At 66.9% G+C, this 221,609-nt stretch carries 220 protein-coding genes, 4 tRNA genes, 1 other RNA gene and 3 pseudogenes (2 of these 228 cut by a window edge); 119 read left to right on the top strand and 109 right to left on the bottom strand.

Features of this window, described 5'->3' with window-relative positions; genetic code table 11:
* The 3 genes from KB874_RS16110 to KB874_RS16100 all read left to right on the top strand — a co-directional run.
* On the top strand, window positions 1–854 hold the 3' portion of the coding sequence (locus tag KB874_RS16110; RefSeq protein WP_212537576.1) for a sensor histidine kinase. It extends 529 nt beyond the left edge of the window; only the last 854 of its 1,383 coding nucleotides appear in the window; its start codon lies off the left edge, out of view; the stop codon is at window positions 852–854.
* Window positions 855–926: 72 nt separating this feature from the next.
* Window positions 927–1,003, top strand: a tRNA-Arg gene (locus KB874_RS16105).
* A gap of 87 nt (window positions 1,004–1,090) precedes the next feature.
* Window positions 1,091–1,555: an NUDIX hydrolase gene (locus KB874_RS16100; RefSeq protein WP_212537575.1), complete on the top strand. Its 465-nt coding sequence runs from the start codon at window positions 1,091–1,093 to the stop codon at window positions 1,553–1,555.
* A 4-nt stretch (window positions 1,556–1,559) separates the two neighbouring features.
* Here the strand turns inward: KB874_RS16100 and KB874_RS16095 are convergent, their stop codons facing one another.
* Window positions 1,560–2,816, bottom strand: coding sequence for a cytochrome-c peroxidase (locus KB874_RS16095; RefSeq protein ID WP_346346563.1), 1,257 nt, complete (start codon window positions 2,814–2,816; stop codon window positions 1,560–1,562).
* A 33-nt stretch (window positions 2,817–2,849) separates the two neighbouring features.
* Here KB874_RS16095 and KB874_RS16090 point away from each other — a divergent pair, with 33 nt between their 5' ends.
* Window positions 2,850–3,332 carry a tetratricopeptide repeat protein gene (locus KB874_RS16090; RefSeq protein ID WP_212537574.1) on the top strand — a complete coding sequence of 161 codons (483 nt, stop codon included), beginning with the start codon at window positions 2,850–2,852 and terminating at the stop codon, window positions 3,330–3,332.
* Between the two features lie 30 nt (window positions 3,333–3,362).
* Here KB874_RS16090 and KB874_RS16085 read toward each other — a convergent pair whose 3' ends face one another.
* The 7 genes from KB874_RS16085 to KB874_RS16055 form a co-directional block, all read right to left on the bottom strand.
* A complete protein-coding gene (locus KB874_RS16085; RefSeq protein ID WP_212537573.1) occupies window positions 3,363–4,310 on the bottom strand; it encodes an HlyD family secretion protein in 948 nt (315 codons plus the stop codon).
* A 138-nt stretch (window positions 4,311–4,448) separates the two neighbouring features.
* Window positions 4,449–5,513 carry a TRAP transporter substrate-binding protein DctP gene (gene dctP / locus KB874_RS16080; protein WP_212537572.1) on the bottom strand — a complete coding sequence of 355 codons (1,065 nt, stop codon included), beginning with the start codon at window positions 5,511–5,513 and terminating at the stop codon, window positions 4,449–4,451.
* Between the two features lie 95 nt (window positions 5,514–5,608).
* Window positions 5,609–6,898, bottom strand: coding sequence for a TRAP transporter large permease (locus tag KB874_RS16075; RefSeq protein ID WP_212537571.1), 1,290 nt, complete (start codon window positions 6,896–6,898; stop codon window positions 5,609–5,611).
* Window positions 6,899–6,902: 4 nt separating this feature from the next.
* Complete coding sequence (locus KB874_RS16070) at window positions 6,903–7,559, bottom strand: TRAP transporter small permease (RefSeq protein WP_212537570.1); 657 nt, start codon at window positions 7,557–7,559, stop codon at window positions 6,903–6,905.
* Between the two features lie 50 nt (window positions 7,560–7,609).
* A complete protein-coding gene (locus tag KB874_RS16065) occupies window positions 7,610–8,128 on the bottom strand; it encodes a flavin reductase family protein (protein WP_212537569.1) in 519 nt (172 codons plus the stop codon).
* A 9-nt stretch (window positions 8,129–8,137) separates the two neighbouring features.
* Window positions 8,138–9,025, bottom strand: coding sequence for an aldo/keto reductase (locus tag KB874_RS16060; protein ID WP_212537568.1), 888 nt, complete (start codon window positions 9,023–9,025; stop codon window positions 8,138–8,140).
* A gap of 19 nt (window positions 9,026–9,044) precedes the next feature.
* A complete protein-coding gene (locus KB874_RS16055) occupies window positions 9,045–10,199 on the bottom strand; it encodes an LLM class flavin-dependent oxidoreductase (protein ID WP_212537567.1) in 1,155 nt (384 codons plus the stop codon).
* A gap of 87 nt (window positions 10,200–10,286) precedes the next feature.
* Between KB874_RS16055 and KB874_RS16050 the strand changes: the two genes are divergently transcribed.
* The 6 genes from KB874_RS16050 (at window position 10,287) to KB874_RS16025 (ending at window position 21,113) form a co-directional block, all read left to right on the top strand.
* Window positions 10,287–10,988 carry a GntR family transcriptional regulator gene (locus KB874_RS16050; protein WP_212537566.1) on the top strand — a complete coding sequence of 234 codons (702 nt, stop codon included), beginning with the start codon at window positions 10,287–10,289 and terminating at the stop codon, window positions 10,986–10,988.
* 11 nt (window positions 10,989–10,999) lie between these two features.
* Window positions 11,000–12,091 (top strand): Gfo/Idh/MocA family protein, encoded by a 1,092-nt coding sequence (locus KB874_RS16045; RefSeq protein ID WP_283054810.1) that lies wholly within the window; start codon window positions 11,000–11,002, stop codon window positions 12,089–12,091.
* A 199-nt stretch (window positions 12,092–12,290) separates the two neighbouring features.
* Window positions 12,291–16,346 carry an Ig-like domain-containing protein gene (locus KB874_RS16040; protein ID WP_212537564.1) on the top strand — a complete coding sequence of 1,352 codons (4,056 nt, stop codon included), beginning with the start codon at window positions 12,291–12,293 and terminating at the stop codon, window positions 16,344–16,346.
* A gap of 83 nt (window positions 16,347–16,429) precedes the next feature.
* Window positions 16,430–17,746, top strand: a complete 1,317-nt coding sequence (locus tag KB874_RS16035; protein ID WP_212537563.1) for a TolC family protein — start codon at window positions 16,430–16,432, stop codon at window positions 17,744–17,746.
* Between the two features lie 35 nt (window positions 17,747–17,781).
* Window positions 17,782–19,932 carry an ATP-binding cassette domain-containing protein gene (locus tag KB874_RS16030; RefSeq protein WP_212537650.1) on the top strand — a complete coding sequence of 717 codons (2,151 nt, stop codon included), beginning with the start codon at window positions 17,782–17,784 and terminating at the stop codon, window positions 19,930–19,932.
* Window positions 19,932–21,113, top strand: a complete 1,182-nt coding sequence (locus tag KB874_RS16025) for an HlyD family type I secretion periplasmic adaptor subunit (RefSeq protein ID WP_212537562.1) — start codon at window positions 19,932–19,934, stop codon at window positions 21,111–21,113. The genes KB874_RS16030 and KB874_RS16025 overlap by 1 nt, the downstream gene beginning before the upstream one ends.
* 145 nt (window positions 21,114–21,258) lie before the next feature.
* On the opposite strand, the gene dtd is transcribed toward KB874_RS16025, so the two are convergent.
* Window positions 21,259–21,702 carry a D-aminoacyl-tRNA deacylase gene (gene dtd, locus KB874_RS16020; RefSeq protein WP_212537561.1) on the bottom strand — a complete coding sequence of 148 codons (444 nt, stop codon included), beginning with the start codon at window positions 21,700–21,702 and terminating at the stop codon, window positions 21,259–21,261.
* Window positions 21,699–22,595 (bottom strand): carbohydrate kinase family protein, encoded by an 897-nt coding sequence (locus tag KB874_RS16015; protein WP_212537560.1) that lies wholly within the window; start codon window positions 22,593–22,595, stop codon window positions 21,699–21,701. The genes dtd and KB874_RS16015 overlap by 4 nt, the downstream gene beginning before the upstream one ends.
* A 146-nt stretch (window positions 22,596–22,741) precedes the next feature.
* Here KB874_RS16015 and KB874_RS16010 point away from each other — a divergent pair, with 146 nt between their 5' ends.
* Window positions 22,742–23,155: an Hsp20/alpha crystallin family protein gene (locus tag KB874_RS16010; RefSeq protein ID WP_212537559.1), complete on the top strand. Its 414-nt coding sequence runs from the start codon at window positions 22,742–22,744 to the stop codon at window positions 23,153–23,155.
* Window positions 23,156–23,174: 19 nt separating this feature from the next.
* Here KB874_RS16010 and KB874_RS16005 read toward each other — a convergent pair whose 3' ends face one another.
* Window positions 23,175–24,272 (bottom strand): TFIIB-type zinc ribbon-containing protein, encoded by a 1,098-nt coding sequence (locus KB874_RS16005; RefSeq protein WP_212537558.1) that lies wholly within the window; start codon window positions 24,270–24,272, stop codon window positions 23,175–23,177.
* Between the two features lie 102 nt (window positions 24,273–24,374).
* On the opposite strand from KB874_RS16005, the gene KB874_RS16000 reads away from it, so the two are divergent.
* Window positions 24,375–24,929: a hypothetical protein gene (locus tag KB874_RS16000; RefSeq protein ID WP_212537557.1), complete on the top strand. Its 555-nt coding sequence runs from the start codon at window positions 24,375–24,377 to the stop codon at window positions 24,927–24,929.
* Window positions 24,930–24,963: 34 nt separating this feature from the next.
* Here KB874_RS16000 and KB874_RS15995 read toward each other — a convergent pair whose 3' ends face one another.
* From KB874_RS15995 to KB874_RS15955, 9 genes are all read right to left on the bottom strand, one after another.
* Entirely contained in the window at window positions 24,964–25,221 is a 258-nt protein-coding gene (locus tag KB874_RS15995) for a hypothetical protein (protein WP_212537556.1), read from the bottom strand.
* 130 nt (window positions 25,222–25,351) lie between these two features.
* Window positions 25,352–26,470: an SPFH domain-containing protein gene (locus KB874_RS15990; RefSeq protein WP_212537555.1), complete on the bottom strand. Its 1,119-nt coding sequence runs from the start codon at window positions 26,468–26,470 to the stop codon at window positions 25,352–25,354.
* Window positions 26,471–26,481: 11 nt separating this feature from the next.
* Entirely contained in the window at window positions 26,482–26,970 is a 489-nt protein-coding gene (locus KB874_RS15985) for a hypothetical protein (RefSeq protein WP_212537554.1), read from the bottom strand.
* Window positions 26,971–26,973: 3 nt separating this feature from the next.
* Window positions 26,974–27,939, bottom strand: a complete 966-nt coding sequence (locus tag KB874_RS15980; protein ID WP_212537553.1) for a DUF2927 domain-containing protein — start codon at window positions 27,937–27,939, stop codon at window positions 26,974–26,976.
* On the bottom strand, window positions 27,940–29,136 hold the full coding sequence (locus KB874_RS15975; protein ID WP_212537552.1) for a toxic anion resistance protein: 1,197 nt from the start codon (window positions 29,134–29,136) through the stop codon (window positions 27,940–27,942). It lies immediately after the preceding gene.
* Between the two features lie 22 nt (window positions 29,137–29,158).
* The gene (locus KB874_RS15970) at window positions 29,159–30,064 is read right to left on the bottom strand and encodes a 5-bromo-4-chloroindolyl phosphate hydrolysis family protein (protein ID WP_212537551.1); all 906 of its coding nucleotides are present in this window, start codon (window positions 30,062–30,064) and stop codon (window positions 29,159–29,161) included.
* A 174-nt stretch (window positions 30,065–30,238) separates the two neighbouring features.
* A complete protein-coding gene (locus KB874_RS15965) occupies window positions 30,239–31,066 on the bottom strand; it encodes a hypothetical protein (protein WP_212537550.1) in 828 nt (275 codons plus the stop codon).
* 7 nt (window positions 31,067–31,073) lie between these two features.
* Entirely contained in the window at window positions 31,074–31,283 is a 210-nt protein-coding gene (locus tag KB874_RS15960; protein ID WP_249200545.1) for a hypothetical protein, read from the bottom strand.
* A gap of 63 nt (window positions 31,284–31,346) precedes the next feature.
* Window positions 31,347–32,162, bottom strand: coding sequence for a pseudouridine synthase (locus KB874_RS15955; RefSeq protein ID WP_212537549.1), 816 nt, complete (start codon window positions 32,160–32,162; stop codon window positions 31,347–31,349).
* Window positions 32,163–32,244: 82 nt separating this feature from the next.
* Between KB874_RS15955 and KB874_RS15950 the strand changes: the two genes are divergently transcribed.
* Together KB874_RS15950 and KB874_RS15945 are read left to right on the top strand one after the other, a co-directional pair.
* On the top strand, window positions 32,245–32,697 hold the full coding sequence (locus KB874_RS15950; protein WP_212537548.1) for a nucleoside deaminase: 453 nt from the start codon (window positions 32,245–32,247) through the stop codon (window positions 32,695–32,697).
* The gene (locus KB874_RS15945; protein WP_212537547.1) at window positions 32,694–33,236 is read left to right on the top strand and encodes a pseudouridine synthase; all 543 of its coding nucleotides are present in this window, start codon (window positions 32,694–32,696) and stop codon (window positions 33,234–33,236) included. Before KB874_RS15950 ends, KB874_RS15945 begins: the two co-directional genes overlap by 4 nt.
* Window positions 33,237–33,337: 101 nt before the next feature.
* Here KB874_RS15945 and hemF read toward each other — a convergent pair whose 3' ends face one another.
* The 4 genes from hemF to clpS form a co-directional block, all read right to left on the bottom strand.
* Window positions 33,338–34,228, bottom strand: a complete 891-nt coding sequence (hemF, locus tag KB874_RS15940; RefSeq protein WP_212537546.1) for an oxygen-dependent coproporphyrinogen oxidase — start codon at window positions 34,226–34,228, stop codon at window positions 33,338–33,340.
* A gap of 147 nt (window positions 34,229–34,375) precedes the next feature.
* Complete coding sequence (locus KB874_RS15935) at window positions 34,376–35,176, bottom strand: SDR family NAD(P)-dependent oxidoreductase (protein WP_212537545.1); 801 nt, start codon at window positions 35,174–35,176, stop codon at window positions 34,376–34,378.
* A gap of 17 nt (window positions 35,177–35,193) precedes the next feature.
* On the bottom strand, window positions 35,194–36,204 hold the full coding sequence (locus tag KB874_RS15930) for a class I SAM-dependent methyltransferase (protein WP_212537544.1): 1,011 nt from the start codon (window positions 36,202–36,204) through the stop codon (window positions 35,194–35,196).
* 28 nt (window positions 36,205–36,232) lie between these two features.
* Window positions 36,233–36,577 (bottom strand): ATP-dependent Clp protease adapter ClpS, encoded by a 345-nt coding sequence (gene clpS / locus KB874_RS15925; RefSeq protein WP_212537543.1) that lies wholly within the window; start codon window positions 36,575–36,577, stop codon window positions 36,233–36,235.
* A 97-nt stretch (window positions 36,578–36,674) separates the two neighbouring features.
* Between clpS and KB874_RS15920 the strand changes: the two genes are divergently transcribed.
* The gene (locus KB874_RS15920) at window positions 36,675–37,373 is read left to right on the top strand and encodes an HAD family hydrolase (protein ID WP_212537542.1); all 699 of its coding nucleotides are present in this window, start codon (window positions 36,675–36,677) and stop codon (window positions 37,371–37,373) included.
* Between the two features lie 310 nt (window positions 37,374–37,683).
* Window positions 37,684–39,168 carry a D-alanyl-D-alanine carboxypeptidase family protein gene (locus KB874_RS15915; protein ID WP_212537541.1) on the top strand — a complete coding sequence of 495 codons (1,485 nt, stop codon included), beginning with the start codon at window positions 37,684–37,686 and terminating at the stop codon, window positions 39,166–39,168.
* A 128-nt stretch (window positions 39,169–39,296) separates the two neighbouring features.
* On the opposite strand, the gene rpsU is transcribed toward KB874_RS15915, so the two are convergent.
* Window positions 39,297–39,503 (bottom strand): 30S ribosomal protein S21, encoded by a 207-nt coding sequence (gene rpsU / locus KB874_RS15910; RefSeq protein WP_005614280.1) that lies wholly within the window; start codon window positions 39,501–39,503, stop codon window positions 39,297–39,299.
* A gap of 110 nt (window positions 39,504–39,613) precedes the next feature.
* Here rpsU and KB874_RS15905 point away from each other — a divergent pair, with 110 nt between their 5' ends.
* A complete protein-coding gene (locus tag KB874_RS15905) occupies window positions 39,614–40,285 on the top strand; it encodes a COQ9 family protein (RefSeq protein WP_212537540.1) in 672 nt (223 codons plus the stop codon).
* A gap of 104 nt (window positions 40,286–40,389) precedes the next feature.
* Window positions 40,390–41,373 carry an NAD(P)H-quinone oxidoreductase gene (locus tag KB874_RS15900; RefSeq protein WP_212537539.1) on the top strand — a complete coding sequence of 328 codons (984 nt, stop codon included), beginning with the start codon at window positions 40,390–40,392 and terminating at the stop codon, window positions 41,371–41,373.
* Between the two features lie 30 nt (window positions 41,374–41,403).
* On the opposite strand, the gene KB874_RS15895 is transcribed toward KB874_RS15900, so the two are convergent.
* Complete coding sequence (locus KB874_RS15895) at window positions 41,404–42,261, bottom strand: DUF2189 domain-containing protein (protein WP_212537538.1); 858 nt, start codon at window positions 42,259–42,261, stop codon at window positions 41,404–41,406.
* Between the two features lie 199 nt (window positions 42,262–42,460).
* Here KB874_RS15895 and KB874_RS15890 point away from each other — a divergent pair, with 199 nt between their 5' ends.
* On the top strand, window positions 42,461–43,438 hold the full coding sequence (locus KB874_RS15890; protein WP_212537648.1) for a quinone oxidoreductase family protein: 978 nt from the start codon (window positions 42,461–42,463) through the stop codon (window positions 43,436–43,438).
* A gap of 129 nt (window positions 43,439–43,567) precedes the next feature.
* On the opposite strand, the gene hemC is transcribed toward KB874_RS15890, so the two are convergent.
* The gene (gene hemC / locus KB874_RS15885) at window positions 43,568–44,527 is read right to left on the bottom strand and encodes a hydroxymethylbilane synthase (RefSeq protein ID WP_212537537.1); all 960 of its coding nucleotides are present in this window, start codon (window positions 44,525–44,527) and stop codon (window positions 43,568–43,570) included.
* 102 nt (window positions 44,528–44,629) lie between these two features.
* Between hemC and hemE the strand changes: the two genes are divergently transcribed.
* Window positions 44,630–45,658 carry a uroporphyrinogen decarboxylase gene (gene hemE, locus KB874_RS15880; protein ID WP_212537536.1) on the top strand — a complete coding sequence of 343 codons (1,029 nt, stop codon included), beginning with the start codon at window positions 44,630–44,632 and terminating at the stop codon, window positions 45,656–45,658.
* Window positions 45,659–45,730: 72 nt separating this feature from the next.
* On the opposite strand, the gene KB874_RS15875 is transcribed toward hemE, so the two are convergent.
* A complete protein-coding gene (locus tag KB874_RS15875) occupies window positions 45,731–46,702 on the bottom strand; it encodes a DMT family transporter (RefSeq protein ID WP_212537535.1) in 972 nt (323 codons plus the stop codon).
* Window positions 46,703–46,832: 130 nt separating this feature from the next.
* On the opposite strand from KB874_RS15875, the gene KB874_RS15870 reads away from it, so the two are divergent.
* Both KB874_RS15870 and KB874_RS15865 read left to right on the top strand, forming a co-directional pair.
* A complete protein-coding gene (locus KB874_RS15870) occupies window positions 46,833–47,765 on the top strand; it encodes an ABC transporter ATP-binding protein (protein ID WP_212537534.1) in 933 nt (310 codons plus the stop codon).
* A complete protein-coding gene (locus tag KB874_RS15865; RefSeq protein ID WP_212537533.1) occupies window positions 47,762–48,523 on the top strand; it encodes an ABC transporter permease in 762 nt (253 codons plus the stop codon). The genes KB874_RS15870 and KB874_RS15865 overlap by 4 nt, the downstream gene beginning before the upstream one ends.
* Window positions 48,524–48,553: 30 nt before the next feature.
* Here the strand turns inward: KB874_RS15865 and KB874_RS15860 are convergent, their stop codons facing one another.
* On the bottom strand, window positions 48,554–49,615 hold the full coding sequence (locus tag KB874_RS15860; RefSeq protein WP_212537532.1) for a YeeE/YedE family protein: 1,062 nt from the start codon (window positions 49,613–49,615) through the stop codon (window positions 48,554–48,556).
* Window positions 49,616–49,682: 67 nt separating this feature from the next.
* Complete coding sequence (locus KB874_RS15855; protein WP_212537531.1) at window positions 49,683–50,345, bottom strand: class I SAM-dependent methyltransferase; 663 nt, start codon at window positions 50,343–50,345, stop codon at window positions 49,683–49,685.
* 222 nt (window positions 50,346–50,567) lie between these two features.
* Here KB874_RS15855 and KB874_RS15850 point away from each other — a divergent pair, with 222 nt between their 5' ends.
* Together KB874_RS15850 and KB874_RS15845 are read left to right on the top strand one after the other, a co-directional pair.
* Complete coding sequence (locus KB874_RS15850; protein WP_249200542.1) at window positions 50,568–51,020, top strand: cupin domain-containing protein; 453 nt, start codon at window positions 50,568–50,570, stop codon at window positions 51,018–51,020.
* Between the two features lie 94 nt (window positions 51,021–51,114).
* Window positions 51,115–52,344: an MFS transporter gene (locus KB874_RS15845; RefSeq protein ID WP_212537529.1), complete on the top strand. Its 1,230-nt coding sequence runs from the start codon at window positions 51,115–51,117 to the stop codon at window positions 52,342–52,344.
* 86 nt (window positions 52,345–52,430) lie between these two features.
* Here KB874_RS15845 and KB874_RS15840 read toward each other — a convergent pair whose 3' ends face one another.
* Window positions 52,431–53,762: a ferredoxin reductase family protein gene (locus KB874_RS15840; RefSeq protein WP_212537528.1), complete on the bottom strand. Its 1,332-nt coding sequence runs from the start codon at window positions 53,760–53,762 to the stop codon at window positions 52,431–52,433.
* Window positions 53,763–53,892: 130 nt separating this feature from the next.
* On the opposite strand from KB874_RS15840, the gene KB874_RS15835 reads away from it, so the two are divergent.
* Both KB874_RS15835 and KB874_RS15830 read left to right on the top strand, forming a co-directional pair.
* On the top strand, window positions 53,893–54,768 hold the full coding sequence (locus KB874_RS15835) for a 50S ribosomal protein L11 methyltransferase (RefSeq protein ID WP_212537527.1): 876 nt from the start codon (window positions 53,893–53,895) through the stop codon (window positions 54,766–54,768).
* 104 nt (window positions 54,769–54,872) lie between these two features.
* On the top strand, window positions 54,873–55,217 hold the full coding sequence (locus KB874_RS15830; RefSeq protein WP_212537526.1) for a hypothetical protein: 345 nt from the start codon (window positions 54,873–54,875) through the stop codon (window positions 55,215–55,217).
* A gap of 73 nt (window positions 55,218–55,290) precedes the next feature.
* Here the strand turns inward: KB874_RS15830 and KB874_RS15825 are convergent, their stop codons facing one another.
* On the bottom strand, window positions 55,291–55,494 hold the full coding sequence (locus KB874_RS15825; RefSeq protein ID WP_212537525.1) for a DUF1127 domain-containing protein: 204 nt from the start codon (window positions 55,492–55,494) through the stop codon (window positions 55,291–55,293).
* Window positions 55,495–55,820: 326 nt separating this feature from the next.
* On the opposite strand from KB874_RS15825, the gene ruvC reads away from it, so the two are divergent.
* From ruvC to KB874_RS15795, 6 genes are all read left to right on the top strand, one after another.
* On the top strand, window positions 55,821–56,312 hold the full coding sequence (gene ruvC / locus KB874_RS15820) for a crossover junction endodeoxyribonuclease RuvC (RefSeq protein ID WP_212537524.1): 492 nt from the start codon (window positions 55,821–55,823) through the stop codon (window positions 56,310–56,312).
* Window positions 56,309–56,980: a Holliday junction branch migration protein RuvA gene (gene ruvA, locus KB874_RS15815; protein ID WP_212537523.1), complete on the top strand. Its 672-nt coding sequence runs from the start codon at window positions 56,309–56,311 to the stop codon at window positions 56,978–56,980. The genes ruvC and ruvA overlap by 4 nt, the downstream gene beginning before the upstream one ends.
* A 34-nt stretch (window positions 56,981–57,014) precedes the next feature.
* The gene (gene ruvB, locus KB874_RS15810) at window positions 57,015–58,043 is read left to right on the top strand and encodes a Holliday junction branch migration DNA helicase RuvB (RefSeq protein ID WP_212537522.1); all 1,029 of its coding nucleotides are present in this window, start codon (window positions 57,015–57,017) and stop codon (window positions 58,041–58,043) included.
* 138 nt (window positions 58,044–58,181) lie between these two features.
* On the top strand, window positions 58,182–59,189 hold the full coding sequence (arsB, locus tag KB874_RS15805) for an ACR3 family arsenite efflux transporter (protein ID WP_212537521.1): 1,008 nt from the start codon (window positions 58,182–58,184) through the stop codon (window positions 59,187–59,189).
* Window positions 59,190–59,204: 15 nt separating this feature from the next.
* Window positions 59,205–59,831 carry a hypothetical protein gene (locus KB874_RS15800; RefSeq protein ID WP_212537520.1) on the top strand — a complete coding sequence of 209 codons (627 nt, stop codon included), beginning with the start codon at window positions 59,205–59,207 and terminating at the stop codon, window positions 59,829–59,831.
* Between the two features lie 66 nt (window positions 59,832–59,897).
* Window positions 59,898–60,659, top strand: coding sequence for a fumarylacetoacetate hydrolase family protein (locus tag KB874_RS15795; protein WP_212537519.1), 762 nt, complete (start codon window positions 59,898–59,900; stop codon window positions 60,657–60,659).
* Between the two features lie 356 nt (window positions 60,660–61,015).
* Here KB874_RS15795 and iolB (KB874_RS15790) read toward each other — a convergent pair whose 3' ends face one another.
* The 14 genes and pseudogenes from iolB (KB874_RS15790) to KB874_RS15730 form a co-directional block, all read right to left on the bottom strand.
* A complete protein-coding gene (iolB, locus tag KB874_RS15790) occupies window positions 61,016–61,822 on the bottom strand; it encodes a 5-deoxy-glucuronate isomerase (protein ID WP_212537518.1) in 807 nt (268 codons plus the stop codon).
* A gap of 24 nt (window positions 61,823–61,846) precedes the next feature.
* Window positions 61,847–63,676, bottom strand: coding sequence for a 3D-(3,5/4)-trihydroxycyclohexane-1,2-dione acylhydrolase (decyclizing) (gene iolD / locus KB874_RS15785; RefSeq protein ID WP_212537517.1), 1,830 nt, complete (start codon window positions 63,674–63,676; stop codon window positions 61,847–61,849).
* A pseudogene (locus KB874_RS15780) lies at window positions 63,673–65,595 on the bottom strand (bifunctional 5-dehydro-2-deoxygluconokinase/5-dehydro-2-deoxyphosphogluconate aldolase). Before KB874_RS15780 ends, iolD (KB874_RS15785) begins: the two are co-directional and overlap by 4 nt.
* A 13-nt stretch (window positions 65,596–65,608) precedes the next feature.
* Window positions 65,609–66,550 (bottom strand): sugar phosphate isomerase/epimerase family protein, encoded by a 942-nt coding sequence (locus KB874_RS15775; RefSeq protein WP_212537516.1) that lies wholly within the window; start codon window positions 66,548–66,550, stop codon window positions 65,609–65,611.
* A gap of 22 nt (window positions 66,551–66,572) precedes the next feature.
* Window positions 66,573–67,598, bottom strand: coding sequence for a Gfo/Idh/MocA family oxidoreductase (locus KB874_RS15770; protein ID WP_212537515.1), 1,026 nt, complete (start codon window positions 67,596–67,598; stop codon window positions 66,573–66,575).
* 10 nt (window positions 67,599–67,608) lie between these two features.
* Window positions 67,609–68,484, bottom strand: a pseudogene (locus KB874_RS15765) (sugar phosphate isomerase/epimerase family protein).
* Between the two features lie 122 nt (window positions 68,485–68,606).
* Complete coding sequence (locus KB874_RS15760; RefSeq protein WP_212537514.1) at window positions 68,607–69,359, bottom strand: ATP-binding cassette domain-containing protein; 753 nt, start codon at window positions 69,357–69,359, stop codon at window positions 68,607–68,609.
* Between the two features lie 10 nt (window positions 69,360–69,369).
* On the bottom strand, window positions 69,370–69,621 hold the full coding sequence (locus tag KB874_RS23200) for a hypothetical protein (RefSeq protein ID WP_283054781.1): 252 nt from the start codon (window positions 69,619–69,621) through the stop codon (window positions 69,370–69,372).
* A gap of 109 nt (window positions 69,622–69,730) precedes the next feature.
* Window positions 69,731–69,853, bottom strand: a pseudogene (locus tag KB874_RS23390) (ABC transporter permease subunit); the annotation flags it as partial.
* 17 nt (window positions 69,854–69,870) lie between these two features.
* Entirely contained in the window at window positions 69,871–70,371 is a 501-nt protein-coding gene (locus KB874_RS23190) for an ABC transporter permease subunit (protein WP_212537512.1), read from the bottom strand.
* Window positions 70,372–70,381: 10 nt separating this feature from the next.
* Window positions 70,382–70,609, bottom strand: a complete 228-nt coding sequence (locus tag KB874_RS23185) for a hypothetical protein (RefSeq protein ID WP_212537511.1) — start codon at window positions 70,607–70,609, stop codon at window positions 70,382–70,384.
* A complete protein-coding gene (locus tag KB874_RS23180) occupies window positions 70,600–71,400 on the bottom strand; it encodes an ABC transporter permease (protein WP_212537510.1) in 801 nt (266 codons plus the stop codon). The genes KB874_RS23185 and KB874_RS23180 overlap by 10 nt, the downstream gene beginning before the upstream one ends.
* A 119-nt stretch (window positions 71,401–71,519) precedes the next feature.
* Window positions 71,520–72,089, bottom strand: a complete 570-nt coding sequence (locus KB874_RS15735; protein WP_212537647.1) for a substrate-binding domain-containing protein — start codon at window positions 72,087–72,089, stop codon at window positions 71,520–71,522.
* Window positions 72,090–72,272, bottom strand: coding sequence for a type 1 periplasmic-binding domain-containing protein (locus KB874_RS15730; RefSeq protein ID WP_212537509.1), 183 nt, complete (start codon window positions 72,270–72,272; stop codon window positions 72,090–72,092).
* A 483-nt stretch (window positions 72,273–72,755) separates the two neighbouring features.
* Here KB874_RS15730 and KB874_RS15725 point away from each other — a divergent pair, with 483 nt between their 5' ends.
* Complete coding sequence (locus KB874_RS15725; protein WP_212537508.1) at window positions 72,756–73,688, top strand: substrate-binding domain-containing protein; 933 nt, start codon at window positions 72,756–72,758, stop codon at window positions 73,686–73,688.
* A 314-nt stretch (window positions 73,689–74,002) separates the two neighbouring features.
* Here KB874_RS15725 and trpS read toward each other — a convergent pair whose 3' ends face one another.
* A complete protein-coding gene (gene trpS / locus KB874_RS15720) occupies window positions 74,003–75,010 on the bottom strand; it encodes a tryptophan--tRNA ligase (RefSeq protein ID WP_212537507.1) in 1,008 nt (335 codons plus the stop codon).
* 76 nt (window positions 75,011–75,086) lie between these two features.
* On the opposite strand from trpS, the gene KB874_RS15715 reads away from it, so the two are divergent.
* A complete protein-coding gene (locus KB874_RS15715) occupies window positions 75,087–75,770 on the top strand; it encodes a rhomboid family intramembrane serine protease (protein ID WP_212537506.1) in 684 nt (227 codons plus the stop codon).
* 2 nt (window positions 75,771–75,772) lie between these two features.
* On the opposite strand, the gene KB874_RS15710 is transcribed toward KB874_RS15715, so the two are convergent.
* Window positions 75,773–77,254 (bottom strand): phospholipase D-like domain-containing protein, encoded by a 1,482-nt coding sequence (locus KB874_RS15710; protein WP_212537505.1) that lies wholly within the window; start codon window positions 77,252–77,254, stop codon window positions 75,773–75,775.
* A complete protein-coding gene (gene murJ, locus KB874_RS15705) occupies window positions 77,251–78,801 on the bottom strand; it encodes a murein biosynthesis integral membrane protein MurJ (RefSeq protein ID WP_212537504.1) in 1,551 nt (516 codons plus the stop codon). The genes KB874_RS15710 and murJ overlap by 4 nt, the downstream gene beginning before the upstream one ends.
* 205 nt (window positions 78,802–79,006) lie before the next feature.
* Between murJ and KB874_RS15700 the strand changes: the two genes are divergently transcribed.
* The gene (locus tag KB874_RS15700; protein ID WP_212537503.1) at window positions 79,007–80,029 is read left to right on the top strand and encodes a Hint domain-containing protein; all 1,023 of its coding nucleotides are present in this window, start codon (window positions 79,007–79,009) and stop codon (window positions 80,027–80,029) included.
* Here the strand turns inward: KB874_RS15700 and KB874_RS15695 are convergent.
* Entirely contained in the window at window positions 80,026–82,827 is a 2,802-nt protein-coding gene (locus tag KB874_RS15695) for a [protein-PII] uridylyltransferase (protein ID WP_212537502.1), read from the bottom strand. The genes KB874_RS15700 and KB874_RS15695 overlap by 4 nt on opposite strands.
* Complete coding sequence (locus KB874_RS15690; protein ID WP_212537501.1) at window positions 82,787–83,971, bottom strand: penicillin-binding protein activator; 1,185 nt, start codon at window positions 83,969–83,971, stop codon at window positions 82,787–82,789. Before KB874_RS15690 ends, KB874_RS15695 begins: the two co-directional genes overlap by 41 nt.
* 129 nt (window positions 83,972–84,100) lie before the next feature.
* Here KB874_RS15690 and rsmI point away from each other — a divergent pair, with 129 nt between their 5' ends.
* From rsmI to KB874_RS15670, 4 genes are all read left to right on the top strand, one after another.
* Complete coding sequence (gene rsmI, locus KB874_RS15685) at window positions 84,101–84,928, top strand: 16S rRNA (cytidine(1402)-2'-O)-methyltransferase (RefSeq protein WP_346346562.1); 828 nt, start codon at window positions 84,101–84,103, stop codon at window positions 84,926–84,928.
* A complete protein-coding gene (locus KB874_RS15680) occupies window positions 84,925–85,299 on the top strand; it encodes a YraN family protein (RefSeq protein ID WP_212537499.1) in 375 nt (124 codons plus the stop codon). Before rsmI ends, KB874_RS15680 begins: the two co-directional genes overlap by 4 nt.
* 75 nt (window positions 85,300–85,374) lie before the next feature.
* Window positions 85,375–86,310 (top strand): glutathione synthase, encoded by a 936-nt coding sequence (gene gshB, locus KB874_RS15675; RefSeq protein ID WP_212537498.1) that lies wholly within the window; start codon window positions 85,375–85,377, stop codon window positions 86,308–86,310.
* Window positions 86,307–87,203 (top strand): alpha/beta hydrolase fold domain-containing protein, encoded by an 897-nt coding sequence (locus tag KB874_RS15670; RefSeq protein WP_212537497.1) that lies wholly within the window; start codon window positions 86,307–86,309, stop codon window positions 87,201–87,203. The genes gshB and KB874_RS15670 overlap by 4 nt, the downstream gene beginning before the upstream one ends.
* Here KB874_RS15670 and KB874_RS15665 read toward each other — a convergent pair.
* Entirely contained in the window at window positions 87,169–88,683 is a 1,515-nt protein-coding gene (locus KB874_RS15665; protein ID WP_212537646.1) for a YifB family Mg chelatase-like AAA ATPase, read from the bottom strand. The genes KB874_RS15670 and KB874_RS15665 overlap by 35 nt on opposite strands.
* Window positions 88,684–88,917: 234 nt before the next feature.
* Here KB874_RS15665 and KB874_RS15660 point away from each other — a divergent pair, with 234 nt between their 5' ends.
* From KB874_RS15660 to KB874_RS15650, 3 genes are all read left to right on the top strand, one after another.
* Window positions 88,918–90,099 carry an aminotransferase class I/II-fold pyridoxal phosphate-dependent enzyme gene (locus KB874_RS15660; RefSeq protein ID WP_212537496.1) on the top strand — a complete coding sequence of 394 codons (1,182 nt, stop codon included), beginning with the start codon at window positions 88,918–88,920 and terminating at the stop codon, window positions 90,097–90,099.
* A gap of 25 nt (window positions 90,100–90,124) precedes the next feature.
* Window positions 90,125–93,172, top strand: coding sequence for a DNA translocase FtsK (locus tag KB874_RS15655; protein WP_212537495.1), 3,048 nt, complete (start codon window positions 90,125–90,127; stop codon window positions 93,170–93,172).
* 280 nt (window positions 93,173–93,452) lie between these two features.
* A complete protein-coding gene (locus KB874_RS15650; RefSeq protein WP_212537494.1) occupies window positions 93,453–94,043 on the top strand; it encodes a LolA family protein in 591 nt (196 codons plus the stop codon).
* Here the strand turns inward: KB874_RS15650 and KB874_RS15645 are convergent.
* Entirely contained in the window at window positions 94,040–94,630 is a 591-nt protein-coding gene (locus tag KB874_RS15645; RefSeq protein WP_212537493.1) for a transglycosylase SLT domain-containing protein, read from the bottom strand. The genes KB874_RS15650 and KB874_RS15645 overlap by 4 nt on opposite strands.
* Window positions 94,631–94,868: 238 nt before the next feature.
* Here KB874_RS15645 and hspQ point away from each other — a divergent pair, with 238 nt between their 5' ends.
* Complete coding sequence (gene hspQ, locus KB874_RS15640; RefSeq protein ID WP_212537492.1) at window positions 94,869–95,195, top strand: heat shock protein HspQ; 327 nt, start codon at window positions 94,869–94,871, stop codon at window positions 95,193–95,195.
* A 44-nt stretch (window positions 95,196–95,239) separates the two neighbouring features.
* On the opposite strand, the gene KB874_RS15635 is transcribed toward hspQ, so the two are convergent.
* From KB874_RS15635 to KB874_RS15605, 7 genes are all read right to left on the bottom strand, one after another.
* Window positions 95,240–96,286, bottom strand: coding sequence for a threonine aldolase family protein (locus tag KB874_RS15635; protein WP_212537491.1), 1,047 nt, complete (start codon window positions 96,284–96,286; stop codon window positions 95,240–95,242).
* A 12-nt stretch (window positions 96,287–96,298) separates the two neighbouring features.
* Entirely contained in the window at window positions 96,299–96,763 is a 465-nt protein-coding gene (locus tag KB874_RS15630; RefSeq protein WP_212537490.1) for a YcgN family cysteine cluster protein, read from the bottom strand.
* Window positions 96,760–97,692 (bottom strand): bifunctional riboflavin kinase/FAD synthetase, encoded by a 933-nt coding sequence (locus KB874_RS15625; protein ID WP_212537489.1) that lies wholly within the window; start codon window positions 97,690–97,692, stop codon window positions 96,760–96,762. Before KB874_RS15625 ends, KB874_RS15630 begins: the two co-directional genes overlap by 4 nt.
* 9 nt (window positions 97,693–97,701) lie before the next feature.
* A complete protein-coding gene (gene pdxR, locus KB874_RS15620) occupies window positions 97,702–99,177 on the bottom strand; it encodes a MocR-like pyridoxine biosynthesis transcription factor PdxR (RefSeq protein WP_212537488.1) in 1,476 nt (491 codons plus the stop codon).
* 82 nt (window positions 99,178–99,259) lie between these two features.
* The gene (locus KB874_RS15615) at window positions 99,260–99,913 is read right to left on the bottom strand and encodes a YggS family pyridoxal phosphate-dependent enzyme (protein WP_212537487.1); all 654 of its coding nucleotides are present in this window, start codon (window positions 99,911–99,913) and stop codon (window positions 99,260–99,262) included.
* On the bottom strand, window positions 99,904–101,373 hold the full coding sequence (locus KB874_RS15610; protein WP_212537486.1) for a sulfotransferase family protein: 1,470 nt from the start codon (window positions 101,371–101,373) through the stop codon (window positions 99,904–99,906). The genes KB874_RS15615 and KB874_RS15610 overlap by 10 nt, the downstream gene beginning before the upstream one ends.
* A gap of 95 nt (window positions 101,374–101,468) precedes the next feature.
* A complete protein-coding gene (locus tag KB874_RS15605) occupies window positions 101,469–102,497 on the bottom strand; it encodes a porin (protein WP_212537485.1) in 1,029 nt (342 codons plus the stop codon).
* A gap of 348 nt (window positions 102,498–102,845) precedes the next feature.
* On the opposite strand from KB874_RS15605, the gene KB874_RS15600 reads away from it, so the two are divergent.
* Window positions 102,846–103,370 (top strand): DUF3576 domain-containing protein, encoded by a 525-nt coding sequence (locus tag KB874_RS15600; protein ID WP_212537484.1) that lies wholly within the window; start codon window positions 102,846–102,848, stop codon window positions 103,368–103,370.
* 179 nt (window positions 103,371–103,549) lie between these two features.
* On the opposite strand, the gene KB874_RS15595 is transcribed toward KB874_RS15600, so the two are convergent.
* Window positions 103,550–104,809: a glycosyltransferase gene (locus KB874_RS15595; RefSeq protein ID WP_212537483.1), complete on the bottom strand. Its 1,260-nt coding sequence runs from the start codon at window positions 104,807–104,809 to the stop codon at window positions 103,550–103,552.
* A 178-nt stretch (window positions 104,810–104,987) separates the two neighbouring features.
* Between KB874_RS15595 and leuS the strand changes: the two genes are divergently transcribed.
* The 5 genes from leuS (at window position 104,988) to KB874_RS15570 (ending at window position 110,171) form a co-directional block, all read left to right on the top strand.
* Window positions 104,988–107,552, top strand: coding sequence for a leucine--tRNA ligase (gene leuS, locus KB874_RS15590; protein WP_212537482.1), 2,565 nt, complete (start codon window positions 104,988–104,990; stop codon window positions 107,550–107,552).
* 10 nt (window positions 107,553–107,562) lie between these two features.
* Window positions 107,563–108,033 (top strand): LPS assembly lipoprotein LptE, encoded by a 471-nt coding sequence (gene lptE / locus KB874_RS15585; protein WP_249200540.1) that lies wholly within the window; start codon window positions 107,563–107,565, stop codon window positions 108,031–108,033.
* A complete protein-coding gene (gene holA / locus KB874_RS15580; protein ID WP_212537480.1) occupies window positions 108,030–109,046 on the top strand; it encodes a DNA polymerase III subunit delta in 1,017 nt (338 codons plus the stop codon). Before lptE ends, holA begins: the two co-directional genes overlap by 4 nt.
* A gap of 8 nt (window positions 109,047–109,054) precedes the next feature.
* Complete coding sequence (locus KB874_RS15575; protein WP_212537479.1) at window positions 109,055–109,642, top strand: glutathione S-transferase family protein; 588 nt, start codon at window positions 109,055–109,057, stop codon at window positions 109,640–109,642.
* 88 nt (window positions 109,643–109,730) lie between these two features.
* Window positions 109,731–110,171, top strand: coding sequence for an EF-hand domain-containing protein (locus KB874_RS15570; protein ID WP_212537478.1), 441 nt, complete (start codon window positions 109,731–109,733; stop codon window positions 110,169–110,171).
* 42 nt (window positions 110,172–110,213) lie between these two features.
* Here the strand turns inward: KB874_RS15570 and pheT are convergent, their stop codons facing one another.
* The 3 genes from pheT to pheS all read right to left on the bottom strand — a co-directional run bounded on the left by pheT (window position 110,214) and on the right by pheS (window position 114,866).
* Window positions 110,214–112,619, bottom strand: a complete 2,406-nt coding sequence (gene pheT, locus KB874_RS15565) for a phenylalanine--tRNA ligase subunit beta (protein WP_212537477.1) — start codon at window positions 112,617–112,619, stop codon at window positions 110,214–110,216.
* Window positions 112,620–112,699: 80 nt separating this feature from the next.
* Window positions 112,700–113,461, bottom strand: a complete 762-nt coding sequence (locus KB874_RS15560) for an SDR family oxidoreductase (protein ID WP_212537476.1) — start codon at window positions 113,459–113,461, stop codon at window positions 112,700–112,702.
* Between the two features lie 334 nt (window positions 113,462–113,795).
* Window positions 113,796–114,866, bottom strand: a complete 1,071-nt coding sequence (pheS, locus tag KB874_RS15555; protein WP_212537475.1) for a phenylalanine--tRNA ligase subunit alpha — start codon at window positions 114,864–114,866, stop codon at window positions 113,796–113,798.
* Between the two features lie 122 nt (window positions 114,867–114,988).
* On the opposite strand from pheS, the gene KB874_RS15550 reads away from it, so the two are divergent.
* Window positions 114,989–115,663 carry an SGNH/GDSL hydrolase family protein gene (locus KB874_RS15550; RefSeq protein WP_212537474.1) on the top strand — a complete coding sequence of 225 codons (675 nt, stop codon included), beginning with the start codon at window positions 114,989–114,991 and terminating at the stop codon, window positions 115,661–115,663.
* A gap of 137 nt (window positions 115,664–115,800) precedes the next feature.
* The gene (locus tag KB874_RS15545; RefSeq protein ID WP_212537473.1) at window positions 115,801–115,992 is read left to right on the top strand and encodes a YMGG-like glycine zipper-containing protein; all 192 of its coding nucleotides are present in this window, start codon (window positions 115,801–115,803) and stop codon (window positions 115,990–115,992) included.
* Between the two features lie 84 nt (window positions 115,993–116,076).
* Here the strand turns inward: KB874_RS15545 and rplT are convergent, their stop codons facing one another.
* The 4 genes from rplT to pyk all read right to left on the bottom strand — a co-directional run bounded on the left by rplT (window position 116,077) and on the right by pyk (window position 118,514).
* Window positions 116,077–116,442: a 50S ribosomal protein L20 gene (gene rplT / locus KB874_RS15540; protein ID WP_212537472.1), complete on the bottom strand. Its 366-nt coding sequence runs from the start codon at window positions 116,440–116,442 to the stop codon at window positions 116,077–116,079.
* A gap of 15 nt (window positions 116,443–116,457) precedes the next feature.
* The gene (rpmI, locus tag KB874_RS15535) at window positions 116,458–116,658 is read right to left on the bottom strand and encodes a 50S ribosomal protein L35 (protein WP_212537471.1); all 201 of its coding nucleotides are present in this window, start codon (window positions 116,656–116,658) and stop codon (window positions 116,458–116,460) included.
* A 111-nt stretch (window positions 116,659–116,769) separates the two neighbouring features.
* A complete protein-coding gene (locus KB874_RS15530; protein ID WP_212537470.1) occupies window positions 116,770–116,994 on the bottom strand; it encodes a hypothetical protein in 225 nt (74 codons plus the stop codon).
* Window positions 116,995–117,068: 74 nt separating this feature from the next.
* Window positions 117,069–118,514, bottom strand: coding sequence for a pyruvate kinase (gene pyk, locus KB874_RS15525; protein WP_212537469.1), 1,446 nt, complete (start codon window positions 118,512–118,514; stop codon window positions 117,069–117,071).
* A gap of 141 nt (window positions 118,515–118,655) precedes the next feature.
* On the opposite strand from pyk, the gene KB874_RS15520 reads away from it, so the two are divergent.
* Together KB874_RS15520 and KB874_RS15515 are read left to right on the top strand one after the other, a co-directional pair.
* A complete protein-coding gene (locus KB874_RS15520; RefSeq protein WP_212537468.1) occupies window positions 118,656–119,393 on the top strand; it encodes an N-formylglutamate amidohydrolase in 738 nt (245 codons plus the stop codon).
* A gap of 13 nt (window positions 119,394–119,406) precedes the next feature.
* Complete coding sequence (locus tag KB874_RS15515) at window positions 119,407–119,721, top strand: DUF1244 domain-containing protein (RefSeq protein WP_212537467.1); 315 nt, start codon at window positions 119,407–119,409, stop codon at window positions 119,719–119,721.
* Window positions 119,722–119,769: 48 nt separating this feature from the next.
* Here KB874_RS15515 and KB874_RS15510 read toward each other — a convergent pair whose 3' ends face one another.
* Together KB874_RS15510 and KB874_RS15505 are read right to left on the bottom strand one after the other, a co-directional pair.
* A complete protein-coding gene (locus KB874_RS15510; protein WP_212537466.1) occupies window positions 119,770–120,111 on the bottom strand; it encodes a carboxymuconolactone decarboxylase family protein in 342 nt (113 codons plus the stop codon).
* A gap of 161 nt (window positions 120,112–120,272) precedes the next feature.
* Complete coding sequence (locus tag KB874_RS15505) at window positions 120,273–121,967, bottom strand: acyl-CoA dehydrogenase family protein (protein ID WP_212537465.1); 1,695 nt, start codon at window positions 121,965–121,967, stop codon at window positions 120,273–120,275.
* 183 nt (window positions 121,968–122,150) lie between these two features.
* Between KB874_RS15505 and KB874_RS15500 the strand changes: the two genes are divergently transcribed.
* Both KB874_RS15500 and KB874_RS15495 read left to right on the top strand, forming a co-directional pair.
* Window positions 122,151–122,915 carry a sulfite exporter TauE/SafE family protein gene (locus tag KB874_RS15500; protein WP_212537464.1) on the top strand — a complete coding sequence of 255 codons (765 nt, stop codon included), beginning with the start codon at window positions 122,151–122,153 and terminating at the stop codon, window positions 122,913–122,915.
* A 4-nt stretch (window positions 122,916–122,919) separates the two neighbouring features.
* Entirely contained in the window at window positions 122,920–123,231 is a 312-nt protein-coding gene (locus KB874_RS15495; protein ID WP_212537463.1) for a hypothetical protein, read from the top strand.
* A 55-nt stretch (window positions 123,232–123,286) separates the two neighbouring features.
* On the opposite strand, the gene KB874_RS15490 is transcribed toward KB874_RS15495, so the two are convergent.
* Window positions 123,287–123,362: transfer RNA gene (locus KB874_RS15490), tRNA-Ala, on the bottom strand.
* A 99-nt stretch (window positions 123,363–123,461) separates the two neighbouring features.
* Window positions 123,462–123,785: a TIGR02300 family protein gene (locus KB874_RS15485; protein WP_212537462.1), complete on the bottom strand. Its 324-nt coding sequence runs from the start codon at window positions 123,783–123,785 to the stop codon at window positions 123,462–123,464.
* 106 nt (window positions 123,786–123,891) lie between these two features.
* Here KB874_RS15485 and KB874_RS15480 point away from each other — a divergent pair, with 106 nt between their 5' ends.
* From KB874_RS15480 to folD, 18 genes are all read left to right on the top strand, one after another.
* The gene (locus KB874_RS15480) at window positions 123,892–124,578 is read left to right on the top strand and encodes a M48 family metallopeptidase (RefSeq protein ID WP_212537461.1); all 687 of its coding nucleotides are present in this window, start codon (window positions 123,892–123,894) and stop codon (window positions 124,576–124,578) included.
* 57 nt (window positions 124,579–124,635) lie between these two features.
* A complete protein-coding gene (locus tag KB874_RS15475; RefSeq protein ID WP_212537460.1) occupies window positions 124,636–125,286 on the top strand; it encodes a GntR family transcriptional regulator in 651 nt (216 codons plus the stop codon).
* A 71-nt stretch (window positions 125,287–125,357) separates the two neighbouring features.
* Complete coding sequence (ybgC, locus tag KB874_RS15470) at window positions 125,358–125,747, top strand: tol-pal system-associated acyl-CoA thioesterase (RefSeq protein ID WP_212537459.1); 390 nt, start codon at window positions 125,358–125,360, stop codon at window positions 125,745–125,747.
* Between the two features lie 162 nt (window positions 125,748–125,909).
* Complete coding sequence (locus KB874_RS15465; RefSeq protein ID WP_212537458.1) at window positions 125,910–127,172, top strand: PQQ-dependent sugar dehydrogenase; 1,263 nt, start codon at window positions 125,910–125,912, stop codon at window positions 127,170–127,172.
* Window positions 127,169–127,747 (top strand): c-type cytochrome, encoded by a 579-nt coding sequence (locus tag KB874_RS15460; RefSeq protein WP_212537457.1) that lies wholly within the window; start codon window positions 127,169–127,171, stop codon window positions 127,745–127,747. Before KB874_RS15465 ends, KB874_RS15460 begins: the two co-directional genes overlap by 4 nt.
* Before the next feature lie 222 nt (window positions 127,748–127,969).
* Window positions 127,970–128,665: a protein TolQ gene (gene tolQ, locus KB874_RS15455; protein WP_212537456.1), complete on the top strand. Its 696-nt coding sequence runs from the start codon at window positions 127,970–127,972 to the stop codon at window positions 128,663–128,665.
* 3 nt (window positions 128,666–128,668) lie between these two features.
* On the top strand, window positions 128,669–129,151 hold the full coding sequence (tolR, locus tag KB874_RS15450; protein ID WP_212537455.1) for a protein TolR: 483 nt from the start codon (window positions 128,669–128,671) through the stop codon (window positions 129,149–129,151).
* 6 nt (window positions 129,152–129,157) lie between these two features.
* Window positions 129,158–130,273, top strand: a complete 1,116-nt coding sequence (locus tag KB874_RS15445; protein WP_212537454.1) for a cell envelope biogenesis protein TolA — start codon at window positions 129,158–129,160, stop codon at window positions 130,271–130,273.
* 131 nt (window positions 130,274–130,404) lie between these two features.
* Window positions 130,405–131,727, top strand: coding sequence for a Tol-Pal system beta propeller repeat protein TolB (gene tolB, locus KB874_RS15440; protein ID WP_212537453.1), 1,323 nt, complete (start codon window positions 130,405–130,407; stop codon window positions 131,725–131,727).
* A 65-nt stretch (window positions 131,728–131,792) separates the two neighbouring features.
* Complete coding sequence (pal, locus tag KB874_RS15435; RefSeq protein ID WP_212537452.1) at window positions 131,793–132,317, top strand: peptidoglycan-associated lipoprotein Pal; 525 nt, start codon at window positions 131,793–131,795, stop codon at window positions 132,315–132,317.
* 16 nt (window positions 132,318–132,333) lie between these two features.
* Window positions 132,334–133,170 carry a tetratricopeptide repeat protein gene (locus tag KB874_RS15430; RefSeq protein ID WP_346346561.1) on the top strand — a complete coding sequence of 279 codons (837 nt, stop codon included), beginning with the start codon at window positions 132,334–132,336 and terminating at the stop codon, window positions 133,168–133,170.
* A gap of 127 nt (window positions 133,171–133,297) precedes the next feature.
* A complete protein-coding gene (gene tilS / locus KB874_RS15425; RefSeq protein WP_212537450.1) occupies window positions 133,298–134,644 on the top strand; it encodes a tRNA lysidine(34) synthetase TilS in 1,347 nt (448 codons plus the stop codon).
* Window positions 134,645–134,720: 76 nt separating this feature from the next.
* Window positions 134,721–136,634: an ATP-dependent zinc metalloprotease FtsH gene (gene ftsH, locus KB874_RS15420; protein WP_212537449.1), complete on the top strand. Its 1,914-nt coding sequence runs from the start codon at window positions 134,721–134,723 to the stop codon at window positions 136,632–136,634.
* A 104-nt stretch (window positions 136,635–136,738) separates the two neighbouring features.
* Window positions 136,739–137,224, top strand: a complete 486-nt coding sequence (locus KB874_RS15415) for a hypothetical protein (protein ID WP_212537448.1) — start codon at window positions 136,739–136,741, stop codon at window positions 137,222–137,224.
* A gap of 112 nt (window positions 137,225–137,336) precedes the next feature.
* Window positions 137,337–139,646, top strand: coding sequence for a calcium-binding protein (locus tag KB874_RS23175; protein ID WP_212537447.1), 2,310 nt, complete (start codon window positions 137,337–137,339; stop codon window positions 139,644–139,646).
* 122 nt (window positions 139,647–139,768) lie between these two features.
* Window positions 139,769–140,356 carry an MOSC domain-containing protein gene (locus KB874_RS15405; RefSeq protein WP_212537446.1) on the top strand — a complete coding sequence of 196 codons (588 nt, stop codon included), beginning with the start codon at window positions 139,769–139,771 and terminating at the stop codon, window positions 140,354–140,356.
* A gap of 150 nt (window positions 140,357–140,506) precedes the next feature.
* The gene (locus KB874_RS15400; RefSeq protein ID WP_212537445.1) at window positions 140,507–142,183 is read left to right on the top strand and encodes a formate--tetrahydrofolate ligase; all 1,677 of its coding nucleotides are present in this window, start codon (window positions 140,507–140,509) and stop codon (window positions 142,181–142,183) included.
* Between the two features lie 149 nt (window positions 142,184–142,332).
* Window positions 142,333–143,223, top strand: coding sequence for a bifunctional methylenetetrahydrofolate dehydrogenase/methenyltetrahydrofolate cyclohydrolase FolD (gene folD / locus KB874_RS15395; protein ID WP_212537444.1), 891 nt, complete (start codon window positions 142,333–142,335; stop codon window positions 143,221–143,223).
* Between the two features lie 30 nt (window positions 143,224–143,253).
* On the opposite strand, the gene KB874_RS15390 is transcribed toward folD, so the two are convergent.
* Entirely contained in the window at window positions 143,254–143,667 is a 414-nt protein-coding gene (locus KB874_RS15390) for a PaaI family thioesterase (RefSeq protein WP_212537443.1), read from the bottom strand.
* A gap of 149 nt (window positions 143,668–143,816) precedes the next feature.
* Between KB874_RS15390 and KB874_RS15385 the strand changes: the two genes are divergently transcribed.
* Window positions 143,817–144,086: a hypothetical protein gene (locus tag KB874_RS15385; protein WP_212537442.1), complete on the top strand. Its 270-nt coding sequence runs from the start codon at window positions 143,817–143,819 to the stop codon at window positions 144,084–144,086.
* A 6-nt stretch (window positions 144,087–144,092) separates the two neighbouring features.
* Here KB874_RS15385 and pdeM read toward each other — a convergent pair whose 3' ends face one another.
* Together pdeM and rpe are read right to left on the bottom strand one after the other, a co-directional pair.
* Window positions 144,093–144,764 (bottom strand): ligase-associated DNA damage response endonuclease PdeM, encoded by a 672-nt coding sequence (gene pdeM, locus KB874_RS15380; protein ID WP_212537441.1) that lies wholly within the window; start codon window positions 144,762–144,764, stop codon window positions 144,093–144,095.
* 39 nt (window positions 144,765–144,803) lie between these two features.
* Entirely contained in the window at window positions 144,804–145,496 is a 693-nt protein-coding gene (gene rpe, locus KB874_RS15375) for a ribulose-phosphate 3-epimerase (RefSeq protein WP_212537440.1), read from the bottom strand.
* A gap of 121 nt (window positions 145,497–145,617) precedes the next feature.
* Between rpe and xylB the strand changes: the two genes are divergently transcribed.
* Window positions 145,618–147,084: a xylulokinase gene (gene xylB / locus KB874_RS15370; protein WP_212537439.1), complete on the top strand. Its 1,467-nt coding sequence runs from the start codon at window positions 145,618–145,620 to the stop codon at window positions 147,082–147,084.
* 90 nt (window positions 147,085–147,174) lie between these two features.
* Here the strand turns inward: xylB and KB874_RS23170 are convergent, their stop codons facing one another.
* From KB874_RS23170 to KB874_RS15355, 3 genes are all read right to left on the bottom strand, one after another.
* Window positions 147,175–150,837 (bottom strand): beta strand repeat-containing protein, encoded by a 3,663-nt coding sequence (locus KB874_RS23170; RefSeq protein WP_212537438.1) that lies wholly within the window; start codon window positions 150,835–150,837, stop codon window positions 147,175–147,177.
* Between the two features lie 243 nt (window positions 150,838–151,080).
* On the bottom strand, window positions 151,081–152,325 hold the full coding sequence (locus tag KB874_RS15360; protein ID WP_212537437.1) for an AGE family epimerase/isomerase: 1,245 nt from the start codon (window positions 152,323–152,325) through the stop codon (window positions 151,081–151,083).
* A 105-nt stretch (window positions 152,326–152,430) separates the two neighbouring features.
* Window positions 152,431–153,057 carry a 50S ribosomal protein L25/general stress protein Ctc gene (locus KB874_RS15355; RefSeq protein ID WP_212537436.1) on the bottom strand — a complete coding sequence of 209 codons (627 nt, stop codon included), beginning with the start codon at window positions 153,055–153,057 and terminating at the stop codon, window positions 152,431–152,433.
* Window positions 153,058–153,215: 158 nt separating this feature from the next.
* Between KB874_RS15355 and KB874_RS15350 the strand changes: the two genes are divergently transcribed.
* Window positions 153,216–154,376, top strand: a complete 1,161-nt coding sequence (locus tag KB874_RS15350) for an MFS transporter (protein ID WP_212537435.1) — start codon at window positions 153,216–153,218, stop codon at window positions 154,374–154,376.
* Between the two features lie 4 nt (window positions 154,377–154,380).
* Here the strand turns inward: KB874_RS15350 and KB874_RS15345 are convergent, their stop codons facing one another.
* Entirely contained in the window at window positions 154,381–155,544 is a 1,164-nt protein-coding gene (locus KB874_RS15345) for an alpha-hydroxy acid oxidase (RefSeq protein ID WP_212537434.1), read from the bottom strand.
* A gap of 238 nt (window positions 155,545–155,782) precedes the next feature.
* Between KB874_RS15345 and KB874_RS15340 the strand changes: the two genes are divergently transcribed.
* The 6 genes from KB874_RS15340 to KB874_RS15315 all read left to right on the top strand — a co-directional run bounded on the left by KB874_RS15340 (window position 155,783) and on the right by KB874_RS15315 (window position 159,161).
* Window positions 155,783–156,088 carry a hypothetical protein gene (locus KB874_RS15340; RefSeq protein ID WP_212537433.1) on the top strand — a complete coding sequence of 102 codons (306 nt, stop codon included), beginning with the start codon at window positions 155,783–155,785 and terminating at the stop codon, window positions 156,086–156,088.
* A gap of 12 nt (window positions 156,089–156,100) precedes the next feature.
* Window positions 156,101–156,310 (top strand): hypothetical protein, encoded by a 210-nt coding sequence (locus tag KB874_RS15335; RefSeq protein ID WP_212537432.1) that lies wholly within the window; start codon window positions 156,101–156,103, stop codon window positions 156,308–156,310.
* Window positions 156,311–156,332: 22 nt separating this feature from the next.
* Window positions 156,333–156,776, top strand: a complete 444-nt coding sequence (locus KB874_RS15330) for a MaoC family dehydratase (protein ID WP_249200537.1) — start codon at window positions 156,333–156,335, stop codon at window positions 156,774–156,776.
* A complete protein-coding gene (locus KB874_RS15325; RefSeq protein WP_212537431.1) occupies window positions 156,773–157,540 on the top strand; it encodes a ZIP family metal transporter in 768 nt (255 codons plus the stop codon). Before KB874_RS15330 ends, KB874_RS15325 begins: the two co-directional genes overlap by 4 nt.
* Window positions 157,541–157,696: 156 nt before the next feature.
* Entirely contained in the window at window positions 157,697–158,116 is a 420-nt protein-coding gene (locus KB874_RS15320; RefSeq protein ID WP_212537430.1) for a c-type cytochrome, read from the top strand.
* Window positions 158,117–158,273: 157 nt separating this feature from the next.
* Window positions 158,274–159,161, top strand: a complete 888-nt coding sequence (locus tag KB874_RS15315; protein ID WP_212537429.1) for a hypothetical protein — start codon at window positions 158,274–158,276, stop codon at window positions 159,159–159,161.
* A gap of 8 nt (window positions 159,162–159,169) precedes the next feature.
* On the opposite strand, the gene trpA is transcribed toward KB874_RS15315, so the two are convergent.
* Window positions 159,170–159,961 carry a tryptophan synthase subunit alpha gene (gene trpA, locus KB874_RS15310; RefSeq protein WP_212537428.1) on the bottom strand — a complete coding sequence of 264 codons (792 nt, stop codon included), beginning with the start codon at window positions 159,959–159,961 and terminating at the stop codon, window positions 159,170–159,172.
* An 88-nt stretch (window positions 159,962–160,049) separates the two neighbouring features.
* Here trpA and KB874_RS15305 point away from each other — a divergent pair, with 88 nt between their 5' ends.
* Window positions 160,050–160,937: an NAD-dependent epimerase/dehydratase family protein gene (locus tag KB874_RS15305; protein WP_212537427.1), complete on the top strand. Its 888-nt coding sequence runs from the start codon at window positions 160,050–160,052 to the stop codon at window positions 160,935–160,937.
* 3 nt (window positions 160,938–160,940) lie between these two features.
* On the opposite strand, the gene lpxK is transcribed toward KB874_RS15305, so the two are convergent.
* Together lpxK and KB874_RS15295 are read right to left on the bottom strand one after the other, a co-directional pair.
* A complete protein-coding gene (lpxK, locus tag KB874_RS15300) occupies window positions 160,941–161,933 on the bottom strand; it encodes a tetraacyldisaccharide 4'-kinase (protein WP_212537426.1) in 993 nt (330 codons plus the stop codon).
* The gene (locus KB874_RS15295) at window positions 161,933–163,132 is read right to left on the bottom strand and encodes a 3-deoxy-D-manno-octulosonic acid transferase (RefSeq protein ID WP_212537425.1); all 1,200 of its coding nucleotides are present in this window, start codon (window positions 163,130–163,132) and stop codon (window positions 161,933–161,935) included. The genes lpxK and KB874_RS15295 overlap by 1 nt, the downstream gene beginning before the upstream one ends.
* A gap of 225 nt (window positions 163,133–163,357) precedes the next feature.
* Between KB874_RS15295 and ypfJ the strand changes: the two genes are divergently transcribed.
* Both ypfJ and KB874_RS15285 read left to right on the top strand, forming a co-directional pair.
* Entirely contained in the window at window positions 163,358–164,200 is an 843-nt protein-coding gene (ypfJ, locus tag KB874_RS15290; RefSeq protein WP_212537424.1) for a KPN_02809 family neutral zinc metallopeptidase, read from the top strand.
* Window positions 164,166–164,714: a protein-tyrosine phosphatase family protein gene (locus KB874_RS15285; protein WP_212537423.1), complete on the top strand. Its 549-nt coding sequence runs from the start codon at window positions 164,166–164,168 to the stop codon at window positions 164,712–164,714. Before ypfJ ends, KB874_RS15285 begins: the two co-directional genes overlap by 35 nt.
* Before the next feature lie 9 nt (window positions 164,715–164,723).
* On the opposite strand, the gene ffs is transcribed toward KB874_RS15285, so the two are convergent.
* Window positions 164,724–164,820, bottom strand: an RNA gene (ffs, locus tag KB874_RS15280) — signal recognition particle sRNA small type.
* Window positions 164,821–164,898: 78 nt separating this feature from the next.
* Between ffs and KB874_RS15275 the strand changes: the two genes are divergently transcribed.
* Complete coding sequence (locus tag KB874_RS15275; protein WP_212537422.1) at window positions 164,899–166,008, top strand: THUMP domain-containing class I SAM-dependent RNA methyltransferase; 1,110 nt, start codon at window positions 164,899–164,901, stop codon at window positions 166,006–166,008.
* Here KB874_RS15275 and KB874_RS15270 read toward each other — a convergent pair.
* Window positions 166,005–167,906 carry a bifunctional 2',3'-cyclic-nucleotide 2'-phosphodiesterase/3'-nucleotidase gene (locus KB874_RS15270; protein WP_212537421.1) on the bottom strand — a complete coding sequence of 634 codons (1,902 nt, stop codon included), beginning with the start codon at window positions 167,904–167,906 and terminating at the stop codon, window positions 166,005–166,007. The genes KB874_RS15275 and KB874_RS15270 overlap by 4 nt on opposite strands.
* A 231-nt stretch (window positions 167,907–168,137) precedes the next feature.
* Between KB874_RS15270 and nudC the strand changes: the two genes are divergently transcribed.
* The 4 genes from nudC (at window position 168,138) to KB874_RS15250 (ending at window position 171,875) form a co-directional block, all read left to right on the top strand.
* The gene (gene nudC, locus KB874_RS15265) at window positions 168,138–169,103 is read left to right on the top strand and encodes an NAD(+) diphosphatase (protein ID WP_212537420.1); all 966 of its coding nucleotides are present in this window, start codon (window positions 168,138–168,140) and stop codon (window positions 169,101–169,103) included.
* 75 nt (window positions 169,104–169,178) lie between these two features.
* Complete coding sequence (locus KB874_RS15260) at window positions 169,179–169,646, top strand: SRPBCC family protein (protein WP_212537419.1); 468 nt, start codon at window positions 169,179–169,181, stop codon at window positions 169,644–169,646.
* A 31-nt stretch (window positions 169,647–169,677) separates the two neighbouring features.
* On the top strand, window positions 169,678–170,472 hold the full coding sequence (locus KB874_RS15255; RefSeq protein WP_212537418.1) for a DUF4198 domain-containing protein: 795 nt from the start codon (window positions 169,678–169,680) through the stop codon (window positions 170,470–170,472).
* Window positions 170,469–171,875 carry an FAD-binding oxidoreductase gene (locus KB874_RS15250; protein WP_212537417.1) on the top strand — a complete coding sequence of 469 codons (1,407 nt, stop codon included), beginning with the start codon at window positions 170,469–170,471 and terminating at the stop codon, window positions 171,873–171,875. Before KB874_RS15255 ends, KB874_RS15250 begins: the two co-directional genes overlap by 4 nt.
* Before the next feature lie 122 nt (window positions 171,876–171,997).
* On the opposite strand, the gene KB874_RS15245 is transcribed toward KB874_RS15250, so the two are convergent.
* The 9 genes from KB874_RS15245 to KB874_RS15205 form a co-directional block, all read right to left on the bottom strand.
* Window positions 171,998–172,741, bottom strand: a complete 744-nt coding sequence (locus KB874_RS15245; RefSeq protein ID WP_212537416.1) for a maleate cis-trans isomerase family protein — start codon at window positions 172,739–172,741, stop codon at window positions 171,998–172,000.
* The gene (locus tag KB874_RS15240) at window positions 172,738–173,877 is read right to left on the bottom strand and encodes a M24 family metallopeptidase (RefSeq protein WP_212537415.1); all 1,140 of its coding nucleotides are present in this window, start codon (window positions 173,875–173,877) and stop codon (window positions 172,738–172,740) included. The genes KB874_RS15245 and KB874_RS15240 overlap by 4 nt, the downstream gene beginning before the upstream one ends.
* Window positions 173,874–174,923: a pyridoxal-phosphate dependent enzyme gene (locus tag KB874_RS15235; protein ID WP_212537414.1), complete on the bottom strand. Its 1,050-nt coding sequence runs from the start codon at window positions 174,921–174,923 to the stop codon at window positions 173,874–173,876. The genes KB874_RS15240 and KB874_RS15235 overlap by 4 nt, the downstream gene beginning before the upstream one ends.
* A gap of 158 nt (window positions 174,924–175,081) precedes the next feature.
* Window positions 175,082–175,906, bottom strand: coding sequence for a 5-deoxy-glucuronate isomerase (gene iolB / locus KB874_RS15230; protein WP_212537413.1), 825 nt, complete (start codon window positions 175,904–175,906; stop codon window positions 175,082–175,084).
* Between the two features lie 16 nt (window positions 175,907–175,922).
* The gene (locus tag KB874_RS15225) at window positions 175,923–176,138 is read right to left on the bottom strand and encodes a hypothetical protein (protein ID WP_212537412.1); all 216 of its coding nucleotides are present in this window, start codon (window positions 176,136–176,138) and stop codon (window positions 175,923–175,925) included.
* Window positions 176,135–177,034, bottom strand: a complete 900-nt coding sequence (iolE, locus tag KB874_RS15220) for a myo-inosose-2 dehydratase (RefSeq protein WP_212537411.1) — start codon at window positions 177,032–177,034, stop codon at window positions 176,135–176,137. Before iolE ends, KB874_RS15225 begins: the two co-directional genes overlap by 4 nt.
* Window positions 177,031–178,896: a 3D-(3,5/4)-trihydroxycyclohexane-1,2-dione acylhydrolase (decyclizing) gene (iolD, locus tag KB874_RS15215; RefSeq protein ID WP_212537410.1), complete on the bottom strand. Its 1,866-nt coding sequence runs from the start codon at window positions 178,894–178,896 to the stop codon at window positions 177,031–177,033. Before iolD (KB874_RS15215) ends, iolE begins: the two co-directional genes overlap by 4 nt.
* 80 nt (window positions 178,897–178,976) lie before the next feature.
* Entirely contained in the window at window positions 178,977–180,869 is a 1,893-nt protein-coding gene (locus tag KB874_RS15210) for a bifunctional 5-dehydro-2-deoxygluconokinase/5-dehydro-2-deoxyphosphogluconate aldolase (RefSeq protein ID WP_212537409.1), read from the bottom strand.
* A 133-nt stretch (window positions 180,870–181,002) separates the two neighbouring features.
* Window positions 181,003–182,034, bottom strand: a complete 1,032-nt coding sequence (locus KB874_RS15205) for a LacI family DNA-binding transcriptional regulator (RefSeq protein ID WP_212537408.1) — start codon at window positions 182,032–182,034, stop codon at window positions 181,003–181,005.
* Window positions 182,035–182,177: 143 nt separating this feature from the next.
* Between KB874_RS15205 and KB874_RS15200 the strand changes: the two genes are divergently transcribed.
* Window positions 182,178–183,305: a Gfo/Idh/MocA family protein gene (locus KB874_RS15200; protein WP_212537407.1), complete on the top strand. Its 1,128-nt coding sequence runs from the start codon at window positions 182,178–182,180 to the stop codon at window positions 183,303–183,305.
* A 121-nt stretch (window positions 183,306–183,426) separates the two neighbouring features.
* On the opposite strand, the gene KB874_RS15195 is transcribed toward KB874_RS15200, so the two are convergent.
* Complete coding sequence (locus KB874_RS15195) at window positions 183,427–183,729, bottom strand: hypothetical protein (RefSeq protein ID WP_249200535.1); 303 nt, start codon at window positions 183,727–183,729, stop codon at window positions 183,427–183,429.
* Between the two features lie 80 nt (window positions 183,730–183,809).
* On the opposite strand from KB874_RS15195, the gene KB874_RS15190 reads away from it, so the two are divergent.
* Window positions 183,810–184,397: a TetR/AcrR family transcriptional regulator gene (locus KB874_RS15190; RefSeq protein WP_212537406.1), complete on the top strand. Its 588-nt coding sequence runs from the start codon at window positions 183,810–183,812 to the stop codon at window positions 184,395–184,397.
* A 4-nt stretch (window positions 184,398–184,401) separates the two neighbouring features.
* Here the strand turns inward: KB874_RS15190 and KB874_RS15185 are convergent, their stop codons facing one another.
* Window positions 184,402–184,809 carry a c-type cytochrome gene (locus KB874_RS15185; RefSeq protein WP_212537405.1) on the bottom strand — a complete coding sequence of 136 codons (408 nt, stop codon included), beginning with the start codon at window positions 184,807–184,809 and terminating at the stop codon, window positions 184,402–184,404.
* Window positions 184,810–184,992: 183 nt separating this feature from the next.
* Here KB874_RS15185 and KB874_RS15180 point away from each other — a divergent pair, with 183 nt between their 5' ends.
* The 6 genes from KB874_RS15180 to KB874_RS15155 all read left to right on the top strand — a co-directional run bounded on the left by KB874_RS15180 (window position 184,993) and on the right by KB874_RS15155 (window position 190,349).
* The gene (locus tag KB874_RS15180) at window positions 184,993–185,397 is read left to right on the top strand and encodes a PaaI family thioesterase (RefSeq protein WP_212537404.1); all 405 of its coding nucleotides are present in this window, start codon (window positions 184,993–184,995) and stop codon (window positions 185,395–185,397) included.
* Window positions 185,398–185,407: 10 nt separating this feature from the next.
* On the top strand, window positions 185,408–185,842 hold the full coding sequence (locus tag KB874_RS15175; protein WP_212537644.1) for a DMT family transporter: 435 nt from the start codon (window positions 185,408–185,410) through the stop codon (window positions 185,840–185,842).
* A gap of 123 nt (window positions 185,843–185,965) precedes the next feature.
* Window positions 185,966–187,252: a homoserine dehydrogenase gene (locus tag KB874_RS15170; protein WP_212537403.1), complete on the top strand. Its 1,287-nt coding sequence runs from the start codon at window positions 185,966–185,968 to the stop codon at window positions 187,250–187,252.
* Window positions 187,253–187,342: 90 nt separating this feature from the next.
* Window positions 187,343–188,308: a class II fructose-bisphosphatase gene (gene glpX / locus KB874_RS15165; RefSeq protein ID WP_212537402.1), complete on the top strand. Its 966-nt coding sequence runs from the start codon at window positions 187,343–187,345 to the stop codon at window positions 188,306–188,308.
* Window positions 188,309–188,396: 88 nt separating this feature from the next.
* Complete coding sequence (gene recJ / locus KB874_RS15160; protein WP_212537401.1) at window positions 188,397–190,145, top strand: single-stranded-DNA-specific exonuclease RecJ; 1,749 nt, start codon at window positions 188,397–188,399, stop codon at window positions 190,143–190,145.
* A 129-nt stretch (window positions 190,146–190,274) separates the two neighbouring features.
* Window positions 190,275–190,349, top strand: a tRNA-Glu gene (locus KB874_RS15155).
* Window positions 190,350–190,451: 102 nt separating this feature from the next.
* On the opposite strand, the gene KB874_RS15150 is transcribed toward KB874_RS15155, so the two are convergent.
* Window positions 190,452–192,029, bottom strand: a complete 1,578-nt coding sequence (locus tag KB874_RS15150; RefSeq protein WP_212537400.1) for a trimethylamine methyltransferase family protein — start codon at window positions 192,027–192,029, stop codon at window positions 190,452–190,454.
* A 154-nt stretch (window positions 192,030–192,183) separates the two neighbouring features.
* Between KB874_RS15150 and KB874_RS15145 the strand changes: the two genes are divergently transcribed.
* Together KB874_RS15145 and KB874_RS15140 are read left to right on the top strand one after the other, a co-directional pair.
* Window positions 192,184–193,068, top strand: a complete 885-nt coding sequence (locus KB874_RS15145; protein WP_249200533.1) for a LysR substrate-binding domain-containing protein — start codon at window positions 192,184–192,186, stop codon at window positions 193,066–193,068.
* Between the two features lie 107 nt (window positions 193,069–193,175).
* Complete coding sequence (locus KB874_RS15140; RefSeq protein ID WP_212537399.1) at window positions 193,176–193,379, top strand: YgaP family membrane protein; 204 nt, start codon at window positions 193,176–193,178, stop codon at window positions 193,377–193,379.
* A gap of 100 nt (window positions 193,380–193,479) precedes the next feature.
* Here the strand turns inward: KB874_RS15140 and KB874_RS15135 are convergent, their stop codons facing one another.
* The 3 genes from KB874_RS15135 to ettA all read right to left on the bottom strand — a co-directional run bounded on the left by KB874_RS15135 (window position 193,480) and on the right by ettA (window position 197,300).
* Window positions 193,480–193,962 (bottom strand): hypothetical protein, encoded by a 483-nt coding sequence (locus tag KB874_RS15135; protein WP_212537398.1) that lies wholly within the window; start codon window positions 193,960–193,962, stop codon window positions 193,480–193,482.
* Window positions 193,963–194,368: 406 nt separating this feature from the next.
* Complete coding sequence (locus KB874_RS15130) at window positions 194,369–195,349, bottom strand: hypothetical protein (RefSeq protein WP_212537397.1); 981 nt, start codon at window positions 195,347–195,349, stop codon at window positions 194,369–194,371.
* Between the two features lie 295 nt (window positions 195,350–195,644).
* Window positions 195,645–197,300 (bottom strand): energy-dependent translational throttle protein EttA, encoded by a 1,656-nt coding sequence (gene ettA, locus KB874_RS15125; RefSeq protein WP_212537396.1) that lies wholly within the window; start codon window positions 197,298–197,300, stop codon window positions 195,645–195,647.
* A 176-nt stretch (window positions 197,301–197,476) separates the two neighbouring features.
* Between ettA and KB874_RS15120 the strand changes: the two genes are divergently transcribed.
* The 3 genes from KB874_RS15120 to dacB all read left to right on the top strand — a co-directional run bounded on the left by KB874_RS15120 (window position 197,477) and on the right by dacB (window position 202,155).
* On the top strand, window positions 197,477–199,882 hold the full coding sequence (locus KB874_RS15120) for a methyl-accepting chemotaxis protein (protein WP_212537395.1): 2,406 nt from the start codon (window positions 197,477–197,479) through the stop codon (window positions 199,880–199,882).
* Between the two features lie 135 nt (window positions 199,883–200,017).
* Entirely contained in the window at window positions 200,018–200,581 is a 564-nt protein-coding gene (locus KB874_RS15115; RefSeq protein ID WP_212537642.1) for a nicotinate-nucleotide adenylyltransferase, read from the top strand.
* Between the two features lie 86 nt (window positions 200,582–200,667).
* Window positions 200,668–202,155, top strand: a complete 1,488-nt coding sequence (dacB, locus tag KB874_RS15110) for a D-alanyl-D-alanine carboxypeptidase/D-alanyl-D-alanine endopeptidase (protein ID WP_428849252.1) — start codon at window positions 200,668–200,670, stop codon at window positions 202,153–202,155.
* 16 nt (window positions 202,156–202,171) lie between these two features.
* Here the strand turns inward: dacB and KB874_RS15105 are convergent, their stop codons facing one another.
* Together KB874_RS15105 and KB874_RS15100 are read right to left on the bottom strand one after the other, a co-directional pair.
* Window positions 202,172–202,600, bottom strand: a complete 429-nt coding sequence (locus KB874_RS15105) for a L,D-transpeptidase (protein WP_212537393.1) — start codon at window positions 202,598–202,600, stop codon at window positions 202,172–202,174.
* 138 nt (window positions 202,601–202,738) lie between these two features.
* On the bottom strand, window positions 202,739–203,161 hold the full coding sequence (locus KB874_RS15100) for a tellurite resistance TerB family protein (RefSeq protein WP_212537392.1): 423 nt from the start codon (window positions 203,159–203,161) through the stop codon (window positions 202,739–202,741).
* 103 nt (window positions 203,162–203,264) lie between these two features.
* On the opposite strand from KB874_RS15100, the gene KB874_RS15095 reads away from it, so the two are divergent.
* Entirely contained in the window at window positions 203,265–204,842 is a 1,578-nt protein-coding gene (locus tag KB874_RS15095) for a lysine--tRNA ligase (protein ID WP_212537391.1), read from the top strand.
* 15 nt (window positions 204,843–204,857) lie between these two features.
* On the opposite strand, the gene KB874_RS15090 is transcribed toward KB874_RS15095, so the two are convergent.
* The gene (locus KB874_RS15090; RefSeq protein WP_212537390.1) at window positions 204,858–205,409 is read right to left on the bottom strand and encodes an ImmA/IrrE family metallo-endopeptidase; all 552 of its coding nucleotides are present in this window, start codon (window positions 205,407–205,409) and stop codon (window positions 204,858–204,860) included.
* A gap of 135 nt (window positions 205,410–205,544) precedes the next feature.
* Here KB874_RS15090 and KB874_RS15085 point away from each other — a divergent pair, with 135 nt between their 5' ends.
* On the top strand, window positions 205,545–205,955 hold the full coding sequence (locus KB874_RS15085) for a DUF4864 domain-containing protein (RefSeq protein WP_212537389.1): 411 nt from the start codon (window positions 205,545–205,547) through the stop codon (window positions 205,953–205,955).
* 117 nt (window positions 205,956–206,072) lie between these two features.
* Window positions 206,073–206,432, top strand: a complete 360-nt coding sequence (locus tag KB874_RS15080; RefSeq protein WP_212537388.1) for an arginine transporter — start codon at window positions 206,073–206,075, stop codon at window positions 206,430–206,432.
* Here the strand turns inward: KB874_RS15080 and cuyB are convergent.
* From cuyB to hisD, 3 genes are read right to left on the bottom strand one after another with little or no spacing between them, the layout of a single operon-like run.
* Window positions 206,426–207,112, bottom strand: coding sequence for a cysteate racemase (gene cuyB / locus KB874_RS15075; protein WP_212537387.1), 687 nt, complete (start codon window positions 207,110–207,112; stop codon window positions 206,426–206,428). The two genes, KB874_RS15080 and cuyB, sit on opposite strands and share 7 nt — an antisense overlap.
* A gap of 7 nt (window positions 207,113–207,119) precedes the next feature.
* Window positions 207,120–208,130 (bottom strand): D-cysteate sulfo-lyase, encoded by a 1,011-nt coding sequence (gene cuyA / locus KB874_RS15070; protein ID WP_212537386.1) that lies wholly within the window; start codon window positions 208,128–208,130, stop codon window positions 207,120–207,122.
* Between the two features lie 9 nt (window positions 208,131–208,139).
* Window positions 208,140–209,435, bottom strand: a complete 1,296-nt coding sequence (hisD, locus tag KB874_RS15065; protein ID WP_212537385.1) for a histidinol dehydrogenase — start codon at window positions 209,433–209,435, stop codon at window positions 208,140–208,142.
* A 71-nt stretch (window positions 209,436–209,506) separates the two neighbouring features.
* On the opposite strand from hisD, the gene KB874_RS15060 reads away from it, so the two are divergent.
* Complete coding sequence (locus KB874_RS15060) at window positions 209,507–210,472, top strand: LysR family transcriptional regulator (RefSeq protein WP_212537384.1); 966 nt, start codon at window positions 209,507–209,509, stop codon at window positions 210,470–210,472.
* A gap of 113 nt (window positions 210,473–210,585) precedes the next feature.
* Here the strand turns inward: KB874_RS15060 and KB874_RS15055 are convergent, their stop codons facing one another.
* The gene (locus KB874_RS15055; protein WP_212537383.1) at window positions 210,586–211,350 is read right to left on the bottom strand and encodes an alpha/beta fold hydrolase; all 765 of its coding nucleotides are present in this window, start codon (window positions 211,348–211,350) and stop codon (window positions 210,586–210,588) included.
* Between the two features lie 117 nt (window positions 211,351–211,467).
* On the opposite strand from KB874_RS15055, the gene KB874_RS15050 reads away from it, so the two are divergent.
* Window positions 211,468–211,815 (top strand): hypothetical protein, encoded by a 348-nt coding sequence (locus KB874_RS15050; RefSeq protein ID WP_212537382.1) that lies wholly within the window; start codon window positions 211,468–211,470, stop codon window positions 211,813–211,815.
* Here the strand turns inward: KB874_RS15050 and KB874_RS15045 are convergent.
* Both KB874_RS15045 and KB874_RS15040 read right to left on the bottom strand, forming a co-directional pair.
* Window positions 211,812–212,513: an NUDIX hydrolase gene (locus KB874_RS15045; RefSeq protein WP_212537381.1), complete on the bottom strand. Its 702-nt coding sequence runs from the start codon at window positions 212,511–212,513 to the stop codon at window positions 211,812–211,814. The two genes, KB874_RS15050 and KB874_RS15045, sit on opposite strands and share 4 nt — an antisense overlap.
* Window positions 212,514–212,547: 34 nt before the next feature.
* Complete coding sequence (locus tag KB874_RS15040) at window positions 212,548–212,934, bottom strand: DUF983 domain-containing protein (RefSeq protein WP_212537380.1); 387 nt, start codon at window positions 212,932–212,934, stop codon at window positions 212,548–212,550.
* A 202-nt stretch (window positions 212,935–213,136) separates the two neighbouring features.
* Between KB874_RS15040 and KB874_RS15035 the strand changes: the two genes are divergently transcribed.
* The 4 genes from KB874_RS15035 (at window position 213,137) to KB874_RS15020 (ending at window position 215,266) form a co-directional block, all read left to right on the top strand.
* The gene (locus tag KB874_RS15035) at window positions 213,137–213,745 is read left to right on the top strand and encodes an EF-hand domain-containing protein (protein WP_249200531.1); all 609 of its coding nucleotides are present in this window, start codon (window positions 213,137–213,139) and stop codon (window positions 213,743–213,745) included.
* 95 nt (window positions 213,746–213,840) lie between these two features.
* Complete coding sequence (locus KB874_RS15030; RefSeq protein ID WP_212537379.1) at window positions 213,841–214,428, top strand: RNA polymerase sigma factor; 588 nt, start codon at window positions 213,841–213,843, stop codon at window positions 214,426–214,428.
* A complete protein-coding gene (locus tag KB874_RS15025; RefSeq protein WP_212537378.1) occupies window positions 214,421–214,765 on the top strand; it encodes a hypothetical protein in 345 nt (114 codons plus the stop codon). The genes KB874_RS15030 and KB874_RS15025 overlap by 8 nt, the downstream gene beginning before the upstream one ends.
* A gap of 3 nt (window positions 214,766–214,768) precedes the next feature.
* Complete coding sequence (locus tag KB874_RS15020) at window positions 214,769–215,266, top strand: periplasmic heavy metal sensor (RefSeq protein ID WP_212537377.1); 498 nt, start codon at window positions 214,769–214,771, stop codon at window positions 215,264–215,266.
* Window positions 215,267–215,274: 8 nt separating this feature from the next.
* On the opposite strand, the gene KB874_RS15015 is transcribed toward KB874_RS15020, so the two are convergent.
* Window positions 215,275–216,729: a diguanylate cyclase gene (locus KB874_RS15015; RefSeq protein ID WP_212537376.1), complete on the bottom strand. Its 1,455-nt coding sequence runs from the start codon at window positions 216,727–216,729 to the stop codon at window positions 215,275–215,277.
* A gap of 102 nt (window positions 216,730–216,831) precedes the next feature.
* Here KB874_RS15015 and KB874_RS15010 point away from each other — a divergent pair, with 102 nt between their 5' ends.
* The 7 genes from KB874_RS15010 to KB874_RS14980 all read left to right on the top strand — a co-directional run.
* Window positions 216,832–217,116, top strand: a complete 285-nt coding sequence (locus KB874_RS15010; RefSeq protein WP_212537375.1) for a DUF3572 domain-containing protein — start codon at window positions 216,832–216,834, stop codon at window positions 217,114–217,116.
* On the top strand, window positions 217,113–217,808 hold the full coding sequence (locus KB874_RS15005; RefSeq protein ID WP_212537374.1) for an HAD family hydrolase: 696 nt from the start codon (window positions 217,113–217,115) through the stop codon (window positions 217,806–217,808). The genes KB874_RS15010 and KB874_RS15005 overlap by 4 nt, the downstream gene beginning before the upstream one ends.
* An 81-nt stretch (window positions 217,809–217,889) precedes the next feature.
* Entirely contained in the window at window positions 217,890–219,461 is a 1,572-nt protein-coding gene (locus KB874_RS15000; protein WP_212537373.1) for a trimethylamine methyltransferase family protein, read from the top strand.
* Window positions 219,462–219,641: 180 nt separating this feature from the next.
* On the top strand, window positions 219,642–220,208 hold the full coding sequence (locus tag KB874_RS14995) for a heme NO-binding domain-containing protein (protein WP_346346560.1): 567 nt from the start codon (window positions 219,642–219,644) through the stop codon (window positions 220,206–220,208).
* The gene (locus KB874_RS14990) at window positions 220,205–221,215 is read left to right on the top strand and encodes a GGDEF domain-containing protein (protein ID WP_212537371.1); all 1,011 of its coding nucleotides are present in this window, start codon (window positions 220,205–220,207) and stop codon (window positions 221,213–221,215) included. The genes KB874_RS14995 and KB874_RS14990 overlap by 4 nt, the downstream gene beginning before the upstream one ends.
* A gap of 65 nt (window positions 221,216–221,280) precedes the next feature.
* A tRNA-Gln gene (locus KB874_RS14985) sits at window positions 221,281–221,355 on the top strand.
* A gap of 84 nt (window positions 221,356–221,439) precedes the next feature.
* Window positions 221,440–221,609, top strand: the 5' end (the start) of a protein-coding gene (locus tag KB874_RS14980; protein WP_249200529.1) for a ParB N-terminal domain-containing protein. Its footprint extends 178 nt past the window's final position; 170 of the gene's 348 nt are visible here — the first part of the coding sequence; it begins with the start codon at window positions 221,440–221,442; the stop codon falls past the right edge of the window.

The raw sequence follows: 221,609 nt of genomic DNA, 5'->3' as shown, positions 1-221,609 counted from the left end.
TTCGGGTGCTGCTGGTCAAGCCGATCAAGGGCGTCGTCGGCCACATGCAGGCCTATGCGCTGGCCCCCGAGGACGCGCGCCGCGTCATCAAGCCTTCGGCCTCGGTGCGCGAGCTGCGCGAGGCCGAGGAGGCGTTGCAGGCCTTGCAGACCCAACTGACCCAGTCGCTGCGGCAAAAGGAGCGTCTGGCGCAGCTGGGCGGCGCGGTGGCCCGGGTCAGCCATGACCTGCGCAACATCCTGACCAGCGCGCAGCTGTTCACCGACCGGATCGAGATGTCCGAGGACCCGGCGGTGCAGCGCCTCGCGCCGAAACTGGTGAACTCCATCACGCGCGCGGTCAGCCTTTGCGAGTCGACGCTCGCCTTCGGCAAGGCCGAGGAACCCTCGCCGGTTCTGACCCTGTTCAACCTGGCCAACCTGGCCAACGAGGTGCTCGAGGCGGAGCGCCTGGCCATCGGCGAGGCCGAGGTCAGCCTGTCCGAGGACGTGCCCGCCAACCTGGTGATGCGCGGCGATCCAGAACAGATCTACCGCATCCTGTCGAATCTCGTGCGTAATGCGCGGCAGGCCATCGTCGCCACCGGCAAGCCGGGCGAGATCTGCCTGTCGGCCCGGGCCGAGGACAGCGCCTGGGTCATCACCGTGTCCGATACCGGGCCAGGCCTGCCGCCCAAGGCGCGCGAGCACCTGTTCCAGCCGTTTCAGGGTGGCAGCCGCAAGGGCGGTGCGGGTCTTGGCCTTGCCATCGTGGCGGAACTGGTGCGCGGACATGGCGGCACCCTGCGTCTGCTGTCCAGCGACGGCGAGGGCACGGTGTTCGAGATCCGCCTGCCGATGGGCGATGCCGGATGATCGGAGAGGCGCGGAAAAATCCCGGATTTGCCCTTGCATCGTCTTGCGGCTGCGGCTACATCCACGCTCCACGGACCGATAGCTCAGCTGGATAGAGTACTTGACTACGAATCAAGGGGTCGGGGGTTCGAATCCTCCTCGGTCCGCCAGCATTCCAAGGCCGCACCCGAAAACGGTGCGGCCTTACTCTTTATCCGGGGCGGTCCGCCGTCCAAACCCCACGCCAGAGGAGCCGCATGCCCGAACTCGGGGAACAGATCGCCGCGTTGCCGATGCGCTGGGACGACAAGGGCCAGGTCAAGGTCCTGATGGTGACGTCCCGCGACACCGGCCGCTGGGTCATGCCCAAGGGCTGGGAGATGGACGGCAAGAAACCCTGGCGCGCGGCCGAGATCGAGGCGCTGGAAGAGGCCGGGGCCAAGGGCCACATCGCGCACGAGGCGATCGGAACCTATCGCTATCCCAAGATCATGGATGACGGGCGCATCGTGCCCTGCGTCGTGCGCGTCTACCCGATGATTGTCGAGACGCTGATGCGCGACTGGAAGGAACGCGGCGAACGCAAGCGCAAGTGGTTCTCGCCCAAGGCTGCGGCCAAGCGGGTCGATGAACAGGACCTCGCCGAGTTGCTGCTGACCTTGCAGAAGAAGTCGCACAAGGAACCGGTCATCCGCGCCCTGCTGGAGCAGACGGGCTCCTGAGCCATCAGTCCACCGGCAGGCCGCTGGGCACGCGCCCGGGTCTTCCCAGCGGCGTCGCGTCAACGGTGGCGCCGGTGAGCGAATGCAGGAACGCCTCGAGGTCGGCTACGTCCTCTTCGCCGAGTTGCACCGCATTCCATGAAACCGCAGCCACCTGCCGCGCCATCTCCAGCCGATCCGTGCGGATCGCGAAATCGCCCGCCTTCAGCCAGGGGGCATCCGGTAGGCGGGCCATGTCTTCCTGCCAGCGGACGGCCTGCTGGACCGGGTTGGCCATGTGGCGGATCATGTCGCGCAGCGTCGGATAGGCGCCGTTATGACCATAGGGGGCGGTCAGCGCCACGTTGCGCAGCGAGGGCGTGCGGAACTTGTAGGCATCTTCCAGCAGGTCGGTCTTGCCCATACGCCCCACGTCGCGCGGCATCGGGTCGAAGGGGCGGATGCGCCCGGGACCGAAGGCGGGCAGGCCCGCGGCGTGGAAATTCTGGTCGGTGAACAGCGGCCCGGAATGGCACGTCACGCAGCCCGCGCGGCCAAAGAACAGCTGCCGCCCGCGCTCCGCCGCCTGGGGCAGGGGGGTGCCGTTGCGCGCCCAGTCGTCATAGGGGCTGTCATAGCTCTGGAATTCGGTCCCGATGAAGGCGGCCAACGCGTTCACGATCTCGACAATGGTCACATCCTCGGGCGTCGTCACCGTGTCGAAGGCGTCGACGAACAGCCCGCCGTATTCCGGGATCGTGCGCACCCGGTGCGCGATGACCGGCCAGCCGCCGTCGATCCGGTCGCGGACCGCTCCGATCACCTCGTTCTCGCCGGGATTGCCAGACATCTCGGCCATCGAGGTCATCGGGAACAGCGCCTGCGCCGCGAGAAGGGAATTCAGGCCCTTGGGCAGCCAGTCGCCCGCCGGCGTGTCGAACTCCCATGTCGGGTAGTCGGTGACTTCCACCCGCCCGTCATGGAACAGCGCGCGCACATCCTTGTGGCCGAGGTTCCACAGAGCGGGCGCGTTTCGGGGGATGCGTTTCACGATGCGGCCGGGGCCGTCGGGTGCCTGCCGCTGCGGACCCAGCCCGACGCCGCCCTCACCGATGCCCAGGCTGAGGCCATCGGCGCTGCCGAGGCTGTGGTGGTGGCACGTCCCGCAAGAGATGTTGCGGTTGCCAGACAGGATCGGGTCGTAGAACAAAAGCTGGCCCAGCCGGGCTTGCGCAGCGTCGAAAGGCAGGAAATCATCAGGGTCGATCGCCTCTGCCGCCACCGGCCCGGCGAGCAAAGCCGTCAGGAGAAGTGCATGAACCGCCTTGCCCTTGTGCTGGTCCTTGGCCTTGCCGCCGCGCCCGCGCTGGCCAGCAGCAGCCTCGAAAAGGCGCGCGACCTGATGGAAAGCGGCCAGTTCGAGCAGGCGCGCGAGGCGCTCTGGCCACTCGCGCGGTCGGGCAATGCCGATGCCGAGGAGCTGATCGGCGTGATGTATGCGCTGGGCCTTGGCGTCGCGCAGGATCATGTGCGCGCCTTCGACTGGTACCTGCGGTCCGCGATGAAGGCGCATCCCGGCGCGCAATCCGGTGTCGGCTGGTATTACGAGACCGGCCTCGGCCTGCCCGCGCCCGATCTGGTGCGTGCCTATGCCTGGTATGTCCTGTCGGCCATCGGCGGCGACCCCGACGCGGCGATCAGCCAGGAGGAGGTGGTCAAGAAGATGACGCCGGAGCAGATTGCGCATGGAAACGACCTGGTCGCCGATTACAGGGTGTGGATGTATCCCTTCCGCTAGCCTAGCGGAGGGCCTTGGCCAGGCAAGCCCTCAGCCCGCCTCGGGTTTCAGCGCGACCTGCACCGCCTCGTTCAGGAACAGGCCCGGCGCGCAGGTGCCGTCCACCGCGATGCTGGCCTGCACGAACTGGCTTTCCAGATCCGCTTCGGTGTCTATCCGGGTGATGGCGCCGTCGCAGGTCGTGCCGCTGGCCCGCTGGATCGTCACCGCGCCGCCCACCGCCACGCCGCTGCCGTCGCTTGCGGCCAGATCAGAGATCAGCACGTAGATGTCGACCGCCTTGGCGGCGGGGGCGTAAAGCCGCGCGGCCAACTCGCCCTCCTGTACGCAATCGCCCACGTTTTCCTCGAAGCCGACCAGCACACCGTCGAAAGGGGCCAGCAGCCGAAGCTCTTCCAGAACACGTTCGGCGGCTTGCAGGTCCAGCCTCCCGATTTCCAGGGCGATTTCGGCCCGGTTTCGCGCGGATTCGGCGGTTACGATGGCCTCTTTCGCGCGCTCGGCGGCAAAGGTCGCGTCCATGATCCGCCGTTCGACCGCCTCCAGCGCGGTCTCGTTGATGATCCCGCGCCCGAACAGGGTGTTGTTGCGGTCGAATTCCTTCGACACGAAGTCCAGTTCCTTGCGCCGACGCACATCGTCGGCGCGGGCGGCATCGACCGCCAACTGCCGTTCGGCAACCGCAGCCTGAAGGTCCTGCACCCGCGCCTCTGCCGAACGCAGCGACAGAAGCGCATCGCGGTCATCCAGCCGCACCAATTCCTGCCCCGCCGTCGCCGCCTGGCTTTGTCGGGCCTCTTCGGACAGGGCGACGATGCAGCCACGCGTGGCATAGGACAGCCCGTGCATGTCCGAGGCCCGCACCGTGCCCAGGTAGACCTTGCCCGCGCCCATCTCGCGCACCTGCGACAGCGCAGGATGGGCGGCCCCAAGGGCACAAAGGGCAAGGGCAAGCGGGGCAGCGGCGCGGCGGGTCATGCGGTGTCTCCTGCTGGGGGCCTGACAGGGATCATAGGGCGGCAGGCGCGGTTGATAAGCGTCTTCTGACGCAGCGGGACCGCGAAACGACAGGGGCGCGGCCTGCGCCACGCCCCTGCCTTCCCGGATCACCGGGGTTTACTGCGTGTCCGCCGCGCGCACGGCGTTCAGCTGTGCTTCGACTTCGGCCACGTTTGCGGTCATCGCCTCAAAGACCTTCTCGCCACCTTCGACACTGGACTTGAACCAGTCGAACACCGGCGCCGCGGCCTCCTTGAAGGCGGCCTTTTCGTCCGGCGAGGGCACATACAGGTCGCCGCCACCGGCGAGATAATCCTCGTAAGCCTGGATCGACTTGCGCTTGGGCGAGGCAAAGGTCGCCTGCTGAAGCTGGTAGAACCCGTCCACCACCACGCGGCGCATGTCCTCGGGCATAGCCATGAACTTTTCGTTGTTCATGAACCAAAGCGCGCCCATGTAGCTATGCCCGTCCAGCGTCAGATACTGAAGGCCGGCTTCGGGGAACTTCATGTTCATGATGTCGGTGATGCCGTTTGCGGTGCCCTCGACCACGTTGGTCTGAAGCGAGGTGAACAACTCGGGCCACGGGATCGGCGTCGGCGAGGCACCCAGCGCCTTGACCAACTCCTGCGGCAGGTCGGCGACCACGGTGCGCATCTTCATGCCCGCAAGGTCGGCCGGGGTCTGCACCCGCTTTTCGGTGTTGGCAAAGTTGCGCCAGCCGCCGGTGTTGCCGATGGTCATCAGCCGGATCGCGCCGCCCGACGTCTCGGCCACCATCTCCTGCATGGTGCGTACGAAGGGTGAGCCGTTGGACAGCACGGCCTCGGCCACGCGGTCGTCGCTCATCAGGTAGGGCAGGTCCAGCACCTGCACGAAGGGGAACAGGCCCGCCGTGCCGCCCGAGGTCGACACATAGACGTCGATCGTGCCGTCGGCCACGCCCTGCATGCACTCGGTGCCATTGGCGCAAAGCTGCGTGCCGATGAACATCTCGACGGCGATGGCGCCGTTCGAGGCGGCCTCGACATAGTTCTTGAAAACGACAAGGCCGTCGTAATCCTCGTCATTCTCGTTCGAGTTGGCGGTCGCGCGGATGGTGTATTCCTGCGCGATGGCGGCGGTTGCGCCGCCGGTCAGCATCGCCGCGATCATCGCGGCCTTGGTCAGACCCTGTAGCATCTCTTCTCTCCCTGTTGCTTCTGGTCCTTGGATGGCCCGTAGGGGCCCGGTTGGGCGGGTCGGCAGGGCAGGTTTCACCCCGCCCCGCCGAATGGTCAGTTGGCGAACCCGGTCAGGCGCGGGATCGTCATGGAGATCGCCGGGAAGAAGGTGATCAGGAAGATCACGATCACCTCCACCAGCAGGAAGGGCAGGATCGCCTTGGAAATCGCCTCGACCCGCTCGCCCGACACGCTGGAGGCGACGAACAGCACCAGCCCCATCGGCGGCGTCGCCAGGCCCACGGTCAGGTTCACCGACATGATGATGGCAAAATGGATCGGGTCGATGCCGAGGTTGACAAAGATCGGCCCCAGGATCGGGCCAAGGATGATGATCGCCGGGCCCGCGTCCAGGAACATGCCGACGACGAACAGCAGCAGGTTGATCAGGAACAACAGCACCAGCGGGTTATCCGACAGCGACAGGATGAAAGCCGCCAGGTGTTCCGGCGCGTGGCTGAGCGAGACCACCGTCTTGAAAGCCATCGCCGCGCCGACCAGCAGCAGCACCACGGCCGAGGTCATCGCCGCGCGCATCATCACGTCGGGCAGGTCGGACAGGCGCAGGGTGCGCAGCACGAACATGCCGATCAGGATGGCATAGCCTGCCGCCACCGCCGCGGCCTCGGTTGGTGTAAAGACACCGCCCAGGATGCCGCCCAGGATGATGACCGGCGTCATCAGCGGGAAGAACGCCTTGAGCCCCGCATGGCCGCGCTCACCCCAGGTGGCCTTGGCGCGCGAGGCCGGAAAACCGTAGCGGTCTGCCATCAGCTTGACCGCGATCATCAGGCCGACGCCCACCAGGATGCCCGGCACGATGCCCGCGAGGAACAGCGCGGCGACGGATTCGCCCATGACATAGGCGTAGATGATCATGATCCCCGAGGGCGGGATGATCGGGCCGATCACCGAACTGGCCGCGGTGATCGCGGCGGCGAAACGGCGGGTGTAGCCCTCGCGCTCCATCGCCGGGATCAGCATCGAGCCCAGCGCCGAGGTGTCCGCCACTGCCGACCCCGACAGCCCCGCGAACAGCATCGAGGACAGCACGTTCACATGCGCCAGCCCGCCCCGCAGATGGCCCATCATCGCCTGGCTGAATTCGACCAGGCGATAGGTGATGCCACCCCGGTTCATCAGCTCTCCGGCGAGCATGAAAAACGGGATCGCCATCAGCGGAAAGCTGTCCATGCCATTGTAGACGTTGCGATACAGCAGCGCCATGTCGCGCTCCTGCCCGTTCAGCCAAAGCAGCAGGCCGGGCGCGGCGAGCAGCCCGAAAAAGACCGGCAGGCCGATCATCAGGAACAGCAGGAAAAGGGGCAGGAACCAGACCAGCATCGCGTCACTCCACCGTCAGGTCGGCGTCCATCTGCGGACGCAACCGGTCTTCGCCACCCAGCAGACCCACCATGGCCCGGAGGATCAGTTCGACATTCACCACCGTCAGCAGCACCACGCCCACCCAGAGCGACAGGAAGGACAGCGACAGCGGCATCTTGGTCCAGCCCCAGGCAAAGCCGAAGGCCGGCGACTCCTTGGTGCAGACGGTCAGGTCCAGCCCCGTCAGCGGGATCGGAACCGAGAATTTCAGCGTGAAGGGCAGCCACAGGGTCGAGGACTTGAACAGGCAACTGCCGAAGACATGCTTGTGGCCCAGCTGGATCGCCACGATCAGCACCAGCAGCGACACGCCCAGCAGTGCAATCGTCAGCAGGGCGCCCACCGTGCGCGGCAGAACCGCCTGGATCATGTCGATGGCGACGAACCCGCCCCGGCGATAGGCCGAGGGCGCGATCAGCCCGGTCATCCACAGCATCAGGAAGCGCGCGGCCTCTTCGGGCCAGGGCAGGGCGTTGTTGAGGACATAGCGCATGAAGACCTGCAACAGGATGCAGACCACCATCAGGCCGATGGCGAGGGTCGCAAATCCCCGGCCAAGGCGCAGGACCACGTCCAGCACGGCCTGCAACGGGCGCAGCAGCGCCAGCAATATGGCCATTGGCCATCTCCTCCCTGTTGCGCCGTGCCCGTTGTTGTTTTGCTTTGGGCTTACGACGCTTCTGTAAAGCCTCCGTAACGGCCGCCGTGGAACAGCAGCGGCGCTCCGGGGCGCGTGGTCACGCGGGTCACGCGTGCCACGATGATCGAATGGTCGCCCGCGTCATGCACGGCCTCGGTCGTGCATTCGAACCGGGCGAGGCAACCGTTCAGCAGCGGCACGCCTCTTGCGCCCCGCTCCCAGTCGAGCCCGTCAAAGGCGTCGCCGGTGCGGGCGAACCCGCTGCACAGCGCAACCTGGTCGGTGCCGACCACGTGGATCGCGAAATGCGGGACCGCCATGAAGAACGGGTAGCGCGACGAGGACTTGGCCGGCGACCACAGAACCAGCGGCGGGTCCAGCGACACGCTGGCAAAGCTGTTGGCGGTGATCCCGATGGGGCCGGTGCCGGTTTCGCAGGTCACGACGGTCACGCCCGTGCCGAACTGCCCCAGCGCGTCGCGAAAGGCGCGCGGGTCGCCCGTGGCCGGGTCGAAGCTGTGGCTGCGATTGGTCATCGGGGCGTTCATGTGCGGGCCTCAGGGCACTTCGTGTCCAAGGGCGAGGGAATAGAGTTCAAACCATGTCTCCCGGTCCAGCCGGACCCTTGCAGCATCGCCGATACGGGCGATGCGGTCCAGATTGTTGGTGCCGAGGACAGGTAGGATGCGAGAGGGATGGGCCAAGAGCCATGCGATGGCCACGGCCGCATCATCGACGTCGAATTCGGTGCCGATCTCGGCCAGGCGGTTGCGCAGCGCGGCATTCCGGCCCTCGAACAGCGCGCCGCCACCCAGCGGCGACCATGCCATCAGGGGCTGGCCGTGGCGCTGGTGAAACGCGACATCGCCGTTGGTGAAGGGCGCGTGATGCAGCAGGCTGATCTCGATCTGGTTCGTCGCCAGCTTTGTCGTCATCGCCGATTGCAGCAACTCCCAGTCCCAAGGACGGAAGTTCGACACGCCGACAGCGCGGACCTTGCCCGACTTCACCACCTCGTCCAGCGCGGCACCGGTCTCGAAGTGGTCCATCATCGGGTCGGGGCGGTGGATCAGCAGAAGGTCGATATGATCGATCTTCATCAGCCGCAGGCTATGGTCCACGGATTTCACGATGTGCAGCCGCGTGGTGTCGTAATACTTGACCCGGGCATTGGCATAGCGCCCCGCCGGCGCGACGATGTCGCATTTCGTGACGATCTCGATCCGGTTGCGGATCTCGGGCGTCATGGCGGTCCCGAGGATCTCCTCGGCCTCGTAGCCACCATAGATGTCGGCCTGGTCCATCGTCGTGATGCCCTGATCCAGACACGCGGCGATCTTGTTGCGCACATGGCCAACCGAGGTGTCGGTGTCGTCACCCAGCCGCCACATGCCATGGACAAGGCGGCTCATCTCCAGCGTGTCGGTCAGTCGGATACGGTCCATTCTTCGATCCTTTCGCGCGTCAGCGACGGTCGCCTGATCCCAGCGGCGTCAGCGGGGTCTCGGCGGGCACGCGGCCATAGGCGTGGTTCAACTGACAGGTCTTCATCTGCGGCAGCACCTTGCCGCCGAAATGCCGGCATTCGTCGACATGCGGATAGCCCGACAGGATGAAGGCGCGCACGCCCATCTTCTTATACTGCTCCAGCTCGCTCAGCACCTGGTCGGTCGACCCCACCAGCGCCGCGCCACAGCCCGAGCGCGCCCGGCCGATGCCCGTCCACAGGTGCGGCTCGACATAGCCGAACTGGTCGGCCAACTCGCGCGCGCGGGCCTGGTGCGCGACGCCGAGGCTGATCGCGTCATGGCTGCGTTCGCGGATCAGCTTGCCGTATTCGTCGTCGAGCTTGCTGACGATGTGTTCCGCCCATTCGCGCGCCTCGGCCTCGGTATCGCGCACGATCATGTGCACGCGCAGCCCGTAGTCCAGCGTCCGCCCGTGCCTTTCGGCGGCGGCGTTGGCGTCCTTCATGCGCAAAGCGATCTGCTCTTTCGGCTCGGGCCACATCAGGTAGACGTCGCAATGCTGGCCGCACAGGTCCAGCGCGTCCGGGCTGTAGCCTCCGAAATACAGCAGCGGCCCGCCGGTCTGGTAGGGACGGGCAGGGTCGGTCCAGAGCCCCTCGAAATCATAGACCTCGCCCTTGTAAGTGATCTTGTCCCGGGTCCAGGCCTGTTTCAGGATCTCCACCACCTCGCGCGAGCGCTGGTAGCGAAAGGCGCTGTCGGCCTTCTCGCCCGGAAAATCCGACGAGATGATGTTCACCGTCAGCCGGCCTTCCAGCATGTGATCCAGCGTCGCGATGGTGCGGGCCAGCATGATCGGCTGCATCTCGCCGCAGCGCACGGCGGCGAGGAAATTGATGTTGTCGGTGATCGGCGCACAGCCGGCCACAAAACTCAGCGTGTCCTGCCCGACCTGGTAGGAGGACGGGCAGAGGATGTTGCGGAACCCCTGCGCCTCGGCCTCCTTGACGATCCCCGAGCAATGCGTCCACGACGACCGCAGCCGCCCCTCTGGGACGCCCAGGTATTCGTAATCGTCCGAACACAGCGCCGCGAACCACGACACTTCTACGGCATCCAGATCGGCGGAGGTGACGGGCACGATGGTCATGAAAGGTGCCTTTCGCGTGTGACTTTCCAGTTGCGTAGCACCCCGTTTGATGTAGATCAATAGTGTATCAATTTGCCGGACCAAAGAATGACAGACCGCCACGCCCTGCCGCTGCATGTGCAGATCAGCGAGATGCTGATCCGCGACATCAATGCGGGGCGGCTGACCGATGGCGAGCGGCTGCCGCCGGAACGCGCCTTTGCGGAACGGCTGGGGATTTCCGTCGGCACCCTGCGCAAGGCGCTGGGCGATCTCGCCGACAAGGGTATGCTGGAGCGCGTGCAGGGCTCTGGCAACTACGTGCGGGCGCGGACCGACGCGAAATCGGTCTACGCCTTCTTCCGCGTCGAACTGCTGGAGGGCGGCGGCCTGCCCACGGCGGAACTGCTGTCGGTGGAGCGCGTGACGAAGGACGCCGGACTGCCCGACTTCGGCTCCTCTCCCGAGGGGTTCCGCATCCGCCGCCTGCGCCGGCTGTCGGGCAAACCCGCCGTGCTCGAGGAAATCTGGCTCGACGGCACTTACGCCGAGACGATCCAGCCCGGCGACCTGCGCGAGAGCCTGTATCTCTATTACCGCGAGGCGCTGGGCCTCTGGATCACCCGCGCCGAGGACCGCTTGGGCCTTGCCACGATGCCGGATTGGGCACCGGACGCCTTCGGCCTGTCACCCGGCGCACCGACCGTCATGGCGACCCGGATCAGCTGGGGCCAGGACGGCGCGCGGGCCGAGGTCTCGCGCAACTGGATCGACACGAATATCGCCACCTACGTGGCACGGATCGTATGAGGAATTCCGACTTGGACCAGAAGATCATCCGTTACGGCATCATCGGCTGCGGCATGATGGGGCAGGAGCACCTGCGCAACATCGCCCTGCTGCCCGGGGCCCGCGTCGCCGCCATCTACGAGCCGAACGAGTTGATGGCGAATGCCGCCAAGGCCATCGCGCCCAATGCGCGGCTGGCCATGTCGATCCCCGACCTGCTGGCGGACGATCTCGATTGCCTGCTGGTGGCCAGCCCCAACCATGTCCATGTCGACCAACTGGAAGAGGTCGCGCGTATTCGCCCTCTGCCGGTTCTGATGGAAAAGCCTTTGTATACCTCGCCGGAACAGGGCGCGCGGCTGGAGGCGCTACGCGCGTCCTATCCCGCGCCGGTCTGGGTGGCGATGGAATACCGCTACATGCCGCCGATCCAGACCTTCCTGGATGAGATCGAGCGCGCCACCGGGGGCGTGACCATGCTGACCATCCGCGAGCACCGCTTTCCATTCCTGCCCAAGGTCGGCGACTGGAACCGCTTCAACCGCAACACCGGCGGCACGCTGGTCGAGAAATGCTGCCATTTCTTCGACCTGATGCGGTTGGCGCTGAAATCCGATCCCGTGCGTGTCATGGCCAGTGCCGGGCAGGCGGTGAATCATCTCGACGAGGAATATGGCGGAGAGGTGCCCGACATCTGGGACACCGCCTATGTCATCGTGGATTTCGCCAGCGGCGCGCGGGCGATGCTGGAACTCTGCATGTATGCGGAAGGATCGCGCTACCAGGAGGAACTGTCTGCCGTCGGCCCGGCTGGCAAGATCGAGGCACTGGTTCCCGGGCCGGGCCGCTTCTGGCCCACGCACCTGGGTCTGCCGCCGGTGCCGCAGGTCATTGTCAGCCCGCGCCATCCAAAGGGACCGCAGACGGTCGATATTCCGGTGGATCCGACACTGCTGGCGGCGGGAGATCATAACGGCTCGACCTTCTACCAGCACCAGCGTTTCCTTTCGGTGGTGCGGGGCGCTGCCGAGACCGAAGTGACGCTCGACGATGGCGCCTGGGCGGTGCGGATGGGCCTTGCCGCGCAGCAATCCGCAGTGACGGGCCAGGCGGTGACCTTCTGACTGCGCGGGGTGAGGCGTCCGGGCCACAGTCCGGCCACATTTCACGGTTCATCTTGGGTCCGCGGCCCCGAAAACCGCATCATGTGCCGCCTGCGCCAATTTAAATGTGGCGAAACAAGGGCCAATCCGGTAGACGCATAGCCATAAAACAAGCTGCCCGGACGAAAAATGGGCGGCACAGAGGCAGAGCGGTGTTAACATGAGCGCGATTGATTTCGTGGTGCGTAGTCCTGTGGGCGCGGTCCGGCGTGGCTCCGTGGGCGATGAGGCGCAGGGCTTCCTGGTCGACGCGGGCACGGGCAACGACATTTCCCTGAACATCAGCCAGGACGACCTTCGCGGCTACGACCGCGCGGCGAACGACCTGCTGATCACGCTGGCCGATGGCCGCGTGATCGTCCTCGAGGGTTATTTCGAGGACGGAGGCAACCGTCTGTTCCTCTCCAGCAACGGCCAGTTGAACCAGGTGACCTTCGTCGAGGCCGACGGCGGCGCGCTGTTCGCGCAATACGGGCCCACCGAGTTCGCCGGCAAGTGGAGCCCCGACGACGCGCTGATCTTTCTCGACGATCCCGCCGTGGTGGCTGAAGCCGCCTATGGCGATGACCAGGTCAGCATGCTGGGCACCGCGCTGCTGGGCGCCACCGGCCTTGGCGCGGCGGGCGCGGGTCTGGCCGGCCTGGGCGGCCTCGCCTGGCTGGGCGGCGGCAGCGGCGGCAGTGGCGGCAACGGCGGCGGGGGTGGCGGCGAAAGCTGGACGCCGCCCACGGTCGACAATGCCGATGGAGAGCTTGCGGTCGGTGGTGGCGACGACCGCACGATCACCGTGACTGGCACGGCCGAGACCGGATCGACCGTCGAGATCACCATCGACGGCACCACCCTCACCGGCACGTCCGAGGATGGCACCTGGTCTGTCGTCTTCGAGGGCGACGACTTTCCCGGCGATGGCGACCACGGCGACCTGACCGTGATCGTGACCGACCCGGACGGCACCGTGCGCGACCTGGACGGACCGTCCATCGTCGTCGACTTCACCCCGCCCGAGCTGGGCATCGACAGCGGCACCGTCTCGACCGGCGACCTGTTCAACGCCGAGGGCCATGCAGGCGGCGTCACGATCTCGGGTCATGCCGAGGTGGGCAGCAGCGTCACCGTCTCGATGGGCGGCCAAGCCGAAACCGTCATCGTGGGCGGCGACGGATCGTGGTCTTTCACGGTGGATGACGGCGTGTTGCCCGGCGGCGAATACCTTGCCGACCTGACCGTGACCGCGAGCGACCGGTTCGGCAACACGACCACCGTCACCGATGCCATCGACATCGACACGATCCCGCACCCGCTGACCATCGACGACGTCACTGGCGACGGCGTGGTGAACCTGGCCGAGGCCGAGGGCGGTTTCGCGATCACCGGGGGCTCGACCCCTGGCGCAGTCGTCACCGTCTCCTTCGGCAACCTGACGCAGGACGTGACCGTGGGGCCCGATGGCCGCTGGTCGCTGTCCGTCACGCAGGCGGATTTCGCAGGCGGCGAGTATGCGGCACAGGTCACCGTCTCGACCGTGGATAGGTCCGGTAACGTCTCGACCGCCATGTCGGCCGTGCAGGTTGACACCGTGAACGCCGTGTCGCTCGACAACGCGCCGCTGACCGGAGACGACGTGATCGCCGGGGCAGAGCGTGACGCGGGCGTGACGCTGAGCGGCACGACCCAGCCAGGATCGAGTGTCGATGTCACCATCGAGGGCGTGACCCGCAGCGCGACCGTCAGCGCCTCTGGCGCGTGGAGCGTGACCTTTGCCGCCGCCGACATCGCAACCGGTACCTACGAGGCCACCGCCAGTATCGTCTCGACCGACAGCGCGGGCAACGGGGTGACGACCAGCCATGCCTTTGCCGTCGACACCGAGGGCGCGATCACCATCGACACCGCCGGGGTCGAGGGCGACGGCATCGTGAACGCCGCCGAGCGCGCTGATGGCGTGGTTCTGAACGGCACCGGAGAGCCCGGCTCCGACGTGGCCGTGACCGTCGCGGGCAGCGTGATCGACACGACCGTGGGCGCCACTGGCGCCTGGAGCGTGACGATTCCCGCAGGCCTCGTGCCGGAGGGCGTCACTGGCCTCGCGGTCAGCGCCACGGCGACCGACGCTGCGGGCAACCGGGCCACGGCGTCGGGCACCATCGCCATCGACACCCAGACCAGCGTCACCCTCACGCCCACCGGGGCGGGCGGCGATGGCGTGGTGAACGCGATGGAACATGCCGGGGGCGTGACCCTGACCGGATGGGCCGAACCGGGCGCGACCGTCGCGGTCACGCTGGGCCAGATCACCCACCAGGCCGTCGTTCAGGCCAACGGATCCTGGAGCGCTGCCTTCATCCCGGCCGAGATCCCGGCCGGAGAGCGCATCCTGCCCGTCACCGCCATCGCGACCGACCGGGCCGGCAACAGCGCCACCACAACCGGCACGCTGGATGTCGACACGCTGGTGACGAACTTTACCCAGACCGGCCAGCCCGGCGGGGTCGATGGCGTGCTGAACGCCGCCGAGGCGGCGCAAGGCCTGACCCTGACGGGGACGACCGAGATCGGCTCGACCGTCGCGGTCACTTTTGGCGGTGTCACGCGCGCCGCCACGGTTGCCGCCGATGGCACCTGGTCGGTGACCTATGCAGCGGGCGAATTGCCCTCGGGCGAGCGGACCGTGACCATGAGCGCTACCGCCCGCGACGCCGCCGGCAACACCGAGACGCTGACCCAGGAGGTGCGCATCGACACGGATGCGGGACTCTTGACGATCAGCGCCAACCCTGTCGAGGGCGACGACGTGGTGAATGCGGCCGAGGCTGCCGATGGCGTGACCCTGCTGGGCACCTCGACGCCGGGCCAGTGGGTCGATGTCACGATGAACGGCGTCACCCTGACCGTGCAGACCGACGCCACCGGCACCTGGCGCGCGCCCTACCAGGCATTTCAGGTGGCGCCGGGCACCTACACCGCGCAGATCAGCGCCTCGATCACCGACAGCGCGGGAAATACGCTGGTCCGGACGGATTCCGTCCGCGTCGATACGGAGGTGGTCAATTTCGGCATCTCGCCCGATCCGGTCACCGCGGACAACGTCATCAACGCGGCCGAACGGTTGCAGGGCGTAACGCTGGCGGGCTCGACAGAGCCGGGTGGCAGCGTCACGGTCGTGGTCGGCGGCGTCAGCCGCGAGGCGACAGTGACTGCCGATGGCGGCTGGTCGGTGCAACTGGGCGCCGGTGAACTCCCGCAGGGAGAGACGATCGCGCAGGCGCAGGTGCTGACCACCGATGCCGCCGGCAACACGGCTCAGACCTCGATCCTGCTGAACATCGACACCGAAGTGCGCGTCCTCGCGCTGTCCGGCGCGCCCATCGCGGGCGACGGCATCGTGAATGCGGCCGAGGCGATGGCGGGCGTCACCCTTACCGGCGTGGTCGAACCCGGTTCGACCGTCATGCTGGCGGTCGGCGGGCAGAGCATCGCCGCCAGTGTCGCCGCCAATGGCGGCTGGACCGCGCAGATCCCACCCTCGGCCATTCCCGGCGGTACCGGCGGCCTGCCCGTCACCATCACCGCGACCGATGCGGCGGGCAACACTGCCACGCTCACCGAGATGGTCGCGATGGATACCGATGCACCCGAGACGCTCAGCTGGGTGGGCTATGGCCGCGACGGCGGCGGCGTCGACCAGATCCGCACCGGGATAACCGACGACGCGGTGTATCTGGGCCGACTGGCAGGCACCGACGCCAATCCGATGATTCTCGACGTGGCGCTGGCCGACAGCACCGACATCCCGATCCTGGGCCAGACCTATCACACGCCGGTCAGCACGATCCCGGACGGTACACACCTTGTGCTGGCCTCGACCGACGCGGCCGGGAACTCCTCGGGCGCCTACCTGGTGACCGATGATCCCGCGACAAACGCGGTGCGCATGTCAGACCAGATCGCACAGGCGCTGGGCGAGTTCGACGTGGACACGATCGACCTGCATTTCGCCGAGGACAGCAGCCTGACCATCACCGAGGCGCAGATCGTGGCGCTGTCCTCGATCACCGACACGGTGACGGTGATGGGCGGCAACGACGACATCGTGACCATCCGGGGCGCGCAGGCGCAGGGCAGCAATGGCGCGGGCTACAACGTGTTCACGCTGGGCGATGCGACGCTGCTGATCGATGACGACATCACGCAGGTCCATACTGGCGTGGTCTGACGGCAAGAGTAACGTCCGGAGGCCCGGCCGAACCGGGCCCCGGATCCCGAAAAACGATAATCGGGCCGAAACGGGGGCACGAGATGAGACTGAGCAGGCGGAACGTCGGGTTGATCGTCGCGGTGACGGTCCTGCCCGGCTGCATGAAGGACATGACCGAAGGCGGCGTGAGCCGCTTTCTGGGCGGGGCCGAGCCGCGCCTTGCCGAAACGTCCGATGCGCCGGGCGTCCGAAATGCAGTGGTCCGTTCCGCCGAGGTCTCGCCGATCATCCACGCGCTTCGGACGCGCCCCTCGGTCCTTGTCCCCGGTACGCCCTATGACCGCGTGGCGCAGGCGGTGATCGCCTCGGACGCCCACGTGGCAGAGGCCGAGTTGCGCGTCGCGCGGCTGCGCGCCGAGGCGGCGGAGAAGAACTGGCTGCCCCGGATCGGGCCGCGCATCTCGCTGGATTCGCTGGGCGCCTTCGTGGCCGACCTGGTGGTGCAACAGGTGCTGTTCGACAATGGCCGCAAGCTGGCCGAGCGCGACCTTGCAAAGTCGGATGTGGAACTGGCCGCCGTGACGCTGGTCGAGGATGGCAACCGTCGCGTCTTCGACGCGCTGTCGCTGTATCTGACGGTGCAGGAAAACCGCGAATTGCGGGCGCATCTCGACCGTGCCGATGCCGAGATGGCGCATTTCGAATGGGTGATGACGGAACGGGTGCGCGGCGGCGTCTCGGACATGTCCGATCTCAACGTGATCCGCCAGAAACGCGCCGCCACGCGCGCCCGTGCCACGGAGGCCGCCGAGGCCGCCCTTGCGGCGCAGGCCGAACTGGACGCGATGGCGGGTTATCCGGTCGAAAGCGTGACAGGTATGGGCGGATTGCGCGTGGTACCAACCGGCGAGGCGCTGGACGTGTTGCGCGCCCAGGGCGAACGCGACCGCGCCCTGGCGCAGGCCCGCATCGCCCGCGCCGGCCACCTGCCGGGCCTGACTGCCAGCGCTGCGACCGATGGCTCTGCCGGGCTGGAGGTGATGACGGATTCGCTGTTCGGTCTTGGCACCATGGCCGAACTCCAGGCCATCGACGCCACCCGCGACCTCGCCGAACGCCGCGTGACCGAGGCGCGCGAGACCGCGCAACGCCAGGTCGCCAGCCAGACCCGCCAACTCGAGGCCTACCGGCGGCAGGCGGATGAGGCGCGCGGCCTGACTACGCAGGCCGCCGCCAACCTGGACCTGTTCCGAAAGCAATACGAAGGTGGTCAGCGGCAGGTGATGGACGTGGTCGGCGTCTACGAGACCCATGCCCGCGCGCTGGAAACCGAGATCGACCTGCGATTCAAAGCCGCCCGCGCCGAACTGGAACTGGCCCGCCTGCGCGGTGCGCTGGCCGAAGGGGCGCGCATTTGACGGCCGAGCCGATCCTCGGGCGCGCAGGCCGTGCCATGCTGCGCGCCATCGAGGGCGGCAAGACGACGGGCCTCATGCGCCGTCCGAGGCAGTCTGCACGGGCCAAGGCGCGCGCGGACCTGATCCGGGCCTTCGCCGAGCGGCTGGGAGTGGTCTCTCGCCCGCAGGAGGTCTTCGACGCGCTGGCCCGCCATGCCGGGCCAGAGGACAGCTACGGGATCGAGGCGCTGACCGCCGGGCTGTGCGCCGCCGGGCTGCGCGTGGATACGCTGACACCCGACGCGCTGGTGCCCGGGCTCTGGCCCGCGCTGGCACTGATGTCGAACGGGCAAGCGGTGCTGGTGCTGAAACAGGATGGCGACGGGCTGGCGGTGCACGATGCCGCCGCACCGGGGCAGCGCGCCCGCGTTCCCCTGTCCGAGTTCGAGCCGTTCTTTTCCGGCTATCTCCTGCAGGCCCGGGCCGCACCGCAGCCCGCCGCCACGGCGCAGCAATCGGACGGCCATTGGTTCTGGGGCCAGTTCCACCGCTTCACCCGGCATTTCGCCGAGGTAGCGCTGGGCTCTTTCGTGGCAAACCTTCTGGCGGTCTCGGTCGCGCTGTTCAGCCTCCAGGTCTATGACCGGGTGATCCCGCACCAGTCCGAGGCGACGCTGTGGGTTCTGGCCGCCGGCGCCGCACTGGCGCTGCTGATGGAGGGGTTCCTCAAGGTCGCCCGCGCCCATCTGCTGGACGGGGCCGGGCGGCAGATCGAGCTTGGCGTCCAGGGGCTGCTGATGCGGCGCCTGCTGGGCATGCGGTCGGACCAGCCCGGGCGCGCGCCCTCGCAACTGTTCTCGGCGATGCGCGAATTCGGCTCTGTGCGCGAGTTCTTCACCGCCTCGACCGTCGGTGCGCTGGCCGACATCCCCTTCATCTTCGTCTTTCTGCTGCTGGTCTGGTCGATCGCCGGCCCGGTCGTGTGGGTGCTGGTGGCAGGAGGCGTACTGATGGTGGTGCCTGGCTTCTTCCTGCAACGCCGGATGATCCGCCTGACGCAGGAGACACAGGGCGCAAGCGCTCGCGCCTCGCGCCTGTTGCAGGAGGTCGTGACCGATCTCGACACGATCAAGACGCAGCGCGCCGAAACCCGCTTTGCCCGCAGCTGGGACGAGTTGACGGCGCTGACCGCGCTGAAATCCTCCGACCAGCGGAAACTGGCGGCGGCGCTGACCTTCTGGAGCCAGGGCGTGCAGCAGGCGACCTATGTCGCCGCCGTCGTCACCGGCACCTACCTGGTCTTCGCTGGGGACTTCACCGTGGGGTCGATCATCGCGGTGGGCATCCTGTCGTCGCGCACGCTGGCGCCGCTGACGCAGCTGGCGGGCATCATGGCGCGCTGGGGCAACGTCAAGGCGGCGCTGGACGGGCTGGACGCGATCGCCGGCGTGGCCCAGGATCGCGCACCGGCGCGGACCTACCTGCGGCGCGACCGGCTGCGCGGCGCCTATGACCTTCGCGACCTGACCTTTCGCTACGATCCCGAAGGCGCCGCGGTGCTGGACCTGTCGGCGTTGGCGATCCAACCGGGGCAGGTGCTGGCGGTGCTGGGCGCGAACGGGTCAGGCAAGTCGACGCTGCTCAAGGTGCTCAGCGGGCTTTATTCGCCGGCCTCCGGCAAGGTGCTGGTCGACGGCTGCGAGATGGCGCAGATCGACCCGGACGACCTGCGCCGCCGCATCGGCTACCTTGGTCAGGAAGTGCGCCTGTTCCACGGCAGCCTGCGCGACAACCTGACCCTGGCGCAGACGGAACGCGACGACGACCGCCTGTACCAGGCGCTGGATTTCGCCGGGCTGGGCCAATACGTCAAGGCGCATCCCAAGGGGCTGGACCTTGATATCCGCGATGGCGGAGAGGGGCTGTCCGTTGGCCAGCGGCAAAGCATCGGCTGGGCACGGTTGTGGTTGCAGGATCCCGACATCTGCCTGCTGGACGAACCCACTGCTGCGCTGGACCAGACGCTGGAAGCGACGCTGATCTCGCGCCTCGGTCCCTGGTTGCAGGGGCGGACAGCGGTGATCGCGACGCATCGCGTGCCGATCCTGGCGCTGGCCTCGCGCACGATGATCCTGTCTGGCGGGCGCCTTGCTATTGATGGTCCGCGCGACCAGGTGCTCGACCATCTGCGCCGGGGGGCCGCCTGATGAGCGTCTCGACACCGGACCCTTCCACGAAACTGAAACACGCGCTGCGCGGGCCGTCGCTGACCGTATGGCTCTGCGCCTGTTCGGTCTGGCTGTTCATCCTCTGGGCCAGCTCCGCCTGGCTGGACGAGATCGTGCGCAGCGAGGGGCAGGTCATTTCCTCGTCACGGCCACAGATCATCCAGAACCTCGAAGGCGGCATCCTGACGGAACTGCTGGTCAAGGAGGGCGACGAGGTGCTGCGCGGCGACGTGCTGGCGCGGCTGCATGGCACGCAGTTCCAGTCCTCGGTCGACGATCTGCAGGACCAGATCACCGCCCTCGAGATCCGCCGCCTGCGGCTGGAGGCCGAACTGGCGGGGGCGTCGGATTTCGGCGTTCCCGCCGCCTTGTCGCGGCGGATGCCGGAGATGGTTGCCTCGGAACGCGCGCTTCTGGCGGCGCGGCAATCGGATTTCGCCTCGCGCCGCGATGGGGCCGCCCGGGTCCTGGCGCAGGCAAAAAGCGAGATGACGCTGATGGAGGACCTGCTGGACAAGAAGGTGGTCGCCCTGATCGAGGTGACGCGGGCGCGCAAGGCGCATGCCGATGCGAAGCGCAGCCATGACGAGATCGTCACCCAGACCGAACTGGCCCGCGCGACCGACTATTCCGACACGCTCAAGGAACTGGCGACGCTGCGGCAGAACCTGAAATCCAGCCAGGACCAGCTGAACCGAACGGTGCTGACCTCGCCAATGCATGGCGTGGTCACAAAGCTGGCCGTGACCACGATCGGCGGCGTCGTGCGCCCCGGCGAGGAGATCATGCAGATCATCCCGATGGACGAGGAATTGTTCATCGAGGCGCGAATCGCCCCCGAGAACATCGCCAACATCCGCAGCGGTCAGGAGGCGACGATCAAGCTGAGCGCCTATGACTACACGATCTACGGCACGTTGAAGGGACGGGTCGACGTGATCTCGGCCGACACGTTCCGCGACGAACGCAACCCCGAGGTGCCGCCGCATTACAAGGTGACGGTGCGCGTCGACCTGGCCTCGCTGACCGACCGCCAGGTGGCCATCGAGATCCGCCCCGGCATGCTGGCCACCGCCGAGTTGCACACCGGCGAGAAGACGGTGCTGCAATACCTGCTGAAGCCGCTCTACAAATCGCGCGAGGCCTTTCGCGAGCCGTGATCCGGAGGAGCCGCGCGATGCGCGGCGCAGGATATCTCGGCCCGCGCCTGCGGCCCGGTCCTCGGGCTGGCGCCTGCGACGGCGTCTGTCGCTTGCATGGCGTCGGGCAGCCGGAGAATGCGGGAGCCTCCGGCGGCAAGATGGATCAGCCGGCGCTGTCCAACCAGATCGTGACTGGCCCGTCATTGACAAGGTGCACCTGCATGTCCGCGCCGAAACGACCCGTGGCGACCGGGATGCCCTGGACCTGGACCTGTGCCGCAAAATGCTCGTAGAGCCTTTCGCCCTCGGCCGGGGCGGCGGCGGTGGAGAAACCGGGACGGTTGCCGCGCGCGGTGTCGGCGGCCAGCGTGAACTGGCTGACCACCAGTGCCGCGCCGCCCATGTCGAGGATCGAGCGGTTCATCCTCCCCTCGTCGTCCTTGAAGATGCGCAGCTTCGCGATCTTTGCCGCCATCCGGTCAGCCTCGGCCTGCGTGTCGCCCTGCATGGCGCAGACCAGGATCAGCAGGCCGGGCCCGATCTCGCCCACCGTGGCGCCGCCGACCTCGACCCGCGCCTCCGTGACACGCTGGATCAGCGCCCTCATAGCTCGGAGTCCCAGGGCGGGTTGGCGCCGGCGCGGCTGACGGTGACGGCGGCGGCGCGGGCGCCCAGTTCGACCGTGGGGCGCAGGGTTTCGGGCGTGGCGGCTCGCAGGGCTGCGCGGGTCAGCAAACCCGCCCGGTGCAACCCGGCGAGCAGGCCTGCGTTGAACGTGTCTCCCGCTCCGACCGTGTCGACCACCGCGACCTTCCGTGCGGGGACATGGGTCATACCGCCTGCCTGATGCATTTCGATGCCATCGGCACCACGAGTCACCAGCACCAGAGCCGTTCCATCCTGCAGCAACGCCTCGGGCGTGGTGCCGAGCCAAGCCATGTCCTCGTCCGAGATCTTGACGATGTCGGCGCGCGCCAGCATCGCCGAAAGGCGCGCGCGATAGCGCGCCGCGTCCGCGATGAAGCCGGGTCGGATGTTCGGGTCGATCATCACGAGGCGATCTGCGGCCTGTAGGCACAGCGCGGCATAGGCGTCGGCGGCGGGTTCGGAGACCAGGCTGATTCCGCCCAGGAACAGGGCTTCGATTCCGTCGAGCTCGGGGAGGTCGGCCTCGGTCAGCATCCGCCCGGCGGTGTTCTCGTCGTAGAAGGCGTATTGCGCGTGGCCGTTGGTCAGCGTGACGAAGGCCAGGGTCGTCGGGCGGTCGCTGCGGTCGGCGCGCGTGTGGTCGACGCGCGAGGCGGTCAGCGTCTTGGCCAGAAGCGCGCCGAAAAGGTCGGTGGACAGCCCGCCGAACCAGCCCGCCGGTGCGCCGAGCCGCCCCAGCGCGATGGCGGTGTTGAAGACGGCGCCGCCAGCATAGGGGGCAAAGGCGCTTTCGCCCGCCGTCGTCTCGCGGGGGAGCATGTCGATCAGGGCTTCGCCGCAGCAGAGGATCATCGCGGGTCTCCGGAATTTGTTTGCGCTAACATGCCGAAAGCGTGCGGCAACGGCAAGGGGTGGATTTGAGCCGGATCAAGGCGGCGCCCGGCCCGGCGCGGCAGTCTGGCAGCATGGATCAACCAGACAGCGAGGAGGTTTTCACAATGGTCGAATCCAGTCAATCCGGCCTCTGGCCGAACCTTTACGCCCCGTTCCGTGGGCTGGGCACGAAGCTGGGCGAATGGTTGTCGCCTGCCTCGGACGCATCCTCGGACGAGACTGCCTACCGGATCACGATGGAACTGCCGGGCGTGCCCGAGGAGGCCATTGACCTGACGGTGGACCAAGGCGTGCTGACCGTCTCGGGCGAAAAGACCGAGAGCCGCGAGGAAAAGGGCGAGACCTGGTATTTTTCGGAACGGCAGTTCGGCGGATTCCGCCGGTCCTTCCGTCTGCCGAGCGATGCTGATGCCGCCAGGGCCGAGGCGCATGTCAAGGACGGCGTGCTGGAGATCACCGTGCCGCGCAAGGCGCCCGATGCCGGGCAGGGCACCAAGATCGCCGTCAAGCGCAAGTAGGACGATCAGGAGGGCGGGCTCAGACCACGCCCTCCTGGAGCGCAATGCCATAGCCGACCGCCGCCGCCACCAGCAGGCCCAGGATCACCGCAAAGGCGATCTTCCAGCCCGACCAGGGCCGTTCGCCCTGCACCCGGCCGGTGCGCCCATTGACCACGAAGCGATAGGTCTGGCCGCGATACTTGTAAGCGGCCAGCCAGACCGGCAGCAGCACATGCTTGAACGTCACGTCGCGCACGGATGTGTCGATCCGGTGGATGCGCTGCTGATCCCCGCCGATGTCAAAGCGCACGTCGCGGGCGATCTGGTTGTCCATGATGGTGCGCCCTTCCACGAACCCCTCATCGAGGTCGACCTGATAGCCTTCGGCCCGGAAGCCCGCGAGGAATTCGGGGCGGTAGGGCTCCAGCGCCGACAGGTCCCAAGGTTCCAGCCCGTCGGTAAAGCGTTTCGGCAGCGATTTCGACGCCAGCACCAGAACGTCGTCGAAGAACCGCGCGACCCGGCCCGATTTCGGCGTCCAGCGCACCTTTTGCACCCGGACCTGCTGGCGCTTGCCGTCGCGCATCACGCTGTGCGTTTCGTAATAGACGGTGCCGCGCTCGCCCCGATAGGTCGATTCGGTGTTGGCGTCGAAGGTCCAGTAGGGCACGTAGATGCCGCTCATCCTGCGGCCCTTGCGGGCATAGTCCTGCAAGCCGTTCGGCGCGAACCACAGCCGGCCCAGCCAGTCGGTCATCGCCTTGCGGGCGGCTCCCTCGTCCAGCGCGAAGGGCAGTACGCCGCGCGGCTTTATGTGGCGGTTGATACCGGTGTCGGTGACGACCGGCGTGGCGCAGAACGGGCAGACGGCGGCATGCACCGCCGGATCGAATTCCACTTCGGCTGCGCAGTTGGGGCATTTCGAGACGCGGGTTTCCTCCATCTCCTGCAAGGGCAGGAGATTGCGGATCGCCGCCTGGAAATCCAGCTCGCGCACGCCGCCCTCCCAGGGGCCGGTTTGTGCCGCGACGATACGGGTCGATCCGCAGAAGTCGCAGACCAATTGCCCCGCTTCCGGGTCAAAGCGGTAATCCGCGCCGCATCGCTCGCAGGGAAAGCGGTGTTCCTCGGTCATGCTCGCTCCGGTCTGGCCGTCCGGGAAACTGGCAGGGACAGCCCGGAAAGAAAAGCCCCGACCGCCGCTTGATCCGTGGCGGGGGGGCGTTAGGCTGGCGGCATGAAAGCCCTGGCGATCCTTCTTGCGGCCGCGTTGGCCGGACCTGCGCAAGCCGATGGCGCGAGCTTCACCTTTGCTTGGCAGGGGGCGGGCGGCTATGCCATGACGGGCGCCATGTCCTTTGATCCGGCGCTGATCGGGCGGCGGATGGTGCGTGAACAGGATGTGTCCTGCTTTGTCATCGAGGGAACGAAGGACGGCATCCCGATCGGGCGCTGGATGCTGGGCATGCTGGGGCCGGACACGTCGTGGCGGCTGTTCTTCGACCCCGTTGCCAGCGCCTTTGTCGTCGAGGGGCATGGCGTGCGGATGCCGCAGGCCTGGAACATGAACGGGGCGGGCGACGATTGCGGGATCGGCGGCTTCGGCTTCAACCTAGGCAACCTGGGGCAGGATTTCTGCCTGGACAACCGGACGGTCGTCGCCTCGCGGATCGCGCCGGAGATTCCCTTTCCGGCGACGCGCGATAATGGATACGTTTTCCCGCGCGGCGCCTGCACCGGGCCGGACCTGCTGAGCCTTGGCCCGTCAGATCCGGCGTTGCCGGGCGGATGATCCCGCGCGGAGTGCGCGGGATTGCCGACGGATATCAGTTGGCGTCGCGGGTCAGGCTGTCGATCTTGGCGACGCCGTTCTCGCCTGCGCTGGTGAAGACGATCGTCACCTTTTCCCCGGCGACCAGGTTTTCCGGAACGGCCTGATCGGCGGCCAGTTGCCAGATCGTGTTGTCGCTCAGGACAATCACATGGGCCACGCGGTCGAAAGCCAGAACAGTGCCAGAAGTTTCGTCCGCCAGAACAGGGCTGGCGGCAAGGGCGGCAATGACCGCCAAAGGCAGGATACGCATCGTAAGTTCCAAAGGGAGGAAAGCGCTCTCGACGCGTCCCGCGTCTGCAGCCGCCGGGCGGAGCCTCGCACCCGGATTGCTTGAAGTTGGGATGCGCCGGGCGCCGTGCAAGAGGCGCTCGAAAATATCGTCAGCCGGCAGGCGGCGGAGGCGGTGGCGGCGGCAGGATGGTGAACAGCTGAGCCAGTTCCTGCACCTCGCCGGCCGGCATCCAGCCATCCTGGCCCGGGGTCCAGACCAGCGTCGCGCGCGTCAGCGCGCCATCGGCGGCCATGCGGCCCAGCGACGCCTTGGAGAAGGGTCCCTTGGTCGCGCCGTTCTCGGCGATGTGCCAAACATGCTCGACTGGCGGGGGCGGCGGTGCCACGGGGGCTGCGGCGGGTTGGGGTGCAGCACCCCAGGGGCCCGCCATGCCCATCTGCCCGGCCATGCCTGCGCCCATCGCGGCGCCCATGCCCATGCCCATCGCCGAATCCATCGCGCCGCCCGATCCCATCGCCTCGGCCGCGCGCCATTTCATATGCTCGTCGAGGTTGCCCGCGATCCCGCGAGAGGTGCGCGCGTCCAGCGCGCTCTCCACCTCTGGCGGCAGCGAGATATTCTCGATGTAAAGCTCAGGCACGGTCAGGCCGTAGGCACGGATCGCCGGATCGATGGCCTTGGCCACCAGCTTGCCCACCTCGTCGGTGTTGGCCGCCATGTCCAGAATGGGGATGCCGGATTTCGCAATCGCCTTGGAGAATTCCTGCACGATGATGTTGCGGATCTGAAAGCTGATCTCGTCCATCGTGAACTCGCCGTCCGTGCCGACGATCTCGCGCATGAACAGGGCAGGGTCCGCCACCTTGACCGCGTAGGTGCCGAAGGCGCGGATGCGGACCGGGCCGAATTCCGGGTCGCGCATCATGATGGGGTTCTTGGTCCCCCATTTCAGGTTGGTGAAGCGGGCGGTAGAGACGAAGTAGATTTCCGATTTGAACGGGCTCTGGAACCCGTGATCCCAGTGCTGCAGACTGGTCAGGATCGGCATGTTGTTCGTCTCGAGCATGTAGAGCCCGGGCGTGAACACGTCGGCCAGCTGCCCTTCGTGGACAAAGACGGCGGCCTGCCCCTCGCGCACGGTCAGCTTGGCGCCATACTTGATCTCGTGGCCCTCGCGCTCGAACCGCCAGACCATCGTGTCGCGGGTGTCGTCTGTCCAGTGGATGACGTCGATGAACTGGCCGCGCAGGAAGTCGAAGATGGGCATGGGATGTCCTCTCAGATGGCGCGGCCGCGAGCAGCGGCGGCGCGGCGTTCGATTTCGCTGGTGATGGTGTCATAGTCCGCGGAGGATCGGAACCCGGAGCGATGCAGCGTGGTTGAGCGGCCCGGATGGACGATGTGCAGCATGTCGTTGAATCGTATCCTGTGGCGGGTCAGGCGTGTCATGTCGGTCCACGGGATGACGCGCACGCCGGGCCGGAGCCGGTAGGGCACCTCCAGCCCTTCCGGTCTAAGGCGCAGACGGTGGCCAAGGACATTGGCCCGCACCGAGGCGATAAATCCAAGGATCGTGACCCCCAAGAGAAAGGGCGCCGCGATAAACATGAGGAACCAGCGCATCGGTTCGACCAGATCGGGGTCTTCTTTTGCCGTCCCGGCCGCACCGAAGGCAATCACCAGCAAAGCAACGGACATCAGCGCGACCCTGAACAGGTTCGGGGCGTAGTCCGCGTCGATCGCCATGTCCGCCGATGTGTCGCGCATCGCTCAGCTTCCGCCTCCGACCAGAGCCGCCGCCTTCTCGCGGACGATGGGCATCGCCTCGGAGGCGCTCATGCCGGGGCGCAGGCGGGGGTCGTAGAGGATTTCCAACAGCATCTCGTCATGCCGCGTGAGCAGGGCGAATTCGTCGTCGTCGTTGAAGATCGAGGGCCGCGCGCGCGGGTCGTCGTTGCCCAGGCCCATGCCCTGCGCGATTTCCTCGTGAATGCAGGAGCGGCGCAGCAACTCGGGGTGTTCGGCGCGGATCAGGGCGATGGCGGTGCCGTATTCATAGCCGCCCGGCGTCTCCGAGAAGGCGATCACCAGGCAGTGGATCTCGCGCGGGAGGTTGTCGAACACGTCCAGCGCCTTGGGGTTCACGTCGGGCACGATCTGGCGGATGCGCGGCGCGACCTGGTCGTATTCCGGGGCACCGTAGAACAGCACGTGGAAGTTCGGATTCTGGTCGGTCAGCGTGATCGGGTGGCCGCTGATCCGGGACAGCTTGCGGGCGTAGACGCCCAGTTCGTTGCGGTCGATGACCCGTTGGTCCTGCCCGACCGAAGCGCCGAACTCGGCCGATATGCGAATCGGTTTCAGCCATTTCTTGATCGCGCTCGAGCCGCCGCGCGAGGGTGTCAGCCCGGCGCCGCGTTCATATTCCTCGGCCAGCGCGATCTTGGCGAAGTTGCGCGCCAGCATCGTGTCGGTGAATTGCGTGTCGGGCCCGCCGCCATCGGTGCGCAGCAGGCCGCGCACCAGGAGGTCGGATTGCACCCGCCTGTAGTAGGCAGACAAGGCGCGGCTTTCGGCCTCAGCCACCGATGGGCCGGGCGTCGGCGCCGGGATCGGCGCCAGGTTGGCGGGCCGTTCCGCCGGGGTCACGGCGGTCCTGCGGGGCGCAAGCGGGCTGGTCTCGCAGGCCGTGAGGCCCGCGAGCGCGATCAGAAGCAGCGCAAGCGCCCGGACCATTTACGCCGGCACCGAGGTGCCGGCATTGTCGCCGATGCCGTCCTTCCGCGCCTTGGCGGCGGACAGCGTATCGCGCAGCTCGGCCTCCATCTTCTTGAGTTCCGTCTCGGCCTCGGCGCGGCGGCGCTTGCCCTCGTCGGCGATCTGGAGGCTTTCCTCGATCGTGCCGATCAGGTCGGCATTGGCCTGCTTCACGGCCTCGATATCGAACACGCCGCGCTCCATCTCGGTGCGGATCGCCTTGTTGCTTTCGCGCAGGTTCTTGGCGTTGGCCGTCAGCAGCTCGTTCGTCAGGTCGTTTGCGTCGCGCACGGCGGCGGCGGCCTCGGCGCTGCGCTGGATGGTGACCGCCTGCGCCAGCTGGGTTTCCCAGAGCGGCACGGTGTTGACCAGGGTCGAGTTGATCTTTGTCACCAGGCTCTTGTCGTTCTCCTGCACCAGCCGGATCGAGGGCAGCGACTGCATCGTGACCTGGCGGGTCAGTTTCAGGTCGTGCACGCGGCGTTCAAGGTCGTCGCGGGCGGCGCGCAGGTCGCGCAGCTCCTGCGCCTTCATCACCTGGTGATCCTCGGGCGCGGCCTGAACGGCGGCTTCCTTCTCGGGGATGTCCTTGCTGTCGAGTTCCGCCAGCTTGGCCTCGCCCGCTGCGATATACAGCGCCAGCTCGTCATAGAACTGGAGCGTCTTTTCATAGAGCAGGTCCAGAGACTTGATGTCCTTCAGGAGCTTGTGCTCGTGGGTCAGCAGGTTGTCGGTGATGCGGTCGATCTGGCCCTGCACCTCTTCGAAGCGGGCGGTGAACTTGGCAAAGGGCGCGGCGCGGCCCAGCAGCTTTTCCCACCAGCTGCGCTCACGCCGGACGTCGAGTTCCGAGACGGAAAAGCCCCGTATCGTCGTCACGATGGTGCGCAAGGAGTCGCCCGCGGGACCCACATCCTTGTTGCGCACGTCCTGCAGCATCGCCTGGCTGATTTCCTGCAATTCCGCCTGCGCGGCCGACCCGAAGGAGACGATCGACTGGGTGTCGCCCATGTCGATCTCGTCCATGCGGGTGCGGATTTCCTGGCTGGTCGGCGCGTCTGCCTGCTCCAGCGGCACGATGGCGCCGGCCTCGCCCGGTTCAGGCAGGATCACGGCGTTGACCTCTTCGACAAGGCTCAGCGCCTGTTCGGCTTTCTGACGGACATTCTCGGACATGGGCACCCCCAAAAGGTTGAAATTAACGCGGGTCGAGCGTCACGCCCTCGCGCTTGAGCCGGTCGCGCAGGACCTCGATCTCGACGGTCAGATCGGAGTTGTTGTCCAGAAGCAGCTTTTCGGTCTTCTTGCCGAAGGTCTGTTCCAGGTCGGTGAGAAGCATCATGAAATCGGATTTCGCGCCGCGATCCTGCGTGCGGGAATAGATGTCGGCGAACTTGGCGGCGGCGTCGCGCGCGCCCATCAGGTAGACCCCGAGGAACTTGCGCGCGGCGGTCAGGTCGCGCGGGTCTTCCTCGACCGTGCGGATCAGCTCGCGCACGGTGATCTGGAACCGCTCGACGCGGGCCTCGACCTGCCGGTCGCCGGCGCGGATCACCGCGTCGGTCATGGCGCCCAGGTGTTTCTCGGCCTCGTCGATGACCCGGGCAACGCGGTCCTGCTGGAAGGTGTCGATGCCTTCCATGCCCTTGTCGCGCAGCGGGTCCAGCCCGAAGGCGCCGATATGCAGCGCGCCTGCGGCGGCGCCGTAGATCAGTGGCGCAACCAGGCCCGGCTCGACTTTCCAGGCGGCGATGACGGTGCCGATGCCGCAGGCCACGGCGGCCAGGATCTTGCGCGGCAGGCCGGGACGGCGCGCGACCTTGCGTTCTTCGTAGGCGGCTTCGGCGATCAACCCCTCGCGCAGCAGCCATGCGCCCAGCAGCAGCACCGCGGCCCCCGCCAGCCCGACGGCCAGCCCGGTCGCGCCGCCGGCCAGCGAGGTGAAGGCCAGGATGACCGGCGGGATGAACAGCACGTTCGACCGTGCCCCGGCCGGCGTCACACGGGCGCCCTGGTAGGCGCCGCGCGGCGCGGCGGTGCCCCGATCCTCCGGTGTTACCGTGTTGCTGTCCGGGCTGAATTTGCCGCCATAGCGCTTGGCCATGATCAGAGACCCCCGATCCAGCCGGATGTCACGCCGATCAACAGGATGATCAGCAGCACATAGGTCAGTTTCTGGATCGCGCGTCCCGACACGATGCCCCCGTGTTTTTCGCAATTGCGGAAAACTTAAGGGTAAAGCGTGCTGCTTGCTAGGGGGAAGGCGGGAAATCCTGCGTCAGGCGGCGCTGTCGCCCCGCATCCGCTCCAGCAGAAGGTCCGCTTCCATGTCGAACGCATCGCGTCCGACTCGTACCCCGCCGCGAAAGGCGAGGTCCTGGAACTTTTCCACCAGCAGGCTCAGCTTGGCGACGTAGCGGCGGCGGGCAAACGGTTGCTGCGCGCCTTCCCAGTCGGATTCGAGTCGCATCACCTCTTCTCCCAGGATGCGCGTCACCGTCGTCAGGGGCTTGCGCAGCTGGTCCAGCTGGGCGGGCTCCTGCGCCGAGGCGCGCATCAGGCGCAGCACCGTCTCGGTCGCGGCCCGCGAGCGGCGGGTCAGGTCCGCGTCGTTCAGACCGGCCACGCGCGAGACGACCTCGGCCAGGGTGGTTTCGACCTCGGTGATCAGGGCCTTGTGTTGCAGGCGTTGCAGTTCCGCGGGATCGTCGAGGCCCTTGTCCTTCATCGGGTCGATACCGAAGGCCAGCACCGACAGCAAGAAGGCCATCAGGCCGCAGGCCAGCGGCCAGAGCAGAGTCGGGAACTGGTGCCCGGCGAGGATCAGCACGACCAACCCGATCAGCGTCGAACCCATCAGCTTGCGTGGCAGTTTCGGACGGTAGGCGACGCGGGCGGCGTCATAGGCGCGGGTGACGGCTTGGCCCTGCGCGATCAGGCGCAGCGCGAGCGCCAGCAGCATGAACTCGACGAGCGCCGACAGAAGCGCCACGGCAGAGCCCTGGAACAGCCACAAGACCAGCGGAAAGGCCGCGAGGAACAGAACGCCAAGCCCCGCCTCTACCCCTTGTTCCCGCCGATCGTGATTGTCCCGCTGGTGCCGCATGATCGCCTCACATGTAACTCAAGGCAAAGATCAGCACCCAGAGCGCCGCAAAGGCCACCCGCGCGCGCAGGTTGCCACCGACCCGCGCCCGCTGGGCCATGTCGGACAGCGCGGCAAAGGTGTCCTGAGCGACCATGCGCAGGCTGCCTGCCATCAGAAGAACGGAGGCGAGCGCGGTCGCCAGGGCAAGGATCGAGATCATCATGCCCCGACTCATGATTAGGAATCCGGGCGAAAACGCGGCGCCAAGCGGTCAAAACGGCGGAAAGTAAACGGATGATTAACGTGCGGGGGGCTTGTCGCGGCGTCGCTGCGGGCGTTTCAACTGCGGCTTGCCGGGTTTCTTCGGCTTCTCGCCGCCCTCCAGCCCCAGCTGGTCGCGCAGGATACGGGGGCGGATTTCCTCCACCGCGCCGGGCTTCAGCTGGCCCAGCTGGAACGGGCCGTAGGAGATCCGGATCAGCCGGTTCACGGAAAGGCCGATATCGGTCATGGCGCGGCGGATCTCGCGGTTCTTGCCCTCGCGCAGGCCCACGGTCAGCCAGGCATTCGCGCCCTGCTGGCGGTCCAGCGCCACCGTCATCGGCTGGAACCGCTGGCCGTCCACCTCGATCCCGTTGCGCAGCGGCTGAAGGTCGGCATCGGTGGGGTTGCCCTTGACGCGCACGCGATACTTGCGCAGCCAGCCGGTCGAGGGCAGCTCCATCTTGCGTTTCAGCGCGCCGTCATTGGTCAGCAGCAGAAGCCCTTCGGAATTGAGGTCCAGCCTCCCGACGCTCATCACCCGCGGCAGGTCTTCCGGCAGGTCGTCATAGATCGTGGGCCGGCCCTGTTCATCCTTCGTCGTGGTCACAAGCCCGGTCGGCTTGTGATACAGCCACAGCCGTGGCTCGGGCGCGGCATCCAGCGGCTTGCCGTCGACGGTGATCCTGTCGCTGGCGGTCACGTTCAGCGCGGCGCGGTCGATCGTCTTGCCGTTCACCGTGACGCGGCCTTCCTCGATCAGCCGCTCGGCCTCGCGGCGCGAGGCGACACCGGCGCGGGCGATGACCTTGGCGATCCGGTCGCCGGGCGGAGAGGATGGGGTGTTGGACATGGGCGCGGCATAGCCCAATCCTTGCAAGGTGAGAAGCGGATTCGCCCTTCTGCCGCGCGGCGGGGGGCGCTAGGGAGGGGACATGGAATTCGCCAGCCACATGGACCGCGCGCTGCACCAGGCGCGCCTGGCCGCCGGGCGCGGAGAGGTGCCCGTGGGCGCCGTCCTGATCGCGCCCGACGGCTCGGTGCTGTCCGAGGCCGGCAATCGCACCCGCGAAAGCTGCGACCCCACTGCCCATGCCGAGATCCTGGCGATCCGCGAGGCCTGCGCCCTGCTGGGACAGGAGCGGCTGGCGGGCCACGATCTTTACGTGACGCTGGAACCCTGTCCGATGTGTGCCGCCGCGATCTCGTTCGCGCGGATCCGGCGTCTGTATTACGGCGCGGCGGACCCCAAGTCGGGCGGCGTGGCGCATGGCGCACGCGTCTTTACGCATCCGCAATGTCACCACGCGCCCGAGGTCTACGACGGCCTTGCCGAGGCCGAGTCGGCGGCGCTGCTGCGCGCCTTCTTCGAGGCGCGCCGCGGATGACCGTCGTCCTGTTCAACAAGCCCTACGGCGTGCTGTCGCAATTCACGGACAAGGGCAATGCCGACAGCCCGCGCGCCACGCTGTCGGATTACATCGACCTTCCGGGGGTCTATCCTGCCGGCCGGCTCGACCGCGATTCCGAGGGGCTGATGGTGCTGACCGACGACGGGCGGCTTCAGGCGCGCATCGCCTCGCCGAAATTCAAGCAGCCCAAGACATACCTCGTCCAGGTCGAGGGCGACCCGCAAGAGACGCAACTCGACGCGCTGCGCCGGGGCGTCACGCTGAACGATGGCCCGACCCGCCCCGCTCAGGCCGAGCGGGTCGACGACCCGCAGCTCTGGCCGCGCGACCCGCCGGTGCGCTTTCGCAAGACCGTGCCCGACGCCTGGCTGCGCCTGACCATCACCGAGGGGCGCAACCGACAGGTCCGTCGCATGGTGGCGCATGTCGGTTTGCCCTGCCTGCGGCTGGTGCGCTGGTCGGTGGGTGACTGGACCGTTGAAGGATTGCAGCCCGGCGCGTGGAGCTTGTTGTAAGCGTCGGAGCGAGGGGCCAGCCCCTCGCGCTCCCCGGAGTTTAGGGGCAAGATGAAGGACAAGGGTGTTCTCGTTCCCTGCCCGTTGCTCCTGCGAGTAGCCTACACCCACTTGGCCAGCGGTGGCAGGCTCATCAGGACGGCATTGGCGTCATGCCCGGTGGCGAGGCCGAACTTCGTCCCCCGGTCGTAGACCAGGTTGTATTCCGCGTAGAGCCCGCGATGGACCAGCTGGGTGTCCTTGTCGGCCTCGGTAAAGTCTTGCACCCGGCGTTTTTCCACCAGCGGCACATAGGCTGGCAGGAAGGCCCGGCCGATATCCTGTGTCAGCGCAAGATCCGCCTCCCAGTCGCCGGTGTTGCGGTCGTCCATGAAGATGCCGCCGACACCGCGTGCGCGTCCCCGATGCGGGACAAAGAAATACTCGTCCGCCCAGGCCTTCAACTCAGGGTAAAGCTGTGTCCCATGCGGGTCCAGGTGCGCCTTCTGGGTGGCATGGAAATGCGCGGTGTCCTCGTCGTATTCGATGCAGGGGTTCAGGTCGGACCCGCCGCCGAACCACCAGGCATGCGGGGTCCAGAACATCCGCGTGTTCATGTGCACCGCCGGGCAATGCGGGTTCTGCATGTGTGCGACCAGGCTGATCCCCGAAGCCCAGAAACGCGGGTCGCTGTCCATCCCCGGCACGCCGCGCGCCGCCATTGCCTTTTGTGCCGCCGCGCCCAGTTCGCCATAGACGGTCGAGACGTTCACGCCGACCTTCTCGAACACCCGCCCGCCGCGCATCACGCTCATCAGCCCGCCGCCTGCATCCGAGCCGTCGTCGGAATGACGCCTCGTTTCCGTCACCTCGAACCGGCCCGGCGCCATCTTTGCGAAAGGGCCTGTCCCGTGGCTGTCCTCGAGTCCTTCGAAGGCGGCGACGATGTCGTCGCGCAGCTGGCGGAACCAGGTGCTGGCACGGGTCTTTTCGGTGTCGAACAGGTCTTTCATGGCGGTGTCCTCATTGCTTGACATCCACCGTATCGTCGGGTCCCGCCCGGTGCAATCCGGGCCGGCGCACGGTCTTCTTCTGGCCCCAAATATCGCGGGGAGTTCGAGGGGCAGCGCCCCTCGGTCCTGTCGGCGAAAAGGGCGCGCTCAGTGAGCGGGGGCGCCCACCGGGTCCAGCAGCGTGCGGCCACCATCCACCGTGACGATCTGGCCGGTGACGAAACCGGCGCCTTCGCTGGCGAGGAACTGCACCGCCTCGGCCAGTTCCTCGGGCGCGGCGATCCGGTGCAGCGGCGTATGCGCCTCGATCTCGTCGCGATACTCGCGGTGCTCGCGCAGCGTTTCCTTGAGGCTTGCCGACATCACAGAGCCGAAGGCGACGGCGTTGACCCGGATCCGCTCGGGCGCCAGCGCCACCGCCAGTGCGCGGGTCATCTGGTCGAGCGCCGCGCAGGAGATCGAGTAGCCCATCAGCGAGGGATGCGTGCGCCGCGCCGCGATCGAGGAGACATTGACGATGGCGCCGACCTGGCCTTCGGACTGGCCTTCGGCCTGCTTGATCATCCTCTTGGCAACCAGCTGGCTCAGGCGAAGCGCGGTCATCATGTTCTGCTCCATCATCTGCCCGACCGACCCGTCGTCGAGGTCCAGCGGGTCCGAGGGCAGCATCTGCCGCGAGCTGTTCACCAGGATGTCGACCCGGTCGAAGGAGTCGAGGGTGGCCGACAGCAGGTTGGCCAGCGTCAGCCGTTCGCGCAGGTCGCCGGCGAAATAGCGGATGTTGCCATCCTCCTTGGCCTCGCCGCATTCCTTGTGTAGACGCGCCTCGTCCATGTCGGCGAACATGACGTTGGCGCCCCGCGCGGCGAAATGGCGGGCGATGGCCAGACCCACGCCATTGGCGGCGCCGGTGACGATGGCGGTCTTGCCCTCGATGGAAAAGCTCATGCAGTCATCCCTTGGGGTTAGCCGGTCCGGGTGCCGGTGTGCCGCCCCGCCCGGATCGGGCGCGCGGCGTGCAGGATCTTGAACTTCGACGTGCCGGCCACCTCGGCCACCTCGCCGAAATGCTGGGCCAGCGCGGTCTCGTAGGGCAGATGCCGGTTGGCAACCATCCAGAGCTGCCCGCGCGTCGCCAGCATCCGCGCGGCGGCTGCGATGAAGGCCTGGCCGAGCCGCGGATCGCCCTTGCGCCCGACATGGAAGGGCGGGTTCATCACCACCGCGTCCAGCGCCTCGGGCGCCTTCCAGGCGGTCGCATCGTCCCAGTGAAAGCGCGCCCGTGGATCGGTCACGTTGGCCCGCGCACAATCGAGCGCGGGCATGTCCGCCTCGACCAGATGCAGCCGGTCGATGCCGGGCGAGCGCGCCAGCACCGCCCGCGCCAGCCAGCCCCAACCGGCGCCGAGGTCGGCCACGACACCCTTGAGCGGCGGCAGCGCCTCGGCCAGTGCGACAGAGGCCGGGTCGGGGCCGTCGGCGGAAAAAACGCCTGGTGCAACGCTATCGCCATCGGCATTGGGGGCCATTGCCGGGCGCGCCCAGTCGGCCATCGCATCGCCCGATCTGAACCACAGGCACTTGCCATGCGCCTTGGACACCTGTCCTTCGATCGCCACGCGACCCTTGAGTGCCTTGGCCAGCGCCTCGGCCCCGTCGGTCTTGGCGCCGTCCAGCACGATCAGCCCGCCGGGCGCGGCCGCCTCGGCCTGCGCAAGCCACGCCTCGGCCCGGTCGCGGGCGCGGGGCAGGGTGACGATGACGGCGGCATAGGGGCCTGCGGGGGCGGGCACCACGGTCAACCCGCGCACCTGCCACGCGGCGGCGTCGGGGGCGAAGCCCTGCACGATCTCCAGCCTTGCCGGATCCAGCGGCCCGATATCGCTGTCGCCAGGCGCGCCGATCCACGCGATCCGGCCGTCAGAGGGCAGGGCAAGGCCGTGCGCGACGGCGTAACTCAGTCGTTCAGCTGTCATGGGGCTCGGCGGCCTTGCGGCAAGGCGCCTATTCCTTTTCCATCGTGCATTGCAGCGGGTGCTGGTGCCGGCGGGCAAAGTCCATCACCTGCCCCACCTTCGTCTCTGCGATCTCGTGGCTGAAGACGCCGACCACGGCGACGCCCTTCTTGTGGACGGTCAGCATGACCTCGAAGGCCTGCGCGTGGTTCATGCCGAAGAACCGTTCCAGAACGTGCACGACGAACTCCATCGGCGTGTAGTCGTCGTTCAGCAGCAGAACCTTGTAGAGCGGCGGGCGCTTGGTCTTGGGTTTCGTCTGGACGACGACACCGGTCTCGCCTTCGCCGTCGCGGGGGCGGTCAGTGCTGGCCGTTGTGTCGATCCGGATCATGTGGGTTCCCGTGGGCTTTCGCGCGTCCGTTTGATAAGCCACGTTATATAGCCTGTCACGCCCTGACGAAAAGGGGCGCCATACCGCGAGGGTCAAGGTGCCGCGCAGATTGCAAACAATCGGGTTCGATGCCGACGACACGCTCTGGCACAACGAGCGGTTCTTTGCCCTGACGCAAGAGCGATTCGCCGAATTGCTGGCCGATCACGCCCCGCCCGACCACCTGGCCGAGCGCCAGATCGCGGCCGAGCGGCGCAATATCGGGCAGTACGGTTTCGGGGTGAAGGGGTTCACCCTGTCGATGATCGAGACCGCCATCGAGGTGACGGAGGGGCGCGTGCCCGCGACCGTCATCGGCGCCCTGCTGGAGGCCGGGCGCGAAATGCTGGCCCATCCGATCGAGTTGTTGCCGCATGCGCGCGAGGCGGTCGAGGCGGTGGCGGGCACGTATCGCGTTCTTCTCATCACCAAGGGCGACCTGCTGCACCAGGAGCGCAAACTGGCGCAATCGGGCCTGGGCGATCTGTTCGATGGGGTCGAGATCGTCTCGGACAAGCGGCCGGACACCTATGCGCGGATCTTCGGCGCCTGTCCCGGCGGGGCCGGGGCGGCGATGATGGTGGGCAATTCGATGAAATCCGACGTGCGCCCGGCGATCGAGGCGGGTGGCTGGGGCGTCTTCGTGCCACATGACCTGGCCTGGGACCTGGAACATGCGGAACCGCCCGAGCATCCGCGCTATCGCGCCCTCCCCGACCTGGGCGCCTTGCCGGCCCTGGTCGCCGGGCTGGAGTGAGTCAAATGACGGGGCGATTGCATCGCCCTGCGTCGCCACAATTTCGCCACACTCTGCCACAGTCCCGCCACAATCGCCGGTCTTGCGCCCGGCGCTGGCCCATGCGCAAGATGTTGCCCGGCACTGTCTAACAAAACGGCGAAGAATCAACGCATTGATATCTTCACGGACGCGGCGACGCGTGTTAGGCTTTGCTTAACCAAGATGCGCTTTGAATGCGTGCAGGCAGTAAAAATCCCACCGGGAAAACCCGGGGGCCGAGGCAGATGAGGCGGAAATCGTGACGGGACGGCGCAGGCATGCGGCCCGAATGGGCCTGTATTTCATAACATTGGTTTGGTTGATTCTTCTCGTGCCGCTCAGCGCGCGCGCCGCACCCTATGCGGCGATCGTGATGGATGCGCGCTCGGGCGAGGTCATCCTGGCGGAAAACGCGGACACGCGGTTGCATCCAGCCTCGCTGACCAAGATGATGACCCTCTACATCGCCTTCGAGGCGGTCGAGAACGGCGAGTTGTCGCTGGATACCGAGATCACGATCTCGCGCAATGCCGCGTCCGAACCGCCGTCCAAGCTGGGACTGCGCGAAGGGCAGCGGATCAAGCTGCGCTACCTGATCCGCGCCGCGGCGGTGAAATCGGCCAACGATGCCGCCACCGCCATCGGCGAGGCCGTCGCCGGGTCCGAGGCCGCCTTTGCCCGCCGGATGAACCGCACCGCCAAGGCGCTGGGCATGACCCGCAGCACCTTTCGCAACGCGCATGGGTTGACCGAAGAGGGGCACCTGTCGACCGCCCGCGACATGACGATCCTCGGGCGGCACGTGCTGTATGATTACCCGGAATATTACAACATCTTCTCGCGGCGTTCGGCGGATGCGGGGATGAAGACGGTGAACAACACCAATAGCCGTTTTCTCGACGCCTATCGCGGCGCCGACGGAATCAAGACCGGCTACACCCGCGCGGCGGGATTCAACCTTGTCGCCTCGGCAGAGCGCGGCTCGGAACGCATCATCACCACCGTCTTCGGCGGCCGGTCCACCGTGGCGCGCAACGCCAAGGTGGCCGAGTTGATGGATGTCGGCTTTCGCCGCGCCCCCGCACAGGTCGCCCTGCGCAAGCCGGGCAGGCCGCCCTACATGGGCCGGGGCAGCGACGCGGACGTGATCGTGGTGCAGAGCGTGAACCCGCAGCCGGGCACGCGGGCGAAATCCATCCGCGTGGCGCGCGCCGCCGTCACGCGCAGCCTGCGCCCGGTCGCCCGCCCGGTGCCCGACGTGGCGCCTCTGGTGGCGGGCGTGAAGGACGACATCAACGCGGTCCTCGAACAGGTTCAGGTGGTGGCCGCAGCGCCCAAGCCGCCCGCCCCGCCAGAAGTGGTCGCGGCTGCACCCGAGACGGTGACAGCCGCGGCAGAGCCGACGACCATCGCGCCCGAGCAATCCGTCAAGCCGGTGCAGCGCCCGCAGCAGGTGGTCCTTGCCGCCGCCGAATTGCGCGACACGGCCACGCCCGCGCGCGAGGCCGAGGTGGTCACGCGCATCTCGACCTCGGGCGGTCGGCAATGGGGCATCAACGTGGGCCGCTATCCCAGCCGCTTTGCCGCCGAGAAGGTGTTGTTGAAAACGGCGCTGTCGGAAACCGCCACGCTGGACGGCGCGCTGCGCAAGGTCACGAAGGGCGCCAAGGGGTTCGACGCCAATTTCATGGGTCTGACGCGGGACATGGCGGAACTGGCCTGCCGCAGGCTTCAGGCACGGCAGGTGTCCTGCTTCATGATCGGGCCCAGCTGATCCGTTTCAGGGCGGGGGCACCCCGTCCTGAAGATCGCCGCGCCCGGCCAACCCGTCACGACAAGAAAAAACCCCCGGAAGGCATCCGCGCCCCGGGGGTCTCATCCGTTTCCAGGATCGGAAAACGCTTACAGCAGCCCTTCGCGTTGGGCTTTCTTGCGCGCAAGCTTACGGGCACGGCGAATCGCCTCTGCCTTCTCGCGGGCCTTCTTCTCGGACGGCTTCTCGAAATGCTGCTTGAGCTTCATTTCACGGAACACGCCCTCGCGCTGGAGCTTTTTCTTCAGAGCGCGAAGCGCCTGATCGACATTGTTGTCGCGAACACTGACCTGCATGTGGTTTTCACCACCTTTCTAGTCTGGAGTTGCAAGGATTTGCAGGAGGTGGCCGTCTAGCACAGGCCCCCTAGTTTGTCTAGGGTGAGGCAACGAGGATGGAGACCCCGATGAGCGACGCGATCAAGGACCGACTGCTGGATGCCACGCTGATGCATGTGGCCTTCGACGGCTGGTCGGAAACCAGCTTTCGCGCGGCCGTGCAGGATGCCGAGGTCGACCCGGTGGTGGCCCGCGCGTTGTTCCCGCGCGGCGCGCTGGACCTCGCCATCGCCTATCACCGGCGCGGTGACGCATTGATGGTCAGGCGGCTGGCGGAAACCGACCTGTCCGGCATGCGCTATCGCGACAAGGTGGCCTTTGCCATCCGCGCCCGGATCGAGGCCGCCGACGACCGCGAGGCGGTGCGGCGTGGCACGACGCTCTTTGCGCTGCCGATGCACGCGGCGGACGGGGCCAAGCTGATCTGGGGCACGGCCGACGCGATCTGGACCGCGCTGGGCGACACCTCGCGCGATGTGAACTGGTATACAAAGCGCGCCACGCTGTCCGGGGTCTACTCGGCCACCGTGCTTTATTGGCTGGGCGACGACTCGCTTGATCACCAGGCCACCTGGGCCTTCCTCGACCGGCGGATCGATGACGTGATGCGGATCGAACAGGCCAAGGCGGCGGCGCGGGGCAACAGGTTCCTCAGCGGCCTGATGGCCGGGCCGAACGCGATCCTGTCGCGCATCCGTGCGCCGGAACGGCCCGAGGACATTCCCGGCAGCACCCGCTGACACGCTTTTTCCGCAGGCGGGTGGCCTTCGCATCCCGTCAGCCGCCGGGCCATTGAGCCCGGCCGCGGATTGCGCCAGTCTGCGCCGCGAACAGGAGAGCAGAGATGATCCAGATGATGCGCGCGATCGAGATTACACGACCCGGCGGGCCCGAGGTGCTGAAACCGACCACGCGGCCAGTGCCGCAACCGGGCCACGGCCAGGTGCTGATCCGCGTTGCCTTTGCCGGCGTCAACCGGCCAGACGCGCTGCAACGGGCCGGGAACTACGCGCCGCCCGCCGGCGCCTCGGACCTGCCAGGGCTGGAAGTGTCGGGCGAGGTGGCGGCTGTCGGCGCGGGTGTCGACTGGCCCCGCGTCGGCGATGCGGTCTGCGCCCTTGTCCCTGGTGGCGGCTATGCCGAACAGGTGGTCACCGCCGCCGCGCATTGCCTGCCGGTGCCTGCGGGCATGGGCCTGAAGGAGGCCGCCTGCCTGCCCGAGACCTTCTTCACCGTCTGGACCAATGTCTTCATGCGGGGCGGCCTGAAGGCGGGTGAACGCTTCCTCGTGCATGGTGGCAGTTCCGGCATCGGCACGACCGCGATCCAGCTGGCCAGCCATTTCGGCGCACGGGTCTTTGCCACCGCAGGATCGGTTGACAAATGCGCCGCCTGCACCCGGCTGGGGGCTGAACGGGCGGTCAACTATCGCGACGAGGATTTCGTCGATGTGGTGCGCGCCGAGGGCGGCGCCAACCTGATCCTTGACATGGTGGGCGGCGACTACCTGCCGCGCAACGTGAACGCGCTGGCCGATGACGGGCGGCTGGTTCAGATCGCCTTTCTGCAAGGGCCGAAGGTCGAGCTGAACTTTGCCCAGGTGATGATGCGGCGGCTGACGATTACAGGCAGCACGCTGCGCCCGCAATCCGACCTTGCCAAGGCGCGGATCGCCGATGCTTTGCGCACCCATGTCTGGCCCTTGCTGGAAGCGGGCACGGTGGCGCCGGTGATGGATTCCGAATTCCCGATGGATCAGGCAGCGGACGCCCATGCGCGCATGGAAAGCTCGGGCCATATCGGCAAGATTGTCCTGAAAGTGGCCTGACGGCCACTTTCTCTTGCGCTTTGCCGCGCCTTATTCGACGGCGCGGCGATAGAGGTGCCAGGTGGCGTGGCCCAGAACCGGCAGGACAAAGACCAGTCCCAGCAGCATCGGCAGCGCGCCCAGAACGAGGCCGCCGGCGACGATGGCGCCCCATGTCAGCACCGGGCCGGGATTGGCACGGAAGACAGCGATCGAGGTGGCGACGGCCACCGGCACGCCCACCGGGCGGTCGAGCAGCAATGGAAAGGACACGACCGAGACCGCCAGTACCGCGAGCGCAAAGAGGCCGCCCACCGCGCAGCCCAAGATGATCATCGTCCAGCCCGCGCCGGTGGTCAGCGCCGCTGTGACGAAGGCGGTGGTCGAGGCGGGCGCTCCCGGTCCAAGGGTGAGGCCATAGATCTCTGCCGCCACCAGCATCCACGCCAAGAACAGAGCCACGAGGTAGATGCCGAGCAGCAGGATACCGCCAAAGGATGGCTGGCCGATCACGCCGAAGGCGTCCGTCCAGCGCGGTTCCGCGCCGGCTTCGCGGCGGCGGCTGATCTCGTAGAGACCCACGGCCGCCACCGGCCCCAGCAGCGCGAAACCCGCGATCAGCGGGAACAGCAGCGGGATCAGCGCCATGCGCAGGCCCATCCCCATCAGCACGAGTCCGATGATCGGATACAGCAGGACCAGCGCCATGACGTCGCTGCGGCAGGCCTTGAAATCGTCCCAGCCCGCGGCGAGGGCGGCGCGCAGGTCGTCATTCGTGATGCGTCGGACCTGCGGTGGGGCGGCGGTGCCGGTGCCGCCGAGATCCTGCGCGGTCTGGGCCAGGTGGTTGCCCGCGGCGCCAAGCACCCGGGCGGTGAAACTCAGGGGATTTCCGATAGTCTTGGGCATGGTGGCCTCCGTCCGGGCGCGGCTTGCCGCGCGGTTCGGCGCCGCTCGCCGGACGGTGGGGCCTTGCGCGACGGTCCGTCCGGACGTCGGCGCGTTTTCGCAGTGTAGCATATTGTCGCGGCGCACCCTATAACGCCTGCGCGAGCGGGGCGGGCGGATGCCATGCCCGGGAAACAGGGGAGCACGCGACATGACGGCAATGGTCAAGACGATTATCATCGAGGAACACGGCGGGGCGGAAAAGTTCAAGCTGGTCGACCGCGAGGTGGGCGAGCCCGGACCGGGCCAGATCCGCATCCGGCACCACGCCTGCGGGCTGAACTTCATCGATGTCTACCAGCGCAGCGGGCTTTACCCGATGCAGCTGCCCCATGCGATGGGCATGGAAGGCGCCGGCGTGGTCGAGGCCGTGGGCGAGGGCGTGACGCATCTCAAGGTGGGCGACCGCGCCGCCTATGCCTCGATGCCGCCGGGCGCCTATTGCGAGGCGCGGGTGATGCCCGCGGCGCAGGTCTGCCCGCTGCCGGATGCGATCAGCTTTGAGCAGGGCGCGGCGATGATGCTGAAGGGCATGACGGTGGAATACCTGTTCCATCGCACGACGCCCATCGCCAAGGGCGACTTCGTGCTGTTCCATGCCGCCGCAGGGGGCGTCGGCCTGCTGGCCTGCCAATGGGCGAAGTCCGAGGGCATCCGCCTGATCGGCACCGCCGGCACGGATGAGAAGTGCCAGCTGGCGCTTGAGCATGGCGCCGAGTTCTGTATCAACTATCGCAATGCGGACTGGGTTTCGACGGTGCGCGAACTGACCGGCGGCAAGGGCGTGCACGTGGTGATGGACGCGGTTGGCAAGGACACGTTCGACGGCTCGCTCGATTGCCTGCGGCCGCTGGGCATGATGATCTCGTTCGGCAATGCCTCGGGGCCGGTGCCGCCGTTCAATATCGGCGCGCTGGGTCCCAAGGGCTCGCTCAAGATCACCCGGCCAACGCTTTTCACGCATATCGCGGATCACGCGACCTGTCAGGCGATGGCGGCGCATCTGTTCGAGAAGGTGGTGTCCGGCGCGGTCGAGATCACCATCGAGCAGCGGTTCCCGCTGGCGCAGGTTGCCGATGCGCACCGGGCACTGGAAGGGCGCCAGACGACCGGCCAGACGGTCATCACCGTCGGCTGACGACGGACCGGCGCTCGTGCCCCGCTCGCGGGGCACATCGCCCCGCCCGCCGTCCCGCGATTGGGGCTCTGCCCCCGTAGCTTCGCGACTCCTCCGGGATATTTTCGGCCAGAAGAAACGACGGCTTCGTCAGCCGTGCCAGTCGAAGAAGCCGGGGCCGGCCCTGTCGAGCAATTGGCGTGCCAGCTGTCGGCCAAGGCTTGCGCCCTCCGCCACGGGGCCACTGATCTCGTCTGCGTGGGATTCCGAGCCGTCGGGGCGCAGGACCTCTCCGCGCAGGTGCAGCGTCGCGCCTTCCAGCGTGGCGAGGCCGGCGATGGGCGTCTCGCAGGACCCGTCGAGTTCGGCGAGGAAGGCGCGTTCGGCGGCGAGGCGCTGGCCGGTGGGCGTGTCGTGGATCGCGGCCAGCATCGCGCCCATGCGGGTGTCGTCGCTGCGGCGCTCGATGCCGATGGCGCCCTGCGCGATGGCGGGCAGCATGTCGGCCGTATCGATGGCGGTGCGCGGCACCTCGGTCATGTTCAGGCGGTTCAGCCCCGCCATGGCGAGGAACGTGGCCTGGGCCACGCCCTCGGACAGCTTTTTCAGCCGGGTCTGGAGGTTGCCGCGGAACTCGACGACCCGCAGGTCGGGGCGGCGGTTCAGCAGTTGCGCGCGGCGGCGCAAGGACGACGATCCCACGGTCGCGCCCTGCGGCAGGTCGTGGATAGAGGCGCAGCCCGGGCTGATGAAGGCGTCGCGCACGTCCTCGCGCGGCAGGAAGCAGTCGAGCATCAGGCCATGCGGCTGGACCGTGGGCATGTCCTTCATCGAGTGCACGGCGATGTCGATGCGGTCATCGAGCATCGCCTCTTCGATCTCTTTCGTGAACAGGCCCTTGTTGCCGATCTCTTTCAACGGGCGGTCGGCGTCGATCAGGGCGCGGTCGTCGCCCGTGGTCTTGATCACCACGATCTCGAACACGGCCTCGGGCAGGTCGAAGGCGGCCATCAGGCGCGCGCGGGTCTCATGGGCCTGGGCCAGCGCCAGCGGCGAACCGCGCGTGCCGATGCGCAGGGGCGAGTCGGGGGAGGGAAGATCCTTCATCATGTCATCGGTTTAGACCTGTCAACTTGTCCTGACAATGCCCGCCGTATAGAGATGGTGCGACACGCGGCCTCGCAGGGCGCGACCAAGATTCGAGGAGACCTCATGACCAAGACCATTCTGCGCGCGCTGGCGGGCGAAGTGCTGCCCACGCCCCCGATCTGGATGATGCGGCAGGCGGGGCGCTACCTGCCGGAATACCGGGAAACGCGCGCGCAGGCGGGGGACTTCCTGTCGCTCTGCTACAACAGCGAACTGGCCGCCGAGGTGACGCTGCAGCCGATCCGGCGCTATGGCTTCGACGCGGCGATCCTGTTTGCGGACATCCTGCTGCTGCCGCAGGCGCTGGGCGTGGACCTGTGGTTCGTCACCGGCGAGGGACCGCGGATGTCGACCGTGACCACCGATGCCGAGTTCGAAAAGCTGGGCCGGGGCGCGATGATCCACGACACGCTGAACCCGGTCTACGAGACGGTGCGCATCCTGCGCCGGGAATTGCCCGAGGAGACGACGCTGATCGGTTTCGCGGGCGCGCCCTGGACCGTGGCGACCTACATGATCGCGGGCCAGGGGACGAAAGACCAGGGGCCGGCACATGCGCTCAAGGCCGAGAACCGCGCCCTGTTCGAGAAGCTCATCGACCGGCTGACCGAGTCGACCATCGACTACCTGTCGGAACAGGTGAAGGCCGGGGCCGAGGTGGTGAAGATCTTCGACAGCTGGGCGGGATCGCTGAAGGGCGAGGATTTCGACCGCTATTGCACCGAACCGGCGCGGATCATCACGGGCGAGCTGAAATCGCGCTTTCCCGGCCTGCCGGTCATCGCCTTTCCGCGCCAGGCGGGCGACAAGTATATCGGTTTCCACAAGGCGACCGGGGCAGACTGCGTGGCGCTCGACGACAGCGTGACACCGGAATGGGCGGCCGAGAACGTGCAGGTGGGCGGCTGCGTGCAGGGCAACCTCGCTTCGCATCACATGGTGACGGGGGGCGACGAACTGGTGGCCGAGACGATGCGCATCGTCGAGGCGTTCAGCCAGGGGCCGCACATCTTCAACCTGGGCCATGGAATCACGCCGGATGCGGATCCCGAGAACGTGCAGCTGATGATCGACACGGTGCGCGGCAGTTAATAGCCGGTTGACGCCGGGACGCAGTATTGACCCAATGTTTCGCGCGCGAAACATTGGGTCCGATCCGGACCTTTAACGCCTGACCCACAGGCTCCGCCGTCCCGGGATCGGCGCATTCTTTTTCCGTTCGCGCAGGAAGACAAAGATCCCGGCGCCGACGATCAGGACGCACCCAACCCAGGTGGCGGGCACCGGCCACTCTCCGAACACGCTCCAGCCCCAGAAGATCGCCATGGCGAGGCCGAGATACTCGAACGGGGCCAGCAGGCCTGCGTCGGCGGTGCGGTAGGCCGCGCTGATGCAGTAGCTAAGGATGCCGGAACACAGGCCGAGGCCGATGAACACCGGCCAGTCCTCGGCGGTGGGCCAGATCCAGGGGCGCAGGATGAACAGCAGGCTCTCGTCGGTAATGCCTTCGGCCAGGTGCCCGTCGCCCGCGACCAGCCCGAACGTGGCCGACACGACCACGAAACTCGCCTGGATGTAGACCGCCATCGCCGAGGCGCGGCTTGTCCCGCCCAGCCTGCGGGTCAGCACCTGCATGAAGGCGTAGAGTGCCGCGGACAGGACCGGCAGCAGCAGGATTACCCGTGACACGTCGAGTTCGGCCTTCCACGGCTGTTGCATCACCAGGACGCCGCAGAACCCGACGGCGACGGCGATCAGGCGCGGCGCGCCGATCCGCTCGCCCAGAACCGGGATCGCCAGCAGGGTGATGAACAGCGGCGCTACGAAATACAGCGCCGTGACCTGCCCCAGCGGCAGCACGGCGAAGGCGGCGTAATAGGTCAGGTTCGCCAGCACGACCAGCACGCCGCGCAGCAGGTGCAGGAAGGGGCGTGAGGTGCGCAGGATGTGCAGCCCGCCCTCAGCCATGACCAGGCCGAGCGTCAGGGTCAGCCCGATCAAGGCCCGCACGAACACCATCTGGTGCAGCGGGTAATCGGATGCCAGGTACTTGATCAGCAGGTCGTTGACCGAGATCGCGAAGGTGCCGATCAGGATGAATAGGATGCCCAGTGCCGGGCGGTCGTTTTCCGTCATGGATCTGGCCTAGCCGCAGGATACGGCCGTATCTGTTCCGAAAACGACATGCACAGCCGCCCTGCGCATATGCCGCTTTGCGAAGTGAACCGAGCGGTCTAGATACGATCTATCAGACGGGAGACGACTCATGGCGATGGTCGAGATACGTGGCCTGCGTAAGACGTATGACAGCGGGTTCGAGGCGCTCAAGGGCGCGGACCTGCAAATCGAGGAAGGCGAGATCCTGGCGCTGCTCGGACCCAATGGTGCGGGCAAGACGACGCTGATCTCGGCTGTCTGCGGCATCACCATGCCCAGCGGCGGCAGCATCCGCGTGGGCGGGCATGACGTGGTGCGTGACTGGCGCGCGGCGCGCGACCTGGTGGGGCTGGTGCCGCAGGAAATCAGCCTCGAGCCCTTCGAGAAGGTGGCGAACACCGTGCGCTTTTCGCGTGGGTTGTTCGGCAAGGGCCGCGACGACGCGATGATCGAGCGGATCCTCCGGCGGCTGTCGCTGTGGGACAAGCGCGACTCGCCGATCCGGGCGCTGTCGGGCGGCATGAAGCGCCGGGTGCTGATCGCCAAAGCGCTGAGCCACGAACCGCGCGTGCTGTTCCTGGACGAGCCCACGGCAGGCGTCGACGTGGAGTTGCGCCGCGACATGTGGGACATCGTGCGCGATCTGAAACGCGACGGCGTGACCATCATCCTCACCACCCATTACATCGAAGAGGCCGAGGCCATTGCCGACCGCATCGGCGTGATCGACAAGGGCCGCATCCTGCTGGTCGAGGGCAAGGACAACCTGATGCGCCGCATGGGCCGCAAGGAATTGCGGATCGAACTGGCCGCACCGCTGGAGGCCATCCCCGAGGCGTTGCACGGCCATGACCTGACTCTCGAGGAGGGCGGTAACGTGCTGGTCTACGGCTATGACAGCACCGCCGAGCGCACTGGCATCGGCCGCCTCATGGCGGCTGTTGCGGGCGCCGGGCTGGTCGTCCGGGACGTGGCGACGCGGCAGGATTCACTCGAGGACATCTTCGTCGGCCTCGTGGCACGGCAGGAGGACGCGGCATGAACCTGACCGCCATTGCATCCATCTACCGGTTCGAGATGGCGCGCTTTTTCCGCACGCTGGTGCAGGGGTTCGTGTCGCCGGTGATCTCGACCTCGCTTTACTTCGTGGTGTTCGGCGCCGCGATCGGCTCGCGCATCGACCAGGTCGAGGGTGTCAGTTACGGTGCCTTCATCGTGCCGGGTCTCATCATGCTGAGCGTCATCACGCAGGCGATCTCCAACGCCTCTTTCGGGATCTATTTCCCCAAGTTCATCGGCACGATCTATGAGCTTCTGTCGGCCCCGGTGAACTTCCTGGAAATCGTCATCGGCTATGTCGGCGCGGCGGCGACCAAGGCGCTGTTCATCGGGCTGGTGATCCTGGGAACGGCATCGCTCTTTGTCGACGTGACGATCCTGCATCCCGGCGCGATGCTCGCCTTCCTCGTTTTGACCTGCATCAGCTTTGCGCTGATGGGCTTCATCATCGGTATCTGGGCCAGCAATTTCGAGCAGTTGCAGTTGGTGCCGTTGCTGGTGGTGACGCCGCTGATCTTCCTGGGCGGGGCGTTCTACTCGATCTCGATGCTGCCGCCGGCGTGGCAGACCGTGGCGCTGTTCAACCCGGTGGTCTACCTGATCTCGGGCTTCCGCTGGTCCTTCTATGGCCTCGCGGATGTCCCGGTGGGCGTCAGCCTGCTGGCCATCGCGGCTTTCACCGCGCTGTGCCTTGCGTTCATCTGGTGGATCTTCCGCACTGGGTGGCGGATCCGGTCGTGAGCCAGGGCGGGGGCCTCCCTGCCCGCCTGGTCAGATATGCGCGGGCTGCCCGCGTCCGCCCAGCGCCACGTCCATCGCCATGCCGCCGATCCACATGCAGAACAGCGCCAGCCATGCCGTCCCGGCAAAGATCGACCCGCCGCTGACGCCGTTGCCGATGGCGCAACCGCCGGCCAGCATCCCGCCAAAGCCCATCAGCGCCGCGCCGACCATCGCGTTGCGCATCGGTGTCGGTCCCTCGAAGCCCTGGAACTTCAGCTCGCCGCCCCACCAGGCCGCCGCGAAGGAGCCGATCACCACGCCCGGCACCAGCCCGATGTCGAATTCAAGGATCGAGGTCCGGTCGAGGAAGAACATCAGAGTGTTGGCCGAAGGGCCGGTGAATGTCAGGCTTTCGATCTGCACCGGCTCGAAGGCGACCTGGCTGAGAGCATAGGTCAGCGCCCAGCCCACCGCGGCGGCAAAGCCCACGCCCGAGGCAAAGACCAGCCGCGAGGCGCCGATCCGGTTGCGCCGCGACAGTTCCAGCGCCAGCAGCGCCGTGGCAAGGCCGATCACCAGGCCGGACCCGTCGGGCAGGTGCATTGCGGTCAGCAGGTTCATGTTTCGGCCGCCCGCCGTGATCCACAGCCCGGCCAACCAGTCGCGCAGCGGCGCGAGCCAGCCGGTCAGCGACATCTGTGCCACCACGGCAAAGATCAGCCCGGACACGACCGAACGCAGGTTGCCTGTCGCCGCCAGCACCAGCAGCCGCCCCGAACAGCCGCGCGCCAGCACCATGCCCGCACCGAACATCAGCCCGCCGATCACCGCGCCGGACCAGCTGCCGGGCACCGCCATCATGCGCGCCTCGGTCACGTCGATCAGGCCCAGCATCTGCGCGCCCTGCACCCAGACCACCGCCGTCGAGAAGGTCAGCAGCCAGACCGCGACCTTGTCCTGCATCATGCCGCGCGCGAATTCGACGACCGCCGCCCGCAGGCAGAAGCGCGAGCGTTGCGCCGCCACCCCGAACACGACCCCGGTGACCAGCCCGAACAGCGCCGCCGTCGGCTGTTCCCCGATCCGTTCCACAAGCGCGACGATATCCATGGCGGTGCTCCCTGCGTGCTGACGCGGGTTTCATGCGGGAAAGCCGATGCGTTCGCCTTGATGCAGATCAGGTACGCCTGGCGGCAAAGGCCACCTGTCCGCGCGGCAGCATCCGCTCGACCCGCGCAACCTGCCAGCCGGTTACGTGGGCGAAATGCGCCACGTCCTCGGCCAGCAGGTGATAGGGCGGGCGCAGGTCATGCGTCACAACCCCGTCGGGTTGGCGAAAGGGGCGCGCCGCGCTGTCGGCGTCGGGGGCGAGGAAGACGGTGAACAGAAGCAGCTCCAGCCGGTCGAAGCGCCGCAGGTTGGTCAGCGCCCGCCGCAGGAAGGCCATCGGCAGGTGCGGAAAGACGGCAAAGGCGATGGCATGGGTGATGTCCTGGCCGACGCCGGGAAAGTCGAAAGCCGCATCCTCGACCAGGTGCGATTCGGGAAGGCGGTCGGGATCGGGCAGTTCCGCCGCCCGTCCCGCCAGCATCAATGCGCGCGAGGCGTCGGTCGCCCAGTAATGGCTGGGGTCCAGATACGGCACCGCCTTGCAGCCCAGCCGCAGCGCGCCTGCGCCGATGTCCAGCAGCACGTGGCCGGGGCGCAGCCCGGCCTCCTGCAACAGCGCCATCTGGGCGCGCCCGGTCTCGTCCCAGCGGCCGCCCACCACGTCGCGGTGCCGGCCCTTGGCGATGGCCTCGGCGTGGAAGCCGGCCTTGTCATAGGGGTTGAGCGTCATCAATTGGCTCCGTGCCGGGCTGCGCCTTTTGCGGGCGCGTGGCGCGGCGCGTCAAGGTGTTTCGCACCTTGCAGCGGGGCGGGATTGAGGCGCGACAGCAACGCCCGGACCCGGCCTGCGTCGCCCGGTCCAGATGCGACAGCCATGGTCGCATGCGGGACAGAGGGCGGTCGTTTTTCCGGCGAAACGGCGATTGAAACACGATGGATGCGGAGGCCCGCCATGGACATGATTCTTGCCGCCGAGATGGTCGCCGTTATGGCGAAGATGCCCGTGGTCGCGAATGCCGACCACGCCCCGCTGGAAGGCGGCGAGGACCCGGCCTTCGGCACCGTGCGCTGGCGGACGCTGTTCGACGCAGACCGCACCGCGACCTCGGGGATGGTCATGGGCGTGGCCGAGTTCGGGCCCGAAGGCACACTGCTGCCGCACCGCCACGGCCCGGCCGAGATCTATTTCGGCCTTGCCGGCCGTGGCACCGTTACCATCGACGGCGTCGCGCACGAGATGGCGCCGGGTGTCGCGCTGTTCATCCCCGAGGATGCCGAGCATGGCACGGTCGCGGGCGACGAGGGCCTTCGCTTTCTCTATGTCTTCCCGCGCGACCGCTTTTCCGAGGTCGAATACCGGTTCTCCGCCGCCGCGATGATGGCCGAGGCGGGCAGCGTCGGCTGACCGCGCGCAAGCGTTCCCCACCGGCGTCCAGTCTGTGCGCCGACGCACAGACGCCGGACTCGCCAGGATTTCGCGGCAGGCGTAAAGCGAAGGCATGAGTCCCGTTCCCATATCCGAGGGCCGCAGCCTGCCGGTCTGGCGGCGTCCCATGACGCTGCTGTTTCTCATGGCCATCGCCATGCCGCTGTCGTTCTCGACATGGTCGGCGCTGCTCAACAACTTCGTCATCGAGGTGGCGCAGTTCGACGGGTCGGATATCGGCTGGCTGCACACGGTGCGCGAAATCCCGGGCTTCCTGGCCTTTGGCGTGATCTTCATCATCATCTTCGTGCGGGAACAGGCGCTGGCGATGATCGCGCTGACGCTGTTGGGCGTGGCGACGGCGATCACCGCATGGTTCCCGACGATGGGCGGGCTGCTGTTCGTGACACTGCTCAGTTCCATCGGCTTTCACTATTACGAGACGGTCAACCAGAGCCTGCAATTGCAATGGCTGCCCAAGGACCGTGCGCCGCAGGTTCTGGGCCTGCTGGTCGCGGCCGGATCGGCGGCCACGCTGGTCGCCTATGTCGCCATCGTGATGACGTGGAAGGCGCTGGACCTGTCCTATGACTTCGTCTTCATGGTGTCGGGCGGGCTGACGCTGGCCATCGTGGCCTTTTGCGTGCTGAATTTCCCGCAATTCGAAAGCCCCAACCCGCAAATCAAGCGCATCATCCTGCGCCGGCGCTACTGGTTGTATTACGCGCTGCAATTCATGTCGGGGGCGCGGCGGCAGATCTTTGTCGTCTTCGCCGGGTTCATGATGGTGGAACGCTTCGGCTTCGAGGTGCACGAGGTCACGGGGCTGTTCCTGATCACCCTCGTCACCAACATGGTTCTGGCGCCGTTCTTTGGCCGCGCCGTGCACCGGTTCGGAGAGCGCCGGACCCTGATGGTGGAATATGCCGGCCTCGCCTGCGTGTTCTTCGCCTATGGCGGTATCTACTGGTTCGGCTGGGGCGTGGTTCTGGCGGCGGTTCTTTATGTGGTCGACCACATCTTCTTTGCGCTGGCGCTGGCGCTGAAGACCTATTTCCAGAAGATCGCCGATCCCGGCGACATCGCCCCTACCGCCGCCGTGGCCTTTACCATCAATCACATTGCGGCGGTGTTCCTGCCCGCGGCACTGGGATACCTGTGGCTGGTATCGCCCGGCGCGGTCTTTGGTCTTGCGACGGGCATGGCGCTGACCAGCCTCAGCCTTGCCATGCTGATCCCGCGCCACCCGGAACCGGGCAACGAGACGATCTTTGCCCGCTTCGCCCCCGCCCCGGCAGAGTGAGTCAGTGAACGGCCAGCGCGAAGATCGCGATGGCCACGACCACGAAGGCGGTCAGGAACCAGAAGGCAAAAGAGATCCGGTCGCGGCTAGTCATAGCTGAACTGCTCCAGCAGGATGTTGCGGTGTGGCACGCCCATTGCCAGCAGCGCGGGTTCCACCGATTCGAGCATCGGGGGCGGGCCGCACAGGACAAAGACCCAGGTTTTCAGAGCGTCGGTGTCCAGATGCCGACGCAGAAGGTCGGGCGTGACAAAGCCCGTCTCGCCCGTCCAGCCGTCCGAGGGTTCCGACAGGACATGCACCACCCGCAGCGGGCCGTGTTGCGTCATTGCCTGCAATTCGTCGTCGCAGACCATCTGGCTGGCGAGGCGGTTGGCGTGGATCAGCAGCCGGGGCCGGGGGTCGCCAGCGGCGTCCAGCGCGCGCAGATGCGACAGCATGGGCGCGATGCCGACCCCGCCCGCGATCAGCGCGACGCCCGCCGCGTCGCCATGTCCGTCCAGCGTCAGCGACCCGAAGGGCGCGTCGACATAAGCCGGGGTGCCGGGTTTCACCGCGCCCAGCCGGTTGGTGAAGTCGCCCAGCTCCTTGATGACGAAGCGCAGGTCCGGCCCGTCGGACGGGCTTGACGCGATGGAGAACGGGTTCTCGTCCAGCGACAGGGCGCTGTGGCCGACGCTGATCCAGGCGAAATGGCCGGGCTTGTAGCGCAGGCCGGAATGGCCCTCGGGCGACAGGCGCAATTCCCATGTCCGCTCGGCCAGCGGGGTGACGGCGGCGACGCGCCAGGGCCGGGCGCGTTTCATCATCGGCTTGACGGCATAGACCCAGCACAGCGACAGCGTGGCGACGCCCAGCATCGCCCACCAGTAACCGGCCAGGACCGGATCGCTGCTGAAGCGGCCCGCGCGTGTGGCGTGCAGCACGCCTAGACCCGCCATGGCCAGCGCCATCGTGCCATGCATCAGCCGCCAACGTTCATGCCGGAACAGCCCGTCGCGCCCCAGCGCCATGACCATCACCGCACCCAGCAGCAGCCAGGCTGCCAGGCCGGGCCAGAGGCTGGCCCAGCTGTAATCCAGCGCCGCGTTCGCCCCCGGACCGGGGCCGGGGCCGCGCCCGCGGCTTAGGCCCTGCGGGCCGTGATACAGAAACGGATGCAGCAGGATCAGCACGCTGGCGGCGCGCGCCAGCAACTGGTGCAGGCGCATCGTCACATCCATCCCGATCCGGCCCGAAATCACCCGGAACCGTCCCGACAGCAGGAATTCCACTTGGAGGATCGCCAGCCCTGCCATGCCCGCGCCCGCCGCCAGCGCGTCGCGCAGCGACAGCGCCGGCTGGTCCTGCCACATGGCAAGGCCCAGCGGCGCGCAGACAAGGCCGAGATAGAGCACGATCAGCAGAATGGCGGGCATGGGCACTTCTCCGGGGCTGATCCCTGCCTAGCATCCCGTCGCATGCGCGCCATGTGATGCGTCGTCGCGGCTTGCGGCAGGGGGGCATTCGTGACAGAGCGGAAAAAAACCTCAGCCGCCGGACTCCGCCATGCCCAAGACCTGGACCGCCTTCACCACGATCGACGACAAGGACCGCGCCGAGGCGCTGGGCGAGGCGCTGGAAGAACTCGATCCGGAACCGACGGGCATTGGCGTCTTCGAGATCGAGGACGGCTCGGGTCGGTGGGAGATCGGCGGCTATTTCGTCGAGGAACCGAACGACGTGGAACTGGCGCTGATGGCGGCGGCTTTTGGGGCGCAACCCTTCGTCGTCTCAGAGGTGCCCGATACCGACTGGGTCGACAAGGTGCGGCGTGAATTGACGCCGGTCGAGGCGGGGCGCTTTTTCGTCTATGGCAGCCATGACGCCGACAAGATCCCACCGGGCGCGGAACCGCTGCTGATCGAGGCGGCGATGGCCTTTGGCACCGGGCATCATGGCACGACGCTGGGCTGCCTGAAGGCGCTTGACCGGCTTGCGACCGAAGGGTTCGTGGGCCGTCGCGTGGCCGATATCGGCTGCGGCACGGCGGTTCTGGCGATGGCGGCGGCGCGGATCTGGCCGGATCCGGTGATCGCGTCGGATATCGACGAGGTCGCCGTCGAGGTGGCCGAGGTGAATGTCGCGGCGAACGCTCTTCAGGGCAAGGTCCGCTGCATCGAGGCGACTGGTTTCAACCATCCCGACCTGCGCGCGGCGGCGCCTTTCGACCTGGTCTTTGCCAACATCCTGATGCAGCCGCTGATCGACCTGGCTCCGGACATGGCGGCGCACCTGGCGCCGGGCGGCTACGCGATCCTCTCGGGCATCCTGACACGGCAGGCCGACGCGGTGATCGAGGCCTATGCCGCGCAGGGCGTGGCGCTGGTGCGGCAGGACGACATTGGCGACTGGGTGACGCTTTTGCTGCGCAAGCCCGACTGAAAACGGACCTGTTTTCGCCAAAAAAGCGGTGATTTGCCCCAAAATTGCCGCATTTCTTCGCCATTACTGCCTTATCCGGTGGGGGCCGGTGTTTCGAGGCTGTCATGGAAGACACGTTGCGCGATTTTCGCAAGCGTCAGCAGAACCTGCGGCGCAAGCATGAACGCATGGCCCGCGGCTATGTAACCGGAATCGATCAAAACGGCCTGATTGTCCAGACGCCCGACAGCAAGACCGGCGGACGCGTCCTGCGCCTGCTGGTGATGCTGGTGGCGGGCTTTATCGGTTTCAAGATCCTGCTGCTGGCAGGCCTGGGCCCTGAACAATACAGCCTGCATGTCACGCAACTGAAATCCGGCTCGACCGGCGAACAGGTTGGCGCGTGGTTCATGCAGATCGACCCCCTCAGCGCGTTGCTGGCGGGCTACCTCTCTCCGCTTCTCACGTAGGGTTTTCCGTTCAAACGGAAAGTCCGCTCCGGTTGCCCGGAGCGGACTTTTTCTTGCGGTCCCGCGCGATGCTTCAGCGCAGGGAAATGTCGTCGATGTCCGAGCGCGTCAGGCCGATATCGTCCAGTTCGCGGTCGGTCAGCGCGGCCAGCGCCTTGCGCGTCTGGCGTGCGTCGTTCCAGCCGGCAAAGAGCGAGACGCCGGTGACAAACATGGAACCGATGCGGCCGGCGGAGCCGACGGCGGCATGGGGGCGGGTCGTATCGAAAGCGGCCATGACGGATCTCCTGATAGAAAGGCTGCTGCGTGTTTTTCTGCAGTGCAGCTAGTCTTTCGCGAACTGCCCAGCAAGTAGGCAGAACCGCAAGGCTTCCATGCAGAATCTGCATGGCTCAGGATCCGGTTAACTGACTGTAAAATAGCTGTTAATTCACGGGTTCGCGATGTCGTTCGCGATCTCAGGGATGCCGCTTTCCGACCGCTGGAAATCGCCCGTGTCGCGTTTGCACCATCCGGTGTCGGCTTCTGCCGTCAGTGCATTAACCTTGGCAAATGTTCGCGTTTCGTGCTAGTCGTGCCGAAAAAGCAACACAAGGGGCGGTCATGCGGGTTCTGGGCATCGATCCGGGGCTTCGCACCCTCGGATGGGGGGTGATCGAGGCAGAGGGAAGCCGACTCAGGCACGTCGCCAACGGGCTGTGCCAGACGGCGTCGGGCGGCGACCTGGCGACGCGACTGCTGTCGCTTTACCGGCAATTGTCCGAAGTGGTGGAGCGCCACGCGCCCGATGTCGCGGCGGTGGAACAGACCTTCGTGAACAAGGACGCGGTGGCGACGCTGAAACTGGGGCAGGCGCGTGCCATCGCCCTTCTGGTGCCGGCGCAATTCGGGCTGGAGGTGGGCGAATATGCCCCCAACCAGGTCAAGAAGACCGTGGTCGGCGTGGGTCATGCGGACAAGCGGCAGGTCGAGCACATGGTGCTGATGCAGCTTCCCGGCTGCAAGATTGCCGGGTCCGACGCCGCCGACGCGCTGGCCATCGCCATTTGCCACGCGCATCAGAGCGGCGGCCGTCGGTTGAAGGTGGTGGCATGATCGGGCGCATCGCGGGACGGGTCGAATACAAGGGCGATGATCACGTCCTGATCGACGTGCGCGGCGTGGGCTATGTCGTGTTCTGCTCTGACCGGACGCTGGCCGCGCTGCCGGGTCCGGGCGAGGCGACCGCCTTGTGGACCGACCTCATGGTGCGCGAGGACCTGTTGCAGTTGTTCGGCTTCACCACGCTCGTGGAAAAGGAGTGGCATCGCCTGCTGATGAGCGTTCAGGGCGTGGGGGCCAAGGCCTCGCTGGCGATCCTCGGCACGCTGGGCGCGGACGGGGTCAGCCGGGCCATCGCGCTGGGTGACTGGAATTCCGTGAAGGCCGCCAAGGGGATCGGCCCAAAGACCGCGCAACGCGTTGTGAACGAATTGAAGGACAAGGCGCCCGCGGTCATGGCGATGGGCCAGTCGGCCCGGCCTGCCGTCTCCTGCGTGGACGAGAGTAATGCCGCCGTGATCGAACCCGCGCCGCGCCCACGTGCCGCCCCCGCGCCGCAGGCTGCCTCGGCGCAGGCCGAGGCGTTGTCGGCGCTGACCAACCTTGGCTACAGCCCGGGCGAGGCGGCGGGCGCCGTGGCGCAGGCAGCCGGCGAGGCCCCCGAGGCGGCGACGGCCGATCTGATCCGCGCGGCCTTGCGCCTGCTGGCACCAAATGGGTAGGCGGGGTGGAACCCCGCCCAAGGGGAGGCAGGACATGATGGAATCCGACCCGACATTGCGCCCCCAGCCGATGCCCGACGACCGCGACCGCGCCCTGCGGCCGCAGATGCTGGCAGATTTCGTCGGCCAGGCCGAGGCGCGGGCGAACCTGCGGGTCTTCATCGACAGCGCCCGGCAGCGGGCCGAGGCGATGGACCACACGCTGTTCTTTGGCCCGCCGGGCCTGGGCAAGACGACGCTGGCGCAGATCATGGCGCGTGAACTGGGCGTGGGTTTTCGCATGACCTCCGGCCCGGTGCTGGCCAAGGCCGGCGACCTGGCGGCGATCCTGACCAATCTCGAACGCAACGACGTGCTGTTCATCGACGAGATCCACCGTCTGAACGCGGTGGTCGAAGAGGTGCTTTATCCTGCGATGGAGGATTTCGAGCTGGACCTCGTGATCGGCGAAGGGCCGGCCGCGCGCACCGTGCGGATCGAGTTGCAGCCCTTCACGCTTGTCGGCGCCACGACACGGCTGGGCCTTCTGACGACGCCCTTGCGCGACCGGTTCGGCATTCCGACGCGGCTGAACTTCTACACGGTGCCGGAACTGGAGACCATCGTCGTCACCAACGCCGGCAAGCTGGGCGTGCCGGTCGAGGGCGACGGCGCGCACGAGATCGCGAAACGGTCGCGCGGGACGCCCCGGATCGCGGGGCGGCTGTTGCGTCGGGTGGTGGATTTCGCGCTGGTCGAGGGCAATGGCGTGGTGACGCAGGCGCTGGCCGACAATGCGCTGACGCGGCTGGGGGTCGATCACCTGGGGCTGGACGGCGCTGACCGGCGCTATCTGCGGCTGATCGCCGAGAATTACGCAGGCGGCCCGGTGGGGATCGAGACGCTGTCCGCCGCCCTGTCGGAAAGCCGCGACGCGCTGGAGGAAGTCGTCGAACCCTTCCTGCTGCAACAGGGGCTCATCAGCCGCACGCCGCGCGGCCGGATGCTGGCGGCCAAGGCCTGGGCGCACCTCGGCCTGGCCGCGCCGCGCCCGCCGGGACAGAGCGATCTGTTCGACGGCTGAAAGAGGGGCTCTGCCCCCGCTGCGCTGGCGCGCGACTCCCCCGGGATGTTTCCGGCCAGAAGAAAGGGGCGCGTTGCCTTGTCCGCTTGCCTATGGCCCTCGGATTGCGCAAAAGCCACCTGACGCAGGAGGCTGACAATGGGCGTTTTCGAGAGATACCTGTCGCTCTGGATCGCGCTGGCGATCGCCGCGGGCATCGCGCTGGGCCATGTCGCGCCCGGCCTGATCGGGGCGATCGCGGCGGCCGAACTGGCCAGCGTCAACCTTGTCGTCGCCGTGCTGATCTGGGCGATGGTCTATCCGATGATGGTGGGTGTCGATCCCGGCAGTCTGCGCGACATCGCCCGGCAGCCGCGCGGGCTGCTGATCACGCTGGTGGTGAACTGGCTCATCAAGCCTTTCACCATGGCGGCGCTGGCGGTTCTGTTCTTCGAAGTCGTCTTTGCCCGCTGGATCGCGCCGGAGGACGCGCAGCAATACATCGCCGGGCTGATCCTGCTGGGCGCCGCGCCGTGCACGGCGATGGTGTTCGTCTGGTCGCAACTGACGCGCGGCGACGAGACCTATACCCTGCTGCAGGTGTCGGTGAACGACCTGATCATGGTCTTTGCCTTTGCCCCCATCGTCGCGGTTCTGCTGGGTGTCACGGATATTGCCGTGCCGTGGCAGACGCTGGTTCTGTCGGTGCTGCTGTTCGTGGCGCTGCCCCTGGTCGCGGGGCTGGTGACGCGCCGCAGGCTAGGCAGACCCGAGGCGATCGAGAGCTTCAAGGCGCGGGTCAAGCCCTGGTCGGTGGTCGGGCTGATCGCGACGGTTGTGATCCTGTTCGGATTGCAGGGCCAGGTGATCCTGGACCGGCCACTGGTCATCGTCTTGATCGCCGTGCCGATCCTGCTGCAAAGCTACGGCATCTTCGCAATCGCCTATGCGGCGGCCTATGCAATGAAGGTGCCGCACCGCATCGCCGCGCCCTGCGCGCTGATCGGCACATCGAATTTCTTTGAACTCGCGGTCGCGGTGGCGATCAGCCTGTTCGGCCTGAATTCCGGCGCGGCGCTGGCCACGGTGGTGGGTGTGCTGGTCGAGGTGCCGGTGATGCTGACGCTGGTCGCCTTTGCCAACCGCACCCGCGCGCGCTTCGCCTGAAAGCCGAGGACTGCCATGACCCCTGACGAGATCCGGTCGCTGTTCACCCGTTCCGATGGTTCCTATCTGTGCGCCCGCTGGGGCCGCCCCATCGCGCCGATCGTCTTTGGCGTCGAGGACGCGACGCTGTCGGTTGTGAAGGGCGCGTATCAAGCGGTCTGCGCGCTGGCGGGGCACCAGATGGCCGAGACGGACCCGGAACTGGGCGTCAACGCCATGGTATTCTTCTTCCGCGACTGGGACGAGTTGCTGGCCGTGCCCGACCTGGATCGGCTGGTCGAGGGGCTTGAGCCGCTGGTGGCGCGGCTGAAAGCGGCGGATGCAAACCAGTATCGCGTCTTCCGCTTCGACGCGAATGGTGCGATCCGCGCCTGTTTCGTGTTCCTTCGAATCGACGAACACCTGTTGGCGGTGCCGGCCGAGACGCTGGCGCTGAGCCAGGTGGTGCAGTCGATCCTGCTGTGGTCCGACACGGCTTTTTCCGACCGTTCGCCCCTTGGCCAGCTGGAGGATGGGCGCGTTGTGCTGCGGCCCGAGATCGCCGGGCTGATCCGTGCGGCCTATGACCCGGTGATGCCCGCCGTGGCGCAGGATCCGAGCCACGCGTTGCGGCTGGCGGCACGGATCGGGCTGCCGTCCTGAAACCGGGCTTTGACGGATGCGGCCGGCTTGGCTAAAGCCGGAGGCGGAGCGAAGGGGAGGATTACCATGACAACCTGGGCAAGAGCCAAGACGACCGATGGGCGCGTTCTGTGTGGCGTGATCGAGGGGGCGATGCTGCATCCGCGCGCGGGCCTCGGATCGGACGAGGCGGCGGGCGACGCCGTGGCGCTGGAGGGGCTGCGGATGCTGCCGCCCTGCGTGCCGGGCAAGTTTTTCGGCCTGTGGAACAACTTCAAGGCGGCGGCGGAAAAGAACGGCTGGGGCACGCCCGAGCATCCGCTGTATTTCCTGAAGCCCGACACGGCGCTGTCCGGCCCCGGCGATACGGTGGTCATCCCCGAGGATGCGGGCCGCGTGCTGTTCGAGGGCGAGTTGGGCATCGTGATCGGCAAGCGGTGCAAGAATGTCCCGGTTGAGGACGCGGCGGACGCGATCCTCGGCTATACCTGCGTCAACGATCTGACGGCTCTGAACATCCTGACGGCGGACGAGTCGTTCCCGCAATGGACGCGGTCCAAGGGTTATGACGGGTTCGGCGTGATCGGGCCGGTGATCCAGACCGGGCTGGACTGGCGCGACCTGGTCGTGAAGGTCAACGTCAACGGGCGCGAGCGGCAGTCCTACGAGGCGTCCGACATGGTGTTCGGCCCCGAAGAGATCGTCGCCCGCCTATCGCGCGACATGACCCTGATGCCGGGTGACGTGATTGCCTGCGGCACCTCTCTGGGCGCGCGGCCGGTGAAGGCGGGCGATGAGGTCGTCGTGAGCATCGACGGAATCGGCGATCTGCCGGTGACGATGGCATAAGGCGGAGTCTGCCCTCAGACGCCGATGTCGGGCATTCGAGCCGGGAGGCACGAAGGAATCGCCGGCGTCACCGCCCAAGCTGCCCTTGTCAGACGGACCGTGGCCGGAAATCGGCGAAACCGAAGCCGCAGATCAGACGGTCCTTTGCAAGAAGCACTTGGCCCCGGGCGGTGTGAGGCCTCGCAATACAGGTCACAGCCGACGTTGTGCGAGTTGGCGACATCCGAAGCGCAGGGCGCGCTTGCCATGGACATGAAGAGCGCCCGGGTGAGGCAGGGAATTCGAGAGTTGGGCAGCAACGAATTCTCAATAACCACAACCCGGTATTGGCAACCAGGAAACGCTTCGGCCGAGCGTCATGCATCCCGCTCCATTATCCACTCGACCTCTGGCGCGGGCATGAAGCGCCATTTGCGCAGTGGCCCTGCCATGACGTTCAGATAGTACATCTCGAACCCGTAAGGCGCGCTGCAAGGATGATGCCCGCGCGGAACGAGAACCACGTCGCCATCGGAAACGGCCATCGTTTTGTCCAGCATCCGGTCGTCGGTGTAGACGCGCTGGATGCCAAAGCCCGAGGCGGGGTTCAGCCGGTGGTTATACGTCTCTTCAAGATAGGTGATGCGGGGATAATCGTCCTCGTAATGGCGGTGGCTGGGATAGGACGACCAATGGCCGGCGGGGGTAAAGACCTCGGTGACCAGCAGCGGGTCGCAACAATCCTCGGTCTCCATGGCGATGTTGTTGATGTGCCGTGTGTTCGTGCCTCTGCCGCGCTCGGTCAGGGTAATGCCCTCGGGACCGATGCGCCGCGCCCCATGCCCGCCCCGTCCGGGTGCGGAGCATACGGCGATCACGCAATCGGTGTCCGCGCGCGCCTGCCAGTCGCTGCCGTTGGGCAGGCAGAGGCAATGCGGCGGCGTCTTCTCAAAGACATTCATCCGCTCACCGAGCACGCCCCAGTCCTGTCCAGCGCCGTGAATGCCGGCCTTTCCTTCGACCATGACGAGGATGACCTCGCGGTCACCCGTCGCCTCGGTCACGCTGTCCCCTGCCCGCAGGCGGTAGAGGGAAAAGCCGACATGGCGCCAACCCGCCGATTGGGGCGTGATCTCGTGGACCTTGCCATGGCTCCCGAATGGCTTGCGCAACAACTCCGCCATTTCCTCTCTCCCTTTTCCGTGGCCTCAGTTGAAGGTCTTCTGCAACGCCGCGTTGGCATTGTAGCGGCCGCGCGCTTCTTCGAGACGGGCGGGGCCGCCGATCTGTGGCACTGCGACATCCCACCAGTGTCCGCCGCTGTCGAGGCCGGGCACGGCGTCGGTTTCGATCAGGATGACCGAGGGCACGTCACGACTGCGGGCCTCGACGATCTTGCGCCCCAGATCGGCGATATCGGCCGCCTTTTCCGCATGCGCGCCCATCGCGGCAGCATGTGCGACGAAGTCGATTTCAGGCCAGACGTCGCTGTCCTTGTACATGTTGTCGAACTCGGCCCCGCCGCATTCGATCTGCAGCCGGTTGATGCAGCCATAGCCCGAATTGTCGGTCAGCACGACGGTGAAGGGCGCCTTGCGGGCCGCAGCCGTGGCAAGCTCGGAATTGGCCATCATGTAGGAGCCGTCACCGACGAAGCAGATGACCTCTTTCTCCGGCGCGGCGAGCTTGATGCCCATCGCTCCGGCAACCTCGTAGCCCATGCAGGAATAGCCATATTCCATATGGTATCCGCCCTGCGCCGCCTGCCAGAGGACTTGCAACGCACCGGGCATCGTCCCGGCGGCACACATCGCTACGGAGTTATCTTCGGCGACGCGTTGCACCGCGCCGATCACCTGCGCATCCGTCGGCAGCGCCTTGCTGTCGGGCTCGGGCGCGGCCGTTACGCGACCGACCTCTGCGATCCACGCCTCGCGCGTCGCGGGATCGTGCGCATCGAAGCGCAGATCGCCCAAGGCGGCCGTGAGTTTCTCGAGTGAGACCTTGGCATCGCCTACCAGCGGCGTCGCCAGGTGCTTGCCCGCGTCGTAGGGGTGCAGGTTGACCGACACCAGCCTCCGGCCCGCCTTGCCGAAAACCGTCCACGACCCGGTGGTGAAGTCCTGGAACCGCGTGCCGACGCCGATCACAAGATCAGCCTGGGACGCCAGTTCGTTGCCGCAGCCCGACCCGGTCACGCCGGGCGAGCCGAAGTTGAGGGGGTTGCTTGCGGCGATCCCGCCCTTGCCGGCCTGGGTTTCGAGCACGGGGATATTGTGCCTTTCCGCGAAGCGCCTGAGCGTTTCCTCGGCCCCTGAATTAAGCACGCCGCCGCCCGCCACGATCACCGGTCGTTCCGCGCCGGCGATCATCTTCGTCACGTCGGCGACCTCGCGCGGGTCGGGTTCGGGACGGCGGATGCGCCATGTGCGCGGTTCAAAGAACGCCGTTGGGTAGTCGTGGGACTCGGCCTGAACGTCCTGACAGAACGCCAGAACCACGGGGCCGCAATTCTGCGGATCGGTCATCACCGCCATCGCACGCGGCAGGCAGGTCAACAGGTGTTCCGGGCGCGAGATCCGGTCGAAGTACCGCGCGACCGGCTTGAAGCAGTCGTTCGCGCTGACCGTGCCATCGTCGAAATCCTCGATCTGCTGCAACACCGGGTCTGGATGTCGGTTGGCAAAGACATCGCCGGGAACCAGCAGGACCGGAAGCCGGTTGACGTGCGCCAGCGCGCAGGTCGTGACCATGTTGGTCGCACCCGGCCCGATGGAGGATGTCACGGCCATCGCCTTGCGGCGCTTCATGGTCTTGGCATAGGCGATGGCGGCGTGGGCCATGGTCTGTTCGTTCTGGCCACGCGATGTCGGCAAGTCATCGCGGTAGCGGTACAGCGCCTCGCCGATCCCGGCAACGTTGCCGTGATCGAAGATCGCCCAGGCCCCCTCGATAAAGCGGTCGCCGTCTTCTGTCATCTGGACCGAAAGCCACTTCACCATGGCCTGCGCCGCCGTGAGCTTGATCGTGTCGGTCATGCGACCACCTCCTCTTTCAGGCCCAAGCGGGCCTCATCCCAGATGCGGCAGAGCCGCGTATACGTGTCCGCCATGCGGGTCACGGCCTCGTCGTCGCCGATCCTGCCCGACAGCCAGTCGCGCGCCGCCGGGCCGAAAATTGTTCGACCAACGGCAAAGCCACGAACCAGCGGCTGTTTGGCGGTCAGTGCGAAACTCGCGGCCAGGTCCTTTTCAGGCGCATCGAGGCCCAGAACCACGATTCCGCGTGTGTGCATGTCGTTGCTTTCGAACGCATCGACGGACTTTTGCCATGCGGCGCCGGTCTTGAAGGGTTCCAGCTTCCACCAGTCGGGCCAAACATCCAGGTTGTAGAAGCGCTGGATGATCCGCGGCGTAGTGTCGTCATCCACGGGCGCGACCTTGGACGGGATGACCTCGAGCAGGAACTCCAGCCCGTTGCGGCGCGCGGCGTGGAACACCCGGATGACCGTCGCCTCCTGCGAGGCCCACGTCTAGGCATCGTCATCGGGATGGCAGAAGCAAAGACACTTGACCACGTGATCGGAGGGCCATTCGCGCAGCCCGCCGAAGTCCGGCCCGATCTCGGGTTCCAGCATCAGCGGGCGCGATCCGGGCCATTCCGCCGGCCTCCCGATCCAGAGCCCGGTGCCAGCGGCGGCGTGAAGCGCGTCACGCCCGATCCGATTGTCGCAGAGGATGCCGTAGCCGGGTTTGCCGCCCTGAACGCTGAGAGCGGCGTTCAGGCAGAATTCCTTGAAGGGGCCGCCCTTCTCGGGCTGGTAGCCGTCCATCTCTTCCAGTTGCAGGCGGTGATCGAAGGCAAAGACCCGCATGGTCGACCAGTCGCCGCCATTGTGGTTGCGGGAGCGGTTCGTGGCCCAGTGGATCTGTTCCAGCGCCGTGTCGTTTCTCAGGTCCGGACGCACAATTCCGCGTTCGAAGAAGAACTGTAATTCCGCCCAGCTTGGGTAGGCCGGGGTGCAGCCATGGCGCGAGACGGCAAAGGCACCGCAGGCATTGGCGTATTTCAGGGCCTTGGGCCAGTCCACGCCATCGAGCCAGCCCTTGATCAGCCCGGACATGAAGCCGTCGCCAGCGCCCAGCACGTTGAAGACCTCGATGGGAAAGCCGGGACCGGTCTGGCCGTCGTCGAGGCTGTCGGGGACAGCGCCTTCGAAGGCCGCGGCGCTCCTCGAACCACGCTTGCAGACCAGCGTCGCGTCCGAGACCGCGCGCAGTGCCGCGATCGTGTCGGTTGATCCGCCCGCGATGTGGAACTCTTCCTCCGTGCCGACGATGAGGTCGAAATAATGGAGGGTTTCCTGCAGCTTGGTCGTGACCTTGCCCGAGGCGACGAAACGGCTTTCACCCTCGCCATGGCCTGCGACGCCCCAGAGGTTCGGACGGTAATCGATGTCGAGCGCCGTCTGCATCCCCTCGTCGCGGGCGATCTTCAGCGCCTTCAGCGTCGCCGCCTCGACCTGCAGGTGCGACAGGTGTGTGCCCGTGGCGACGACCGCGTGGGCGCTGCGGATGAACGCCTCGTCGATATCGGCCTCGGTCCGGCCCATATCGGCGCAATCCGAACGATAGAAGATCAGCGGGAACTGCGCCTGGTCGCGGATGCCCAGCAAGACGAGCGCCGTCAGCCGGTCCGGATCGACCTTTACGCCGTCGGTGTTCACGCCCTCGCGGGCGAGCTGCTCGATGATGAAGCGGCCCATGTGTTCGTCGCCGACGCCGGTGATGACTGCGGATTTCAGGCCCAGCCGCGCCGTGCCGCAGGCGATGTTGGTGGGCGATCCGCCGATGTATTTCGAGAAGGACCCCATGTCCTCCAACCGTCCGCCGATCTGGTCGCCGTACAGATCGACCGAGGAGCGGCCTATGGTGATCACGTCGAGTGTCTTGGTCATGTCGTACCCTCCCTCAGCGGATGATCGTGGCCTGAAGCGCGTCGATAGACGACCGGATGCCCGCCTCGGTCGACATGGTGAAATCCTCCATTTCCAGCGAAACCCAGTCGTCGTAGCCGAACATGCCGACGACCGAGAAAAACTCCTTCCACCATTGCAGGTCGTGCCCGGCGCCGACCGCGACGTAGTTCCATGTACGGTTCTTCACGTCGGTCACCTCGCGCGTCTCGAGCAGGCCATCGACGTCGGCGCGGCCGCGTTCGATGCGGGTGTCCTTGCCATGGCAGTGGTGGATGGCATCCCCAAGCGCGCGTGCCGAGGCGATGGGGTCCGCACCCATCCACATCAGGTGGCTGGGGTCGAGGTTCATGCCGACTTTCTCGCCCACTTCGTTGCGCAGCCGGAACAACGTCTCGGGGTTCCAGACAAGCATCGCCGAGAAGTTTTCCAGCGCGTACTTCTCGACGCCGACTTCGTCCGCGAGTTTCACGAGGTCGTGCCAGAGCGGAAAGGCCCGGTCTTCCCATTGGTAGCGGTCGCGCTCGGGCATCTCGGCGGGCCAGGACTTTGTATAGACCAGCCAGTTCGGGACCATGTCACCGGGGGCCGCTTCGGGCAGGCCCGACATGGTGACGATCTTCCTGATGCCGATCTCTCCGGCAAGGCGGATGGTGTCCTCCATCTCCTTGCGGTGACGCTTGCCCATTTCGCCCGGGTCCAGCGGGTTGGCCGAGCAGTTGAGGGCTGCGATCTGCAGCCCGCGGGCCTCGATCTCCTTCAGCCGTTTCTTCAGTTCGCCCTTGTCGGCGAGCAGGATTTCAGCGCGAAAATGCGGCGCGGGCGACCAGCCGCCGCCGGTCATCTCGATGCCCTCGACACCGAGATCGACGCATTTGTCCAGCATGTCGGTGAAGGACAGATCGCCCATCACATCGGTACAGATCGAGAGTTTCATGTGTCTTTCTCCGATAGCGGGGTCATTCCGCGGCGAGCGCGGAGGGGGCGCCGTGTAGCGCGGGTTTTTCGACCATCTTGATGCGCTCGAGCCCGCCACTTGCCGCGGCGCGCAGGGCGGCGTCGGCGGTCAACGTGGCGGCATAGCCATCCCACGCCGAGGGGCCGGTCGCGGTGCCCTCTCCGGCGGCGGCAATCCATTCGCGGAACTCCTGGTCGTAGGCCTCGATGAAGCGCTCGCGCCAATCCTCGGGGATCGCCTGCCGGATGCCGTGACCATCCGTCACGACCGTTGCTGGCCTGTGCGGCAGCGCGGCGATGCCGGCCTCGCAGCTCACTTCGCCGAGGATGTCGTAGTCATAGGTGATGCTGACCGATATCTCGACATCCACCAGCGCGCCGCTCGCCATGTGCAGCAGCACGAAATGCGGGTCGCGCAATTCGCCGCCCTGCTGAGAGCGGCGGGGCAGCCGAACCTCGACACCGGTGATTTCATCCGACAGCAGCCAGCGCGCAATGTCGGCGTCGTGCACCAGCGTATCGTTCAGCGGCATCTCGGAGGTGTAGAGCCCCTCTGGCACCGACGCGTTGCGGTGCACCGAGTGATACATCAGCGGTGCGCCCAGAGTGGCGCCGTCGATCACCGCCTTGAGGCGGCGATAGTCGGCTTCGAAGCGGCGCATGAAACCAACCTGCACGAGACGGCGGTCAAAGGTCACCTCCGCCTCGATGACCTTGAGCGCCGCCGCCTCTGACGTCACCATGGGTTTCTCGCGGAACACCGGCTTGCCGACGGCAAGGCATTCGAGAAGCTGCTCTTCGTGGGCGGCGCCCCAGGAACAGATGACGATCGCCTCCACGGCGTCACACCGGATCAGGTCCTTGTCCGAGGCGAAGACTTGCGCTCCTGCTGGCGCGACTTCTGCGGCGCGCGCCTCGTCGATGTCGCTGACGGCGACCACCTCGACGCCGGACAGGACCTTGGTCAGGCGGCGGATATGATCCTGGCCGATCATTCCCGTGCCGATGACTCCAACTTTCAAAGACATGGTGCGGCCCTCACTGGAAATGTTTGTCGATGAGGCGTTGCATCTCGCCGCGCATGAACAGGCCGCTCTCGTCGGCCTTTTCCTCCCAGGCGAAGACACAGGCGGTCACGATGCCGTCGAAGCCGATCTCGGCCAGCGTGCGGTAGAAATCGTCCCACGGCACTTCGCCCTGACCGATATTCAGGTGTTGGTGCACCCGCGCGGTCGAACCAGGTGGGTTGATGATGTAGCGCAGGCCCGAGCTGGCCTTGTGGTTGAACGTGTCGGCGATGTGGACATGGGCCAGAACGTCCGCGCACTCCTTCAGCATCGCCAACGTGTCATCGCCGAAATAGAACGTGTGCGGCGTGCAGTAGAGGAACTTGACGCGCGGGCTGTTCACCGTGCGGATCCGGTCCACAGACGGTTGCAGCGTCTCGACCCAGTCCTCGGGGTGCGGCTCTATATGCAGGTTGATGCCCTAACGCTCGAAGACCGGCACCAGTTCCTCCATCGAACGCCACCATGCGTCCTCGCAGGCCTTGACCATCGAACCAGTGTGACAGCAATAGCAGGTGCCCTTGTCAGGGTGCGGGCCCCGGTCGAATTCGGAGTTCATCGTGTCGACGCCCAACTCGACGGCGATCTCGATGGCGCGCTTCCAGTGGCGGACGGTGGCCTTGCGCTCGTCCTCGTCGTTGCTGGCCCAGCGATACATCGGCAGCAGCGTCGCGACGCCGACGCCGGAATCCGACAGCGCCTTCCTGAACGACTTGATACGGTCAGGAAAGACGCGCGGCGACTTGAACCATTCGAGAAAGTCGGCGCGCGGGCTCAGTTCGATCCACTGGTAGCCGAGTTCGGCCACTTTCGACGGCAGAGCCTCGAGCGAGAGGTGACGGTGCATGAAGGGGTCGAGTGCGATTTTCACAATATCCTCCCTTGGCCGCGGATGATGCAGCCGGATTGTCTGGTTTCAGGAATGGTTTGGCGGGCGTCCCGCCGGGGCATGCGGCGCGCCTGACGCCGTCAATGCGTCGGTGGCGGCGGGTGGCCTTCGTGGGTTTCCATGTAGCCTTCGACCTCCATGTCGAGGCTGGCGAGCGCACCACGGATCAGCACCGCGAAGTGATCTCCGACCGCCATGGCATGCGTGACCTGGTGGGTGATGACGATCACCGCCAGACCGCGCTTGCGCGCTTCGAGGACGATGCGCAGGACGTGGCTGGCCTGCTTGACGCCGAGCGCCGCAGTCGGCTCGTCGAGGATCAGCACGCGCGCTCCGAAATGCACGGACCGTGCAATGGCCAGAGACTGGCGTTCGCCGCCCGACAGGCCGCCGATCAGCCGGTCGCCGTTGTCGATGCGCGTGATGCCCATCGCCTGGACCGCCTTCACCGCCGTCTCGTTTGCGGTCTTTCGATCGAAGATCTTGAAGGGTCCGATCTTCCTGGTCGGCTCGACGCCCACAAAGAAGGACCGCCCGATGGACATCAGCGGGAACGTGCCGCCGAACTGATGCACCGTCGAAATCCCGCGATCCTGCGCGTCCTTCGGGCGCTCGAAGCTGATTTCTTCGCCATCCATGAAGATCTGGCCCGAGGTCGGTTTGTGCACGCCGGCGAGCGTCTTGATCAGGGTGGACTTGCCGGCGCCGTTGTCGCCGAGGAGGCATAGCACTTCGCCCGCGTTCACCTTGAGCGAGATGTCGTGGACAACATCGATCGGCCCGAAGGACTTGTTGACGTTCCGCAGTTCCTGAACAGAGGTCTTGTCGATCATCGGTCTATCCTCACTTGGCTTTCTTCGGCGCATAGGTCAGCGCCAGCTTGCGGAAATTGTTGTTCATCAACACGGTCAAGAGCAGCATCACGCCGATGATCAGGCTCGACCGGTTGCGGTCGATGTCGGTGAAGTAGATGCCCTGGCTGACGACCGCGAAGGTCAGCGTGCCGCAGAATATCCCCAGCTCCGAGCCGAAGCCGCCGGTCAGAAGCACGCCTCCGACCACCACGCAGACCACGGCGTTGAAGATGTAGTTCATGCCACCGGACACCTGCGCCGAGTTGAACAGGATCGCGCCGCAACATGCCGATGAAGGTCGCGCTGACGGCGGACAGGACGAACAGGCCGATGGTCAGACGGTCGGTCGGGATGCCCGCGTTGCGCGCGCTCACCCTGTCGCCGCCCATGGCGAAGATCCAGTTGCCGAGCGGCGTGTGGTGCATCACCACGTAGTAGACGGCGGTCAGCGCCAGCCACCAGAGGATGATCACCTGCCACGACCCGCCGATCAGCGTGCCGAAGATCGTTTGGCCCAGCCGGGCGCGGCGGCCAGGGCAACGCTGGCATTGCCGGTCAGCAGCACCGAGGCCGACAGGACCACGCCCTGCATTGCGACCAGCGTGCCCAGCGTGACGATCAGCGACGGCACCGTGGTGCGGACCTTCAGGAACCCGTTCACGAGGCCGACGATCACGCCAAGTCCGAGCGCGCCCGCCATGCCGACGACGATGGGCAGTTCGTGATAGCCCGACAGGATGGCGACGGTCATGGAGCCCGCTGGGATCATCGCGCCGATCGAGATGTTGAGCTCGCCCGAGATCATCAGGAGGCCCATGGGCAGCGCGACGATGCCGAGATTGGCCGCGAAGTTCACCCAGCTGGCCGCGCCAAGCATGGTTCCGAGGTTCACGCCGCCGAAGACCACGAAGAAGGCGACTACGGCGACCAGGCTCAGGATGGCGCCCGCTTCGGGACGGCGCATCAGGGGTGCAAGGATTGCAGTGTTCATGGGTCCGCCCTCAGCTCTTCTTCTTGGTGGAGTAGGAGAGCGCCATCTGCCGGAACGTGTCGTTCGTCAGCACGGCGATCAGGAGAAGGGCGCCGATGAAGACCGAGCCCAGATTCGCGTCGAACCCGGTAAAGTAGATGCCCTGGTTGACGATGGAAAAGGTAATGGTGCCGAGGATCACGCCGATGATCGATCTGAACCCGCCGGTCAGCAGCACGCCGCCGATCACTACGCACATGATCGAGTTGAAGATGAAGGACTGGCCACCCGCGATTCGAAGGCCGCGCAAAACCCCGAGGCCATGAACAGGCCGATGGTCAGCCGCTCGGTCGGAATACCGGCATTGCGGGCGCTGATCTTGTCACCGTCAAGGGCGTAGATCCAGTTGCCCCATGGCGAGACATGCAGGACATAGGCAAAGACGGCAGCGAACAGTGCCCACCAGAAGATCGTGACCTGGAACATCCCGCCGACGAACTGGCCGAGCATCGCCTTCGACGCGGCGCTCGGCGTGATCGAGGTGCTGGTCGAGCCGGTCAGGAGCACGGCGATACCGAGCGTCAGGCCCATCACCGCGAACATGATGCCGATGGTCACGATCAGCGAGGGGATCTCGGTCCGCACCACGAAGACCCCGTTCACGTAGCCCACGAGAAGACCGACGGCGAGGGCGGCTGCGATGCCCACAAGATCCGGCGCGCCATAGTGTCCCGAGACGATGACAACCGTCAGCGATGCCGCCGGGATGACCGCCCCGATCGACAGGTCGAGATGACCCGCGATCATCAGCAGGCCGATGGGCAAAGCGACAATGCCGATTTCGGCGGCCACGTTCAGCCAGCTCGCGAAGCCCGGGGCAGAGGCAAAGATCCTGCCTGCGAAAGTCAGAAAGAAGACGTAGACCGCCAACATGCCGAGCAGCGAACCGGTCTCCGGTGGCCGGGCGAGCCGCCTGAAGGCGGTCAGGAAGCCAGTGCCGGTATGCGGCGATGCGCCGGTGCCGAGGTCTGTTCGAGGTGTCGAGGCCATGGTGTCTCCTCCCTGGAGTGTGACTTGGCAAGGGCCGCCACGCGGCACATCTTCCCTGTCGACCGCCCGGCAGTCATGGCCGGGCGGCCTTGCGCGTTTGCGACAGGTTCAGCTTATGCTCAGCGTGTGCCCTGGGCGACGCCCGAGATCACCTGATCGACATTGGATGCGTCGACGAAGCCGAGGCCGGTCAGGATTTCGCGCGTCGGCACGGTCAGCCCGTAGTTGACGTTGGCGTTCAGGATCGAGACGGCGAGGAAGCCCTGCATGTAGCCCTGCTGGTCGATGGCGCAGGCCTGCGTGCCGCTCTTGATGTTTTCGAGGATGGTCTCGTTGAAGTTGATGCCGCAAACCGCGACCTGACCCATCTTGCCGGATTGCTGGATGCCGGAAATCGCGGCGTTTGCGTCGACATCGCTGACGGTGAAGACCCCGTTGATCCCGGGATTCTGAAGCAGGTGCGCGCGGACCGCCTGGGCCACCGCCGTCTGCGAACCGAATGACGATGCCGGCAGTGGCAGGACTTCAGCCGCGCCGCCCGCCTCGGTCATTCCGGCGACGAAACCTGCACAGAACGCCTCGATGTTTGCGGAGCCGGGAAGGGTGTTGACGCAGATACCGCTGTTCTGACCCTTATCGGCAAGGTACTTGCCCGCCGCCTTGCCGGCTTCGTTGTCGTCCGAGCCGATTTAGTTCATGGCGCCCAGCCGGTCTGCCGCGTCGATGCCGCCGGCGTTGTAGATGATCAGCGGGATATTCGCGGCGACGACGGCCTCGAAGGCCGGGTCCATCGCCTCTGGAACCCAGTCCGGACCGACAATGGCGTCGGCACCTTGATCGATGGCCTGACGGATCAGTTCGGCGGCGTCCACGACCAGATTATCTTAGTTCTGCGGGCCGAGCCAGGTGACAGAGCCGCCCTGCGCCTGTGCCACGATACCGGCATCCTCGGCGCCACGCTTGACGATCGACCAGAACGGCTCGTCGGGTTTGCCGCCCACCACGAAGATATTCGCGCCTCTGCGGCAACGGCGCCAGCAGAAAACGAGAGACCGAAGGCCGCGACGCCTGTCTTCAGCCAGTTCTTGAGTTTCATGGTCTTTCCTCCCATGCCCGCCCCCCCCCTGGTCGAGCCTCTTGATGAAGAAGCGTCTACCGGAAGCTTGACGTTCATGAAGCTTGGAGAGACACTATATATTTGATTTATATAATAAAATGTCATTCATAATGGCATGATCTTGGGAGGATAGGCGATGCGGCGACCCACCATAGCGGATCTGGCAGAGGAAGCCGGAGTGTAGGTATCCACGGTCAACCGGATCCTGAGCGGCAATGCGCCCGTACGCGGCACGACGATGCAACGCGTTCAGAGCGCGGCCGAGAAGATCGGCTTCTACGGTGTGGGCGCGATCGAGGACCGCCTGCGCAAGGCGGCGCCGAATTACAGACTAGGATTTCTGCTCCAGAAATCGGGCCGCGAGCTCTATCAGCTGTTCAACAAGCATATCGTGGCAGCCTGCCGCGCGCGTCGCGACGAAGTTGTCGACCCGCTGACGGATTTCGTCGATTTGCTGACGCCCGAGAACATCGCGGACCGGTTGCTTGCCCTGGGCCGGGAATGCGATGCCGTGGCGATCATCGCCGCCGACCATCCGCTTATCGGTCAGGCGATCCGGACCCTGCGGGAAGAAGGCACGCCGGTAGTTTGCTACATCACCGATCAATCCGCGCCCGAACGGGCCGCCCATGTCGGTGCCGACAACTGGAAACTGGGGCGCACTGCCGCATGGCTGATCTCGGAAATGACCCACAAGCGGGGCCGTGTGGCGGTGTTTCTTGGGAACCACCGCTATCAATGCCAGGACGTCGCGGATGCGAGCCTGAGGTCATATATCCGCGAAAACGCGCCGCATCTGAGCGTCGAGGACAGCCGCCCGACGAATGAAGAGGCCGACGAAGCCTTTCGCATGGTCACGAAGCTTCTGGAAACAACGGACGATCTTGTCGGCATCCTGATGGTCGGCGGCGGGATCTCGGGCGTTCTGCGGGCGCTCAGGCAGGCGCCTTTGGAACGGCGGCAAGGCATTAGCTTCGTTTGCCGGGACATCTGCCCGGAAACCCGCAAAGGCTTGTCCGAGGGGCTGATCACCGCAGCCCTGTGCCACCCGCTCGAGGCAGCGTCGCAAATGCTGGTACAAACGATGATCGAGGTTCTCAATCAGGACGTGCCCACGGCGACACTGCAGCGCACGCTCCCGTTCGACATCGTGACACCCGTCAACATCTGAATGGAGAGGCGTTCGGCGCGGCATTCACTTCGCGCACACAGGCCATCTGTTCGAACCGGACGCGCGGCGGGAAGTCCGGCGCATCACAGTCTTCCCGGGCTTGCGCCTTCGGCTACGCGCGGTCTTCGGCCGCGCAGGCCCTTGGTGGCATCAAAGGGCGGTTAACCCCGGAGATGACCCCTCTGCTACCGCGAAGACCAGAATCGGCGATGCGGTCAGAATGGGCTCGAGGCAGACACTGACGCATCGAGCCCAAGGATCCGTACCCGCGCCGCGAAATGTGTGGGCTGAATTCGGCCCCTGCCGCTACGCGATCACCGAACCATCCCGACGATGTCGTAGGTGCGCTGCAGGATCGGCGCGGCGATTTCCCGTGCCTGTTCCGCGCCGCGGCGCAGGATCGCGTCGATCTCGTCGGGATTCTGCATCAGGCGGGCCATCTCGGTCGAGATCGGCGCCATCTTGTCCACCGCCAGGTCCGACAGCATCGGCTTGAATTCCGAGAACGGCTTGCCACCCACCTCGCGCAGGACGTCGTCCACGCTCATGTCGGCCAGCGCCGCGTAGATGTTGACGAGGTTGCGCGCCTCGGGCCGCCCTTCCAGCCCCTTGGCCTCCGAGGGCAGGGCCTCGGGGTCGGTCTTGGCCTTGCGGATCTTCTGCGCGATCGCGTCGGCGTCGTCGGTCATGTTGATCCGGCTCATGTCCGAAGGATCGGATTTCGACATCTTCTTGGACCCGTCCCGCAGCGACATGACGCGCGTCGCCGCGCCTTCGATCACCGGCTCCGGCTCGGGGAAGAAATCGACCTTGTAGTCGTGGTTGAACTTGTTCGCGATGTCGCGGGTCAGCTCGACATGCTGCTTCTGGTCCTCGCCCACGGGAACGTGGGTCGCGTGATACACAAGGATGTCGGCGGCCATCAGCGCCGGGTAGGCCAAAAGGCCCAGCGAGGCGTTCTGCGTGTTCTTGCCCGCCTTGTCCTTCCACTGGGTCATCCGCTGCATCCAGCCCATGCGCGCGACGCAGTTGAAGATCCACGCAAGCTGCGCGTGCTCGGCCACCTGGGACTGGTTGAACAGGATGGATTTCGCCGGGTCGATGCCGGAGGCGATGAAACCCGCCGCCAGTTCCCGTGTCTGTCGGCGCAACGCGTCCGGGTCCTGCCAGACGGTGATCGCGTGCTGGTCGACCAGGCAATAGACGGTTTCCATCCGCCCCTGCTCGGCCACGAAGCGCTTCAGCGCGCCAAGGTAGTTGCCGAGGGTCAGACCGCCCGAGGGCTGGATGCCGGAGAAGATACGCGGCTTGAAGGCGGACATGGATGCACTCCGTCTGGAACTTGGGTCGCGGGTGGCTTACCCATGCCCTTGGGAAGCGTCAAGGAAGAGGCACGCCATGCAGCCGCACGAGGAAAGTCCGTTCAACCCGCTGCCGCCCGTGGTGGTGGCGCTGTGCCTGCTGGTCGGCGGTGTGGAACTGGCGATGACCATGGGCGCGCGCGGTCTGGTCGGCGGGCCCGGCGCCGTGGGCTGGCGGCTGGCCGCGCTGGAGCAATACGGGTTCTCGGCGCAGATCATGGACTGGATGCTGACCACGCGGCAATTCCCGGTCGAGCACATGATGCGTTTCGTCACCTACCCGTTCGTGCATGGCAATTTCACCCACGCGATGTTCGCGATGGTGATGCTGCTGGCGCTGGGCAAGATCGTGGGCGAGACGCTGGGCAGCCTGCCGATGCTGGCGATCTTCGTGCTGTCGGGGGTCTGCGGCGCGGCGGTCTATGGTCTTGCGGTGGATACGCCGGCGCTGCTGTTCGGCGCCTTTCCGTCGATCTACGGGCTGATCGGGGGCTTCACCTATATCCTGTGGCTGCGGCTGGGGCAGATGGGCGAGGCGCAGATCCGCGCCTTTTCGCTGATCGGCATCCTGCTTTTCCTGCAATTGATCTTCGGCCTGTTCTTTGGTGGCGGGCCGGACTGGATCGCCGATATCTCGGGCTTTGTCGCGGGCTTCCTGCTGGCGATGGTGCTGATTCCGGGCGGCTGGGCGCGGCTTCTGCAAAAGCTGCGCGGCGGCTGAGGTCAGAACATGTCGTCGGGCAGGGCGAAGAGCCGGCGCGAGAACCGTTCGGCGCGGTCCATCGGGTAGGGCAGGACCAGGCCCCTGCGCTCCTCCGGCGGGCGGGCGGCGTCGGCCTCGGCCCGTGTGCGCCAGGTTTCAGCCCGCCACGGGTCGCCGGCATCGTCGCCCAGCCATTTCGCGGCCAGCCGGTCCATCAGCCCTTCGGCAAAGACGGGATCGTGCAGCAGGATCGACGCCTCGCTGTCCCAGAGCATCGACCGCCCGTTCAGGTTGGCCGAGCCGATCATCGCATGGGTGCCGTCGACCAGCGCCAGCTTGGAATGCAGATAGATCGGCGCTGCCCCGGCGATGGTGGGCTGATCCGGCGCGGCGGCGCGGCGTTGTGCGGGCGTCAGAAGCGCCAGGCGCGGGCCATAGGCGTCGCGCAGCATGGCCAGCGCCGAAACCTGGAGCCCATGCGCATGGCGCGCGTCCCAGCTGTCGTCGCCGCCGAACAGTACCCGCTCGGGTGCGGCGGGCAGAAGGATCGTCAGGGTCAACCGCGCGTTTGATGCGGCGGCATCGGCCAGCGCCCGGGCCAGTGGCTTGTGGCGCAGGAATTGCGTTTCCAGGTAGAGGTCGCGCCGCGCCCCGGCGATCAACCGCAGCAGTGCCTCCTCGTGATCCTGCACCCGGCAGTTGGGCGCCAACCGGGCCAGCCCGCCGCAAGGCGCGGAGAAGGTGCGCAACAGGCGGCGGTGCGCCGGGCTTTGCGGGCGGCCTTTGAGAACCATGCGCTGCGCCGGTTCGGCGAGCGAGGTGCAGCCGCAGTCAAGCGCCGCGTTCCAGCAATCGGCGAAATGGGCGCGCAGCGCGCCGGCGAAATCGGCATCCTCCAGCGCCACCGAGATGTCGTGCCAGGTCTCTTCGGCCGGGCGGTCGTGCTGAGGCGTGTCGAAACGGCGTTCGTCCACGTCCAGCCCGCCGATCACCACGTGCCGCCCGTCGGCGATGGCGAATTTCTGGTGATGCGTGGCCGGGCGCAACACAGGGCCGTCGCGCAGCAGCGCGCGCTGCACGGGGGTCAGCCGGGCCGTGTCCTCGGCCCGCAGCCCGTCCATCGCCGCGCGCAGCCGCCCGCGCATCGCGATGTGCCACAGCCGCCCCGCGCGCTGCCCGTGCGGCGCGCAGAGGATCTGCGCATCGCCCCGAACCGCGGCTGCAAAGCCCGACGCCGCGCGCCACGCCTTGCGGTGCAGCCCACCGGTCAGCAGCGGGTCGAAATCGGCCAGCAGCAGGCGCAGCCGCACGCCCCGCGCGTTGGCATCCCCGATCAGGTCGGCCCATGTCTGCAACCCGGCCTCGCGCAGCTCCGGCGCCCGCAGGGGCGTCTCGGGATCGAGGATGCGGAAGGACAGGATCACCTCGTCCCGCGCGCGGGCGACAAGGCGTTCCAGCGCGGGAAAGCCCTCGGCCGCGGTTATGAGGGCTGTCACGCTCATGTCCGCGGGCGGCGGCGGAAGACGCCCCTCATCTCGGCCATCGAAAAGGCGCCCAGCACCTGCCCCGCCAGGGCATAGACGGCGATCCCCCAGACGATCAGGACCAGCAGCGCGGCAAAGCGGATGCCCGGCTGCGCCAGCAATCCGGCGAGTGGGGCCATCGCCAGCCACAGCGCCCCGCCCATCACCGCCGAGGCGGCGCAGATCCGCCACAGCCGGCGGCGAAAGCGGCCGTCGAACTGCGCCACGTCGCCCAGCCCGCGCGCCGCATGGGCCAGCATCCACACCATCAGCCAGCCCGCGGCGGTGGTGCCGATGGCGGGTGCGATCCAGCCCAGCACCGGGGCAAGCCCGATCGCCACGGCGGCGTTCACGATCATCGCCCAGACCGCAAAGCGGAACGGCGTCGTGGTGTCCTCGCGGGCGAAGAACAGCGGCTGCAATACCTTCTGCATCACGAAGGCGGGCAGGCCCAGCCCATAGATCGCCACGGCCAGCGCGATGGCGGCGCTGTCGTCGGCCCCAGTTGCGCCACGCTGGAACAGCACGCTGACGATGGGCAGCGGGATCACCATCAGCGCCACCGCCGAGGGGATGGTCAGGGCGAGGCTCAGCTCTCCGGCGCGGGAAAAGGCGTCGCGCCCGCCATCGTCATCACCCGCCTTGAGGCGGCGCGACAGGTCGGGCAGCAGCACGATCCCCACCGCGATGCCGACCACGCCCAGCGGCAGCTGATACAGCCGGTCTGCGGCGTAGAGCCAGCCCACCGCCTTGTCGAAATGGCTGGCGACCTGCTGGCCGACCAGCAGGTTGATCTGCATGACCCCGCCCGCCAGCGCCGCCGGAACCGCCACGATGATCAGCCGCCGCATGTCGGAGGTCCAGCGCGGCCGGCCGGGGCGCAGGCGGATGCCGGCGCGGTCCGCCGCGACCCAGACCAGCGCCAGTTGCGCCACGCCCGCGACCGGAATAGCCCAGATCAGCCACTCGATCACGGCGCCGCCCGTGACGTAACCGATGGCCATGGACAGGCAGACGATGATGTTGAGAAACACCGGCGCCGCCGCCGCCGCCGCAAAACGCCCCGTGGCGTTCAGCGCGCCGGAAAACAGCGCCGCCAGCGAGATCAGCAGGATGTAGGGGAAGGCGATGCGCCCATAGGCCACCGTCAGGTCGAACCGCTCGTCGCCGTAGAACCCGCCCGCCGTCGTCCAGACCAGCGCCGGCATGAAGACCAGCGCGAGCCCGGTCAGGATCATCAGCACCAGCGCCAGCCCGTTCAGAGCGTCGCGGGCAAAGAGCAGCGGATCCTCCTCGCCCTCGTATTTCTTGGCGAACATCGGCACGAAGGCCGCGTTGAACGCGCCCTCGGCAAAGAAACGGCGGAACATGTTGGGCAGGCGGAAGGCGGCGACGAAGGCGTCCATCACCGGGCCGGGGCCGATCAGGGCCAGGATCATGATCTCGCGCGCAATACCCAGGACGCGGCTGGCGAGTGTCCAGAAGCCGACGGTCAGGACGCTGGAAATCAAGCGGATCGGTTTCATCTGTGCCCTGTTCCCGTTCAGCCGGTGGCATAGCCGATCGAGCCCCGCGCCGGAAGGGGATAGCGGCGATTTGCGGCGATCGGGGGCGGCGTTCATGCCTCCTTAAGGCTGAAGTGGCAGCCTTGCGCGATCGGATTCCCGGTTGGCCCGTCGATCCCGGGCGCAGGGGGACGGACATCGCGCACCCTGCGACCCCGGAAGCACAATGGCTGTCTACATTTCGGAACTGAAATTCGAGAATTCCGACGACTTCGTCGAGATCGTTGCGACCGACAACGAGGATCTGACGGGCTGGACGCTGGCCGTCTACAACGAAAAGGGAACTCTGTTCAGCACGCATTCCGTGGGCGGCGTGGATTCCACCCGCGCCGGCAACGAAGGCTACCTCGTTACGCGGGCGGACGGGCTGGTGGATGTCGGGCAAAGCTGGGGTGTCGCGCTGATCGACGCCAACGGCAATACGGTGCAGTTCATCAGCCACAAGAACCCCATCACCGCGCAGAACGGACCGGCGGCGGGCCAGACCAGCGATATCAACTTCTACAATGTGACATCAGGCGGCCAGTCGATGGAAACCACCGACGGCGGCGCCAGCTATGCGGTGCAGACCTCGCCCAATCCCGGAACGATCCCCTGTTTCGCCGCTGGAACGCTTATCGACACGCCGCGTGGGCCGTGCCCGGTCGAATGCCTCAAGGTTGGACAAAGGGTCTGGACCGCGGACATGGGCGACCAACCTATCCTGTGGCTCTCGCGGACGCAGGTGCGTTTCGCGCCGTCCGACGGGTTGAACCGGCCGGTGCTGATTTCCGCCACATCTCTGGGTCCGGGCATTCCGGCACGTGACCTGGTCGTTTCTGCGCAGCACCGCATGCTGGTGGGAGAGGCGGGGCAGGCGCTGGCCGCCTTCCTGGAGCCGCGGCTGGTGCCGGTGATCGCGCTGACCGGGTTGCCCGGCATCCGCGTGATGCGCGGGCGCAAGGCGATCCTCTGGGTGCATTTCGCCTTGCCGCGGCACGCAATCGTGCGGGCCGACGGCTGCCTGACAGAGTCGCTGCTGCTGGGGCCGGTCGTGCGCCGGGGGATGGCCCCCGCCGAGCGGAGCCGCCTTGACGCCATGTTCGGCTCTGCGCTGCGCAGCCGCTATCGCAACGGCCCGCCGGCCCGCCCCATCATGTACCCCGATGCGGCGATTGCGCGGATAAGGCAGGTGCACCGCCAGTACTAGGAACGGGCGCGTTCCGATCCTTCCGAGATGGCGTCGCGCAGGCGTTTCTCGATCAGATCCCGCTTGACCTTGGAATGCAGTTTCAGCCCGAACATGTCCTTGACATAGAAGGTATCGACCACCTGCTCGCCATAGGTCGCGATCACCGCGCTGGCGATGTAGATGTTCTGCGCGGCCAGGGTGCGGGTCAGGTCGAACAGCAGGCCTGGACGGTCGCGGGTATCGACCTCGATGATGGTGAAGATCTCGGATCCCTCGTTGTCGAAGGTGATCGAGGTCGGCACCCGGAAGGCCTGTTCGCGCTTCTTCAGCTTGTCCTTGGGCTTGATCGCCTCGCGGGTCATGACCTCGCCGCGCAGGGTCTTGCGGATCATGTCGCGCAGGCGCGGGATACGGGTGTCCTCGTAGGGCGAACCCTCCGCGTCCTGGATCCAGAAGGCGGCGGTGGCATAACCGTCCTTGGTGGTGAAGGTGCGGGCGTCGCGCACCTGCGCCCCGGACAGGGCCAGCGCCCCGGCCAGCCGCGAGAAGATGCCGGGGTGATCCTGCAGCGCGAAACAGACCCGCGTCGCGTCGCGATCCTCATCCGGGTGGATGTCGATCTTGATCTCGTCGTTCTTGATGTCGCGCAGCAGCTTGGCAAAGACCAGATGCGCGGTGACGTGCAGACCTTGCCAGTAGGGGTCGTAATGGCGCCCGGTTTCTGTGCGCAGGTCTCCGGCAGGCCAGTCGACCAGCGCCTCGCGCAGGGCCTTGCGGGCCTCGGCGCCGCGGTTCTCGCGGTTGAGCGCCTCCATCCCGCCTTCGAGCGCGCGGCGCGTCTGGCGGTAAAGCGCGCGCAACAGCGCGGCTTTCCAGTTGTTCCAGGTAGTAGGCCCGACGCCGCGGATGTCGCAGACCGTCAGCACGCAGAGCAGGTCCAGCCGTTCCTTGGTCTGCACCGCCTTGGCGAAATCGCGCACCGTGCGCGGATCGGCGATGTCGCGTTTCTGCGCCATGTCCGACATCAGCAAGTGATAGCGCACCAGCCATTCCACCGTGGTGCATTCCGCCTTGGTCAGGCCCAGCCGGGGCGCGACCTTGCGCGCGATCTGCGAACCGACGACGGAATGATCCTCTTCGCGGCCCTTGCCGATGTCGTGCAGCAGCAGCGCGACATACAGGACACGGCGGTTCACCCCTTCCTTCAGGATGGTCGAGGCGACGGGCAGAGCCTCGCGCAGGTTGCCATGCTCGATCTCGGACAGGTTCCAGATGCACTGGATGATGTGTTCGTCCACCGTGTAGCTGTGATACATGTTGAACTGCATCATCGCCACGATCGGCGCGAATTCCGGGATGAAGGCGGCCAGCACGCCGAGCTCGTTCATCCGGCGCAGGGCGCGGTCGGGGTTGCCGTGCTTCAGCATCAGGTCGAGGAAGATGCGCTGCGCCTCGCGGTCGTTGCGCACGGTTTCGTCGATCAAGTGCAGGTTCGCCTTGACCAGCCGCATCGCGTCCGGGTGGATCAGCAGCCCGGTGCGCAGCGCCTCTTCATAGAGCCGCAGCAGGTTCAGCCGGTCGGCCAGGAAGATTTCGTCGTCGACGATGGCGAGGCGGTTGTGCACCACCTTGTAGCCGTCCTTGACCTTGGGCTGGCGCTGGAAGATGCGCAGCAGCAACGGCGCGTCCTTGGTGTTCTCGGCCTCGAGCGCGGTCAGGAAGATGCGGGTCAGGTCGCCCACCGCCGTTGCGTGGCGGAAATAGTCCTGCATGAAGAATTCGACCGCGCGTCGCCGGCCCTTGTCGGCATACCCCATGCGCTCGGCCACCTCGACCTGCATGTCGAAGGTCAGCACCTCGAGCGCGCGGCCCGCCGCCAGGTGCATGTGGCAGCGCACCGCCCAGAGAAAGCGTTCGGCCTCGACGAAGGTGTCGTATTCGTCGGGGCGCACCACCCCCTTGCGCACAAGCTCGGCCACGTCGTCCGTGCCGTGCACGTATTTCGCGATCCAGAACAGCGATTGGAGGTCGCGCAACCCGCCCTTGCCCTCCTTGACGTTGGGTTCGACCATGTAGCGCTGGCCCTGCTTTTCGTGGCGCAGGTCGCGCTCTTCCAGCTTGGCTGCGACGAATTCGCGTTCCGAGCCCTTGAACAGGTCGGCCCAGAGACGGGCGTTCAGATCCTGTGCCAGCGGCGCATGGCCGATGATGAAGCGGTGTTCCAGCATGGCGGTGCGGATGGTGAAATCCTCGGCGCCCAGCCGCAGGCAGTCCTTCACCGTGCGCGAACTGTGGCCGACCTTCAGCTTGAGGTCCCACAGGATGTAGAGCATGGATTCGATCACGCTCTCGGCCCAGGGGGTGATCTTGTAGGGGGTCAGGAACAGCAGGTCGACATCCGAGAAGGGCGCCATCTCGCCCCGGCCATAGCCGCCCACGGCCAGCACCGCCAGCTTTTCGCCCTCGGTCGGGTTGTTCAGCCGGTGCAGCCGTTGTGTCGCGATCTCGAACACCAGCCGCAGGATGCAGTCCATGAGATAGCTGTAGGCCCGCGTCGTGCGGCGCGCGCCGAAGGGGATCTGCGCAAAGGCGCGCGCGATGACCTCGCGCCCCTCGATTCGGGCCTCACCCAGCATCTGCACCGAGATCCGGCGGATCTCGGCCTCGTCCGCGTCGGCGGAAAAGGCCGTGAACAGCGCGGTGCGCAGCGCGGTCTCGTCGATGATGTCGGTGGCCGGTGCGATCAGGTCGTCCGGCAGGCGCTGCTTCTTCAGGTCAGAAGCCGGCGCCGCCGAGGTTCGTTGGGGCAGGGTCAATGATCACCACCTGTTGATTGCGCACCGACGCCACGGCAAGGGCGCGGCTGGTTGTTCCGTCCGCATTCAGCCGGAACAGGCCCGTAGCGCCGCGGAAACTTCCGGCCCGGGTCAGCGCCCCGCCGGTCAACGCATCGCTCCGGCCCTGTCGCAGCAGCTGCGTGATCGCCGTCATGCCGTCATAGCCGAGCGAGGCCAGCGGATGCGGCGTCTCGCCATATGCCGCGCGATAGCGCTGGTCGAAACTGCCCTGGCTGTTGCTGTCGGGCACCGCGAACCACGAGCCTTCGGCGCCGGGCAGCGAGAACAGGGCGGGCTTCACGTCCCAGCGGCTGAGGCCGACATATTGCACCGCGCCCGGCGCCAGGCCGTTCTCCGGCAGCAGTTGCAGCAGCATCGGCGTCGCGGCGTTCTGCGCCTCGGGGGTGATGATGACGGTGTCGACGATCCCGCGCGAGGCGGCGGTGCGTTGGGCTGCGGCGTTCACGCCTTCGATGGACAGGTCATAGGCCTCGGACTGGATCACGCGGATACCGCTGCGCGCGGCCGCCTGTTCGATAGCGGTGCGACCGAACTGGCCGGGCACGTCGTTGGAATAGACGATGGCCACGTTCTGCTTGCCCTGGCGCCGGGCATAGCTCATCAGCCGGCCGGCGATGTCCTCGAAGGTCAGGCCCAGGACAAACACGTTGCCGCCCGCGATCGAGGGATTGTTGGAAAAGCCCAGCACGTTCACACCCTCGTCGCGCACCGCGACGCCCGCGGCGTTCACCGCGTCGGCGCGCAGCGGTCCAAGGATGATCTGCGCGCCCTCGTCAACCGCGCGCTGCGCCTGCGATTGCGCCAACCCGGCCTGGCCGCCTGTGTCGTAGACCGCCAGCTCGATCCGTGCGCCCTGCGCCTCGGCAATGGCGAGGCGGGTGGCATTCTCGATTGCCAGCGCGATCGATGCGGCGCTGGGATCGGACCGCGGCACCAGAAGTGCCACCTTGACCGTCTCGCCCGGATCGACCGTCGGTCCGCCGGACCCGGCCCCGCCTGGCAGCGACATCATCGACGGATCGCAGGCCGCGAGAAAGCCCGCGGCGGCAAGGGCGGCGACAGGGCGCAAGACCTTGCGCAGGGGGGACAAAACGGCAAACATGGCGGTCGGTTTCCTCGATCTGGAATGCGGGGAGGGCCCGCGCGGCGTCGGCTGCGACTATAAACAAGCAAGGTGAAGGGTCCAGTGACGATTGCAGGCAAAGGCGATTTGGCGCCCGGACTTCATCTTGTGGCGACGCCCATCGGGAATGCCCGCGACATCACGCTGCGGGCGCTCGACGTGCTGGCCTCTGCAGAGGTCCTGGCCGCAGAGGACACGCGCAGCCTGCGGCGGCTGATGGAACTGCACGGTGTCCCCGTGGGCGACAGGCCCGTGCTGGCCTATCATGAGCATAATGGCGCCCGGATGCGCCCCCGCCTGCTGGCCGAGATGGCGGCGGGCCGCAGCGTCGCCTATGCCTCTGAGGCGGGCACGCCGATGATCTCCGATCCCGGGTTCCACCTCGCACGTGCCGCGCAGGCCGAGGGGCATGCCGTCACGACTGCCCCCGGTGTTTCGGCGGTGGTGACGGCGCTGACCCTGTCGGGCCTGCCCACCGACCGCTTTCTGTTCTGCGGCTTCCTGCCCAACGCCTCGGGCGCGCGGCGCAAGGCGCTGGAGGGTGTGGCGGGCATTCGGGCGACGCTGGTCTTCTACGAATCGCCGCGCCGGCTGGTCGCGATGCTGGAGGACGCGGCCGAGCTTCTGGGTCCGCGCCCGGCGGCGGTCTGCCGCGAACTGACCAAGAAATTCGAAGACTGCCGCCGCGCCGACTTGCCCGCGCTGGCCGCGCACTACACCGAACACCCCCCGAAGGGCGAGATTGTGGTGCTGATCGACCGTGGGGATTTACCGGAAATTCAGGAAGTGGACATAGAACAGGAGGTGAACGAGGCACTGCGAACGATGTCGGTTCGCGATGCGGCGGATGCCGTGTCGGCACGCCTCGGAGTGAAACGGCGCGTGGTCTACCAGCTGGCCATGCGCCTTTCGGGCGCGGGAAAGGACCGGCCATGACGGCTGCGCGGCGCAGAGTTCAGGGGTCTGTCGGCCATCATTCCGGTGCCGCGGCAGAGGCGTGTATCGCGCTCGACTATGAACGCCGCGGCTTTCCCATCGTGCGGCGGCGCTGGCGCGGCAAGGCCGGCGAAATCGACCTGATCGCGCGCGACGGCGAAGGGCTGATCTTCATCGAGGTGAAGGCCGGGCGCAGCTTCGACTCGGCAGTGTCGCACCTGACGCCGCGCCAGATCGCCCGGCTGTGCAGTGCGGCAGAGGAATATCTCGGCACGCAGCCGCGCGGCGGGCTGACCGATGTGCGCTTTGACGTGGCGCTGGTGGATCGGCATGGCGGTATCCGGGTGATCGAAAACGCCATCGGCCACTGACCCGCCATTGCGCTTGCGCGCCGCATCCGCCATCAAGTCCCGCAGGGCGCGAGGCCTGCAAGCAGGGGAATGCGGATGAAGATTGCCTTCCAGATGGACCCGATCACCGGCGTCAACATCGACGCAGACAGCAGCTTTCGCCTGGCGGAAGAGGCACAGAAGCGCGGGCACGAACTGTTCTATTACGGCCCCGACCAGTTGGCCTATGAAGAGGGGCGGATCACCGCGCGTGGCCACTGGATGACGGTGCAGCGGGTCAAGGGCACGCCAGCCATCCTGGGCGCGCGCGCGCATGTGGAACTGGCCGACATGGACGTGGTCTGGTTGCGTCAGGACCCGCCTTTCGACATGCATTACATCACCACGACGCACCTGCTGGACCGGCTGCGGGATCAGACGCTGGTGGTGAACGACCCGTTCTGGGTGCGGAACTTTCCCGAAAAGCTGCTGGTGCTGAACTTCCCGCAGCTGACGCCACCCACGACCGTCGCGCGCGACCTGGAAACGCTGCGCGAATTCCGTGCGAGGCATGGCGACATCATCCTAAAGCCGCTTTACGGCAACGGCGGCGCGGGCGTGTTCAAGCTGACGAGCGGCGACGGCAACCTGTCCTCGCTGCACGAACTGTTTACCGGCTTCTCTCGCGAACCGCTGATCGCGCAGAAATATCTGCCTGACGTCAGCAAGGGCGACAAGCGCGTGATCCTCGTCGACGGCGAACCGGTCGGGGCGATCAATCGCGTGCCGGCCACAGGCGAGGTGCGCTCGAACATGCATGTGGGCGGGCGGCCGGAAAAGGTCGGCCTGACTGACCGCGACCACGAGATCTGTGCCGCTATCGGCCCGACGCTGCGCGAGCACGGGCAGGTCTTTGTCGGGATCGACGTGATCGGCGACTGGCTGACCGAGATCAACGTGACCTCGCCCACCGGCATCCAGGAACTGGAACGCTTCGACGGCATCAACGTGGCCGAGAAGATCTGGCAGGTGATCGAGGCGAAACTGGCATGAGCGTTCGGCTCTGGCTGCTGAACCTCTGGCTGCGGACTTGGGAAAAGCCGTTCCTGCGACGCGCCGACGATCCTGTGCGGCTGCGCAAGTCGTTCGAGACAAAGGCGCGGCTGTATTTCCACGGCCCCTCGCTGCCGCGCCGGTGGGAGCACCTGGATGGCGTGCCTGCCCTGCGTGTCGGCCCGCAAAGGCCGGGCGGCGCGGCGATCCTGTATTTTCACGGCGGCGGCTATGTCTTTGGCTCGCCGCTGACCCATGCGGCGATGCTGGCGCGGCTGTCGAAGGACACCGGCCTGCCGGCGATCCTGCCGCATTATCGGCTGGCGCCCGAGCATCCGCATCCCGCTGCCATCGAGGACGCGGTGAAGGCCTATCGCGCGCAGGTCGCTCAAGGGCCTGTCATCCTGGGCGGCGACAGCGCGGGCGGCGGGCTGGCGCTGGCGTTGCTGGCAGAGATCCTCGCCCAGGATCTGCCGACGCCGCTGGGCGTCTTCGCCTTTTCCCCGCTCACCGACCTCGGATTTTCCGGCGCCAGCGTGACGGCGAACGTCCAAAGCGACGTGGTGCTGCCGGTTGAGCGGATCGGTGATGCGGCACGAATGTTCCTGGACGGGCAGGATCCGCTCGATCCGCGTGCCTCGCCGCTTTTCGCGGACTTCTTTGGCGCGCCGCCGGTCTGGCTGACGGCCAGCGACACGGAATTCCTGCTGGACGACACGCGCCGCATGGCGGCCCGGCTGCGCGCGCGGGGCGTCACCGTGACCGAGCGGATCGAACGCGACCATCCGCATGTCTGGCCGATCTTTCACGCTGTGCTGCCCGAGGCCCGCGCCACGTTGCGCGACCTTGCGGCGTGGATCACGTCTCTCGCGCCGCGATCAGCCGATAGCTGAGCGCCTCTGCCAGGTGCGGGCGGCGGATTGTCTCGCTTTCGTCGAGGTCGGCGATGGTGCGGGCGGTGCGCAGCACGCGGTGATAGCCCCGTGCAGACAGTCCAAATCGATCCGCAGCCCGCAGCAGCAGGTCGCGGCCCTCGGCATCGGGCGTGGCGATCTCTTCCAGTACGCGGCCCTCGGCATCGGCATTGGTGCGCAGGCCCTTGTGGTCGGCAAAGCGGCGGGTCTGCACCGCCCGCGCCGCGGCGACACGCGCGGCCACGGTGGCGGAACCGTCGCCTGACGCGGGCAGGTCGAGGTCATGGAATGCGACGGGTGGCACCTCGATCCGCAGGTCGAAACGGTCCATCAACGGACCCGAGATCCGGCCCATGTAATCCTCGCCGCAGACCGGCGCGCGGGAGCAGGCGCGCGCCGCATCCGGCAGATAGCCGCATTTGCAAGGGTTCGCCGCGGCCACCAGCATGAAGCGGCAAGCATAGCGGACATGGGCATTGGCGCGGGCGACCATGACCTCGCCCGTCTCGACCGGCTGGCGCAGGGTTTCCAGCACCTGCCGGGGGAATTCTGGGAATTCGTCCATGAACAGGACGCCATTATGGGCTAGGCTGATCTCGCCCGGCTTGGCCCCGCGCCCGCCGCCGATGATCGCCGCCTGGCTGGCGGTGTGATGCGGTTCGCGGAACGGCCGCGTGCGCGAGATGCCGCCCTCGTCCAGCAGTCCCGCGACCGAGTGGATCATCGAGGTTTCGAGCGCCTCGATGGGTGTCAGGGGCGGCAGGATGCCGGGCAGGCGCGCGGCCAGCATGGACTTGCCCGAGCCAGGCGTGCCAACGAAGATCAGGTGATGCCGCCCGGCAGCGGCGATTTCCAGCGCGCGTTTCGCCCGTTCCTGCCCCTTCACGTCGCGCAGGTCGCGCAGGCCCGTGTCGGTCCTGATCTCACCCGGTTTCGCCGGTTCCAGCACCAGCCTCCCCGTGAAATGCTGCACCACCTCGTGCAGCGAGCCCGCACCGAGCACGGTGCAGGCATCGACCCACGCCGCTTCGGCCCCCGAGGCGCGCGGGCACAGCAGGGCGCGGTCCTCGGACGCGGCGGCCATGGCGGCGGGCAGGGCACCCGTCACCGGCACAAGCGTGCCGTCCAGCGACAATTCCCCCAGTGCGCAGGTCTGTGCGACGGCATCCTTCGGGATGATCTCGAGCGCGGCCAGCAGACTCAGCGCGATGGGCAGGTCGAAATGCGAACCTTCCTTGGGCATGTCGGCAGGCGACAGGTTCACCGTGATGCGTTTAGAGGGCAGGGCGATCGCCATGCCGGCCAGCGCGCTGCGCACGCGCTCGCGCGCCTCGGACACCGCCTTGTCCGGCAGGCCGACGATGGAGAAGGCGGGCACGCCCGGGGCCACGGCGCATTGCACCTCGACGCTGCGGGCGTCTACCCCTTCGAAGGCGACCGTGTAGGATTGTGCGACCATGACCGTCCCGTTGGATTCGTCCCGCACCCTGCGGTCATCGTGGTTAGCAACCGGTTAACACTGTCTTGCACGGGTTAACGCTTGATGCTCAGGGTGTTTTTCCGCGCCTGCATCTGCGACTTTCCCGCCACAGGCCCGCCGCATCCGCGTCGGATTCTGGACAGACCCCCCCTGTTATCCGTATCCTGCCGCCAAACGGGGCGCTTATGATCCCGTGCGACAGAGGCAGTATTCATGTTCCCCGAGCGGTTCTCGAACCTACCGGCCTATGCATTCCCGCGTCTGCGGGACTTGCTCGACGTGCATGCGCCGGGCGGCCCGGTGCGGCACATGACAATCGGAGAACCCAAGCACGCCTTTCCCGACTGGGTGACGGGGATCATCACCGAACACGCGGCCGAATTCGGAAAGTATCCCCCGAACGAGGGCACGCCCGAACTGCGTCAGGCGATCTGTGCGTGGCTGAACCGCCGTTATGACGTGACCGCCGACCCGGACCGCCAAGTGATGACGGTGAATGGCACGCGCGAGGGGCTGTATAACGCCGGGATGGCGCTGTGCCCCGAGACGAAGGGCGGTTTGCGCCCCGTCGTGCTGATGCCGAACCCGTTCTACCAAGTCTACATGATCTCGGCGATCTCGGTCGGGGCCGAGCCGGTCTTTGTTCCGGCGGTCAAGGAAACCAGCCACCTGCCGGATTTCGCCGCGCTGCCGACGGAAACGCTGGCACGGACGGCGCTGTGCTACATCTGTTCGCCTGCGAACCCGCAAGGGGCTGTGGCGGACGAGGCCTATTGGGAACGCCTGATCGCGCTAGGCGAGGAACACGATTTCCAGATCCTCGCTGACGAATGCTATTCCGAGATCTACCGCGACACGCCGCCCCCGGGCGCGTGGCAGGTGGCGCAGCGGATGGGGGCGCATCCCGAACGAGTGGTCGTGTTCCACTCGCTGTCGAAACGGTCGAACCTGCCGGGCCTGCGCTCGGGCTTCGTGGCGGGCGGGCCGCAAAGCATCAACCGGATGAAACAGCTGCGCTCTTATGCTGGCGCGCCGATCCCGCTGCCCTTGCAGCGCGTGTCGGAACGGGTCTGGGCCGACGAGGCGCACGTCGAGGAGAACCGGCGCCTGTATCAGGCGAAATACGCGCTGGCCGACCGGATCTTCGGCAATGTGCCGGGCTACATGCCCCCCGTTGCGGGCTTCTTCCTGTGGCTGCCGGTCGAGGATGGCGAGGCGGCGGCGCTGAAGCTGTGGCAGGAAACCGGCGTGCGCGTGCTGCCAGGCGCCTACCTGTCGCAGGAGGCGCCCGGCGGCAATCCGGGCAAGGGATACATTCGGGTGGCCATGGTCGCCCCCGAGGACGAGACGGCAGATGCCCTGACGACGATCAGGGATTGTCTGTATGGCGGTTAACGAAAAGAACCAGACGAGGCGAGGCATGGCAACCTATCAGTCCCGAGGGCGCGATCCCCTGTTCGACACCGACACCGCGATGGTGCTGGAACGGCGCGGGCGCGAGCTGGTCGGGGTGGGACTGGTGGTGCTCGGGCTGATGGTCGCCGCGATGGTCGCCAGCTATACGCCCGACGATCCCAGCTGGCTGAACGCCACGGACGCGCCTGTGCAGAACTGGATGGGCCGCGTCGGCGCCGCCGCCGCCGCGCCGCTGTTCATGGTGATCGGGGTCGGCAGTTGGGGTGTCTCCGTGGCACTGATCGTGTGGGGCGGGCGCATGGCGCTGCACCGGGTCAACGGTACGATGCCGCGCGCCGTCTTTGCGCCGATCTGGATCGCGCTGCTGTCGGTCTATGCCTCGGGCCTGGCCGAGACAGAGGGCTGGAGCCACCATTTCGGCCTGGGTGGCCTGTTCGGTGACATGATGATGGGCTCGCTGCTGAACCTGCTGCCGGTTTCGGCGGCGGTTGGGCTGAAACTGTCGCAGGTGCTTCTGGGTGTTGGTATCGTCGCCTTTGGCGCTTTCGTGCTGGGCTTTACCCGGCCCGAGGTGAAGGCGATCGGGCGGTTCCTGGTACTGGGCTTGGTGATGTCCTATGCCACGGCGATGACGCTGCTGGGCCGGGGTGCCTCTGGCGCGGTGCTGGCCGCGCAGAAGGCACGCGAGGTGCAGAGCGAACGCCGCGCCCGGGCCCGGGCCGAGGCCGCCGAGCACGCCGCCTGGGTCGCCACGCAGGAGCCCGCCGCCGCAGCGGCCGCGCCGCGTGTCCGTCGCGCAGAACCGATGCTGCACAACGACCGGCCCGCAGCGGCGCCCGCTGCCGCCCCGGAAAAGGCGGGCTTCCTGTCGCGGATGCCCGCGCTGATGAAGCGCCCCGAGCCGATGCCAGAACCGGAATTGATCGAGGCCGAGGTGCTGGATCATGACGTGGACGCACCCGAGGAGGACCGGCTCAAGGCGAGGATCGCCGATGCAGTGCGCTCGCGCCTGCGGGCGCGGCCGCTGACCGCCGGGTCCGCCCACGCCCAGCCCGTCGATCCCAGCAAGCCGCTGACCAAGGGGCGCGGCTTTGGCCCGCAACCGCTGATCTTCAAGGCGGCCCCCGCTGCGGGCGCCCTGCCGCCCGAACCGCCGCTGACCGCCGCGCAACGCCCGGTCGCGCCCCGGCAAGAGCCGCCGCTCAGCCTCGCGCCCCGTGTGGCGGCGCCGCCTGCGCCTGCGCCAGCCCTGACGCAGTCCGTCGCCCGTATGCCGCAGCCCGAGCCTGTCTGGGCCGAGGACGAGGATGACGATTACGGCGCGATGCGCGATTTCGACGATTACGGCGACGACGATCTCGACGATGATGTCGAACTGCTGGATGACGCGCCCGCGCCGCACCCGGATGCGCGCGTCTACACGCCGCCGCGTCCCGAGAAGAAGGTGGTGCAGCAACTCAACCGCCGGCCGATCCAGCCCTCGCGCCGCGCGCGTGAAGAGGCGCAGCCCCGGCTCGCCTTCGACGACAAGGCGCCGGACTACGAGCTGCCGCCGCTCGGCCTGCTGATGAGCCCCGAGCGGATCGAACGCCATGTCCTGTCAGACGAGGCGCTCGAGGAAAATGCCCGGATGCTGGAATCCGTTCTCGACGACTATGGCGTCAAGGGCGAGATCGTCAGCGTCCGGCCCGGCCCGGTCGTCACCATGTACGAACTGGAACCGGCGCCCGGCCTCAAGGCGAGCCGGGTGATCGGCCTCGCCGACGACATCGCGCGGTCCATGTCGGCCTTGTCGGCGCGGGTCTCGACCGTGCCGGGACGCAGCGTGATCGGCATCGAACTGCCCAACGACAAGCGCGAGATGGTCTGTTTCCGCGAGATCCTGTCGAGCCGCGATTACGGCGATGGCAACCACAAGCTGCCGCTGGCGCTGGGCAAGGATATCGGCGGCGCGCCGATGGTGGCGAACCTGGCCAAGATGCCCCACCTGCTGATCGCGGGTACCACCGGTTCGGGCAAGTCGGTGGCGATCAACACGATGATCCTGTCGCTGCTCTACAAGCTGACGCCCGAGGACCTGCGCCTGGTCATGATCGACCCCAAGATGCTGGAACTGTCGGTCTATGACGGTATCCCGCACCTGCTGTCCCCCGTCGTGACCGACCCGAAAAAGGCGGTTGTCGCCCTCAAATGGGTCGTGGGCGAGATGGAGGACCGCTATCGCAAGATGTCCAAGATGGGCGTGCGCAACATCGACGGCTACAACAGCCGCGTCGCCGACGCCCTGTCGCGGGGCGAGTTGTTCAGCCGCACGGTGCAGACCGGCTTTGACGACGAAACGGGCGAGCCCGTCTTCGAGACCGAGGAATTCGAACCTAGGAAGATGCCCTATATCGTCGTCATCGTCGACGAGATGGCCGACCTGATGATGGTCGCGGGCAAGGAGATCGAGGCCTGCATCCAGCGTCTTGCGCAGATGGCGCGGGCCAGCGGAATCCACCTGATCATGGCGACGCAGCGCCCCTCGGTCGATGTCATCACCGGCACGATCAAGGCGAACTTCCCCACCCGAATCAGCTTCCAGGTGACGTCGAAGATCGACAGCCGCACCATCCTGGGCGAGATGGGCGCCGAGCAGCTGCTGGGCATGGGCGACATGTTGTACATGGCGGGCGGTGCCAAGATCACCCGTTGCCACGGCCCCTTCGTCAGCGATGAAGAAGTCGAGGAGATCGTCAACCACCTCAAGGCCTTCGGCCCGCCGGATTATGTCGGCGGCGTGCAGGACGGCCCGGACGACGAGAAGGCCGAGGACATCGACGCGGTGCTGGGCCTGAACACGGGCGGCAACACCACGGGCGACGATGCGCTGTATGATCAGGCGGTGGCGATCGTCATCAAGGACCGCAAGTGCTCGACCTCCTACATCCAGCGCAAGCTGGGCATCGGCTACAACAAGGCGGCGCGCCTGGTCGAGCAGATGGAGGACGAAGGCGTGGTGAGTTCCGCCAACCACGTCGGCAAGCGCGAGATCCTGGTGCCCGAGCAGTAACACCCCTGGCAGGGGCGGCGTCGGGGGCTCTGCCCCCGTCCCCCTGCGGGGGAGTCCCCCGGAGTATTTCTGACAAGAAGAAGCATGGGGCTCCCGGCCGGAACATCTGCGGTCGAGCCGCCTTTCGGAGGGCGCCGCGCGCGGAGTTTACCGGGTGGTATCAGGCGCGGGGTTGATCGCGGCGCGTCGCGGCCCGATATCGAAGGTCCGAGGCATGTTATCGCATGACCGGGCCGGACCTGCGATGGTCCGGCATATCGGACAGACAGGAAGGCCACCCATGATTCGCATTCTGGTTTCCACGGCACTCGCCCTGACGCTTGCCGCCCCGGCTTGGGCGGAGAAGCTGTCGTTGAACGAGATCTCTCGTTATCTCAACACGATCCAGTCGGCGCAGGGCACGTTCACGCAGCTGAACGGGGATGGCACGATCAGCACCGGCACGATCTCGATCAAGCGGCCGGGCAAGGTGCGGTTCGACTACAACCCGCCCGAGCGGGCGCTGGTCCTGGCTTCGGCCGGGGCGGTCTATATCCTGGACCGCAAGCTGCGCGGACAGCCCGAGACCTATCCGCTGGCGCAGACGCCGCTGTCGATCATCCTCGAGCGCAACGTGAATCTCGGGCAGGCGGGGATGGTGACGGCGCATGGTTATGACGGCACGGCCACGACCGTCACCGCGCAGGATCCCAAGCGGCCTGAATACGGCTCGATCCAGCTGAAATTCACCGACAACCCGGTTGAACTGCGGCAATGGATCATCGAGGACGGCAATGGCGGGCAGACGACCGTGGTTCTGGGCGGGCTGAACGACGCCAGCCTGCCCAATTCGCTGTTCTACATTGAGCCCGAGCTGGAAAAGCTGCGCTAGCGGGACACCCGGCAGCCGCGCAGTTGCGCATCATACAGGACGGCACGCTCGCCCACCTCGGCCGCGACGCGCAGAAGCCAGCTTTTCGCGTTGTGGCTGCCACGGCTGTAGCCGGTGCGCCCCTCGTGATAGGCCAGATACTGGTTGCGGGCGTCGGACAGCGAGATCCCCAGCGCGTCGCGCGTCTGGGTCATGTACCAGCCCATGAAGTCGGTCGCATCGCGGATGTCGTCACGCCGCGCGCTGCGGCGTCCGCCATCGCGCAGGTATTCATCCCAGGTTCCGTCCAGCGCCTGGCTGTAGCCGAAGGCCGAGCTTTGCCGGCCCACGGGGATCACGCCAAGCGAATAGCGCAGCGGTGTGCGCGCATCCGATATGAACTTGCTTTCTTGGTAGATCGTCGCCATCTGCACTGCCACCGGCACGCCCCAACGGCGTTCGGTCGCGCGGAAGGCGCTGAGATACCCGGGACGCTGTTCGAGAATCGAACATGCGTTGTCTAGTTCGCGCGGTGCCTTGCCGGATCCGCCGCCGCCGCAGGACGCCGCCAGAAGGACAATCACCAGCGCGCGAAGCCATCTGCTCATTTGCCTCTCGCCCAATGATCTGTTGTCATGGTTTCTTGTTTCTTGCCACAATACCGGATGCGGGCGCCGGGGGAAATCACAATTCCTGCCAGACGGCGGTCGGTCGCTTGGCTTTGGGGTGAAAAAATGGTTAACCGACTGTCGGCCCGGGCGTCACAGAGTGTTTCCGGCAAAAATAGTGCAAAACCGGGCCAAAATTGGGTATGACTGTCAATGACGGGAATGACGGAGGTGTAAGATGCAATCCAACCGCGCCAAGTATCACCTTGGGCAGGTCGTCCGGCATCGCAAGCACCCGTTCCGCGGCGTGATCTTCGACGTCGATCCCCAGTTCGCGAACACCGAGGAATGGTATCAGTCCATCCCCGAGGACTCGCGCCCGCGCAAGAACCAGCCGTTCTACCACTTGCTGGCCGAGAACGAGCAGAGCTTTTACGTGGCCTACGTGTCCGAGCAGAACCTCGTTGCCGACTATTCCGGTGAGCCGGTCGAGCATCCGGATGTGCCCGACCTGTTCGGCGCCTTCCACGATGGCAGCTATGAATTGCACTTCCAGATGAACTGACGCATAGCGTCAGGGCCGGAAGGAGCGGATCGCAAGGCGGGGGCTTACCCCGCCTTTTTCACGAGATCCACAAAGGCGTCGATGGCGTCTTCCGTCACGCTCCAGTCGCAAACGAGCCGGCCCATGATGGGCTCTTCCTTGGCACCGCTCTCCAGCGACCCCCAGCAGTAATAGACTGCGCCTGCGGCCTGAAGCGCTCGGTGCAGGTCGCGCGGCGCCTCGAAGAACAGCATATTGGCGTGCCGTTCGGTCAGAACGCGCAGCCCCGCGCCCTCGATCCCGGCGCGCAGCCGGTCGCAGCTGGCATTCGCGCGGCTGGCCAGGTCATGCCACAGGTCGTCCGCCAGGTAGGCATCCATCTGGGCCGCGAGATACCGGTGTTTCGAGAACAGATGCGCGCCGCGCTTGCGCCGCAACTCGAATTCCCAGGCCTTGGCCGGATCGAAGAAAACGACGGCCTCTACCCCCATCAGCCCGTTCTTGGTGCCGCCGAACACGGCGACGTCGACGCCGATCTTCCACGTCATCTCGGCGGGAGTGCAGCCCTGCCGGACACAGGCATTGGCAAAGCGCGCGCCGTCCAGGTGCACCGGCAGGCCAAATTCCTGAGCGATCGCGGTCAACGCGCGCATTTCGTCCAGGGTGTAGACATTGCCGCGCTCGCCCACGTTGGTGATGCTGACCGGGCCGCGCTGGGGCCCGTGGACGCCGCGCGTCTCTTCGCCCTCGATCGCGGCGCGCAAGCCCTCGGGCGTCATCCGGTCGCCGCCCCGCACCAGCGTCAGCTTGGCGCCCCCGGTGTAGAATTCCGGCGCGTTGCACTCGTCCTCGTGGATATGCGCCACGTCCGAGCAGAACACCGTCTGAAACGGCTGGCACAGCGTCGCCAGCGCGAGGCTGTTGGCCGCCGTGCCGGTCGGAACGAGGTAGACCGCCGCCTCGGGCGCCTCGAACAGGGTGCGGATGCGGTCGGCGACCGATTGGCTCAGCGCGTCGCTGCCATAGCCCATCGCGTAGCCCTCGTTCGCGCGGGCCAGCGCATCGAGCACCTGCTGCGGCACAGGACCGGAATTGTCGGAGGCGAAGAACATGGGCGGTCTCCTTCAGTCGTCGATGATATGGTCTTCCCAGTCCTCGTCGGCGACCTCGAATTCCGACACCGTCTTGTGCCGCATCGAGACGCCCGAGGCGTGGACGGTTTCCGGGTCGCCGGTCAGCAGGGGATGCCAGTCGGGCAGGGGCCGTCCCTGCCAGAGGCGCTTGTAGGCGCAGGTCTCGGGCATCCAGTAGGCGTTCTTCGCGATGTTCTCGGGCGTCATCACGATGCATTCCGGCACGAACTGGTGGCGGATCGGGTATTGCGCGCAGCGGCAGGTCGCGTCGTCGAACAGGCGGCAGGCGACGCGGGTCAGGGCGACCTCGCCCGTGTCCTCGTCTTCCAGCTTGTTCAGGCAGCAGCGGCCGCAGCCGTCGCACAGCGCCTCCCATTCGACCTTCGACATCTGGTCCAGCCGCTTGCGTTCCCAGAAGCGGGGCGTCAGGCCGGAACGGTCGATCGGATCACTCACAGCGCCTCCAGGATCTGGCGGGCCTGCGCGCAATCGGCGTCCATCTGGGCGATCAGCGCGTCGAGCCCGTCAAAGCGCAGTTCAGGGCGCAGGTAGTCGACCAGGGCAACTGACAGGGTCGCGCCATAGAGGTCGCCCTTGAAGTCGAAGAGGAAGGTTTCGATGTTCGGCTTCTCGCCGTTGAACATCGGGCGCACGCCAATGCTGGACGCGCCGTGATAACTGCCCTTGTGCGGCCCGTCCTGCACATCGACCAGCACGGCATAGACGCCGAAGCGCGGCGGGTGCAGACCGTCGATCGACATGTTCGCGGTCGGATAGCCCAGTTCGCGGCCGCGCTGTTCGCCGCCAATCACTTTGCCCTCGATCCGGTGGCGGTGGCCCAGCAGGGCGGCGGCGTCGCGTGGGCGCCCCTCGGACAGGGCATCGCGGATCGCGGTCGATGACACCTGCACGCCGCCGGTCTCGAGGATATCGGCGATGGTCACGCCAAAGCCCATCTCGGCCCCGAAGGCGCGCAGGTGAGAGGCATTGCCGGCGCGGTCCTTGCCAAAGCAGAAATCAGCGCCCACGACCACGTGCCGCAGACCCAGCCCGTCGCGGATCACCCGTTCGGCAAAGGCGCGCGGCGTCAGCGCGGCAAGGGGCGCATTGAAGTTCAGCTGATACAACCGCTCGACCCCCAGCTTTTCCAGCCGGCTGGCGCGGGCGCCCGCATTCATCAATCGAAAGGGCGGTGCATCGGGGGCGAAATACTCGCGCGGGTGCGGCTCGAAGGTCAGCACGCCCAGCGGCGAGTCGGGCGCGGCGGCGCGGGCCTGCCGGATCACCGCCTGGTGCCCCAGGTGCACACCATCGAAATTGCCGATGGCGACGCTGGCGCCCCGGTCCTCTGGCTGGACATACTGATAGTCGCGCACGATCCGCATGGGGCGGGATTAGCTGGCCGCGCGGGCGGGTGCAAGCGCGGCGGCGATGCGGGCCACGCCTTCGTCGATCCGCTCGACCGGGATCGAGCTGTAACCCAACCTGTAGAAGCGTCGCGGTGGGGCATCGCCCGCGAAAAACGGTGCGCCCGGTTCGATCAGGACACTGTCGGCGGCCAGCCTTTGCGCCAGATCGTCGGTGTCCACGCCGTCCGGCGCCTGCATCCAGAAGCTCGATCCGCCATGCGCGCCGCGCCCGGCGATGTCCAGCCCGTGACGGGCCAGCGCTGCCTCCATCACGCGGCGGCGTTCCCCCAGCGCGCGGCCGATCCGCGCCACCAGCGCGTCGTGATGGCCCAACCGGAGGAAATGCGCCGCAGTGCGCTGCACATGGCCGGGCGGGTGGCGCAGGATCGTGGCGCGCAGCGCGCGCGCCTCGGCGATGAACCGGGCCGAGCCCACCAGGTAGCCCAGCCGCAGGCCGGGAAAGAGCGACTTGGAAAAGCTGCCTACATGGATCACGCGCCCATCCTCGTCGAGGCTTTTCAGCGCGGGCGAGGGCGGGCGCAGAAAGGCCATCTCGAACTCGTAATCGTCCTCGACGATCAATGCGTCCATCTCGGCGGCGCGGCGCAGCAAGGCTTCGCGGCGTGTGCGGGGCATGGTGGCCGATGTCGGGCACTGGTGGCTGGGCGTGGTGAAGATCACCCGCGTCTCTGGTGGGATCGCCTGCGGAGGCAGGCCATGCTCGTCTACCGGAACGGGGCGCAGATCGGCGCCCGCCTGCCGCAGCAGGCCGCGCAAGGCCGGGTAACAGGGATCCTCGACCGCCGCGACCCTACCGCGCGCCAGCAGCTGCGCCGCGATCCAGAGCGCGTTCTGCGCGCCCAGCGTGATGAGGATTTCCTCGGGCGCAGCCAGGATGCCGCGGCGGGGCAAGGTGTGCCGGGCAAGGAAATCAACCAGTTCCGGGTCGTCGCGGTCGAACTGGTCCTGCGCCAGAGCCGCGAAATCGCGTTGCCCTAGCGCCTGCATCGCGCAGAGCCGCCAGTTCGCATGGTCGAAGAGATGCGGATCGGTCTGACCGTAGATGAAGGGATAGCGGTATCTCTGCCAGTCCGCCGGTTTCACCAGCCCCAGCGCGCCGTCACGGGTCGGCCGGGCGGTCAGCGCCGCGTCCCAGTCGATCTTGTCGCCGCGCGGGGCGAGGCTGCCGAATGCGGGCGGCTCCGGCGCGCTGTCGCTGACGAAATAACCGGACCGACCGCGCGCGCTGAGGTAATCGTTGGCGACAAGTTCGGTATAGGCCAGCGTCACGGTGATCCGGCTGACGCCGAGATGGCTTGCAAGACCGCGTGACGAGGGCAGTTTCTCGCCCCGCCGAAAGCGGCCCGACAGGATGCCCTCGGCCACCATCTGCTGGATGCGGGCCTGCAACGTGCCTTGCGCGGCGGGTTTCAACTGGAATGTCTCGACGGGGATGGCCATGCAAACAGGCTAGACTGGCCTTATGCCGCGCGCAATCTGGACCGACGCAAATCTCGTCGACGAGGTTTTCCGCCCTCCCCCGTCAATGCGTGGTCCGCTCGCCGAAGATGGCCGAGCCGACCCGCACATGGGTTGCACCCAGGGCGATGGCCTGCTCGAAATCGCTGCTCATGCCCATCGACAGGCCCGCCAAACCGTTGCGTTCCGCGATCTTCGCCAGCAGGGCAAAATGCAGCGAGGGCGTCTCCTCGACCGGTGGGATGCACATCAGGCCGCGGACGGGAAGGTCGAGCGCGCGGCATTCCGCGACAAAGGCATCCGCCTCGGCGGGCATCACGCCGGCCTTCTGGTCTTCCTCGCCGGTGTTCACCTGGATGAACAGGTCGGGGCACTGGCCCATCTCCTGTGCGAGCCGCGCGATCGTGCTGGCCAGTTTCGGCCGGTCGACCGAGTGGATCGCGTCGAACAGTTCCATCGCCTGCCGGGCCTTGTTGGTCTGCAAGGGGCCGATCAGGTGCACCGACACGCTGTCATAGCGCTCCATGAAGGCGGGCCACTTGCCCGCAGCCTCCTGCACGCGGTTCTCGCCGAACAGGCGATGGCCCTGGTCCAGAACCGCCTCGACCCGCTCCAGCGGCTGTACCTTGGAGACGGCGATCAGGTGCACGTCCTGCGGGTTGCGCCCGGCCTCGCGGCAGGCCTTTTCGATGCGGTTGCGGATCTCGGTCAGTCCCACGGTTCGTCTCCCCAGGCGTCGATGAAGGGTTGCAGTTGCGCCTCGAACTTGCGCCAGGCTTCGCGTCGGCCGGCATGAATCGGCTGGCGCACCTGCGCGACGCTGAGTGTCCGCACGGCGCCGCCGCGTTCGTGAAAGCTGAGGCAGGCGTCCTGCCAGTCAAGGCCCGCGGCAGCGATCAGGGCGCGGGCCCGCGGTTCGGGATCGGCCACCAGGTCCTCGTACCGGACCTCGTGCAGCGCGCCCGGCATGCGGTCGCGCCAATGCGCGACGCTGCGGCGAAAGCGTTTGATCTCGTCCGCGATGTCGGCGAGGTCGTTGGAATAGCGGTGCGTGCCCAGCCGGAAGGGTGTCTTGTAGATCGACAGGGCAATGTCGCGAGGGTCGCGGTGGACGATGACGATCCGCGCGCCGGGCAGCGCGCGGCGCACCAGCCCGAAGATCATGTGCGTCTGGATCGACTTGTCTGTGATAACGCCCGCCGTCGCCTGCGTGTCGCGGCGGGCCAGCCCCAGGTAATCGGCGGCATAATGCACCAGGTCGGCGCGACCCAGATCGCGCAGCGGCGTCACGCGCCCACCCTTGACGAAATGGCGGAAGGCGAGACGCAGCGCGTGACCCATCTCACCCCCGGCGCGGGCAGTGTCGTGGCTGGCGACGATCTGTTCCACCAGCGTCGTGCCGGATCGCGGCATCCCTACCACGAAGACCGGGCGCAGCGGCGCGGGATCGTCGGGCGGGGTCAGGTCGGCGCCATCCTGCGCGTCCAGGAAGGCCCGCCATTCCGCCTCGCGCGCCGCGCGGTCATGCGGCGCCAGTTTGGCCTGGATCGCGTTGGCGCGGTTCAGCAGGGGAAAGACCCGGTCGAGGTCGCCCGCGTCCTCGGCCGCCTTGGCAAGGGCAAATCCCAGTTCCATGCGCGCACCGTCGGGCAGGGTCTTGTCGGCCCAGGCCTTTTGCATCTGGCGCAGCAAGGGGTCGCCCTTGGGCAGTTTCTTGGTGGCGAGGAACATGCGATAAAGCGAGCCCTCGTTTGGATGCTTGCGGATCAGCTTGCGGAACAGCGCCTCGGCCTCGTCGAAGCGGCCGAGCGTTTGCAGGTAATGCGCCTTGTCCGCCTGTGCGCCGATCTCGCGCGGGGCCAGCGCGATGGCGGCATCATAGGCGGCAAGCGCGCGGTCTGGCTGGCCCAGTTGGCCGCAGCGTTGCGCCAGCAGCATCCGTGCCTTTGCGCTGTCGGGCAGAAGTGCGACGGCCTGGTCGAGCGCCGACAGGCAACCCTCGGCATCGCCGGTCTCGAACGCGATATGGGACAGGAAGATCAGGGATTCCGCGTGGCGGGGCGCGGCCTTGAGCACGGCGGCAAAGGCGTCGCGCGCGGCGTCGAAATCCTGCGCGTCATACAGCGCCTTGGCGCGGGCGACGCGCGCCGGCAGGTCGGGGCGGGCAAGGGGAAGCATCGGGGATCCTCCTGCGCGCGGGGTAAACAATCGGACCGCAAAAGAAAAGGGTGGGCACGAGGCCCACCCTTCCCTTTGCCATGTGGCAGTCGTTATCAGAACGACATGTACAGGCCGAGCGACCAGGTGTCGGTCGTGTTGTTCGGGCCGGCCGGATCGGTGGAGCCATAGCCCAGCTGAGCCGAGAGGCCGCCGCCGAGGTCATAGGACGCTGCCAGGCCGAAACCGGTGGTGGTGTTGTTGGCACCGGCCGGATCGACTTCGCCGTAGTTCAGGCCGACGGCGATTGCGTTCATCTCGTAGCCCACACCGATGTTCCATGCGGAGATGGTGTTGTTGGCGCCGACCGGGTCCAGCTCGGCGAACTGCATGCCGACCGAGAAGCCGTTTGCGAAGCCGGCGGTTGCACCCAGAGCCATCACGTCTGCAACGTCTTCCAGGGTCTGGTAGCCGATGCCTGCGGTCACGGACACGCCGTTGAAGTCACCCGAGTAGCCGAAGCCGATGCCCCAGATGGTGTCGCCGATGTCTTCGCCGGCGTCCTTGATGCCGTTTGCGTTGACGTCGATGAAGGCGTCGGAGCCGTTGTTGACCTGCTCGACGGAGACCGACGCGGTGAAGCCCGAGTAGGTGTAGTCGAAGCGAGCGATCTGGCCCGGGTCTGCTTCACCGGCAAGGCCGGTACCGATCACGCCGCCAGCGCCGTCGTGGCTGAAGCCAGCGATGCCGTCATTGTGCAGGAATGCGCCGTGGGTGGTCTGGTCGTCGTTCAGCGAAGCGCCGGCCAGGTTCATTTCCGGAACGACCTTGTCCAGGGCGCCATCGGTGTCGCCCATTTCGAGACGTGCGCCGCCGTATGCGACGAAGTAGGTCACGCCGCCGTCATCGGAGTTGTTGGCACCAGCGTTGGCTGCTTCGTCCAGGTCGACATAGGCGCCGAACTTCAGGCCGTTGTCGGCTTCGCCGGTCATGTTGAAGTCGACGTCGACGTCCGTGAAGAACTGTGCGTCGCCGTTGCCGTTGTCGAAGATACCGATTTCGGCCCAACCTTTGATCTGCACTTCTGCAGAGGCGATGCCTGCGGTTGCAACCAGTGCGGTGGTCGCGAACAGAATCTTTTTCATTGTTTCCCTCATGTGTTCAAAGGCACGTACCAATCCGGGCACGCCGGACTTGATGCGCTTTCTATGCGCCCGGCTGACCGGCCTTCGCAACCCCTTCGGATTTTCGTTCGTTACACCGGTTTCCAGTGATGCGCATTTGCCACAAAGCAGTGGGCGGGGCGGGCAATCCCGCGGAAATCCGCCGTTTAACAGGGGAAAGCGCTGCGCGGCGGGGATGTCGGGCAGCGGCCCGGCCCGTCCGGCGGCATGCGAATCTCTCTGCGGGCGCGTGTCGGGACAAACGCCTTGCCGCGCCAGTGCGCCCCGTTTATGCAGAGGCAAGGTCAAACGACGGGGCAGGAGGCTGTCATGCACGCAAGGCGCATCGTTCTGGGAATCGGATTGTCCCTGGCTCTGCTGGCGCAGGCCGGCTGCGGCCTGTTCCCGAACCGGGCCGACCGGGCACCTGTCGACACGCCTTCGGCCGAGGAGATCCTCGACGACATCCGGCAGCAGAGGAACCCCAGCTATCGCACGGCCGCGCAGGGCGGCACCACGATCTGGGACGCGCTGCGCCCGCGCGGCGATCAGGGCCAGGTGGGGGCGGTCAACAAGTACATCTGGAACGCCGCGCTCGAGACGCTGGATTTCCTTCCCGTCGAATCCGTTGATCCCTTCAGCGGGGTCATTACCACGGGCTACGGCACCCCGCCCGGCGGCGGGCAGTCCTATCGCGCGACGATCCTGGTCAATGATCCGGCGCTTGACGCGCGCTCGCTCAACGTGGCGCTGATGACGCGCTCGGGCCCGGCCCCCGCGGCCACGGTGCGCGCGGTCGAGGATGCGATCCTGACCCGCGCGCGGCAGCTGCGCGCACGCGACAGCCGTCTTTGATCGGGTCCGCCTGACGGCGCTCGGCCCGGCCTGCGGGCCGGACCATCGCCCCGCCTGCCGTCCCGCTCGTAGCGTCTTGCACTCTGGTGACGTCAAGCATTCTGCAGGTTGTGCGGGGCAAGGGTTGCGCAGCAGGTTCGACGCGCAATTTTGAACGAACTCAGTAATCTAAAGGACGCTCAGTCACGCGGCGGCCGAGCCTCGAGCGTGCCCAGGCGTTCCACCCAGTTCAGATGCTGCGGCAGGCAGACCGATTGCAGGTCGTATTTCTGCCGCACGAAGTCTCGGGCATTTGCGCCCAGCCGCTTGCGCGTGGCCTCGTCGTCGAGCAGCGCGCATAGCCGGTCGACCAGCGCCTCGCGGTCGAAGAAATCGACCATCCAGCCGGTCTCGTCCTCGGTCAGAACCTCGCGCACGGGTTCGGTGCCGCTGGCCAGGATCGCGCATTCGGCAGCCATCGATTCCAGCAACGACCAGGACAGGACGAAGGGATAGGTCAGGTAGACATGCGCCCGGCTGACCTGGATCATCGACAGGTACTTGTCGTAGGGCACCCGGCCGAGGAAATGCACCCGGCTCCAGTGCGGCGTGGGAATCCGTCCGCGCACCTCGTCGATGAAGATCTGCTTCCAGGTCTGGCCCTTGGGCGCCTTGGCACCGTAGCTCACCTCGTCGCCGCCGATCAGCACCACGTGTGCGTCCTTGCGGCGTTTCAGGATCTCGGGCAGCGCCCGCATGAAAACGTGGTAGCCGCGATAGGGTTCGAGATTGCGGTTGATGAAGGTGATGACCTCGTCGTCGCGGGTCAGGGTCAGGTCGTCGCTGATCTGCAACCTCGCATCCGGGTTCGGGCGGCAGAGATCGGTATCGACCCCGTCATGCGCCACGGTGATCCGATCCTGCCAGTGGTCGGGAAAGGTCGATGCCTGGAACCGCGTGGGCGAGATTCCGGCATCCATGACCTCTTCGTGCAGGCGGTTGTTGAGGTTCTTCATCCGGATGCGCAGGGCATCGGCCTCGGCGTTCCGCGTCGGGAACTCGGGGTCGAAATTGATGAAACTGTCGGTGGTCAGGTGATAGAGTTCACAATAGAGGCCCATGCGCGCCTTGGGCCAGATGTCCTTCAGGAACATCGACTCGCCCCAGCCATGATGGGCGCAGATCACGTCCGGCTCGAACCCCTGCGCCTTGAGCGCCTGCGCGCCGCGGTAACAAGAGGTGGCGCGCAGGATCTTGGTCTCGAAATCCGCGAGCCAGGGATGGATGTTCGGCGTGCTGGCGCCCTTGATCTCATACGGCACGATCTGCACGCCCTGCCATTGCGCGGGCTGCTTCACCTTGCAGGTCAGCGCGACCACCTGATGCCCCTGTTTCACCAGCGCCGGGGCCAGATGCTTGTATTGTCCGGGGAAATTCTGGTGGATGAGAAGAATTTTCATGTCTGCGCTGCCCTGAATGCCGTTTTTCCCCTTTTGACACGGGCAAGGCGTCAGGCCAATGGTCTTGCGCCCAGGGTGCGGATCGTCGTTGAAATGCGGGCCCGCGCGCCGCCGCACTGGACGATTCCGCGCATGCGGCCTATCACGCCCGGCAACACGTCTGACCCGAGGAACCGAGATGTCCCGTTACGACCCCGCCGCCATCGAACCGAAATGGCAAGCCGCCTGGGAAGAGGCGCAGACCTTCAAGGCCGTCCGGTCTGACGACAAGCCCAAGTATTACGTGCTGGAGATGTTCCCGTATCCGTCGGGTCGCATCCATATCGGGCACGTGCGCAATTACACGATGGGCGACGTGATCGCGCGCTACAAGCTGTCGAACGGGTTCAACGTGTTGCACCCGATGGGCTTCGACGCCTTCGGGATGCCGGCGGAAAATGCGGCGATGGCCAGCGGCGGGCATCCGAAGGACTGGACCTACTCCAACATCGAAACCATGGTGGGCCAGATGAAGCCGCTGGGCTTCGGCCTCGACTGGTCGCGCATGTTCGCCACTTGCGACCCGGAATATTACGGCCAGCAGCAGGCGCTGTTTCTCGACTTCCTCGAAAAGGGCCTGGTCTACCGCAAGAACGCGGTGGTGAACTGGGACCCGGTCGACATGACCGTGCTGGCGAACGAGCAGGTGATCGACGGCAAGGGCTGGCGGTCCGGCGCCGAAGTGGAACGGCGCGAGCTGACCCAGTGGTTCTTCAAGATCTCCGATTACTCGGCAGAACTGCTCGAGGCTCTGGATGGGCTGGATGACTGGCCTGCCAAGGTCAAGCTGATGCAGGCCAACTGGATCGGCCAGTCGCGCGGGTTGCAATTCGCGTTCTCGACGGTGGACGGTCCCAGCGGATTTGACCGGATCGAGGTCTACACCACCCGGCCCGACACGCTGATGGGGGCGAGTTTCGTCGGCATCTCGCCGGATCACCCGCTGGCCCGCGCGCTGGAGCGCGAGAGCGAGGACGTGGCTGAGTTCTGCGCCCGCGCGCGCAAGGGCGGCACCACCGAAGAGGCGCTTGAAAAGGCCGAAAAGCTGGGCTTTGACACCGGGATCACGGTACGCCATCCCTTTGACACGGCGTGGGAATTGCCGGTCTACATCGCCAACTTCATCCTTATGGACTACGGCACCGGCGCGATCTTTGGCTGCCCGGCGCATGACCAGCGCGACCTCGATTTCGCGCGCAAGTATGACCTGCCGGTGCTGTCCACCTTTGTGCCCCTGTCGGGCGAGCATGCGCTGCCCGAGGACAGCGGCATCGCCTATGTCCCGCCGAAGTCGGAAAAGGTCCGCTGGACCCGCGCCTTCGACTGGACCGAGGAGGCCACGGGCGACGAGGCGATCGAGGCCGCCATCGGCTTTTGCGAGAAGAACGGCGTGGGGCAGGGCGTGACCAAGTTCCGCCTGCGCGACTGGGGCCTCAGCCGCCAGCGCTACTGGGGCTGCCCGATCCCGGTGGTGCATTGCGCCGCCTGCGGCGTGGTGCCGGAGAAGAAGGAAAACCTGCCCGTCCGCCTGCCGGACGACGTGACGTTCGACGTGCCGGGCAACCCGCTGGACCGTCACCCGACCTGGCGCGACTGCACCTGCCCGAAATGCGGGGCGCCTGCGAAACGCGAAACCGACACGATGGACACTTTCGTGGACTCGTCGTGGTATTTCGCGCGCTTCACCGCGCCCCATGCCGCGACGCCGACGGACATGGCCGAGGCCGAATACTGGATGAACGTCGACCAGTATATCGGCGGGATCGAGCACGCGATCCTGCACCTGCTCTATTCCCGCTTCTTCGCGCGGGCGATGAACATCTGCGGTCATCTGCCCGCGAAATCGCGCGAGCCGTTCGATGCGCTGTTCACCCAAGGCATGGTGACTCATGCGATCTACCAGACGAAGGACGCGAACGGCCGGCCCGTCTATCACTATCCCGAGGACGTGGAGCTGCGCGACGGCAAGGGGTTCCTGAAGGACGGGACCGAGGTCGAGATCATCCCCTCGGCCAAGATGTCGAAGTCCAAGAACAACGTCGTCGACCCGGTGAAGATCATCGAGACCTACGGCGCCGACACCGCGCGCTGGTTCGTCTTGTCCGACTCGCCCCCGGAACGGGACGTGGAATGGACCGCCGCCGGCGCCGAGGCCGCGAACCGGCACCTGGGCCGGGTTTGGCGCCTCTGCGCCGAGATCGCCGAAAGCGACGCGCCCTCGACCAACGAGGATGAACCGCTGCTGCGGGAGATGCACAAGGCGATCCACGACGTGACGATGGGGGTGGACAGCTTCGGCTTCAATGCGGCCATCGCCAAGCTCTATGCCTTCACCAACGCGCTGTCGAAATCCCGCGCGGGGGCGGATGCGAAACGGCAGGCGGCGCGGGTGCTGGCGCAACTCATGTCGCCGATGACCCCGCACCTCGCCGAGGATTGCTGGCAGATGCTGGGCGGCGAGGGGCTGATCGCCAACGCGCCCTGGCCCAAGGCCGACCCCGCCATGCTGGTCGAGGACACGGTCGTTCTGCCGATCCAGGTCAACGGCAAGCGCCGGGGCGAGATCGAGGTGCCGCGTGACCTGTCCAAGGAAGAGGTTGAAAAGCGGGTGCTGACGCATGAAGCTGTGGTCAAGCTGCTCGAAGGTGGGCAGCCCAAGAAGCTGATCGTGGTGCCGGGGCGAATCGTGAATGTGGTGGTCTGACAGGCGGGGAATGATCGCAGGCCTGCTGGCGGCGGCAACGCTGCCTGCCTGCGGTTTCGCGCCGGTCTACGGGCCGGGCGGCGCGGGCAACCGCCTGATGGGGCGCATCGCGGTGGACGCGCCCGAGACGCCCGTGGCCTACCTGTTCAACCGCCGGTTCGAGGAACGAATGGGCGGGCGGGGGGCTACATCGCCCTACCGCCTGTCGGTGCGGATCGAGACGGACCGCCAGGAGCTTGGCACGACAAGCGTCGGTAATATCACGCGCTACCGCCTGATCGGGCGTGTGTTCTATACGCTGCGCGACCAGACCGGCACGGTCCTGACCGAGGGGCGCACCAACGCCTTTACCGGCTATTCCACCACCGGGTCCACCGTGGCCACGCTGGCCTCTGAACGCGATGCGCGCGACCGGCTGATGACGCTGCTGGCCGACCAGGTGATCGACCAGTTGATCCTGTCCGCGCCGGACTTCCCGTGAAACTTTCAGCCCGCGACCTGACCGGCTTTATCCAGCGCCCCGACCCGAAGATGGCGGGTGTGCTGCTCTATGGCGAGGACACGATGCGGGTCGCGCTGAAACGGCAGGACCTGGTCAAGGCGATCTGCGGCCCGAACGCCGAAGAGGAAATGCGCCTGACCCGCATCCTCGGTGCCGACCTGCGCCGCGACCCGGCGCAGGTCTTGGACGCGGTCAAGGCCGTGGGCTTTTTCCCCGGTCCGCGCGTTGTGCTGGTGGACGAGGCGAACAACACCGCCACCGATGCGCTGGCCCCCGCCTTGCAGGACTGGCGCGAGGGTGACGCACAGATCGTCGTCACCGCCGGCGCGCTGCAAAAGACCGCCTCGCTGCGCAAGCTGTTCGAGGGGACGCGGAATGCCTGCGCCGCCGCGCTTTTCAACGATCCGCCTGGCCGGGCCGAGATCGAGGCGGATCTGAAACACGCGGGGCTGCGCGATGTCAGCCGCGACGCGATGGGCGCGCTCGAGGTTCTGGCGCGCAGCCTGACGCCGGGCGACCTGCGCCAGACGATCGAGAAGATCGGCCTCTACAAGCACGGCGACGCAGCGCCACTGACCCCGGACGAGGTGGCGCTGATGGCCCCTGCCTCTGTCGAGGCCGAGATCGACGACGTTTTCGACATCGTGGCCGAGGGACGTCTGACGGAAATGGCCCCGGTGATGCAGCGGCTGGAGGCGCAGGGTGTCGCGCCGGTCACGCTGCTCATCATGGCGATGCGCCATTTCCGCACGCTCTACGCTCTGTCCTCGGCGCCGGGTGGCGGCGGTCAGGCGGTGCGCGTCTTCGGCCCGCGCCGCGACCGCCTGATGCGGCAGGCCGAGCGCTGGCGCACCGAGCGGCTGGAAGAGGCGCTGATGCAACTGATGGATACTGACCTGGCGCTGCGCTCGGCCGGGCAGAAGGCCCCTGCGATGGCGCTGGTCGAACGCGCCTTCGTGCGCCTTGCAGTTCTCGCGACGCGACAGGGATAGGAGAGATCATGTCGTATACCGTCTATGGCACCGTCAACAGCCGGGCCTTCCGCGTGCTCTGGATGCTGGAAGAGCTGGGCCAGCCCTACGAGCTGGTGAAGGCCGGGCCGCAATCGCCCGAGATCCGCGCAGTCTCGCCGCTGGGCAAGGTGCCGGTCCTGGTGGTCGACGGTGTGGTGATTCCCGACAGCATGGCGATCCTCGCCTTTCTCGCCGATCGTCATGGCGCGATGACCTATCCGGCCGGCACGGTTGAACGTGCCCGGCAGGACGCGTGGTCCTATCGCATCCTCGACGAGATCGAGTCGCTGCTCTGGACCGCGTCCAAGCACACGTTCGTCCTGCCCGAGGACGAGCGCGTGCCCGACGTCAAACCCGCCTGCCGCGCCGAGTATGAGCGCAACCTGACCCGCATCATGGCCGAGGCAGAGGGGCCCTTCCTGATGGGTGAGACGATGACCGTGCCGGACATCCTGCTGGCGCATTGCGGCGGCTGGGCAAGGGCGGCCAAGTTTCCCGACGGACCCGAGGCATTTGGCGACTACCTGAAGCGGTTGCGCGGCCGCGAGGCGTTCAAGGCGGCCGCCGCGCGCTGAGCCGCGCGCCTGCGTCACCCTGCCGCGACGGAACGGCCGCAGAGTGGCGTATTACATGCGTAAATCGGAATACGAAAGGAAACACCCGATGATACGCATGACTCTCGCCCTGATCCTGCTCGCCGCGCCTGCTTTTGCCCAGCAGGGCAATCCCGGCGCGCATTTCGTCGAGAACTGGGATCTGGACGCCGACGGGCAGGTGACCGTCGAAGAAGCGACCGAACGCCGGGGCGACGTGTTCCTGACCTTCGACGCGAACGAGGACGGGTTCCTGGATGCCGATGAATACGTCCTGTTCGACGAGGCCCGCGCCAACGACATGGCCGACAACGGCGGTGCCCAGGGCCACGGCGGCAAGGGCATGATGAATGCCGCCAACGGCATGAAGCTGGACGTCAACGACATGGACGGCGACGGCAAGGTGAGCCGGGACGAGTTCCTGACCCAGGCTGCGACCTGGATCGCCGGCATGGACCGGAACGGTGATGGCGTCGTGACGACCGACGATTTCGGTCCGATGAAGAGCTGACCGGACTGAACGCAGGGCGGGGTGATCCCCGCCCTTTCGTTGTCAGCCGCGCAGCACGCCGCCCGTGGCCTTGCCGACCTTCTCGACGATCTTGGCGGCCACCGCCTCGATATCCTGTTCCTTCAGGGTCTTGTCACGCGGTTGCAGGCGCACGGTGATGGCGAGGGACTTCTTGCCGTCGCCCAGCGACCCGCCGACGAACTCGTCGAACACCCGCACATCCTCGATCAGGGCCTTGTCCGCGCCCGCCGCGGCGTTCACCAGGTCCAGCGCCTGCACCTGCGCATCGACGACAAAGGCGAAATCGCGCTCGACTGCCTGAAGGTCGCTGATGTCCAGCGCGCCGCGCGACGCGCCGGCATTGCGCGGCAGCGGCACCTCGGCGGGCCAGAGGACAAAGGCGACGGCCGGTCCCTTGACGTCCAGCGCGCGCAGCACCTTGGGATGCAGCTCGCCGAAGACGCCCATGACCTTCTTTGGGCCAAGGCAGAAACGCCCATGCCGCCCCGGATGCCACCAGCCCTCGGCGCCGCGCAGGATCTGCATTCTTGCGGGCGCACCGATGGACGACAGAACCGCCTCGGCATCGGCCTTGGCGTCGTAAAGGTCGACGGGCCGCGATCCGCCATGCACGTCCTTCGGCCCGGTGCGGCCGACGAGGATCCCCGCCGCCTGCAAGCCCTGCTCGCCCGGCTCGCCGCCACTGAACGCCGCGCCGACTTCGAACAGCGCCAGGTCCATGAAGCCGCGCGCCTGGTTGCGCGCCGCCGCCTGCAACAGGCCCGGCAGCAGCGAGGGGCGCATGTGGCTCATCTCCGAGCTGATCGGGTTGGCCAGCATCGTCGCATCGTCGCCGCCGCCGAACAGCGCCGCCGCGTCCTTGTCGATGAAGCTGTAGGTGACGCATTCGTTGTAGCCCAGCGCCGCGATGGTGCGCCGCGCGATCTGCTCGCGTTTCTGGATCGGCGACAGGATCGGGCGGGGCACACCTGCCGTTGCACGCGCCAGCGGCTGGCCCTCGAGCTTGGTCAGAGAGGCGATGCGTGCCACTTCCTCGACCAGGTCGGATTCGCCCTGGATGTCGGGCCGCCAGGACGGCACATGCGCCATGTCCCCTTCCATGCGGAATCCCAGCGCGGTCAGCGTCTGGCGCTGCGTCGATTCCGGGATCGCCATGCCAACCAGAGAGATCACCCGCTGCGCGTCCAGCCGGTAGGCGCGGCTGACATCCGGCGCCTTGCCCGCGACCACGGCATTCGACGGCTCGCCCCCGCACAGGTCGAGGATCATCTGGGTCGCATCGTCCAGCGCCTGCCGGTTATAGGCCGGGTCGATCCCGCGTTCGTTGCGATAGCGCGCATCCGAGTTGATCTTGAGCGCGCGGCCGGTGTGGGCGATCTGGATGTTGTCCCAATAGGCCGCTTCGAGGAACACGTTCACCGTCTCCTCCGTGCAGCCGGTGTGCAGCCCACCCATGATGCCGCCGATGCTCTCGATGCTCTCGGCGTCCGAGATCACCACCTGCCCGTCGCTGAACGTGTAGGTCTTGTCGTCCAGGCCGACCAGCGTCTGACCCGCCTGCGCGCGGTGGATGCGCAGACCCCCACCCTTGACCTTGTCGGCGTCGAAGACGTGCAGCGGGCGGTTGCGGTCATAGGTGAAGAAGTTGGTGATATCGACCAACGCCGAGATCGGCCGCAGCCCGATGGCGCGCAGCCGGTCCTGCAACCACCTGGGCGAGGGCCCGTTCGTAACGCCTTGGATCAGCCGCCCGGCGAAGACGTGGCAACCACCCTCGCCCTGCGTGTCCTCATCGATGGTGACGGTCATCGGGCAGGTGAACTGGCCCTCGATCTCGTGCTTGTGCATGGGTTTCAGCCTGCCGAGGCCGCGCGCCGCGAGGTCGCGCGCAATGCCATGCACGCCCAGCGCGTCGGGGCGGTTGGGCGTGATGGCGATCTCGATCACCGGATCGACACGGGCGGGGTCATGCAACGCCAGCCAGTCGATGAACCGCTCGCCCACCTCGCCCGAGGGCAGCTCGATGATGCCGTCATGCTCGTCCGACAGTTCCAGCTCGCGTTCCGAGGCCATCATGCCGTGGCTTTCCACGCCCCGGATGTTTCCCACCGACAGGGTCACGTCGATGCCGGGCACGTAGTCGCCCGGCTTGGCCAGGACCACGGTGATCCCCGCCCGCGCATTGGGCGCACCGCAGACGATCTGCCTGTCGCCCTCGTCGGTTTCCACCGTGCAGACGCGCAACCGGTCGGCGTCGGGGTGCTGTTCGGCATGCTTGACGCGGGCCAGCGTGAAGGGCGCAAGTTTCGCGGCCGGGTTTTCCACCCCTTCGACCTCGAGGCCAAGGTCGGTCAGCGCCTCGGCGATCTCATCGACCGTGGCGGTGGTGTCGAGATGCTCTTTCAGCCAGGAGAGGGTGAATTTCATCGGCCAGGCCCTTCGTCGGAATTCCGGTTCGCGCGGGAGATAGCCCAAAGCGCGGGCAGGGAAAAGGCCGCTGACGCGCCTTACGGGTCAGGGTTCACCGTGTGGCCGTCGACCGCGATGATCTGCCCCGAGACACGGGCTGCGCCGGGGGAGGCGAGGAACACCGCCATCGCGGCCACGTCCTGCGCGGTGACGAAGGTCTTCATCGAGACACCCGCCGCGTAGCCTGCGGCGATGGCCTCGGGCGTGGTGCCCTTGGCGGCGGCCTCGCGCGCGATAACGCCCGCCATGCGCGGCCCCTCGACCGACCCGGGGGCGATCACGTTGGCGCGGATGCCATGCGGCCCGGCCTCCATCGCGACGGTCTTCATCAGCCCGTTCACCGCCCATTTGGCAGCGGCATACGGCGAGCGGTAGGGAAAGCCATAAAGCCCGGCGGTCGAACTGGTAAAGACGATGGCACCGTGCCCTGCTTCCTTCATCAGCGGTAGCGCGCCCTTGCAGGCGAGGAACGCACCTTCGAGATTGACGCCGACGCAGGTGCGGAAGTCTTCGAGGGTCTGATCCTCGAGCAGCGCGGTTTTCCCCGCGATGCCCGCATTGGCGCAAAGCGTGTCCAGCCGCCCCCAGTCGGCGCGGATGCGGTGGAACAGAGCGGCCATCTGGTCGAGGTCGGCCACGTCGACCTGTTCGCGCCGCCACGTCTCGGGGCAGGCGTTCAGGGCCGTTTCGTCGCGGTCGACGATCCAGACGGCATGGCCCGCCGCCTCGAAGGCGGAGGCCATTACATGACCTATGCCCGAGGCGCCTGCGGTGATGAGAACGGTGGGCGGCTGGGTCATGGCGGGGCTTTTCCGGGTGGTTTCGCCTGACCCTAGGGTGTTGCCCGTGCCGGTGTCCAGCCAGAGCCTTCCGCGCGGAATCAAGGGGCGTCAGCCCCGCCGCGCGAGCGCCCGACCTCCCCCCGGGAGGCTGATTGCACAGCTTACGCCGGGGTTGAACGCCAAGGCGCGGAATCAAGGGCCGCAGGCCCGCCGCGCATCGCAGACGCGCCCCCACGCGGCTGCGATCTGGCTGCCGTTGGCGCGACGTTCGGCAGATAAACGGATCTGGCTAGCATAAAGCGCTGCCGTTCGCCGGTCCCGATCGCAACCGCGCGCGTCTGCGATGCGCGGCTTAGCGCGACAACCCACCATGCAGCGTCGGCACGTCCAGCGATGCGAACCCGTAATGCCGCAGCCAGCGCAGGTCGGAGTCGAAGAAGGCGCGCAGGTCGGGGATGCCGTATTTCAGCATGGCGATCCGGTCGATCCCCATGCCGAAGGCAAAGCCCTGCCACTCGTCCGGGTTCACGCCCGCCGCCGACAGCACCTTGGGGTGCACCATGCCCGAGCCCAGCACTTCCAGCCAGTCATTGCCCTCGCCGACCTTCACCGTGCCGTCTTCCCACGAGCACTGGATGTCGACCTCGGCCGAGGGCTCGGTGAAGGGGAAGTGCGAGGCGCGGAAGCGGGTTTTGACGTTCGTGCCGAAATAGGCCGAGAAGAACTCTTCCAGTACCCATTTCAGGTTCGCCATGCTGATCTCGCGGTCGATGGCCAGGCCTTCGACCTGGTGGAACATCGGCGTGTGCGTCTGGTCGTAGTCCGCGCGATAGACGCGGCCCGGCGCGATGATCCGGCAGGGCGCGCCGTGCTGCTCCATGTGCCTGATTTGGACCGGCGAGGTATGGGTGCGCAGCACGTGCGGCGGACGATTGTCGCCCTCGGCGCGGTGCATGTAGAACGTGTCCATCTCGGCCCGTGCGGGGTGATGGCCGGGGATGTTCAGCGCGTCGAAGTTGTACCAGTCGGAATCGATCTGCGGCCCCTCGGCCACGGAAAAGCCCATGTCGGCGAAGATCGCCGTGACCTCCTCCATCACCTGGGAGACGGGGTGGATCGTGCCCTGGCGGCGCGGACGGCCCGGCAGCGTCACGTCCAGCCATTCGGTCTTGAGCCGTTCGTCCAGCGCTGCATCGGCCAGCGCGGCCTTCTTGGCCGACAGCGCGCTGTTGATCTCGTCCTTCAGCGCGTTCAGCGCGGGGCCCGCCGTCTGGCGCTCCTCGGGCGACATCTTGCCCAGCTCGCGCATCATCAGGCTGATCTCGCCCTTCTTGCCCAGCGAGGCGACGCGCAGATCTTCGAGCCCGGCCTCGTCCGAGGCCTTGCCGATCAGGTCGAGATACTTGGTGCGCAGGTCTTCCATGGCGTGATCCCCGATTGCTGCCCGGCTGGGGTTTAGTGGCGGTGCGAGGGCTTTGCAACAGGCCCGCTTGATCCGCGCGCGGGGCGGGCCACCTTTTGTCCTGTGCGACACGGGAGGATGCGATGCGGGCGTGGATCGGGGTTCTGATGCTGGTGCTGCTGGCCGCCTGCGGGCGCGGCGTGCCGCAGGATGCGCGGATCGTGGTCGCCGGGGATTCGGTGATGGCCTGGAACCGGGTTCAGGGCGGGTCCGTGGCGCATGTGCTGTCGCAGACGCTGGGCGAACCGGTGGGCGACGTTTCTCTGCCTTTTGCCCGGGTGACGGGTGGGCGCACGGGTGCGCTGGACATCACGCAGCAGGTCGAGGGGCTGCAAGCCGAATGGGTCGTGCTGAACGGCGGCGCGAACGACCTGCGCGCGGCCTGCAGCTGCACCGGCTGTGATGCGATGCTGAACCGGCTGATCGCGTCCGACGGGCGGACGGGTGCCATTCCGGCGATGGTGGGCGATCTGCGGGCGCGGGGGGCCAAGGTGCTCTGGGCCGATTACTACACTTCGCCGCGCTTTGCCGGGACCGCCTGTGTCGGCCCCTATGACACGCTCAAGGCGCGGCTGGCGCGGCTGGCGGCGCTGGATCCCGGGGTGGTGCTGGTGGACATGGGCGACGTGATCCCGTCGTCGGACCTGTCTCTGTTCGATGGTGACCGGCTGCATCCCTCGGCCAAGGGCTCTGCCCGGATCGCGGCGCTGATCGCGGGACGTCTAAGGCAGGCGGACCCGGCGCGGTTCCGGGACTGAACCACGGCATCCGAGCATCGCGCCTTTCCGCCTACGGTGCGAAGCATCGTCGGGGCGATTGATGCGGATCATATCCTGTGGTCTAGATATTGGTGCAGGCTGGCTCATCCACCCTAGGTTCTGAAGGAGAAATGAACATGCGAAAACTGGTCGCCCTCTCAGTGGCACTCTCGGCATTCGGACTGTCCGCTTGCATCCGGGCCGATTCCGATCTGGACCGCGCCCTTGTCGGCGCCGCCATCGGCTGCGCGGCAGGTGAAGTCCTGGTCGACGGACGTTGCGTCGAAGGTGCCATCGTCGGCGCGGGCGTCGGTGTCCTGACCAACTAGGCGCCTGCTGCGCGTCGCAAACCGAAGAACGAAAAACGCCGCCCCGAGGGGCGGCGTTCTTGTTCCTGGGCCTGGAAGCAATGCTTACGCGGCCAGTGCGCCCTTTGCCTGGTCGACGATCGCGCCGAAGGCGGCGGGCTCGTGCACGGCCAGGTCGGCCAGAACCTTGCGGTCCACTTCGATGCCGGCCTTGTTCAGACCGTCGATGAAGCGCGAATAGGTCAGCGATTCGTCATGCGAACGGACGGCAGCGTTGATCCGCTGGATCCACAGCGCGCGGAAGTTGCGCTTGCGGTTCTTGCGGTCGCGGGTTGCATACTGGTTGGCCTTGTCGACGGCCTGCGCTGCCACCTTGAAGGTGTTCTTGCGGCGGCCATAGTAACCCTTGGCTGCCTTGATGATCTTCTTGTGGCGCGCGTGCGTGACGGTTCCGCCTTTGACTCGGGACATATCAGAACCTCCTGATCAGCGGTCGTAGGGCATATAGCCCTTGACGATCTTGGCGTCGGGGGCCGACATCGTCGTCGTGCCGCGCGCGTCGCGGATGAATTTCTTGGTGCGCTTGATCATGCCGTGGCGCTTGCCGGCCTGAGCGGTGATGACCTTTCCGGTCGCGCTCATCTTGAAGCGCTTCTTGGCGCTCGACTTGGTCTTCATCTTGGGCATTTCGACTCTCCGTCAGTTGGCGCGACTCGGCATGCCACATCGGCCGGCCGCGCGGTTGGAGCGTGCGCTATAGGGGGGAACGCCCGGTTTGACAAGCAGAAAGGCCGGGCCTCAGTTGATCAGGCCGCCGACGACCCGGAAGAAGACTGTGGGCACCTCGCTCAGCGTGTATCCACCGGGTTTCTGGTTGATCGCGTAGACCATGAGCCCGCCCGCCGCGATGGCCACGACGGCCGCGATGCGCGGTGCCCGACCATCCGACAGGGCCGAGACCATCGACGGAACCGCCAGAACCGCCAGCACCAAGCCGGTGACAAGGAGGACATCCGGAGACATGCGCAATACCCCAACCCTGATAATATGGGAGGAATCCTACGCTTGGCGGGGCCGGGAATCAAACCGCGCGCGGATTATTCCGGGTCGGTGCGGTATATCAGCCGCTCGTCGCAGGGTGCCACGCGCAGGATGTTGGTTGTGCCAGGGATGTTGAAGGGCACGCCGGCGGTGACGACGATTTGGTCGCCCTCGGTGGCAAAGCCACCGGCACGGGCGGCGCGAGCGGCATTGACGACCGCCTGCTTGAACCGCTCGAGATCGCCGGTCATCACGCAATAGGTGCCCCAGATCAGCGACAGGCGCCGCGCCGCGCCGCGCGATGAGGTCATGGCGATGATCGGCACGCGCGGCCGTTCCCGCGCCACCAGCGAGGCCGTGGTGCCCGACGAGGTAAAGCAGCAAATAGCCTTGATGTTCGTCGTCTCGGCGATCTCGCGCGCGGCCGCCACGATCCCGTCGGCGACGGTGTGGCGCACGGCCTGGCGCGAGGCCTCGATGATCTCGGTATAGGTCGGGTCGCTTTCGACCTCGCGGGCGACGTTGTCCATCGTGGTCACGGCCTCGATCGGATACTGGCCGGCGGCGGATTCTGCCGACAGCATGATCGCGTCGGTGCCCTCGTAGATCGCGGTGGCGACGTCGCTGACCTCGGCCCGGGTCGGCATCGGGCTTTCGATCATCGACTCCAGCATCTGGGTGGCGACGATCACCGGCTTGGCGGCGGCGCGGCACTTGCGCACCAGGCGCTTCTGGATCGGCGGCACGTTCTGCACGGGCAGTTCCACGCCCAGGTCGCCCCGCGCCACCATGATCCCGTCCGAGACGGCGAGGATTTCCTCGAAGGCGCGCACCGCGGCGGGTTTCTCGATCTTGGACAGGATCGCGGCGCGGCCTGCGGTCAGCTGGCGCGCCTCCTCGACATCGGCGGCGCGCTGCACGAAGGACAGCGCCAGCCAGTCGACGCCCAGGGCGCAGACATACTCCAGGTCCTTGCGATCCTTGTCCGACAAGGCGGCCAGAGGCAGCACCACGTCGGGCACGTTCACGCCCTTGCGATTCGAGATCGTGCCGCCGATGACGACCGTGCAATTCGCGTGATCCTCGGCGCATTCCTCGACCCGCAGGCGAATCTTGCCGTCATTGACCAGCAGGTGCGATCCCGGTTCCAGCGCGGCGAAGATTTCCGGGTGCGGCAGGTTCACCCGCTGATGCGTGCCGGGCGCCGGGTCCAGGTCGAGGCGAAAGGGCTCGCCCCATTCCAACTCTTCCGAACCGTTGACGAACTCACCCACCCGCAGCTTGGGCCCTTGCAGGTCGGCGAGGATGGCGATGGGGCTGTCCAGGTCCTTTTCCACCTGCCGGATGATCCGGTGGCGTTCGGCGATCTCGTCATGCGTGCCGTGGCTCATGTTCAGGCGGAACACGTCGGCGCCTGCCTCGTGCAGGGCGCGGATCATCTCGTAGCTGGACGAGGCGGGGCCGAGCGTGGCCACGATCTTGACTTTGCGTTCGCGTTTCATTCCTGTCCCTCTCATGTCGGCGCAGCGATCCGTGTTACCGCTAACGGCGTTAGTCACGGCTGGTAGCACGCGGGATGCGATGCCGCAATTCCCTTTGACCCGCCCCTTGCCTATCTGTTGCAGAGAGGAGATGACGGGCGCATGACATACACCCCCTATACCATTCACGGCGAAGCGCGACAGGGCCGATGGCTGATCACCTGCGATCATGCGTCAAATTGCGTGCCGCCGGACCTGGGCGGGACGCTGGGCCTGCCGGATGCCGACATGGCGCGGCACATCGCCTTTGACGTGGGCGCGCGGGGCGTCGCGCTGGCACTGGGCGAGGCGCTGGGGGCGCCGGTGCTCTGCTCGGAATTCTCGCGGCTGGTCATCGACCCGAACCGCGGAGAGGACGACCCGACGCTGCTGATGAAGCTGTATGACGGCTCGATCATCCCCGGCAACCGCGCTGCGGACGCCGTCGAAACGGAACGCCGGCTGGAGGCCTACTACCGCCCCTATCACGCCGCGCTGGAACGGCTGGCCGGGCGGCGCGACGATATCGTGATCGTGTCTGTGCACTCTTACACGCGGCAACTGCGCGGGCGGCCGACCCGGCCTTGGCATGTCGGTGTCCTGCATGCCTGGGACGCGCGCCTGTCCGATCCGCTGATCGCCGCGCTGGAGGCCGAACCCGACCTCGTGGTGGGGCGGAACGAACCCTATCCGGGGCATCTGCCCGGGGATGCGATCGACCGGCACGCGTTGAAGCATGGGCGTAACAACACGTTGATCGAAGTGCGCAACGACCTGATCGAGACGGAACAGGCGCAAGCCCATTGGGGGGCGCGGCTCGCCCCGCTGCTGGAGTGGGCGCTGGCGCAGGTCAAGGACTGAGAAGGAGAACGATATGGACGACCAGACCCGCATCGAACTGGAGGCCGCGGCCTTCCGCCGGTTGCAGAAGCACCTTCAGGAAGACCGTCCCGACGTGCAGAATATCGACCTGATGAACATGGCCGGGTTCTGCCGCAACTGCCTGAGCCGCTGGTATCAGGAGGCCGCGAACGAGCGCGGCATCGCGATGACCAAGGACGAGGGGCGCGAGATATTCTACGGCATGCCCTACGAGGCGTGGCGCGCGCAGAACCAGACAGAGGCCAGCGCTGACAAGCAGACGGCCTTTGAGGTGGCGTTCAAGGAGAACGTCACGGACAAGTCCTGACACCGGACAAGGGCGGGGGCGAGCCCCGCCCTGTGGTTCGGGCCGCGATCAGGCGTCGGCCGACAGTTCGTCATAGGCTGCCAGCGCCTTGGCGGCATACATCAGGCCCGGCCCGCCGGACATCTGGATCGCGGTGCCCAGTGCCTCGGACAGTTCCTCGCGCGTGACGCCGGCACGGATGCAGGCGCCCGCGTGGCTGATGATGCAATCCTCGCACCGCAGCGCCACCGCGATGCCAAGGGCGATCAGTTCCTTGGACTTGTGGCTAAGCGCGCCGTCGGCACTGGCGGCTTTTTCCATCGATACGAAGCCTGCGAACGTATCGGGGATCGCCTTGCGGAGGCCGCGCAGGTTGTTGCGGGTCTCGTCGAATTTTTCCTTGAAGGACATGGGATGCTCCTGAATTGCGTTGGCGTCTCAAGAGCATGAAGGCCGCGGCGCGGCCTTGATCGGGATCAAGGGGGCGCTGCCCCCGTCCGCCTGCGGCGGACTCCCCCGGAGTTTTCCGGGCAAGATGAACGGGCGGCCGGGTGCGCCGCCCCGTCATGCGATCAGTTGGCGCCCGAGAGCAGGCGTCGGGCGATGACCTGGGCCTGGATCTCGCCGGCGCCCTCGAAGATGTTGAGGATGCGCGCGTCGCAGAGGATGCGGGAGATCGTGTATTCCAGCGCAAAGCCGTTGCCGCCGTGGATCTGCAGCGCGTTGTCGGCGGCGGCCCAGGCGACGCGGGCGCCCAGCAGCTTGGCCATGCCGGCCTCGAGATCGCAGCGGCGGCCCTCGTCCTTTTCGCGGGCGCTGAAATAGGTCAGCTGGCGGGCCACCATGATCTCGACGGCCATCATGGCGAGCTTGCCCGACACGCGCGGGAAGGCGATGAGGGATTTTCCAAACTGCTTGCGGTCCTGGGCGTATTTCATGCCGACATCCAGCGCCGATTGCGCGACGCCGATGGCGCGGGCGGCGGTCTGGATGCGCGCGGACTCGAAGGTTTCCATCAGCTGCTTGAAACCCTTGCCGGTCTCGCCGCCCAGCAGGTTCTCGCCCTTGACCTTGAAGCCGTCGAAGGCGAGTTCGTATTCCTTCATGCCGCGATAGCCCAGCACCTCGATCTCGCCGCCGGTCATGCCGGGGGTCGGGAAGGGGTTTTCATCGGTGCCCGGGGTCTTTTCGGCGAGGAACATCGAGAGGCCGCGATAATCGCTGGTCTCGGGATCGGTGCGGGCCAGCAGCGTCATCACATGGGTGCGCGCGGCATGGGTGATCCAGGTCTTGTTGCCGGTCACGATCCAGTCGCCGTTCTCGTCCTGAACCGCGCGGGTGCGCAAGCTGCCGAGGTCAGAGCCGGTGTTGGGCTCGGTGAAGACCGCCGTGGGCAGGGTTTCACCCGAGGCGAGGCGGGGCAGCCATTTCTGCTTCTGTTCCTCGGTGCCGCCGGCGATGATGAGTTCTGCCGCGATCTCGCTGCGCGTGCCAAGGCTGCCCACGCCGATATAGCCGCGCGACAGTTCCTCGGAGACAACGCACATCGACGCCTTTGACAGGCCGAAGCCGCCGAATTCCTCGGGGATGGTCAGGCCGAAGACGCCCATCTCGGACAGTTCCTCGATCACCTCCATCGGGATCAGTTCGTCCTTGAGGTGCCATTCGTGGGCGAAGGGTTCGACCTTGTCGACGGCATAGCGGCGGAACTGCTCGCGGATCATCTCGAGCTCTTCGTCGAGGCCGGTGCGGCCGACGGTGATCTCGGCGGCGCGTTCCTCCATCAGCTCGACGAGGCGGGTGCGGGCTGCGGGGCTGTTGGCCTCGCGGATCAGCGTCGCGACCTCGGGGGTTTGCATGGCGGCGATCTCGGACGCGGAAAGGCCCATGTCATGCGGGCGCAGGATCTCGCCCTGGTTCATTGGGATGCCGCCCGCGACCTGACCCAGGTACTCGCCGAAGGCGATCTGGTGCAGCAGTTGCTCGACCTCGCCGAAATTCCCCTCGGCGTCCAGGCGTTCGGCCCAGTGCTGCATCTGGCGCAGCGATTCGACATAGGTGGCCAGCCAGGCCAGCCCGTGGACCGCGGTCTGGTTCGCCTCCATCGCGGCGTTGGACACCTTGCCGTCGATGCTGACCATGTCGCGGACATGCAGGCGGGCGGCCCCGAACAGGGTTTCCACCGGGGCGATGGCGGCGCCCGTCAGCGTCAGCAGGTCGGGCAGGATCGCGGTGGCGAGGCTCAGGTCTTGTCCGTCGTGGGGCATCGGAACGCTCCTTTGTCTGTGTCGAGGCCGGGGATAGCCACTTTGCAGTTGCAGCGCAACAAAAATACTTTTGACCACGGCGCATTGTTCAATAATTGCGTCATCGCCTTTTTGCGGTGCAGCGAGAACGAGGCAGCGCAGAAAGCGGTTTTCGCCGCGCGGCGGGCGCTATAGCCAGACAGGATGGAGCTTTTTCTAACCGAGACAAGTCCGGCAATCCTGCTGCTGGGACTGGGCGTGGCGCTGGTGGCGGGAGTCGTCAAGGGCCTCGTCGGCTTTGCCATGCCGATGATCCTGATTTCCGGGCTCAGCACCGTGCTGCCGCCCGACCAGGCGCTGGCCGGGCTGATCCTGCCGACCCTGGCCACCAACGGAATGCAGGCGCTGCGGCAGGGGTGGCGGGCTGCGGGCGACTCGGTCCGGCGGTTCCGGGTCTTCCTGGTGGCGATGACCGCCGCGCTGCTGGTTTCGGCGCAGCTGGTGGCGGTTCTGCCGGCGGACGTGCTGCTGCTGGCGATCGGCGGGCCGGTGGTGATCTTTGCCGCTTTGCAGTTGGCGGGCTGGCAGCCGCGCCTGCCCCAGGCCGACCGGCGGGTCGAGGCAGGGGTGGGCACATTCGCCGGGGCGGTGGGCGGAGTCTCTGGCGTCTGGGGGCCACCGACGGTGCTGTATCTGACCGCGCTAGGCACCGAAAAGACTGAGCAGATGCGCGTGCAGGGCGTCATTTACGGCATCGGCGCGGCGGTGCTGGTGGTTGCGCATTTGGGGTCGGGCGTGCTGAACGGGCAGACGGTCTGGCTGTCGGTGATCCTGCTGCCGCCGGCGGTTCTGGGCATGTGGCTGGGAGGCTTCGTGCAGGACCGGATCGACCAGCGTGCCTTTCGGCGGGCGACCTTGTTCGTTCTATGCGTCGTGGGGCTGAACCTGCTGCGCCGGGCGCTGTTCTGAGCGCGTGGAGGACCTGGCCGACACCGTCACCGCGCTGGTCGAGGCCGAGATCGCGGCGCTGGATGTGTCGGGCCGGGCGAACCGCCTGCTGCTGGAGGCGTTCCGGGGGCAGCGCGTGCGGCGGCCGCGGCCGATCACGGTGCAGTTCTCGGGCGGGATCTGGCAGACCTGCTGGAGCGTGACGCGATCAAACGGCGCCTATTCGGTCGTTTACCTGCCAAGTGCAGGGTATTTCTCGCTTTGTGTCGATTCGGATTTCGGACCGCTCGACATCGGCGTGCACGGGCCTGCGCTGGCGGTGTTCGGGTCTGTCTGAGACCGTGCCACCAAACGAAAAAGACCCCGACGATGCGGGGCCATTTACGTGTATTTGGTGGAGCCTAGGGGGATCGAACCCCTGACCTCTTGCATGCCATGCAAGCGCTCTCCCAGCTGAGCTAAGGCCCCATCCTTGGCAGCGCGGTCGGCGCTGTGCCGGGGTGATTACGCAATGCCGTGGGCGGGATCAAGCAGAAAAATCCCGCCCCTCGGCATAATTTTCGGGCGTCAGTCGTCGTCGTCTCCGGCGACGTCGGTGATCTCGTCGAGCGAGACGTTGTCGTCGTCCTCGTCCTCGAGAACGTCGTCATCATCCAGTTCCACATCGACGTCGTCATCGTCCAGCAGATCGACATCCTCGACGTCGTCCTTGCGGGCCTTGGCGGCCGATGCGCGATCGGCCTGGTCCGGGGCGATCATGCTTTTCTTGTTGACGTCCAACTGCACGATCTCCCCGGTGTAGGGGCTGACGATCGGATTGCGGTTGAGGTCGTAGAATCTCTTGCCGGTGGTGGGGCAGAGGCGCTTGGTGCCCCATTCTTCCTTGGGCATGGCGGGTCCCCTTCGCTTGGGTGGTCTTGGCACAATCCGCGCCCTCTGCCATAACGCCGGGCGGGTGTCAAAGCCTTTGGCACGGATGGCGGCGGGCAGGGATCACATGGGCAATATCCGGCTGCCGGGCAATCCCGGCATAGACGTGGTCTTGCGGCGCAGCGCGCGGGCGCGGCGGCTGTCCTTGCGCCTGTCTCAGCTTGACGGGCGGGTCACGCTGACCCTGCCGCGGGGCGTCCCAGAGGCCGAGGGCCTGGCCTTTCTGCGCCAGAAGGAATCCTGGCTGCGCGGTCACCTGCAGGAACGCGAACCCGAGACGCCGGTCGGCCCGGGCGTTTTGCTGCCCGTCGAGGGGGTCCCGCACGAGGTCGTCGCGGCCCAGGGCCGCGCCGTGCGGCAAGAGGCGGGCGCCCTGCATGTGCCGGGCGACGAGGATCGGGCCGCGGCACGGCTCAAGGGCTGGTTGCGGGCGCGGGCGCGCGACCGGCTGGCCGAGGCCTCCGACCGGTATGCGGCGCGGCTGGGCCGGCCCTATGCCGCGCTCACACTGCGCGACACGCGCTCACGCTGGGGGTCTTGCACGGCCGACGGACGGTTGATGTTCAGCTGGCGGTTGATCCTCGCCCCGCCCGAGGTTCTGGATTACGTCGCCGCGCACGAGGTTGCGCACCTGGCCGAGATGAACCACTCGCGCGCCTTCTGGTCGGTGGTCGAACGCATCCACGGCGACTGGCGCGCACCGCGCCGCTGGTTGCGCGACGAGGGTGGCGCGCTGCACCGGTTCCGGTTCTGACCCCAGGCTGCGCCCTACCCGGCTTGACCGGCGGCGCAGATGTGATCACATGACGCCATGCAGATCACCACACGCCATTCCGATCCTTCCGCCTCGGCCCATGACCGCGTCTATCGCGGGCTGCGCACGCGCATCATGCACGGCCAGATCCCGCCCGGCCAGGCCCTGACCTTGCGCGGCATCGGGCGCGAGTTCGATGTCTCGATGACCCCAGCCCGCGAGGCGGTGCAGCGGCTGGTGGCGGAAGGCGCGCTGTCGATGTCGGCCTCGGGGCGCGTCGCGACGCCGGAACTGTCCAACGAGCGGATCGAGGAACTGGCCGCCCTGCGTGCTCTTATCGAGGTCGAACTGGCCAGCCGCGCCCTGCCGCGCGCCCATATGGCGCTGATCGACCGTCTCCAGGCGATCAATGCCGGCATCGCCGACGTGGTTAGCAACCGCGACGCGGTGGGCTATATCCGCACCAACCTGGAATTTCACCGCACGCTTTACCTGCGCGCGCAGGCGCCGGCGATGCTGGCCATGTGTGAAACCGTCTGGTTGCAGCTTGGCCCGACCATGCGCGCGCTCTACAGCCGCCTGCGCCGGTCGGAGCCGCCGCAATACCATCGCCTGATCATCGCCGCGCTCAAGGCCGGGGACGAGCCGGGCCTGCGGCTGGCGGTGCGCTCGGACGTGACGCAGGGCTTGCGGATGCTGACCACCTGACGGAACCGCAACGGTTGAGCCCCCGGCGCGCCGGTGCTTTAGTGCCCGCGCACCGCAAGAGAGGGCGCCGCATGACACATCTCTTTCCCGTCCGCGTCTATTACGAAGACACCGACATGGCGGGGATCGTCTACCACGCCAATTACCTCAAGTTCATCGAGCGGGCGCGGTCGGACTGGGTCAAGCAGCAGGGCCTCGACCAGAACGCCATGCGCGAGAAGGACGGGATCGTCTTTGTCGTCCGCCGCATCGAGGCGGATTACCTCGGCATGGCGAAATACGACGACGCGCTGGAGGTACGGACCGAGGTCAAGGCGATGACCGGCGTCCGGCTGGTGATGTCGCAAGAGGTCATGCGCGGCAAGGATTGCGTCTTTCGCGCCGAGGTGACGGCCGTCTGCGTGACCCTTGATGGGCATCCCGCCCGTTTGCCCGCCATCCTGCGCCGCCGGCTGATTTAGGTCGCCCGCCCGGTGGGCGCGGCAAGGCATTGCTGCACCCGCAAGACGACCCCGTTGACGCAACGGTAATCGGTCGAAAGAATGCCCGTGGGGGGCGAGTTCCACATCGCGCATTCACGCTGCGATAAAAAACGCCTGTCGCCCCTTTCTTGGGAGGAAGACATGAAGACCAAACGATTCGCATCGATCCTTATGATGTCCACGCTGCTTGCCGGTCCGCTGGCGGCGCAGGACAACATGGACAAGCTGACGAACATGCAGCGCACCGACGCCACCTTCACCGTCATCGATCAGGAGGGGGACCGCGCTGCCGCCCTGCGAGAGATCATTCCGCATATCAACGTGCCGGAGGGCTTCGAGGTCAGCCTCTACGCCGTTGTGCCGGATGCCCGGTCGATGGCGGTGGCGCCGCAGGGCACGGTCGTGTTCGTGGGCACCCGCAAGGACAAGGTCTGGTCGGTCGTCGACCGTGACCGCAACCGTGTCGCGGACGAGGTCTTCGATTTCGCGCCGTCGATCACCTTCGACATTCCGAACGGCCCCTGCTTCTCGCCGGATGGTTTCCTCTATATCGCAGAGCGCAACCGCGTGCTGACCTTCCCGGCGGCCGAGTTCTTCTTCGAAGGGCCGGACCCGGCTGTGGGCGTCGTGGTCGCCAAGGGCGAGCTGATCCCGGCCGAGGAAGAGAGCTTCAACCACACCGCGCGGGTCTGCCGCGTCGGCCCGGACGGCAAGCTGTATATCTCGCTGGGACAGCCCTACAACGTGCAGCCGGCCGAGAAGGTCGAGATGTACGACAAGATCGGCATCGGCGGCATCATCCGCATCAACACCGACGGTTCGGGCCGCGAGGTCTATACACGTGGCGTTCGCAATTCGGTCGGACATGACTTCAACCCGGCAAATGGCGACCTGTGGTTCACCGACAACCAGGTGGACGGCATGGGCGACGACATCCCGCCGGGCGAGCTGAACCGCCAGACCTCTGCCGGCCAGCATTTCGGCTTCCCTTGGACCAATGGCCGCGTCGAGCTTCCCGACTTCAAGGCCGTGGCGCGTCCCGAAGGCGTTGAATTCACCGAGCCCCAGGTCGAGATGCAGGCCCATGCCGCAGACCTCGGCATGAGTTTCTACTCGGGCAGTTCCTTCCCAGACGAATACAAGGGTGGCATCTTCTCGGCGCAGCACGGCTCGTGGAACCGCACCACGCCGGTCGGCGCGCGGGTGATGTTCACCCGCCTCGACGAAGAGGGCAACGCGGCCGGGACCGAGGTTTTTGCCGACGGCTGGCTTGACGAGTCGACCGGAGAGTATCGTGGCCGCCCGATGGACATCGCCTTCCTCAAGGACGGGTCCATGCTGGTCTCGGATGACTTCGCCGGCGCGATCTGGCGCATCGCCTACAATCCGCCGAAAAGCGAATGAGGCGGATCGCACTTGCGGCTCTCGGCGGGCTTCTGCTCGCCGGGGGCGTCTCGGCACAGGATATCGAAGGCGACCGGGCAGCAGGGCGCAAGCTGTCGGGCCAGTGCCGGACCTGTCACGGGGCCGACGGCTTTGCCCAGATCCCGATCGCGCCGCATATTGGCGGTGAACCGGCCAGTTATATTCGCGCGCAACTGACCGCCTTTCGCGACGGCACGCGCGAGCACGAGATGATGTCGATCGTCGCGCGTGCGCTGACCGACCAGCAGATCGCGGATCTGGCCGCCTGGTATTCGGGTCACATGGTCAGCGTCGAGGTCACGGCCGACCCGGCGAACGCGCCCGAGGCTTGTGTCGCCTGCCACGGCGTCGACGGTCTGCACCAGATCGAGGACGCGCCGAACCTGGCAGGCGAGACGAACATCTACATCGACACCCAACTGAAGGCGTTCCGCACCGGCAAGCGCACCCATGACATCATGAGCGCCATTGCCGCGGACCTGTCCGACGAGGAGATCCGGGCGGTCGCCGACTGGTATGCGGCCATCGCCATCACCATCGAGACGGTGGAATAAGCCTTTCGGTCCAACGGGATCGTTTCGCCGGCGCCGCGCCCGTCCCGCGGCGCCGGTATTTCGCGGGAATGACCGCTGCGGGAACCGTTGCCGCCATGCCCCGCAAGGCCCGGCAAACATCCGCCTCTGACGGCAATGTGTTGGCCTTCCCGCTGCAAATCGGCTATGAACGCTGGTAAACACGGCTCCGGCAGAGAGCCGACAGGTGGAAAGAGCAGGTTCATGGAAGCAGAAACGCTGGCCGCCGCGCAGGCGGTGGATTTCTCCATGTGGGGTTTGTTCGCCCGGGCGACCCTTACCGTCAAGCTGGTCATGCTGTTGCTGATCGTGGCTTCGGTCTGGTCTTGGGGGATCATCTTCGACAAGATCGTGGCCTATCGGCAGGCCAGGCGCGAGGCCGCGCAGTTCGACCGCGACTTCTGGTCGGGCGAGCCGCTGGACGAACTCTATGACAAGATGGGCCCCGATCCGAAGGGCCGCGCCGCCCGCGTCTTTGCCGCCGGCATGACGGAATGGAGCCGCAGCCACCGCGAGGATGGCGGGCTGATCCCCGGCGCTCAGGCCCGGATCGACCGCAGCATGGACGTGTCCATCCAGAAGGAATCCGAGGCGCTGCAAAAGGGTCTGCCGGTGCTGGCCACCGTGGGCTCGACCGCGCCCTTCGTCGGCCTGTTCGGTACGGTCTGGGGCATCATGCACGCCTTCATCGAGATCGCGCAGCAGCAGAACACCTCGCTGGTGGTCGTCGCCCCCGGCATCGCTGAGGCGCTGCTGGCCACAGGCCTGGGCCTGCTGGCGGCCATCCCGGCGGTGGTCTTCTACAACAAGCTGTCCGCCGACAGCGACCGCATCATCGGCGGATACGAGGCCTTTGCCGACGAGTTCTCGACCATCCTCTCGCGCCAGCTGGATTCCTGAGCCATGGGCGCGGGTGTGATGAAATCCGGGGGAGGCGGCGGATCGCGCCGCCGCAGGCGCCGCCGCAGCGGTGGTTCGTCCCCGATGTCCGAGATCAACGTAACGCCCTTCGTGGACGTCATGCTGGTGCTGCTGATCATCTTCATGGTGGCCGCGCCGCTGCTGACCGTGGGCGTGCCGGTGGAACTGCCCAAGACCGCGGCGCAGGCGCTGCCCTCGGAAACCGAGGAGCCGCTGACCGTGACGCTGGCCGCCGACGGCACCGTGCTGATCCAGACGACCGAGATCGCGCGCGACGACCTCGTGCCGCGCCTGCGCGCCATCGCGACGGAACGCGCCGACGACCGGGTCTACCTGCGCGCCGACGGGTCAGTGCCTTATGAACAGGTGGCGCAGATCATGGGCGCGCTCAACGCCGGTGGCTTCAGCTCGATCGGGCTGGTGACCGACGTGGGCGGTCCGGCGCTGAACGGTCGGGATCGGTAAACCGGCATGACGCGCGGGACGCAGATATCCGCCGTCATCCACGGCCTTCTGGCGCTGTGGGTGCTGTTCGGCGCGGCATTCCGCTCGGACCCGCCCGAGATGACCGTGGCGGATGTCACGATCCTGTCCGAGGAGGAATTCGCCGCGCTGACCGCGCCGCAATCCCAGCCCTCGCAACCCGCGCCGCCGCGCCCCGAGGCGCGCCCCGAGCCGCCGCCGCCCACGCCCGCGCCGGAACCGACGCCCGCACCCCAGCCGCCGACCCCACCGGAACCGCAGCCCGCGCCGCAGCCGCAGCCGGAACCGCCGCCGGCCGAGGTGCAGGACACCGTCCCGCAGCCGCCTGCGCCCGAGGCTCCGCCGCCTGTGCAGGCGCCGGACGTGTCGGCGCGCCCGATGCCGCGCCCGGCGCCGCGTGTCGCGCCTGAGGCGGTTGCGCCCCCGCCGCCCGAGGCGACCATCGACACCGAGGTTCAGCAGGCCGCCGACCCCGACGCGCAGAGCCCCGACACCGCCGAGACCCAGCAGGAACAGACCGCGCCGCAGGAGGCCGCGACCGAGATCGTCACCGAGGCCGAGCGGCCCGCCTCTGCGCCGACCAGTTCGCTGCGGCCCAAGGCGCGGCCGCCGGCGCCGCAGCAGGTCGTCCAGCCTGCGCCGGAACAGCCCGCGACCCCGCCGCAGCCTACGCCACAGCCAGAAGCCCCGGCGCCGACAGAGACCGCCGCAGTCCCGCGCGACGACGTGGCCGCGGCGCTGGCCGAGGCGCTGGCCGGCGGCTCGTCGCCCTCGGCCGATCCCGGCCCGCCACTGACAGTGGGCGAGCGCGAGGGCCTGCGTCTGGCGGTGCAGGAATGCTGGGTCGTCGACGTGGGCAGCCAGGCGGCGAACGTGACCGTCACGCTCGCCTTCAACATGGCGCCGAACGGCACGGTCGAGGGCGATGTGCGCCTGCTCGACGCCTCGGGCGGCGACGGTGCGGCCGTGGAAACGGCGTTCCAGGCGGCGCGCCGGGCTCTGTTGCGCTGCCAGCAGGGCGGCTACCAGCTGCCGTCCGACAAGTATGAACAATGGAAGCGGATCGAAATGACCTTCAACCCCGCACAGATGAGGCTGCGCTGATGCCGGCGCTTGGCGATTCCCCGCTGATTTGCGCCTTGCGCGCTATTTTGCCGACGCCCGTTTGCCGCTATGCTGGCCGCGAGAGCGCGCGTCAGATGCGCCGGGCAGCAGCCCCAGGAAGGGATGACAGGATGATCCGCATAGTCTCGATGCTTTTCGTGCTGATGGCGGCGCTTTCGCCGCTGTCGGCCTTTGCCCAGACCGGTCCTCTTCGGATCGAGATCACCGAAGGCGTGGTCGAACCCATGCCCTACGCGGTGCCGGATTTCGTGGCCGAGACTGCCGATGCCCAGCAATACGCCGCGCAGATCGCCCGCGTCGTGGCCGAGGACCTGACCGGAACCGGCCTGTTCCGCGAGATCCCGCAGGACGCCCATATCGCCCGCGTGTCCAGCTTTGCCGCGCCGGTCAGCTTTCCCGACTGGAAGGCGATCAACGCGCAGGCGCTGATCACGGGGTCGGTCGGTTCGGACGGCAACGGGCGCCTGGTGGTCAAGTTCCGCGTCTGGGACGTGTTCGCCCAAGCCGAGCTGGGGCAGGGGATGCAGTTCGTCTCGACGCCGGACGGCTGGCGGCGGCTGGCGCACAAGGTTGCCGACCAGGTCTATGCCCGCATCACCGGCGAGACGCCCTATTTCGACAGCCGCGTTGTCTTCGTCTCGGAAACCGGCCCCAAGGATCAGCGCCAGAAACAGCTGGCGATCATGGATTACGACGGCGCGAACCTGCAATACCTGACCGGCACCGCTTCTCTGGTGCTGGCGCCGCGCTTTTCGCCGGATGGCAGCCGGGTGCTGTATACCTCGTATGAAAGCGGCCAGCCCCGGGTGCACGTGCTCAGTGTCGGCACGGTCGAAAGCCGCATCCTTCAGGCCAATACCGGCGTGATGAGCTTTGCGCCGCGCTTTTCCCCCGACGGGCAGACGGTGGTGTATTCGATGACGCAGGGTTCCAACACCGACATCTTCGCCATGAACATCGCCACGGGCGCGATCAGCCAGCTGACCTCGGCACCGTCGATCGAGACCGCGCCCAGCTATTCGCCCGACGGCAGCAGGATCGTGTTCGAAAGCGACCGGTCGGGCACGCAGCAGCTGTATGTGATGCCCGCCTCGGGCGGCGAAGCCGTGCGGATCAGCTTTGGCCAGGGCCGCTACGGCACCCCGGTCTGGAGCCCACGCGGCGACATGATCGCCTTTACCAAGCAGAACGCGGGCCGCTTTCACATCGGCGTCATGCGCACCGATGGCAGCGAGGAACGCCTGCTTACCGCATCGTTCCTCGACGAGGGTCCTTCCTGGGCACCGAATGGCCGCGTTCTGATGTTCGCGCGCGAGACGCAAGGCGCGCAGGGCGCCTCGGCGCTCTACTCGGTCGACATCTCGGGGCGGAACCTGAAGCGGGTCCGCACACCCGCAGGCGCCTCGGATCCCAGCTGGGGGCCGCTCCAGTAACCCCGATTCCCATACCGATTCCGTTGTGTTAACCTCCTCGCAACGAACAAGAGCAGGACAGAACCATGAACCATCTTTCCAAGGCGATCCTTCTTGTCGCCGGCCTGGCCCTTGCGGCCTGCACCAATCCCAACCGCTTCGGTGACGATGGCGGCGCGGGCGGCGCAGGCGCCGGTGGCGTGTCTGGCGGCGTGATCCCCGGCAGCCCCAACGATCCTTCCTCGCCCGCCTATTTCGCCCAGGCGATCGGCGACCGGGTGTTCTTTGCCGTCGACCAGTCGACGCTGAGCCCCGAGGCGCAGGCCGTGCTGAACGGCCAGGCGCAGTGGCTGATGAGAAATTCCGACTACATGGCGGTGATCGAGGGCCATGCCGACGAGCAGGGCACGCGGGAATACAACCTCGCGCTCGGCGCGCGGCGGGCCAACGCGGTCATGGAATACCTGATCTCGCGCGGGGTCTCGTCGAGCCGGCTGAAATTCATCAGCTACGGCAAGGAACGCCCGGTCGAGATCTGTTCCGAAGAGGCATGCTATTCGCGCAACCGCCGCGCGGTGACGGTGATCGCCGCCGGCTCTCTGACGGGCTGACGGGCGGATGCGGGGCATGATCCTGGGTGTGGCGCTGGCGGCGATGACCGCCACCGCCGCCCCCGCGCAGCAGGCCGAGACGCTGGCCGACATCCGGCAGGACATGGCCGTCCTGTTCGTCGAGTTGCAGCGCCTCAAGCAGGAACTGAACACGACCGGATCGAGTGGCGTCGCCGTTTCGGGCGGCCCTCTGGACCGGTTGAATGGCATCGAGGCCGAGTTGCAGCGCATGACCTCGCGCATCGAGCAACTGGAATTCCGCATCGGGCAGGTGGTCGAGGACGGCACGAACCGGCTGGGCGACCTCGATTTCCGCCTGTGCGAGATCGACGACGCCTGCGACATCGCCACGCCGGGCGACACGCCGCGTCTGGGCGGGGCGGCGGTTCCGGCAACGCCGGCCCCGTCATCCGGTCCCGCGCCGATGCCGGGTGCAGGAACCGACAGCCTGCCGGCCGAGGGCGAGCTTGCCGTCAGCGAGGAGGCGGATTTCGTCGCGGCGCGCGCCGCCCTCGACAACGGCGAATTCGCGGTGGCGGCGCAGCTTTTCGCCGCCTTCCGGCAGACCTATCCGCAAGGCCCGCTGGAGGCCGCGGCACTGGTCGGTGAGGGCCGCGCCCTCGAGGGACAGGGCGACACGCGCGAGGCCGCGCGGCGCTACCTGTCGGCCTATACCGACTATCCCGAGGCTCGAGTCGCGCCCGAAGCCCTGTGGCGGCTGGGCACCTCGCTGGCCGCGCTGGGCAGCGTACCCGAGGCCTGCGTGACGCTGGCCGAGGTGGACAACCGCTATGCCGGGTCGGAATTCGCGGGCCGCGCCCGCACCAGCCGCGCGGAACTCGGCTGTCAGTAGGGGGCTTGGGCGTGGAGGGGGCTCTGCCCCCGTGTCGCGTCGCGGCACAATCCGGCGTGGAGGGGGCTCTGCCCCCACGCCTGCGGTGCCCCCCGGGATGTTTTCGGCCAGAAGAAGGGCGGGGCGGATGAGTCTCGATCGGCGCTTCGCCGGGGCGATGGGGCATTTGCTGGGCCCGGATTTTCCCTCGGATATCGCGCTCGCGGTCTCGGGCGGCGGCGACAGCATGGCGATGCTGACGCTGGCACATAACTGGGCGCATGCCTGGGGTGTGCGTTTGTGGGTGGTCACGGTGGATCACGGGTTGCGCCCCGAGAGCGCGGCCGAGGCGGCAATGGTGGCAGAGGAATGCGCGGCTCTGGGCTGGCCACATGCGGTGCTGCGTTGGCACTGGGACGGGACGGGCAACACGATGGATGCAGGCCGCCGGGCGCGGCTTGGCCTGATCGACCGGTGGCGGGGCAGCATCGGGCATGTGCTGATGGCGCATACGCGTGACGACGTGGCCGAGACATTCCTGATGCGGCTGGCGCGCGGTTCGGGGATCGACGGGCTGTCTGCGATGGCGGCCTGCCACCATGTCTTTCCTTCCGAAGCCGTGCCCGGCGAAATCGCCGGAGACCTCCCACCGGCACCGGCAGAGCGCAGCCCGGGCTTTCTGGTGGTGCGGCCCTGTCTCGAGATGGGACGGGAGGAGTTGCGTCACTACCTGCGCACACTCAAGGGCCGCTGGGTCGAAGACCCGAGCAACGAGGACCCCGCCTATGGCCGCGCCCGGATGCGTCGGTTGATGGCGCTGCTCGAGACAGAGGGTCTGGGCCGCGACAGGCTGGCCGAGACCGCTGTGCGGCTTGGGTCCGACCGAGAGGCCCTTCGCCTCCGCGCGGCTGAATTGTGGGGGCGCGTCGGCCGGGCGCACGAGACCGCGGCGGGGGATCGGAGCGGCGTGCTGATCCTCGATCCCGACTGGCACCGGCAGAGCGATCCGGCGACGGCGCGCCGGCTGCTGGGCGGGCTGCTGCACTACCTGTCCGGTGCCGACCATGGCCCCCGGGCCGAGGCGCTGGACGGGTTCCATGACCGGGTCGCCTCGGGCGGGGGCGGAACGCTGCACGGTTGCGAGGCAGCCTTCAGGCAAGGTCGGCTGCTTCTGTTTCGTGAACAGGCCGCCGTCGCGGGTCAGTCAGAGACGATCGGGCCCGAAACGCTGTGGGACGGGCGGTGGCGGCCCGCGCATCGCGCCTTTGACGGCTGCACCCTGCGGGCGTTGGGGGAGAACGGATGGCGCGAAACGGCCCCCGGCAGAGCCGCGGCAGAGTTGCCGCACAGGGCGGCGCTGTCGCTGCCGTCGATCTGGCAGGACGGGACACTGCTGGCCTGCGATGGTCTGAATGTTGGACCGGGCGGTAGCCTGCGGTCGCGGTTCGACGAGATGTGGCCCGGCGGTGTCCGCGAGTTCCTGCTTTCGCATTGAACCCTTCTCCGGGATATCTATGTTACCCGGTAACGCGTCGTGCTAAGCACGACAAGCTTTCAAAGGAGTTTCCCCCTTGGGTAACGCGAGAAACATCGCCTTCTGGGTCGTCCTGTTCCTGTTGATCCTGGCGCTCTTCAACCTCTTTTCCGGTGGCGGCAGCACGCTGCAAAGCCGCGAGATCAGCTATTCCGAGTTCGTCCGCGCGGTCGAGGACAAGACTGTCGCCAACGTGACGCTGGATGGCGAGCAGGTGCGCTTCCGCTCGAATGACGGGACAGACTACGTGGCGATCAAGCCCGAGGATGCCTCGATCACGGAACTGCTGATCGCCAACGACGTGCCGATCCGCGCCGAACAGCAGGAACAGTCGGGTTTCCAGGCCTTCCTTCTCAGCCTGCTTCCCTTCCTGCTGCTGATCGGCGTCTGGATCTACTTCATGAACCGGATGCAGGGTGGCGGCAAAGGCGGCGCGATGGGCTTTGGCAAGTCCAAGGCCAAGCTGCTGACCGAAAAGCACGGCCGCGTGACTTTTGACGACGTGGCGGGCATCGACGAGGCCAAGGAAGAACTCGAGGAGATCGTCGAATTCCTGCGCAACCCGCAGAAATTCAGCCGCCTGGGCGGCAAGATCCCGAAGGGCGCGCTGCTGGTTGGCCCGCCGGGCACGGGTAAGACGCTGCTGGCGCGCGCCATCGCGGGCGAGGCGGGTGTGCCCTTCTTCACCATCTCGGGTTCCGACTTTGTCGAGATGTTCGTGGGTGTCGGTGCCTCCCGCGTGCGCGACATGTTCGAACAGGCCAAGAAGAACGCGCCTTGCATCGTCTTCATCGACGAGATCGACGCCGTGGGCCGCGCCCGTGGCCAGGGCTATGGCGGCGGCAACGACGAGCGCGAGCAGACGCTGAACCAGCTTCTGGTCGAGATGGACGGTTTCGAGGCGAACGAGGGTGTCATCATCGTCGCGGCGACCAACCGGCGCGACGTGCTGGACCCGGCTCTGCTGCGTCCCGGCCGTTTCGACCGCCAGGTGACGGTGCCCAACCCCGACATCAAGGGCCGCGAGAAGATCCTGGGCGTCCATGCTCGCAAGACCCCGCTGGGTCCGGATGTCGACCTGCGCATCATCGCGCGCGGCACGCCCGGTTTCTCGGGCGCGGACCTTGCCAACCTGGTCAACGAGGCGGCGCTGATGGCCGCCCGTGTCGGCCGCCGGTTCGTCACGATGGAAGACTTCGAGAACGCCAAGGACAAGGTCATGATGGGGGCCGAGCGCCGCAGCATGGTCCTGACCGACGAGCAGAAGGAAAAGACCGCCTATCACGAAGCCGGTCACGCCGTCGTCGGCCTGACGCTGCCGCAATGCGACCCGGTCTACAAGGCGACGATCATCCCGCGCGGCGGCGCGCTGGGCATGGTGGTCTCGCTGCCGGAAATCGACCGCCTGAACTGGCACAAGTCTGAATGCGAGGAAAAGCTGGCCATGACCATGGCGGGCAAGGCGGCCGAGATCATCAAGTACGGCCCCGAGAACGTCTCGAACGGCCCGGCGGGCGACATCCAGCAGGCCAGCGCGCTGGCCCGGGCGATGGTTCTGCAATGGGGCATGTCCGACAAGGTGGGCAACATCGACTACCGCGAGGCGGCCGAGGGCTACTCGGGCAACACCGCCGGCCTGTCGGTCAGCGCCCATACCAAGGAGATGATCGAGGAAGAGGTGCGCCGCTTCATCACCGACGCCTATGACCGCGCCTACCAGATCCTGCAGGAGCGCAAGGACGACTGGGAGCGGCTGGCGCAGGGCCTTCTGGAATACGAGACCCTGACGGGCGAAGAGATCGAGCGCGTGATCCGCGGAGAACCGCCGCATTCAGGCGACGACAAGGGCAGCGCGGCCTCGAAGGAGGACACGCCCAGCCTGACCGCGATCCCCAAGACCAAGCCCAAGGCCAAGCCCGAAGGCGGGCTGGAGCCCGAACCGACGGTCTGACGACGAGACCCGGACATCACGCAATGCCCCGCGCCCTGTCGCGGGGCATTGTTTTTTGGCCCCGCGCTCTGTTCAATACCCGGAACGGGAGAGGAACGGACCGGATGCCGCTGTCAACGCTGGCCGATATAGCCGACCTTGTGGCCGCCTGCGCGATCATCGTGTCGCTGGTCTTTGTCGGCTACGAACTGCACCTGACGCGCAAGCAGTCGGAACTGGCGAACTGGCGGGACGTGCTGCAATCCTTCACGGACTACAAGGCGGCGACCAATTCCGGCGATCTGGCGGAATTCCTGGTGCGGGCGCATGCGGATTACCATGCGCTGGACGAGGCGGGGAAGATGCGCTTTGGCCTGTACCTGGAACAGGGCGTTCATATTGGTGGCAACTTCCTCAAGCACAACGACTCGCTGCCGCGCAAGCTGGTCGGGCTGGAGGATGCGATCATGCACACCTTGGCCGAGATGCTGACGACACCCGGCGGGGCAGCCTGGTGGCAGGAGGCGCATGAGCGGAGGCGGTTCATGCCGGCGACCTATGTCGTCGTGGACGACCTGCTGGCCCGGCACCGGCGCAAGACAGCGGCCTGACCTTACCATCCGTTCCTGAAATGATCCCGATTGACGCATCTGTGCACACGGCCCTAGCGTCGCAGTGATCGGGCCCGAGTCCGGCAACCCGGGGTTTTCAAACGGGTTGGCCATGTCCTCTTTCCAGATCGAATCCACCCCTGATGCGTTCTTCGTGCGGCAGGTCCTGCCGATGGCGGATGGCCGCTTTGCGGCGCTGATTGCCGGGGTCGGCGCGGCGCCGTCGCAGGTGGCCCTGTTCGGCACGGCACGCGACGGAACCGTGCAGCGGATCGGAACCGACATCTTTCCCGCCAATGGCGCTGGATCCCTGGTCGAGCGTGCGAATGGTGGCTTCGCTGTGCTCTCCGGTCTTAACGACGGTTCGCCCGACAGCGGTCGGTTGCTTGTCACCCTGTTCGATGCCGGCGGAACCGAGGTCGATTCCTTCCTGCAGCCACAGGGCATCCGTCTTCGCGGCGATCCGGAACTGAATTTCGGAGCCGTTCCAGGCTCACCCGACATATGGCTGGGCGGGTTCGACGGGGCACAGTTCTCGATCAACCGGACCGATACCGAAACCCTTCACGTTCTTGACCCGTTGCAGTCTCTGCCCGGCAACCTCGGCTTTGCGTTCGATGGCGGGTTCGGCGTGGCGGGCTTTTTCGCGAACAGCGGGACCCGGGGCGAGTTGGTCGAGGCCACGTCTGTCACCACCGCCGACGGGTTCGTGCCCACCTATGCCAATCCAAGGAATGTCGACTTCAGCATCAGGTCGCTGACCACGGCGGGGAACCTTTTCGTCGAGGCCGGGGTCATCCTTCAGCGCCAGAGAATCGCCGATGGGGGCAACCTCCTGAGCAGCTATCAGATCAATATCGCAGAGCCCGACACCGGCACGATCCGCACGCTGGTCGGCGAGGACCTGGGCTTCGGTTTCGCCAGCGTCAAGGCGGTCGAGGTGCCGGGTCTCGGCTTTGCCGTTCTCATCACGGTCGAGGGGGGACCCATTGGCACATCGGGCTTCATCGAAGAAGCCGAGGTGATCTTCTTCGACCTTGCCGGGGAACAGCGCGGCAGCGCCACGGTCTCGGACCTCGTCGGCCAGCGAACGACGGCGGCGAACGGCACGTTCTCGTTCACGGCGCTGGTCGATCCGCTGCACCAGGTCCTGCGGTTTCTGACCGTCTGGATGCCCCTTGATGAGGCCGGTGCAAGACTGCCGTCACGCGGCACGATCACCACGCTGATCCCGACGCCCTTCGGCGATCAGGTCGGCTTCTTGCAGGAGGGGACCGTCTACGGGGATTTCCTCGCGGGCCTGGCGATGGGCGACGTGATTTCCGGCGGGGACGGAAACGATACGCTGCACGGCCGCGGCGGTGGCGATGTGCTGGATGGCGGCAACGGTGATGACACCCTGCACGGCGGCGGTGGCAATGATGACATGCTCGGCGGGGCGGGGTTCGACCTGCTCTTTGGCGACGATGGCAACGACCGGCTGATCGGTGGCGACGACGACGACTTTCTCGCCGGGAACCGGGGCAACGACACGCTGGCGGGAGGCGACGGCAACGACGAAATGCAGGGCGGTTCCGGTAACGACCTGCTGTTCGGCGAAGCCGGGGCAGACAGGCTGAACGGCTTTGCTGGCGCCGACGTGCTGCGCGGCGGGCTGGGCGACGACACGCTCGAAGGAGACGACGGTGACGATGCCCTGTCCGGCGGCGAGGGCAACGACGTGCTGAGGGGCGGACGGGGGCGGGACGACCTGTTCGGCTTCGCGGGAAACGACGAACTGCAGGGCGGTCTTGGCGACGACACGCTTGCGGGAGGGGCGGGAGCGGACACGCTTCGCGGCCATGAAGACAACGACCGGTTGTCCGGGGACGACGGCGACGATTTCCTGAAAGGCGGGAAAGGCAACGATACGCTGTTCGGCGGCGCCGACAATGACACTCTGGATGGTGAGGCCGGGGACGACATCCTGGTCGGCGGCGAAGGATCCGACCTGATGGTCGGCGGCTTTGGCGCGGACCGCCTGTTCGGCATGGGCGGAAACGACATACTCCTTGGCGGTTCCCGGTCCGACACGCTGAGCGGGGGCGACGGTGACGACCTCATCGAAGGCGAAGGCGGCAGCGATCTGCTGATCGGTGGCAGGGGGGCGGACACGTTCCTTTTCACTGCGATTGCCGATCTCGGATCGCTGGCGGTCTTCGACCGGATCCAGGATTTCGACCCAACGGTGGACGTGCTGGACTTCCAGTTCGCCGGGCCGATCGAGAAGTCCTCCAGCCTGTCCGGGGCGGGCGAGGCGGAATATGTCTACACCCCGTCGACCGGCGTGCTGAGCGCCGATATCGATGGCGACGGATCGGTGGACTTCCAGCTTCGCTTCCTCAACAAGCCCACGTTCGAGGCGATGCCCGACCTGATCTGATGCGCTTGCCTTCGTCTCTGGCAAGACGCTGCCGCGGTCTTTTCATTCGTCTTGCGGATGGGCAAAGTGCGTCGCGACAGGCGGGGTGAAACCCCGCCCTACGATCTGCAGGAGGGCGCGCTATGCCGGCACTGAAACCGACCGAGTACGAGGCCGAGATCGTCTGGCTGGGCGTCGTCACCAGCATGGATCGCGCGGCGCTGCTGGCCGAAATGCGCGACGCGCTGGACCTGCGCTTTGACGGCGTGGCGGGATCGGTGCATGGCGGGTTGACGCGTGAATCCTGCACGCGGGTCAAGGCGCAGTATCCGGTGGGAACCGCGATCCGCAACGAACGGCAGCTGAGCATCCTCAGCGCCGAGGAACTGGACGCCATCGCGGCGAAGATGGGCCTGGACAGCATCGACCCGGCCCGGCTGGGCGCCAGCATCGTGCTGCGCGGCATCCCGGATTTCAGCCATGTCCCGCCCTCGTCGCGCCTGCAGGCGCCCTCGGGCGCGACCGTCGTGGTGGATATGGAGAACCGCCCCTGCCAGTTTCCTGCCAAGAGCATCGAGACGGTGGCACCGGGCATGGGCAAGGGGTTCAAGACCGCCGCGACAGGGCGGCGCGGCGTCACCGCCTGGATCGCGCGCGAGGGGCGCGTCGCGCTCGGCGACCGGATGCGCCTGCACATCCCCGACCAGCCCGGATGGCAACCCGGCTGGTGACGCGCGTTTCCGATCCGCGCCGACCCGCCCCGGCGTGACACGGGGCGCGCCGCAAGATCGCGGAGAAATGTCGTATTCACCGTGACAAGCGGGTGAACCCCTCTGTATCCCTTGCCCCAACGACACGTCTGCGAGGGGAGCGCGCCCGCCATGGCCTACAAATCCGACATCGAGATCGCCCGCGAAGCCAGGAAGAAGCCGATCCAGCAGATCGGCGACCGCCTGGGCATCCCGGCCGAGCACCTGCTGCCCTACGGCCATGACAAGGCCAAGGTCGGCCAGGCCTTCATCGACAGCGTGCAGGACCGGCCGAACGGCAAGCTCATCCTCGTGACCGCGATCAACCCGACCCCGGCGGGCGAGGGCAAGACGACGACGACCGTGGGCCTTGGCGACGGTCTGAACCGGATCGGCAAGAAGGCGGTGATCTGCATCCGCGAGGCCAGCCTCGGCCCGAACTTCGGGATGAAGGGCGGGGCCGCGGGCGGCGGCATGGCGCAGGTCGTGCCGATGGAGGACATGAACCTCCACTTCACCGGCGACTTCCACGCCATCACCAGCGCGCACAGCCTGCTGGCGGCGATGATCGACAACCACATCTACTGGGGTAACGAGCTGGATATCGACATCCGCCGAGTTGCCTGGCGCCGGGTGGTCGACATGAATGACCGCGCGCTGCGCCAGATCACCTGTTCGCTGGGCGGTGTGGCCAATGGCTTTCCGCGGGAGACGGGGTTCGATATCACCGTGGCCTCCGAGGTCATGGCGATCCTGTGCCTGGCGAAGAACCTCAAGGACCTGGAAACGCGCCTGGGCGACATGATCGTCGCCTACCGCCGCGACAAGACCCCGGTCTATTGCCGTGACATCGGCGCCGAAGGCGCGATGACCGTGCTGCTGAAGGACGCGATGCAGCCGAACCTCGTGCAGACGCTGGAGAACAACCCGGCCTTCGTGCATGGCGGCCCCTTCGCCAATATCGCGCATGGCTGCAACTCTGTCATCGCGACGACCACGGCGCTGAAGATCGCGGATTACGTCGTGACTGAGGCCGGCTTTGGCGCCGACCTGGGCGCCGAGAAATTCATGGACATCAAGTGCCGAAAGGCCGGGCTGCGCCCCGACGCGGTGGTGATCGTCGCCACGGTGCGCGCGATGAAGATGAACGGGGGCGTCGCCAAGGCCAACCTGGGCACCGAGAACGTGGACGCGGTCAAGGCGGGTTGCGCCAACCTAGGCCGTCATGTCGAGAACATGCAGAAATTCGGCGTGCCGGCGGTGGTGGGGATCAACCATTTTGTCACCGACACCGAGGCCGAGGTGCAGGCGATCCGCGATTATTGCGCGGGGCTGGGGGTCGAGGCGATCCTGAACAAGCATTGGGCCGAGGGTGGCGCAGGCATCGAGGCGACCGCGCGCAAGGTCGTAGAGCTTTGCGAGGGCGGCACGGCGGACTACCGCCCGCTCTACCCCGACGAGATGAGCCTCGCCGACAAGATCGAGGCGATCTGCAAGGGCATCTACCGCGCCGACGGCGTGCAGATCGACGGCAAGATCCGCGCCCAGCTGAAGGAATGGGAAGAGCAGGGATATGGCAACCTGCCGGTCTGCATGGCCAAGACGCAGTATTCCTTCACCACCGATCCGAACCGCCGCGGCGCGCCGACCGGCTTCGAGATCCCGGTGCGCGAGGTGCGGCTGTCGGCGGGGGCAGGGTTCGTGGTGGCGATCTGCGGCGAGATCATGACGATGCCGGGCCTGCCCAAGGTTCCAGCGGCGAACTCGATCCGGCTGAACGACGCGGGTCAGATCGAAGGGCTTTTCTAGGACAGGGGGACGGCGGAACGGCGCTCGGCCCGGCCCCTGGCCGGACCATCGCCCCGCCCGCCATCCGGCACCGCGCCAAGGGGCGAAGGGGGCTGGCCAAACGGTGTCCGATGGCGCAAACCCGCCCGGTGCAGCACAAGGAGACAGCGATGACAGCGACTCTCATCGACGGAAAGGCCTTTGCCGTCACGGTGCGCGGCAAGGTGGCAGAGCACGTGGCGCGTCTGGTGGCGGATCACGGCATTACCCCTGGCCTGGCGGTGGTGCTGGTGGGCGAGGACCCGGCCAGCCAGGTCTATGTCCGTTCCAAGGGCAAGCAGACGGTCGAGGTCGGCATGGCCAGCTTCGAGCACAAGCTGCCCGCCGACACGTCCGAGGCCGACCTGCTGGCGCTGGTCCAGCGGCTGAACGCAGATCCGGCGGTGCATGGCATCCTCGTGCAGCTGCCGCTGCCGAAACACCTGGACGAGTCGCTGGTCATCAATGCCATCGACCCGGCCAAGGATGTCGACGGCTTCCACATCTCGAATGTCGGGCTTCTGGCCACCGGGCAGAAAAGCATGGTGCCCTGCACGCCGCTTGGTTGCCTGATGCTGCTGCGCGACCATCTGGGCTCTCTGTCCGGCAAGGATGCCGTGGTGATTGGGCGCTCGAACATCGTCGGAAAGCCGATGGCGCAACTCTTGCTGGGCGACAGCTGCACCGTGACCATCGCGCACAGCCGCACCCGTGACCTGGCCGACGTGGTGCGCCAAGCGGATATCGTGATTGCGGCCGTGGGCCGACCCGAGATGGTGCCGGGCGACTGGATCAAGCCGGGCGCGACGGTGATCGACGTGGGCATCAACCGGATCGAGCGCGACGGCAAGACGGTGCTGGTTGGCGACGTGGACTTCGCCAGCTGCGCCGCGGTCGCCGGCGCGATCACGCCCGTTCCGGGTGGTGTCGGTCCGATGACCATCGCTTGCCTGCTGGCGAACACCGTCACGGCCTGCTGCCGGGCGAACGGTCTGCCGGAGCCGGAGGGGCTGACCGCCTGACGCCAAAGGGTGGGGTCATCCCCGCCCGTCTCACACCGGGACCGGGACCATGGTTCCGGTCAGCAGGGCGATCTGGCGCTCTTTGCCGTCAGATTCGGCAAAGACCTCGGCCAGCACCACGATCAGGCGACGCCCCGGTTTCACGACGCGGCCGCGCGCGATCAATTGCTCACCTGTGCCGGGCGACAGCAGGTTGATCTTCATTTCCGACGTCACCACCTCGGTGCCTTCGTCGAGCAGGCTCAGCGCCGCATAGCCCGCCGCGCTGTCGCCGATGGCGAAGGTCAGGGCGGCATGGGCGAACCCTTGCTGCTGACCGGTCTCGGGGCGGATCGGCGCCGCGATCTCGACCGCGCCGGGGCTGACAGACAGGATCCGCGCGCCCATCGTGGTCATCATGCCCTGGCGGGCAAAGCTCTGCCGGATGCGCTGGTCCATGTCCATGAGCGGAAGCTAGCGCGCGCCGCGGGGCGCCGTCCAGCACCCTCTTGCGCGGCGCCATGGGCATGCCAATATCTCGACTGCGGCACGCGACTCAGTTGGCTCCGGCCGAGGGCGGACGGGGGAGATCGCAGCGCCGGTCGGAGCATTCCATGTATATCCTGGGCGGCGTTGTCGCCATTCTGCTGGCTGCGGTCATCTATGGCGCGGCCTATACTCTTTATCATCGACAGACCTCCCCGCAATGGGCGCGGGGCCAGCTGTTCGCCTCCGTGGCGAGCCTGCTGATGGTCGGGCTTGGACCGGTGGGCGCGGGCTTCATCGTTCTTGGACTGAGCGAGCCCATCACTCCGGCCTCCTGGGCGGGGATCGCCTGTCTGGTGGCAGTGCCGCTGCTGCTCTGGCAGGTGCGCCGCGGCTGAGCCGGATCACCCCGCCTCGGCGCGCGGCATCGGGATCGCCACCGGCCGCGCGCCCGTCAGGATCGCGAGGGCATTTTCGCCCATGAGCCCAGACAGAACCGCCGACCGGGTGCAGAGCCCGCCGGTATAGGCGCCAAAGGCCGGCAGGATCAGCCGACCCTCATCCACCAGAAAGCAGGGGCGGGACAGAACCCGCCCCCGTGCTGCCAGCCGGGCCTTGGGATGGTAATGGCCCGAAACCTCGCCCCCTGGCTCGGTCGCGATGTGGCGAAAGACGAGCGGACCCAACCGCAAAGCGGCGCGATGCGCGCCCCCCAGCGCGACGGGCCCCGGATCGTGATTGCCTTCGATCCAGGTCCAGTCCCGGCCCGCCATCATCCGCGACAGCCACAGCAGATCGTCCTCGGGCAGCGCCGTTTCCACGTCCGGCGCGTCGAAACTGTCGCCAAGGCAGATCACCCGCACGGCGCCTGTCGCCTCGAGATCGGAGGACAGCCGCGCCAGCGTTTCGCGCGTCTCGTAGGGCGGCAGCTGCGCTCCGCCCACGGCAGACAGCCGCGCGGATTTTCCCAGGTGCAGGTCCGACACGACAAGAAGGCGCTGGTCAGGCCAGTGCAGTGCGCCCGAGGGCAGCGCCTCGAGCAGGGCGCCGGCAAAGCGGAATGGGTGCATGTTCATGCCCTGTTCCTGCCCTGCCGCGGGCTGCTGCGCAAGGGGTCAGTCGGCGCGCGCCCCTTCGGCGGCGGCGCGGATCGCCCGGATGTTGTCGCCGTAGGGTGCAGGATTGTCCACCGACCCGCCCCGGAACACCGCCGATCCGGCAACCAGCACGTCGGCCCCCGCCGCCGCCACCAGTGGCGCGGTCACAGGATCGACCCCGCCGTCGATCTCGATATGGATGGGGCGGTCGCCGATCATCCGGCGCAGCGCGCGCACCTTGCCGGTCATGTCGAGGAACTTCTGCCCGCCGAAGCCGGGGTTCACCGTCATCACGCAAACGAGGTCCGCTAGGTCCAGCAGGTGGGCAACCGACTCGGCCGGCGTGCCGGGGTTCAGCGCCACGCCTGCCTTCATCCCCGCGCCCCGGATCGCCTGGAGCGTGCGGTGGATATGCGGCCCGGCCTCGAGATGGGCGGTCAGGATGTCGGCGCCGGCCTCGGCATAGGCGTCGATATAGGGGTCTACCGGCGCGATCATCAGGTGGACGTCCATCACGGTACTGACGTGCTTGCGGAACGCCTTCACCGCCGGCGGGCCAAAGGTGAGGTTGGGCACGAAATGTCCGTCCATGACGTCGACATGGACCCAGTCGGCGCCCTGCGCCTCGATGGCCCGGATCTCGCGGCCGAAATCGGCGAAATCGGCGGAGAGGATCGACGGGGCGATCCTGATGGAACGGTCGAAGGTCATGGGGAGCTCCTTCCTTCTGGGACTGCGCGCCTTCTGCCCGCAATCGTCCGACGCGGCAAGCCTTGCACCATGCACGAACCCCGTGCGATGCCATTTGTGAGCGCAAACAAGGGGGGCCGGCATGAGCTATCTGGGGATCGATCTGGGCACGTCCGGGCTGCGCGCCCTGCTGGTAGACGACGAGGGGCGGCCTCTTGGGTCGGCCGAGGCGCATTATCCCGTGGCCAATCCGCATCCGGGTTGGTCCGAACAGGATCCCGCCCAATGGATCGTCGCGCTGCACGAGGCGGTGGACGCGCTGCGCGACGGTCACCCGGAACTTGTCACGCTGCGCGGGATCGGTGTCGCTGGACACATGCATGGCGCAACGCTGCTGGACAGGGCGGGCAAGGTGCTGCGCCCCTGCATCCTGTGGAACGACACGCGGTCCGCGCGCGAGGCTGCGGCGCTGGACGCGCTGCCGGGCGTGCGCGAAGCCTCGGGCAACATCGTCTTTCCCGGTTTCACCGCGCCCAAGCTGCTCTGGGTCGAGACGCACGAGCCCCAGATCTTTGCCCGCATCGCGCGGGTTCTGCTGCCTGCCGCCTATCTGAACCTTTACCTGACGGGAGAGGCGGTGGCCGACATGTCCGACAGCGCAGGGACTGCCTGGCTCGACACCGGCGCGCGGGACTGGTCCGATGCCCTGCTCGCGGCCGGGCACATGCGCCCCGACCAGATGCCGCGCCTTGTCGAAGGCAGCGCCGCCGCTGGCCAGTTGCGGCAGAGCCTTGCCTCGGACTGGGGGCTCTCCGGGCCGGTCACCGTGGCCGGGGGCGCGGGCGACAACGCGGCTGCGGCCTGCGGCATCGGCGCGCTGGCCGAGGGGCAGGGCTTCGTCTCGCTGGGCACGTCGGGCGTGGTGCTGGCGGCGCGTGACGGCTATGCGCCCGATCCGGCAACGGCGGTGCATACCTTCTGCCACGCGGTGCCGGGGCGCTGGTACCAGATGGGGGTCATGCTGTCGGCCACCGACAGTCTGAACTGGCTGGGCCGGATCACCGGAGAGAGCCCGGCGGCGCTGGCCTCGGCCCTGGGGGACAGGGCGCAGGCACCCGGCACTGTGCGTTTCTTTCCCTACCTGTCGGGCGAGAGGACGCCTCATAACGACGCCGACCTGCGCGGCGCCTTTGCCGGGATGGCCACGGCGACGGATCGCGCCGCCCTGACCCGTGCCGTGCTCGAGGGCGTCGCCTATGGGTTGGCCGACAGTTTCCTCGCGCTGGGCGCAACGGGGGCGCGGTTCGACAGCCTCATGGCGATCGGCGGCGGCGCACGCTCGCGCTACTGGCTGGAGTTGATCGCGACGCTGGTGGGTCGCCCGCTGACCCTGCCCGGCGATGGCGAGTTCGGTGCGGCGCTGGGTGCGGCGCGGCTGGGCATGGCGGCGGCGACCGGCGAGGCGGTGGAAACCCTGATGACCCCGCCGCCCGTGGTGGCCGAAATCGACCCGCGCGCGGATCTGCGGCAGGCGCTGACCGAGGGGCACGCGGCCTTTCGCGCGGCCATCCCGGCGGTCCGGGCGCTGGGGCTGGGTGGATCTGCCTGATCCGGTTGCTCGCGGATCGGCCAACCATTCAGGTGAAACGGAAAGGGCCCGCGCGGCGGCGCGGGCCCGACCCTTGTCATGCGGTGCCGATCAGGCGAACAGGAAGTCGTCCGAGTCCAGTGTGCCGGTCGAGACGCCGATCAGGGTCAGCGTGCCATTGCCCGCAAGGTCGACCTGCTGGAGCGAGCCGCTGATCGGCGTGATCGTCAGGTCGGCAAAGGTCACCGCCAGCCCGTCGTTCAGGCCGCCGACCACCAGAAGGCCCGACAGGTCGATCGTGTCGATGTTCACCTCGAAGTCCTGGATCGATTCCGCGTTGGGCACGTCGCCGGTCTGGAACACGAAGGTGTCCGCGCCCGCGCCGCCGGTGAAGTTGTCGCTGCCCGTCCCGCCATAGAGCGTGTCGTTGCCGCTGTCGCCGTAGAGCTTGTCGTTGTTGGCGTCGCCATACAGCACGTCGTCCTCGGACCCGCCGTAGAGCGTGTCGTTGAAGGCGCCGCCATACAGCGTGTCGTTGCCGCCCTGACCGAACAGCGTGTCGTTGTCGGCGCCGCCGTAGATCAAGTCGTCACCCAGACCACCGCCCAGGCTGTCGCGGCCCTCGTCACCGTAGATCGTGTCGTTGCCGTCCAGACCGCTGAGCGTGTCGTTGCCGGTGCGGCCGACCATTGCCTCGGGGCCACTGGTGCCCTCGATGCTGTCGTCGCCCGTCGTGCCGTAGATCGTCCGGGTCGAAGCGAAGATGAAGTCCCCGGCCTGCATGTCGGCAGAAGTCTGACCCATCAGTGTCATGCTCGAGCCGTCATCGGAGGAAATCACCACGAAACCCGCGCCATCGGTGATGGTCAGCTGCGAGATGTCCGTGATGCCGATCTGCGACACGTCGACGAAGTCGATCAGCAGGCCGCCATCTTCGAAATCGGTGACGGTGTCGTTGCCGCTGCCCAGCGACATGACGAACACGTCGTTGCCAGAGCCGCCTTCAAGCACGTCGTCGCCTTCGCCGCCATCCAGCGTGTCGTTGCCGATTCCGCCCACGAGGCTGTCGGCATCCGCGCCACCATGGATCAGGTCGTCACCCTCATCGCCGTCCAGCGTGTCGGCGCCTGCGCCGCCCTCGAGCACGTCGTTGCCGCCCTCGCCCTCGACCACGTCCGCGCCGTCGCCGCCCAGCAGGGTGTCGCCGGCCGCCGTGCCGATCACGGTGTCGTCGCCTTCGCCGCCATCGGCCCAGCTGGCCGTCGGTGTTCCGTCGTAGCCCACGATGTCGTCGATCAGGTCGTTGCCTGCGCCGCCATAGACGCTGTCGGCCCCGTCACCGTAGTAGATCGTGTCGTTGCCATCACCGCCGTCGATCGTGTCGGCACCGCTGCCGCCCAGGATCGAGTCGTCGCCGACACCACCCATCAAGCTGTCGTCGCCGTCCTCGCCCTCGATCATGTCGTTGCCGGCGCCACCGTTGATCGTGTCGCCCTCGGTGCCACCGTAGATCGCGTCATCATCCGCGCCGCCATCGATCGAGTCGGTGCCCGCGCCGCCATACATCACGTCGCTGCCGTTCTCGCCGCTCATCACGTCCGCGCCATCACCGCCGAACATCGTGTCATCGCCGGCCGTACCGTTGATCGTGTCGTCGCCGGTTCCGCCATCGGCATAGGACCCGGTCAGCGTCGCGTTCACACCCGCCGCGTCGTCGATCAGGTCGTTACCCGCGCCGCCATAAACGGTGTCGGACCCCTCGCCGTGATAGATGACGTCGTTGTCGTCGCCGCCATAGACGATGTCGTTGCCCTCTCCGGCATGGATCGTGTCGTCGCCGCCCTCGCCGGACAGGCTGTCGTTGCCGTCCTCGCCATGCAGCATGTCGTTGCCGTCGCCGCCGAGGATCGTGTCGCTGCCGAGACCGCCGTTCAGGCTGTCGTCATCGGCGCCACCGTCGATGAAGTCGTTGCCGCCCTGGCCCTCGATCGTATCGAGGCCGAGACCGCCATAGATCATGTCGTTGCCGTTGCCGCCGCGACCCAGGTCATTGCCCGTCTCGAGGCCGGCCTCGTCGTCGAGATACATCGTATCGGCGCCATCGCCGCCAAAGACCTGGTCGTTGCCCGCGCCGCCGATCACGGTGTCATTCTGGGCATCGCCATAGAGCGTGTCGTTGCCTTCGCCGCCATCGACAAGGTCGAGCCCGTTGCCGCCGAAGACCAGGTCGTCGCCGGTGCCGCCATAGAGGCCGCCCACGACCACGCTCAGGTCTTCCAACGTCTGGGTCGAGTCGTCGCCGTCGCCGCCATAGATCGTGTCGTTGTCCGCCCCGCCGTTCAGCAGGTCGGCCCAGGCTCCGCCAAAGATCGTGTCGTTGCCGGCAAAGCCATAGATCGTGTCGCGGCCGACATCGTCGATCAGCAGGTCGTTGCCCGCGCCGCCCGAGATGTCGTCGGCGCCCTTGCCGCCGTTGATCGTGTCGTTGCCCGCGCCGCCGACCAGCGAATCGTTGCCGTCGCCGCCGATGATGTCATCGTCGCCGTCCCCGGCAAACACCGTATCAGAGCCATTCGAGGCGTTGATGAAGTCGTTGCCATCGCCCGCGTTGATGAAATCGTCGCCACCGCCGGATAGGATCGAGTCCATCCCAGCGCCGCCCATCATCGTGTCGAAGCCGGAGCCGCCCTTCATCGTGTCGTTGCCATCACCACCGTCGAGATAGTCATGCGCGCCGCCGCCGATCATCGAGTCGTCGCCAAGCCCGCCGATCATCGAGTCGGCGCCAGCCTGACCGTCGATCGTATCGTTGCCGTCGCTGCCGGTGATGGTGTCGGCGTCGTCGCCGCCGGTCACCAGCGCGGCTTCGGCGCCGCTGGCATCGATCACGTCAAAGCCCTCGCCGCCATGCAGCGTATCGCCGCCGCCGCCGCCGATGATCGTGTCGTCGCCATTGCCGCCGAACAGCAGGTCGGCGCCCAGGCCGCCCAGGATCGAGTCGAGGCCGCCGCCGCCGTAGACGGTATCGTTGCCTTCGCCGGCGTCGATGACGTCATGACCCCAGTCGCCGCCGATCACGTCACTGCCCAGACCGCCCAGCAGCGTGTCGTCATTTGCACCGCCGACCAGCGAGTCGTCGCCGTCGCCGCCGTCGAGATAGTCGTTGCCCGCGCCGCCGTTCAGGGTGTCCGCACCGGAATCGCCCAGGATGGTGTCGTCGCCGTCGCCGGTGGTGATGGCGTCGTCGCCGCTGTGTGCTTCGACGTAAAGGCCCGTGGAGCTCGCGCTCATGTCGATCGAGTCGGCATATCCGGTGCCGACAAGGCCCTCGATCCCCGCGAAGGTGCCGGAAGCGGTGCCAAACGCAAGACTGCCGGCCCCGTCGCCGGTGCCCGTCACGCTGACGCCGGCAAACCCGGCCCAGTTCTGGAATTCGACGATGTCGAAGTTGCTGCCGGTGTCTCCGCCGATCAGGGTCAGCGCGCCCTGGTTGTCGGATGCGATCATCAGGTCGCTTCCCTCGCCTCCGTCCAGGGTTGCCGCGTCGCCGAGTGAGCCATCCAGCGTGTCGTCACCGTCGCCGCCATAGATGGTATCGATGCCGTCGCCGCCGTTGAGGCTATCGTCGCCGGCATCGCCGTTGATCTCGTCGTCGCCTCCGCTGCCGTCGATAGTGTCGTTTTCGAGATCGCCGAAGATCTGCTCGTTGAGACTGGTGCCGATAATCGTGTCCGCGCCGATCGTTCCGAAGATGGTATCGTCAAAAGTGGGCATCGAATTCCCTTTCGCTGTCAGCCTGTTTCTGTGCAGGCAACCGGCCGGAGCGACCGGGACTGTCCCGCTTGACCGAAAGGGTTAAGCAATGAAAAAGGCGAAATAGGGCAGCATCCAAGGCGCGCGGGGATTGATGCAATGGCAAGATTGTGTCGCTAAATCGCGTCAGGGCCGCATTTCCGCCGTGATACGTCCGTGGCGCGGGCGCACGCCGGCGTTGCATGGCGCGGAAATCGGATCGCTTTAAGCGAGGATGCCACGCAGGCTTTCGGCCTGTCGGGACAGGCCGGGCGCCAGCGGCAGCAGCGCGGCCTGCACGGAATGGTAAATATCCGGTTTACCCCGGAACTGGGTCTCGGTGGGCCTGCCGTCCGAGTCGATCTCGGGGAACCAGCCGCCTTGATCCATGTCGATGAAATGCATCGCGGCAAAGCGCCAGGCACGGCGATACCAGGTCTCGTCGCTGTCGCGCGGGGCGGTTTTCAGCACGGCCGCCAACGCGCCGATCAGCTCTGTCATCGGCCACCAGTAGCGGTCGGCGATGGCGATGCGGCCGGTCCCGGCCTCGAGCGTGTAGGCCAGCCCGCCCTCGGGCAGCCAGGCGTCGGCCAGCGCCCGGTCCACCAGCGCGCGGGCCATGTCCGGTGCGCCGGTGTCGGGCCGTCCGGCGAGATCCCAGTGCTGCAAGGCCAGCCGCGCCCATTCGACGGAGTGGCCCGGCGTGGTGCCTGCGGGGCGGAACATCTTGTCGCCGTCATAGGTGGAGTCGATGCTCCAGTCGGCGTGGTAATGTTCCGGGACACGCCAGGCATGGTCCCGTGCCATGCGGTCGAGGAAGAAATCGAGGATGCCGCCTGCGCGGATCAGGAAGACCTCGCGCCCGGTGGCCTCGAAGGCGGCCAGCAGCGCCTCGACCCCATGCATGTTGGCGTTCATGCCGCGATACTCCGACAGCGGGGACCAGTTGCGCCGCCATTCGTCGCGGAACCTGGCCGCGTCCGTCTCCCAGAAATGCCTGTCCAGCACCGCCTCGGCATCGGCCAGCAGGCGATCGGCCCCGTCGTGCCCGGCAATGCGGGCGCTGGCGGCGGCCAGCAGGACGAAGACATGCCCGTAGGCCAGCTTGCGGTCGTCGCGTGGTTTGCCATCCGGAGCGACAGCCCAGAGATAGCCGCCATACACCGCGTCGCGATGGCCCTGCCACAGCAGGCGCATGCCCTGCTCGATCATCGCCGCGCTGCCCTGCACGCCCGCAAGATGCGCCAGAGCGTGGCTGTGCACCATGCGTGTCGTGGAATGCAGCGCCTGCGTGTCGTCGGGCAGGGGCATCCCGTCGCGGTCGAGATTGTAAAAGCCGCCGCCCGGCCGCAGCGCCCGGCGGAAAAAGGCGAACTGGCGCCGCGCCTCGACCCGCAGGAAGGCGCGATGCGTTCCATCCGCAAGCCATCGCGTAGCGGGATGATCGGGGCCGATCGTGTCAATTGTCATGCGCGTGCCTCCCGGTCCAAGCATATCCGCGCGGTCGGCCGCCGCAAAGAAAAAGGCCCCCGCCGCGCGGCGAGGGCCTCTGTCATTTCGGGAAAGGACCGAGGATCAATCCTCGTCGCCTTCCTCCACCTCTTCCTCGGTGTCGTCACCCGACGAACGCAGGCCCGACGGGGCCGAGACGTTGCAGATCACGAAGTCGCGGTCGATCGTCGTCTTGGTGCCCTCGGGCAGCGTCACGTCCGAAATGTGGATGATGTCGCCGATGTTCAGGCCGGTCAGATCGACCGTCACTTTCTCGGGGATGTCGCCAGCGGTCACGACCAGTTCGACCTCGGGCCGAACGACGGTCAGAACGCCGCCCTTCTTGAGGCCGGGGGCCGCGCCGTGGTTGACGAAGTCCACGGGGATGAACAGCGCCACTTTCGTGGTGCGGCGCAGTCGCATGAAGTCGACATGCGTCGGCAGGTCCTTGACCACGTCGCGCTGCACGTCGCGGCAGACCACGCGGACATCCTCGTGTCCTTCGACCTGAAGGTTGAACAGCGTCGACTTGAAGCGGCCCGCGCGCAGGCGCTTGAGCAGCGCGTTGAACGGGATGTTGATCGGAAGCGGCTCTTTCTCGCCACCGAAAACGATGCCCGGAACCATGCCATCACGGCGTGCCTGACGAGCGGCGCCCTTGCCTGTCCCCGTCCGTTCCAGGGCCTTGAGATCAGGAATCTCACCAGCCATTTGATATCTCCATCTGTAAGGGCAGGGTGCCTCCAAGGCTGTCACCCCGCATGAGGCTCGCGCGTTAAACCGGATCGCCCAGCGAGGCAAGTTGATTCGTCCCCAGGCGCCCCGAATCCGGCTGGACCACGGGCGGGCGCCGTGCCAAGGCTGCACGCATGTTGCGCGATCTCTATCTCTGCCGGGGGCCGGCGGCGGCCTTTGCCGCCATCGGGGTCTACTGGGGCGCCTTCGCGGCGCTGGTGCCGGTGCTCAAGCCGCAGGCGGGCCTGTCGGATGGCGCCTTTGGCCTGGCCATGCTGGTATCGACCTGTGGTGCCATAGCCGCGATGTGGACCGCCCCACGGGTCGAGGCCTGGCTGGGGCCGCGTGCGCTGCCGGTGCTCTGCGTCGTGATGGCGGCGGCGTTTCTGCTGCCCGGCCTGTCGGTTAACGGCGTCATGCTGGCGCTGACGATGATGGCGGCGGCGATGGCGTCAGGCACGCTGGACGTGGCGATGAACGCCCGCGTCTCGGTTCTGGAAACCGCGCGGGGCCGGTCGCTGATGAACCTCGCGCACGGGCTCTATTCCGTCGCCTATGGCATCTCGGCGCTGGTCACGGGCCTGTTGCGCGAGGCGGGGTGGAGCGCGTTTGCCGTCTTTGCCGTGCTGGGCCTCGTGGTGCTGGCGCTTGCGGCGCAGGCCGCGGCCGCACCGGTCCCCGACCCAGAGCGCGACGCCGCGGCGCCGCCGCCCGCGCCGCTGTCCTGGTATCTGCTGACGCCGCTGGGCCTGATCGTGCTGATCGGCTTTCTTGCCGAGCAGGGGACCGAGGGCTGGTCGGCGCTGCACCTGGAACGCACGCTGGGCGCGGGTGCTGCGCAGGGCGCGCTGGGCCCGGCGATCCTGGGTGTGACGATGGCGGTGGGACGTTTCTCGGGGCAGGCCATCGCGCATCGGTATTCCGAGTCCGCGGTGATCGGCGTGGCGTCGGTGCTCTGCGCGATGGGTGCCCTGGTCGCCGCCTGGGCGCCGGGAATCGCGGTGGCCTATGCGGGTTTTGCCATGCTGGGGCTGGGCGTTTCGGTCGTCGCGCCGATGGCCTTTGCCTGGGCCGGGCGGCTGGTGCCGGTCGAGCGCAAGGCGCTGGCGATCAGCCGGATCGCCGTGCTGGGCTATGCGGGCTTCTTCGTCGGCCCTCCGATCATGGGCGGGTTGTCGCAGCTGTTCGGATTGCAGGCGTCCTTCAGCGCGGTCGCGCTTCTGATGCTGGTCCTGCCGCTGGTGCTGGTGCCGCTGGTGGCACGGCAGGAGCGGGACTCGCGCGCCCCCGCCTGAGCCGTCAGGACCAGTCGCCGGCGAAGCCCTTGGGCACCATCAGGATGTCGCGGTCGACCGCCTTGATGTCGCGCCGGCCGCACAGGCCCATGGACATGTCCAGTTCCTTGTGGATGACCTCGAGCGACTTGGTGACGCCGGCCTGTCCCATCGCGCCCAGGCCATAGACCCAGGCCCGTCCGATCCAGGTGCCCTTGGCGCCCATCGCCACGGCCTTCAGCACGTCCTGGCCGCTGCGGATGCCGCTATCGATATGCACCTCGATCTTGTCGCCCACTGCCTCGACGATCGGTTCCAGCGCGCGGATCGAGCTGATCGCGCCATCCAGCTGCCGCCCGCCATGGTTCGACACGACGATGGCATCGGCGCCGACGTTGCAGGCCTCCAGCGCGTCGCGCGGATCCATGATGCCCTTGATGATCAGCGGGCCGTCCCACATCTTGCGGAACTGCCGGATGCGGTCCCAGTCCAGCGACTGGTCGAAGGCCTCGGCCGTCCAGGTGGACAGCGACGACGGATCAGTGACGCCCTTGGCATGGCCCACGATGTTGCCGAAGAAGCGCCGCTTGGTCGACAACATGCCCAGGCCCCACGGCACCTTGGTCATCATGTTGGCGACGCTGGCCGGGGTCAGCTTGGGCGGGGCGGACAGGCCGTTCTTGAGGTCCTTGTGTCGCTGGCCAAGCAGTTGCAGGTCCACCGTGATGACGGCGGCCGCGCATTTCGCCGCCTTCGCCCGGTCGAACAGGCGCTGCATGAAATCGTCGTCCTTCAGCGTGTAGACCTGCATCCAGAAGGGTTTCGACGTGTTCGAGGCCACGTCCTCGATCGAACAGATCGACATGGTGGACAGGGTGAACGGCACGCCGAACTTCTCGGCTGCGCGGGCGGCAAAGATCTCTCCGTCGTAATGCTGCATACCGGTCAGGCCCACCGGGGCCAGCGCCACCGGCATCGCCACGTCCTGTCCGATCATCTGCGTCTTCGTCGAGCGTCCGGCCATGTCCACCGCCACGCGCTGGCGCAGATAGATCTGGTCGAAGTCGCTGCTGTTCTCGCGGAAGGTCTGCTGCGTCCAGCTGCCGGATTCGCAATAGTCGTAGAACATCTTGGGGACCCGACGCTTGTAGATGCGCTTGAGGTCCTCGATCTCGGTGATCACAGGCATGCGGACTGTCCCCTTGGTCAAATTGGTTAGGTTCCCTTACCGATTCACGAGGATTCGGGCAATGCGACAGGATTGCGTCTGACACGGCCCGGTATCGTATCACGATGGTGCGATGGCGAACCAAAAGAGAGGCCGATAATTCCAAGATCCCAGGTTCTGGCACTGCCGGGCGGGGCGGCATGATCCTCGCTGTGGGCGGTGCCGGATTTGTCGCTGCGCGCACTCCCGCTCTTGACCGATGCGGCCGCACACGGGGAAGAAAATCGTCGATCTGCTGCGGATCGGCGTGGCCGAGGTGAACCCGATGCAGGTCTGGGCTGGCCACACGCGGGTCGCGGCGAGCGCAAGCCGGCTGCGGCTGAACCGTGCGACGACGGCGCGGGGCCTGTCGCTGCACCCGGTCAGCCGGGCGCTGCGGGAACGCCTCGCGATGGCCGGGCCCGACGCGCCTGGTGGCGGCACGGTTCAAATTCTCGGGCGGCTGGGCTATGGTCCCGATGTAGACCCGACGCCCTGTTGGCGGCTGGACGACGAGCTCATCTGACGGAACCCCGCCATGGCCCAGAAACCGCCGCCGCTTTTCAGGCTGTTCAACGAGATCGGGATCATCAACCAACTGGCCAGTGCGCCTTTCGCGAGTGGCCCACCGCCTCGGTCGGGCCTGCGATCGACTGCATCGAGGCGGCGCTCTCGGGCCGACGCGGTGCTGCCGCTGCTCGAGACCTTGCGCCGTTTCCTCGACCGTGACAGGGACTGGGACCTATGAACCTGGCAGGACAAGGCGACGCATGATGGCATTCGAGGATTTCCCTTTGGGGCACCGGTTCACCACCTCAACCGTGACCCTGACCGAAGAGGCGATCATCGCCTTTGCCCAGGCGAACGACCCGCAGCCCTTTCACCTCGACGCAGAGGCGGCAAAGGAGTCGCCGTATGGCGGGATCATCGCCAGCGGTTTCCAGACCATGATCGAGGCGTTCAAGCTGACGCTGGCCGAGGGCGGATGGGCCGATGCCTCGATGGGCAGTCCGGGGATGGAAGAGGTGCGCTGGATCCTGCCCGTCCGCCCCGGCGACACGCTGCATGTCGAAGCCGAGGTGCTGAAATCCACGGCTTCACGGTCAAAGCCCGACCGGGGCTTTACCGTGATCCGCTATGACGTGCTGAACCAGGCGGGCGAACGGGTCATGTCCTATACCTCGACCCACATGCTCCGCAGACGGGCTGCATGATCCTCTGGGGGCTGCTGGGCAGTCTCGCCGCGGGGTCGATGACCGCCGTCGGCGCGCTGCCGGTGGCCTTCGGGCGCAGCGTCTCGCCGCAGGCGCGCGACACGATGCTGGGCTTTGCGGCGGGTGTCATGCTGTCGGCATCGTTCTTTTCGCTGATCCTGCCGGGGCTGGAACGGGGTGCTGCGGTCTATGGCGGCGTGGTGGCCTCGGCGCTGCTGGCCGGTGCCGGGATCGCGGCCGGGGCGGCGATGGTGGCGGCGCTGAACCGCTGGCTGCCGCATGAGCATTTCATTACAGGCCCAGAGGGGGCCGACCCCGGAGCGCTGCCGCGGATCTGGCTGTTCGTCATCGCCATCACGATCCACAACTTTCCCGAAGGCATGGCGGTTGGCGTGGGCTTTGGCAGCGGCGACATCGGTCATGGGCTGTCGCTGGCAATCGGCATTGGCTTGCAGAACGCGCCCGAGGGGCTGGCGGTTGCGGTGGCCCTGCGCGGGCAGGGCTATTCCGCCGCCCGCGCCGTCTGGATCGCCACACTGACCGGGCTGGTCGAGCCCGTGGGCGGGGTGATCGGCGCGGCGGCTGTGACGGTCTCGGCCTACGCCTTGCCCTTCGGGCTGACCTTCGCGGCGGGGGCGATGCTGTATATCATCAGCCACGAGATCATTCCTGAAACCCATCGCCACGGCCATCAGGACCGCGCCACGACCGGCCTGATCGCCGGCCTGATCCTGATGCTGGTGCTGGACGTGACGCTGGGCTGACGGACGTGGAGCGCTGACCACGTCCGGACAACGGCTCAGGACTGTCGCCGGACAGACGACCTGCAATTGTCGCATGTGCTTGGCATGTTCTGTTGCTTGAACATGTGGGCTAGGCTCAAACCGGAAGCGCGCTGAATTCGTCCGATGGAGGAATGCATGTTTGCGACGACAAGGATCGGTTTCGCGGGTCTGTTTGGCCTCGTGACCGCGACGACGCCAGCGATGGCGCAGGATTTCACCTACGGCCAGGCGCTGTTCGAAAGGAACTGTTCGGTCTGCCATGGTTCGGACGGCGCGGGCGGTGGACCCGTGGCCCAACTCCTGACCGAGCGGCCAAAGAACCTCAAGCTCCTCGCCAAGGAGAACAACAACGTTTTCCCGTTCAGCGATGTCTACCAGTCCATCGACGGACGTCGCGAGATCGCTGCGCATGGCAGCAAGCAGATGCCGATCTGGGGCAATCTGTTCGTGGCCGAGGCCTATCCATCCACTTTCCATCCGGGCGTCGGCGCCGAGGAGATCGTTCAGGCCCGGATCCTCGGGCTGGTCTACTACCTCCAGTCCATCCAGGAGTGACCCGTGGGGCGGGTCGGCGACTGTCAGGGGGCGCTCTGCCCCGCCGTGCCGATCCGCGCAGTGCGCGGCTGTTGATGCCGAGTGAAATGGTCATTCTGTCCCGATGAAGACCAAAAGGCTCCGTCGCCTCGCTCCGTTTCTGGCGGCGGCACTTCTGGTGTCGCCGTCGCGCGCGCTGGCCGACGTTCCGATCTTCTTCGTCTTCGCGTGGGTGCGCGTCGCGCTTTGGTGGACGATCCTTCTGGCCATCGGGATCGAGGCGCTGGCCCTGCACCTGCTGTTCGCGCTGACATGGCGGCGCGCACTCTGGGCGGCGGTGCTGGTCAATGTCGGCACGGCCGCGCTGGGATTCATCGCCTACCCTCTCGTCGGAACGCTGTCCTACCCGGCGCTCGCGCCCCTGGTGATGCAGACCTTCGGGACAGGCCAGATCGTCGAGATCGCGGCCTACTGCATCGCCGCCGCGATCATCGACACGCCGATCGAACTGGGCCTGCTGGCGTTGCTGTCGCGTGCTGCGGGCTATGGTGTGCGGATCGGCGGCAAGGCGGCGGCGGTCTTTTTCGTGGCCAACCTGCTCAGCGCGGCAGTGCTGTTCACGGCGATCCAGATCGGCCCGCGCCAGCACCCCGTCGATGCCGAAACGCGGCGTCTGCTGGACGGTCCGTTCAACGAGGAGGTGGCCCTTGTGGCCACGATCTTCGACGAACTGTCGCGGCATCGGGATGCCGAGGGCAACATCGACGAGGCATGGCGGGCGGCGCTGAAGGCACAGGCCGAAGGGCTGGACTTCGTGCAACTGGAAATCGCCACCGGTGGGCGGATCTACCCCATTGTCGCAATGCCGACGGGCGGGATCGGAACTGGGATGACCTTCACCTACGAAGACGACCGGTACGACGGTGCGGCGATGGTCACGCGCGGCACGGTGCAGCGATACGGCGCTAGCCCACCGGGCGCCCCGCGGGATGTCCTGCATTATCGGCTTTTTGCCGAGGATGCGGCACACCCTTATTCGGTACAGGCGATCCTGCCCTTTCCCTGATCGGCCCGTCAGGCCGCGTGCGCGCCGTCCGACAGGGATTTGACGAAGGCCAGGATCTCGTCCACCGGCTTGCCGGCGGCGACCTGGGACACGATGGCCGAGCCCACGACGCAACCGTCTGCGACGCTGGCGATGGCGCGCGCCGTCTCGGGCGTCTTGACGCCAAAGCCCACGATGATCGGCAGGTCGGTCTGCGCCTTCATCCGGGCGACCTCGGGGCCGACGTCGCCTGCCTGCGCCTCGGCCGCGCCGGTGATCCCGGTGATCGAGACGTAATAGACGAAGCCCGAGGTGTTCGTCAGCACCTTGGGCAGGCGCTTGTCATCGGTGGTGGGGGTTGCGAGCCGGATGAAGTTCAGCCCGGCCGCCTGCGCCGGGATGCAGAGTTCCTCATCCTCTTCGGGCGGCAGGTCAACCACGATCAACCCGTCGATCCCGACCTCTTGCGCATCCGCCAGGAACCTGTCGACACCGCGGTTGTAGATCGGGTTGTAGTAACCCATCAGCACGATCGGCGTGTCCGCGTCGTCCTTGCGGAAGGTGCGGACCATGTCCAGCGTCTTCTGCAGGGTCATCCCGGCCTCGAGCGCGCGCTGGCCGGCCAGCTGGATCGTCGGGCCGTCCGCCATCGGATCGGTGAAGGGCACGCCCAGCTCGATGATGTCGACGCCCGCCGCCGGAAGCCCCTTCATCACCGCAAGCGATGTGTCCAGATCGGGGTCGCCCGCCATGATGTAGCTGACGAAGGCCTTCTTTCCTTCGGCGCGCAGCTTTGCGAAGGTGGCGTCGATACGTGTCATGGCTGCGTCTTCCCCCCTTGGAACCTCTGGCTCTGTTGCCGCATTGGGCGGGGGAAATCAATGGCGCGCGACAAGAAGGAGAGAAACCATGCGGATTGCATTCACGGGTGGCAGCGGCAAGGCGGGGCGGCATATCCTGCCGATGCTGGCCGCACAGGGGCACACGGTGCTGAACCTCGACCTGGTGCCGTTGCACGCCGATGGCGTCGACAACCTGATCGTCGACCTGACCGATCCGGGGCAGGTGTTCAGCGCGATGTCGGGCTATGCGAACTTCCGAGAGCTGGAGCCGGGCAAGGGCGTGCCGAAATTCGACGCCGTGGTGCATTTCGCGGCCCTCGCGCGCATCCTGATCCAGCCCGATTGCGAGACCTTTCGCGTCAACACCGTCTCGACCTACAACGTCATGGAAGCAGCGGTAAAGCTGGGCATCCCAAAGGTGATCTTCGCCAGTTCCGAGACCACCTATGGCATCTGCTTTGCCGATGGCGAGGTGAAGCCCGACTACATCCCGGTGGATGAGGAACACCCGACCGTTCCCCACGACGCCTACGCCATGTCCAAGGTCGCCAACGAGGTCACGGGGCGGTCCTTCCAGGCGCGGTCGGGCATCGACATCTACGGGTTGCGGATCAATAACGTGATCGAGCCCGAGGAATACACCACCGCCTTTCCCGCCTTCATGGCCGACCCGGCGCTGCGGCGGCGCAATATCTTTGCCTATATCGACGTGCGCGATCTCGGCCAAATGGTGGAATGCTGCCTGGCCACGGACGGGTTGGGATACGAGGTGTTCAACGTCTCGAACGACGACCTTTCGGTAGGCATCTCCAACGACGAGGTGCGTGCGCGCTTTTATGACGGCGTCCCGGTCAAGCGCGAGATGACCGGCAACGGCACGATGTATTGCAACCGTAAGGCCAAGGCGATGCTGGGCTTTCAGCCGCGGTTTTCGTGGCGCGACGTGCTGGGCTGACGATCAGAGGCCAAGCCGGTCGAGGGCGGCATCGATCAGGCCCCAGTCGTCGATCTCCAGGCGGACGGGCAGGGTCAGCACCTTTTGCCGAAAGGACGCGGGCAGGCGCACCGCGTCCTTTTCCGTTGTGACCAATTGCGCGCCCAGCGCCCGCGCCTCGGCCTCCAGCCGCGCCATCAGGGCATTGGTCAGCGGCTGGTGATCCTCCAGCGCCTCGCCCCGCCGCAGGTCGGCGCCAAGCGCGCGCAGCGTGGCAAAGAATTTCTCGGGATGGCCGATCCCGGCAAAGGCCAGTGTCGGCAGCCCGTCCCAGTCCATGCCGGTCTGCAAGGGCGCCAGATGCCCGGTGACGCGGGGCAGGGTGATGGCATCGCCCCAGGTCTGCGTGAACCGGCCCTGCGCGCCTTCGGCCCCGATCGACAGCACCAGGTCGCCCCGCGCCATGCCCGCCGCCACCGGCTCGCGCAGTGGACCGGCAGGCAGGCAGCGCCCATTGCCGAACCCCGCCACCGCATCCACCACGATGATCGACAGGTCCTTGGCGACCGAGGGGTTCTGGAACCCGTCGTCAAGGATCAGCGCCTGCGCCCCGGCCTGCACCGCGGCTCGCGCGCCCTCGGCGCGGTCTTTCGCCACCCAGACCGGGCCGAAGGCGGCTAGCAGCAGCGGCTCGTCGCCCACGTCCTCGGCGGAGTGCATGTTCGGGTCGACGCGCAGCGGCCCGACCTCGCGCCCGCCATAGCCGCGCGAGACCACATGCGCCGTCACGCCGCGCGCCATCAGCCTCAGCATCAGGGCGATCACGGTGGGCGTCTTGCCGGTGCCGCCGGCGTTCACGTTGCCGACGCAGATCACCGGGACAGGAGCGCGGAACCCTGGCGGGCGGGCAACGCGCGCCGCGGTGGCACGCGCGGTCAGCGCACCCAGCGGCGCCAGCAGCCGCGCCTGCCAGCCCGGCGCCTCGGGCGGGTTCGACCAGAAGCGGGGTGGACGCATCAGGCCTTCCTCGCTTCCAGCGCGGCGGCGACGTCGGCGATCACCGCATCGACCAGCGCCGCGCCCTGGCTGACCACGTCCCATCCCGCATGGGCCATCGCCGCCGTCTGGTCCGGCGCGATCAGGTGCGTGACGGCGGCGGCCAGCGAATCCGCGTCGCGCACGATCCGTGCCGCACCCGCCGTCACCAGCCGGGAATAGGCGTCCAGCCAGTGCCCGACGTTCGGACCATACAGGATCGCCGTGCCCAGCGCCGCCGCCTCGTAGGGGTCGCGCCCGCCATGGCCCGACACCAGCGAACTGCCGAGGAAGGTCAGCGGCGCGAGGCGATACCACAGGCCCAGGTCCTCGGTGCCCTCGGTCAGCAGGACCTGCGTCGTCTCGTCGGGCAGCCCGCCCTCCTCCCAGCAGACAGCGCGCAGGGACAGGTCGGTGCAGGCGTTGCGCAGGGCGGGGGCATCCTCGCGCGTGGCGGGCACCGCGACCAGCAACAGACGATGCGCCAGCCGCACCGCCTGCCGATGCGCCCGCAGGACCGAATCCGCCTCGTCGGCGCGCAGGTACGCGGCCAGCCAGACCGGCCGCGAGGCCAGCGTGCGCGACATCTCGGAATGCAGCCGGTCCGAGCAGTCCAGTGGCATGCCCGCGTCCACCAGCCGCCCCGCCGGCCGGATGCTGGCGGGCTCGACCCCGAGCCGGCGCAGCCGGCGGGCAGCGCCGGTGTCGATGGCGTGGATCACGTCGAACAGCGCCAGCGCCGCCGGGGCCGGATCGGGGATCCAGCGCGGCGCGGGTGTGATAAATGCCGCGTCGGCGGCGTTGATCGCCAGCAGGCGCACCCGTGCTTCGGCCAGCGCATCCAGTAGCGCAGGGCGCAGCGCCTGCCCGGCCGAGATCGCCGCCACCGGCGCCAGCGACGCCACGAAGGCGGCGCAATCGGCGGACCGGTCGGGTGGCAGGGACACCGCAACCGCGCCACCGCAGAGCGGAACCGCTCCGGCACAAAACAGGGTCAGTTCCGGCATCTGCTGCAACAGCCGTGCACCAAGACCCGCCAGGGCGCGCCCGTTCTCACGATCCTCGGCCATCAGCAGCACGCCCGGCCCCTTGGGGCGGTCGGGCAGCGCCGCCATGTCGGACACAACCGGGCCGCGCCCGTAGGCGAGATAGGCCTGAAGGCTGAGCGCGCGGCGCGCCATGCGGTCAGTCCCGTGCGCCGCGCGGACGGGCCGTGCGGCATCGGGGCATTGGGTGCGGCAGCGGGCGCGCGGGCATGGATCTCTCACACTGGGCAGGAACCGCGCGGACCCTAGCGATTGCCCGGCGCACGTCAAGCATCGGGCCTGCCGCTGAGAGGTCAACAAAACGGTAGGCCCACGCGGTTTTCCGTGTATTATCTCCTGCGTTTCAGGGAGTGATTGAGCATGCGTCTGCGCAATGTCCGCCGCAGCAGCAACATCGAAGATCGCCGCCGCAGCGGTGGCAGCGCACGGGGGGCCGGTCTGGGAGGGGTCGGTCTGCTTGTGGTTCTGGCGATCGGCTATTTCGCCGGGATCGACGTGACACCGCTGTTGCAGGCCACGGGCAGCGGCGGGGGGCAGACCCAACCGCGCGAACTGAGACCCGAGGAGGAGCGCGCCGCCGATTTCGCCGCCCGCGTCCTGGGCACGACCGAAGTGGTCTGGTCCGACATCTTTCCGGCGCAGCTGGACATGGAATACACGCCGCCTGTGCTGGTGCTGTTCTCAGGCCAGACGGCCTCGCCCTGTGGCGGCGCCACGGGGGCGACGGGCCCGTTCTACTGCCCGACCGATGAAAAGGCCTATCTCGACACAGCCTTCTTCGCCTTCCTGTCGCGCCAGCTGGGCGCCAAGGGCGATTTCGCCGCGGCCTATGTCATCGCGCACGAGGTGGCCCATCACGTCCAGAACGAGATTGGCCTGCTGCCCGAGGTCAACGCCGCCCGCCAGCAGGCGACCGAAGCGCAGGCCAATGGGCTGACCGTTCGGCTGGAGCTGATGGCCGATTGCCTGTCGGGTGTCTGGGCGCGCAATGTCGACGGCCTGCTGGAACCGGGCGACCTCGACGAGGCGCTGAACGCCGCGCGCCGGATCGGCGACGACTACCTGCAAAGCCGCGCCGGGCGCGAGCCGCAACCGCATACATTTACCCATGGCACGTCGGAACAGCGGTCGCGCTGGTTCGCGACCGGATACGAAAGGGGCATGGTCGATGACTGTGACACCTTCGGGGCTCAACGTCTCTGAAGCGGTGGTGATCCACGCCCTGCCGGTCGGCGGTGGCATCCTTGCCCTCGCGCCCTTGCCCGGGGCGGGCGGCGACTATGCGGGCGACCTCGACCATATCGCCGCCTGGCGTCCGGCCTTCGTCGTGTCGCTGGTGACGGCGCTGGAGTTGTTCGAGTCGGGGGCGCAGAACCTGGGCCATCACATCCAGGACAAGGGCACCCGCTGGCTACACCTGCCGATCAAGGACTTCGGCGTGCCCGACGCCACGGTGGCCGAGACCTGGGCCAGCGTCTCGGCACAACTGCGGCGGGCGCTTCTGGGTGGCGGGCGCGTTCTGGTGCATTGCCGGGGTGGCTGCGGCCGCTCGGGCATGGTGGCGCTGCGGTTGATGGTCGAGGCGGGCGAAGCGCCGGACGAGGCGCTGGCCCGGCTGCGCGGCATTCGCCCCTGCGCCATCGAGACGGATGAGCAGATGGCTTGGGCCATGGCTGCAGAACGCCAGCCGGCGGTCTTTGTGCGTCACGAGGACTGAGCGGGAGATGGTGAGAGGCTGGACAGCGACCCAGACGGGGCTCGTTACGGCTGCTTCCTTCCGGACCTGACCGGGTTGGCGAGGCGCCTGCCCGCGCCAACCTCTCGACCGGTTATGTAATCGACACGACGCGTCATTGCAACAGCCCCTCGCCTTGCCCGCCAAAGGCGGATAAGCCGGGAGCATGGAGTCATTCGAGATCTTTCTGGCGGCGCAGCCGGGGCTGGAAGGCGCCCTGCTGGCCGAAGTGCGCGAGGCCGGATTCGCCGAACCGGTGGCGGTTCCCGGCGGCGTAACCTTGCAGGGTAGCTGGCCGGACGTGTGGCGCGCCAATCTGGTGCTGAGGGGCGCGGGGCGGGTCCTGGCGCGGATCGCCAGTTTCCGCGCGATGCACCTGGCGCAGTTGGACAAGCGCGCGCGCAAGGTCGACTGGGCCGCGCATCTGCGCCCGGACCTGCCCGTGCGGGTCGAGGCCACCTGCCGCCAGTCGAAGATCTATCACGATCGCGCCGCCCGCCAGCGGATCGAGCGCGCCATCGCCGAAACCGTGGGTGCCCCGATCGCCGAGGGCGAGGACGCGCCGATCCGCGTCATGTTGCGGATCGAGGATGATCTTGCGGTCATCAGCCTCGACACCTCGGGCGAGCCATTGCATCGGCGTGGGCACAAGACCTTTGTCGGCAAGGCGCCGATGCGCGAGACCCTGGCCGCGCTGTTCCTGCGCGAGGCCGGCTTTGACGGGACAGAGCCATTGGTCGATCCGATGTGCGGCTCGGGCACCTTCGTGCTCGAGGCGGCAGAGGTCGCCCGCGGCCTGCTGCCCGGCCGCTCGCGCAGCTTTGCCTTCGAGACCTTCGGCAGTTTCGACCCGGCGGCCTTTGCCGCGATGAAGGCGGTTGCGCCGCGCGACACGGACCTGCTGTTCCATGGCTCAGACCGCGACGATGGCGCGATCCGGGGCGCCGTTGCGAACGCAGAACGGGCGGGCGTGGCTGATTTGTGCCGTTTTACTCGTGCGCCGGTTGGTGCGTTGCAGCGCCCCGACGGCCCGCCCGGCCTTGTCATGGTCAACCCGCCCTACGGCGAGCGCATCGGCAACCGCAAGCTGCTGTTCGCGCTATACGGCAGCCTCGGCGCGGTGCTGAAAGAGCGGTTCTCCGGCTGGCGCGTCGGCATCGTCACCTCGGATGGCGGGCTGGCCAAGGCCACGGGCCTGCCTTTTGGTCCCGCTGGCCCGCCGGTTGCGCATGGCGGGCTCACGGTAAAGCTTTGGCTGACCGGGCCCTTGGGCTAGGGCCTGTCGTCCAGGTTCAGACTGTAGAGGCGAAAACCCTCTGGATCGGTGCCGCGCGGCTCGACCCGGCGGCCGCGCAGCAGGTCGAGGTGCCGCTCTGCCCCTGGCCCGGTGCGGAAAAGGACGGTCGTGTCGCGCAACGGCGCAAAGCCCCAGGGTGGATGTCGCGCCGGGGGCGGGTCGCTGTCGAGGTAGGCGCGCACGATCTCGGGGATCGGGGTGGCGAAACGCATCACCGACCGCCCGGGCCCGGTGCCCGGCAGGCTCCGTCCGCCCGAGGCGCGATGGTTGTTCACCGCCATCACGAAACGGTCGTTGTCCTGCACAGGTCTGCTATTGCAGGTCAGGTCCAGCACCCGCCCGTCCCGGTGATGTCCGTGCGGCCGTGACAGGTCGATGCGATAGTTCAGTCCGTCGATCGTGTCGCGCGCGTATCCGGGGATGCGCCCATCCAGCAATTCGGCATCCCGGCTGCCGGGCCTGACGCGGTTGTAGGCGCTGGCCGTGACCTCCAGCCAGGCGCGCAGGTCCGCCCCGGTCAACACCAGCGCGTGCAGGCGGTCGGGAAAGGGATAGAGATCGGACAGGTCGCGCAGCGCCACCGCACCCGCCGGAACGTCGGTGAAATGATCGGGCCCGCCCAGTTCGCCGGCCTTCATCGGTGCGGCGGCGGCGAGCACGGGAAGCATCTCGAACTCGGTGCCGCGCAGGTGCTCGCGCAGGAAGCTCCGCATTGCGCCTGTCACAGTCTCGAGCGCGGGGTCGCAGCCGATCATGGTGAAGTAGCTGACCAGTGGCCGCGCTGTGCGCGTCACCGTCTGTCGCATGTGGTCGAGTGTCGCCTCGTGCAGCGGGCGCGTCAGCGTCTCGATCGCGGGATCCTCGGCGACCAGCGGGCGTATGGCGCCGGTGCCGTCGCGCGCCGCGACGGGGCGCGCCTCGGCCCGCGATCCGGTCACACGCCAGCGTCCGGTCCGCGGGTCATGCGCCAGCCGCAGGTCGATCACCCCGAGATGTGAGCCCTGCATCCCCGGCATCACCGCCGGAATCCCGGCGACGGTGCCGAGACCGGGATCGACCTCGGGGTGTCGCGCCGTTCGCGGGGGCGTGGTTTCGGGAAACACGCCATGCACGTGCCCCATCACCAACGCGTCGATCCCGCCCATGCGGGCCAGCGCAAGGCAGGCGTTTTCCGGCCCTTCCGCCCGGTGGTCGAGGCCAAGCCCGCCATGGGCCAGCACCACGACGACATCGGCGCCGGCAGCACGCAGCCGGGGCAGGTGCGCCCGCGCGGCCTCGAGCACGTCGCGCGAGTCCAGCGCCCCGTCCAGCTTGCCGCCTTCCCAGGTCACGGTCTGCGGCGGGATCAGGCCCAGGACCCCGATGCACAGGTCGTGCAGCGCCCCGGTCTCGTCCCGCATCCGCCGCCGCAAGAGGGCAAAGGGCGGTACGAAAGGCGTATCCAGGTCCGGCGTCGGCCCGCGCCGGCGCACGATGTTGGCGCAGACCACCGGATAGGCCGCGCTTTGCAGCGCCCCTTCCAGGTAGTCGAGGCCAAAGTTGAAATCGTGGTTTCCCAGGGTCGCCGCGTCAGTGTCCAGCGCGTTCAGCGCCTCGACGATCGGGTTCAGCGTGGGCGCCGCCTGCGCCGTGTAGTCGCCCGGCAGGTTGCCTTGAAGCAGGTCGCCATTGTCGAAAAGCAGGGTGTTGCCAACCTCTGCCTCGGCCCGCGCAGCGCGGATCAGGGTCGCCAGCCGGGTCAGCCCGCCCCCCTCTGCCGGGCGGTCGCCGAAATAGTCGTAGGCCCGGATCGCGGCGTGGAGGTCGGACGTCGCAAGCAACCGAAGCCGCAGGGTCGAACCGGCAAGCTGTTCCTGCGGGAAGTCCGTCTGACGCATCCTTGATCGCACTCCGCCCGGTTCGACACGGGGGTGCCGCGTCATCCGATTTCTCTCGCCGCGCGCGTAATCACGCGCGATTAACACAATCTGATACACGCATGGCGGGTAATGTCCATGCATGAGAGCGAATTGGAGCGCCCATCCGGGCCGATTTGCCCTCCAAGGCCCGTTTGCCTTCCGCTGCAGTTGCGGGCAGGGTGCCGCCGAGGACAAGAGCGGAGCTCGGGCATGGATCAGGTGACATTCGGCGGGTCCGGGCTGGACCGGGCGGCAGACTTGCGCACGGACGTGGCGGCGCAGGTCGAGGCCATGCAGTCGCCCGGCGCGCGGACAGTCGTGCTGTGGCGGGGCAAGCCGCTGGTCGAGGGGCTGGACGATCGCGATGCAAGGCTGGCACGCATGCCGCTGGATCACCCGGTTCTCGCCGACGCACGCGACGGTGTCATCCTTCTGGGCCGCGAGAACGGCGAGGCCGTGTTCTGCCACGACATCTCGGGCTGGGCTCCGCCCGACCTGGACGCGGCCCTGCTGGGTGGCTTCGCCGATCCGACCGAGCAGACGCATCCCGCCTGCGCGCCGGGCCAGCGCTTTGTCGAGTTGCGCCGGGTGATGACCTGGCTCAGCCCGCGCGACGCCGAACTGGCCGCCACGGCCAAGGCGATCCGCGGCTGGCATGCGACGCACGGCTTCTGCGCCCGCTGCGGCGCGGTGTCGGACATGCAGCAGGCGGGCTGGCAACGGGTTTGCGCCAGCTGTGGCGCGCATCATTTCCCACGCACCGATCCGGTGGTCATCATGCTGATCACGCGCGGCAACCGTTGCCTGCTGGGCCGCTCGCCGGGCTGGCCCGAGGGCATGTATTCCTGCCTCGCGGGCTTTGTCGAGCCGGGCGAGACGCCCGAGGCCGCCGTCCGCCGCGAGGTCATGGAAGAAGCGGGCATCGCGGTGGGTCGCGTCCGCTATGTCGCCTCGCAGCCCTGGCCCTTTCCCGCATCGCTTATGATCGGCTGTCACGGCGAGGCGCTGGACGACGAGATCCAACTCGACCCGGCAGAGTTGGAGGACGCGCGCTGGATAACGCGCGAGGCGCTGGCGGATGTGTTTGCCGGCCTCAGCACCGACATGCTGCCGGCGCGCAAGGGCGCCATCGCGCATTACCTTTTGCGCCACTGGCTGTCGGATACGTTGGAATAACCGCGCCGGCTGCGCTATTTTCCGTGAGGACGCGGAACGGCGCGGCAGGCAGAACAGCAAGAGGGCAGAGCGGACATGGAACTGATCGCCAGGGAGGATGTCGAGGCGCCGATCGAGCGCGTGTTTGCGGACATGAGCAATTTCGACGCGATCCAGCGGCGCGCGCTGCGCCGCGGGGCCCTCGTTGAACGCAAGGACAGCCTGACTGAGCCCGGCAAGGGCATGACCTGGGAGGCAACCGTGACCTTCCGCGGCAAGGAACGCGGGCTGACCATTGCCATGACGGAGTACGCGCCGCCCGAGCGGATGAGCTTTCACAGCATCTCCGGCGGGCTGGAGGCCGACACCACGTTTGAACTGGTGGCCCTGTCAAAGACCAGCACGCGGATTACCATGACCACCGTCCTGGTGCCCAAGACCCTGTCGGCGCGGTTGCTGGTGCAGTCGCTGAAGCTGGGCAAGACGCAGCTGGACAAGAAGTTCCGCAAGCGGATGGCGGGTCTTGCCACCGAGTTGGAAAACCGTCTGAAGAACACGGCCTGACGCGCCTCGCGCAGGCCTGAAAGGGGGAAGGATGCGCGCAGCGGTGCTGCTTGCCATGCTCTGGGCCGGAACGGCATCGGCGCATGAGTTCTGGATCGATGCCGAGGCCTGGCAGGTGCCGGCGGGAGAGGCGCTGCGCGCCGATATCCGCGTGGGCGAGACGCTGGAGGGCGCGGCCTACTCCTATGTTCCGCCGAATTTTCGCCGCTTCGAGATCGTTCAGGGCGGCGAGACCATCGCCGTCAGCGGGCGCCCGGGCGACCGGCCCGCGCTGAACATGGCGCCGCCGGGCGACGGGCTGGCAACCGTGGTGCATGTCACGAAGGACTACAATCTGACCTACAGCGAATGGGAGAAGTTCACCGCCTTCTGTGCGCACAAGGATTTCGTCGAGGTCATCGACCGGCACACCGCCCGCGGCCTGCCGCAGACCGGCTTTCGCGAGACCTATTCGCGCCATGCCAAGGCGCTGATCGCGGTGGGCGACGGCGCCGGGCAGGACGTCAATGCCGGGCTCGAGGTCGAGATCGTGGCGCTGGCCAATCCCTATACCGACGACGTGTCGGGCGGGATGCCGGTGCAGGTCTTCTACCAGGGCGCGCCGCAGGCCGATGTGCAGGTCGAACTGTTCGAGCGGGCGGCGGATGGCTCTGTCGCGGTGACGACGACCCGAACCGATGCCGAGGGTCGCGCCCTGTTGGTGGTGCGTCCCGGCCACATGTATCTCGCCGATCACGTCGTGATGCGCGAGTTGCAGCCCGCGGCCGAGGGCGACCCGGTCTGGGAAAGCCTCTGGGCTTCGCTGACCTTTTCGGTGCCGGAATGATCCTTGACGACCTGACGGCGGCGCTGGGCGCGGATTGCGTGACGACCGGCGCCGACATGGCGCCGTGGTGCCGGGACTGGACCGGGCAACATGCCTGGACGCCGCTTTGCGTTATCCGGCCGCGCGACACCGCCGGTGTTTCCGACGCGCTGCGCCTGTGCAACGCGGCCCGTGTGCCAGTGGTGCCGGTTTCAGGCAACACCGGGCTGGCGGGCGGCACGCTGGGCGAAGGCGCGGTGATGCTGTCGCTCGACCGGATGAACCGCATTCGCGAGATCCGCTCGGACGCCCGGCTGGCGGTGGTCGAGGCGGGCGTGATCCTGTCCACGCTGCACACGGCGGCAGAGCAGCACGGGCTGGCCTTTCCGATGACCTTCGGCGCGCGCGGCTCCTGCATGATCGGGGGGATGCTGGCGACCAATGCGGGCGGGTCCAACGTGCTGCGCTACGGCAACACGCGCGACCTGGTGCTGGGGATCGAGGCGGTGCTGGCCGATGGCCGAGTCGTCAACCTGATGAGCGCGCTGCACAAGGACAACTCCGGCCTGAACCTGAAACACCTGCTGATCGGCTCCGAGGGCATTTTGGGCGTAATCACGGCGGCGGTTCTGAAGCTGGTGCCAAGGCCCCGCGCCTTTGCGACGGCCATGGTTGCCGCACCGGGGCTGCCGCAGGCGCTGCGGCTGCTGAACCGCTTGCAGGAGGCGACGGGAGGCGCGGTCGAGGCGTTTGAATACATGGACCGGGTCTTCATGGATCGCTACGCCGAGATGCATCCCGAGGCGCAGGAACCCTTCGATACCCGGTTTGACGTGAACCTCCTGGTCGAGGTTGGTGCCACCGCGCCACGCGACGTGGAATCCGATGCAGACGGCGTGATTCCGGTGGCCGCCTATCTTGAGGGCGTGCTGGCCGACCTGCTGGAGGAGGGCGCCGTTCTGGACGCCACGGTGGCGCAGTCCGAGGCGCAACGGCGGGCCTTCTGGGCAAGGCGCGAGGCAGCGGCCGAGATCACCATGTCGCGCAAGCCCATCGTGCTGTGCGACATCGCCGTGGCGACCGACCGGGTGGCGGTGTTCCTCGAGGCGATGCAGGGGCGGCTTGCGGGGCTGGACGCGGGCGCGGTGGCGATCAACGTCTCGCACCTGGGCGATGGCAACGTGCATTACTCGGCCTGGCCGTCGCGCGACGATGCGGGGCTGAAGGACGCGATCACCGAGGCCGTGGAGGACGAGGTGCTGCGTCTGGGCGGATCGTTCTCGGCCGAGCATGGTGTGGGCGTGGCCAAGCTGAACTCGATGCGGCGGCGCAAGGATCCGGTCGCGCTGGCGGCGATGCGGGCGATCAAGGCGGCGCTGGACCCGAACGGCATCCTGAACCCGGGCAAGGTGTTGCCGGGCTGATCCGGCAGGGCGCGCCTGCGGCGCGCGCAGGATGTCGCGTCCTCCGGCTGCGCCTTCGGCCTCTGGCCTGCGCTGCGCTTGGCCGGCGAGGGGCTCTGCCCCTCGCACTCCCCGGGATACTTTCAGCCGGAAGAAGACAGAAGGCGGCCCGGGGCGGTCGCGGACGTGTCGATGCCCGCCAGCTGTGCCATGTGCCAGGCGAGGACCAGATTTGACGACAGGACCGGCAGGCCGGTCTGGGCCTCGAGCGCGGGGATGGCGTCGAGCGTGCGCAGGTTGGTGCAACTGAGGAACAGCGCGTCGAAGCCACCCTGTTCAGCGAGGGTCGTGGCCGCTGCAATGATGGAGGCGGTGTCGATGCGGGCGACGCGGGCCTCGTCGGCGATTTCGAAACTGCCGAACACCGGCGTGGCGATGCCCGCGGTATCGAGCCGGTCGAAGAGCTTGCGCGAGACCGGCTCGATATAGGGCGAGAGCACTGCGAGGCGGTTTATGCCCAACGCGCGACAGGCGGCTATGAGGGCAATGACGGGGTTTGTGGGTTCGGCCCCTGGATGCACGGCGCGCAGGTGGTCCGAGACCGTCTCGGGGCCGATCTGCGCCGCGCCGGAGGTGCAGGCATAGCCGAGGCTGGCGAGTGCGACACCTTGCGGGAACAGGCTTGCCGCGCGGGCGAGGTCGCCCTCCATCGCAGCCAGCGTCTCGGGCGTGACCTCGGCCCCCGAGGGGATCCGGCTGACCAGCAGTTCGGCCTTTTCCGGCAACAGGCGGCGGAAGTCGAGCTCGATCGTCTCGTCGCTTTGCAGCACGATCAGGCCCAGTTGCGGGGCGCGGTCCGTGGTCAGACGGTGCGGCAGGGCGGTCATATCACCGGTATCTCGAGCGGGGCGGGGGGCGAGAGCCACTCGGGCCCTGTCTCGCGGATGACGATGTTTTCCTCGTGCACGAGGATGCGGCCCGGACCGAGCGTGACGGCGGGTTCCAGCGTCAGCACCATGCCGGGTTCGAGAACCGTTTGGTCGGCGGGGATCAGCGAGGGCGGTTCGGTCAGTTGCATGCCAAGTCCGTGGCCCAGGCGACCGGCATCGGTTTCGCCGACGATCCGCGCCATGACGTGGAACAGGTCGGCGGCGGTGGCGCCGGGGCGGGCGGCGTCAAAAGCGGCCTGCGTTGCCTCGACCAGCGTGGCATGGCCGCGAGCGACCTCAGCACTCGGCTGTCCCACGCTGTAGTTCCGGTCAAAATCGCAGAAATAGCCCTGCCGGATCAGCCCGGTGTCGAGCATCAGCACGTCCCCCCGTGCCAGCGGCACGTCGGTCGCGGGCGATATCACGTCGCCATAGCCGCCCGGCGCGGAGGCGCCTGCCACGTAGGGCACCCAGTCGGCGCCCTCCTCGAGGCAGAGAGCCTGAAAGCGGCGGAACACGGTTTCGAGCGGCACGCCTTCTGCCGCGATCTCGGACACGCGGGCAAAGGCGCGGCCGGCGATGGCGCAGGACTGGCGAATCAGGGCGATCTCGGCCTCGGACTTCACCATGCGGGCGATGCGCATCGTGCCTCCGTCGCCGGCAAAGCGGCGGTCGGGTAGCAGGGCCTGAAGCCGCGCCCAGTCTGCCAGCGGCATGCGCAAATGGGTGCCGTCGTGATCCGGCGCGGCGATCGCGCCGCCCGGAGGCACGGTCTCGGCCAGGGCCGCGGCAAGAAGCGAGACGCCATCGTCCTCGTAGTCGGGCGAGGACCAGGTGCGGATGTCGGCGATCCAGCCCTGTCCCATCAGGTGTGCGCCGATCGAGGGGATGACCGCCACGGGGTTGCCGCTGGCCGGAACGACGATGAACCAAGGGCGCGTCGGGCTTTCCCAGAAGCGTGTGAGGAAGCCGGTAACGTGGCGGATGTCGGAGTCGGTGGTCAGCAGCAGCGCGTCCAGACCCCGTGTCGCCATCAGCGCCTGCAAGCGGTCGCGCCTTGCGTGATATTCGGTCGGCGGCAGCAATAGGGTCATGCCCCGGCTTCCTCGGAGAGAACGGTGAGGACGCGGGATTTCCCGTCGAGCCCGAAGGTGGTCCGCGTCTGGCGGTCCATGGCCAGCAGGGCCGCGATGCCGGCGGCGCCCGAGGGGGTCGAGGCGAGGCGGTGACGGGTGGCGGTGTCGGTGCCCTGGCGCGCCTCGTCCTCGGTGATCGTCAGGAACAGGTCGGCGTCCCGCGCCAGCCCCTTGAGCGCGATAAGCGAGGGTTCCTTGCAGTCGAGCCGCCCCATGATCGAGACCGGGCCCTGTGTCGTGACCGGCGCGCCGGCCTGGATCGAGGCGAACAGCGCGGGTGCAGCGGTGGGTTCCACCACGGCGATCGTCGGCCCGTCGCCCAGCCTGCCGCGCGCCACCGCGGCGGCGGCAGCGGCCAGCCCGCCGACACCGGCCTGAAGCAGGACATGGGTGGGCGGTTCCGGCATCCGGTCCAGCGCCTCGTCCATCAGGACGGTGTAGCCCTCCATCAGAAGGTGGGGCGCGTCCGTGTAGCCTTGCCAGGAGGAATCCGACAGCAACACGCCCTCGCCGCGTGTCGCGGCCTCGGCGGCGGCGGTCATGCTGTCCTCATAGACGGCGCCGGCGCGGACGACCTCGGCGCCTTCTGCCTGCAGGCGCTGGGCAAAGGTTTCGGGCACGGTGTGGGAAAGGTAGATGCACGCCCTGGCGCCGAAGGCCGCGGCGCCCGCGGCGACAGACAGGCCGTGATTGCCGGCGCTGGCGGCGATGTAGGTGCGGCCGCGCGCCTCTCCCTTCGCGCCATCATGGGCGATCACGTTTGCCGCGCCCAGCGCCTTGAAGCTGCCCAGACCCATGCGCGTGCGTTCGTCCTTGACCCAGAGGCTGCGGATACCGGCGATGTCGGCCAGCGTCTCGGCCGAGACAAGGGGCGTTTCGGCGGCACGGGGACAGCGGGCAAGCAGAGCGCGAGTGGCTGTAGAGTCGGCGGCGGGAAAGGGAACGCCCGAGAGGGCGGGATGATCGAGGCCTTGGCGGCGAAAGGGGTTTTCCAGGTGATCCATGCGGTCATTGGGACAGGTTTGCTGCTGCCGATCAAGGACTATTGCGGCGGCGCACCGGTGTCCTGCCGAGGAAGGGGGCGCTGCCCCCGTCGCGTTCCGCGACTCCCCCGGAGTTTACCAGGCAAGATGAAGCGGCGGGGCGCCGCGCTCTGGTGTCGTCAGGCGTCGCGCTGCGCGATCCAGTCGTGGTCGGGATGGTTTTGGAAGCGCCACTTGCGCAGCGGCCCGGCCATGACGTTGAGGTAATACATCTCGTAGCCGTAGGGCGCGGCACAGGGATGGTGGCCCCTGGGCACCAGCACCACGTCGTGATCGCTGACAGACATCGTCACGTCGAGGCTGCCATCCTCGGTAAAGACCCGCTGATGGCCATAGCCCTGCGCCGGGTTCAGCCGGTGGTAATAAGTCTCCTCGAGATATGTCATGTTCGGAAAGTCGTCCTCGTCATGCCTGTGCGGCGGGTAGGAGGACCAGTGGCCCGAGGGCGTATAGACCTCTGTCACCAGCAGGCTGCCGGCGACATCGCGTTCCTCCATCGCGATGGGGTGGATGTAGCGGGTGTTGGCGCCCTTGCCGCGCGTCACCTGGCCGATGCCTTCGGGGCCGATCACCTGCGCGGGGTGATTTCCGCGAGCGGGAGCGGTGCAGACGGCCAGCGTGCAGGCGGTGGTGGCCACGGCCTGCCAGGACTGCCCGCCGGGAATGTAGACGCAGTGCGGCGGGATGCGCTCGAAGACGCTCATCCGCTCGCCCAGTTCGCCAAAGTCGCGGCCTGCGCCGGTGATATGCGCTCGGCCCTCGACCAGCACGAGGATCACCTCGGTGTCGCCAGTGTCGTCCTGCGCAACCTCGCCCGGTTGCAGCCGCCACAGGTCGAATCCGACAAAGGCCCAGTCGGGCGCCTCGGACGACCGGGCCGTATCCGGCGTGATGTGATGCACGCGGCCGGTCTGGCCGGCGGGTTTTCTCAGAAGGTCGGTCATGTCGGCCCCTTTCACCTCATTCCGTCTTGTCGTCGCGCCCGGGCCTGTCCCAGGCTACGAAGAACTGGTGCGCGCACCACGTCCCGGCGGCGGCGAAGAGAACCGCCCACCAGGTGTTGCCGTGAAACGCCTCGAAACCCGCCCAGCCATAAGTCACGACGACTACGGCCACCCGGCGCCAGATCGGCTTGAAGACCGGGTGGCGGACGTCGAAGGCGTCCTTGAGGCTCATCGCGCGATGGTCAGGCCGGCGCGGGCGCAGACCTCGACGATGTGCTCGTAGCCCTTCTTCGAGTATTCGTAGGGCGGCGCCTTGGCCGGGTCCTGTTCGGCCTCGACCACGATCCAGCCGGAATAGCCCATCGCCTTCAGCTTGTCCGCGACCTGCTGGAAGTCGATGCAGCCATCACCCGGCACGGTGAAGGCGCCCGCGATCACCGCGTCGAGGAAGCTGCGGTCGTTGGCGCGCACATCCCGCACGATCTCGGGGCGGATGTCCTTGAAGTGGACATGCCGCACGCGGTCGGCCCAGCTGTTCAGCGTGCGCATCACGTCGCCGCCGCCGAACAGCAGGTGGCCGGTGTCGAAGCACAACTGAACTGCCTCGCCAGAGCTCTCCATCAGCCAGTTGACGTCGTCCTCGTCCTCGATGATCGAGCCCATGTGGTGGTGGTAGGCCATGGGCATGCCCTGGTCGGCCATCCACTTGGCCAGTTCGGTCAGCTTGACAGCATAGGCAGTGACCTGGTCGCGCGTCAGCTTGGGGCGGTTGTTGACCGGGGTACCGATCTGTCCCTGAACGGTGTTGGAACACTCGGCATAGACGATACAGGGGCTGTTCAGGGCGACGAATTGCTCGACCTGCTGGCGGACGGCCTCGATCTCCTGTTTCACGTCGTTGACCAGCAGGTTTCCGGAACACCAGCCGCCGCAGAGCGCGATGCCCGCGTCGTCGAGGTAGCGCCGCAGCCCTTCGGTGTCATGCGGCATACGCTGGCCTCGCTCGACCCCGGTATAGCCGATCTCGACGCTTTCCCTCAGCGCCTGCTCCATCGTGAAGGCGGCGGTCAGGTCCGGCAGGTCGTCGTTCTGCCACGCGATGGGAGAGATCCCGATCTTGACGCTCATTGCGTGTTTCTTTCCTTGAGTGCCGCTTCGTAGGCGGCGCGTTTCTCGGTGACTTGGGGACGTTCGGAAACCTCGGGCACGGCGACCTCCCACCAGGTGCCGCCATGCGGCGTGCTGGGATAGGGATCGGTGTCGATCACCACGACGAAGGGGCCGGTGGCGTCCTTCGCGCGGGCCAGCGCCGCTTCGAGTTCGGCGATGGACGAGACATGCACCGCTGCTGCGCCCATGCTGGCGGCATGGGCGGCAAAGTCGATGTTCGACGGGTTCACGTGCGCCGTGTGGTCCATTAGGTTGTTGAACTCGGCCCCGCCGGTGCCCATCTGCAGTCGATTGATGCAGCCGAAGCCGCGATTGTCGGTGATGACGACGGTGATCTTGATCCCCATCATCACGGCGGTCGCCAGTTCCGAATTCGCCATCATGTAGCTGCCGTCGCCCAGCATGCAGACCACGTCGCGGTCGGGTTCGGCCATCTTGATCCCCATGGCGCCGGCAATCTCGTAGCCCATGCAGCTGAAGCCGTACTCCATGTGATAGGCGCCGGGGCGCGGGGCCTTCCACAGCTTGTGCAACTCGCCGGGCATGGTGCCGGCAGCGCACATGACCACCGTGTCGGGGCCGGATGTGCGTTGCACGGCGCCGATCACCTGCTGATCGGTGGGCAGGGCGTTGCCTCCTGCTTTTTGGCCTACCACTTCGCTGCTTGAGGGCGCAGCGGGCGCGTCGGTCAGTGGATCGACCTTTGCAAACCAGTCGGCCTTCAAGGAGGGGTCGGGTGCGTCGGCCTGCCACGGGCCGATTTCCAGCATCATCTCGGTCAGGGCGACCTTGGCATCCGCCTGCAAGGGCTGCGCGCCGTGCTTCATCGCGTCGTATGCTGCGACATTGACGCTGACCAACCGGCGGTTTGGGTTGCGGAACAGCGCCCAGCTGCCGGTGGTGAAATCCTGGAACCGCGTGCCGACACCGATCACGACATCCGCGGCGGCGCAGACCGCGTTGGCGCTGGCAGCCCCGGTGACGCCAACGGGGCCGAGGTTCAGCGGATGGTCCCACGGTAGGGCGCTTTTCCCGGCCTGCGTCTCGACCACGGGGATGTGGTGCGCCTCGGCGAAGCGTTGCAACTCCTCGCAGGCGTCGGCGTAGTGCACACCGCCCCCGGCGACGATCACCGGCTTTTTCGCGGCGCGCAAGGCGGTCACGACGCGATGCAGTTCATGCGTGTCGGGGCGGGGGCGGCGGCGGTGCCATGTCTGCGGGGTGAAAAAGGATTTGGGATAGTCCCAGGCCTCGGCCTGCACGTCCTGGCAGAAGGCCAGCGTGACCGGGCCGCACTCGGCCGGATCGGTCAGCACGCGCATGGCGCGGGGCAGGGCGGTCAGCAGGTGCTCGGGTCGGCTGATCCGGTCGAAATAGCGGCTCACGGGGCGGAAGCAGTCGTTCGCGGATACGGTGCCGTCGCCGAAATCCTCGATCTGCTGCAACACGGGGTCGGGGCCACGGCTGGCAAAGACATCGCCCGGCACGAACAGGACCGGCAGGCGGTTCACATGCGCCAGCGCGGCGGCGGTGACCATGTTGGTTGCGCCCGGCCCGATCGAGGACGTGACCATCATCGCACGCTGCCGTTTCAGCTGCTTGGCATAGGCGATGGCGGCATGGGCCATGGTCTGTTCGTTGTGGCCGCGATACGTCGGCAGCGCATCGCGCATCCCATACAGGGCCTCGCCCAGCCCGGCCACGTTGCCATGGCCGAAGATCGCCCAGCACCCGGCGATGAAGGCTTCGCCCGCTTCGGTCTGCTGCGCGGCCAGCCAGCGCACCATCGCCTGGGCGGTGGTCAGTCGGATCGTTGCCATGATCTCCTCCTCTAGCCAGTATGTCTTCTGGCCCAATACATCCTCGGGGCTCCCAGGGGCGTCCCCTTCTTGCCTCCCGGTCAGCCGCGCGCGGCGTCCCAGTGGCCGCAGAGCCGACGAAAATTCTCGGCCATGTGCGTCACCGCCTGCCGGTCGGTCATGTCGCCGCTCATCCACGCCTCTGCCGCGGCGCCGAAGATCGTGCGTCCCACGGCAAAGCCCTTGACCAGCGGATGCCGTGCGGCGACGGCGAAACTTTCCTTCAGCGCAGTCTCCTCTGCTGCGAGGCCCAGCACCACGATACCACGGGTGTGGCGGTCGTAGCGCTCGATCGCATCGACGACGGCCGACCATGCGGCGTCCGAGGTCATCGGCTCCAGCTTCCACCAGTCAGGGTAAACGCCAATGTCGTAGAAACGCTGGATCACCTGCGCTGCCGTGGTGTCATCTACCGGGCCGACCTTGGACGGGATCACCTCGAGCAGGAATTCCAGCCGGTTGCGGCGGGCGGCGTGGAACAGGCGCAGGACGGTTTCCTCGTGATGTGCCCAGGTCTGCGCGTCGTCGTCCGGGTGCGCAAAGCACAGGCATTTCACCACGTGCTCCAGCGGCCATTCCGACAACCCGCCGAAATCCGGCCCGATTTCGGGTTCCAGCATCAGCGGGCGCGATCCGGGCCATTCGACGGGGCGCCCGATCCACAGGCCCGTGCCTGCCGCCTTGAACAGTGCGTCGCGCCCCAGCCGGCCATCGCAGAGCAGGCCATAACCCGGCTGGTTGCCCGCCACGGCAAGGCAGGCCTCGAGGCAGAGCGTCTTGAACGCGCCGATCTTGTCGGGGGTCGCGCCCGGCAGCTCTTCCATCTGCATCCGGTGGTCGAAGGCGAAGACCCGCATCACCGGCCAGTCGCCCCGGCGGTTGGTCGCCCAGTGCACCTGTTCCAGCGCGACATCCTTGCGCAGCGCCCTTTCGCGGACGCCGCGTTTCAGGAAGAACTGCAATTCCTCCCAGCTGGGATAGGCGGGGGTGCAGCCGTGGCGCGACACGGCGAAGGCGCCGCAGGCATTGGCGTATGTCAGCGCGGTGGGCCAGTCCTCGCCATCGAGCCAGCCCTTGAGCAGCCCGGACATGAAGCCGTCGCCCGCGCCCAGCACGTTGAACACCTCGATCGGGAAGCCGGGGCCGCTTTCGCCCTCGTCGAGCGTATCGGGGATCGCGCCGGTAAACGCCGCGGCGCCCATCGGCCCGCGCTTGCACACCAGTGTCGCGTTCGAGACCTTGCGCACTTCGCGCAGCGCCTCGATCGTATCGGTGCTGCCCCCGGCGATGTGGAATTCTTCCTCGGTGCCGACGATCAGGTCGAAGAGATGCAGCGTCGCTTGCAGCTTTTCGGTCACCTTCTGCGAGGCGATGAACCGTTCCTCGCCCGCACCATGACCCGCCAGCCCCCAGAGGTTCGGGCGGTAATCGATGTCCAGTGCGGTCTGCATCCCGTTCTCACGGGCGATGCGCAACGCCTTCAGCACCGCAGCCTCTGTGCGTGGATGCGACAGGTGGGTGCCGGTGGCGACGACGGCGCGCGCCTCGGTGATGAAGGCGGGGTCGATATCCTCTTCGCCCAAGGCCATGTCGGCGCAGTTCTCGCGGTAGAAGATCAGCGGAAACTGGCTCTGGTCGCGGATGCCAAGCAGGACCAGCGCGGTCAGGCGTTCCGGGTCGGTCCTGACCCCGCGCACGTCTACGCCCTCGCGCGCCAGTTCCTCGCGGATGAAGCGGCCCATGTGCTCGTCGCCGACCCGGGTGATCAGAGCTGATTTCAGCCCCAGCCGCGCCGTGCCTGCGGCCATGTTGGTGGGTGACCCGCCGATGTACTTCTGGAACGAGCCCATGTCCTCCAGCCGCCCGCCGACCTGCGCGCCGTAGAGATCGACAGTAGAGCGTCCGATGGTGATCACGTCGAGCGGCTTGGTCATGGCAGGGGTTCCGGGCATGTCGTCGGCTGCCGAGAGGTTTGCGGCGCGCGGGTCTTCGCGTCAATCGGGCGAGGGCGGTTTCCTGTCACCGATGCAAGAATTCATGACCATATCTGATGATGGGATCCCATCATCAGATGGATTCTGGCAGGTAGAGGTCAGGATTCAGGAAATGTTGGCCCGGCACCGCCGGGCGGTCGGACTGGGCAGCCGCGCTCATCAGTGAGACGGTCTCGGCAAAGAGCCGCGACAAGGGCGTGGCGATGGCCATGGTCACATACCGGTCGGCCAGCGCGGCGCGGCTTTCGGGGGTTAGTTCATGCACCACCATCGCCACATCACCGGGGCGGCGCACCTCGCGCAGGGCTGCGATGGCCCCTTCCATCCCGCCGCCGGCGCAATAGAGGCCGCGCAGGTCGGGTTGCCGGTCGAGCAGGTTCAGCGTCGCCTCGTAGGTCAGTTGCCGGGTCTCGAGGTTGACCATCGTATCCAGCACCGAGAACTCGGGCGCGAATTCCCTCAGGTAGGATCGGAACCCGGTTTCGCGCAATTCGTGGCCGTGCCAGCGATAGCCGCCGACGAAAACCGCCATCTTGCCGGGCTTGTGGATCGCGGTGGCCAGCATCTGCCCGGCGATGCGTCCGGCCTTGAGATTGTTCAGCCCCGCATAGCTGTGTCGCACGCCCTGCGCGAAGTCGTTGAGCAGGGCGAAACAGGGCGTGCCGCTGTCCTGGACGGTCGTGACCGCTTCTGTCACGTCGTGATGGGCGACGGCCGTGGCGGCCAGCACGTCGCAGCGCCGCGCCATCTCTTTCATGAGGCGGGCGAATTCCGAGGGCGCCTGCGAGGTGGCAAAGGCGAATTCGGCCCGGCCACGGATGCCGGGCGCGGCCTGCACCGCCGCTTCGGCCGCAGCGCGCATTGCCTGCCAGAAGGCCTGGCGTTCCTTGTGAAAGACAAAGCCGAAGCGGATTTCCGGCAGGTCCGCCGTCATCCGCTGCCCGATGAGCGAGGCGGCATGGTAGCCGATCTCGCGCGCCGCCTGGTAGACGCGGCGGGCGGTTTCCTCGCGCACGCGGGCGCGACCGTTCAGAACCCGGTCGACGGTGGCGACGCTGACGCCGGCGGCCTCGGCGACATCGGTGATGGTGGGGCGACGGGCCATGCCTGTCCTTCTTGAAATAAAGCCATCATCAGATGACAGTCAGAATGATGGGTTGCAAGGAAAACCTTCCTTGCATTCCACGCTCTCTTGCGCGGCCGCTGGGAATCCGGCACCGCGGCACAGACGCTGGCAGGGAGGTCGGGATGAAACCGCTGGGCATCGGTCTGATCGGGACGGGGTTCATGGGCAAGGCGCATGCGCTGGCCTGGCGCGGGGCGCGGGCGGTGCTGGGCCGCAACCTGCCCGAGACACGGCTTGAGCTGCTTTGCGATACGCCCGCCGACAAGGCGCGGGACATGGCCGACCAGTTCGGTTTCGCCCGGGCCACCGACGACTGGGAGGCGCTGGTGCGCGACCCGGCGGTGGACGTGGTCTCGATCACCACGCCGAACAACCTGCATCACCGCATGGCGCTGGCGGCGCTGGAGGCGGGCAAGCATGTCTGGTGCGAAAAGCCCATGGCGCTGACCCTGGCCGAGGCCGAGGAGATGGCCGCAGCCGCCGCGCGGGCGGGCACCGTCACGCTGCTGGGTTACAACTACATCCGCAACCCGGCCTTCCGCCACGCGCAGAAACTGATCGCCGAGGGGCGGATCGGGCGCGTGGTGCATGTGCGCGGCTGGGTGGACGAGGATTATCAGGCCGATCCCGACCTCGCCTGGACCTGGCGGGCGCGGCTGGCCGATGCGGGGCTGGGCACGCTGGGCGACCTCGGCTGTCACCTGGTGTCGCTGGTGGTTGGCCTGTGCGGGCCGATCGAAAGCCTGATCGCCGACACGCAGATCATCCACCAGACCCGTCCGCTACCCGATGGCTCGGGTCGCGGGACGGTCGAGAACGAGGATACGGCAACCGCGATCCTGCGGTTCGCAAGCGGTGCGCAAGGCTCGATCAGCACATCGCGGTCGGCCTGGGGGCGCAAGAACCGGTTGGATGTCGAGGTGCACGGGACGAAGGGCATGATCTGCTTTGCGCAGGAGCGGATGAACGAGCTTCAGCTTTACATCAACGAGGGGCCGAAGGGCGAACAGGGGTTCCGAACGATCCTCACTTCGCCGGAGCATCCGCCTTTTGGCGCCTTTGTCCCGGCGCCGGGGCATCAACTGGGCTTCAACGACCTGAAGGTCATCGAGGCCGGCGACCTGCTGGCCGCGATCCGGGACGGCGGCGCGGCCTATCCGTCGATGGCGGATGCGCTCGGCTTCGAGCGGGTGATCCACGCGATTGCCGACAGCGCCCGGGCAGGCGGAGTGCGGGTGAGCCTGGGGTGATCCAGCGGCGCGCGCCTTCGGCGCGCACGGGATGTCTCGGCCTGCGGCCTCGGGTGCGGGGCCTCTGCCCCCGTCGCGCATTGCGCGCGACTCCCCCGAAGTATTTGCAGTCCAAGGAAGCCTAGTCGATGGCGCGCAATTCATCGGCCCGGCGTTTCAGAAGGGCGATGCGGGCCTCTTCGGTGGCGCTTGCGCGGTGCGTGGCGAGGCGGCCGGCCTGCGCGTCCAGCCTTGCGGCGCGGGCCTCGATCGCGGCGATGTCCTCTTCGCTGGCGCGTGGCGTGGGGCCGGTCAGCAGGCTGTCGAGCGGCAGCAACGCGGGGTAGGGTGCGCGGGCGATACCGGGCGTTTCCGCCGCGTCCAGTTCGGGGAACTGGGTGCAGGCGGTGAGCAGGATCGCAAGGCAGGGGGCGAAGAGGCGCATGGCATCGTGATGCCGCAGATTTCGCGGCGGGGCAAGCGGCGGGCTTGATCTGAACGTGCGTTCAGATAACCATGGCGCGCATGGCCAGAACCCAGGGCAGTCATTCCGAGATCACCGGGCCGCGCGTGCGCGAGGCGGCGTTGCAGCTGTTCGCCAAGCATGGCTATGCGGCGGTCTCGATGCGCCGGATCGCGTCGGAGGTCGGGGTGCAGGCCGGCGCGCTCTACAATTACACGCCGGACAAGCAGGCACTTCTGTTCTCGCTGCTGCGCGGGCACATGGACGACCTGCTGGCGGCGCGGGCTGAATTGCGCGACGCCGGCGGGGCGCTGGTCCGGCTGGAACGTTTCGTGCGGTTCCACATCGCCTTTCACCTCGAGCGGCCCGAGGCGGTGTTCATCTCCTACATGGAGTTGCGCAATCTCGAGCCCGAGAACTTTGCCGTGATCGAGGGGCTGCGCCGGGAGTATGAAGGACAGCTGGAGGCGATCCTGCGGCAGGGCGCGGCCGAGGGCGTGTTCGACGTGTCCGACGCCAAGATCGCGGCACTGGCGGTGATCGCCATGCTGACGGGCGTTACCACCTGGTATCGCAGCGGCGGGCGCCTGTCGGTGCCCGAGGTGCAGCAGATCTACTGGACCATGGTGCGCAAGGCGGTGGCGGCCTGACGGTTCAGCGCGCCTGCTGGATGCTTTCAAGGTATTCGACCAGCGCAACCAGGTGGCGCGGTGTCGGCGTCGGCTTGCCGTCGCCGGAATCGAAGGGGACGAGGTCGCCTTTCAGCAGCTCACCGAATTCCGGCATACCGGGCAGGTCGATGTTGGAGCGGGTATAGCCATCGACGGTGGACATTACCTTGGCCCGCGGAAAGGTTCCGCCGTTGCGCAGGGCGATCAGCGTCAGGTCGGCGGGGACCCGGGTCATGCTGCGCGCCATTTCGCCATCGCCGCGCCCGTTTTCGCCGTGGCAGATCGCGCAGTTTTCCATGAACAGGGCGCGTCCGTCCTGCGGGCCCGGCATTTCGGGGTCCATGCATCCGGCCAGCAGGGCCGTGACGGACAGGATCAGGAATGCGCGCATGGGTCTGCCTTTCGCTGGGTCTGCTTCTTGGTGGCAAGGCGCGGGCCCGGGTGCAAGCGGTTTTCGCAGGGGCCCGGGACGGTGGCGGTTGACTGCCTTGTCGCGGGCCTGCGATCCTCGTCATGCGGACGTGACAGCGTCGCCGCTTCGCGCCAGAGTGGCCGGGGGTGGGGGAGGAATGCCATGACGCCAGACGCGGCCCAGGCCTGGTTGGAAAAGAATTTCGCGCCCTGGGTGCTGGCCCTGTCGCCGCGCGTTACAGGAATCGGTCCCGGAGGCGCCGTGCTGGAGATCCCGGTGACCGATGCAGTGGCCCGTGTGGGCGGCATCGTCTGCGGGCAGGCTCTGGCGACTCTTGCGGATACGGCGATGGTCCTGGCCTGCGCGGGCGAACTGGGGGAATTCGTGCCCGTGGCGACGACCAATCTCGAGACCCGGTTCCTGACTGCGGCGCGGGGGCAGGCGGTGCGCTGCGAGGCGCGGGTGATCCGGGCCGGGCGGGCGCTGATCTTTGCCGAAGCACGTCTGTCGAGCCTGCCCGAGGACAAGCCGGTGGCGGCGGCCAGTGCCACGTTCTTCAGGCCGTGAGGATGAGACGCTGATGCACTATGCGCTTGTGATGATGCTGGCCGGGATCGGCATCCCGATGCTGGCGGCGACGAACGCGGCTCTGGGAATGCGGCTTGGCTCGCCGGTGGCGGCGGCGGTTATCCTGTTCGTGGTGGCCTTCGCCGTCAGCCTGACGGTCTGGCTGGTCCGGGGTGCGGGCGGGCTGGGGCAGGTGCTGACGACGCCGTGGCACTTGTTCACGGGCGGGTTCTACGTCGCCTTCTACGTCCTGTCGGTGACCTTCATCGCTCCGAAATTCGGTGTCGGGAACGCGGTGTTCTTTGTCCTGCTGGGCCAGTTGGTGAGCGCTGCGGCGATCGACCATTTCGGCCTGTTCGGGGCGCGGGTCAGCCCGCTGGACGGGACGCGTGCGCTGGGCATCGTGGTCATGGCGCTGGGCGTCTGGATCACCCAGCGCGCCTGATGGGCCGCTGCGGCGCGCTTTTGGCCGCATCGATGTCCGAAAGCGCCTCTCGGGTGCGGTGCCGCGTTGCGCCCGGCCGCAAGAGCGGCTAACCCGAGCACGGATTTGCACAGGAGCCCGCCCATGTCCGACCCTCTGCGTCTGGGTATCGCCGGCCTTGGCACCGTTGGTGCCGGCGTGGTCAAGATCGTCCGCCAGAAAGCAGCCCTGTTGGAGGCCCGTACCGGTCGTCGGATCGAGATCGTCGCCGTCTCGGCCCGCAACCGTGACAAGGACCGGGGTGTACCGCTGACGCAATACGCCTGGGAGGACGACCCGGTAAAGCTGGCCACCCGCGACGACGTGGACGTGTTCGTCGAACTGATGGGCGGCAGCGACGGCCCGGCCAAGGCCGCAACCGAGGCCGCGCTGAAGGCGGGCAAGGATGTTGTCACCGCCAACAAGGCGCTGCTGGCCCATCATGGGCAGGCGCTGGCCGAACTGGCCGAGACCGAGGGGCGTGTCCTGCGGTTCGAGGCGGCGGTGGCGGGCGGCATCCCGGTCATCAAGGCGCTGACCGAGGGCCTGGCGGGCAACGAGATCGTCCGCGTGCTGGGCGTTATGAACGGCACCTGCAACTACATCCTGACCCGGATGGAGGATGGCGGCCTGACCTACGAAGAGGCGTTCGCCGAGGCGGATGGGCTGGGCTATCTCGAGGCCGACCCGCAGCTGGACGTGGGCGGCATCGACGCGGGGCACAAGCTGTCGCTGCTGGCCGCGATCGCCTATGGCACTCAGGTCGATTTCGCCTCGGTCGAGCTGGAAGGGATCGGCCGTGTCGCCATCGAGGACATCCGTCAGGCGGCCGACATGGGCTATCGCATCAAGCTGCTGGGCGTCAGCCGGATGACCGGCCGCGGACTGGAGCAGAGCATGGCGCCCTGCCTGGTGCCTGCGACCTCTCCGCTGGGGCAACTGACCGGCGGCACGAACATGGTGGTGATCGAGGGCGACCAAGTCGGCCAGATCGTAATGCGCGGCGCGGGGGCCGGCGAGGGGCCGACGGCCAGCGCGGTGCTGGGCGACGTGCTGGATATCGCGCGGGGCACGCGGCTGTCGACCTTCGGCATGCCCGCGACGCTGCTGAAAAAGGCCAAGGCCGCTCGGGCGACGACGCCGGCGCCCTATTACCTGCGCATGGCGCTGCTGGACAAACCGGGTGCGCTGGCCAAGGTGGCGACGGCGTTGGGCGATGCCGGCGTCTCGATCAACCGGATGCGCCAATACGATCACACCGACGACACAGCGCCAGTGCTGATCGTCACGCACAAGACGACGCGCGCGGCGCTGGACGCGGCGCTGGCCGCCTTTCCGGCGACGGGCGTGGTGGCCGGCGAACCGGTGGTGCTGCGGATCGAACATGTCTGACGCCGTGGGTCGCTGCTAACGCCAGCAGGCTTGCCCCGGCGGCACCGAGCAGGCAGAACGGTGCGAAACGACCCTTTTAGGACGGTGACCATGACCAAGACCCAAGACTTCAACGACCGCATGCTGTCCCTGGGCCTGGCCCGGGTCGCCGAGCAGGCGGCCATCGCCAGCGCGGGCTGGATCGGACGCGGCGACGAAAAGGCCGCCGACCAGGCCGCTGTCAACGCGATGCGCGAGCAGCTGAACAAGCTGGACATCAAGGGCACCGTGGTGATCGGCGAGGGAGAGCGCGACGAGGCGCCGATGCTTTACATCGGCGAGGAGGTCGGCAACGGGAACGGTCCCGCGGTGGACATCGCACTGGACCCGCTGGAAGGCACGACGCTGACCGCCAAGGACATGCCCAACGCGCTGACCGTGATCGCCATGGGGCCGCGTGGTTCGATGCTGCACGCGCCGGACGTCTACATGGAAAAGCTGGCCATCGGCCCGGGCTACAAGCCCGGCACCGTGACGCTGGACATGTCGCCGGTGGAGCGTGTCAGCGCGCTGGCCGCCGCCAGGGGCTGTTCGACGAAGGACATCACCGTCTGCATCCTGGAACGCCCGCGCCACGAGGCGATGATCGCCGAGGTCCGTTCGACCGGGGCGGCGATCCGGCTGATCACCGATGGCGACGTGGCGGGCGTGATGCATTGCGCCGAGCCGGCGGTGACGGGCATCGACATGTACATGGGATCGGGCGGAGCGCCCGAGGGCGTGCTGGCGGCCGCGGCGCTGAAATGCATGGGTGGCCAGATCTATGGCCGCCTGCTGTTCCGCAACGATGATGAGAAGGGCCGGGCGAAGAAGGCGGGCATCACCAATCTCGATCGGGTCTATACCCGCGACGACATGGTGACCGACAACGTGATCTTTGCCGCGACCGGCGTGACCAACGGCTCTCTCGTTCCGGGGATCAAGCGCGAGGTGGGCTACCTGACCACCGAGACGATCCTGATGCGGTCCAAGACCGGGTCGGTCCGGCGCATGGTCTATCGCAACCCGGTGCAGTGACCGGGACGGCGGGGCGGGGGCTCTGCCCCCGTCGCGCTGATGCGCGACTCCCCCGAGGTATTTCGGGCCCGAAGAAGCAGGGGGCGGATTGGCTTATCTGGGCGTCGAAAGCAGTCTGACCGGGCGGCGCTGGGTGGGACCCGGCGTCGAACAGGAGCGGCAGGCCGAGGCCCTGGTGCAGGCGACCGGGCTGCCGCGCGCGCTGTGTTCGGTTCTGGCGCGGTTGGGCGTCGGCTCTGCCGAGGTGGACGGGTTCCTGGAACCAAAGCTGCGCGACCTGCTGCCCGATCCCCGATCGCTCAAGGACATGGAGACGGCGGCGGCGCGAGTCGTGCGGGCCGTTGAGGCGCGCGAACGGATCGCAGTCTTTGCCGACTACGATGTAGATGGCGGGTCAAGCGCGGCGCTGCTGGTGGACTGGTTGCGGCAGCAGGGACGGGCGGCGACCGTCTATGTCCCGGATCGCATCGACGAGGGCTATGGCCCGAACCCGGCGGCCATGCGCGCCCTGGCCGGGAGGCATGACCTGATCGTCTGCGTCGATTGCGGGACCCTGTCGCATGACGCCATCGCGGCGGCCGACGGCGCGGATGTGGTCGTTCTGGATCACCACCTGGGCGGCGAGACGCTGCCCGATGCGCTGGCCGTGGTGAACCCGAACCGGCAGGACGAGAGCGGCGACCTGGCGCATCTGTGTGCGGCGGCGGTGGTGTTCCTGATGCTGGTCGAGGCCGGGCGGCAGATGCGCGAGGCTGGGCTCCGTGGCCCGGACCTGATGGCGATGCTGGACCTCGTGGCGCTGGCCACGGTCGCCGACGTCGCGCCCCTGAAGGGCGTGAACCGGGCGCTGGTCCGGCAGGGGCTGGCCGTGATGGCGCGGCGGGCGCGGCCCGGTCTTGTCGCGCTGGCCGACGTGGCGCGGCTCGAGACAGCGCCCTCGGCCTATCACCTGGGCTATGTGCTGGGGCCTCGGGTCAATGCCGGGGGGCGGATCGGCAAGGCGGACCTTGGTGCGCGCCTTCTGGCCTGTGCTGATCCGGTCGAGGCGCAGGCCATGGCCGAGCGGCTGGACCAGCTGAACACCGAGCGGCGCGAGATCGAGGCGTCGGTGCGCGCCGCCGCGCTGGCGCAGGCCGAGGCGCGCGGGCTGGACGCACCGCTGGTCTGGGCGGCGGGCGAAGGCTGGCATCCCGGGGTTGTGGGCATCGTCGCCGCGCGGCTGAAGGAGGCGACGAACCGGCCCGCCGTGGTGATCGGGTTGGAAGGCGGCGAGGGCAAGGGCTCTGGCCGGTCGGTCGCGGGTGTTGACCTGGGCGCCAGCATCCAGCGGCTTGCGGCCGAGGGGCTATTGATCAAGGGCGGCGGGCACCGCATGGCCGCTGGCCTGACGGTGGAGACATCGCGGCTTGAGGAGGCGATGGCGCGCCTGTCCGAATTGCTGGAACGGCAGGGGGCGGGGCAGGGCGGCGCGGCGGACCTGCGCGTCGATGCGGCGCTTATGCCCGGGGCGGCGACGGTCGAACTTGTCGAACAGCTTGAGCGCGCGGGCCCTTTCGGGCAGGGCGCGCCCGGTCCGCGCTTTGCCATTCCCGATGCCCGCCTGTCCTATTGCCGCGAGGTGGGCAGCGGCCATCTCAAGATCGCTTGCGACGACGGCATGGGCGCGCGGCTGGAGGGGATCTGCTTTGGCGCGATGGACACGCCGCTGGGCCCGGCCCTGTCAGCCCGGGACGGGGGGCGATTCCACCTCGCCGGACGACTCGAGATCAACGATTTTCGTGGGCGGCGCAGCGTGCAACTGCGGCTGGAGGATGCCGCGCCAGCCAGCGGCAAGTGACGATTTTAATCACCTGATTTCAATGAGATGACAGGCTTTATCGGATTTCCGATGAGCGCGTGAATTTCGTGAAATTTCTGCTTGCAAGCCGCGCGCGCTTTGCTTAGAACCCGCCTACATCACGGCTCTGGCCCGTTCGTCTATCGGTTAGGACGTCAGGTTTTCAACCTGAAAAGAGGGGTTCGATTCCCCTACGGGCTGCCACTTACCCCTAATTCTATCATGATATCTCACCGCCGTCCGGCGATGTGCTTCGCGGATTGGCGCCGTGGGACAAGTGCCGCGCCGGGTCGATCGCGGTCGCTTTCAGTACCACGCATCAGGCATCGACGCCTTCTGGCGCGCGATGAAGTCGCGCAGCGCCTCGTCCGTCGCAATGTCGATCGGCGGGGGCTGATAATTGTTCAGGGTCTCCTTCCAGCGGGCATTGGCGCGCTGCGCGGAATCCAGCGCGCCGCGTTCTTCCCAGGTCTCGAAGGGCAGGTCGTCGTTCAGCCCGCTGTCCCAATACGCCGTCTCATAGTGGCGCAGCGTGTGGTCGGTGCCGAACATATGCTCGCCGGGGCCATTCTGGGCCAGCGCGTCAAAGCCGAGCGTGTCCTCGGTCACCTCGATCCCGGCGAGGTAGGAATGCAGCGCGCCCGCCATATCGCAATCCATCACGAATTTCTCGTAGGACATCGACAGCAGCCCGTCGAGGAAGCCGGCCGTATGCAGGATGTAGTTTGCGCCACCCTGGATCGCCGACATCATCGACATCATGGATTGTTGCATCGCCTGCCCGTCGGGCCGTTTCGACGTGCTGAAATTGCCCGCGCAGCGCAGCGGCAGGTTCAGGCGCCGTGCCAGTTGTCCCATGACCAGCGACCCCAACGCCGGTTCCGGCGTGCCAAAGGTCGGCGAGCCCGTGCGCAGCGACATGGACGACAGGAAGCCCGCCAAGATGGCCGGCGCGCCGGGGCGGACCAACTGGCTGAGCGCGGCAGAGACCATCGACTCGGCCAGGCATTGCGCCACAGCACCGGCCATCGTCAGCGGCGAGACCGCGCCGCCCAGCAGGAAGGGCAGGTGGATCGAACCCTGGCCCGCCTCGGCATAGGTGCGGATGCCGGCGGTTGTCACGCCGTCCAACACCAGCGGTGAGGTGGTGTTGAAATTGCCCATGATGACGCAATGGTCGTCGACGAAATCCGACCCGAACAGGATGCGGCACATCTCGATACTGTCGGCGGCCCGTTCCGGCGCGGTGATCGAGCCCAGGAAAGCGCGGTCGGAATAGCGCATGTGGGCATAGACCATGTCGAGATGGCGCTTGTTCACCGGCACGTCCGTCGGCTCGCAGATCGTGCCGCCGGAATGGTGCAGCCAAGGCGAGGATTGGCCCAGCTTCACCAGGTTCTCGAAGTCGCGGATCGTGCCATAGCGCCGCCCGGTATCCAGATCCATCACGAAGGGAGAGCCATAGGCCGGTGCAAAGACCGTCGCATCGCCGCCGATCTCGACGCTGTTGACGGGATTGCGCGCGTGCTGGGTAAAACGCGCGGGCGCGGTGCGCAGCAGGTCACGCACCATGCCCGGCTCGAATTTCAGGTTAAAGGCGGTGGCCGACACCGGCGTCACCTGCGCACCGGCCTGCCGGAACAGGCGCACCGCCTCGGCATCGTCGCGGATCTCGATGCCGATCTCGGCCAGGATGCGGTCGGCGGTCGCCTCGATCCGGTCCAGTGCCTCGTCGCCAAGGATGTCGTAGGTCGGCACCTTGCGGGTGATGTAGGGCACCCGCAGGTGGGTGTTCTGCCCCGGCGCGCGGGATTGCGCATCGTGGCCGCGGTTGCGGCGGGTGCGCCGTGCGTGCGGGGTGGTGGTCTGGCGTTCGTCCAACATGCGCGGCGTCTCCGGTTCCGTTGGATCAGAGTGGTGCTGCCCGGTGCCGTCCGGCAACCGCAGAAATCCTGCGCTTGGCCTAGCTGGGCTAATCCTGCATGCTGCTTGAGGAGTGTCCTGTCGACGCCTCGTCCTTGTCCTGCCTGAGGTCATCTTGCCGAAGCGTCCCTATGACCTGCCCCCGATGAGCGCGCTTGTGGCGTTCGAGGCCGCCGCCCGCCATGTCGGCTTCAAGGCCGCAGCGCGCGAGTTGAACGTGACGCCCGCCGCGATCAGCCACCAGGTCAAGGCGCTGGAGGCCGAGCTGCGCTGCGACCTGTTCCGCCGCCACCACCGGGGAGTCGAGCTGACCGAGACGGGCGCCTACCTGCTGGTGGCGCTGCAACGCGGGTTCGAGACGATGGGCGAGGCGGTGGACCAGTTGCGGCGGCGCTCCGACCGGGCCTCGGTCACGATCCGGGTGACGACGGCTGTCAGTTCCCTGTGGCTGACCCCCAAGCTGGCGCAGTTCTGGAAGGGGCATGGTGACATCTCGGTGGCGCAGATCGTCAGCGACCTGGACGTCGAGGGCGGCGATTGCGACCTGAGCATCCACTACGGCGTGGTGCCCGACGATCCTTCCTGCCGCGTGCTGTTCAAGGACCGGATCATGGCGCTGGGCAGCCCGCGTTTCGCCGCCGCGCATCCCGTCTCGGGCGTGGGCGACCTCGCCCGCCTGCCGCTGATCCATTTCGAGGCGGCGGTGGCGGGCTGGACCGACTGGCAGGCCTGGTTTCGCGCGCTGGGCCATGACGGGCCGATCCGCCGGGATCACCGGGTGAACAATTATGTCATCGCGTTGCAGGCAGCGCGGGATGACATGGGGGCAGTCCTGGGCTGGGTCGGCCTGACCCGCAGCTACCTCGAGAGTGGCGCGCTGGTGCCGCTCTTGCCGGACGAGATGCATACGGACGAGGATTTCTACATCCGCCTGCACCGCCACGCGTCGCAAAGGGCGCGGCTGGTGCATGACTGGTTGCTGAGGGCGCCCTCGGGCTGAGGCCCATCTTGTCGCGGCCAAAATATTCCATATATGGAATTTGTAAGAGCCATGATATGATGGCCCGCAACGGGCGGGTTCCGCCCGCGACAGACAGGAGACTGACAATGACCCTCGACCGAGCCGTTCTGGCCTTTGCCGGCGTGATGGTGCTGCTGAGCGTGGCGCTGACCTGGTTGGTGTCGCCCTGGTGGATGCTGTTCACCGCATTCATCGGGCTGAACCTGCTGCAATCGGCCTTCACGGGCTTCTGCCCGGCGGCGACGATCTTCAAGATGCTGGGCGTGAAGCCGGGCACGGCGTACAACTGAGGGCGGGACATCCCCCATGCGCGTCGCGGGTTGTCTGGTACGGCCCAGGCGCCCGGGGTCTGACCGCGCCGCCGAAGACCGGCAGCGCGGGCCCTTGGGCTCAGTTCGTCGTGACCGAACCGGTGATCTTGTTGGTATAGGCCCCATCCATTTCGCCCGCGTCGAACGTGCCGCCGCCGGTGATGGTGGCCCATTTCCCGGTGCCGCCTTCGATCATCCAGTCGCCTTGGGTGCGGCCCTCGGCGGTCATGGCCTTGGCCATCCAGTTGACCACCGCGACGTCGCCGTCGCTGTCGGTGTAGCGGCAGAGCCCACCGCCCGAAACCGCGCCTTTGTCGATCTTCATCGCGCCGAAGCAGGGGCCGGAGGCGGAGGCGAAGGGATTCATCGGGTTGGCGGTTTCGAACCGCTCATACATCGAAGTGGCGCTGACCACGATCAGGCTTTCGCTGACGGGCATCACCTGGGTGGTCGATGTGCCGTGGCCGGTGCCCGTGACATCGATGGTTTCGGCCAAGGCAGGAAGTGTGGAACAGGCGAAAAACCCGGCCGCGAGGGCGGCGGGAAAACGGATTGAAAACATGACTTTCTCCTATTGAATTCGTCCCGCAAGGTGCGGGCGTGGCACAAGTATAGCACACATGCCTGGGTTTGGGCCGGGAGTCTGGCGGCGCGCGCCGGGTTGGGTTGCGCGCTATAGGCTGGCAAGCCGTGTCTGTTCAGGGGCGGAGGGTGTGCGGGAACGGCGCACTGTGAGCCGGCATCCGGTTGAGCGAAGAACCAGCCGTGCGGAACAAGGGGCGTCAGCCCCGCCGCGTGAGCGTCATGCCACAGGCATGCCTTCGGCATGACGCGCCCCCACGCGGCGGCGCTTTGGGTGCCGTTGGCGAGACGTTCCTTCTGCGCGTGGACTTGGTCGGGATAAAGCACCTGCGTTCGACGGGCAGAGACTTCTCAACTTTCTTCAATGGAAGACGGAAGACCTTCTGTTAACGATAAAGTTCAAGACTCATTGGTTCTGAGTTTATCGATGAGTTAAATTCAATTTGACCCTGCGTCGTGTTGATTGAAAAGCGATAATCCACTGGGACTCGAGAAGTTATAAGCCGGCGAAAGCTGGCCTTCGACCTCTCGCTATTTGACGGATCAAGCGTGAAGAATAGGAATCCGGCGCGCCCTTGGTCAAACGGGTTCATTGTGGCGTCAGCAATAGACCAAGGATTACCCAAGTCTTGACTTCTGACTGTAGTAAATTTTAGAGTCTCATTCGCATACTCAAAATCTCCACTAGAAAAAACAAATCCGCTTTCCCGGCCCACATTCATTATTGATACTCGGAGAACAAGATGACCAGATGGAACGGGTTCTTCTGGTAAAGCCAAAAGCTCTGCCAGTGCGCGCTTGGCGTCGTCGATTAGCCGTAGTTCTTCTTCGATGAGACTCTTTAGAAGACCCTGAACGCTAAGTTTCCAGCCGTCCACATATTGATCTTTCAGAATGCCTTCTGCTAAAGTCAATCGTCCAAGCGCTTCGATCAGAGTAAATCTGATAGAAGCTTGTTCAAACTCTTCTTTAAACGCCTCAGCAAATGCTACAGATGAAGGGTCACCCTGCTCGATGGCGTCACGCTTCTTAGCCAGATTTCTAGTAGCTGAATCTATGGCCTCAGAAAGAATGACCTCAATTGGTCCGCGACACCTTAAAGTTACCAAGCGCTCCTGCAGACCCTGAATGCATCCAGAGTTCACAATTGATCTGTATGACTCGGTTTCATTGTTGATCTCGCGAAAAATAAGACGCGCTGCATTGTTTGGAACTTCATACTCCACTTCGTCAACTAGGGCATCTATTCCGACAATTTTTATATCTTCCTTATTCAAATACCAGGGGAATACTGTATTCGCCACTACGATTACTGAGTTTAGAAAAAGAAAGATTACATGGGGCCAAATGGAAATCAAGAATTTCATGGCGCCACCTCAGCGTGAACCTAGCGCCGCCGCCAAAGCTTGCATGTGGACTCGGTTGATCAAAAGTACTTTGTCAAGTGCCAATTCGAGTCGCCCAATCTCTGTGAAGTCCTCAACAAAGGATGAATGCAGAAAAGTGCCATTTCTGAAGGCTTTCAATCTACTCATCTCGAGAAGTTCATCCACTTCGGTCGTCGTTCGTAGTCTACACACTTCATCTTAGTATACACGCGCTTTATCCCTGTCAAAACGCTTTCGCGGACACGTCGCGTTTCGCGTGCGCGAAACGCGAGGGTTACCTCACAAACTTCTTGAACTTCACCCGCTTCGGCTCAACCGCATCGGCCCCAAGGCGCCGTTTTTTGTCCTCTTCGTAGTCGGTGAAGCCGCCCTCGAACCATTCCACATGCGCCTCGCCCTCGAAGGCCAGGATATGCGTGCAGATCCGGTCGAGGAAGAAGCGGTCGTGCGAGATCACCACGGCGCAGCCGGCGAAATCGACCAGCGCATCCTCGAGCGCGCGCAGCGTCTCGACGTCGAGGTCGTTGGTCGGTTCGTCGAGCAGGATCACGTTGCCGCCGGATTTCAGCAGACGGGCCATATGGACCCGGTTCCGCTCACCCCCGGACAGCAGGCCAACCTTCTTCTGCTGGTCGCCGCCCTTGAAGTTGAAGGCGCCGCAATAGGCGCGGCTGTTCACCTCGGCATCGCCCAGCTTGATCAGTTCCGCACCGCCCGAGATCGCCTCCCACACGGTGGCGTTCGGTTCCAGGTCGTCGCGGGACTGGTCTACATAGGCCAGCTTCACCGTGTCGCCCAGTTCGATCGTGCCGCCGTCGGGCTGTTCCTGCCCGGTCAGCATCCTGAACAGGGTCGACTTGCCCGCGCCGTTGGGGCCGATCACGCCGACGATGCCGCCCGGCGGCAGGGAAAAGGTCAGGTCCTCGATCAGCAGCTTGTCGCCCATTGCCTTGGTCAGGTGCTCGACCTCGATCACCTTCTGGCCGAGGCGCGGACCCGAGGGGATAATGATCTGCGCGCGGCCGACCTTTTCGCGTTCGGATTGGCTGGCCATCTCGTTATAGGCGTTGATCCGTGCCTTGGACTTGGCCTGGCGCGCCTTGGCGCCCTGCCGCATCCATTCCAGTTCGCGTTCCAGCGTCTTCTGCTTGGCCTTGTCCTCGCGCGCTTCCTGCTCCAGCCGCTTGGCCTTCTGTTCCAGCCAGGCCGAGTAATTGCCCTCGTAGGGAACGCCCCGGCCGCGGTCGAGTTCCAGGATCCAGCCCGTGATGTCGTCGAGGAAGTACCGGTCGTGGGTGATGATGAGGATCGTGCCCTTGTATTCGATCAGGTGGTTCTGCAGCCAGGCGATCGTCTCGGCGTCGAGGTGGTTCGTCGGTTCGTCGAGCAGCAGCATCTCGGGCGCCTCGAGCAGCAACTTGCACAGCGCGACGCGGCGCTTTTCACCGCCCGAAAGCCGGGTCACGTCGGCATCGTCGGGCGGGCAGCGCAGCGCCTCCATCGCGACGTCGATCTGGCTGTCGAGGTCCCACAGGTTCTGGGAATCGATTTCGTCCTGAAGCTGCGCCATCTCGTCGGCGGTCTCGTCAGAGTAGTTCATGGCCAGTTCGTTGTACTTGTCGAGCTTGGCTTTCTTGGCGGCGACACCAAGCATGACGTTCTCGCGCACGGTCTTGGTGGCGTCGAGTTCGGGTTCCTGCGGCAGATAGCCCACGCGCACGCCCTCGGCCGCCCAGGCTTCGCCGGAATAGTCCTTGTCGATGCCGGCCATGATCCGCATCAGGGTCGACTTGCCCGCGCCGTTGACGCCGACAACACCGATCTTCACGCCGGGAAGAAAGTTCAACCGAATGTTTTCAAAGCATTTCTTTCCGCCCGGATAGGTCTTGGACACGCCATCCATGTGATAGACATACTGATAGGCCGCCATTGTCCTGTCTCCTGCTGAACCCGATGCAGCGCCACAGATAGCGAAGCCTGCGAACGGGGGCAATCACGCGGTGTGTATGCGGGCCGGATTCCGGCGGACGCCAAATCGACGGGCCGGATTAAACCTATGTCAAGTTTCGCGTGCTTCCCTGCTCCCTGATTGGTCCGGAGTGGAAGATGACGGAAACGCCGAAAGAGAAATATCGCCGCAATCACTGGAAGCGCCTCTCGCTGCGATGGAAGGTGCCGATCCTGATCGTGGTTCCGACTGTTCTGATCACCGTTGCGGTGGCCCTGGCATCTCTTTACCTGGCAAAGGACGCGTTGGAACGGCAGCGGACGCTGGCCTATGACCAGTTCCTTGCCGATCGCGTCTCGGGGCTCGAGGGGTGGATCGACAACATCACCACCGACCTTCAGGGTCTGTCGGCCAACAAGGCGACGCGCGAGGCCATCGCGGCCTTCTCGCAGGGCTGGGTGATGGGGATGCAGAACCCCACCGAAACGCTGCAAAGACTCTACATCACCGACAATCCGAACCCGGTGGGCGAGAAAGACGCATTGGACGATGCCGGCGACCGGTCCCTGTGGTCCAAGGCGCATGCCACGTTCCATGCCGGATTCCGCGACATCCAGCAGACGCGCGGGTATTACGACCTGTTCCTCTTCGACCGGGCCGGGAACCTGGTCTATTCGGTCTTCAAGGAGACCGATTTCGCAACGAATTTCATCGACGGCCCCTATGCCGCCAGCGGCCTGGGCGAGGCGTTCCGCGCCTCGGTAGATGCCGAGCCGGGTGCCGTCCATTTCACGGATTTCGCACGCTATCAACCCAGCGCCGGTGCGCCGGCCATGTTCGCCGCGATGCCGGCCTTCGACCGGAATGGTGCGAGGATCGGCGTTGTGGCCTTGCAGGTTCCGATCGACCAGATCGTGCGCATCGTTTCCGATTCCGCGATACTGGGCAAGACAGGCCTGGTCTATGTGACGGGAGCGGATGGCATCGCGCGTTCGGCGTCGCGGTTCGACGGCGGGCATGACGTCCTGCAGAGGCTGCCCGACCTGCCGCATCTTTCGGGCCTGACCGCCGGGGAAAGCCGCATGATGGAAGGCGGTCCCGGCTTGTCCGGCAATCCCGTCCTGGTTGAGCTGGAGCCGGTTGATTTCGGCGGCAAGCCTCTTTTCGTCGTGCTTGAGCAGGACCTGGACGAGGCCCTGGCCACCGAACACGCGCTGGCCAAGACGAGCCTGTACCAGATCCTGTTCGTTGTCCTGATCGTTGGGGCGGTCGCCTACCTGATCGCCCGCTACGTGGTCGGCCGCATTCTTGCCCTCTCGGAGAGCGTCAAGGATATCGCTGCGGGACGGTATGAAAAGCTGGTCGCGCAGACCAAGACCGGGGACGAACTCGGCGACATCGCCCGCGCGCTGGAGAATTTCAAGCGCGAGCTCGAGGCCGGTCGCGAGGCCATGAAGGAACGGGAAAACCGCGCCGCCGAACAGATGCAGGTCATGCAGCGCGTGGGCGGTGCGCTGGACGAACTGGCCAAGGGCCGGCTTGATTGCGTCATCGACGAACATTTCCCCGAGGCTTTCGAGGTCCTGCGGGAGAATTTCAACGCAACGGTCGAGTCGTTGGGCCAGATCGTCACCGAGTTGCGCAGCGTCGCCGACGATATCGATGAGGATGCACGCACGCTCAGTTCGGGTGCCGACAACCTGTCGCAGAGAACGGAAAACCAGGCGGCCACCCTCGAGCAGACCGCCGCCGCGATGGAGGAGATCACGAAAAGCGTGTCCTCCACCGCGCAGGGTGCCCGCGAGATCGTCAGTGCCGCCGCCAAGGCGCGCCAGCAGGCCGAGAACGGCCAGGAAGTGCGCATGCGGGCCGTCGATGCGATGGGCTCGATCGAGACATCGTCCAAGCAGATCGGCCAGATCATCCAGGTGATGGAGGATATCGCCTTCCAGACCAACCTGCTGGCCCTGAATGCCGGGGTCGAGGCGGCGCGCGCCGGAGAAGTCGGACGCGGCTTCGCCGTGGTGGCATCCGAGGTGCGGGCACTGGCGCAGCGGTCGTCCGACAGCGCCTCCGAGATCCGCAGCCTGATCGCCAACTCCTCGGACAATGTCTCGAACGGGGTCAGGCTGGTTTCGGACATGGGCAAGGCGATCGAGGACATTCTCGCAGAGGTGAGCCACGTCACCGGCCAGATCGAGGCGATCGCCTCGGGTTCGGCCGAGCAGGCTACGGGTCTCGCCGAAATCAACAACGGCATTACGATGCTCGACAAGGTCACGCAGGAAAACGCAGCCATGGTCCAGGAAAGCGCGGCCTCTGGGCGGCAACTGATGACCAAGTCCGAGGAAATGCGCACCATCGTGACGCGCTTCTCCGGGCTTAGACTGATCGAAGACGCCCCGCAGCCGGATGCCTCGGCAAGACCAGCCCCCGCCGCGCCAAAGCCCGCCCGGACGGAGGCCGCAAGCACATGGAAGAACTCGGCAGCGAGCCCGGCAAAGCCTGATCCCGCCCCGGCGCGAAAGGTGGCCGGAGGTTCCGACATCTGGGAGGATTTCTGACCCGGCGTCAAAAGCCACGCCACCTGCACCCTTGACCCGCCGCGACAGGCATGAATCCTGCATCGTGGCAGTCATCGGGTGGGAATGCGGACTGGTATGGATCATGACTTGGACATGGGTGGGATCGTTTCGGGCATGGCGGTGGGCCTGTTCGGCGGTTCCTTCGATCCGCCCCATGCGGGCCATGTGCATTTCGCCCGCGAAGCGTTGAAGCGGTTCGGGCTGGACCGGCTGATCTGGCTTGTCTCGCCCGGCAACCCACTGAAGGCGGATGCGCCGGCCTCCATGGACAGGCGCATCGCCTTGTGCCGGACCGTCGCGACGCATCCGAAGATCCATGTCAGCCGGGCCGAAGGCGTTCTGGGCACACGCTACACGGCGGAAACCCTTGCGGCGCTGATGGCCCGGTTTCCCGGGGTTCGCTTCGTCTGGCTGATGGGTGCGGACAACCTGGCGCAACTCCACAGGTGGAACGACTGGACGCAGATCATGGACAGGGTGCCGGTCGGGATCCTGGCCCGGCCCGGTTTTCGCCTGGCGGCACGCAACTCGGTCGCAGCGCGCCGCTATCGGGCGGCGCGCCTGCCCGATGCGGCCTCGCGCCTGCTGGCGCGACAGCCACCGCCTTGTTGGTGTTTCGTGAACATGCCGATGCGGTCCGACGCCTCGTCGCTTATCCGGAGCAGGGGGGAATGGTAGCCGTCGGTCGGTGGCGCCACGGCTCACATCTTCGCGTGTTGCAGGCAGGGACTGGCTGGGCTTAGATCGGGACCATGAAAACGGGATTGGATCGAAGACGATTTCTGACTGGTCTTGGCGCTGCGCTCTGGGCCTCTCCGGCCATCGCCCGAGCGCCCGAGACATCCATTCGCCCGGTGGCGCGCGGCGAGGACCTGCGCCTCAGATCGCAGCCCGATCCGGCGGCCCTGATCGAACGGGCGCAACTGGGCGACCGGGTATCCTTTGCGCTCATGGATCTCAACAGCGGAGAGATGCTGGAGACGCATGCCGCGGACCTGGCACAGCCGCCTGCCAGCGTGGCCAAGGCACTGACGGCGGCTTATGCGCTTGAGTCGCTCGGGCCGGATTTCCGCTTCGAGACGCGGCTGCTGGCGACCGGGCCGATCACCGAAGGCACGCTGGAGGGCGACCTGATCCTTGCGGGGGGCGGCGATCCGACACTTGATACGGACGGGCTGGCGGATCTCGCGGATCAACTGCGCGCGGCGGGGATCACGAAGGTTGCTGGGGCCTTCAAGGTCGCCGGAGGCGCCTTGCCCGACCTGCCGCTGATCGATCCCGATCAGCCGGACCATGTCGGTTACAATCCGGCCGTCGCGGGCCTGAATCTGAACTACAACCGGGTGCATTTCGGCTGGAAACGCAACGGGTCGGGATATGAGGTAACGATGGACGCCCGATCCGAACGCTATCGGCCCGACGTGCGCATGGCCCGCATGAAGGTCGAGCCGCGCGCGGTGCCTATCTACACCTATGCCGACCGCGAGGGCCGCGACGACTGGACCGTGGCGCGCGATGCGCTGGGGGATGGCGGGGCGCGCTGGCTACCGGTGCGCAAGCCCGCTCTCTATGCCGGCGAGGTGTTCCAGACCCTGGCAAAGGCGCAGGGGATCAGCCTGCCTCCACCGCAGGTCATGCCCGCGCCGCCAGCCACAGGAGAGACGGTCGCGCGCCTGGAAAGCGGGCCGCTGCGGGTGATCCTGCGCGACATGTTACACTGGTCGACGAACCTGACGGCGGAAATCGTCGGTATGACGGCGACCTTGCAGCGCAGCGGAGCCGCACCGGCCTCGCTGCGCGACTCGGCGCGCGCGATGAACGCCTGGGCGGCAGCGCGTTTCGGCCTGACGACGATGGATTTCGTCGATCATTCCGGCCTTGGCGATGCCAGCCGGATCAGCGCCCCGGACATGGTCCGGGCGCTGCGCGAGGTGCGCCGCAGCAGAGGCCTAAAGCCGCTGCTCAAACCCGTGCCGATGAAGGACGAAAGGGGGCGTCCCATCGGCCAGCACCCGCTGGTGGTGCATGCAAAGACGGGGACGCTGAACTTTGTCAGCGGGCTTGCGGGCTTCATCGACGTGTCCGAAGGCCGGGAACTGGTCTTTGCGATCTTCGCGGCCGACCTCAATCGCCGTGCGACCCTGACCGAGGATCAGCGCGAACGGCCCGAAGGTGGGCGTTCGTGGAACGCGCGGGCAAAGTCCCTCCAGCAAGCGCTGATCGAGCGCTGGGGCGTCGTCTACGCCGCGTGATGGGTTCCGCGCGCGCTCAGTTGTGAACGATGACCTTCATGTTCTGAAGACCGACTGTGCGCGTCATCTCGAACAGAACAGCGGCATGGTCGGGATGCAGCCGGATACAGCCCGCCGAGGCGGGCCGCCCGAGCCGGTCGATCTGGTTCGTTCCGTGGATCGCGTAGTGGCCGTTGAAGAAGATCGAGAACGGCATCGGCGCGTTGTCATAACGGCTGGAGCGATGGTGCCGGGACAGCCACTTGGCCGTCCAGGCGCCACGCGGTGTCCATTTCCCCTTTCGCGCGGTCGAAACGGGCCAGGTGTGCGCGACCTGCCCGTCCTGAATCACGGTCATGGTCTGGTTCGACACGTCGACCTTGGCGATCAGCGGCGCCGCGGCGCCGATTATCGGCAAAAGGCACAGGATGGCGACACCCAGCACGGTAAAGGCAATGCGGTTCATAATGACCCTCCGGCAAATCGTTTCTTTTTCTTGCGGCGCCCAATTGCGCCTGGGAAGAAGAGTATCGCGCAGGGGAGATAGAACCAGTCCGGGAATCCTGACCGGGCGAACGAATTGCCAAGGATTGTAAGCGTTGCCTCAGGCGCGCAGGTGCCGGGCCCGCGCGCCGCGTTCGATCGCGGCGGCGTGCAGCCGGTCGAGGTTCAGCTCGTACCGGATCTCTTCCAGCAGGCGGAGTTCTGTTTCCTGGAGGGTGCCATCCGCCGCGGCGACATCGCAGGCCAGCGCATAGGCGGTCTCGAACAGCCGCTCTGGCAGGTTGTCTCGCGTCAGCCCGAACAGCGCATCCAGCCCGTCTTCCTGCTCGAAAAGGTCGAAGACCAGCGAAGCCATGACCGGGATGCGGTCAGCATCGTAATCGGCGAAGACGGGCAGGTTGTTCACCGCCGTCTCGATCTTGACCAGTTCGACGGTGCGCAGGTTCTCGTCCGAGGCGGAAACGGCGATCATCAGCGCCACAAGGCAATCCTGGGGGCTGAGGGGGTGCGGGTCTTCGGACATTGGCGGGCCTTTCGGAGAAGTGTCACGGGGCAATTTATTGACGCGCCTGCCCTGCCGCAATAGGAAGCGCGACGATCCTGCAAAACCCCTGGGAGTGTTCCGGATGTCCGAACTGCGCGATGCCGCGATGAATGCGAAGGCCTGGCCTTTCGAAGAGGCGCGCCGGCTCGCGAAACGCTACGAAAAGGCGCCTCCCGAAAAGGGTTACGTGCTGTTCGAGACGGGCTATGGCCCCTCGGGCCTGCCGCATATCGGCACTTTCGGCGAAGTCCTGCGCACGACGATGATTCGCCGCGCCTTCGAGACGATCAGCGACATTCCCACGCGGCTGATCTGTTTCTCAGACGACATGGACGGGATGCGCAAGGTGCCAGGCAACGTGCCCAACCAGGACATGCTGCGCGAACACCTGCAAAAACCGCTGACCGTGGTGCCCGACCCGTTCGGCGAATTCGAAAGCTTCGGCCACCACAACAACGCGATGCTGCGGCGGTTCCTGGACACGTTCGGGTTCGAGTATGAATTCTACTCGGCCACCGAGTTCTACAAGTCCGGCCAGTTCGACGCGACGCTGCTGAAGGCGGCGGAGCGCTATGACGCGCTGATGGCGATCATGCTGAAGTCGCTGCGCGAGGAACGCCAGCAGACCTATTCGATCTTCCTTCCGATCCACCCGGAAACCGGCCGCGTGCTGTATGTGCCGATGAAGAACGTGGATGCCGCAAAGGGCGAGATCACCTTCGACGACGAAGATGGCCGCGAATGGACGCTGCCCGTGACCGGCGGCAACGTGAAGCTCCAGTGGAAGCCCGATTTCGGCGCGCGCTGGGCCGCGCTGGGCGTCGATTTCGAGATGTATGGCAAGGACCACAGCACCAACACGCCGATCTATGACGGCATCTGCCGGGCGCTGGGCGTGCAGCCGCCCGAGCATTTCACCTATGAGCTGTTCCTCGACGACAAGGGGCAGAAGATCTCGAAATCCTCCGGCAACGGCATCTCGATCGACGAGTGGCTGACATATGCCTCGACCGAAAGCCTGTCCTACTTCATGTTCCAGAAGCCAAAGACGGCCAAGCGGCTGTATTTCGACGTCATCCCCAAGATGATGGACGAATATCACCAGCAGCTGCGCGCCTATCCCGACCAGGATGCCGCCGGCCAGCTGAACAACCCGGTCTGGCACATCCATGACGGTGCCGTGCCCGAATCGAAGATGGTCGTGCCCTTCTCGATGCTGCTGAACCTCGCTTCGGCGGCTGGGGCGCATGACAAGGACGCGATGTGGGGTTTCATCCGCCGCTATGCGCCCGATGCCTCGCCCGAGACGCATCCCGATCTGGATGCGGCAGCAGGCTACGCGGTGAAGTATTACGAGGATTTCGTCCTGCCCACCAAGGTCTTCCGCGCGCCGGACGAAAAGGAACGCGCGGCAATGGCCGATCTCGCCGACCGCCTGCGTGGCCACGAGGGCGAGACCGACGACGAGGCGTTGCAGACAATCGTCTTTGCCGTCGGCAAGGAGCACGGGTTCGAGCCGCTGCGCGACTGGTTCAAGGCGCTTTACGAGGTGTTGCTGGGGCAGAGTCAGGGACCGCGCTTTGGCGGGTTCATCGCGCTTTACGGCGTGGCCGAGACGGTGGCCCTGATCGACAAGGGTGTGGCCGGCGAACTGGCCTGACCGATCCGGGTGGCGTCAGGCGGCGCCCGGTTCCGCCGTCAGCATCAGGTCTTTGGCACGGTCATAGACCGCCTGGGTCGGCACGTTCAGCGTTTCCGCCGTCAGCATGGCGCGCCCCTCATACCACAGGCTGATGAAGGCGGACTGGGGCATCAGCAACTGGTAGGCGAAGCGCCGCGCTTCGGTCATGGCGCGTGGCGAGGCGGGCTTGTAGAGCGCCTGCACCCCGGCCTTGGGGTGCAATTGGCGCGTGTTCGGCACGTGCAGCATCCAGTGGCCGAGCCCCATCGCCAGCATCAGGCGGTCATGCCTGGGACGGCCGTTGCGGGGCAGCCAGATCACCGCCCGCCCGTCCAGCGGAACGTCCAGCAGAATCTCGTTCGGCGGGGCGGCGTATTCGACATCGACATTCAGCGCCCGGCACAGCGGATCCAGCGTGCCGCCGTCGCGCAGTGAGATCGCGGGGCTTTGCGACAGCATGTCCCGGATCAGGCGTTCGATTTCGTCCTCTGACGGGTCGACGGCGACGGGTTCGACATAGGGATAGGCAGGATAGGCTTTCGGCATCGGCTCCGCCCGTATTGGCATCAGGATCCCATCCGGTCTAGCACGCAAGGGGTTTATACATCCTCAAGGCCCGCCGGACGGTTTTGACGACCGCATCTGCCGACCTACCTTTGCGACATGTCAGGAGGACGACCCATGCGCATGATCCTGCTTTCGCTCGTTGCCGTTCTTGGCCTGGCCACCGCGCCACGGGCGCAGGAAGATGCGGCAAGCGGCATTCGCCATACCATCGAAAGCCAGATCGAAGCGTTCCAGCGTGACGATTTCGACCGTGCCTTTACCTATGCCAGCCCGTCGATCCAGCAGATGTTCCGCACCCCCGAGAATTTCGGTGCCATGGTGCGCAATGGCTATCCGATGGTCTGGCGTCCGCAGGACCTGAGCTTTGGCGAGTTGCGAGAGACCGGGGAATACAGCCTTCAGACGGTTATCGTGCAGGACGGCACGGGGCGATTTCATGCGCTGGAATACACGATGCAGCGCCTCGGCGCCGATTGGCGTATTGCCGGGGTGCGTTTCATCCCCGCGCCGGAACCCAGCGTCTGAACCGGGCCTGATGCAGGTGGGAATTGCGCCCCGCCCGGTTTTCCGGCATTCTGCCCGAAGGGCAAGAGGCCGGGCCAGATGGGGAAAACCCGCGCCGGCAAGACAAAGACAGGTGACATGAAACCAGCAGCATTCCCGCTTTTGGCCATCCTCGCCCTCGCCGCCTGCGGCGGCGGCAACTCCGAGCGTGCGACGCGCTATTACGGCGGTCCTTCGGTCAGTTTCGCATCGGGACCGATATCCAGCGGTTGTCTCACAGGCGGGCGCAAGGCGGCGAACCGCCAGCTGTGCGGCTGCATCCAGGGCGTTGCCAACCAGTCGCTCAGCGGTTCGGATCAGCGCATGGCGGCCAGCTTTTTCGCGGACCCGCATCGCGCACAGGAAATCCGCCAGTCCGACAATCCGCGGCACGAGGATTTCTGGAAACGCTACAGGGCGTTTGCCGATCGTGCCGAAGAGGTCTGCAAGGGTTACTGAGCGGCTTTCATCCGGACCTTTGGCGCGGCAAAGTCCACGATCTGCGCCGTCAGGCAATCGAGACTGTCGGTCCAGGGGATTTCCTCGGACAGCTGCGGCGCGGCCAGGGACAGTTCCGTGCAGGCGATCAGGATATGGTCGCACTGTTCGAGCAGGCGCTGCGCCTCCTGTTCCAGCGGCGCGGCGATGCGGCTGGCCGGGGCGCCGGCCTTGACCGCGCGGATCATCTCCAGCACCGGACCGTCATCCTCGGGCGTATGATGGCTGCCGGGCAGGTAGCTGTCGAAGATCCCCGTAAGCCGCGTCGCCGGCGAGGCCAGTATCCCGATCCGCCCCTTGTCGACCAGCGCCAGCGCCGTTGCCGCCAGCATGTCGAGAAAGGGCAGTTCGGTCGCGCCGCAGATCTCGGCGGTATAGACATGCGCGGTGTTGCAGGGCATGGCCAGCGCCTGCGCACCCGCCGATTCGAGATCCCGCACCATGCGCCGCAACACGGGCACCGGGCTGGGCCCGGTGCCGTCGATCAGAGCCTTGATGCGGGATGGCACAGCGGGATTCTGATGCACGATCAAGGGGATGTGGTCAGCGTCGTCCTGTGCCGGGACGGCGTCGATCACCTTTTGCATCAGCAGGACGGTGGCCTGCGGCCCCATGCCCCCCAGGATTCCGATCGGCCTCATGCTGTCCTCAGGCGCGGTCCTTCACGTCGAACACGTGGGTGTAGCCCGTCAGACCGATGGCGCCACCAGTGTGCAGGAATACCACCCGTTCGTCCTTGCGGAAATGGCCTTTTCGGATCAGGTCGATCAGGCCGGCAGCCCCCTTGGCGGAATAGACCGGGTCCAGCAGGATGCCCTCGGTACGGGCGAAGATGTCGATCGCTTCCAGCGTCGAGGGCGCGGGCAGGCCATAGCCTTCGCCGACGTAGTCGGTGTTGGCCACGACGTCCTCGCGCTTGACGACGCCGGGGCAGCCCAGTTTCTCGGCGGTCTTCTCGGCAAGGGCAAAGACGTTGGCCTCCTGCTTGTCCTTCGGCGCGCGCACCCCGATGCCCAGCAGCGGAATGTCGGCGTTCATCGCCTTGAGCCCGGTGATGAGGCCCGCCTGCGTGCCAGCGCTGCCGGTGGCATGCACGATGTGATCCACCAACAACCCCATGTCGTTGAATTGCGCCAGCATCTCGAAGGCACAGTTGACATAGCCCAGCGCACCGGTGGCGTTCGACCCGCCGCCGGGGATGGCATAGGCGTTGCGCCCTTCGCCGCGCATCGTCTCGGCCACGGCCTCCATTTCGGCGTTCATGTCGAGGCCGGGGCCGCGATGCTCGATGCTGGCGCCGTGCAGCACGTCCAGCAGGACGTTGCCGTTGAACTTGTAGTTCTCGTGATTGTAGCCGGTGCGGTCCTCGAGCAGAATGTGACAGTCGAGGCCCAGCTTGGCCGCAGCGGCGGCGGTCTGGCGCGCGTGGTTCGACTGCGTCGCGCCCTGGGTCAGAACGATGTCGGCGCCCTGTTCCATCGCCTCGGCCATCAGGTATTCCAGCTTGCGGGTCTTGTTGCCGCCGGTGGACAGGCCGGTGCAGTCATCCCGCTTGATCCAGAGTTCGGGGCCGTTCAGCGCCTTGGTCAGGCGGGGCATCGGCTCGAGCGGCGTAGGCAGGTGCGCAAGGCGCACGCGGGGAAAGCGGGCAAGGTTCATGGTCTGTCCTCAATGGTTGACGGCGCGGGGGTGCCGGGTGACCGTGTCGATGCGCGCCTCTGCCGTCAAGGCATGACCGACCATTCCTTCGGCGCGCGAGATCGTGGCCGTCGCTTGCGCAAGGTCGCCAAGGGCGCGGTCATCGACCTGTTGCCAGGTCACGCATTTCAGGAACTTGTGCACCGACAGGCCGCCGGTATGGCGCGCGGCGCGCCCCGTAGGCAGGACGTGGTTCGGCCCGGCGGCCTTGTCGCCGAAGGCGACGGTCGTCTCCTCGCCGAGGAACAGCGAGCCATAGGCGCGCAGCCGGTCGCGCCACCAACCCAGGTCGCGGGCCTGCACATGCAGGTGCTCGGGGGCATAGGTATCCGCGACCTCGGCCATTTCGTCCCGGTCGGCGCAGAGGATCACCTCGCCCATCGCGTCCCAGGCCGCGCGGGCGGCGCTGCGGTTGGGTTCGGGCAGTCGGTCGAGCGTGCCAGGCATCAGGGCCAGCACCGCGCGGGCCAGTGGTTCGTGGTCGGTGGCCAGCCAGCAGGGCGACGTCACGCCATGCTCGGCCTGACCGGCGAGGTCCAGCGCGACCATCGCGGGGTCGGCGCTGCTGTCGGCCAGGATCAGCACGTCGGTCGGGCCGGCCACCATGTCGATGCCCACGGGGCCGAAAAGCTGGCGCTTGGCCTCGGCCACATAGGCGTTGCCGGGGCCGCACAGCACGTCCGCCTCGGGTGTGCCGAACAGGCCAAGCGCCATCGCGGCGACGCCCTGCACGCCGCCCAAGCACAGGATCGTGTCGGCGCCGGCAAGGTTCATCGCGACCAGCACCTCGGGCGCGATGCCCTCGGCGCCGCGGGGCGGAGCCACAGCGGTGACATGCTGCACCCCGGCGGCCCTGGCCGTGGCAATGGTCATCAGCGCCGAGGCGATGTGCGCATAGCGCCCGCCCGGCACATAGGCCCCGGCGCAGGTCACCGGGATCAGCCGCTGGCCCGCCGTCAGGCCGGGGCGCAGTTCGATCTCGACATCGTGGATAGAGGCGCGCTGTGCCCGGGCGAAGGCGCGGATGTTGTCATGCGCATAATGCAGCGCGTCCATCAGGGTGGGATCGACGCTGGCCTTGGCCGCCTCGATCACGGCGCGGGGAACCACCACCGGTCCTTCCCACCGGTCGAGCCGGGCCGCATAGTCGGTGGCGGCCTCCTCTCGGTCGGTGCGCAGGCGGGCCAGCATGATCTGGACGGTATCGGCGATTTCCGCCGTCGCTTCGGGCGGAAGGCCGGGTGCGGATTTCAGCAGGCGGGGCATGGGCGCGTTTTCCTTGACGTAAGGGCCGGAGTTTCCGAAAACCTGAAAGTAGCCACAGGCGGAGCGGACGGATGCTGTTGAAGGGCGTGACCCTGAAGGGACTGGAAGTGTTCGAGGCCCTGGCCGCCACCGGCAGCGTCGCTGGCGCGGCCGAGCGCACGGGACTGTCGCAGCCCGCGGTCAGCCAGCAGATGCGCAACCTCGAGATCGCGCTGGGCGCGGACCTGGTGAATCACGGACGGCGGCCGATGATGCTGACGCCGGCGGGCCGGTCCTTCTTGGCGCGGACACAGACGGTCCTCAGCCAGTTGCGGCTGGCGCAGAATGAGCTGACCGCGATGGACCTGACCCATCTCAGCACGCTGAACCTCGGTGTGATCGACGATTTCGACAACGACCTGACACCGCGCCTGGTGTCGATCCTGGCCGAAAGCATGACGCGCTGCCATTTCAAGCTGATCACCGCGCCCAGCCACGAGATCTCGGACGCGATGAAGGGGCGTCGCCTGCACCTGGCGGTCGCGGCCTCGTCCGGCGCGGTCAGCGACGGGATCGTGGAATACCCGCTGGTGCGCGATCCGTTCATCTTCGTCTGCCCGGTGGGTGCGGTCGCCGACATGGGCGGCATCGACGCGGTCATGCACGGGCTGCCGCTGTTGCGCCACGACCGCGCGCAGCTGATCGGACGGCAGGTCGAGGCGCATCTGAAACGCCAGAACCTCGATTTTCCCGAACGGTTCGAGATCGGCGCGCACCTGTCGCTGATGACACTGGTGGCGCGCGGCGTCGGCTGGACGGTCACGACGCCGCTGGGCTACATGCGCGCCGCGCGCCACCACGACCGGATGGAGGTGCACAAGGTGCCGTTCAAGCCCTTCTCGCGCCAGATATCGCTCTTCGCTGCAACCGACTGGGCCGACCGCGTGCCGCGCGACGTGGCCCAGACCACCCGCGCCCTGATCCGCGAAATGGTCATCGATCCGGCCTTGCGGTTGTTGCCCTGGCTCGAGGGCGAGCTTCGTCTGCTCGATGGCTAAGGGGATCGCGCGCGTCATGTCGCCCAAGGTGACGTGGCCGCGCGCCGCTGAAAAGCCGGGCCATGCCGGTTTCTAAAACGGCAAGGCGAAGATTTCGGAAAGCTGAAAAATGCCTAGGGGATGAGGGTCAGGAAGGCGCGGACCGAGGCCTCGAACTCTCGCGGCTTGTCGGCATGTAGCCAATGGCCCGCGCCGGGGATCTTGGCAAACCGCGCCCTGGGGAACAGCGCGCGAATCCGGTCGCGGTGTTCCGGGCGGACATAATCCGACAGCGCGCCGGTCAGGAACAGCGTTGGTCCGTCAAAGCACCCCTCGATTTCGGGGAAGCCGAGGATCCCGGGCATCTCGGCGGCCAGCGTGTCGAGGTTCAGTTTCCATCGCTGCCCTTGCACGTCCAGCGACTGGGTGAAGAAGGTCTGCAACGCCTTGTCCTCGACCCGGTCCGCCAGTTGCGCCACCGCGTCCGAACGGCGTTCGACCTGGCTCAGGTCGACGGCGCGCATCGCCTCGATGAACTGGATCTGGCTGTGGGTGTAGCCTACCGGCGCGATGTCGGCGACGATCAGGCGGTTGACCATCTCGGGCCGGGTCAGCGCCAGCACCATCGACGCCTTGCCGCCCATCGAATGCCCGACCACGTCGGCGCGCCCGCCATGGGCCGCGATCACCTCGGCCAGGTCGTCGGCCATCGACGGGTAGTCGTGCACGTCTGTCCAGGGGCTGTCGCCGTGGTTGCGCATGTCGGGGGTCAGCACCAGCCGGTCCTCGGCCAGGCGACGGGCGATTACGCCCCAGTTCCGGCCCGAGCCATACAGCCCGTGCACGATCAGCAACGGCGGCAGCGCGCCCGGGGTTCCATGTGCGATCACGTTCAGCATGGGCCCCCTGATAGGCGTTTGCGGGACGTGTTTCCAGCGCGATCGCGCCCGTTCCGGTCCCGCAAGAGCGGCGTTTGCCCGTTGCAAGCGGGGCGGAACCCGCCCTAGGGTTGCGCCATGTCGCGATCAATGGAACCGCTCGAACGTCAGATGCAGCGTGCGCTGGGCCTGCCCAAAGGCACGCTGGACCAGACATTGCGCCGTGCGCGCAGGCTGCTGCCCCGGGACCTGCGGCGCGCGGCGGCGGCCTTGGCCGAGGCCCGGCAGGCCGAGGGCAATCCTCGGCTGGCCCGCCAGGTCGATCCGGCAAGATCGCAAGAGGCCGAGGCCCGGCTGCGGGCCTGGCTGTCCGGACCGGAGCCGCGCCGCCGCAAGGCGCTGCACTGGCTGGGAATCCTTGCGTCCTTCCTGGTCAGTCTCGCGCTTGGGCTGGGGATGCTGGCGGCGCTGGCGACCGCGACCTAGCCCTTCGTCCGGCGGCCGTGCAGGCGCAGGAACAGGCTTTCCTCGTCGTCGTTGCGAAAGAACGGCACCGATTCCGGCGGGTTGTCGTCCGCGGCGCGGGCCGCGATCTCGGCCAGCACCACCTCGGTGATGAAGGGCAGGTCGTAGTGTCGGATCTCGTCGATGGCGATCCATTGCAAGTGGCTGAGTTCATCCTCGGCGCCGGAAAAGTCGTCGGGGTCCGAGCATAGCGCCTCGGCGTCCACCAGGAAGAACCGCGCATCGAAGCGGCGCGGGCGGCCCGGCGGAGTGATGGCGCGAAACACGAATTGCAGCGCGTCGGCGGTTGGGCGGTGGCCGCTTCCTGCGAAATCCAGCCAGCCCGTCGGCACCTCGCCGGGCCAAGCGCCGGGTTCGCCCAGGACCTGACCGGTTTCCTCCCACAGTTCGCGGACGGCGGCGGCTGCCAGCGCAGGCACCAGCGCGGCGTCGGCATCCTCGGCCAGGCGGCTGGCACAGAGCGCGGGCAGGGGTCGAACCAGCGGCACGGTCGCGTCGGCGCGGTCCACCGCACCGCCGGGAAAGACGAACTTGTTCGGCATGAAGGCCGCCCTTGCGCCGCGCTGGCCCATCAGGACGCGCGGGCGCGTCGTGCGGTCGCGCAGCACGATCACCGTCGCCGCATCACGGATCGCTGTCTTGTCGATATGTTCTGTCATCTCTGCCCCGCTTGCGGGACGCGCCACGCCGGTATCAGGCGGGGTCGGCGAACCCATGCATCCCCCGCGCCCACTGGAACGCGACGATCGCCCCTTTCAGTCGCGGCAGAAGATAGAGCGACAGCCCGACGCAGCCAACCGCAAAGATCGTGAACAGGGTCAGCGGATCGGGGCGCCAGGCCTCGAACACGATCAACAGCAGCGGCGCCATGAGGTGACCGACAATCAGGATGGTCAGATAGGCCGGGCCGTCGTCGGCGCGGGCGTGGAACAATTCCTCGCGGCAGACCGGGCAATGGTCCCGGACCTTGAGGTAGCTCAGCATCATCGGCCCGGAGCCGCAGTTCGGACACCGGCGGCGCCAACCCTTCATCAGGGCAGGCCATGTCTCGCGCGGCGCATGGTGGTCTGTCTGTGTCATTCGGTCCTCATCGCTCCCACCGGCAACATCGCCGAGGGAATGTCGGTTTCGGAAGTGTGCGGATTGTCCTTGCGTCCGGATGTCGCAAATCACGTGGCCGTGTCTTTCGTGACGATCCGCGACGGGAAATCCACGCCCCGCCGTTGAAGCCTTCAGAGACGCCCGGGATGGGCTCGTTCTGGAAAAACGGAAGGAAACGGAAATGAAGACCAAGACCGCAACGATGATCGGTGGCGCGCTGGTTCTGGCGATGGGGCTGGGCGGGGTCGCCCTTGCAGCAGGGCCGGACGGCAAGATGCCGCGCGGCGAGCGCGGGGCGCAGATGTTCCAGCAGTTCGATACCGATGGCGATGGCAGCATCACCCGAGCCGAGATCGACGCCGCCGCAACCGCGCGATTTGCCGCCGCCGATACGGATGGCGACGGATTCCTGAGCGCCGAGGAACTGGCCGCCCATGCCGCCGCGATGCAGGCGGAACGGCATGCGGCCGGCTCGCAGCGCATGATGGAGCGGCTCGACACTGACAAGGACGGCAAGTTGTCGGCTGAGGAGATGGCTGCACGCGGCCCGGCCCGCATGTTCGACCGGCTGGATGCCGACGAGGACGGCGCGATCACCCGCGAAGAGATGGCCGAGGCGCGCATGATGCGCGGCCACGGTGATCGCGAGTCCGCGGGCAAGATGCGAAGCGGCCACGGCGAGGACGGCTATCGCCATGGCTACCGCGACGGGTTCCGCGACGGCTTTGGCATGAAGCGCGGCGAGCATGACGGCATGCGCGGCGACCATCACCGCTACCAGGACCGCTGAAGCGTATCCGTCCGGGCCGGTCTTTGTCGCCGGCCCGGACCTCACCCGCATTCCCGTCGCCCGCGAAACGCGATAGCGCTAAGACATGACCGCCCATGCCCTACGACGCGATGAACGACCGTGACGACGAGACGCTGCTGGCCGCCTATGCGGCCGGCGACGCGGCGGCGGCGCGGGCGCTGACCGCGCGGCTGACGCCGCGGGTCCTTGCTCATGCCTATCGTATGCTCGGGGGCGACCGGGCCGAGGCCGAGGATGTGACGCAGGAGGCGCTGCTGCGGCTCTGGCGCGCCGCGTCCGAGTGGCGGGCCGGCGAGGCCAAGGTCTCGACCTGGCTGTATCGGGTGACGGCGAACCTGTGCATCGATCGTTTGCGTGCTCGGCGCGGGAACACCGACCTGGACGCCATCCCGGAACCGGAGGACGGCGCGCCCTCGGCAATCGACGGGATGCAGGCGCAGGCGCGGGCCGAGGCGCTGCAGGCGGCGCTGATGCAGTTGCCCGACCGGCAGAGGCAGGCGGTGGTTCTGCGCCATATCGAGGGGCTCTCGAACCCCGAGATCGCGCAGATCATGGACATCGGCCCGCGGGCCGTGGAAAGTTTGACGGCGCGTGGCAAGCGCGCCTTGGAGGCGATGCTGCTGGGGCGGCGCGCCGAACTGGGGTTCGAAGACGATGGCTGACAGGCGCGACTCACTCGACGATTTCTGGACCGCGATGCGCGAGGAAGCGCCGCTGCCCTTGGGCGACGTGCTGGCGCGGATCGAGGCACAGGCGCTGGCCGAGCGCCCGGTGCCCGGCGCCCGCGTGGCGGCGCAGCCCTGGTGGCGCGGCGTGCTTGCGGCGGTGGGCGGCTGGCCCGGCGCGGCCGGTCTTGCTACGGCATGCGCGCTGGGCGTCTGGCTGGGCATCGACCCGCCCGCGGCGCTGGACGGCGTCTGGACCGGCGAGACCGCAGCGCTGGAGGCGCTGGGGGTCGATCCGCTCAGCGGTTACGATCTTGCTTGGCTGGAGGGGTAGCGCATGGCCGATACAGACATGGCGCCGAAAGGGCGCAACTGGCTGCGCGTGGTGCTGTTCGTCTCGCTGGCGCTGAACCTGCTGGTGCTGGGCGCGATCGCCGGGCGCATCCTGTCCGACGGCCCGCACGAGCGGGGCCGCCGCGACGGTGACGATCCGGCGATTCCCTATGCCCGCGCCTTCGAGCCCGATCAGCGCGCGGCGCTACGCCGCGACCTGCGCGGAGCGTTCGAGCGGCACCGCCCCGCAGGAGATATCCTGGCGGAATACCGGCAGGCGCTGGACCTGCTGCGCGCCGATCCATTCGATCCCGGCGCCTTCGACACGCTGCTGGACCGGCAGGCGGTGGGGGCAGAGGCCCGCCGCCGGGCCGGTCAGGCGGTGCTGTCGTCGCAGATTGCGGCCATGTCGCCCGAGGCGCGTCGCGCCTATGCCGCGCGGCTGGAGGCCGAACTCGATCGGCTGGCCGAGCGTCGCGCGCGGCCGATGCCGCGCGACTGACCCGCTGTTCAGCCCTGCGCCTTGCGGCGGGCCTCGTCGCCCTCGAGCGCATAGGTCGGGGGCAGCGGCGTGGTGCCCGGCGCGACGAGTCGCGTGACGGTATCGGCCATCACCACCATGTTCCGCCCCTGGCTCTTGGCCCCGTAGAGCGCGCGATCAGCCTTGTCTATCAGGCTTTCGGGGCTTTCGCCGTCGCTGGGGTGGCCCACCGCGACGCCGATGCTGAGCGTCACGCGCACCTCGGCGCCATCGGGCAGAAGAACCGGCTGTTCGGTCATCACGGCGCAGAGCCGTTCGGCCGTGCGCTTGGCCGCCTCGCGGCTGGCATCGGGCATGACAATCAGGAATTCCTCTCCGCCGAGGCGCGCGATCAGGTCGGCGGCTCGCAGGTTGTTGCGCAGTCGTTCGGCCAGTTCGACCAGCACCGCGTCGCCGGCGCTGTGGCCATACAGGTCGTTCACCCGTTTGAAATGGTCGAGGTCGGCCACCAGCAAGGCATAGCTGCGCCCCCGGCCCAGAGACCGTTCGGCGAGTCGATGCATGTGCGGCAAGGCGTAACGCCGGTTGTAGAGCCCGGTCAGCGGATCGGTCAGCGCGGCGCGCAGCCCGTCGCGCATGTTGGCGCGCAGCCGGTCGGCCGTGCGCTTGCGCGCCGCCTGCTTGCGGATGCGCAAGGCCAGTTCGGCGATGTCCGGTCCGTTGGCCAGCAGGTCGTTGGCGCCCATGTCCAGCGCGGCGGCGGCCTCGCGCCGCTGGTGGGGATAGGCAACGTAGATCAGCGCGGAATGGCGGGTGTCGGTGCGCGAACGCAGTTGCGGCAGCAGCGCCAGCCCCTCGCCCCCCTGTCCACCGCTTTCCAGAAGTACGAACACGTCCGGCGCCGGGTTGCGGTCACGCAGCACGTCGTCGGGTTCGATCAGGTCGATCCGGTCGGGCAGCGCCTCGCGCAGCGCCTCGAGGATGCGGTGCGCCTCGTCCCGGCCACAGGCCGGCACCAGCGCCACCCGTGCCGGGGGCGCGAAATCCGACGGCGGCTCGGCCAGGCCAAGTGCGCGGCGCGTGTCCTCGCGCAGTTCCAGTTCCGATTCGGCATCGCGGGCGCGGAGCAGAGAGCGCAGCCGCGCCAGCAGCACCAGGTCGTCGACCGGCCGGCTCAGCACGTCGTCCGCACCGGCGGCCAGCGCGGCAAGCCGTTCTTCAGGCAGGTCCTCGCCCAGGATCAGGATCACCGGCAGGCGCGAGCCCACCGCATGCCGCCGCAGCGCGGCGCAAAAGGCCTGGCCGGTCATGTCCGGCAGGTTCGACGAGGCGATGACAAGGTCGGGGCGGTGCCGCTTCAGCGCGACAAGCGCCGATTTCCCGGTGGCTGCCTGCATCACATCGTAGAACGCGGTCGCAAGCTTCACCCGCAGAACGATGCGGTTCGTGGGGACCGAATCGACGATGAGAATGCGTCCAGTCATGCAGCCGTTCCTCTGGCGAAAGCCGAGGCCGTCTTTGCGGCCTTGTATAGGTCTACAAATTGCGGAACTTTAGTTAACAAACCCTTTCAGGATTGAGGAAACATGTCAGTGTCGCAGCAAACCGCCGAGACCGTCGGGCTACAGGCCGTGGCCTGGCTGGCCGGGCAGGACGATCTCCTGCCGGTTTTCCTTGGCGCGACAGGCGCTTCCGAGGCAGATTTCCGCATCGGGCTGGAGGATCCCGACTTTCAGGGATCGGTGCTCGACTTCATCCTGCTGGACGACGCCTGGGTGGCGCGGTTCTGCGAGGCGCAGGGGTTGGATTACCGCCTGCCGATGCAGGCAAGGGCCCTGCTGCCGGGCGGCGGCCAGGTGCACTGGACATGAGTCGCTTCGACGCGGTCCTGTTCGACAAGGATGGCACGTTGTTCGACTTTGGCGCGACCTGGGTCGCCTGGGCCGAGGCGTTCCTTCTGCGGGCCTGCGCGCAGGACCGGGCCCAGGCGACACGCGTCGGGCGCGGGATCGGGTTCGACCTGGAGGCGCGGCGGTTCGATCCCGGCAGCATCGTCATCGCCGGCACGCCTGCCCAGGTGGCCGAGGCGATCGGGCCGCATTTTCCGCAATACGGCCCTGCGACGCTGATCGACCTGCTGAACGAGGAGGCCGCACGCGCCCCGCAGGCCGAGGTCGTGCCGCTGGTGCCCCTTCTGGGACGATTGCGGTCGGCCGGGTTGCGGCTGGGCGTGGTCACAAACGATGCGGAAATACCGGCGCTCGCGCATCTGGACGCCGCCGGGGCGCGTGACCTGTTCGATTTCGTGGCCGGGTTCGACAGTGGTTTCGGGGCCAAGCCCGCCCCGGGCCCTCTGCTGGCCTTCTGCGACCGGCTGGGAGTGAATCCGGCGCGCTGCGTCATGGTCGGTGACAGCCTGCACGACCTGCATGCCGGGCGCGCGGCGGGCATGGCGACGGTCGGCGTGCTGACTGGCATGGCCAGGTCCGATACGCTGGCGCCGCAGGCCGACGCGGTGCTGCCGGATATCGGGCATCTTCCACTCTGGCTGGGCATCCCTTGAAAACGACCGGTTCGGTCGCATTCCGGCACGACCGCGCGGTGCGGCCCGTGTCTGCTGAAGGAACCGTTTCCGGAGGATGCCATGACCGTAGCCGAGCAGCAGGATGCGAAGAAGCGGCGCCGCGCGGGTGGGCGCGCCGGGCATGATGCAAGGCGCGGTCATTCCGCGATCGAGCAGAAGCCCTGGGTCCTGCCGCGCAACCCCGACCGTCCGACAGAGCCGCTGAGCGCAGAGGGAGTCGCGCGCCTGCACGAGGCCGCCATGCGCATCCTCGAGGAAATCGGGATCGAGTTCCTCCATCCCGAGGCAGTGGATATCCTGCGCAAGGCGGGCTGCATCGTGTCGGGCACGAATGTCCGCATGGGGCGCGACCTTGTCATGGCGCAGGTCGCGCTGGCGCCGCGCAGCTTTACCATGACACCGCGAAACCCGGACCGGACGCTGCTGATCGGCGAGAACGTGATCCTGTTCGGCAATGTCTCGTCCCCGCCGAACTACTGGGACCTGGAAATCGGCCGCAAGGTCGCCGGCACGCGTGAGCAATGTGCCAACCTGCTGCGGCTGACGCAGTATTTCGACTGCATCCACTTCGCTGGGGGGTATCCGGTGGAACCGGTCGACGTGCACCCCTCGGTCCGGCACCTGGACGTGCTGTTCGACAAGCTGACGCTGACCGATAAGGTGGTGCATGCCTACAGCCTCGGCCCCGAGCGGGTCGAGGACGTGATGGAAATGGTGCGCATCGCGGGCGGTCTCAGCCACGAGGAATTCGACGCCACCCCGCGCATGTATACCAACATCAACTCGACCTCGCCGCTGAAGCATGACGAACCGATGCTCGACGGCTGGATGCGCCATGCCCGCCGCGGTCAGGGCTGCATCGTCACGCCCTTTACGCTGGCCGGGGCGATGGCGCCGGTGACGATGGCCGGCGCCGTGGCCCAAAGCCTGGCCGAGGCGCTGGCGGCGGTGGTGCTGGCGCAGCTGGTCCGGCCCGGCGCGCCCTGCGTGATCGGCACCTTCACCTCGAATGTCGACATGAAATCCGGTGCGCCCGCCTTTGGCACCCCGGAATACATGCGCGCGACGCAAATGACCGGCCAGATGGCGCGGTTCTACGGTTTGCCGATGCGCTCTTCCGGCGTCTGCGCCGCCAACGTGCCCGACGGCCAGGCCATCTGGGAGACAGAACACAGTCTGTGGGCCGCGATGCAGTCCGGCACCAACATGGTCTATCACGCCGCCGGCTGGCTGGAGGGCGGGCTGATCGCCAGCCCCGAGAAATTCGTGATGGATTGCGAGATCCTCAACCAGTTGATCCGCTACATGGAGCCGGCGATCTGGGACACCTCGGACGAGGCGCTGGCCGTCGATACGATCGCCGAGGTTGGCCCGCATGGCCATTTCTTCGGCTGCCAGCACACGCAGGACCGCTACGCCACCGCCTTCTACCAGCCGTTCCTGTCGGACTGGAAGAACTACGAGGCCTGGGAGGCTGCGGGCGCCGTCTGGACCGCCGAGCGCGCGCACGTTGTCTACAAGCGCATCCTGGCCGAGTTTCAACCGCCGCCGATGGACCCGGCCATCCGCGATGAACTCGCCGCTTTCGTGGCAAAGCGAAAGGAGGAGGGCGGCGCGCCTACCGACTTCTGACCGGCGCGATGCCCCGCGGCTCTGTCCGTCGACGCGCATCTTCTGCCCGCCGTTCGCGAAATATTCCCGGACAATTGAGCCCTTTTCCAAATCATTAAGTGTGGTTGATGCATCTATTTGGCGTCACCAAACGGAAGGGGTGTCATGCACGGCCTTGTCCTGAGAACATTGCAGGTTTTCTTGCAGGATACCTACGGGTCCGAGACCTGGCAGGTAATCGCAGCGCGTGCGAACATCGATCCGCCCGAGTTCGAGGCGATGCTGCACTACGATCCTGCATGCCTGCCGGCCGTTCTGTCCACCGCCAAGGCGGTTCTGAACAAGCCTGTTGAATCCCTGCTCGAGGATGTCGGCATCTACCTGATCTCGCATCCGAACTGTGAAAGACTGCGGCGGCTGATGCGGTTCGGCGGGGTCGATTTCATCGACTTCCTGCACTCGCTCGAGGATCTTCCGGAACGCACCCGGCTGGCCGTATCCGACCTTACCCTGCCCGAGCTCGAGTTGCGCAAGCATCGCGACGGCACGTTCGAGCTGCGGCTGTGCAGCCCGGTGCCGGGCTATGGGCACGTGATGGTCGGTGTGTTGCGGGCGATGGCCGACGATTACGGCGCGCTTGCGCTGCTGGACCATACCGGGCGGATCGGGGATTTCGAGACGATTTCGATCGCCGTGGTCGAAACCGATTATTCCGAGGGGCGGCGTTTCGACCTTGTCGGGCCGGTGCCGGACAAGAAGGCGGGATGATGGAACGGATGACGCCCTCTATGCTCGACAGTCTATGCCCGCTGCATGTCATGCTGGACCGCTCCGGGTTCATCCTGCGGACGGGCCCCACCCTGGCCAAGCTCGATCTGGGCCTGGCGCCGGGCAAGGCCTTCCTGACCGAGATGGAGGTGCTGCGCCCGCGACAGGTCGAGACGATGGCGCAACTGCATGACCTCGCCGGACGCAAGCTCCACATCCGGCAGAGTTCGGGATTCCGGACCCAGTTCAAGGGCGCCTTCGTTCCCGATGGTCATGGCGGTGGCGTCGTGGACCTGTCCTTCGGTATTTTCGTGCAGGAATCCGTTCGCCGCTTCGGTCTGACCAGTCGGGATTTCTCCCCCACCGACATGTCGGTCGAGATGCTCTACGTGATCGAGGCGAACAGCGCCGCGATGGAATCGTCACGCCGCCTGAACAACCGCCTCCAGACGGCCATGTTCGCGGCCGAGGAACGTGCGCTGACCGACATGCTGACGGGTCTCGGCAACCGCCGGGCGCTGGAATTGGTGCAAAGCAGGCTGCATCGCGCCGGTGGCGATTACGCGCTGATGCACCTGGACCTCGATTTCTTCAAGCAGGTGAACGACAGTCTCGGCCATGCCGCCGGCGACCGAGTCCTGCGTGCGGTGTCGCGCGCGATGCTGTCCGAGATCCGCAAGGACGACATGGTCGCGCGGATCGGGGGCGACGAATTCGTCATCATCTTCATGAACGCCATGACAAGCAACAGGCTTGCCGACGTTGCGCGGCGTCTCATTGGCAGAATCGAAAAACCTATCGACGTGGACGGAGAGCAATGCGCGATCTCGGCCAGCATCGGAATCGCGCAATGCCAAGCCGCCGAATTCGAGCCGGAAGAGGTTCTCAAACATGCCGACATCGCCCTTTACACCGCCAAGCGCGAAGGCCGCGGCAGGCACAGCTTCTACGACCCCGAAGCCGCGATCGAGAAGGACGAGGTACCCCGGCAGATTGCCGACGGCTAAGTTGAAATTTCGCTGATCTGGGTCTTGATCCTTCCGGCAGCCCACAGTAATTACCCCCGCACGGTTGGGGCGTAGCCAAGTGGTAAGGCACCGGTTTTTGGTACCGCGCACCGTAGGTTCGAATCCTACCGCCCCAGCCAGTCATCCGAACAGATCGTGACGTGTTATGCTGTAAGGCCTGTTGGTGGCCTATTTCTGCCGCAGTGCTCCAAGGGATGCCCCAGATGCGGGTGATCGGTACGCTGAAGTGGTACCACCGGCAGTCTCAGTCTGTCCTGAAGAGCAGGCTGGCTTGTTGGCCGAAACTGAAGCATGCTCGTGGGATGTTGGAAAAGCAAAGCATCGCAATTGAAGATGTCCGTGTGCCTCTCAAGCGGAAGAAGACGCTGGATGA

The sequence above is a fragment of the Thetidibacter halocola genome, from assembly GCF_018224955.1.
GTDB classification, from domain to species: Bacteria; Pseudomonadota; Alphaproteobacteria; order Rhodobacterales; family Rhodobacteraceae; genus Thetidibacter; species Thetidibacter halocola.
This window is presented reverse-complemented; position numbering and strand designations above follow the sequence as displayed.

Coding starts and splice junctions, on each gene's coding strand:
- KB874_RS16100 (WP_212537575.1), top strand. CDS start 1,091: ATGCCCGAACTCGGGGAACAGATCGCCGCGTTGCCGATGCGCTGGGAC.
- KB874_RS16090 (WP_212537574.1), top strand. CDS start 2,850: ATGAACCGCCTTGCCCTTGTGCTGGTCCTTGGCCTTGCCGCCGCGCCC.
- KB874_RS16085 (WP_212537573.1), bottom strand. CDS start 4,310: ATGACCCGCCGCGCCGCTGCCCCGCTTGCCCTTGCCCTTTGTGCCCTT.
- dctP (WP_212537572.1), bottom strand. CDS start 5,513: ATGCTACAGGGTCTGACCAAGGCCGCGATGATCGCGGCGATGCTGACC.
- KB874_RS16075 (WP_212537571.1), bottom strand. CDS start 6,898: ATGCTGGTCTGGTTCCTGCCCCTTTTCCTGCTGTTCCTGATGATCGGC.
- KB874_RS16070 (WP_212537570.1), bottom strand. CDS start 7,559: ATGGCCATATTGCTGGCGCTGCTGCGCCCGTTGCAGGCCGTGCTGGAC.
- KB874_RS16065 (WP_212537569.1), bottom strand. CDS start 8,128: ATGAACGCCCCGATGACCAATCGCAGCCACAGCTTCGACCCGGCCACG.
- KB874_RS16060 (WP_212537568.1), bottom strand. CDS start 9,025: ATGGACCGTATCCGACTGACCGACACGCTGGAGATGAGCCGCCTTGTC.
- KB874_RS16055 (WP_212537567.1), bottom strand. CDS start 10,199: ATGACCATCGTGCCCGTCACCTCCGCCGATCTGGATGCCGTAGAAGTG.
- KB874_RS16050 (WP_212537566.1), top strand. CDS start 10,287: ATGACAGACCGCCACGCCCTGCCGCTGCATGTGCAGATCAGCGAGATG.
- KB874_RS16040 (WP_212537564.1), top strand. CDS start 12,291: ATGAGCGCGATTGATTTCGTGGTGCGTAGTCCTGTGGGCGCGGTCCGG.
- KB874_RS16035 (WP_212537563.1), top strand. CDS start 16,430: ATGAGACTGAGCAGGCGGAACGTCGGGTTGATCGTCGCGGTGACGGTC.
- KB874_RS16030 (WP_212537650.1), top strand. CDS start 17,782: ATGCTGCGCGCCATCGAGGGCGGCAAGACGACGGGCCTCATGCGCCGT.
- KB874_RS16025 (WP_212537562.1), top strand. CDS start 19,932: ATGAGCGTCTCGACACCGGACCCTTCCACGAAACTGAAACACGCGCTG.
- dtd (WP_212537561.1), bottom strand. CDS start 21,702: ATGAGGGCGCTGATCCAGCGTGTCACGGAGGCGCGGGTCGAGGTCGGC.
- KB874_RS16015 (WP_212537560.1), bottom strand. CDS start 22,595: ATGATCCTCTGCTGCGGCGAAGCCCTGATCGACATGCTCCCCCGCGAG.
- KB874_RS16010 (WP_212537559.1), top strand. CDS start 22,742: ATGGTCGAATCCAGTCAATCCGGCCTCTGGCCGAACCTTTACGCCCCG.
- KB874_RS16005 (WP_212537558.1), bottom strand. CDS start 24,272: ATGACCGAGGAACACCGCTTTCCCTGCGAGCGATGCGGCGCGGATTAC.
- KB874_RS16000 (WP_212537557.1), top strand. CDS start 24,375: ATGAAAGCCCTGGCGATCCTTCTTGCGGCCGCGTTGGCCGGACCTGCG.
- KB874_RS15995 (WP_212537556.1), bottom strand. CDS start 25,221: ATGCGTATCCTGCCTTTGGCGGTCATTGCCGCCCTTGCCGCCAGCCCT.
- KB874_RS15990 (WP_212537555.1), bottom strand. CDS start 26,470: ATGCCCATCTTCGACTTCCTGCGCGGCCAGTTCATCGACGTCATCCAC.
- KB874_RS15985 (WP_212537554.1), bottom strand. CDS start 26,970: ATGCGCGACACATCGGCGGACATGGCGATCGACGCGGACTACGCCCCG.
- KB874_RS15980 (WP_212537553.1), bottom strand. CDS start 27,939: ATGGTCCGGGCGCTTGCGCTGCTTCTGATCGCGCTCGCGGGCCTCACG.
- KB874_RS15975 (WP_212537552.1), bottom strand. CDS start 29,136: ATGTCCGAGAATGTCCGTCAGAAAGCCGAACAGGCGCTGAGCCTTGTC.
- KB874_RS15970 (WP_212537551.1), bottom strand. CDS start 30,064: ATGGCCAAGCGCTATGGCGGCAAATTCAGCCCGGACAGCAACACGGTA.
- KB874_RS15965 (WP_212537550.1), bottom strand. CDS start 31,066: ATGCGGCACCAGCGGGACAATCACGATCGGCGGGAACAAGGGGTAGAG.
- KB874_RS15960 (WP_249200545.1), bottom strand. CDS start 31,283: ATGAGTCGGGGCATGATGATCTCGATCCTTGCCCTGGCGACCGCGCTC.
- KB874_RS15955 (WP_212537549.1), bottom strand. CDS start 32,162: ATGTCCAACACCCCATCCTCTCCGCCCGGCGACCGGATCGCCAAGGTC.
- KB874_RS15950 (WP_212537548.1), top strand. CDS start 32,245: ATGGAATTCGCCAGCCACATGGACCGCGCGCTGCACCAGGCGCGCCTG.
- KB874_RS15945 (WP_212537547.1), top strand. CDS start 32,694: ATGACCGTCGTCCTGTTCAACAAGCCCTACGGCGTGCTGTCGCAATTC.
- hemF (WP_212537546.1), bottom strand. CDS start 34,228: ATGAAAGACCTGTTCGACACCGAAAAGACCCGTGCCAGCACCTGGTTC.
- KB874_RS15935 (WP_212537545.1), bottom strand. CDS start 35,176: ATGAGCTTTTCCATCGAGGGCAAGACCGCCATCGTCACCGGCGCCGCC.
- KB874_RS15930 (WP_212537544.1), bottom strand. CDS start 36,204: ATGACAGCTGAACGACTGAGTTACGCCGTCGCGCACGGCCTTGCCCTG.
- clpS (WP_212537543.1), bottom strand. CDS start 36,577: ATGATCCGGATCGACACAACGGCCAGCACTGACCGCCCCCGCGACGGC.
- KB874_RS15915 (WP_212537541.1), top strand. CDS start 37,684: ATGGGCCTGTATTTCATAACATTGGTTTGGTTGATTCTTCTCGTGCCG.
- rpsU (WP_005614280.1), bottom strand. CDS start 39,503: ATGCAGGTCAGTGTTCGCGACAACAATGTCGATCAGGCGCTTCGCGCT.
- KB874_RS15905 (WP_212537540.1), top strand. CDS start 39,614: ATGAGCGACGCGATCAAGGACCGACTGCTGGATGCCACGCTGATGCAT.
- KB874_RS15900 (WP_212537539.1), top strand. CDS start 40,390: ATGATCCAGATGATGCGCGCGATCGAGATTACACGACCCGGCGGGCCC.
- KB874_RS15895 (WP_212537538.1), bottom strand. CDS start 42,261: ATGCCCAAGACTATCGGAAATCCCCTGAGTTTCACCGCCCGGGTGCTT.
- KB874_RS15890 (WP_212537648.1), top strand. CDS start 42,461: ATGGTCAAGACGATTATCATCGAGGAACACGGCGGGGCGGAAAAGTTC.
- hemC (WP_212537537.1), bottom strand. CDS start 44,527: ATGATGAAGGATCTTCCCTCCCCCGACTCGCCCCTGCGCATCGGCACG.
- hemE (WP_212537536.1), top strand. CDS start 44,630: ATGACCAAGACCATTCTGCGCGCGCTGGCGGGCGAAGTGCTGCCCACG.
- KB874_RS15875 (WP_212537535.1), bottom strand. CDS start 46,702: ATGACGGAAAACGACCGCCCGGCACTGGGCATCCTATTCATCCTGATC.
- KB874_RS15870 (WP_212537534.1), top strand. CDS start 46,833: ATGGCGATGGTCGAGATACGTGGCCTGCGTAAGACGTATGACAGCGGG.
- KB874_RS15865 (WP_212537533.1), top strand. CDS start 47,762: ATGAACCTGACCGCCATTGCATCCATCTACCGGTTCGAGATGGCGCGC.
- KB874_RS15860 (WP_212537532.1), bottom strand. CDS start 49,615: ATGGATATCGTCGCGCTTGTGGAACGGATCGGGGAACAGCCGACGGCG.
- KB874_RS15855 (WP_212537531.1), bottom strand. CDS start 50,345: ATGACGCTCAACCCCTATGACAAGGCCGGCTTCCACGCCGAGGCCATC.
- KB874_RS15850 (WP_249200542.1), top strand. CDS start 50,568: ATGGACATGATTCTTGCCGCCGAGATGGTCGCCGTTATGGCGAAGATG.
- KB874_RS15845 (WP_212537529.1), top strand. CDS start 51,115: ATGAGTCCCGTTCCCATATCCGAGGGCCGCAGCCTGCCGGTCTGGCGG.
- KB874_RS15840 (WP_212537528.1), bottom strand. CDS start 53,762: ATGCCCGCCATTCTGCTGATCGTGCTCTATCTCGGCCTTGTCTGCGCG.
- KB874_RS15835 (WP_212537527.1), top strand. CDS start 53,893: ATGCCCAAGACCTGGACCGCCTTCACCACGATCGACGACAAGGACCGC.
- KB874_RS15830 (WP_212537526.1), top strand. CDS start 54,873: ATGGAAGACACGTTGCGCGATTTTCGCAAGCGTCAGCAGAACCTGCGG.
- KB874_RS15825 (WP_212537525.1), bottom strand. CDS start 55,494: ATGGCCGCTTTCGATACGACCCGCCCCCATGCCGCCGTCGGCTCCGCC.
- ruvC (WP_212537524.1), top strand. CDS start 55,821: ATGCGGGTTCTGGGCATCGATCCGGGGCTTCGCACCCTCGGATGGGGG.
- ruvA (WP_212537523.1), top strand. CDS start 56,309: ATGATCGGGCGCATCGCGGGACGGGTCGAATACAAGGGCGATGATCAC.
- ruvB (WP_212537522.1), top strand. CDS start 57,015: ATGATGGAATCCGACCCGACATTGCGCCCCCAGCCGATGCCCGACGAC.
- arsB (WP_212537521.1), top strand. CDS start 58,182: ATGGGCGTTTTCGAGAGATACCTGTCGCTCTGGATCGCGCTGGCGATC.
- KB874_RS15800 (WP_212537520.1), top strand. CDS start 59,205: ATGACCCCTGACGAGATCCGGTCGCTGTTCACCCGTTCCGATGGTTCC.
- KB874_RS15795 (WP_212537519.1), top strand. CDS start 59,898: ATGACAACCTGGGCAAGAGCCAAGACGACCGATGGGCGCGTTCTGTGT.
- iolB (WP_212537518.1), bottom strand. CDS start 61,822: ATGGCGGAGTTGTTGCGCAAGCCATTCGGGAGCCATGGCAAGGTCCAC.
- iolD (WP_212537517.1), bottom strand. CDS start 63,676: ATGACCGACACGATCAAGCTCACGGCGGCGCAGGCCATGGTGAAGTGG.
- KB874_RS15775 (WP_212537516.1), bottom strand. CDS start 66,550: ATGAAACTCTCGATCTGTACCGATGTGATGGGCGATCTGTCCTTCACC.
- KB874_RS15770 (WP_212537515.1), bottom strand. CDS start 67,598: ATGTCTTTGAAAGTTGGAGTCATCGGCACGGGAATGATCGGCCAGGAT.
- KB874_RS15760 (WP_212537514.1), bottom strand. CDS start 69,359: ATGATCGACAAGACCTCTGTTCAGGAACTGCGGAACGTCAACAAGTCC.
- KB874_RS23200 (WP_283054781.1), bottom strand. CDS start 69,621: ATGAACTACATCTTCAACGCCGTGGTCTGCGTGGTGGTCGGAGGCGTG.
- KB874_RS23190 (WP_212537512.1), bottom strand. CDS start 70,371: ATGAACACTGCAATCCTTGCACCCCTGATGCGCCGTCCCGAAGCGGGC.
- KB874_RS23185 (WP_212537511.1), bottom strand. CDS start 70,609: ATGTGCGTAGTGATCGGCGGCGTGCTGCTGACCGGCGGGTTCAGATCG.
- KB874_RS23180 (WP_212537510.1), bottom strand. CDS start 71,400: ATGGCCTCGACACCTCGAACAGACCTCGGCACCGGCGCATCGCCGCAT.
- KB874_RS15725 (WP_212537508.1), top strand. CDS start 72,756: ATGCAACGCGTTCAGAGCGCGGCCGAGAAGATCGGCTTCTACGGTGTG.
- trpS (WP_212537507.1), bottom strand. CDS start 75,010: ATGTCCGCCTTCAAGCCGCGTATCTTCTCCGGCATCCAGCCCTCGGGC.
- KB874_RS15715 (WP_212537506.1), top strand. CDS start 75,087: ATGCAGCCGCACGAGGAAAGTCCGTTCAACCCGCTGCCGCCCGTGGTG.
- KB874_RS15710 (WP_212537505.1), bottom strand. CDS start 77,254: ATGAGCGTGACAGCCCTCATAACCGCGGCCGAGGGCTTTCCCGCGCTG.
- murJ (WP_212537504.1), bottom strand. CDS start 78,801: ATGAAACCGATCCGCTTGATTTCCAGCGTCCTGACCGTCGGCTTCTGG.
- KB874_RS15700 (WP_212537503.1), top strand. CDS start 79,007: ATGGCTGTCTACATTTCGGAACTGAAATTCGAGAATTCCGACGACTTC.
- KB874_RS15690 (WP_212537501.1), bottom strand. CDS start 83,971: ATGTTTGCCGTTTTGTCCCCCCTGCGCAAGGTCTTGCGCCCTGTCGCC.
- KB874_RS15680 (WP_212537499.1), top strand. CDS start 84,925: ATGACGGCTGCGCGGCGCAGAGTTCAGGGGTCTGTCGGCCATCATTCC.
- gshB (WP_212537498.1), top strand. CDS start 85,375: ATGAAGATTGCCTTCCAGATGGACCCGATCACCGGCGTCAACATCGAC.
- KB874_RS15670 (WP_212537497.1), top strand. CDS start 86,307: ATGAGCGTTCGGCTCTGGCTGCTGAACCTCTGGCTGCGGACTTGGGAA.
- KB874_RS15665 (WP_212537646.1), bottom strand. CDS start 88,683: ATGGTCGCACAATCCTACACGGTCGCCTTCGAAGGGGTAGACGCCCGC.
- KB874_RS15660 (WP_212537496.1), top strand. CDS start 88,918: ATGTTCCCCGAGCGGTTCTCGAACCTACCGGCCTATGCATTCCCGCGT.
- KB874_RS15655 (WP_212537495.1), top strand. CDS start 90,125: ATGGCAACCTATCAGTCCCGAGGGCGCGATCCCCTGTTCGACACCGAC.
- KB874_RS15650 (WP_212537494.1), top strand. CDS start 93,453: ATGATTCGCATTCTGGTTTCCACGGCACTCGCCCTGACGCTTGCCGCC.
- KB874_RS15645 (WP_212537493.1), bottom strand. CDS start 94,630: ATGAGCAGATGGCTTCGCGCGCTGGTGATTGTCCTTCTGGCGGCGTCC.
- hspQ (WP_212537492.1), top strand. CDS start 94,869: ATGCAATCCAACCGCGCCAAGTATCACCTTGGGCAGGTCGTCCGGCAT.
- KB874_RS15635 (WP_212537491.1), bottom strand. CDS start 96,286: ATGTTCTTCGCCTCCGACAATTCCGGTCCTGTGCCGCAGCAGGTGCTC.
- KB874_RS15625 (WP_212537489.1), bottom strand. CDS start 97,692: ATGCGGATCGTGCGCGACTATCAGTATGTCCAGCCAGAGGACCGGGGC.
- pdxR (WP_212537488.1), bottom strand. CDS start 99,177: ATGGCCATCCCCGTCGAGACATTCCAGTTGAAACCCGCCGCGCAAGGC.
- KB874_RS15610 (WP_212537486.1), bottom strand. CDS start 101,373: ATGCTTCCCCTTGCCCGCCCCGACCTGCCGGCGCGCGTCGCCCGCGCC.
- KB874_RS15605 (WP_212537485.1), bottom strand. CDS start 102,497: ATGAAAAAGATTCTGTTCGCGACCACCGCACTGGTTGCAACCGCAGGC.
- KB874_RS15600 (WP_212537484.1), top strand. CDS start 102,846: ATGCACGCAAGGCGCATCGTTCTGGGAATCGGATTGTCCCTGGCTCTG.
- KB874_RS15595 (WP_212537483.1), bottom strand. CDS start 104,809: ATGAAAATTCTTCTCATCCACCAGAATTTCCCCGGACAATACAAGCAT.
- leuS (WP_212537482.1), top strand. CDS start 104,988: ATGTCCCGTTACGACCCCGCCGCCATCGAACCGAAATGGCAAGCCGCC.
- lptE (WP_249200540.1), top strand. CDS start 107,563: ATGATCGCAGGCCTGCTGGCGGCGGCAACGCTGCCTGCCTGCGGTTTC.
- KB874_RS15575 (WP_212537479.1), top strand. CDS start 109,055: ATGTCGTATACCGTCTATGGCACCGTCAACAGCCGGGCCTTCCGCGTG.
- KB874_RS15570 (WP_212537478.1), top strand. CDS start 109,731: ATGATACGCATGACTCTCGCCCTGATCCTGCTCGCCGCGCCTGCTTTT.
- pheT (WP_212537477.1), bottom strand. CDS start 112,619: ATGAAATTCACCCTCTCCTGGCTGAAAGAGCATCTCGACACCACCGCC.
- KB874_RS15560 (WP_212537476.1), bottom strand. CDS start 113,461: ATGACCCAGCCGCCCACCGTTCTCATCACCGCAGGCGCCTCGGGCATA.
- pheS (WP_212537475.1), bottom strand. CDS start 114,866: ATGGAAGACCTGCGCACCAAGTATCTCGACCTGATCGGCAAGGCCTCG.
- KB874_RS15550 (WP_212537474.1), top strand. CDS start 114,989: ATGCGGGCGTGGATCGGGGTTCTGATGCTGGTGCTGCTGGCCGCCTGC.
- KB874_RS15545 (WP_212537473.1), top strand. CDS start 115,801: ATGCGAAAACTGGTCGCCCTCTCAGTGGCACTCTCGGCATTCGGACTG.
- rplT (WP_212537472.1), bottom strand. CDS start 116,442: ATGTCCCGAGTCAAAGGCGGAACCGTCACGCACGCGCGCCACAAGAAG.
- rpmI (WP_212537471.1), bottom strand. CDS start 116,658: ATGCCCAAGATGAAGACCAAGTCGAGCGCCAAGAAGCGCTTCAAGATG.
- KB874_RS15530 (WP_212537470.1), bottom strand. CDS start 116,994: ATGTCTCCGGATGTCCTCCTTGTCACCGGCTTGGTGCTGGCGGTTCTG.
- pyk (WP_212537469.1), bottom strand. CDS start 118,514: ATGAAACGCGAACGCAAAGTCAAGATCGTGGCCACGCTCGGCCCCGCC.
- KB874_RS15520 (WP_212537468.1), top strand. CDS start 118,656: ATGACATACACCCCCTATACCATTCACGGCGAAGCGCGACAGGGCCGA.
- KB874_RS15515 (WP_212537467.1), top strand. CDS start 119,407: ATGGACGACCAGACCCGCATCGAACTGGAGGCCGCGGCCTTCCGCCGG.
- KB874_RS15510 (WP_212537466.1), bottom strand. CDS start 120,111: ATGTCCTTCAAGGAAAAATTCGACGAGACCCGCAACAACCTGCGCGGC.
- KB874_RS15505 (WP_212537465.1), bottom strand. CDS start 121,967: ATGCCCCACGACGGACAAGACCTGAGCCTCGCCACCGCGATCCTGCCC.
- KB874_RS15500 (WP_212537464.1), top strand. CDS start 122,151: ATGGAGCTTTTTCTAACCGAGACAAGTCCGGCAATCCTGCTGCTGGGA.
- KB874_RS15485 (WP_212537462.1), bottom strand. CDS start 123,785: ATGCCCAAGGAAGAATGGGGCACCAAGCGCCTCTGCCCCACCACCGGC.
- KB874_RS15480 (WP_212537461.1), top strand. CDS start 123,892: ATGGGCAATATCCGGCTGCCGGGCAATCCCGGCATAGACGTGGTCTTG.
- KB874_RS15475 (WP_212537460.1), top strand. CDS start 124,636: ATGCAGATCACCACACGCCATTCCGATCCTTCCGCCTCGGCCCATGAC.
- ybgC (WP_212537459.1), top strand. CDS start 125,358: ATGACACATCTCTTTCCCGTCCGCGTCTATTACGAAGACACCGACATG.
- KB874_RS15465 (WP_212537458.1), top strand. CDS start 125,910: ATGAAGACCAAACGATTCGCATCGATCCTTATGATGTCCACGCTGCTT.
- KB874_RS15460 (WP_212537457.1), top strand. CDS start 127,169: ATGAGGCGGATCGCACTTGCGGCTCTCGGCGGGCTTCTGCTCGCCGGG.
- tolQ (WP_212537456.1), top strand. CDS start 127,970: ATGGAAGCAGAAACGCTGGCCGCCGCGCAGGCGGTGGATTTCTCCATG.
- tolR (WP_212537455.1), top strand. CDS start 128,669: ATGGGCGCGGGTGTGATGAAATCCGGGGGAGGCGGCGGATCGCGCCGC.
- KB874_RS15445 (WP_212537454.1), top strand. CDS start 129,158: ATGACGCGCGGGACGCAGATATCCGCCGTCATCCACGGCCTTCTGGCG.
- tolB (WP_212537453.1), top strand. CDS start 130,405: ATGATCCGCATAGTCTCGATGCTTTTCGTGCTGATGGCGGCGCTTTCG.
- pal (WP_212537452.1), top strand. CDS start 131,793: ATGAACCATCTTTCCAAGGCGATCCTTCTTGTCGCCGGCCTGGCCCTT.
- KB874_RS15430 (WP_346346561.1), top strand. CDS start 132,334: ATGATCCTGGGTGTGGCGCTGGCGGCGATGACCGCCACCGCCGCCCCC.
- tilS (WP_212537450.1), top strand. CDS start 133,298: ATGAGTCTCGATCGGCGCTTCGCCGGGGCGATGGGGCATTTGCTGGGC.
- KB874_RS15415 (WP_212537448.1), top strand. CDS start 136,739: ATGCCGCTGTCAACGCTGGCCGATATAGCCGACCTTGTGGCCGCCTGC.
- KB874_RS23175 (WP_212537447.1), top strand. CDS start 137,337: ATGTCCTCTTTCCAGATCGAATCCACCCCTGATGCGTTCTTCGTGCGG.
- KB874_RS15405 (WP_212537446.1), top strand. CDS start 139,769: ATGCCGGCACTGAAACCGACCGAGTACGAGGCCGAGATCGTCTGGCTG.
- KB874_RS15400 (WP_212537445.1), top strand. CDS start 140,507: ATGGCCTACAAATCCGACATCGAGATCGCCCGCGAAGCCAGGAAGAAG.
- folD (WP_212537444.1), top strand. CDS start 142,333: ATGACAGCGACTCTCATCGACGGAAAGGCCTTTGCCGTCACGGTGCGC.
- KB874_RS15390 (WP_212537443.1), bottom strand. CDS start 143,667: ATGGACATGGACCAGCGCATCCGGCAGAGCTTTGCCCGCCAGGGCATG.
- KB874_RS15385 (WP_212537442.1), top strand. CDS start 143,817: ATGTATATCCTGGGCGGCGTTGTCGCCATTCTGCTGGCTGCGGTCATC.
- pdeM (WP_212537441.1), bottom strand. CDS start 144,764: ATGAACATGCACCCATTCCGCTTTGCCGGCGCCCTGCTCGAGGCGCTG.
- rpe (WP_212537440.1), bottom strand. CDS start 145,496: ATGACCTTCGACCGTTCCATCAGGATCGCCCCGTCGATCCTCTCCGCC.
- xylB (WP_212537439.1), top strand. CDS start 145,618: ATGAGCTATCTGGGGATCGATCTGGGCACGTCCGGGCTGCGCGCCCTG.
- KB874_RS23170 (WP_212537438.1), bottom strand. CDS start 150,837: ATGCCCACTTTTGACGATACCATCTTCGGAACGATCGGCGCGGACACG.
- KB874_RS15360 (WP_212537437.1), bottom strand. CDS start 152,325: ATGACAATTGACACGATCGGCCCCGATCATCCCGCTACGCGATGGCTT.
- KB874_RS15355 (WP_212537436.1), bottom strand. CDS start 153,057: ATGGCTGGTGAGATTCCTGATCTCAAGGCCCTGGAACGGACGGGGACA.
- KB874_RS15350 (WP_212537435.1), top strand. CDS start 153,216: ATGTTGCGCGATCTCTATCTCTGCCGGGGGCCGGCGGCGGCCTTTGCC.
- KB874_RS15345 (WP_212537434.1), bottom strand. CDS start 155,544: ATGCCTGTGATCACCGAGATCGAGGACCTCAAGCGCATCTACAAGCGT.
- KB874_RS15340 (WP_212537433.1), top strand. CDS start 155,783: ATGCGGCCGCACACGGGGAAGAAAATCGTCGATCTGCTGCGGATCGGC.
- KB874_RS15335 (WP_212537432.1), top strand. CDS start 156,101: ATGGCCCAGAAACCGCCGCCGCTTTTCAGGCTGTTCAACGAGATCGGG.
- KB874_RS15330 (WP_249200537.1), top strand. CDS start 156,333: ATGATGGCATTCGAGGATTTCCCTTTGGGGCACCGGTTCACCACCTCA.
- KB874_RS15325 (WP_212537431.1), top strand. CDS start 156,773: ATGATCCTCTGGGGGCTGCTGGGCAGTCTCGCCGCGGGGTCGATGACC.
- KB874_RS15320 (WP_212537430.1), top strand. CDS start 157,697: ATGTTTGCGACGACAAGGATCGGTTTCGCGGGTCTGTTTGGCCTCGTG.
- trpA (WP_212537428.1), bottom strand. CDS start 159,961: ATGACACGTATCGACGCCACCTTCGCAAAGCTGCGCGCCGAAGGAAAG.
- KB874_RS15305 (WP_212537427.1), top strand. CDS start 160,050: ATGCGGATTGCATTCACGGGTGGCAGCGGCAAGGCGGGGCGGCATATC.
- lpxK (WP_212537426.1), bottom strand. CDS start 161,933: ATGCGTCCACCCCGCTTCTGGTCGAACCCGCCCGAGGCGCCGGGCTGG.
- KB874_RS15295 (WP_212537425.1), bottom strand. CDS start 163,132: ATGGCGCGCCGCGCGCTCAGCCTTCAGGCCTATCTCGCCTACGGGCGC.
- ypfJ (WP_212537424.1), top strand. CDS start 163,358: ATGCGTCTGCGCAATGTCCGCCGCAGCAGCAACATCGAAGATCGCCGC.
- KB874_RS15285 (WP_212537423.1), top strand. CDS start 164,166: ATGACTGTGACACCTTCGGGGCTCAACGTCTCTGAAGCGGTGGTGATC.
- KB874_RS15275 (WP_212537422.1), top strand. CDS start 164,899: ATGGAGTCATTCGAGATCTTTCTGGCGGCGCAGCCGGGGCTGGAAGGC.
- KB874_RS15270 (WP_212537421.1), bottom strand. CDS start 167,906: ATGCGTCAGACGGACTTCCCGCAGGAACAGCTTGCCGGTTCGACCCTG.
- nudC (WP_212537420.1), top strand. CDS start 168,138: ATGGATCAGGTGACATTCGGCGGGTCCGGGCTGGACCGGGCGGCAGAC.
- KB874_RS15260 (WP_212537419.1), top strand. CDS start 169,179: ATGGAACTGATCGCCAGGGAGGATGTCGAGGCGCCGATCGAGCGCGTG.
- KB874_RS15255 (WP_212537418.1), top strand. CDS start 169,678: ATGCGCGCAGCGGTGCTGCTTGCCATGCTCTGGGCCGGAACGGCATCG.
- KB874_RS15250 (WP_212537417.1), top strand. CDS start 170,469: ATGATCCTTGACGACCTGACGGCGGCGCTGGGCGCGGATTGCGTGACG.
- KB874_RS15245 (WP_212537416.1), bottom strand. CDS start 172,741: ATGACCGCCCTGCCGCACCGTCTGACCACGGACCGCGCCCCGCAACTG.
- KB874_RS15240 (WP_212537415.1), bottom strand. CDS start 173,877: ATGACCCTATTGCTGCCGCCGACCGAATATCACGCAAGGCGCGACCGC.
- KB874_RS15235 (WP_212537414.1), bottom strand. CDS start 174,923: ATGGATCACCTGGAAAACCCCTTTCGCCGCCAAGGCCTCGATCATCCC.
- iolB (WP_212537413.1), bottom strand. CDS start 175,906: ATGACCGACCTTCTGAGAAAACCCGCCGGCCAGACCGGCCGCGTGCAT.
- KB874_RS15225 (WP_212537412.1), bottom strand. CDS start 176,138: ATGAGCCTCAAGGACGCCTTCGACGTCCGCCACCCGGTCTTCAAGCCG.
- iolE (WP_212537411.1), bottom strand. CDS start 177,034: ATGAGCGTCAAGATCGGGATCTCTCCCATCGCGTGGCAGAACGACGAC.
- iolD (WP_212537410.1), bottom strand. CDS start 178,896: ATGGCAACGATCCGACTGACCACCGCCCAGGCGATGGTGCGCTGGCTG.
- KB874_RS15210 (WP_212537409.1), bottom strand. CDS start 180,869: ATGACCAAGCCGCTCGACGTGATCACCATCGGACGCTCTACTGTCGAT.
- KB874_RS15205 (WP_212537408.1), bottom strand. CDS start 182,034: ATGGCCCGTCGCCCCACCATCACCGATGTCGCCGAGGCCGCCGGCGTC.
- KB874_RS15200 (WP_212537407.1), top strand. CDS start 182,178: ATGAAACCGCTGGGCATCGGTCTGATCGGGACGGGGTTCATGGGCAAG.
- KB874_RS15195 (WP_249200535.1), bottom strand. CDS start 183,729: ATGCGCCTCTTCGCCCCCTGCCTTGCGATCCTGCTCACCGCCTGCACC.
- KB874_RS15190 (WP_212537406.1), top strand. CDS start 183,810: ATGGCCAGAACCCAGGGCAGTCATTCCGAGATCACCGGGCCGCGCGTG.
- KB874_RS15185 (WP_212537405.1), bottom strand. CDS start 184,809: ATGCGCGCATTCCTGATCCTGTCCGTCACGGCCCTGCTGGCCGGATGC.
- KB874_RS15180 (WP_212537404.1), top strand. CDS start 184,993: ATGACGCCAGACGCGGCCCAGGCCTGGTTGGAAAAGAATTTCGCGCCC.
- KB874_RS15170 (WP_212537403.1), top strand. CDS start 185,966: ATGTCCGACCCTCTGCGTCTGGGTATCGCCGGCCTTGGCACCGTTGGT.
- glpX (WP_212537402.1), top strand. CDS start 187,343: ATGACCAAGACCCAAGACTTCAACGACCGCATGCTGTCCCTGGGCCTG.
- KB874_RS15150 (WP_212537400.1), bottom strand. CDS start 192,029: ATGTTGGACGAACGCCAGACCACCACCCCGCACGCACGGCGCACCCGC.
- KB874_RS15140 (WP_212537399.1), top strand. CDS start 193,176: ATGACCCTCGACCGAGCCGTTCTGGCCTTTGCCGGCGTGATGGTGCTG.
- KB874_RS15135 (WP_212537398.1), bottom strand. CDS start 193,962: ATGTTTTCAATCCGTTTTCCCGCCGCCCTCGCGGCCGGGTTTTTCGCC.
- KB874_RS15130 (WP_212537397.1), bottom strand. CDS start 195,349: ATGAAATTCTTGATTTCCATTTGGCCCCATGTAATCTTTCTTTTTCTA.
- ettA (WP_212537396.1), bottom strand. CDS start 197,300: ATGGCGGCCTATCAGTATGTCTATCACATGGATGGCGTGTCCAAGACC.
- KB874_RS15120 (WP_212537395.1), top strand. CDS start 197,477: ATGACGGAAACGCCGAAAGAGAAATATCGCCGCAATCACTGGAAGCGC.
- KB874_RS15115 (WP_212537642.1), top strand. CDS start 200,018: ATGGCGGTGGGCCTGTTCGGCGGTTCCTTCGATCCGCCCCATGCGGGC.
- KB874_RS15105 (WP_212537393.1), bottom strand. CDS start 202,600: ATGAACCGCATTGCCTTTACCGTGCTGGGTGTCGCCATCCTGTGCCTT.
- KB874_RS15100 (WP_212537392.1), bottom strand. CDS start 203,161: ATGTCCGAAGACCCGCACCCCCTCAGCCCCCAGGATTGCCTTGTGGCG.
- KB874_RS15095 (WP_212537391.1), top strand. CDS start 203,265: ATGTCCGAACTGCGCGATGCCGCGATGAATGCGAAGGCCTGGCCTTTC.
- KB874_RS15090 (WP_212537390.1), bottom strand. CDS start 205,409: ATGCCGAAAGCCTATCCTGCCTATCCCTATGTCGAACCCGTCGCCGTC.
- KB874_RS15085 (WP_212537389.1), top strand. CDS start 205,545: ATGCGCATGATCCTGCTTTCGCTCGTTGCCGTTCTTGGCCTGGCCACC.
- KB874_RS15080 (WP_212537388.1), top strand. CDS start 206,073: ATGAAACCAGCAGCATTCCCGCTTTTGGCCATCCTCGCCCTCGCCGCC.
- cuyB (WP_212537387.1), bottom strand. CDS start 207,112: ATGAGGCCGATCGGAATCCTGGGGGGCATGGGGCCGCAGGCCACCGTC.
- cuyA (WP_212537386.1), bottom strand. CDS start 208,130: ATGAACCTTGCCCGCTTTCCCCGCGTGCGCCTTGCGCACCTGCCTACG.
- hisD (WP_212537385.1), bottom strand. CDS start 209,435: ATGCCCCGCCTGCTGAAATCCGCACCCGGCCTTCCGCCCGAAGCGACG.
- KB874_RS15060 (WP_212537384.1), top strand. CDS start 209,507: ATGCTGTTGAAGGGCGTGACCCTGAAGGGACTGGAAGTGTTCGAGGCC.
- KB874_RS15055 (WP_212537383.1), bottom strand. CDS start 211,350: ATGCTGAACGTGATCGCACATGGAACCCCGGGCGCGCTGCCGCCGTTG.
- KB874_RS15050 (WP_212537382.1), top strand. CDS start 211,468: ATGTCGCGATCAATGGAACCGCTCGAACGTCAGATGCAGCGTGCGCTG.
- KB874_RS15045 (WP_212537381.1), bottom strand. CDS start 212,513: ATGACAGAACATATCGACAAGACAGCGATCCGTGATGCGGCGACGGTG.
- KB874_RS15040 (WP_212537380.1), bottom strand. CDS start 212,934: ATGACACAGACAGACCACCATGCGCCGCGCGAGACATGGCCTGCCCTG.
- KB874_RS15035 (WP_249200531.1), top strand. CDS start 213,137: ATGAAGACCAAGACCGCAACGATGATCGGTGGCGCGCTGGTTCTGGCG.
- KB874_RS15030 (WP_212537379.1), top strand. CDS start 213,841: ATGCCCTACGACGCGATGAACGACCGTGACGACGAGACGCTGCTGGCC.
- KB874_RS15025 (WP_212537378.1), top strand. CDS start 214,421: ATGGCTGACAGGCGCGACTCACTCGACGATTTCTGGACCGCGATGCGC.
- KB874_RS15020 (WP_212537377.1), top strand. CDS start 214,769: ATGGCCGATACAGACATGGCGCCGAAAGGGCGCAACTGGCTGCGCGTG.
- KB874_RS15015 (WP_212537376.1), bottom strand. CDS start 216,729: ATGACTGGACGCATTCTCATCGTCGATTCGGTCCCCACGAACCGCATC.
- KB874_RS15010 (WP_212537375.1), top strand. CDS start 216,832: ATGTCAGTGTCGCAGCAAACCGCCGAGACCGTCGGGCTACAGGCCGTG.
- KB874_RS15005 (WP_212537374.1), top strand. CDS start 217,113: ATGAGTCGCTTCGACGCGGTCCTGTTCGACAAGGATGGCACGTTGTTC.
- KB874_RS15000 (WP_212537373.1), top strand. CDS start 217,890: ATGACCGTAGCCGAGCAGCAGGATGCGAAGAAGCGGCGCCGCGCGGGT.
- KB874_RS14990 (WP_212537371.1), top strand. CDS start 220,205: ATGATGGAACGGATGACGCCCTCTATGCTCGACAGTCTATGCCCGCTG.